General features: G+C 29.5%; 229 protein-coding genes, 27 tRNA genes, 1 pseudogene and 2 other annotated features (1 of these 259 running past the window's edge). Of the genes and pseudogenes, 196 read left to right on the top strand and 61 right to left on the bottom strand.

Annotated elements, in window-relative coordinates; all coding sequences use genetic code 11:
• Positions 1 to 279: 279 nt before the first annotated feature.
• The 18 genes from HMPREF0391_RS06345 (at position 280) to HMPREF0391_RS06430 (ending at position 2,275) form a co-directional block, all read left to right on the top strand.
• Positions 280 to 354: transfer RNA gene (locus HMPREF0391_RS06345), tRNA-Asn, on the top strand.
• Positions 355 to 357: 3 nt separating this feature from the next.
• Positions 358 to 446, top strand: a tRNA-Leu gene (locus HMPREF0391_RS06350).
• Between the two features lie 4 nt (positions 447 to 450).
• A tRNA-Met gene (locus HMPREF0391_RS06355) sits at positions 451 to 527 on the top strand.
• Positions 528 to 650: 123 nt separating this feature from the next.
• Positions 651 to 725 (top strand) — tRNA-Glu (locus tag HMPREF0391_RS06360).
• Positions 726 to 732: 7 nt separating this feature from the next.
• Positions 733 to 808: transfer RNA gene (locus HMPREF0391_RS06365), tRNA-Val, on the top strand.
• Positions 809 to 839: 31 nt separating this feature from the next.
• Positions 840 to 916, top strand: a tRNA-Asp gene (locus tag HMPREF0391_RS06370).
• 5 nt (positions 917 to 921) lie between these two features.
• Positions 922 to 997: transfer RNA gene (locus HMPREF0391_RS06375), tRNA-Thr, on the top strand.
• 22 nt (positions 998 to 1,019) lie between these two features.
• Positions 1,020 to 1,104, top strand: a tRNA-Tyr gene (locus HMPREF0391_RS06380).
• A 38-nt stretch (positions 1,105 to 1,142) separates the two neighbouring features.
• Positions 1,143 to 1,216, top strand: a tRNA-Gly gene (locus HMPREF0391_RS06385).
• A 5-nt stretch (positions 1,217 to 1,221) separates the two neighbouring features.
• Positions 1,222 to 1,298, top strand: a tRNA-Arg gene (locus HMPREF0391_RS06390).
• Positions 1,299 to 1,305: 7 nt separating this feature from the next.
• Positions 1,306 to 1,382 (top strand) — tRNA-Gln (locus HMPREF0391_RS06395).
• Positions 1,383 to 1,386: 4 nt separating this feature from the next.
• A tRNA-Lys gene (locus HMPREF0391_RS06400) sits at positions 1,387 to 1,462 on the top strand.
• A gap of 5 nt (positions 1,463 to 1,467) precedes the next feature.
• Positions 1,468 to 1,556 (top strand) — tRNA-Ser (locus HMPREF0391_RS06405).
• A 19-nt stretch (positions 1,557 to 1,575) separates the two neighbouring features.
• Positions 1,576 to 1,666: transfer RNA gene (locus HMPREF0391_RS06410), tRNA-Ser, on the top strand.
• A gap of 20 nt (positions 1,667 to 1,686) precedes the next feature.
• A tRNA-Ile gene (locus tag HMPREF0391_RS06415) sits at positions 1,687 to 1,763 on the top strand.
• 69 nt (positions 1,764 to 1,832) lie between these two features.
• Positions 1,833 to 1,908, top strand: a tRNA-Phe gene (locus HMPREF0391_RS06420).
• Positions 1,909 to 1,983 (top strand) — tRNA-Trp (locus HMPREF0391_RS06425).
• Positions 1,984 to 2,199: 216 nt separating this feature from the next.
• Positions 2,200 to 2,275: transfer RNA gene (locus HMPREF0391_RS06430), tRNA-Arg, on the top strand.
• A 51-nt stretch (positions 2,276 to 2,326) separates the two neighbouring features.
• On the opposite strand, the gene HMPREF0391_RS06435 is transcribed toward HMPREF0391_RS06430, so the two are convergent.
• The 3 genes from HMPREF0391_RS06435 to HMPREF0391_RS06445 all read right to left on the bottom strand — a co-directional run bounded on the left by HMPREF0391_RS06435 (position 2,327) and on the right by HMPREF0391_RS06445 (position 4,267).
• Positions 2,327 to 2,734, bottom strand: a complete 408-nt coding sequence (locus tag HMPREF0391_RS06435; protein WP_002836148.1) for a prepilin-type N-terminal cleavage/methylation domain-containing protein — start codon at positions 2,732 to 2,734, stop codon at positions 2,327 to 2,329.
• An 89-nt stretch (positions 2,735 to 2,823) separates the two neighbouring features.
• Positions 2,824 to 3,429: a YczE/YyaS/YitT family protein gene (locus HMPREF0391_RS06440; protein WP_002836150.1), complete on the bottom strand. Its 606-nt coding sequence runs from the start codon at positions 3,427 to 3,429 to the stop codon at positions 2,824 to 2,826.
• Positions 3,422 to 4,267 carry a ribonuclease H-like domain-containing protein gene (locus HMPREF0391_RS06445; protein ID WP_002836151.1) on the bottom strand — a complete coding sequence of 282 codons (846 nt, stop codon included), beginning with the start codon at positions 4,265 to 4,267 and terminating at the stop codon, positions 3,422 to 3,424. The genes HMPREF0391_RS06440 and HMPREF0391_RS06445 overlap by 8 nt, the downstream gene beginning before the upstream one ends.
• Before the next feature lie 92 nt (positions 4,268 to 4,359).
• Here HMPREF0391_RS06445 and HMPREF0391_RS06450 point away from each other — a divergent pair, with 92 nt between their 5' ends.
• The 21 genes from HMPREF0391_RS06450 to HMPREF0391_RS06550 all read left to right on the top strand — a co-directional run bounded on the left by HMPREF0391_RS06450 (position 4,360) and on the right by HMPREF0391_RS06550 (position 24,866).
• On the top strand, positions 4,360 to 5,487 hold the full coding sequence (locus HMPREF0391_RS06450) for a cysteine desulfurase family protein (protein ID WP_002836152.1): 1,128 nt from the start codon (positions 4,360 to 4,362) through the stop codon (positions 5,485 to 5,487).
• The gene (thiI, locus tag HMPREF0391_RS06455; protein ID WP_002836153.1) at positions 5,488 to 6,663 is read left to right on the top strand and encodes a tRNA uracil 4-sulfurtransferase ThiI; all 1,176 of its coding nucleotides are present in this window, start codon (positions 5,488 to 5,490) and stop codon (positions 6,661 to 6,663) included. It abuts the gene before it with no gap.
• 8 nt (positions 6,664 to 6,671) lie between these two features.
• Positions 6,672 to 7,226, top strand: a complete 555-nt coding sequence (locus tag HMPREF0391_RS06460) for a LemA family protein (RefSeq protein ID WP_002836154.1) — start codon at positions 6,672 to 6,674, stop codon at positions 7,224 to 7,226.
• 12 nt (positions 7,227 to 7,238) lie between these two features.
• Complete coding sequence (locus HMPREF0391_RS06465; RefSeq protein ID WP_002836155.1) at positions 7,239 to 8,078, top strand: TPM domain-containing protein; 840 nt, start codon at positions 7,239 to 7,241, stop codon at positions 8,076 to 8,078.
• Between the two features lie 141 nt (positions 8,079 to 8,219).
• Entirely contained in the window at positions 8,220 to 8,759 is a 540-nt protein-coding gene (locus HMPREF0391_RS06470; RefSeq protein ID WP_002836156.1) for a helix-turn-helix domain-containing protein, read from the top strand.
• A gap of 12 nt (positions 8,760 to 8,771) precedes the next feature.
• Positions 8,772 to 9,818, top strand: coding sequence for a spermidine/putrescine ABC transporter ATP-binding protein (gene potA / locus HMPREF0391_RS06475; RefSeq protein ID WP_002836158.1), 1,047 nt, complete (start codon positions 8,772 to 8,774; stop codon positions 9,816 to 9,818).
• Positions 9,808 to 10,617, top strand: coding sequence for an ABC transporter permease (locus tag HMPREF0391_RS06480; RefSeq protein WP_002836160.1), 810 nt, complete (start codon positions 9,808 to 9,810; stop codon positions 10,615 to 10,617). Before potA ends, HMPREF0391_RS06480 begins: the two co-directional genes overlap by 11 nt.
• A 1-nt stretch (position 10,618) precedes the next feature.
• Entirely contained in the window at positions 10,619 to 11,392 is a 774-nt protein-coding gene (locus HMPREF0391_RS06485) for an ABC transporter permease (protein ID WP_035109446.1), read from the top strand.
• A gap of 1 nt (position 11,393) precedes the next feature.
• On the top strand, positions 11,394 to 12,419 hold the full coding sequence (locus tag HMPREF0391_RS06490; protein WP_002836164.1) for an ABC transporter substrate-binding protein: 1,026 nt from the start codon (positions 11,394 to 11,396) through the stop codon (positions 12,417 to 12,419).
• Positions 12,420 to 12,522: 103 nt separating this feature from the next.
• Positions 12,523 to 13,356, top strand: a complete 834-nt coding sequence (locus HMPREF0391_RS06495) for an undecaprenyl-diphosphate phosphatase (RefSeq protein WP_002836165.1) — start codon at positions 12,523 to 12,525, stop codon at positions 13,354 to 13,356.
• Between the two features lie 129 nt (positions 13,357 to 13,485).
• Positions 13,486 to 15,660, top strand: coding sequence for an ATP-dependent helicase (locus HMPREF0391_RS06500; protein ID WP_002836166.1), 2,175 nt, complete (start codon positions 13,486 to 13,488; stop codon positions 15,658 to 15,660).
• Positions 15,660 to 17,648, top strand: coding sequence for an NAD-dependent DNA ligase LigA (ligA, locus tag HMPREF0391_RS06505; protein ID WP_002836167.1), 1,989 nt, complete (start codon positions 15,660 to 15,662; stop codon positions 17,646 to 17,648). The genes HMPREF0391_RS06500 and ligA overlap by 1 nt, the downstream gene beginning before the upstream one ends.
• 50 nt (positions 17,649 to 17,698) lie before the next feature.
• On the top strand, positions 17,699 to 17,980 hold the full coding sequence (gene gatC, locus HMPREF0391_RS06510; RefSeq protein ID WP_002836168.1) for an Asp-tRNA(Asn)/Glu-tRNA(Gln) amidotransferase subunit GatC: 282 nt from the start codon (positions 17,699 to 17,701) through the stop codon (positions 17,978 to 17,980).
• The gene (gene gatA, locus HMPREF0391_RS06515; RefSeq protein ID WP_002836170.1) at positions 17,980 to 19,371 is read left to right on the top strand and encodes an Asp-tRNA(Asn)/Glu-tRNA(Gln) amidotransferase subunit GatA; all 1,392 of its coding nucleotides are present in this window, start codon (positions 17,980 to 17,982) and stop codon (positions 19,369 to 19,371) included. Before gatC ends, gatA begins: the two co-directional genes overlap by 1 nt.
• A gap of 1 nt (position 19,372) precedes the next feature.
• Positions 19,373 to 20,794, top strand: coding sequence for an Asp-tRNA(Asn)/Glu-tRNA(Gln) amidotransferase subunit GatB (gatB, locus tag HMPREF0391_RS06520; protein ID WP_002836171.1), 1,422 nt, complete (start codon positions 19,373 to 19,375; stop codon positions 20,792 to 20,794).
• Complete coding sequence (rdgB, locus tag HMPREF0391_RS06525; protein ID WP_002836172.1) at positions 20,794 to 21,396, top strand: RdgB/HAM1 family non-canonical purine NTP pyrophosphatase; 603 nt, start codon at positions 20,794 to 20,796, stop codon at positions 21,394 to 21,396. Before gatB ends, rdgB begins: the two co-directional genes overlap by 1 nt.
• On the top strand, positions 21,377 to 21,841 hold the full coding sequence (locus HMPREF0391_RS06530; RefSeq protein ID WP_002836173.1) for a metallophosphoesterase family protein: 465 nt from the start codon (positions 21,377 to 21,379) through the stop codon (positions 21,839 to 21,841). The genes rdgB and HMPREF0391_RS06530 overlap by 20 nt, the downstream gene beginning before the upstream one ends.
• Positions 21,838 to 22,641, top strand: coding sequence for a bifunctional 5,10-methylenetetrahydrofolate dehydrogenase/5,10-methenyltetrahydrofolate cyclohydrolase (locus tag HMPREF0391_RS06535; protein ID WP_002836174.1), 804 nt, complete (start codon positions 21,838 to 21,840; stop codon positions 22,639 to 22,641). Before HMPREF0391_RS06530 ends, HMPREF0391_RS06535 begins: the two co-directional genes overlap by 4 nt.
• 81 nt (positions 22,642 to 22,722) lie before the next feature.
• The gene (locus HMPREF0391_RS06540) at positions 22,723 to 23,316 is read left to right on the top strand and encodes an NTP transferase domain-containing protein (protein WP_002836175.1); all 594 of its coding nucleotides are present in this window, start codon (positions 22,723 to 22,725) and stop codon (positions 23,314 to 23,316) included.
• Positions 23,294 to 24,106 (top strand): selenium-dependent molybdenum cofactor biosynthesis protein YqeB, encoded by an 813-nt coding sequence (gene yqeB, locus HMPREF0391_RS06545; protein ID WP_002836176.1) that lies wholly within the window; start codon positions 23,294 to 23,296, stop codon positions 24,104 to 24,106. The genes HMPREF0391_RS06540 and yqeB overlap by 23 nt, the downstream gene beginning before the upstream one ends.
• Positions 24,096 to 24,866, top strand: coding sequence for an XdhC family protein (locus HMPREF0391_RS06550; protein WP_002836177.1), 771 nt, complete (start codon positions 24,096 to 24,098; stop codon positions 24,864 to 24,866). Before yqeB ends, HMPREF0391_RS06550 begins: the two co-directional genes overlap by 11 nt.
• Positions 24,867 to 24,902: 36 nt before the next feature.
• Here HMPREF0391_RS06550 and HMPREF0391_RS06555 read toward each other — a convergent pair whose 3' ends face one another.
• Positions 24,903 to 25,316 (bottom strand): Fur family transcriptional regulator, encoded by a 414-nt coding sequence (locus HMPREF0391_RS06555; protein ID WP_002836178.1) that lies wholly within the window; start codon positions 25,314 to 25,316, stop codon positions 24,903 to 24,905.
• A gap of 166 nt (positions 25,317 to 25,482) precedes the next feature.
• On the opposite strand from HMPREF0391_RS06555, the gene HMPREF0391_RS06560 reads away from it, so the two are divergent.
• Genes HMPREF0391_RS06560 through HMPREF0391_RS06590 form a run of 7 tightly spaced genes read left to right on the top strand, consistent with a single transcriptional unit; the run spans position 25,483 to position 32,661 of the window.
• Positions 25,483 to 26,676 carry a DegT/DnrJ/EryC1/StrS family aminotransferase gene (locus HMPREF0391_RS06560; RefSeq protein ID WP_002836180.1) on the top strand — a complete coding sequence of 398 codons (1,194 nt, stop codon included), beginning with the start codon at positions 25,483 to 25,485 and terminating at the stop codon, positions 26,674 to 26,676.
• 1 nt (position 26,677) lies between these two features.
• Positions 26,678 to 27,310, top strand: a complete 633-nt coding sequence (locus HMPREF0391_RS06565; RefSeq protein ID WP_002836181.1) for a sugar transferase — start codon at positions 26,678 to 26,680, stop codon at positions 27,308 to 27,310.
• 7 nt (positions 27,311 to 27,317) lie between these two features.
• Positions 27,318 to 28,544, top strand: a complete 1,227-nt coding sequence (locus HMPREF0391_RS06570; RefSeq protein ID WP_002836182.1) for a glycosyltransferase family 4 protein — start codon at positions 27,318 to 27,320, stop codon at positions 28,542 to 28,544.
• Positions 28,544 to 29,731, top strand: a complete 1,188-nt coding sequence (locus tag HMPREF0391_RS06575) for a DegT/DnrJ/EryC1/StrS family aminotransferase (RefSeq protein WP_002836183.1) — start codon at positions 28,544 to 28,546, stop codon at positions 29,729 to 29,731. The genes HMPREF0391_RS06570 and HMPREF0391_RS06575 overlap by 1 nt, the downstream gene beginning before the upstream one ends.
• Positions 29,731 to 30,309 (top strand): acyltransferase, encoded by a 579-nt coding sequence (locus HMPREF0391_RS06580; protein WP_002836185.1) that lies wholly within the window; start codon positions 29,731 to 29,733, stop codon positions 30,307 to 30,309. The genes HMPREF0391_RS06575 and HMPREF0391_RS06580 overlap by 1 nt, the downstream gene beginning before the upstream one ends.
• Positions 30,302 to 31,633, top strand: a complete 1,332-nt coding sequence (locus tag HMPREF0391_RS06585) for a nucleotide sugar dehydrogenase (protein ID WP_002836186.1) — start codon at positions 30,302 to 30,304, stop codon at positions 31,631 to 31,633. The genes HMPREF0391_RS06580 and HMPREF0391_RS06585 overlap by 8 nt, the downstream gene beginning before the upstream one ends.
• Before the next feature lie 8 nt (positions 31,634 to 31,641).
• A complete protein-coding gene (locus HMPREF0391_RS06590; RefSeq protein WP_002836187.1) occupies positions 31,642 to 32,661 on the top strand; it encodes a Gfo/Idh/MocA family protein in 1,020 nt (339 codons plus the stop codon).
• Between the two features lie 59 nt (positions 32,662 to 32,720).
• On the opposite strand, the gene HMPREF0391_RS06595 is transcribed toward HMPREF0391_RS06590, so the two are convergent.
• A complete protein-coding gene (locus HMPREF0391_RS06595; RefSeq protein ID WP_002836189.1) occupies positions 32,721 to 33,677 on the bottom strand; it encodes a 3-hydroxyacyl-CoA dehydrogenase in 957 nt (318 codons plus the stop codon).
• A 301-nt stretch (positions 33,678 to 33,978) separates the two neighbouring features.
• Between HMPREF0391_RS06595 and amaP the strand changes: the two genes are divergently transcribed.
• From amaP to HMPREF0391_RS06610, 3 genes are read left to right on the top strand one after another with little or no spacing between them, the layout of a single operon-like run.
• Positions 33,979 to 34,524 carry an alkaline shock response membrane anchor protein AmaP gene (amaP, locus tag HMPREF0391_RS06600; RefSeq protein ID WP_002836190.1) on the top strand — a complete coding sequence of 182 codons (546 nt, stop codon included), beginning with the start codon at positions 33,979 to 33,981 and terminating at the stop codon, positions 34,522 to 34,524.
• A 9-nt stretch (positions 34,525 to 34,533) separates the two neighbouring features.
• On the top strand, positions 34,534 to 34,833 hold the full coding sequence (locus tag HMPREF0391_RS06605; protein WP_002836191.1) for a DUF2273 domain-containing protein: 300 nt from the start codon (positions 34,534 to 34,536) through the stop codon (positions 34,831 to 34,833).
• A 22-nt stretch (positions 34,834 to 34,855) separates the two neighbouring features.
• Positions 34,856 to 35,314 (top strand): Asp23/Gls24 family envelope stress response protein, encoded by a 459-nt coding sequence (locus HMPREF0391_RS06610; RefSeq protein WP_002836192.1) that lies wholly within the window; start codon positions 34,856 to 34,858, stop codon positions 35,312 to 35,314.
• A gap of 123 nt (positions 35,315 to 35,437) precedes the next feature.
• On the opposite strand, the gene HMPREF0391_RS09430 is transcribed toward HMPREF0391_RS06610, so the two are convergent.
• The 9 genes from HMPREF0391_RS09430 to HMPREF0391_RS06660 form a co-directional block, all read right to left on the bottom strand.
• A protein-coding gene (locus HMPREF0391_RS09430; RefSeq protein WP_155105107.1) for an IS3 family transposase occupies positions 35,438 to 36,852 on the bottom strand; the annotation gives its coding sequence in 2 pieces (ribosomal slippage) (positions 35,438 to 36,325 and positions 36,328 to 36,852; 1,413 coding nt in all).
• Between the two features lie 68 nt (positions 36,853 to 36,920).
• The gene (locus HMPREF0391_RS06625) at positions 36,921 to 37,775 is read right to left on the bottom strand and encodes a DegV family protein (RefSeq protein WP_002836195.1); all 855 of its coding nucleotides are present in this window, start codon (positions 37,773 to 37,775) and stop codon (positions 36,921 to 36,923) included.
• A gap of 100 nt (positions 37,776 to 37,875) precedes the next feature.
• Positions 37,876 to 39,579 carry a sensor histidine kinase gene (locus HMPREF0391_RS06630; RefSeq protein ID WP_035109450.1) on the bottom strand — a complete coding sequence of 568 codons (1,704 nt, stop codon included), beginning with the start codon at positions 39,577 to 39,579 and terminating at the stop codon, positions 37,876 to 37,878.
• Positions 39,579 to 40,247 carry a response regulator transcription factor gene (locus HMPREF0391_RS06635; protein WP_002836197.1) on the bottom strand — a complete coding sequence of 223 codons (669 nt, stop codon included), beginning with the start codon at positions 40,245 to 40,247 and terminating at the stop codon, positions 39,579 to 39,581. The genes HMPREF0391_RS06630 and HMPREF0391_RS06635 overlap by 1 nt, the downstream gene beginning before the upstream one ends.
• Positions 40,244 to 40,900, bottom strand: coding sequence for a phosphate signaling complex protein PhoU (gene phoU / locus HMPREF0391_RS06640; RefSeq protein WP_002836198.1), 657 nt, complete (start codon positions 40,898 to 40,900; stop codon positions 40,244 to 40,246). Before phoU ends, HMPREF0391_RS06635 begins: the two co-directional genes overlap by 4 nt.
• Before the next feature lie 14 nt (positions 40,901 to 40,914).
• Complete coding sequence (gene pstB / locus HMPREF0391_RS06645) at positions 40,915 to 41,667, bottom strand: phosphate ABC transporter ATP-binding protein PstB (RefSeq protein WP_002836199.1); 753 nt, start codon at positions 41,665 to 41,667, stop codon at positions 40,915 to 40,917.
• Entirely contained in the window at positions 41,667 to 42,542 is an 876-nt protein-coding gene (pstA, locus tag HMPREF0391_RS06650) for a phosphate ABC transporter permease PstA (RefSeq protein WP_002836200.1), read from the bottom strand. Before pstA ends, pstB begins: the two co-directional genes overlap by 1 nt.
• Positions 42,532 to 43,401, bottom strand: coding sequence for a phosphate ABC transporter permease subunit PstC (pstC, locus tag HMPREF0391_RS06655; RefSeq protein WP_002836201.1), 870 nt, complete (start codon positions 43,399 to 43,401; stop codon positions 42,532 to 42,534). Before pstC ends, pstA begins: the two co-directional genes overlap by 11 nt.
• Positions 43,402 to 43,607: 206 nt before the next feature.
• Entirely contained in the window at positions 43,608 to 44,543 is a 936-nt protein-coding gene (locus tag HMPREF0391_RS06660; RefSeq protein WP_035109451.1) for a substrate-binding domain-containing protein, read from the bottom strand.
• 142 nt (positions 44,544 to 44,685) lie between these two features.
• On the opposite strand from HMPREF0391_RS06660, the gene HMPREF0391_RS06665 reads away from it, so the two are divergent.
• Together HMPREF0391_RS06665 and HMPREF0391_RS06670 are read left to right on the top strand one after the other, a co-directional pair.
• Positions 44,686 to 45,684: an asparaginase gene (locus tag HMPREF0391_RS06665; protein WP_002836203.1), complete on the top strand. Its 999-nt coding sequence runs from the start codon at positions 44,686 to 44,688 to the stop codon at positions 45,682 to 45,684.
• 102 nt (positions 45,685 to 45,786) lie between these two features.
• Complete coding sequence (locus HMPREF0391_RS06670) at positions 45,787 to 46,317, top strand: DUF6648 family protein (protein ID WP_002836204.1); 531 nt, start codon at positions 45,787 to 45,789, stop codon at positions 46,315 to 46,317.
• On the opposite strand, the gene HMPREF0391_RS06675 is transcribed toward HMPREF0391_RS06670, so the two are convergent.
• Positions 46,318 to 46,707 carry a hypothetical protein gene (locus tag HMPREF0391_RS06675; RefSeq protein ID WP_002836205.1) on the bottom strand — a complete coding sequence of 130 codons (390 nt, stop codon included), beginning with the start codon at positions 46,705 to 46,707 and terminating at the stop codon, positions 46,318 to 46,320.
• Positions 46,708 to 46,767: 60 nt separating this feature from the next.
• Between HMPREF0391_RS06675 and HMPREF0391_RS06680 the strand changes: the two genes are divergently transcribed.
• From HMPREF0391_RS06680 to HMPREF0391_RS06730, 11 genes are all read left to right on the top strand, one after another.
• Positions 46,768 to 47,733, top strand: a complete 966-nt coding sequence (locus HMPREF0391_RS06680; protein ID WP_002836206.1) for an RluA family pseudouridine synthase — start codon at positions 46,768 to 46,770, stop codon at positions 47,731 to 47,733.
• Positions 47,726 to 49,345: a nucleoside kinase gene (locus HMPREF0391_RS06685; RefSeq protein WP_002836207.1), complete on the top strand. Its 1,620-nt coding sequence runs from the start codon at positions 47,726 to 47,728 to the stop codon at positions 49,343 to 49,345. The genes HMPREF0391_RS06680 and HMPREF0391_RS06685 overlap by 8 nt, the downstream gene beginning before the upstream one ends.
• Positions 49,338 to 52,016 (top strand): PD-(D/E)XK nuclease family protein, encoded by a 2,679-nt coding sequence (locus HMPREF0391_RS06690; RefSeq protein WP_002836208.1) that lies wholly within the window; start codon positions 49,338 to 49,340, stop codon positions 52,014 to 52,016. Before HMPREF0391_RS06685 ends, HMPREF0391_RS06690 begins: the two co-directional genes overlap by 8 nt.
• A complete protein-coding gene (locus tag HMPREF0391_RS06695) occupies positions 52,009 to 54,912 on the top strand; it encodes a UvrD-helicase domain-containing protein (protein WP_002836210.1) in 2,904 nt (967 codons plus the stop codon). Before HMPREF0391_RS06690 ends, HMPREF0391_RS06695 begins: the two co-directional genes overlap by 8 nt.
• A gap of 36 nt (positions 54,913 to 54,948) precedes the next feature.
• Complete coding sequence (locus HMPREF0391_RS06700; protein ID WP_035109453.1) at positions 54,949 to 55,638, top strand: response regulator transcription factor; 690 nt, start codon at positions 54,949 to 54,951, stop codon at positions 55,636 to 55,638.
• Positions 55,638 to 57,044: a sensor histidine kinase gene (locus HMPREF0391_RS06705; protein WP_002836212.1), complete on the top strand. Its 1,407-nt coding sequence runs from the start codon at positions 55,638 to 55,640 to the stop codon at positions 57,042 to 57,044. The genes HMPREF0391_RS06700 and HMPREF0391_RS06705 overlap by 1 nt, the downstream gene beginning before the upstream one ends.
• The gene (locus HMPREF0391_RS06710; RefSeq protein WP_035109455.1) at positions 57,028 to 58,500 is read left to right on the top strand and encodes a hypothetical protein; all 1,473 of its coding nucleotides are present in this window, start codon (positions 57,028 to 57,030) and stop codon (positions 58,498 to 58,500) included. Before HMPREF0391_RS06705 ends, HMPREF0391_RS06710 begins: the two co-directional genes overlap by 17 nt.
• Positions 58,501 to 58,644: 144 nt before the next feature.
• Positions 58,645 to 58,720 (top strand) — tRNA-Lys (locus HMPREF0391_RS06715).
• Positions 58,721 to 58,739: 19 nt separating this feature from the next.
• A tRNA-Lys gene (locus HMPREF0391_RS06720) sits at positions 58,740 to 58,815 on the top strand.
• 95 nt (positions 58,816 to 58,910) lie between these two features.
• Positions 58,911 to 59,294, top strand: coding sequence for a hypothetical protein (locus tag HMPREF0391_RS06725; RefSeq protein ID WP_002836214.1), 384 nt, complete (start codon positions 58,911 to 58,913; stop codon positions 59,292 to 59,294).
• Positions 59,291 to 60,016 (top strand): HAD family hydrolase, encoded by a 726-nt coding sequence (locus HMPREF0391_RS06730; RefSeq protein ID WP_002836215.1) that lies wholly within the window; start codon positions 59,291 to 59,293, stop codon positions 60,014 to 60,016. Before HMPREF0391_RS06725 ends, HMPREF0391_RS06730 begins: the two co-directional genes overlap by 4 nt.
• A gap of 98 nt (positions 60,017 to 60,114) precedes the next feature.
• Here HMPREF0391_RS06730 and HMPREF0391_RS06735 read toward each other — a convergent pair whose 3' ends face one another.
• Positions 60,115 to 60,786: a class A sortase gene (locus HMPREF0391_RS06735; RefSeq protein WP_002836216.1), complete on the bottom strand. Its 672-nt coding sequence runs from the start codon at positions 60,784 to 60,786 to the stop codon at positions 60,115 to 60,117.
• A 167-nt stretch (positions 60,787 to 60,953) separates the two neighbouring features.
• Between HMPREF0391_RS06735 and mraZ the strand changes: the two genes are divergently transcribed.
• From mraZ to HMPREF0391_RS06900, 33 genes are all read left to right on the top strand, one after another.
• Complete coding sequence (gene mraZ, locus HMPREF0391_RS06740) at positions 60,954 to 61,385, top strand: division/cell wall cluster transcriptional repressor MraZ (RefSeq protein WP_035109458.1); 432 nt, start codon at positions 60,954 to 60,956, stop codon at positions 61,383 to 61,385.
• A gap of 7 nt (positions 61,386 to 61,392) precedes the next feature.
• Positions 61,393 to 62,331 (top strand): 16S rRNA (cytosine(1402)-N(4))-methyltransferase RsmH, encoded by a 939-nt coding sequence (gene rsmH / locus HMPREF0391_RS06745; protein WP_002836218.1) that lies wholly within the window; start codon positions 61,393 to 61,395, stop codon positions 62,329 to 62,331.
• A 35-nt stretch (positions 62,332 to 62,366) separates the two neighbouring features.
• Positions 62,367 to 62,756: a hypothetical protein gene (locus HMPREF0391_RS06750; protein ID WP_035109460.1), complete on the top strand. Its 390-nt coding sequence runs from the start codon at positions 62,367 to 62,369 to the stop codon at positions 62,754 to 62,756.
• Positions 62,756 to 64,993, top strand: a complete 2,238-nt coding sequence (locus tag HMPREF0391_RS06755) for a penicillin-binding transpeptidase domain-containing protein (RefSeq protein ID WP_002836220.1) — start codon at positions 62,756 to 62,758, stop codon at positions 64,991 to 64,993. Before HMPREF0391_RS06750 ends, HMPREF0391_RS06755 begins: the two co-directional genes overlap by 1 nt.
• Before the next feature lie 78 nt (positions 64,994 to 65,071).
• Positions 65,072 to 66,034, top strand: a complete 963-nt coding sequence (gene mraY / locus HMPREF0391_RS06760) for a phospho-N-acetylmuramoyl-pentapeptide-transferase (RefSeq protein ID WP_002836221.1) — start codon at positions 65,072 to 65,074, stop codon at positions 66,032 to 66,034.
• A 7-nt stretch (positions 66,035 to 66,041) separates the two neighbouring features.
• Positions 66,042 to 67,367, top strand: coding sequence for a UDP-N-acetylmuramoyl-L-alanine--D-glutamate ligase (murD, locus tag HMPREF0391_RS06765; protein ID WP_002836222.1), 1,326 nt, complete (start codon positions 66,042 to 66,044; stop codon positions 67,365 to 67,367).
• 4 nt (positions 67,368 to 67,371) lie between these two features.
• Positions 67,372 to 68,481, top strand: a complete 1,110-nt coding sequence (locus HMPREF0391_RS06770) for an FtsW/RodA/SpoVE family cell cycle protein (RefSeq protein WP_002836223.1) — start codon at positions 67,372 to 67,374, stop codon at positions 68,479 to 68,481.
• On the top strand, positions 68,478 to 69,590 hold the full coding sequence (murG, locus tag HMPREF0391_RS06775) for an undecaprenyldiphospho-muramoylpentapeptide beta-N-acetylglucosaminyltransferase (RefSeq protein WP_002836224.1): 1,113 nt from the start codon (positions 68,478 to 68,480) through the stop codon (positions 69,588 to 69,590). The genes HMPREF0391_RS06770 and murG overlap by 4 nt, the downstream gene beginning before the upstream one ends.
• Positions 69,577 to 70,299 (top strand): cell division protein FtsQ/DivIB, encoded by a 723-nt coding sequence (locus HMPREF0391_RS06780; RefSeq protein ID WP_002836225.1) that lies wholly within the window; start codon positions 69,577 to 69,579, stop codon positions 70,297 to 70,299. The genes murG and HMPREF0391_RS06780 overlap by 14 nt, the downstream gene beginning before the upstream one ends.
• 333 nt (positions 70,300 to 70,632) lie before the next feature.
• A complete protein-coding gene (gene ftsZ / locus HMPREF0391_RS06785; RefSeq protein ID WP_002836226.1) occupies positions 70,633 to 71,715 on the top strand; it encodes a cell division protein FtsZ in 1,083 nt (360 codons plus the stop codon).
• Positions 71,715 to 72,167: a transcriptional regulator NrdR gene (gene nrdR, locus HMPREF0391_RS06790; RefSeq protein WP_002836229.1), complete on the top strand. Its 453-nt coding sequence runs from the start codon at positions 71,715 to 71,717 to the stop codon at positions 72,165 to 72,167. The genes ftsZ and nrdR overlap by 1 nt, the downstream gene beginning before the upstream one ends.
• 93 nt (positions 72,168 to 72,260) lie before the next feature.
• On the top strand, positions 72,261 to 73,556 hold the full coding sequence (locus HMPREF0391_RS06795) for a replication-associated recombination protein A (protein WP_002836230.1): 1,296 nt from the start codon (positions 72,261 to 72,263) through the stop codon (positions 73,554 to 73,556).
• Positions 73,553 to 74,938 carry an asparagine--tRNA ligase gene (gene asnS / locus HMPREF0391_RS06800; RefSeq protein WP_002836231.1) on the top strand — a complete coding sequence of 462 codons (1,386 nt, stop codon included), beginning with the start codon at positions 73,553 to 73,555 and terminating at the stop codon, positions 74,936 to 74,938. Before HMPREF0391_RS06795 ends, asnS begins: the two co-directional genes overlap by 4 nt.
• A 47-nt stretch (positions 74,939 to 74,985) precedes the next feature.
• Positions 74,986 to 75,166: a binding site (T-box leader), on the top strand.
• Positions 75,167 to 75,203: 37 nt separating this feature from the next.
• Positions 75,204 to 77,612 (top strand): leucine--tRNA ligase, encoded by a 2,409-nt coding sequence (leuS, locus tag HMPREF0391_RS06805; RefSeq protein ID WP_002836232.1) that lies wholly within the window; start codon positions 75,204 to 75,206, stop codon positions 77,610 to 77,612.
• Positions 77,613 to 77,718: 106 nt separating this feature from the next.
• Positions 77,719 to 78,126 (top strand): RrF2 family transcriptional regulator, encoded by a 408-nt coding sequence (locus HMPREF0391_RS06810; protein WP_002836234.1) that lies wholly within the window; start codon positions 77,719 to 77,721, stop codon positions 78,124 to 78,126.
• Positions 78,127 to 78,128: 2 nt separating this feature from the next.
• Positions 78,129 to 79,316 carry an AI-2E family transporter gene (locus HMPREF0391_RS06815; RefSeq protein ID WP_002836236.1) on the top strand — a complete coding sequence of 396 codons (1,188 nt, stop codon included), beginning with the start codon at positions 78,129 to 78,131 and terminating at the stop codon, positions 79,314 to 79,316.
• A gap of 10 nt (positions 79,317 to 79,326) precedes the next feature.
• Positions 79,327 to 81,948: an alanine--tRNA ligase gene (gene alaS / locus HMPREF0391_RS06820; protein ID WP_002836237.1), complete on the top strand. Its 2,622-nt coding sequence runs from the start codon at positions 79,327 to 79,329 to the stop codon at positions 81,946 to 81,948.
• A gap of 12 nt (positions 81,949 to 81,960) precedes the next feature.
• Positions 81,961 to 82,227: an IreB family regulatory phosphoprotein gene (locus tag HMPREF0391_RS06825; RefSeq protein WP_002836238.1), complete on the top strand. Its 267-nt coding sequence runs from the start codon at positions 81,961 to 81,963 to the stop codon at positions 82,225 to 82,227.
• Between the two features lie 52 nt (positions 82,228 to 82,279).
• On the top strand, positions 82,280 to 82,693 hold the full coding sequence (gene ruvX / locus HMPREF0391_RS06830; protein ID WP_002836239.1) for a Holliday junction resolvase RuvX: 414 nt from the start codon (positions 82,280 to 82,282) through the stop codon (positions 82,691 to 82,693).
• A gap of 2 nt (positions 82,694 to 82,695) precedes the next feature.
• A complete protein-coding gene (locus HMPREF0391_RS06835; protein ID WP_002836240.1) occupies positions 82,696 to 82,938 on the top strand; it encodes a DUF1292 domain-containing protein in 243 nt (80 codons plus the stop codon).
• Positions 82,938 to 83,390, top strand: a complete 453-nt coding sequence (locus tag HMPREF0391_RS06840) for a Fur family transcriptional regulator (protein ID WP_002836242.1) — start codon at positions 82,938 to 82,940, stop codon at positions 83,388 to 83,390. The genes HMPREF0391_RS06835 and HMPREF0391_RS06840 overlap by 1 nt, the downstream gene beginning before the upstream one ends.
• Positions 83,391 to 85,058, top strand: a complete 1,668-nt coding sequence (locus tag HMPREF0391_RS06845) for a ribonuclease J (protein WP_002836243.1) — start codon at positions 83,391 to 83,393, stop codon at positions 85,056 to 85,058.
• A 1-nt stretch (position 85,059) separates the two neighbouring features.
• Entirely contained in the window at positions 85,060 to 85,398 is a 339-nt protein-coding gene (locus HMPREF0391_RS06850) for a YlbF family regulator (RefSeq protein WP_002836245.1), read from the top strand.
• Positions 85,391 to 86,035, top strand: a complete 645-nt coding sequence (locus HMPREF0391_RS06855) for an O-methyltransferase (protein WP_002836246.1) — start codon at positions 85,391 to 85,393, stop codon at positions 86,033 to 86,035. Before HMPREF0391_RS06850 ends, HMPREF0391_RS06855 begins: the two co-directional genes overlap by 8 nt.
• Positions 86,036 to 86,081: 46 nt before the next feature.
• The gene (locus HMPREF0391_RS06860) at positions 86,082 to 87,308 is read left to right on the top strand and encodes a peptidase U32 family protein (RefSeq protein WP_002836247.1); all 1,227 of its coding nucleotides are present in this window, start codon (positions 86,082 to 86,084) and stop codon (positions 87,306 to 87,308) included.
• Between the two features lie 37 nt (positions 87,309 to 87,345).
• Positions 87,346 to 88,503, top strand: a complete 1,158-nt coding sequence (locus tag HMPREF0391_RS06865) for an HlyD family efflux transporter periplasmic adaptor subunit (protein WP_002836248.1) — start codon at positions 87,346 to 87,348, stop codon at positions 88,501 to 88,503.
• Positions 88,503 to 89,183, top strand: a complete 681-nt coding sequence (locus HMPREF0391_RS06870; protein WP_002836249.1) for a YggS family pyridoxal phosphate-dependent enzyme — start codon at positions 88,503 to 88,505, stop codon at positions 89,181 to 89,183. The genes HMPREF0391_RS06865 and HMPREF0391_RS06870 overlap by 1 nt, the downstream gene beginning before the upstream one ends.
• 9 nt (positions 89,184 to 89,192) lie before the next feature.
• A complete protein-coding gene (locus tag HMPREF0391_RS06875; RefSeq protein WP_002836250.1) occupies positions 89,193 to 89,678 on the top strand; it encodes a cell division protein SepF in 486 nt (161 codons plus the stop codon).
• Entirely contained in the window at positions 89,675 to 89,947 is a 273-nt protein-coding gene (locus HMPREF0391_RS06880) for a YggT family protein (protein ID WP_002836252.1), read from the top strand. The genes HMPREF0391_RS06875 and HMPREF0391_RS06880 overlap by 4 nt, the downstream gene beginning before the upstream one ends.
• Position 89,948: 1 nt before the next feature.
• Positions 89,949 to 90,725, top strand: coding sequence for a YlmH/Sll1252 family protein (locus HMPREF0391_RS06885; protein ID WP_002836253.1), 777 nt, complete (start codon positions 89,949 to 89,951; stop codon positions 90,723 to 90,725).
• Positions 90,726 to 90,733: 8 nt separating this feature from the next.
• On the top strand, positions 90,734 to 91,180 hold the full coding sequence (gene lspA / locus HMPREF0391_RS06890; RefSeq protein ID WP_002836254.1) for a signal peptidase II: 447 nt from the start codon (positions 90,734 to 90,736) through the stop codon (positions 91,178 to 91,180).
• Complete coding sequence (locus HMPREF0391_RS06895) at positions 91,180 to 91,857, top strand: uracil-DNA glycosylase (protein WP_002836255.1); 678 nt, start codon at positions 91,180 to 91,182, stop codon at positions 91,855 to 91,857. The genes lspA and HMPREF0391_RS06895 overlap by 1 nt, the downstream gene beginning before the upstream one ends.
• Positions 91,854 to 92,777 (top strand): RluA family pseudouridine synthase, encoded by a 924-nt coding sequence (locus HMPREF0391_RS06900; protein ID WP_002836256.1) that lies wholly within the window; start codon positions 91,854 to 91,856, stop codon positions 92,775 to 92,777. Before HMPREF0391_RS06895 ends, HMPREF0391_RS06900 begins: the two co-directional genes overlap by 4 nt.
• 16 nt (positions 92,778 to 92,793) lie before the next feature.
• Here the strand turns inward: HMPREF0391_RS06900 and HMPREF0391_RS06905 are convergent, their stop codons facing one another.
• A complete protein-coding gene (locus HMPREF0391_RS06905; RefSeq protein WP_002836257.1) occupies positions 92,794 to 93,681 on the bottom strand; it encodes a DegV family protein in 888 nt (295 codons plus the stop codon).
• A gap of 31 nt (positions 93,682 to 93,712) precedes the next feature.
• A tRNA-Thr gene (locus HMPREF0391_RS06910) sits at positions 93,713 to 93,788 on the bottom strand.
• Between the two features lie 116 nt (positions 93,789 to 93,904).
• Between HMPREF0391_RS06910 and HMPREF0391_RS06915 the strand changes: the two genes are divergently transcribed.
• From HMPREF0391_RS06915 to HMPREF0391_RS06930, 4 genes are all read left to right on the top strand, one after another.
• On the top strand, positions 93,905 to 94,579 hold the full coding sequence (locus tag HMPREF0391_RS06915; RefSeq protein WP_002836258.1) for a glucosaminidase domain-containing protein: 675 nt from the start codon (positions 93,905 to 93,907) through the stop codon (positions 94,577 to 94,579).
• 19 nt (positions 94,580 to 94,598) lie between these two features.
• On the top strand, positions 94,599 to 95,288 hold the full coding sequence (locus HMPREF0391_RS06920) for a thermonuclease family protein (RefSeq protein WP_002836259.1): 690 nt from the start codon (positions 94,599 to 94,601) through the stop codon (positions 95,286 to 95,288).
• A 125-nt stretch (positions 95,289 to 95,413) separates the two neighbouring features.
• Positions 95,414 to 95,490 (top strand) — tRNA-His (locus tag HMPREF0391_RS06925).
• Between the two features lie 3 nt (positions 95,491 to 95,493).
• Positions 95,494 to 95,577: transfer RNA gene (locus tag HMPREF0391_RS06930), tRNA-Leu, on the top strand.
• A gap of 271 nt (positions 95,578 to 95,848) precedes the next feature.
• On the opposite strand, the gene HMPREF0391_RS06935 is transcribed toward HMPREF0391_RS06930, so the two are convergent.
• Positions 95,849 to 95,935: transfer RNA gene (locus tag HMPREF0391_RS06935), tRNA-Leu, on the bottom strand.
• A 177-nt stretch (positions 95,936 to 96,112) separates the two neighbouring features.
• Here HMPREF0391_RS06935 and HMPREF0391_RS06940 point away from each other — a divergent pair.
• Positions 96,113 to 97,069: a DUF1002 domain-containing protein gene (locus HMPREF0391_RS06940; RefSeq protein ID WP_002836261.1), complete on the top strand. Its 957-nt coding sequence runs from the start codon at positions 96,113 to 96,115 to the stop codon at positions 97,067 to 97,069.
• Between the two features lie 129 nt (positions 97,070 to 97,198).
• Positions 97,199 to 97,762 carry a redoxin domain-containing protein gene (locus HMPREF0391_RS06945; protein ID WP_002836263.1) on the top strand — a complete coding sequence of 188 codons (564 nt, stop codon included), beginning with the start codon at positions 97,199 to 97,201 and terminating at the stop codon, positions 97,760 to 97,762.
• Positions 97,763 to 97,798: 36 nt separating this feature from the next.
• Here the strand turns inward: HMPREF0391_RS06945 and HMPREF0391_RS06950 are convergent, their stop codons facing one another.
• Entirely contained in the window at positions 97,799 to 99,631 is a 1,833-nt protein-coding gene (locus HMPREF0391_RS06950) for an ATP-dependent helicase (protein WP_002836264.1), read from the bottom strand.
• A 100-nt stretch (positions 99,632 to 99,731) separates the two neighbouring features.
• Between HMPREF0391_RS06950 and HMPREF0391_RS06955 the strand changes: the two genes are divergently transcribed.
• The 24 genes from HMPREF0391_RS06955 to HMPREF0391_RS07070 all read left to right on the top strand — a co-directional run bounded on the left by HMPREF0391_RS06955 (position 99,732) and on the right by HMPREF0391_RS07070 (position 122,490).
• The gene (locus HMPREF0391_RS06955) at positions 99,732 to 100,526 is read left to right on the top strand and encodes a nitroreductase family protein (protein ID WP_230454522.1); all 795 of its coding nucleotides are present in this window, start codon (positions 99,732 to 99,734) and stop codon (positions 100,524 to 100,526) included.
• A gap of 66 nt (positions 100,527 to 100,592) precedes the next feature.
• A complete protein-coding gene (modA, locus tag HMPREF0391_RS06960) occupies positions 100,593 to 101,399 on the top strand; it encodes a molybdate ABC transporter substrate-binding protein (protein ID WP_002836267.1) in 807 nt (268 codons plus the stop codon).
• On the top strand, positions 101,392 to 102,075 hold the full coding sequence (gene modB / locus HMPREF0391_RS06965; RefSeq protein WP_196218487.1) for a molybdate ABC transporter permease subunit: 684 nt from the start codon (positions 101,392 to 101,394) through the stop codon (positions 102,073 to 102,075). Before modA ends, modB begins: the two co-directional genes overlap by 8 nt.
• Positions 102,062 to 102,676: an ATP-binding cassette domain-containing protein gene (locus HMPREF0391_RS06970; RefSeq protein WP_002836269.1), complete on the top strand. Its 615-nt coding sequence runs from the start codon at positions 102,062 to 102,064 to the stop codon at positions 102,674 to 102,676. The genes modB and HMPREF0391_RS06970 overlap by 14 nt, the downstream gene beginning before the upstream one ends.
• Positions 102,677 to 102,752: 76 nt before the next feature.
• On the top strand, positions 102,753 to 104,858 hold the full coding sequence (gene rnr, locus HMPREF0391_RS06975) for a ribonuclease R (RefSeq protein ID WP_002836270.1): 2,106 nt from the start codon (positions 102,753 to 102,755) through the stop codon (positions 104,856 to 104,858).
• Between the two features lie 12 nt (positions 104,859 to 104,870).
• Entirely contained in the window at positions 104,871 to 105,320 is a 450-nt protein-coding gene (gene smpB / locus HMPREF0391_RS06980; RefSeq protein ID WP_002836271.1) for an SsrA-binding protein SmpB, read from the top strand.
• Positions 105,321 to 105,329: 9 nt separating this feature from the next.
• A complete protein-coding gene (locus HMPREF0391_RS06985; RefSeq protein WP_002836273.1) occupies positions 105,330 to 107,066 on the top strand; it encodes an Rqc2 family fibronectin-binding protein in 1,737 nt (578 codons plus the stop codon).
• A gap of 69 nt (positions 107,067 to 107,135) precedes the next feature.
• Positions 107,136 to 108,011: a YicC/YloC family endoribonuclease gene (locus tag HMPREF0391_RS06990; protein WP_002836274.1), complete on the top strand. Its 876-nt coding sequence runs from the start codon at positions 107,136 to 107,138 to the stop codon at positions 108,009 to 108,011.
• Between the two features lie 7 nt (positions 108,012 to 108,018).
• A complete protein-coding gene (locus HMPREF0391_RS06995; RefSeq protein ID WP_002836275.1) occupies positions 108,019 to 108,270 on the top strand; it encodes a DUF370 domain-containing protein in 252 nt (83 codons plus the stop codon).
• 1 nt (position 108,271) lies between these two features.
• Entirely contained in the window at positions 108,272 to 108,859 is a 588-nt protein-coding gene (gmk, locus tag HMPREF0391_RS07000) for a guanylate kinase (RefSeq protein WP_002836277.1), read from the top strand.
• Positions 108,852 to 109,049 (top strand): DNA-directed RNA polymerase subunit omega, encoded by a 198-nt coding sequence (locus HMPREF0391_RS07005; RefSeq protein WP_002836280.1) that lies wholly within the window; start codon positions 108,852 to 108,854, stop codon positions 109,047 to 109,049. The genes gmk and HMPREF0391_RS07005 overlap by 8 nt, the downstream gene beginning before the upstream one ends.
• Entirely contained in the window at positions 109,042 to 110,208 is a 1,167-nt protein-coding gene (gene coaBC, locus HMPREF0391_RS07010; protein ID WP_002836282.1) for a bifunctional phosphopantothenoylcysteine decarboxylase/phosphopantothenate--cysteine ligase CoaBC, read from the top strand. Before HMPREF0391_RS07005 ends, coaBC begins: the two co-directional genes overlap by 8 nt.
• Positions 110,209 to 110,214: 6 nt before the next feature.
• Positions 110,215 to 112,584, top strand: a complete 2,370-nt coding sequence (priA, locus tag HMPREF0391_RS07015; RefSeq protein WP_002836283.1) for a primosomal protein N' — start codon at positions 110,215 to 110,217, stop codon at positions 112,582 to 112,584.
• 8 nt (positions 112,585 to 112,592) lie between these two features.
• Complete coding sequence (gene def / locus HMPREF0391_RS07020) at positions 112,593 to 113,081, top strand: peptide deformylase (RefSeq protein ID WP_002836285.1); 489 nt, start codon at positions 112,593 to 112,595, stop codon at positions 113,079 to 113,081.
• Positions 113,071 to 114,003, top strand: coding sequence for a methionyl-tRNA formyltransferase (gene fmt, locus HMPREF0391_RS07025; RefSeq protein ID WP_002836286.1), 933 nt, complete (start codon positions 113,071 to 113,073; stop codon positions 114,001 to 114,003). Before def ends, fmt begins: the two co-directional genes overlap by 11 nt.
• Positions 114,004 to 114,012: 9 nt before the next feature.
• The gene (locus HMPREF0391_RS07030; RefSeq protein ID WP_002836288.1) at positions 114,013 to 114,696 is read left to right on the top strand and encodes a zinc metallopeptidase; all 684 of its coding nucleotides are present in this window, start codon (positions 114,013 to 114,015) and stop codon (positions 114,694 to 114,696) included.
• A gap of 114 nt (positions 114,697 to 114,810) precedes the next feature.
• The gene (rsmB, locus tag HMPREF0391_RS07035; RefSeq protein ID WP_002836289.1) at positions 114,811 to 116,082 is read left to right on the top strand and encodes a 16S rRNA (cytosine(967)-C(5))-methyltransferase RsmB; all 1,272 of its coding nucleotides are present in this window, start codon (positions 114,811 to 114,813) and stop codon (positions 116,080 to 116,082) included.
• 49 nt (positions 116,083 to 116,131) lie between these two features.
• Positions 116,132 to 117,181 carry a 23S rRNA (adenine(2503)-C(2))-methyltransferase RlmN gene (gene rlmN, locus HMPREF0391_RS07040; RefSeq protein WP_002836291.1) on the top strand — a complete coding sequence of 350 codons (1,050 nt, stop codon included), beginning with the start codon at positions 116,132 to 116,134 and terminating at the stop codon, positions 117,179 to 117,181.
• Positions 117,178 to 117,915: a Stp1/IreP family PP2C-type Ser/Thr phosphatase gene (locus HMPREF0391_RS07045; RefSeq protein ID WP_002836292.1), complete on the top strand. Its 738-nt coding sequence runs from the start codon at positions 117,178 to 117,180 to the stop codon at positions 117,913 to 117,915. Before rlmN ends, HMPREF0391_RS07045 begins: the two co-directional genes overlap by 4 nt.
• A complete protein-coding gene (gene pknB, locus HMPREF0391_RS07050) occupies positions 117,905 to 119,788 on the top strand; it encodes a Stk1 family PASTA domain-containing Ser/Thr kinase (RefSeq protein ID WP_035109467.1) in 1,884 nt (627 codons plus the stop codon). The genes HMPREF0391_RS07045 and pknB overlap by 11 nt, the downstream gene beginning before the upstream one ends.
• Positions 119,778 to 120,656, top strand: a complete 879-nt coding sequence (gene rsgA, locus HMPREF0391_RS07055) for a ribosome small subunit-dependent GTPase A (protein ID WP_002836294.1) — start codon at positions 119,778 to 119,780, stop codon at positions 120,654 to 120,656. Before pknB ends, rsgA begins: the two co-directional genes overlap by 11 nt.
• Positions 120,656 to 121,306: a ribulose-phosphate 3-epimerase gene (rpe, locus tag HMPREF0391_RS07060; RefSeq protein WP_002836295.1), complete on the top strand. Its 651-nt coding sequence runs from the start codon at positions 120,656 to 120,658 to the stop codon at positions 121,304 to 121,306. Before rsgA ends, rpe begins: the two co-directional genes overlap by 1 nt.
• A gap of 15 nt (positions 121,307 to 121,321) precedes the next feature.
• The gene (thiT, locus tag HMPREF0391_RS07065; RefSeq protein WP_002836296.1) at positions 121,322 to 121,861 is read left to right on the top strand and encodes an energy-coupled thiamine transporter ThiT; all 540 of its coding nucleotides are present in this window, start codon (positions 121,322 to 121,324) and stop codon (positions 121,859 to 121,861) included.
• On the top strand, positions 121,858 to 122,490 hold the full coding sequence (locus HMPREF0391_RS07070) for a thiamine diphosphokinase (protein ID WP_002836297.1): 633 nt from the start codon (positions 121,858 to 121,860) through the stop codon (positions 122,488 to 122,490). The genes thiT and HMPREF0391_RS07070 overlap by 4 nt, the downstream gene beginning before the upstream one ends.
• A 28-nt stretch (positions 122,491 to 122,518) precedes the next feature.
• Here the strand turns inward: HMPREF0391_RS07070 and rpmB are convergent, their stop codons facing one another.
• Positions 122,519 to 122,734: a 50S ribosomal protein L28 gene (gene rpmB, locus HMPREF0391_RS07075; protein ID WP_002836298.1), complete on the bottom strand. Its 216-nt coding sequence runs from the start codon at positions 122,732 to 122,734 to the stop codon at positions 122,519 to 122,521.
• Positions 122,735 to 122,913: 179 nt separating this feature from the next.
• On the opposite strand from rpmB, the gene HMPREF0391_RS07080 reads away from it, so the two are divergent.
• The 6 genes from HMPREF0391_RS07080 (at position 122,914) to HMPREF0391_RS07105 (ending at position 128,636) form a co-directional block, all read left to right on the top strand.
• Complete coding sequence (locus tag HMPREF0391_RS07080) at positions 122,914 to 123,276, top strand: Asp23/Gls24 family envelope stress response protein (protein WP_002836299.1); 363 nt, start codon at positions 122,914 to 122,916, stop codon at positions 123,274 to 123,276.
• 8 nt (positions 123,277 to 123,284) lie between these two features.
• Positions 123,285 to 124,910: a DAK2 domain-containing protein gene (locus HMPREF0391_RS07085; protein ID WP_002836300.1), complete on the top strand. Its 1,626-nt coding sequence runs from the start codon at positions 123,285 to 123,287 to the stop codon at positions 124,908 to 124,910.
• Between the two features lie 89 nt (positions 124,911 to 124,999).
• Entirely contained in the window at positions 125,000 to 127,036 is a 2,037-nt protein-coding gene (gene recG / locus HMPREF0391_RS07090) for an ATP-dependent DNA helicase RecG (protein WP_002836301.1), read from the top strand.
• 8 nt (positions 127,037 to 127,044) lie between these two features.
• Positions 127,045 to 127,605, top strand: a complete 561-nt coding sequence (rsmD, locus tag HMPREF0391_RS07095) for a 16S rRNA (guanine(966)-N(2))-methyltransferase RsmD (RefSeq protein ID WP_002836302.1) — start codon at positions 127,045 to 127,047, stop codon at positions 127,603 to 127,605.
• Positions 127,598 to 128,086 carry a pantetheine-phosphate adenylyltransferase gene (coaD, locus tag HMPREF0391_RS07100; protein WP_035109470.1) on the top strand — a complete coding sequence of 163 codons (489 nt, stop codon included), beginning with the start codon at positions 127,598 to 127,600 and terminating at the stop codon, positions 128,084 to 128,086. Before rsmD ends, coaD begins: the two co-directional genes overlap by 8 nt.
• A gap of 76 nt (positions 128,087 to 128,162) precedes the next feature.
• Positions 128,163 to 128,636 (top strand): hypothetical protein, encoded by a 474-nt coding sequence (locus tag HMPREF0391_RS07105; protein WP_035109473.1) that lies wholly within the window; start codon positions 128,163 to 128,165, stop codon positions 128,634 to 128,636.
• Positions 128,637 to 128,681: 45 nt separating this feature from the next.
• On the opposite strand, the gene HMPREF0391_RS07110 is transcribed toward HMPREF0391_RS07105, so the two are convergent.
• Together HMPREF0391_RS07110 and HMPREF0391_RS07115 are read right to left on the bottom strand one after the other, a co-directional pair.
• Positions 128,682 to 129,101, bottom strand: a complete 420-nt coding sequence (locus HMPREF0391_RS07110; protein WP_002836305.1) for a flavodoxin — start codon at positions 129,099 to 129,101, stop codon at positions 128,682 to 128,684.
• A gap of 3 nt (positions 129,102 to 129,104) precedes the next feature.
• On the bottom strand, positions 129,105 to 129,650 hold the full coding sequence (locus HMPREF0391_RS07115; protein ID WP_002836306.1) for a DUF3793 family protein: 546 nt from the start codon (positions 129,648 to 129,650) through the stop codon (positions 129,105 to 129,107).
• A 205-nt stretch (positions 129,651 to 129,855) separates the two neighbouring features.
• On the opposite strand from HMPREF0391_RS07115, the gene secG reads away from it, so the two are divergent.
• From secG to map, 4 genes are all read left to right on the top strand, one after another.
• The gene (gene secG / locus HMPREF0391_RS07120; protein ID WP_002836307.1) at positions 129,856 to 130,080 is read left to right on the top strand and encodes a preprotein translocase subunit SecG; all 225 of its coding nucleotides are present in this window, start codon (positions 129,856 to 129,858) and stop codon (positions 130,078 to 130,080) included.
• 24 nt (positions 130,081 to 130,104) lie between these two features.
• On the top strand, positions 130,105 to 132,117 hold the full coding sequence (locus tag HMPREF0391_RS07125) for a sodium-translocating pyrophosphatase (RefSeq protein ID WP_002836309.1): 2,013 nt from the start codon (positions 130,105 to 130,107) through the stop codon (positions 132,115 to 132,117).
• A 134-nt stretch (positions 132,118 to 132,251) separates the two neighbouring features.
• Positions 132,252 to 133,583 (top strand): hemolysin family protein, encoded by a 1,332-nt coding sequence (locus tag HMPREF0391_RS07130; RefSeq protein ID WP_002836310.1) that lies wholly within the window; start codon positions 132,252 to 132,254, stop codon positions 133,581 to 133,583.
• A gap of 8 nt (positions 133,584 to 133,591) precedes the next feature.
• Positions 133,592 to 134,347, top strand: coding sequence for a type I methionyl aminopeptidase (gene map, locus HMPREF0391_RS07135; protein WP_002836311.1), 756 nt, complete (start codon positions 133,592 to 133,594; stop codon positions 134,345 to 134,347).
• A 38-nt stretch (positions 134,348 to 134,385) separates the two neighbouring features.
• Here the strand turns inward: map and HMPREF0391_RS07140 are convergent, their stop codons facing one another.
• Positions 134,386 to 135,531 carry a nucleotidyltransferase family protein gene (locus tag HMPREF0391_RS07140; RefSeq protein WP_002836312.1) on the bottom strand — a complete coding sequence of 382 codons (1,146 nt, stop codon included), beginning with the start codon at positions 135,529 to 135,531 and terminating at the stop codon, positions 134,386 to 134,388.
• A gap of 86 nt (positions 135,532 to 135,617) precedes the next feature.
• Between HMPREF0391_RS07140 and HMPREF0391_RS07145 the strand changes: the two genes are divergently transcribed.
• The 15 genes from HMPREF0391_RS07145 to rplT all read left to right on the top strand — a co-directional run bounded on the left by HMPREF0391_RS07145 (position 135,618) and on the right by rplT (position 149,622).
• A complete protein-coding gene (locus tag HMPREF0391_RS07145) occupies positions 135,618 to 136,058 on the top strand; it encodes a hypothetical protein (RefSeq protein ID WP_002836313.1) in 441 nt (146 codons plus the stop codon).
• 58 nt (positions 136,059 to 136,116) lie between these two features.
• Positions 136,117 to 136,758, top strand: a complete 642-nt coding sequence (locus HMPREF0391_RS07150) for a zinc dependent phospholipase C family protein (protein WP_002836314.1) — start codon at positions 136,117 to 136,119, stop codon at positions 136,756 to 136,758.
• Positions 136,759 to 136,779: 21 nt separating this feature from the next.
• Positions 136,780 to 137,505, top strand: coding sequence for a hypothetical protein (locus HMPREF0391_RS07155; RefSeq protein ID WP_002836316.1), 726 nt, complete (start codon positions 136,780 to 136,782; stop codon positions 137,503 to 137,505).
• An 89-nt stretch (positions 137,506 to 137,594) separates the two neighbouring features.
• Positions 137,595 to 137,670, top strand: a tRNA-Phe gene (locus HMPREF0391_RS07160).
• 8 nt (positions 137,671 to 137,678) lie between these two features.
• A tRNA-Gly gene (locus HMPREF0391_RS07165) sits at positions 137,679 to 137,753 on the top strand.
• A 3-nt stretch (positions 137,754 to 137,756) separates the two neighbouring features.
• Positions 137,757 to 137,830: transfer RNA gene (locus HMPREF0391_RS07170), tRNA-Cys, on the top strand.
• 51 nt (positions 137,831 to 137,881) lie between these two features.
• Positions 137,882 to 139,012, top strand: coding sequence for a DUF6873 family GME fold protein (locus tag HMPREF0391_RS07175; protein ID WP_002836317.1), 1,131 nt, complete (start codon positions 137,882 to 137,884; stop codon positions 139,010 to 139,012).
• Between the two features lie 13 nt (positions 139,013 to 139,025).
• Positions 139,026 to 140,321 (top strand): histidine--tRNA ligase, encoded by a 1,296-nt coding sequence (gene hisS / locus HMPREF0391_RS07180; protein WP_002836319.1) that lies wholly within the window; start codon positions 139,026 to 139,028, stop codon positions 140,319 to 140,321.
• 192 nt (positions 140,322 to 140,513) lie between these two features.
• Positions 140,514 to 142,418 carry a threonine--tRNA ligase gene (thrS, locus tag HMPREF0391_RS07185; protein WP_002836320.1) on the top strand — a complete coding sequence of 635 codons (1,905 nt, stop codon included), beginning with the start codon at positions 140,514 to 140,516 and terminating at the stop codon, positions 142,416 to 142,418.
• A gap of 80 nt (positions 142,419 to 142,498) precedes the next feature.
• Positions 142,499 to 144,226 carry an ABC transporter ATP-binding protein gene (locus tag HMPREF0391_RS07190; protein WP_002836322.1) on the top strand — a complete coding sequence of 576 codons (1,728 nt, stop codon included), beginning with the start codon at positions 142,499 to 142,501 and terminating at the stop codon, positions 144,224 to 144,226.
• A complete protein-coding gene (locus tag HMPREF0391_RS07195; RefSeq protein ID WP_002836324.1) occupies positions 144,216 to 145,955 on the top strand; it encodes an ABC transporter ATP-binding protein in 1,740 nt (579 codons plus the stop codon). The genes HMPREF0391_RS07190 and HMPREF0391_RS07195 overlap by 11 nt, the downstream gene beginning before the upstream one ends.
• Before the next feature lie 10 nt (positions 145,956 to 145,965).
• Positions 145,966 to 148,368, top strand: a complete 2,403-nt coding sequence (gene mprF, locus HMPREF0391_RS07200; RefSeq protein WP_035109483.1) for a bifunctional lysylphosphatidylglycerol flippase/synthetase MprF — start codon at positions 145,966 to 145,968, stop codon at positions 148,366 to 148,368.
• Positions 148,369 to 148,404: 36 nt separating this feature from the next.
• Positions 148,405 to 148,516: a sequence feature (ribosomal protein L20 leader region), on the top strand.
• Positions 148,517 to 148,538: 22 nt separating this feature from the next.
• Complete coding sequence (gene infC, locus HMPREF0391_RS07205) at positions 148,539 to 149,045, top strand: translation initiation factor IF-3 (RefSeq protein WP_002836327.1); 507 nt, start codon at positions 148,539 to 148,541, stop codon at positions 149,043 to 149,045.
• 13 nt (positions 149,046 to 149,058) lie between these two features.
• Positions 149,059 to 149,250, top strand: coding sequence for a 50S ribosomal protein L35 (gene rpmI / locus HMPREF0391_RS07210; protein ID WP_002836329.1), 192 nt, complete (start codon positions 149,059 to 149,061; stop codon positions 149,248 to 149,250).
• Between the two features lie 18 nt (positions 149,251 to 149,268).
• On the top strand, positions 149,269 to 149,622 hold the full coding sequence (rplT, locus tag HMPREF0391_RS07215) for a 50S ribosomal protein L20 (RefSeq protein ID WP_002836330.1): 354 nt from the start codon (positions 149,269 to 149,271) through the stop codon (positions 149,620 to 149,622).
• A gap of 31 nt (positions 149,623 to 149,653) precedes the next feature.
• Here the strand turns inward: rplT and HMPREF0391_RS07220 are convergent, their stop codons facing one another.
• Together HMPREF0391_RS07220 and HMPREF0391_RS07225 are read right to left on the bottom strand one after the other, a co-directional pair.
• Positions 149,654 to 149,929: a GIY-YIG nuclease family protein gene (locus HMPREF0391_RS07220; RefSeq protein WP_002836332.1), complete on the bottom strand. Its 276-nt coding sequence runs from the start codon at positions 149,927 to 149,929 to the stop codon at positions 149,654 to 149,656.
• A complete protein-coding gene (locus tag HMPREF0391_RS07225) occupies positions 149,929 to 150,546 on the bottom strand; it encodes a regulatory protein RecX (protein ID WP_002836334.1) in 618 nt (205 codons plus the stop codon). The genes HMPREF0391_RS07220 and HMPREF0391_RS07225 overlap by 1 nt, the downstream gene beginning before the upstream one ends.
• A gap of 188 nt (positions 150,547 to 150,734) precedes the next feature.
• Here HMPREF0391_RS07225 and HMPREF0391_RS07230 point away from each other — a divergent pair, with 188 nt between their 5' ends.
• From HMPREF0391_RS07230 to HMPREF0391_RS07305, 16 genes are all read left to right on the top strand, one after another.
• Positions 150,735 to 150,974 (top strand): YdbC family protein, encoded by a 240-nt coding sequence (locus tag HMPREF0391_RS07230; RefSeq protein ID WP_035109486.1) that lies wholly within the window; start codon positions 150,735 to 150,737, stop codon positions 150,972 to 150,974.
• Positions 150,975 to 150,982: 8 nt separating this feature from the next.
• Positions 150,983 to 152,059: a metallophosphoesterase family protein gene (locus HMPREF0391_RS07235; RefSeq protein ID WP_035109489.1), complete on the top strand. Its 1,077-nt coding sequence runs from the start codon at positions 150,983 to 150,985 to the stop codon at positions 152,057 to 152,059.
• The gene (locus HMPREF0391_RS07240; protein ID WP_002836337.1) at positions 152,056 to 154,308 is read left to right on the top strand and encodes an ATP-binding protein; all 2,253 of its coding nucleotides are present in this window, start codon (positions 152,056 to 152,058) and stop codon (positions 154,306 to 154,308) included. The genes HMPREF0391_RS07235 and HMPREF0391_RS07240 overlap by 4 nt, the downstream gene beginning before the upstream one ends.
• 2 nt (positions 154,309 to 154,310) lie before the next feature.
• On the top strand, positions 154,311 to 154,991 hold the full coding sequence (locus HMPREF0391_RS07245) for a metallophosphoesterase (protein WP_002836339.1): 681 nt from the start codon (positions 154,311 to 154,313) through the stop codon (positions 154,989 to 154,991).
• Between the two features lies 1 nt (position 154,992).
• Positions 154,993 to 155,535 (top strand): class IV adenylate cyclase, encoded by a 543-nt coding sequence (locus HMPREF0391_RS07250; protein WP_002836340.1) that lies wholly within the window; start codon positions 154,993 to 154,995, stop codon positions 155,533 to 155,535.
• A gap of 19 nt (positions 155,536 to 155,554) precedes the next feature.
• On the top strand, positions 155,555 to 157,621 hold the full coding sequence (gene topA, locus HMPREF0391_RS07255) for a type I DNA topoisomerase (RefSeq protein WP_002836341.1): 2,067 nt from the start codon (positions 155,555 to 155,557) through the stop codon (positions 157,619 to 157,621).
• 114 nt (positions 157,622 to 157,735) lie between these two features.
• Positions 157,736 to 158,548, top strand: coding sequence for a 30S ribosomal protein S2 (gene rpsB, locus HMPREF0391_RS07260; RefSeq protein ID WP_002836343.1), 813 nt, complete (start codon positions 157,736 to 157,738; stop codon positions 158,546 to 158,548).
• A gap of 78 nt (positions 158,549 to 158,626) precedes the next feature.
• Positions 158,627 to 159,301 carry a translation elongation factor Ts gene (gene tsf / locus HMPREF0391_RS07265; RefSeq protein ID WP_002836345.1) on the top strand — a complete coding sequence of 225 codons (675 nt, stop codon included), beginning with the start codon at positions 158,627 to 158,629 and terminating at the stop codon, positions 159,299 to 159,301.
• 121 nt (positions 159,302 to 159,422) lie between these two features.
• Positions 159,423 to 160,142, top strand: coding sequence for a UMP kinase (gene pyrH, locus HMPREF0391_RS07270; protein WP_002836346.1), 720 nt, complete (start codon positions 159,423 to 159,425; stop codon positions 160,140 to 160,142).
• Complete coding sequence (frr, locus tag HMPREF0391_RS07275) at positions 160,135 to 160,692, top strand: ribosome recycling factor (RefSeq protein WP_002836347.1); 558 nt, start codon at positions 160,135 to 160,137, stop codon at positions 160,690 to 160,692. Before pyrH ends, frr begins: the two co-directional genes overlap by 8 nt.
• A gap of 231 nt (positions 160,693 to 160,923) precedes the next feature.
• Positions 160,924 to 162,687 (top strand): C40 family peptidase, encoded by a 1,764-nt coding sequence (locus tag HMPREF0391_RS07280; RefSeq protein ID WP_002836348.1) that lies wholly within the window; start codon positions 160,924 to 160,926, stop codon positions 162,685 to 162,687.
• Between the two features lie 99 nt (positions 162,688 to 162,786).
• Positions 162,787 to 163,425 carry a helix-hairpin-helix domain-containing protein gene (locus HMPREF0391_RS07285; protein WP_002836349.1) on the top strand — a complete coding sequence of 213 codons (639 nt, stop codon included), beginning with the start codon at positions 162,787 to 162,789 and terminating at the stop codon, positions 163,423 to 163,425.
• A gap of 13 nt (positions 163,426 to 163,438) precedes the next feature.
• On the top strand, positions 163,439 to 164,503 hold the full coding sequence (gene selD / locus HMPREF0391_RS07290; protein WP_002836350.1) for a selenide, water dikinase SelD: 1,065 nt from the start codon (positions 163,439 to 163,441) through the stop codon (positions 164,501 to 164,503).
• Between the two features lie 65 nt (positions 164,504 to 164,568).
• The gene (locus tag HMPREF0391_RS07295; protein WP_230454523.1) at positions 164,569 to 165,210 is read left to right on the top strand and encodes a response regulator transcription factor; all 642 of its coding nucleotides are present in this window, start codon (positions 164,569 to 164,571) and stop codon (positions 165,208 to 165,210) included.
• Between the two features lie 42 nt (positions 165,211 to 165,252).
• Complete coding sequence (locus tag HMPREF0391_RS07300; RefSeq protein ID WP_002836353.1) at positions 165,253 to 165,837, top strand: peptidylprolyl isomerase; 585 nt, start codon at positions 165,253 to 165,255, stop codon at positions 165,835 to 165,837.
• A gap of 1 nt (position 165,838) precedes the next feature.
• Positions 165,839 to 166,471 (top strand): thymidine kinase, encoded by a 633-nt coding sequence (locus HMPREF0391_RS07305; RefSeq protein WP_002836354.1) that lies wholly within the window; start codon positions 165,839 to 165,841, stop codon positions 166,469 to 166,471.
• Between the two features lie 21 nt (positions 166,472 to 166,492).
• Here HMPREF0391_RS07305 and HMPREF0391_RS07310 read toward each other — a convergent pair whose 3' ends face one another.
• Positions 166,493 to 166,963 carry an S-ribosylhomocysteine lyase gene (locus tag HMPREF0391_RS07310; RefSeq protein WP_002836356.1) on the bottom strand — a complete coding sequence of 157 codons (471 nt, stop codon included), beginning with the start codon at positions 166,961 to 166,963 and terminating at the stop codon, positions 166,493 to 166,495.
• Between the two features lie 8 nt (positions 166,964 to 166,971).
• Entirely contained in the window at positions 166,972 to 168,075 is a 1,104-nt protein-coding gene (gene rodA, locus HMPREF0391_RS07315; protein WP_002836358.1) for a rod shape-determining protein RodA, read from the bottom strand.
• 73 nt (positions 168,076 to 168,148) lie between these two features.
• Between rodA and HMPREF0391_RS07320 the strand changes: the two genes are divergently transcribed.
• The 29 genes from HMPREF0391_RS07320 (at position 168,149) to HMPREF0391_RS07460 (ending at position 200,188) form a co-directional block, all read left to right on the top strand.
• Positions 168,149 to 168,982, top strand: a complete 834-nt coding sequence (locus HMPREF0391_RS07320) for a deoxyribonuclease IV (RefSeq protein ID WP_002836359.1) — start codon at positions 168,149 to 168,151, stop codon at positions 168,980 to 168,982.
• Positions 168,963 to 169,589, top strand: a complete 627-nt coding sequence (gene nth, locus HMPREF0391_RS07325) for an endonuclease III (RefSeq protein ID WP_002836361.1) — start codon at positions 168,963 to 168,965, stop codon at positions 169,587 to 169,589. Before HMPREF0391_RS07320 ends, nth begins: the two co-directional genes overlap by 20 nt.
• A 68-nt stretch (positions 169,590 to 169,657) precedes the next feature.
• On the top strand, positions 169,658 to 170,578 hold the full coding sequence (gene pyrB, locus HMPREF0391_RS07330) for an aspartate carbamoyltransferase (RefSeq protein ID WP_002836362.1): 921 nt from the start codon (positions 169,658 to 169,660) through the stop codon (positions 170,576 to 170,578).
• Positions 170,578 to 171,006 carry an aspartate carbamoyltransferase regulatory subunit gene (locus HMPREF0391_RS07335; protein WP_002836363.1) on the top strand — a complete coding sequence of 143 codons (429 nt, stop codon included), beginning with the start codon at positions 170,578 to 170,580 and terminating at the stop codon, positions 171,004 to 171,006. Before pyrB ends, HMPREF0391_RS07335 begins: the two co-directional genes overlap by 1 nt.
• Positions 171,006 to 172,202 carry a dihydroorotase gene (locus tag HMPREF0391_RS07340; RefSeq protein ID WP_002836364.1) on the top strand — a complete coding sequence of 399 codons (1,197 nt, stop codon included), beginning with the start codon at positions 171,006 to 171,008 and terminating at the stop codon, positions 172,200 to 172,202. Before HMPREF0391_RS07335 ends, HMPREF0391_RS07340 begins: the two co-directional genes overlap by 1 nt.
• A complete protein-coding gene (gene pyrF, locus HMPREF0391_RS07345) occupies positions 172,189 to 173,040 on the top strand; it encodes an orotidine-5'-phosphate decarboxylase (protein WP_035109492.1) in 852 nt (283 codons plus the stop codon). The genes HMPREF0391_RS07340 and pyrF overlap by 14 nt, the downstream gene beginning before the upstream one ends.
• Positions 173,033 to 173,749: a dihydroorotate dehydrogenase electron transfer subunit gene (locus tag HMPREF0391_RS07350; protein WP_002836366.1), complete on the top strand. Its 717-nt coding sequence runs from the start codon at positions 173,033 to 173,035 to the stop codon at positions 173,747 to 173,749. Before pyrF ends, HMPREF0391_RS07350 begins: the two co-directional genes overlap by 8 nt.
• Positions 173,742 to 174,638: a dihydroorotate dehydrogenase gene (locus tag HMPREF0391_RS07355; protein WP_002836367.1), complete on the top strand. Its 897-nt coding sequence runs from the start codon at positions 173,742 to 173,744 to the stop codon at positions 174,636 to 174,638. Before HMPREF0391_RS07350 ends, HMPREF0391_RS07355 begins: the two co-directional genes overlap by 8 nt.
• A gap of 10 nt (positions 174,639 to 174,648) precedes the next feature.
• Positions 174,649 to 175,221, top strand: coding sequence for an orotate phosphoribosyltransferase (pyrE, locus tag HMPREF0391_RS07360; protein ID WP_002836368.1), 573 nt, complete (start codon positions 174,649 to 174,651; stop codon positions 175,219 to 175,221).
• A 128-nt stretch (positions 175,222 to 175,349) separates the two neighbouring features.
• Positions 175,350 to 176,054, top strand: coding sequence for an isoprenyl transferase (locus HMPREF0391_RS07365; protein WP_002836370.1), 705 nt, complete (start codon positions 175,350 to 175,352; stop codon positions 176,052 to 176,054).
• Complete coding sequence (locus HMPREF0391_RS07370; RefSeq protein ID WP_002836371.1) at positions 176,051 to 176,830, top strand: phosphatidate cytidylyltransferase; 780 nt, start codon at positions 176,051 to 176,053, stop codon at positions 176,828 to 176,830. Before HMPREF0391_RS07365 ends, HMPREF0391_RS07370 begins: the two co-directional genes overlap by 4 nt.
• 12 nt (positions 176,831 to 176,842) lie before the next feature.
• The gene (rseP, locus tag HMPREF0391_RS07375) at positions 176,843 to 177,847 is read left to right on the top strand and encodes an RIP metalloprotease RseP (RefSeq protein ID WP_002836372.1); all 1,005 of its coding nucleotides are present in this window, start codon (positions 176,843 to 176,845) and stop codon (positions 177,845 to 177,847) included.
• A gap of 50 nt (positions 177,848 to 177,897) precedes the next feature.
• Positions 177,898 to 178,947, top strand: coding sequence for a flavodoxin-dependent (E)-4-hydroxy-3-methylbut-2-enyl-diphosphate synthase (gene ispG, locus HMPREF0391_RS07380; protein WP_035109495.1), 1,050 nt, complete (start codon positions 177,898 to 177,900; stop codon positions 178,945 to 178,947).
• Complete coding sequence (locus tag HMPREF0391_RS07385; protein WP_002836374.1) at positions 178,948 to 183,213, top strand: PolC-type DNA polymerase III; 4,266 nt, start codon at positions 178,948 to 178,950, stop codon at positions 183,211 to 183,213.
• A gap of 32 nt (positions 183,214 to 183,245) precedes the next feature.
• Positions 183,246 to 184,232, top strand: coding sequence for a PhoH family protein (locus HMPREF0391_RS07390; protein WP_002836375.1), 987 nt, complete (start codon positions 183,246 to 183,248; stop codon positions 184,230 to 184,232).
• Complete coding sequence (ybeY, locus tag HMPREF0391_RS07395) at positions 184,210 to 184,671, top strand: rRNA maturation RNase YbeY (RefSeq protein ID WP_002836376.1); 462 nt, start codon at positions 184,210 to 184,212, stop codon at positions 184,669 to 184,671. Before HMPREF0391_RS07390 ends, ybeY begins: the two co-directional genes overlap by 23 nt.
• Entirely contained in the window at positions 184,655 to 185,398 is a 744-nt protein-coding gene (locus HMPREF0391_RS07400; protein WP_002836377.1) for a diacylglycerol kinase, read from the top strand. The genes ybeY and HMPREF0391_RS07400 overlap by 17 nt, the downstream gene beginning before the upstream one ends.
• A gap of 7 nt (positions 185,399 to 185,405) precedes the next feature.
• Positions 185,406 to 185,801 (top strand): cytidine deaminase, encoded by a 396-nt coding sequence (gene cdd, locus HMPREF0391_RS07405; protein ID WP_002836380.1) that lies wholly within the window; start codon positions 185,406 to 185,408, stop codon positions 185,799 to 185,801.
• Positions 185,794 to 186,678 carry a GTPase Era gene (era, locus tag HMPREF0391_RS07410; RefSeq protein WP_002836382.1) on the top strand — a complete coding sequence of 295 codons (885 nt, stop codon included), beginning with the start codon at positions 185,794 to 185,796 and terminating at the stop codon, positions 186,676 to 186,678. The genes cdd and era overlap by 8 nt, the downstream gene beginning before the upstream one ends.
• Positions 186,678 to 187,382, top strand: coding sequence for a DNA repair protein RecO (recO, locus tag HMPREF0391_RS07415; protein ID WP_002836384.1), 705 nt, complete (start codon positions 186,678 to 186,680; stop codon positions 187,380 to 187,382). The genes era and recO overlap by 1 nt, the downstream gene beginning before the upstream one ends.
• 9 nt (positions 187,383 to 187,391) lie before the next feature.
• Positions 187,392 to 189,080, top strand: a complete 1,689-nt coding sequence (locus HMPREF0391_RS07420) for a glycine--tRNA ligase subunit beta (protein ID WP_002836386.1) — start codon at positions 187,392 to 187,394, stop codon at positions 189,078 to 189,080.
• Between the two features lie 10 nt (positions 189,081 to 189,090).
• Complete coding sequence (locus HMPREF0391_RS07425) at positions 189,091 to 189,882, top strand: pyruvate, water dikinase regulatory protein (protein WP_002836389.1); 792 nt, start codon at positions 189,091 to 189,093, stop codon at positions 189,880 to 189,882.
• 89 nt (positions 189,883 to 189,971) lie between these two features.
• Complete coding sequence (locus tag HMPREF0391_RS07430) at positions 189,972 to 191,411, top strand: PASTA domain-containing protein (RefSeq protein WP_002836390.1); 1,440 nt, start codon at positions 189,972 to 189,974, stop codon at positions 191,409 to 191,411.
• Between the two features lies 1 nt (position 191,412).
• Entirely contained in the window at positions 191,413 to 192,087 is a 675-nt protein-coding gene (locus tag HMPREF0391_RS07435) for a protein phosphatase 2C domain-containing protein (protein ID WP_035109500.1), read from the top strand.
• A 56-nt stretch (positions 192,088 to 192,143) separates the two neighbouring features.
• Complete coding sequence (gene miaB, locus HMPREF0391_RS07440) at positions 192,144 to 193,529, top strand: tRNA (N6-isopentenyl adenosine(37)-C2)-methylthiotransferase MiaB (RefSeq protein ID WP_002836392.1); 1,386 nt, start codon at positions 192,144 to 192,146, stop codon at positions 193,527 to 193,529.
• Between the two features lies 1 nt (position 193,530).
• Positions 193,531 to 196,110: a DNA mismatch repair protein MutS gene (mutS, locus tag HMPREF0391_RS07445; protein WP_002836393.1), complete on the top strand. Its 2,580-nt coding sequence runs from the start codon at positions 193,531 to 193,533 to the stop codon at positions 196,108 to 196,110.
• Positions 196,103 to 197,986, top strand: a complete 1,884-nt coding sequence (gene mutL / locus HMPREF0391_RS07450; protein ID WP_002836395.1) for a DNA mismatch repair endonuclease MutL — start codon at positions 196,103 to 196,105, stop codon at positions 197,984 to 197,986. Before mutS ends, mutL begins: the two co-directional genes overlap by 8 nt.
• Positions 197,983 to 198,927 (top strand): tRNA (adenosine(37)-N6)-dimethylallyltransferase MiaA, encoded by a 945-nt coding sequence (miaA, locus tag HMPREF0391_RS07455; protein WP_002836397.1) that lies wholly within the window; start codon positions 197,983 to 197,985, stop codon positions 198,925 to 198,927. Before mutL ends, miaA begins: the two co-directional genes overlap by 4 nt.
• Positions 198,914 to 200,188 carry an aminotransferase class I/II-fold pyridoxal phosphate-dependent enzyme gene (locus tag HMPREF0391_RS07460; protein ID WP_002836398.1) on the top strand — a complete coding sequence of 425 codons (1,275 nt, stop codon included), beginning with the start codon at positions 198,914 to 198,916 and terminating at the stop codon, positions 200,186 to 200,188. Before miaA ends, HMPREF0391_RS07460 begins: the two co-directional genes overlap by 14 nt.
• Positions 200,189 to 200,238: 50 nt before the next feature.
• Here the strand turns inward: HMPREF0391_RS07460 and lexA are convergent, their stop codons facing one another.
• A complete protein-coding gene (lexA, locus tag HMPREF0391_RS07465) occupies positions 200,239 to 200,865 on the bottom strand; it encodes a transcriptional repressor LexA (RefSeq protein WP_002836400.1) in 627 nt (208 codons plus the stop codon).
• A 174-nt stretch (positions 200,866 to 201,039) separates the two neighbouring features.
• Here lexA and HMPREF0391_RS07470 point away from each other — a divergent pair, with 174 nt between their 5' ends.
• Positions 201,040 to 201,351, top strand: a complete 312-nt coding sequence (locus HMPREF0391_RS07470) for a LysM peptidoglycan-binding domain-containing protein (protein ID WP_002836402.1) — start codon at positions 201,040 to 201,042, stop codon at positions 201,349 to 201,351.
• A gap of 75 nt (positions 201,352 to 201,426) precedes the next feature.
• On the opposite strand, the gene HMPREF0391_RS07475 is transcribed toward HMPREF0391_RS07470, so the two are convergent.
• The 32 genes and pseudogenes from HMPREF0391_RS07475 to dnaJ all read right to left on the bottom strand — a co-directional run.
• Complete coding sequence (locus HMPREF0391_RS07475) at positions 201,427 to 202,407, bottom strand: tyrosine recombinase XerC (protein ID WP_002836403.1); 981 nt, start codon at positions 202,405 to 202,407, stop codon at positions 201,427 to 201,429.
• Between the two features lie 102 nt (positions 202,408 to 202,509).
• Complete coding sequence (locus tag HMPREF0391_RS07480) at positions 202,510 to 203,685, bottom strand: pyridoxal phosphate-dependent aminotransferase (protein WP_002836404.1); 1,176 nt, start codon at positions 203,683 to 203,685, stop codon at positions 202,510 to 202,512.
• Positions 203,672 to 204,493: a PHP domain-containing protein gene (locus HMPREF0391_RS07485; RefSeq protein WP_002836406.1), complete on the bottom strand. Its 822-nt coding sequence runs from the start codon at positions 204,491 to 204,493 to the stop codon at positions 203,672 to 203,674. Before HMPREF0391_RS07485 ends, HMPREF0391_RS07480 begins: the two co-directional genes overlap by 14 nt.
• Before the next feature lie 68 nt (positions 204,494 to 204,561).
• Positions 204,562 to 206,103, bottom strand: coding sequence for a ribonuclease Y (gene rny, locus HMPREF0391_RS07490; protein WP_002836407.1), 1,542 nt, complete (start codon positions 206,101 to 206,103; stop codon positions 204,562 to 204,564).
• Between the two features lie 118 nt (positions 206,104 to 206,221).
• Positions 206,222 to 206,884 (bottom strand): hypothetical protein, encoded by a 663-nt coding sequence (locus HMPREF0391_RS07495; RefSeq protein WP_002836408.1) that lies wholly within the window; start codon positions 206,882 to 206,884, stop codon positions 206,222 to 206,224.
• The gene (locus HMPREF0391_RS07500) at positions 206,871 to 207,110 is read right to left on the bottom strand and encodes a hypothetical protein (RefSeq protein ID WP_002836410.1); all 240 of its coding nucleotides are present in this window, start codon (positions 207,108 to 207,110) and stop codon (positions 206,871 to 206,873) included. The genes HMPREF0391_RS07495 and HMPREF0391_RS07500 overlap by 14 nt, the downstream gene beginning before the upstream one ends.
• Positions 207,110 to 208,693: an AAA family ATPase gene (locus HMPREF0391_RS07505; protein WP_002836411.1), complete on the bottom strand. Its 1,584-nt coding sequence runs from the start codon at positions 208,691 to 208,693 to the stop codon at positions 207,110 to 207,112. The genes HMPREF0391_RS07500 and HMPREF0391_RS07505 overlap by 1 nt, the downstream gene beginning before the upstream one ends.
• Positions 208,693 to 209,646 (bottom strand): metallophosphoesterase family protein, encoded by a 954-nt coding sequence (locus HMPREF0391_RS07510; protein WP_002836413.1) that lies wholly within the window; start codon positions 209,644 to 209,646, stop codon positions 208,693 to 208,695. Before HMPREF0391_RS07510 ends, HMPREF0391_RS07505 begins: the two co-directional genes overlap by 1 nt.
• Positions 209,647 to 209,673: 27 nt before the next feature.
• On the bottom strand, positions 209,674 to 210,765 hold the full coding sequence (gene recA / locus HMPREF0391_RS07515) for a recombinase RecA (protein ID WP_002836414.1): 1,092 nt from the start codon (positions 210,763 to 210,765) through the stop codon (positions 209,674 to 209,676).
• A gap of 68 nt (positions 210,766 to 210,833) precedes the next feature.
• A complete protein-coding gene (gene pgsA, locus HMPREF0391_RS07520; RefSeq protein WP_035109504.1) occupies positions 210,834 to 211,370 on the bottom strand; it encodes a CDP-diacylglycerol--glycerol-3-phosphate 3-phosphatidyltransferase in 537 nt (178 codons plus the stop codon).
• 1 nt (position 211,371) lies between these two features.
• Positions 211,372 to 213,597: a DNA translocase FtsK gene (locus tag HMPREF0391_RS07525; protein WP_002836416.1), complete on the bottom strand. Its 2,226-nt coding sequence runs from the start codon at positions 213,595 to 213,597 to the stop codon at positions 211,372 to 211,374.
• Between the two features lie 2 nt (positions 213,598 to 213,599).
• Positions 213,600 to 214,031 (bottom strand): dUTP diphosphatase, encoded by a 432-nt coding sequence (gene dut, locus HMPREF0391_RS07530; RefSeq protein ID WP_002836418.1) that lies wholly within the window; start codon positions 214,029 to 214,031, stop codon positions 213,600 to 213,602.
• A gap of 51 nt (positions 214,032 to 214,082) precedes the next feature.
• Positions 214,083 to 216,227, bottom strand: a complete 2,145-nt coding sequence (locus HMPREF0391_RS07535) for a polyribonucleotide nucleotidyltransferase (protein WP_002836420.1) — start codon at positions 216,225 to 216,227, stop codon at positions 214,083 to 214,085.
• Positions 216,228 to 216,273: 46 nt separating this feature from the next.
• The gene (gene rpsO / locus HMPREF0391_RS07540) at positions 216,274 to 216,540 is read right to left on the bottom strand and encodes a 30S ribosomal protein S15 (RefSeq protein WP_002838220.1); all 267 of its coding nucleotides are present in this window, start codon (positions 216,538 to 216,540) and stop codon (positions 216,274 to 216,276) included.
• Positions 216,541 to 216,620: 80 nt separating this feature from the next.
• Positions 216,621 to 217,547 carry a bifunctional riboflavin kinase/FAD synthetase gene (locus HMPREF0391_RS07545; protein ID WP_002836423.1) on the bottom strand — a complete coding sequence of 309 codons (927 nt, stop codon included), beginning with the start codon at positions 217,545 to 217,547 and terminating at the stop codon, positions 216,621 to 216,623.
• The gene (gene truB / locus HMPREF0391_RS07550; protein WP_002836424.1) at positions 217,538 to 218,401 is read right to left on the bottom strand and encodes a tRNA pseudouridine(55) synthase TruB; all 864 of its coding nucleotides are present in this window, start codon (positions 218,399 to 218,401) and stop codon (positions 217,538 to 217,540) included. Before truB ends, HMPREF0391_RS07545 begins: the two co-directional genes overlap by 10 nt.
• Entirely contained in the window at positions 218,385 to 219,353 is a 969-nt protein-coding gene (locus tag HMPREF0391_RS07555) for a DHH family phosphoesterase (protein ID WP_035109509.1), read from the bottom strand. The genes truB and HMPREF0391_RS07555 overlap by 17 nt, the downstream gene beginning before the upstream one ends.
• Entirely contained in the window at positions 219,343 to 219,708 is a 366-nt protein-coding gene (gene rbfA, locus HMPREF0391_RS07560; RefSeq protein ID WP_002836426.1) for a 30S ribosome-binding factor RbfA, read from the bottom strand. The genes HMPREF0391_RS07555 and rbfA overlap by 11 nt, the downstream gene beginning before the upstream one ends.
• 7 nt (positions 219,709 to 219,715) lie before the next feature.
• A complete protein-coding gene (gene infB, locus HMPREF0391_RS07565; RefSeq protein WP_394370898.1) occupies positions 219,716 to 221,455 on the bottom strand; it encodes a translation initiation factor IF-2 in 1,740 nt (579 codons plus the stop codon).
• 432 nt (positions 221,456 to 221,887) lie between these two features.
• Positions 221,888 to 222,016: pseudogene (locus HMPREF0391_RS09735) on the bottom strand (translation initiation factor IF-2 N-terminal domain-containing protein); the annotation flags it as partial.
• An 18-nt stretch (positions 222,017 to 222,034) separates the two neighbouring features.
• Positions 222,035 to 222,298, bottom strand: coding sequence for an RNase P modulator RnpM (gene rnpM / locus HMPREF0391_RS07570; RefSeq protein WP_002836430.1), 264 nt, complete (start codon positions 222,296 to 222,298; stop codon positions 222,035 to 222,037).
• Positions 222,299 to 222,323: 25 nt separating this feature from the next.
• Positions 222,324 to 223,598, bottom strand: coding sequence for a transcription termination factor NusA (nusA, locus tag HMPREF0391_RS07575; protein WP_002836432.1), 1,275 nt, complete (start codon positions 223,596 to 223,598; stop codon positions 222,324 to 222,326).
• Positions 223,599 to 223,607: 9 nt separating this feature from the next.
• Complete coding sequence (gene rimP / locus HMPREF0391_RS07580; RefSeq protein WP_002836434.1) at positions 223,608 to 224,072, bottom strand: ribosome maturation factor RimP; 465 nt, start codon at positions 224,070 to 224,072, stop codon at positions 223,608 to 223,610.
• 106 nt (positions 224,073 to 224,178) lie between these two features.
• Positions 224,179 to 224,592, bottom strand: a complete 414-nt coding sequence (locus HMPREF0391_RS07585; protein ID WP_002836435.1) for a hypothetical protein — start codon at positions 224,590 to 224,592, stop codon at positions 224,179 to 224,181.
• Entirely contained in the window at positions 224,592 to 225,575 is a 984-nt protein-coding gene (gene floA / locus HMPREF0391_RS07590) for a flotillin-like protein FloA (protein ID WP_002836436.1), read from the bottom strand. The genes HMPREF0391_RS07585 and floA overlap by 1 nt, the downstream gene beginning before the upstream one ends.
• Before the next feature lies 1 nt (position 225,576).
• Positions 225,577 to 226,194 (bottom strand): NfeD family protein, encoded by a 618-nt coding sequence (locus HMPREF0391_RS07595; protein ID WP_002836437.1) that lies wholly within the window; start codon positions 226,192 to 226,194, stop codon positions 225,577 to 225,579.
• Positions 226,195 to 226,299: 105 nt separating this feature from the next.
• Entirely contained in the window at positions 226,300 to 226,479 is a 180-nt protein-coding gene (gene rpsU / locus HMPREF0391_RS07600; RefSeq protein WP_002836438.1) for a 30S ribosomal protein S21, read from the bottom strand.
• A gap of 94 nt (positions 226,480 to 226,573) precedes the next feature.
• Positions 226,574 to 226,909 (bottom strand): histidine triad nucleotide-binding protein, encoded by a 336-nt coding sequence (locus HMPREF0391_RS07605; RefSeq protein WP_002836439.1) that lies wholly within the window; start codon positions 226,907 to 226,909, stop codon positions 226,574 to 226,576.
• 46 nt (positions 226,910 to 226,955) lie between these two features.
• Entirely contained in the window at positions 226,956 to 228,248 is a 1,293-nt protein-coding gene (gene mtaB / locus HMPREF0391_RS07610) for a tRNA (N(6)-L-threonylcarbamoyladenosine(37)-C(2))-methylthiotransferase MtaB (protein ID WP_002836440.1), read from the bottom strand.
• Complete coding sequence (locus HMPREF0391_RS07615) at positions 228,248 to 228,973, bottom strand: RsmE family RNA methyltransferase (protein WP_002836441.1); 726 nt, start codon at positions 228,971 to 228,973, stop codon at positions 228,248 to 228,250. The genes mtaB and HMPREF0391_RS07615 overlap by 1 nt, the downstream gene beginning before the upstream one ends.
• Positions 228,966 to 229,889: a 50S ribosomal protein L11 methyltransferase gene (prmA, locus tag HMPREF0391_RS07620; protein WP_002836442.1), complete on the bottom strand. Its 924-nt coding sequence runs from the start codon at positions 229,887 to 229,889 to the stop codon at positions 228,966 to 228,968. The genes HMPREF0391_RS07615 and prmA overlap by 8 nt, the downstream gene beginning before the upstream one ends.
• Positions 229,889 to 230,686, bottom strand: partial view of a molecular chaperone DnaJ gene (dnaJ, locus tag HMPREF0391_RS07625; RefSeq protein ID WP_002836443.1) — the 3' portion only. The gene runs 321 nt beyond the window's last position; 798 of the gene's 1,119 nt are visible here — the last part of the coding sequence; the start codon falls outside the window, past its right edge; the stop codon is at positions 229,889 to 229,891. The genes prmA and dnaJ overlap by 1 nt, the downstream gene beginning before the upstream one ends.

The raw sequence follows: 230,686 nt of genomic DNA on the forward strand, positions 1-230,686 counted from the left end.
GTACCCATGCCGAACACAGAAGTTAAGCCTCTTAACGCCGATGGTACTACGATGGAAACGTCGTGGGAGAGTAGGTAGTCGCCAAACAAAGAAATTAAAGTTTGATTACTAAAGGAAAATTTAATAATTCCATTCGCTCAGCCTCACGTCGAAAATCTTCTATTAGGAAAAAGAAATGAAGATTTCCTCGTTCGAAGCGTCGCTCATGGAAAACATTAAATTTTCGAAAAAAGTAATCAAACTTTAAAAAGCGAACACCACTCTTAGGAGTGGTAATATTCCTAGGTAGCTCAATGGTGGAGCACTCGGCTGTTAACCGATAGGCTGTGGGTTCGAGTCCCACCCTGGGAGCCAAATGCCGGGGTGGCGGAACTGGCAGACGCACAGGACTTAAAATCCTGCGGTGGTAAAACACCGTATCGGTTCGATTCCGATCCTCGGCACCAATAACGCGGGATAGAGCAGTTTGGTAGCTCGTCGGGCTCATAACCCGGAGGTCGTAGGTTCAAATCCTGCTCCCGCAACCATACATAAAATATTATGTAAAACCTAAGTAAAAAAATTGAAAAAAAGTGTTGACAAAATGCTTATAAAATGATAAAATAAATAAGTAAGTTGTTAACAAATAGATAAAAAACCTTAGTAATTAAGGCCCTATGGTCAAGCGGTTAAGACATCGCCCTTTCACGGCGGTATCCCGGGTTCGAATCCCGGTAGGGTCACCAGATATATGGGCGATTAGCTCAGCTGGGAGAGCATCTGCCTTACAAGCAGGGGGTCACAGGTTCGAGCCCTGTATCGCCCACCATATATTTTTAACAAATAAATTTCTAACTAATGGCCCGGTAGTTCAGTTGGTTAGAATGCCAGCCTGTCACGCTGGAGGTCGACGGTTCAAGTCCGTTCCGGGTCGCCAAGTATGCTGGTGTAGCTCAATTGGTAGAGCAACTGACTTGTAATCAGTAGGTTAGGGGTTCAAGTCCTCCCACCAGCTCCAAATCCTTTTTAAAAAGGATTAAGGAGGAGTTCCCGAGTGGCCAAAGGGGACGGACTGTAAATCCGTTACTTTATGTTTCGGTGGTTCAAATCCACCCTCCTCCACCAATAAAATTTTACAAAATAAAAAGATTAATTACCTATATGCGGGTGTAGCTCAGTGGTAGAGCCCCAGCCTTCCAAGCTGGTTGCGAGGGTTCGATTCCCTTCACCCGCTCCAATTAAGCACCTATAGCTCAGCTGGATAGAGCAACGGACTTCTAATCCGTGTGCCGGAGGTTCGAATCCCCCTAGGTGCGCCAATAATAGTGGGGTGTCGCCAAGTTGGTAAGGCACAAGACTTTGACTCTTGCATTCCACAGGTTCGAGTCCTGTCACCCCAGCCAATACGGTTCATTAGCTCAGATGGTAGAGCACCTGACTTTTAATCAGGGTGTCCCGGGTTCGAGTCCCGGATGAGCCACCAAATGTGGAGAGGTATCGAAGTGGTCATAACGAGGCGGTCTTGAAAACCGTTTGGGGGCAACCCCGCGTGGGTTCGAATCCCACTCTCTCCGCCATTTTTAATTACTTTATTTAGGAGAAATACTCAAGTGGCTGAAGAGGCTCCCCTGCTAAGGGAGTAGATCCTTAACGGGATGCGAGGGTTCAAATCCCTCTTTCTCCGCCAAGAATATATGATTTATTCTTGGGCCTTTAGCTCAGTTGGTTAGAGCGCCCGGCTCATAACCGGTAGGTCCCGGGTTCGAGTCCCTGAAGGCCCACCAATTTATTTCTTGATTTATTCAAGAAATATTTTTTTATAGTGTTGAAATCATTTCCTAAATAAAGTACGTGCCCAGATAGCTCAGTCGGTAGAGCAAAGGACTGAAAATCCTTGTGTCGCTGGTTCGATTCCGGCTCTGGGCACCAAGGGGATTAGTTCAGTGGTAGAACGTCGGTCTCCAAAACCGGATGTCAGGGGTTCAAGTCCTCTATCCCCTGCCACGACTTTACGGCTTGGTTCTATGTGTTATTAGACATTGAATCAAGCCGTTTTTATGTTTTATATATTTAATCTACGATTATAAAACGTAACAATTAACGTAACAATTTTTTATGAGATTATATATTTTCAGTGTAAGTAAAATTTATAATACGTAAATTATGTATTGTTTTATAAAAAAAATATAATTTTAAATATAGTCATAAATGATAGTTCATAGAGATTTAGTTTAATTGGTAAAATGTCAGACTCCGAATCTGAAGGATGAAGGTTCGATTCCTTCAATCTCTGCCAAATAAAAAGATAGCTAATTTTAGCTATCTTTTTAAGTTTTACTATCTGGTTTTACTTACCGTCTGTTGTGGTTGTTTCAGTGCTAACAGAGTTTAAATTACCTTTTTTATCTACTTCTCCTGGTGTTATATTTCCATTTGTTTCTATTTTATATTCTGATTCTGTTGATTTTGAATTTTTAACTGCACCGGCTGGAACTTTTGGTACACTTTTAATATAACCACCTGTGGCAAGTTCGTTAATATCTCCAGGTACTTTACCATTATCTTGCCTATAACTTTCCACAGCTGTTTCTAAGACTCTTACGTTTGCATTGTGGGCAGTTATAGCTGCTTTTTCTTTTTGGTTTTTGTAGACAGGAATAGCTATTGCTATAAGTATTGCAAGGATAGCTAATACAACTAATAATTCAAGTAATGTAAATCCTTTTTTCTTCTTTTTTAAAGATTGTAGTTTCATGATTTCCTCCAGTTATTTATTATTCTACTTACTTTTATTATAATCAAAATCAAGGATTATTCAATACAAATAATTAAATATTTCTAAATCTATTCAAAAATCAATTTTTTAGCCAAATTCCTATAAAATACTATTAGTGGGCCGGATAAAAATCCTAAAAATATAGTACCTATTCCTATTTGTTCTCCAAATAATAGACCAACCACTATGCATATTATGTCTAATACTATCCTTGTGTATTTGTATGATAAATCTTTTTTTACTACATTGTCCACAACATAGGGCATAGCGTCATAAGCACTGGCACCCAGGTCAGCTTCCAAGTAAATTCCAACTCCTATACTCATAATATTTATTCCAATTATCAATAGAATAAAGTTAACCCAAAATTTGTCCGTATCCATAAATTTTAGTAGCATATACGAAAAATCAGCACTGTATCCTACAGTCGCCATATTTATGACTGTTCCAAGTCCGATAGATTTTCTGTGTCCGAAAAAAACTATAACAATCAATATGAAATTGGTAACAGTAATTACAGTTCCAAAATCTTTATTCAAAAAATCAGAAAATCCACTATTCATAAAACTAAGAGGATCTACACCTAATTTTGATAGTCTGAGTATTCCTATACTAAATCCAATTATTAAGTTTCCTAATATTGCAAATAATATTTGTTTTGTCCTTTTATTCATTAAAAATCTCCGTAAGTGTGTATTTTACTAATTCTTTAATATTATCATAAATAAATTCATCATTTTTGATTAAAGGGTAGTAATTGTTTATTAAATTATAATTGTTTTCCATACTTGTCATTGCGCATTCAACAAAATCGTCTTCAATGTATCCTTTATGCAAACTCAAACTTAAAGTCATAAACATGCCCTGTGATTTGATTTGAATTGATTCATACATTGCATCTATTTCCATATTATTATCTGTGATCAAACTAATTTCTAAGTTATTTTTTATTTTCTTAATATCATATAACAAATATCTAACGAAATTTGAGTATAAATAAAACGTATCACAATTTTCTTCAAAGAAATTCTTCATATAATTGTAAAGTTTTATCTTAAAACTCATTGATGTTTTGGCACATTCTATTAATTCATCTGAAATACGATTCGATTTTGAAAACTTTTTATATAATTTCACAGATTTTGATTTATCGTCCATATTAATATCGAATAATTTTGATGACAAATCTTTTGCTTTAAGTGAAGTGAATTTTGAATTGTAGTAATTTCTAATTAATTTTTGTAAATAAATGCAATTGTTAATCACATCAAATTCTGTATATTTAATTATCTTGGTATTTATAAATTTTACGTCAAATTCACTAAAGCAAATAATTTGTTTGTTTTGTATGATTTTATAAGCTGATTTTATAATTTTTTCTTCAGTTTCATTATTTGTTGAGTAAAAATTATAGTATCTATCATTTGTGAATATATTTATAAGATAAATGTGGTTTTTGTGAGGATCGATTCCTGTTGTTTCTATATTTATAATAGCCTGATTTTCATTCATTTTATCACCATTTCCATTATACTATTATTTTGGTAAATTTTCTCTACATGATATAATATTAGTATGATTTTAAATAGAAATGAAGGGATATAATGATATATTTAGACAATGCTGCTACTACAAAAGTTTCGGAAAATGCAGTAAAAGAAATGGTTAGTGCAATGACTGTTGATTTTGGTAATCCTTCAAGTTTGTACGATTTTGGAATGAGAGCTGAAAAGCTTGTTACTGATTCCAGAAATTCAATTGCAAACTTATTAAATGTTAAGCCAGAGAATGTATTCTTTACATCTTGCGGAACTGAAGGTAATAATATTTCTATCAATGGAAGTGTTACTAATGATAAAAAAGAAGAATTCATAACTACAAATATTGAACATTCTTCTGTGTTTAAGACTTATAATAAATTGAAGGAAAATAGGACTGTTCATTTTGTAAATGTAAGTGATGATTTTAAAGTGGATGACATCATTGATTTGATAAATGAAAAAACACGTTTAGTTTCAGTTATGCATGTTAATAATGAAACTGGTAAAATTCTTCCAATAACAGAATTGGGCAAGAGAATTAAAGAGAAAAATCCTAATACTTTGTTTCATGTAGATGGAATTCAAGGTTTTGGCAAAATTAAATTGGATATTAATGAAGCGAAGATTGATTTTTACACAATTAGTGGTCACAAGATTCACGCTCCAAAAGGAATTGGTGCGATTTTCATCAGAAATCCTGAAAGAGTAAAGCCTCTTATAATAGGTGGATCACAAGAGTCTGGAATTTCTCCGGGAACTGAAAATGTAGCGGGAATTGTGGCATTGAAATGCGCGAGTGAAGAAGTTTTTTCAAAAATTGATGAGACTTACGACAGATTATACAAGATGAAGTCATATTTGATGGATGAGTTATCAAAAATTGATGGTGTGTATTTTAATTCCAAACTAGAAGGATACAGTCCATATATTACGAACGTATGCTTTAATTACATTAAGAGTGAAGTATTGCTACACTATTTGGAACAAGATGGAATTTATATTTCTACTGGGAGTGCATGTAATGGTTCCAAAAAATCAAGAATTATCCAAAGTATTAACACACCTGATGAGTTTTCAGATGGATGTATAAGAATTTCATTTACTGATGATACGCCTGAGGATGTACTGGATATATTTGTTGAGAAATTAAAGCTTAGATTAGAAGATATTAGAGATATTATGAGGAGATAAATGTTAGATTGGTATATATCGGTTAGTTTTGGAGAACTAACATTAAAAGGAAAGAATAGGCACACTTTCGAAAAACGTGCAATAAGCAAGATTTTGGATGCGATTTCTGATTATAAAATAGAAGAATACTATCAAGAACAAGGTAAGTTGTACATCAAGGCTGATGTCAATGATTTTGATGAAATGATAGATCATATTAAAAAAGTTTTTGGAATTGTGTACATTAGTCCTTGCATAAAATGTGAAAAAACGGTTGAAAGTATGCAAGCCGGGGTATTAAAGATAATAGAAGGTAAAATTATCGAAGACAAACTTCAAACTTTCAAAGTCGATGTTCATAGAGTTGACAAGAAATTTGAACCAAAATCGCCAGAATTAAATCCGCTTTTAGGTGGTACTATATTAAAAAAATACGGAAATTATGTTAAGGTTGACATCAAAAATCCTGACTTTTTTGTTTATGTAGATATCAAGGATAATTGTTATGTTTACACTGATAGAATCAAAGGATGGGGAGGTCTTCCTATTGGAAGTTCTGGAAGAGGTTTGTTGTTATTATCAGGTGGTATAGATAGTCCTGTTGCTGCTTTTCTGATGGCAAAAAGAGGAGTTCGTGTGGATTGTTTGCACTTCCACAGCTACCCATTCACAAGTCAAAGAGGATTTGAAAAGGTTAAGCAATTAGCAGAAGAAGTTTCTTATTATACTGGTAATATTAACTTTTATTCTGTGAACTTGCTTCCAGTGTACAAAGCTATCACCAAAAACTGCAAGGAAAGAATGATGACTATCATTTCTAGAAGATTTATGATGAGAATTGCAGAAAGAATTGCAAATGAAAACAAAATTGATGCCTTGATTACAGGAGAAAGCTTGGGTCAAGTTGCAAGTCAAACTATTCAAGGAGTTTCAGTTATAAACGAAGTTACAAGTCTTCCTATTTTAAGACCTTTGATTGCAAGTGATAAAACAGAAATCATAGAAATAGCAAGAGAAATTGGAACGTACGAAACATCAATTTTGCCTTTTGAAGATTGTTGCACGGTGTTTACACCGAAAAGACCAGTCACTAAACCAAGAATCTACGATGTCAAAAGAGAAGAAGAAAACTTAGATATTGAAGCCTTAGTTCATGAATGTATAGATAATATGGAATTAATTAAGATTAGACAATAGGAGGAAGTATGAAAAAAGCAGGAGTTATTATAGGTATTATTGTTGTGTTAGCATTATTATTAGTGCCACAATACAACGGTTTGGTTCAATCAAAGGAAGATGTGAACGAAGCTTATGCACAAGTTCAAAATGTTGTTCAAAGAAGGGCGGATTTAATTCCGAACTTGGTTAACACAGCAAAAGGATTTGCAAAGCATGAAGAAGATGTATTCATCAAAGTTTCTGAAGCTAGAAGCGGCGTTAAGAATGCTAAGGATCCAGAAGAATTAGCAAAAGCAAATGATGAATTGACAAAAGCATTAAATGGTATGAATGTTGTTGTAGAAAGATATCCTGAATTAAAATCAGATGCACACTTCACACAACTTATGGATGAATTAGCAGGTTCAGAAAACAGAATCGCTACAGAAAGAAAAAATTACAATACAGTTGTAAAATCATATAATCAAAAAGTTAAGAGATTCCCAACAGTAATATTTGCTAGATTGATGGGATTCAGCTCTGAAAAATACTTTGAAGCAGATGCTTCAGCACAAAAAGCACCACAAGTTAACTTTGAATAGGACAAATAAATAATGAGAAAGCAATTTAGATTGATATTCTCATTTGTTTTAGCTTTTTTATTAATTTTTAATGTAAATGCTTTTGCCCAAGATTTGCCGAAATCACCGGATACTTTTTATCTTGATGAGATGGGTGTGATTAGCCAGGAAGTTAAAGATAAAATAGTTAAGACGAATGTAGAACTTGAGCAAAAAACAGGCTCACAAGTACTTGTTGTAACCATAAAAGATTTAAAAGGAAGAGATCCTGTTGATTATGGCGTCGATTTGTTTAACAAATGGAAAATCGGAGATGCCACCAAGAAAAATGGGGTACTGATTTTATTGTCACAAGATTTAAATGAACCTAAAGGTCGCAATCGTCACATTAATATCATTACAGGTTATGGAATTGAAGGAAGACTTAACGATGGTAAGGTTGGTAGAATAATTGATGAATATATGCTTGATGATTTAAAAGACGGTAATTATTCTAACGCCTTACAAGAAGGATTCAATGCAGTTGTCAGTGAAGTTGCTGCTGAGTATGATGTTGAATTAACTGGAGATTTTGACAAATATCAAGAAAATTTAAACAGAAGTTCAGACGAACAACTTACAAACACTATTGCTAGAATTATAATATTTCTGATTATTTTGTACATTATATCAAGAAGTAATCGTAGAAATAATAGATACAGAGGCAGAAGACGTGGTGGTACAATATTCTTCCCTGGATTTGGAGGAGGATTCGATGACGATGACTTCGGCGGATTCGGCGGAGGTTTTGGCGGCGGATCTTCTGGAGGATTCGGTGGATTCTCTGGCGGCGGAGGCTCGTCCGGAGGCGGAGGAGCTGGAAGAAGCTTTTAATCAAATTTATGAAATACTCTCAATTAATTTTGAGAGTATTTTTTACGGAAATTTAGTAAAATATTTTTAACTTTTTGTTTAGTTTTGTATGCTTTTATGTTATAATACTTTTGGTTTAATATTTTAAGTAAGGAGATAGTAATGGAAATAGGAGAAAAAATAAGATCATTGAGGTTAAAACTTGGATTGACCCAAGAAGAATTGGCAGAAAGGTCTGATTTGACAAAAGGTTTCATATCACAATTAGAGAGAGATTTGACAAGTCCTTCTGTAGATTCACTTAATGACTTATTAAATGCATTGGGAACTGATATGGCAACTTTTTTTATGGATAAGCCCTCAGTAAAAGAAATTTTCACAAAAGATGACTATCAATCAAGTGAAGATTTGAGCATGAATTCTACTATTACATGGCTAGTTCCAAAATCTCAGGTAAACACTATGGAGCCTGTTATAATTACGCTTAATCAAAAAGGAGAAACTAAAGAATACAATCCATTTGAAGGCGAAGAATTTGGGTATGTACTTGAAGGAAGTTGCAACATTTATCTCGACAATGAAATATATAAACTAAACAAGGGTGATTGTTTTTACACGAAGTGCAATAAAACTAGAATGTTAGAAAATAATGGCACAAAAATCTGCAAGGTGATATGGGTTATGTCACCACCAAATTTTTAGGGGGAATGTTTAATGGATAATATCATTGAATTAATCGGTATTAATAAATCTTTTGAAGATGAACATATTTTAAAAGATTTGAATCTTTACATTAGAAATAAAGAATTTTTGACATTATTGGGACCATCAGGTTGTGGTAAAACTACGACTTTGCGATTAATTGCTGGATTTGAAACTCCAGATACTGGAAAGATTATTTTTGAAGGTAAAGACATAAGTCATATTGCACCATATAAGAGAAATGTGAACACAGTTTTTCAAAAATACGCTCTATTTCCTAATATGAATGTATTTGAAAACATTGCTTTTGGTTTGAGAATCAAAAAAATGAACGAAAAATTAATCAGAGAAAAAGTAACAGAAGTTTTGAAACTTGTTAATTTGTCTGGTTTTGAAAAAAGAAAAATAAATAATTTGAGTGGTGGTCAACAACAAAGGATTGCTATAGCTAGAGCATTGGTCAACGAACCTAGTGTTTTGTTGCTAGATGAACCTTTGGGTGCATTGGATTTGAAGTTGAGAAAAGGAATGCAAAACGAACTCAAAAATATTCAAGAAAGAATCGGAATTACATTTGTTTATGTAACTCACGATCAAGAAGAAGCTTTAACTATGAGCGATACTATTGTTGTTATGGATAATGGTGTAATTCAACAAATAGGAACTCCAGAAGATATCTACAATGAACCTAAGAATGAGTTTGTAGCTAAATTTATTGGCGAAAGTAACATAATTGACGGAGTATTTTTGGAAGATTGCATGGTAGAATTTTCTAATCATAAATGGAAATGTGTTGATAAAGGATTTGCAAAAAATGAAAATGTCCAAGTCGTTATAAGGCCTGAAGATGTGGAGATAGTTGCCCCAGAAAAGGGACAAATCAAAGGTACAGTTATCAGCGACAGATTCAAAGGAATTCACTATGAAATGTTTGTAGATACAGGAGATTTCAAATACAAGGCTCAGTCAACAATTAATAAGCCTCAAGGAAGCATGGTAGGGATTAACATTGATCCAGATAATATTCATATTATGAAGAGGTGCGGCAATGAAGCTTAAGAAATTATCCATTCCTTACGCTATTTGGATACTATTTTTCATTGTATTTCCGTTGTTTCTTATAATTTATTATTCAGTTACAACTGGATCATTGAGAGATTTTTCTAATCCACAATTTTCGCTTGAATACTTTCACAGATTTTTTACATCAAAATATGTAAAAGTACTTTTGAATTCAATAAGATTGGCATTTATAAGTACAGTAATTTGTTTGCTGATAGGTTATCCAACAGCTTATTTTATCAGTAAAGTAGACAAAAAATACAAAGCTGTGTTGATGCTTATGATAGTTATTCCAATGTGGATGAACTTTTTGTTGAGAACTTATGCGTGGATTATTTTAACTGGTAAAAACGGGATAATCAACAGTATGTTGATACATTTTGGTTTTTCTCCAATTAAAATGCTTTACACTGAAGGAGCTATTTTAATGGGGATGGTTTACAATTTCTTACCTTTTATGATACTTCCTATTTTCTCAATATTAGACAAATCAGATTATTCACTAGTAGAAGCAAGTTACGATTTGGGAGCATCTAAGTTGCAAACTTTTTTAAGAGTAGTGTTTCCGATGAGTTTGCCTGGAGTTATTACGGGAATTACAATGGTGTTTATTCCTGCTATATCTACATTTGAAATATCTGCGTTACTTGGTGGTAACAAATACAATTTGATTGGTAATATAATTGAGCATCAATTCAGAATAGCAGGAAACTGGCATTACGGTAGTGCAATTTCTGTAGTGCTTATCATTATGATTTTAATTTCATTAGCTTTTACGAATGAGAAGGGAGAATAAAATGAAAGAATTTTTCAAGAAATTTTACTTAGCATTGGTGTTTTTGTTTCTTTACGGACCAATTGCTGTATTAATGGTATTTTCATTTAACGATTCTCGTTTGAAGGGAAGCTGGGTTGGATTTACGTTCAAATGGTACAAGGAATTATTGCACAACGAAGAAATCTTGTCTTCTTTTAAAACCACAATATTAATTGCAATATTAGCTACAATAATTGCAACAATTTTAGGAACAATAGCAGCAATAGGAATTTATTATTTGAGAGGATACAAGAAAACTTTGCTTTTAAATATGAATTATCTTCCAGTTTTAAATCCTGATATAGTGACGGCAGTAAGTTTGATGGTAATATTTAACTTGATGAATTTTCCATTCGGATTTTTCACGATGTTATTATCACACATAACATTTACAACTCCATATGTAATACTTGCAGTGTTGCCGAAATTATCGCAGATGAATAAGTTCTTGCCAGAGGCTGCTATGGATATGGGAGCGACACCTTTTTATACTTTGAGAAAAGTTGTACTTCCTGAAATAAAAACGGGCGTATTTTCAGGAAGCTTGTTGGCATTTACACTTAGTATTGATGATTTTGTAATAAGCTTCTTCACGACAGGTCATGGCGTGTCAAACTTATCAGTTACTGTGTATTCTATGGCAAAGAAAGGCGTAAATCCAGCAATTAATGCGTTGAGTACAATTATGTTTTTGGTAATGGTTATTCTGTTGTTGATTCTTCACAAGAGAACAAATCTATTGGAGGAATTATAAGATGAAAAAAATTTTATTATTTTTATTAACTATATTGGTTTTAACTTCTTGCTCCAAAGATGAATCAAATGTTTTGTATGTGTACAATTGGGGAGAATACATCGAACCGGCTTTGATAGAAAAGTTTGAAAAAGAAACGGGAATTAAAGTAATCTATGACACTTTTGAGCAAAACGAAGATATGTATATGAAAGTAAAAGAAGGAGGCAACAATTACGACGTTGTCGTTCCTTCAGATTACATGGCTGAAAAAATGATTAAACAAGGAATGCTTGAAAAAATTGATTACAGCAAAATTCCAAACTTCAAATACATCGATGAGAAGTTTAGAAATTTGGATTACGATCCCAAAAACGAATACACAGTTCCATATATGTGGGGAACTGTCGGAATTCTTTACAATAAAAACAAAGTAAAAGATAAAGTTGATAGCTGGAATATTTTGTGGGATGAAAAATACAAGGACAACATCATAATGATGAACTCCACAAGAGACACTCTAGGAGTAGCATTGAAAAGGTTGGGATATTCAATGAATTCTAGAAATGAAAAAGAACTTGAACAAGCAAAAGAGTCATTGATAAAACAAAAAGATATTGTTCTTGCTTATCTTGTAGATGAAACTAAAAATCAAATGGTCAATGAAGAAGCAGATATTGCAGTAATGTATTCAGGTGATGCAATCGTCGCTAAAGGTGAAAATGAAAACTTGGAATATGTAATTCCAAAAGAAGGATCAAACTTGTGGTTTGATACGTTGGCAATTTTGAAAAATGCAAAGCACAAGGAAAATGCTGAAAAATTTATTAATTTTATGACAGATCCTGAGAATGCAAAATTAAATGCAGAATACATTGGTTATTCACTTCCATCAACAGAAGCAAAAAAACTTTTGGACAAAGAAGTTCAAGATGATGCTACAGCTTATCCTGATTTATCAAAGCATAAAAATATGGAAATATTTAAAGACCCATCAGATTTTGTCGAAAAATACGACGATATATGGGCTGATATAAAAGCAAATTAAACCTTTAAAGTGCAAGAGAAATTCTTTTGCACTTTTTTCATTTGAGATTGAATAATAAACAGATTTTTCATATAATATGAGTAGTTAAGAAATTGGAGGAAATATGTTTATAGAAATATTAAAAGTTATTCTTTTAGGAATTATAGAAGGAATAACAGAATGGTTGCCAGTTAGTTCAACTGGTCATATTTTATTATTAGACGAATTTATCAAATTGAATATGTCAGATGCTTTCAAATCAATGTTTACAGTTGTAATTCAATTGGGAGCAATCTTGGCAGTTGTAGTAATTTATTGGAAAAAGGTATGGCCATTCAAAAAAGGTCAAACTCATCTTATATCAATTAGTAAAAGCAAAATGATAATGTGGGCAAAAATAATTGTAGCATGTATTCCTGCGGCTATTATTGGTATTAAATTCGATGATTTTATCGAAGTACACTTTTATAATTATTTTGTAATTTCATTAGCACTAATAATTTTCGGTATTCTTTTTATTATAATTGAAAATAAAAACAAAGAATCACACAAAAAATTAGTCGATAGTATCGATAAAATAACTTACAAACAAGCTTTTATAGTAGGATTATTTCAAGTAATTGCAGCGATATTCCCAGGTACATCACGTTCGGGAGCTACGATTTTGGGAGGTATTGCCATAGGATTATCCAGAACAGTTGCAGCTGAATTTACATTTTTCTTGGCAATTCCAACAATGTTTGGAGCAAGTTTACTAAAACTTGTGAAATTTGGATTTAGTTTTACAGCAATGGAAGCATTCGTTTTATTATTGGGAACTGCAGTTAGCTTCATTGTATCTGTAATTACAATTAAATTCTTGATGAATTACATCAAAAACAATGATTTCAAAGTGTTTGGTTATTACAGAATAGCTCTTGGCGTATTGGTTCTAATTTATTTCGGACTAATCAGATAGTTGTGATATAATAATGAGAAGGAATAGTTGCAATTATTCCTAAATGAACATTAGAAAACATAGACGAATATATATTTGAAAAAATAAGTTGTAGCGACTTATTTTTTTATTGATACATAAGGAGTTATGATGAATTTAGATAATTTAAATGACAGACAAAGAGAAGCAGTCGAAAATACAGATGGTCCTATGTTGATATTGGCAGGAGCAGGAAGTGGGAAGACAAAAGTTTTGACTACGAAAATTGTATATTGTTTAGAGAAAGGATTGTGTTCAAAATACGAAATTTTGGCAATTACCTTTACAAACAAAGCTGCCAAAGAAATGAAAGAAAGGGTCGAAAATATCCTGCAAGAAGACGTAGACAGCATGTGGATAGGAACTTTTCATGCCATTTGTTCTAGAATACTGAGAGTAGAAATAGAGAGAATTGGCTTCGAAAGAAACTTTACAGTTTATGACAGAGCAGATCAAATATCTCTTGTAAAAGAATGTTTAAAGGATATGGGAGTAGATCCTAAAAATGTCGAAATCAAAAACGAAATCAATACAATTTCTAGATTAAAAAATGCAGGTGCTACAGAAAAAAATATCGACAAAGAAGATTTTGATATAAGTTTAAGCACTTTTACTATGGAATTATTCCAAAAATACGAACACAAATTAAAAAGATACAATTCGTTAGACTTTGATGATTTGATTGTGAAGACTAATTTGTTGTTCGAAGAAAATCCCGACTTGAGAGAAAAATATTCTGAAAGATTTAAGTACGTGTTTGTCGATGAATACCAAGATACAAACGATACACAATACGAGCTTATCAAAAATTTGGTTTCTAAAAACGATAATATTTGCTGTGTAGGAGATTCTGATCAATCAATTTACGGCTGGAGAGGAGCAAACATACAAAACATTCAAAACTTTGAAAAAGATTTTAAGAATGCAAAAGTTATTTTATTGGAACAAAATTATCGTTCAACACAACCTATTTTGGATTTGGCAAACACGGTGATTAAAAACAATTCACTTAGAAAAGATAAGAATTTATGGACTGCCAAAAACGAAGGGGATATGCCTATATATAGAAGAATGTATTCTGATATAGATGAGGCAGAACAAGTGGTTCAATGGATCGAGCAAGAAAGATACAGACAAAACCCATACGAAGAAATGGCGATTTTATACAGAACCAATGCACAATCTAGACTTTTTGAAGAAAGATTGAATAGACTAGGAATTCCTAATAGAGTTGTAGGTGGATTGAAATTCTACGATAGAAAAGAAATCAAAGATTGCGTTAGCTATCTTAGAATTGTTGAAAATTTGAATGACAATATGGCATTAAATAGAATTATCAATGAGCCGAAAAGAGGAATTGGTAAAACAACTATGGATAAGTTGTTGCAATGTTCGCAATCAAGAGGAATTAGTATGATGGAATACATCAAAAATACAGATCTTCCTGATTTTTCAAATGCTACAGCTAAAAAGCTTCAAGAGTTTTATTATTTAATTAAAAGCTTTCCGAAAGATGAGATGAATGTTGCAGAACTTATGGAATATATTCTGGACAAAACAGGATACAGAGCTAATCTTGAAAAATCAAATAATAGAGATGATAAGACGAGGTTGGAAAATATTGACGAATACATTTCATCCTTATATCAATTTGTTCAAGATAATCCTGATAAAAACTTGAGAGAATATTTGGAAACTTCATCACTTATGACCGATTTAGATAAAACTGATGATAATACAAAAGGTGTATCGATGATGACAATCCACGCGGCAAAAGGATTGGAGTTTGATGTTGTATTTTTCACTGGTCTAGAAGAAGGTACTATTCCATCAAGAATTGATGAAGATGTAGAAGAAGAGAGAAGATTGTGCTACGTTGCAATCACAAGGGCAAGAAAAAAATTGTACATTACAAGTGTGCAATCGAGAAGAAGATTTAACGAATTTCAAACAAAAGCTGAATCGAGGTTTATAGAGGAAATGGAAAACAAATACAAAGACGAATCTCCTAATAAAGAGGTTAGTTTTAGAGAATCGTTCAACACAAAAGTAGTTGACGATTACAGGACAGAAGCATCAGCTTCAATCACTAAGAAACAAAATGCTGTTACTAAAAACAATGAAAAGTACAGAGCTGGAGATAAGGTTTCACACAAGAAGTTCGGAACTGGTGTAATCGTTGGAATTGTAGAAAAAGACAATGGAGATGAGTTGACGATTAATTTCGACAAAAAAGGATTGAAGAAGCTAAATTCCTCACTAGCACCACTAACAAGGGTTGAGTAATGGAAAAGAAAGATAGAATAAAATATTTAGTAGACATACTAAATAAATACGCTTATCATTATTACACTTTGGATGATCCTTTGATTGAGGACTCAGAGTATGATGTGTTGTATGATGAGCTTGTAAATCTTGAAAAAGAAACTGGAATTGTTCTGCCAAATTCTCCGACAAATAGGATTGGTGGAGAAGTTTTATCGGGATTTGAAAAGCATGTGCACTTGAATACGTTGTACAGTTTAGGAAAAGCACAAAGCAAAGAAGAAGTTAGAAATTGGGTCAATAAAACCATTGAATTTGTAGAAAATTACAATAAAAATCACGTGAACAAATTACCTCAAGTTGAATTTTATGTTGAATTTAAGTTTGACGGTTTGACAGTAAATTTGACTTATGATGGCGGATATTTAGTGATGGCGACTACAAGAGGTAACGGTACTATCGGAGAAGTTATTACAAGCCAAGTGAGAACTATCAATTCAATTCCATTGAAAATAAAAGATACAAGATTGATGGAAATTCAGGGTGAAGGAGTAATGCCACTTTCTTCATTAGAAAAATACAACCAAACTCATGAACCAAAACTCAAAAATGCGAGAAATGCAGCAGCAGGAGCTCTTAGAAATTTAGATCCAGCTGTCACAAGAGAAAGAAACTTGGATGCTTATTTCTACAATGTAAATTATTTGGAAGAAAACGTGCTTGAAACTCAAGAACAAATGATGAAGTTTTTGGGAGATAATTATTTCAAATTGTATCCATACGAAAAACACGCAACGTCATTCGAAGAAATTTCAGAGTTTATCGATGAGATTTTTGAATTAAGAAATGAAATCGACGTTTTAACAGACGGTGTGGTAATTAAAGTAAATGATTTTAAAACCAGAGAAAAATTAGGCTACACTAACAAATTTCCAAGATGGGCAATAGCCTACAAATTTGAACCTGAAAGATTTACAACAATTGTAAAAGAAGTTGAATGGAATGTTGGAAGAACTGGAAAAGTAACGCCGACGGCTTTGTTGGAGCCTGTAGAAATTGGAAATGTAACTGTAAAAAGAGCTACACTTAATAATATTGACGACATTGAAAGAAAACAAGTAAGATTGAATTCAGAAGTTTTCGTTAGAAGGTCAAACGATGTAATTCCAGAAATAATGGGAGTTGTAAATCCTGACCAAGAAGATACGGAAGAAATTGAAATTCCACATTACTGTCCATATTGTCACAGTGAATTATTTAGAGATGGAGTTCATATTTTCTGTCCAAATTCAATGAGTTGTACTCCACAATTGGTTAAGAGAATGGTTCATTTTGCAAGTAGAAATGCAATGAATATCGATGGATTGAGCGAAAAAACGTTGAAAGTTTTGCTAGAAAAACTAAACATCACATCAATAGAAGAAATCTACGATGTAAAAAAAGAACAGTTGATGCAATTAGAAGGCTTTAAAGAAAAGAAGAGCCAAAATCTTATAAATGCAATTGAAAAGAGTAAAAATGTTGATTTGGCTAATTTCATTTTTGCACTTGGAATTCCTGAAATTGGAGAGAAAACAAGCTTTGAATTAGCACAAAAATATAAAAGCTTTGATAATTTGAGAGAAGCGAAGTTTGACGAATTAATTCAAATCGAGGATATTGGAAATGTTATTGCAGAAGAAATCGTAGAATTTTTCCATGACGAAACTATTTCTCATTCTATAGATTCACTTCTATCAAAAGGAATTAAAATTAAAAACCCTGAAAATATTGAAAAGAAATTGGATAATTTAACTTTTGTTTTGACAGGAAGTTTGGTGAATTATTCTAGAAAAGAACTTACAGATAAGTTATCGAATTTGGGAGCAAAAGTTTCATCTTCTGTGTCCAAAAACACTGATTACGTGGTATACGGCGAAAAAGCTGGATCCAAACTTACAAAAGCGAAGGATTTGGGTGTAAAATTAATGACAGAAGATGAATTGAATTCATTCTTAGACAACTTATAAATTTAATTTATTTATGATAAAATTTAATCATGAATTAAAAAGGAGTTAGTATGATTAATCGAGATGAAGTAGTGAAAATCTATGATTTGGCTAACCTTGAGTTAACTGAAAACGTGGATGATTTATATGAAAAATACAATACTGTATTGGATTTTGCAAGTATGATTATGGAATGTGATACTGAAGGTGTGGAATACATGGAATTCTTGCCACAATATCACAGCATACTTAGAGAAGATACACCAAAAGAATCAATTCCAAGAGAAGTTGCATTGAAGAATGCAAAATCTCGTGAGTATGGTTATTTTAAATTGAAGAAAGTGGTGGAATAATGATAGAAAATCTTAGAAATAAATTTGTAGAAAATCCTGAAAGTTTAAGGGACTACTACAATGATTTGGATAAATTAATAGAATCAAAAAAAGATTTGAATGTGTTCATAACTTACGACAAATCATTCGTTGACCAACAAGTTGAAAAGCTAATTGAAAAAGCAAACAACAACGAAAATTTGGGAAAAATGTTCGGTATTGCAGTAAGCGTTAAGGACAACATCAATGTAAAAGATTTGAAGATGACTTGTGGATCAAAGATGTTAGAGGATTATGTTTCAATTTATGACGCCACTGTAATCAAAAAATTAAAAGAAGAAGACTGCGTTATAGTTGGAAAAGTTAATATGGATGAATTTGCCATGGGATCTTCTTCTGAAACAAGTTATTTTGGCCCTACAAAAAATCCTGTAGACACAAAATTAATCCCAGGAGGTTCTTCATCAGGATCAGCTGCTAGTATCAAAGCTGAAATGGCTGTTGTAAGTTTGGGAACTGACACAGGTGGATCTAGTAGACAACCAGCATCTAGTTGTAATGTCGTTGGATTTATGCCAACGTATGGTTCGATTTCTAGATTCGGAGTTCAATCAATGGCAAATACTTTGGATGAAGTTGGTATATTATCAAATTCTGTTGAAGATATAATGGATACTTACAATGTAATTGCAGGTCACGATGACAATGATATGACTACAATTCAATCTGAAGTAAATGTTCAAAAGAAAGATTATGATTTTAAAGGCAAGAAGATTGCCGTTGTTGATTTGAAAAAATACAGCAATGATGAGACAGTTATCAAAGAATACAAAGAAATATTAGAAATTCTTAAAAATATGGGAGCAGATTTAGTAGAAATCGACTTCGAATATTTGAAATACGCAAATGCTTTATACAACGTAATCGTAACTAGTGAAGTGTCATCTAATATGTCAAGATTTGATGGAATTAGATATGGATATTTGACAGATGATTATGAAAATACAAGAGATTTGTTCGTTAAGGTTAGAAGCGAAGGATTTGGCGAAGAAGTTAAGAGAAGAATTGCTATGGGAACTTTTTATCTAGCAAGTTCCAACGACCAAAAAGTCTACAAACAAGGTTTAAAAGTTAGAAATCTACTTTCACAAGAATTCAAAAATATTTTCAAAGATTTTGATTTGATTGCTACACCTACAATGACAAGCTTACCTTATGAATTAGACAGCAGGAAAGACGATCCATTGGCTGTGTATGATTCAGGTATTTTCAATGTAATTGTAAACTTGAGTGGATTGTGTGCTATTTCAATTCCTTACAAATCAGGAATATCAACTAGTTTGCAACTAATTGCAAATAGTCACGACGAAGAAAATTTATTGAATGCAGCTTTAGCGTTTGAAAGGAGATAGCATGAACTTAAAAACACTTATAGGATTGGAAATTCACGTTGAATTATCAACTAAAACTAAAATGTTTTGTGGTTGTAAGAATGAATTTGGACAAGTTCCAAACACAAATGTCTGCCCAATTTGTTTAGGTCATCCTGGAGCACTTCCTCACATGAACAAAGAAGCTTTAAGATACGCTATCATGGCAGGACTTGCTTTTGATTGTGACATTGCTAATGAATTCAAGATGGACAGAAAGAAATACTTCTACCCAGATTTGGTTAAAGGATATCAAATCACACAAGAAGATCAACCACTTTGTACAAATGGTTATATAGAATTAAAATCATCAACTAAAGGTAAAAAAGTTAGAATTAGAAGAATTCACATAGAAGAAGATACAGGTAAATCAATTCACAACGAAAGTGGAAACACTTTAATGGATTATAACAGAGCGGGAGTTCCACTAATTGAAATAGTTAGTGAACCAGATATGAGCACTCCTGATGAAGCGAGAGAATTCTTAGAAACTTTAAGAGAAAGAATCAAATATTTGAAAATATCAGATGTTAAGATGAGCGAAGGATCGTTGAGATGCGATGTTAATATCAATGTTTACGATGAAGATTCTGATTTTAAAACTAAAATTTCTGAAATTAAGAACTTAAACTCATTCAAATCAGTTTCAAAAGCTTTGGTTTACGAACAAGAAAGACACATCCAATTGGCTAAGGAAAATAAAATTGGTGAAAAAGAAACTAGAAGATGGGATGAGGACACTCAAACTACAATAGTAATGAGACACAAAGAAGAAGGAAATGATTACAGATTCTCAGTTGAAGGAGATATTCCTAAAACTTATGTGGAACAATCTTATATCGAAGAAATCAAAAATAATTTGCCAGAACTTCCACAAATGCGTAAAGAAAGATTCATGAACGAATACAAGATTGATGAATACGATGCTGATATTTTAACAAGAAACGGATATTTGGCTGACTACTATGAAAAAGTTGTAGAAATTTCAAATGATCCTGTTCAATCTTCAAATTGGTTATTGGGAGATGTTCTACGTCAAGTAAACGAAAATGAAATTGAAGTAGAAGAAATGAATATATCTGCTGAGAATTTGGCAAAATTGATTAAACTTTCTTCCGCTAAGAAAATAAATAATCAAACTGCAAAAAAAGTTTTGAGGGAAATGTTCAACGAAAACTTTGACCCAGAAGTTTATGTCAAAGAAAAAGGATTATTACAAGTTGATGACGATAATTTACTACAACAAATAGTGGATGAAGTGGTAGCCGAAAATCCAGAATCCATCGAAAGTATTAGAAATGGTAAAGATCGTGCGATAGGTTTCTTGGTTGGCCAATGTATGAAAAAATCAAAAGGTAAAGGAAATCCTCAAAAGTTCAACGAATTAATTAAAGAGAAAATCTAATGAAAAAAATATATTTATCTACAGGAAATAAAGGAAAAATTTCTGAAATAAAAGAAATTCTTTCTGATTTGAATTATGATGTGTATTCCAAATCTGAATTGGGTATAAATGAAGATGCAGTAGAAGATGCAGAAACTTTGGAAGGCAATTCACTTATCAAAGCTAAATTTCTAAAAAAATATACAGACGATATTGTAATGAGTGATGACACAGGACTATTTGTAAATTCTTTAGCTGGAAGACCTGGCGTATATTCTGCAAGATTTGCTGGAGATGAATGCGATGATACTAAAAATCGTCAAAAACTTTTATCTGAATTGAAAGATAAAGAAGATAGAAGTGCTTATTTTGAAACTGTAATTACGATTATAGATTCAAATGATGAAATTCATCAAGCTAAAGGCAGAGTAAATGGCAAGATTTTACTAGAAGAGTGTGGGGAACATGGTTTCGGATACGATAGTATTTTCATGCCAGATGGTTACGATAAAAGTTTTGCACAAATGGAAGATTGTGAGAAAAACAAAATTAGTCACAGAAAAAGAGCTTTGGAAAACGCCAAAATCATTTTGAAAGGTTTAAATGAAAGTAGCAATAATTAGTGATACACATAACAAAATCGCAAAAGTTTATGACTATTTATTTGATAAAGAAATTGACATCATCGTTCACTTAGGAGATGTGTGCGATGATGCAATTTTACTTGAAGAATTATTAAAAGTAGAAGTCATTTATGTAAAAGGAAATAACGATTTTTATGTTGCTGGTGGTGAATATGACAAGGTTATTAGGATTTCTGATAAAAATATTTTCATAACACACGGCCACAAGTACAATGTATCTTCCGGAGTGACAAGATTAGTCGAAAAAAGCAAATCATTAAATTGCCAAATGTGTTTGTATGGACATACTCACAGGTATTTTAATGAAAAAATTGATGGCGTTTGGGTTATCAATCCAGGATCTGTAACTTATCCAAGAGATGGTCAAGCTGGATTTGTAATATACGATACAAAAAAAGAACAAATAGAAAGGATACTTTTATGAACGTTTTAGACATTAAAGAACTTAGAGAAGATTTAGGTAAAAGAATTATCGATGGTGTAAAAAAATTAGGCAGAGAAGTTAAGGTTGCAACTGTAAGAGTTGGAGAAAATGCAGGAGATATTTCTTACGAAAAAGCTGTAAAAAACAACTGCGCTAAGTTGAACATAACTTGTGATCAAATAGTTTTAGAAGAAGGAGAAAATGAAAAATTAATCCAAACTATAAAAGAACTAAATGAAACACACGACGGTATATTGATGTTTAGACCATTAAAAGATAAAAAATTGGAAAAAGAAATTCAATATATAATCTCACCAGAAAAAGATATCGATGCAATGGGAATGGTTAACTTAGGAAAAGTCTTGGCAGCAGAAGAAGACGCTTATTATCCAGCTACAGCAAGAGCTGTTGTTGAAATAGTTAAATACTACAATTTTGATGTTAAAAACGTGGTAATCGTAAACAGATCACTTGTTTTAGGAAAGCCACTTTTCAATATGCTTATAAAAGAAAACAAAACTGTTACAATGTGCCACTCTAGAACAGAAGACATCAAATCATTTACTAAAAATGCTGATTTGGTTGTAACTGCAGTTGGAAAAGCTAAAATGTTTGATGATTCTTACTTTACTGAAGATTCTTATGTAGTAGATGTTGGAGTTAGCTTGGATGAAAACGGAAAATTATCAGGCGATGTTAATCCAGAAGTTAACGTAAAAGTATTGGCAAATAGCGTTGGTAAAATCACAACAAGAGTACTATTGTTGCAAATGGTTGAAGGCGCTTTGAATAGACAATAATTTTTATTTCAAAGACCTCTTTATCTTAATTGATGAAGAGGTTTTTTGATTGCGATAAACTAAAAGTGTATAATAGATTAGGTGATAATTTTGAAAATAGGCGCAGTAATAATGGCAAGTGGTTTGTCCAAGAGAATGAAAACTGACAAATTAATGCTACAATATAATGATAAATTTATTTTTGAATATATTATTGATTTGGTAGCAAAATCAAACTTTTATGATAGAGTTGTAATTACGAATAATTCTACGATAAAAGAATATTGCAAAAAAATCAGAATCAAAACGCTTAATAATCCTAACAATGAAAATGGACAAAGCGAATCGATAAAATTAGGAGTCAATTATTTCAATGAAATGGATGGTATTTGTTTCCTAGTTTCTGACCAGCCGTTATTAACAGAAATTTCAATAGAAAAATTAATTAATTCATTTGAGAAAGATAAAATTTGTCAACTGAAGTTCAAGGACAAAGTAGGAAATCCCGTAATTTTTTCAAAGAAGTTTTTTAATCAATTATTATCACTGAAATACGACGAAAAAGGTTCAATAGTTAAGAACAAGAATTTGAATGATGTAAAATATGTAGACGCAGATTTCGAAAGAGAACTAATGGATATAGATACAAACGATGATTATGAAAGGATAGTAAATGCAGAAAATTTGTTTGATTAGAGGCGCAGGTGATATCGCAACTGGTACAATTCAAAAACTTGTTCGCGCTGGGTTCAAATGCGTTGTTACTGAAGTTATAAATCCAAGTAGTATCAGAAGAAAAGTATCGCTTTCTGAGGCAATTTACGAAAAAAAAGCGACTGTTGAAGATATAGAGGCTGTTTTGTGTGAAAACTTGGATGAAATTGACGAATACTTAGAACAATACAATCCTGTGATAATAGTAGATCCAAAACTTACGATATTAGATAGGAAGAAATTCGATGTCGTGGTGGATGCTATATTAGCGAAGAAAAATACTGGACTTAAAAAAGGTATGGCAGACATCACGATTGGTTTGGGCCCTGGTTTTGAAGCAGGAGTTGATTGCGATATTGTGATTGAAACGATGAGAGGTCATGATTTGGCAAGAATTATCGAACAAGGATTTGCAAAGAAAAATACAAAAGTTCCAGGAATTATCAATGGATATTCAAATGAAAGAGTTATATACTCTGATTGTAATGGACAATTTACTCGTATTAAAAATATTTCGGATATTGTTAAAAAAGGAGAAATCATAGCAAAAGTCGGAAATAATTCTATAAGAGCGACTTTGGATGGCGTAATAAGAGGAATGATTAGGGATGATTTTGAGGTCACAAAAGGACTTAAAATAATTGATATTGACCCTAGATATGAAGAGGTAAAAAACTGTTTTACAATTAGCGATAAAGCTAGAGCAATTGGTGGAGCTGTTTTGGAAGCAATTATGATGTTAGAAAACAGGAGAGAAAAGAATGCAAAATGATGTTTTGTTAGAAATGTACAAATCTTTGGAAGACGGATATAAATGTATGATGGTAACATTGTTTAAAAATAGAGGTTCAGTTCCTGGTAAACAAGGAAATATTATGGCTGTTCGTGAGGATGGAAAAACTTTCGGAACTGTAGGCGGTGGTGCTATCGAACACCAAGTAATCAAAGATTCCATTGAAAACTTAAAAAAAGATAGTGACTTCGAATTTGATTATGTTCTGAATGAGGGAGAGAAGGTTAGTATGAGTTGTGGAGGTAGAGCTAGTGGTTTTGGTAAAGTGTTTTTCCCAAAACCAACGTTGATTATTTTCGGAGCAGGACATTGTTCGCAAAAACTAGCTAGAATTGCAACTTTAACTAATTTTGAAGTAGTAGTTGTAGATGATAGGGATGAGTTCATTTACAATGAAGATTTTTCTAATATTAAAAAATATATCAATAAAGAAATCGAGGATTCTATAGATGATTTGAGATTTACCCCTGATACTTTTATAATATCTGCAACTAGAGATCATAAACACGATGAAGAAGTTGCTTTTAATATTTTGTACAAACCTCATAAATACTTCGGAATGTTAGGCTCAAAGAAAAAAGCAGAAACTTTAAAACGAAACTTGGTAGAAAGAAATGTAGACAAAAACTTAGTCGACAGTATTAATGTTCCCGTAGGACTTGATATTGATGATGGATCTGTAGAAGAAATAGCTATTTCGATAATGTCTCAAATTCTGAAAGTGAAAAACGGCAAATAAATTGAGCATGACTAAAAAGTCATGCTTTTTTACTTGCTATTCATTTTTGTTTTGGCAATCTGGACAAATCCCTCTAAATTCAAGAGAATGTGAGTCGATTTTAAAACCTGTTTTGTCTTCCAAATCCATCTCAATTTTTTCTACTGGGCAGTGATCAATAGGTATGATTTTGCCGCAAGATTCACAGATTATACTGTGTTTATGTTTTTTGCCTTTTAATCTGTAATATGAAATGCCGTCAATTTCACAAACAACTTCAACTATTTCTTTATTTTTTAATATTTTTAAATTTCTGTAAATCGTAGACAGATTGGAGTCTTCTTTTTTCTTGAAAATCTCATACAAATCTTCTGCAGAGATAGGCTGTTCAGATTTTTCTAAAATCGATATTATAAGCTTTCTTGCTTTTGTGACTTTTAAACCATTTTGTAATAAGATTTCGTTTTTCATATAATCACCTATAATTATTATATCATTTTATTATGAAATATTTTAGAACTGTTGAAAATTTGAAATCGAAAGAATGCTACAATTTGTCAACTTTTTCGTCATTTATATCTAAAAATTCGTAAATTAGTGGTATAATATATAGTTAGTGAAATAAGGAGAGTTGTTTATGAACATTTTATTTTCACCACCTGATATTTCTGATAAAGAAATTGAAGAAGTGGTAGACGCATTAAAATCCGGTTGGATTACAACTGGACCAAAAACCAAACAATTAGAAAAAAACTTACAAGAATATACACAATCGAAAAAGACTTGTTGCTTTAATTCGGCAACTGCTGCATTGGAATGTGCGCTTAGAATTTTGGGCGTAAATGGTAAAAAAGATGAATGTATTACTTCGGCTTACACTTATACTGCAAGCTGTTCAGTTATAGATCATTTGGATGCTACGATTAAATTGGTAGACGTTCAAAAAGATTCCTACTTTATGGATTATGATAAATTGTATGATTCTATAAATGAAAATACTAAGGCTATTATTCCAGTTGATATCGCAGGCGTTCCTGTTGATTACGATAAAATTTACGAAGTAATTGAAGCAAAGAAATCAATATTCAGACCTTCTAATGAAATACAAGAATCTTTGGGTAGAGTTGCTTTAATTTCTGATAGCGCTCATGCATTAGGTTCAACTTATAAAGGCAAAAAAATTGGATCATTCCAAGATATAGCATCTTTCTCATTCCATGCTGTTAAAAACTTTACTACAGCAGAAGGCGGAATGCTTGCTATAAATATTGGCGATGTAGATAAGATTTACAATGATTTACAATTATTCTCACTACATGGACAAAACAAAGATGCATTAGCGAAAACAAAATTAGGTGCATGGGAATACGACATTAAAGGTCTTTATTACAAATACAATATGCCTGATATATTAGCGGCAATTGGCCTTGCACAATTAGAAAGATACGATGATTTATTAGCTAGAAGAAAAGAAATAATCAAAATGTATAACGATGGTTTTGATAATACATCAATTAGTTATTTGAATCATTTTGGAAAAGATTATACAAGTAATGGTCATTTGTATTTAACAAGAGTTGAAGGTATCAACGAAGAAACTCGTAACGATATAATCGTTAAGATGGCAGAAAAAGGTATTGCTACGAACGTTCACTACAAGCCAATCGCGATGATGACTGGATACAAAAATTTAGGATTTGACATAAAAGATTATCCTAATACTTTTGAACAATACAAAAACGAAATAACATTGCCACTTCACACATTATTATCAGATGATGAAGTAGCATATGTAATCGAAACTTACAAGGATATAGTTAGTGGTAAATAATATGAACAATCGAGTAGATGAAATCCTTAAAAATAGCAAATTTAATCTTTTCATCAAAAGATTATTTGATATTTTAGCATCTTTATTTGGTATTTTGGTTATGGCAATCCCAATGATTATAATTTCCATAGCTATAAAACTAGATTCAAAAGGTCCCGTGTTTTTCAAACAAAAAAGAGTTAAGAAAAATAATGAGAATTTTACGATTTTGAAATTTAGGACGATGGTTGTGGATGCTCCAAAATTGGGAATGGCAATAACAGTTGGAGACGATCCTAGAATAACAAAAGTAGGAAAGTTTTTGAGGAAAACTAAATTAGATGAGTTTCCACAATTGTTCAATGTATTAGTCGGAGATATGAGTTTTGTTGGACCAAGACCAGAAGTTAGAAAATACGTCGATATGTATTCGGATTCGGACAGAGATATTTTGAAGATTAGACCAGGAATTACCGATTTAGCAAGTATAAAATACAGAGATGAATCAGAAATTTTGGATAAGTCCGACAATCCTGAAAAAACTTATGTGGAAGAAATTATGCCGAATAAAATCGAACTAAACAAACAATACATTGAAAATATTAATTTATTAAATGATATAAAAATAATTCTTCAAACATTGAAGATTTTATAGGAGTTTTATGAATATTTGGATTATAAATCATTATATTGATGTTCCAGGGAAGGGTAGATATTTAAGGCATTATAATTTTGCAAAAGAATTACAAAAAAGAGGACATAATGTTACTTTATTTACAGCATCTACTACACATGGAACAGATTTAAATGTGATTAATGATGAAAAAAAATATAAAGAAGAAATAATTGATTCCTTGAAATTTGTATATATTAAGGCAAAAAATTACACTGGGAATGGTAAAGACCGTGTAATTAATATGATACAATTCTATAAAAATCTATTGTCAGTATCTAAAAAATACTCTGGGGTTGATGTTGTTTATTGTTCTGCACCTCATAGTTTAACTTGGTTAGCTTCAAGGAAAATAGCCAAAAACAATCACGCTAAATTAATTTGTGAAACAAGAGATTTATGGCCAGAAACTTTTATAGAAATGGGTAAGTTCAGTAAAAATCATCCTGTGGCAAAAATCCTATATGCGATTGAGAAATCTGTGTATAAGTCTTCAGATGCTTTAATATTCACAATGGAGGGCGGAAAAGACTATCTGAAATCAAGAGGAATTAATAGAGATAATGTATTTCACATAAATAATGGGGTTGTACTAGAAGATTTCAATGAATCAATAAAAAAATATCATTTGGAAGATGTAGATTTAGATGATAAAAATATCTTTAAAGTTGTTTATACAGGCGCTTTAGGACGAGCAAATCAAGTTGATACTTTGATTGATGCAATGAATAAACTTTCTGATTATGAAGATATAAAACTTATTGTTTATGGGAAAGGTGAATTTGAAGCAAGCCTTATAAAAAAAGTTAGAGAAAATTCACAAAAAAATGTTGTTTTTAAAGGTTCTGTTGACAAAAGATATGTACCTTCTATAGTTACAAGATCAGATTTGAATGTAATTACTGGACAAGATATTAATTTATATAAATATGGAATGAGTTTTAACAAGCTATTTGAGTATTTAGCTGCAAACAAACCTATATTATCTAATTTAAAATGTAATTATGATATTATTGAAAAATTTAACTGTGGTAAGACAGTAAAAAGTGGTTCTGCAGATGCTTTAAAGGAAGGAATATTGTACTTTTATAATTTAAAAGATATTGATTATAAACAATTTTGTGAAAATTCTAAAGAAGCAGCAGCAAATTATGATTACAAAATTTTAACTGATAAATTGGAAGATATATTTAAAACTTTAAATGGGGGATTTTAATGAATATACCATTGTTGAATTTGAAAAGACAATATAAAGACATTGAAGAAGAAGTAAACGCAAATGTATTAGAGTGTTTCAAAAATGCACAATATATAATGGGTGAAAATGTTAAACAATTTGAAAAAGAAATAGCCGAAAAAATAGGTGTTAAACATGCGATTACAGTTGGAAATGGGACTGATGCTTTGATTATAGCTTTGAAGTCTTTGGGAATCAAAGAAGGAGACGAAGTTATAACCACTGATTATACTTTCTTTGCAACAGCTGAAGCTATAAGGTTTGTTGGAGCTACACCTGTATTTTGTGATGTTGAATTGGATACTTATAATATCGATCCTTCTCAAATAGAAGAAAAAATTACAGACAAAACAAAGGCAATTATTTGTGTTCATTTATTTGGAAATGCATGTAAAATGGATGAAATAAATGATATTGCCAAGAGACATAATTTGTATGTTGTTGAAGATGCAGCACAAGCAATTAATTCACAATATAAGGGCAAAAATGTTGGTAATTTAGGGGATATAGCTTGTTTCTCATTCTTCCCTACAAAAAATTTGGGATGCTTTGGTGATGGTGGAATGATCACAACTAATGATGATGATTTGGCAACTATTATAAGAGCATTGAAGGTTCACGGTAGTGGCGAAAACGGAATGAAAGCTTACGCTATATTAAATGATGAAGAAGTTGAGGTTGTGGAACAAAATTCAGGTGACAACACTGTTTACAATCCATTGAAATACTACAATTATTTAATCGGTCACAATTCAAGATTAGACGAAATCCAAGCTGCTATTTTGAGAATTAAATTAAAACACTTAGACGAATATACGGAAAATAGAAGAAGTATTTCACACAAATACATCGACGCTTTGAAGGATACTTCATTGGTAATGCCAACAGAAACTGAAGGCGGAAAGCACGTTTTCCATTTATTTATTTTACAATCAGAAAACAGAGAAGAAATAGAATCAAAATTAAAAGAAAAAGGCATCGCTACTGGAACTTATTACAAGGTGCCAATGCATTTACAAAAAGCTTTTAATGATTTAGGATATAAGAAGGGAGATTTCCCTAATGCGGAATATCTTTCAGAAAGAACTTTTGCTATTCCATTGTTCCCAGAAATGAACGATGAGGAAAGAGAATATATTATTAATTCTATAAAGGAGATAGTATAATGGACTTTTTTGCTCATGAATCTTGCTATATAGATGAAGAGACAAAGATCGGTAAAGGTACTAAAATTTGGCATTTTAGTCATGTAATGTCAGGTAGCACTATTGGAGAAAATTGTAATATTGGTCAAAATGTTGTGATTTCTCCAGATGTTACGCTTGGTAATAATTGTAAAGTTCAAAATAATGTTAGTGTGTATACTGGTGTTGTTTGTGAAGATGGTGTGTTCTTAGGACCTTCTTGTGTGTTTACAAATGTTATTAATCCAAGGGCTTTTATTGAGAAAAAAGATGAATATCGAAAAACAACTATTAAAGAAGGCGCGTCTATTGGCGCCAATGCGACTATTGTTTGTGGAAACACAATTGGCAAATATGCTATAATTGGAGCAGGAGCAGTTGTTACAAAAGATGTCGGGGATTACGAAATTGTAGTAGGAAATCCAGCTAGACATCATGGATATGCATGTTCATGTGGAGAAAATCTAAAAAGAGTTTCCCTCACAGATTATATATGTGAAAAATGTGACAAGAAATATTTATTAAATGATTATAAATTGAGTGAGGTATCAAATGAATAATTTAAAAGAAGAATTATTGGGCAAAATCGAAGATAAATCTCTAGTAGTAGGGGTTGTGGGATTAGGTTATGTAGGATTGCCATTAGCGGTTGAAAAAGCAAAAGCTGGTTACACTGTCATTGGATTTGATGTACAACCTGAAAAAGTTCAAATGGTTAACGATGGAGTTAACTACATTGGTGATGTAGTTGATTCAGAATTAAAAGCTATCGTTGAATCTGGAAAATTAAGAGCTACAAGTGATTTTGAATCAGTTGCAAGTTGCGATTTCATAGCTATTGCTGTTCCAACACCATTGGATATTTACCAACAACCAGATATTTCTTACGTTGAAAAATCAACTACAGATGTTTCTAAACATTTGAAAAAAGGATCTATCGTTGTCTTAGAATCCACTACTTATCCAGGAACTACTGAAGAATTAATGAGACCTATATTGGAAAATGGTTCAGGCTTGAAATGTGAAGAAGATTTTTACTTAGCATTTTCTCCTGAAAGAGTAGATCCAGGTAATAAACAATACAAAACTAAGAACACTCCAAAAGTTGTTGGAGGAATTGGTTCAGAATCTACAGAAGTTGCAGCAGCATTGTACAGAAATGTACTTGAAGGAGAAGTTATGACTGTATCTTCACCAAGAGTTGCTGAAATGGAAAAAATTCTTGAAAACACATACAGAAATGTAAACATCGGATTGGTAAATGAATTTGCCAAATTAGCTAATAAAATGGATATCAATATGTGGGAAGTAGTAGACGCTGCTAAGACAAAACCTTATGGATATCAAGCATTCTATCCAGGTCCTGGTGTAGGTGGACACTGTATACCATTAGATCCATTCTATTTGACTTGGAAAGCTAGAGAATACGATGTACACATGCCAATCATAGAAGCAAGTGGTACTGTAAATGATAGTATGCCTGAATGGGTTGTAGATAGATCAATGAAGATTTTATCTAGAAAATTCAAAAAACCTTTAAATGGTTCAAAAGTTTTAATTTTAGGTATTGCTTACAAAAAAGACATCGACGATTTAAGAGATTCACCAGCATTTGTTGTTATGGATAAGTTCAGAGAAGAAGGAGCTATTATCGATTACTATGATGGATTCAATCCTTCATACTTCAATCCAGATGGATCCAAGACTTACTCATTAAAAGAAATTAATCCTGAAGTAGTTAAAGGTTATGATTTAGTGGTTATAACTGCAGATCATACAAATGTTGATTATCAAATGGTTGTAGACAATGCACCATTTGTATTTGATACAAAATACGCTACAAGAAATGTAGAAAACAATAGAGATAAGATAGAATTATTATAAGAGGTAATATGCAAAAAATTAAATGCGCAATCATTGGTTGTGGTAGAATTTCTTATAAACACGTAGAAGGAATTGCAAACAATGATTCAGAAATGGAATTGGTTGCAGTATGCGATATTATTGAAGAAAGAGCAATCGAAAAAAGAAATGAATATTTGGAAAGATTTCCTGACAGAGATGTAAAAGTATACACTGATTACAAAAAAATGTTAGAAGAAGTCGACATCGATATGTGTTCAATTTCAACAGAAAGTGGTTACCACGGTGAGATAGCTCTTTACTGCTTAGAACAATCAAAACACGTTTTGATTGAAAAACCAATGGCCATGAGTTTGGAAGAAATCGATAAAATTAATAAGTTAGCTGATGAAAAAGGATTAAAAGTTGGGGTATGTCACCAAAACAGATTTAATCCTCCAATTCAAAAATTGAAAAAAACAATTGATGCTAATAAATTTGGCAAGATGACAAACATCACAGCAAGAGTTTTATGGAACAGAAATCAAAACTACTATAACTTAGCACCATGGAGAGGAACAAAGGCTTTAGATGGTGGTACATTGATGAACCAATGTATACACGCACTAGACTTATTGTTATGGATGATGGATGATGAATTAGTAAGCGTAAAAGCTGAAACAGAAACTTTCCTAAGAGATATAGAAATGGAAGATTACGGTGTAATTTTGATGAGATTTAAGAGCGGTAGAATTGGACTATTGGAAGGTAGTGCCGATGTATATCCTAAAAATCTTGAAGAAACTATTTCTGTATTTGGATCGACAGGAACTGCCGTTATCGGTGGGTTAGCTGTTAACGAAATAAAAACTTGGGTATTTGAAGATGAATCTGAAACCGCAGAATTGGAAGATGACAAATCAATCGATAATGTGTACGGGAACGGACACACTCCATTATACAAAGATTTCATTCACGCAATAAATACCGATACTCAACCATTAATTAATGGTCATGAAGGAAGAAAACCAGTTGAAGTTTTAATGAAAGCTTACGGCTGGATTGACTGATAAAATATTTTGAAAACAAACAAGCTCTTGGTTTTAATCAAGAGCTTGTTTCAATTTAATTAGTATTTGTAGAAGCCTTCTTTTGTTCCTCTACCTAATTTATTTTCATCTATATATTTCTTTAGCATTTGAGCGATTTGATATGCTACAGAATTTTTATCATTTACATCTGGTTTATTTAAAGTTATATTATATGCAGTTTTAAGACCAACTACATCTAGAATTTGGAAAGGTCCAAATGGAGCGCCTGTTCCATATCTCCAAGCGTTGTCTATGTCTTCAATGTCAGCTATGTCCAAAGCCTTTAGAGTCATTGCAGCATCTAATAATGGAACTAATAATGAATTTAGTAGATATCCAGGTTGTTCTTTCTTTAATTTTAATGGAATCATTCCTATATCTTTTGCAAAACTTACTACTTCATCGAATGCTTCATGGGAAGTTTCGCTGTGTCCCATAATTTCTGCTGTATTATTGTTCCAAATTTCATTTGCAAAATGAAGAGCAAGATATTTTTCTGGATGAGGAAGTAAATCCTTGAATGAACTTGGTAATAATGTTGATGAATTTGTTGCAACTATAGTATTATCATTTAATACTTTTGCCAAATTTTTATAAAAATCTGATTTTTGTTCTGGATTTTCAGAAACAGCTTCAATTAATAAATCACAATTTTCAACTGATTTTTCTAAGTCTGTTAAAAGATGAATTCTATTGAATCCTTCTTCTACATCTTTTTTTAAATTTTCAATATCATCAATTGCTAATTGTTCAGTAGATATACCTCTAGGTATAATTACCGAGTTAACAGTTTTTTCATCGGATAATCCAACCTTAATTCTATCTAGTATACTTAGATATGTTTCTTTTAATGCATCAAAACGTGGCTTAGCTCTCTCTACAGAACCTTCACTTCTTAGCCATACGTTTACATCAAAACCTTTAAATGCAGTTTGAAAAGCTATTTGAGATCCCAAAACGCCTCCACCAGCAACTGTAACATTTTTAAATTTCATAAATGTGCCTCCTTTGAATTAATCTATATTGTAACTTTATTCAATATTTATATACCCTTTAAATAATTTTACAAATCAGAACTGAACAAATTGTGTAATTTTTCGGGGTTTTTAATTTTTAAAATGTTTAGAAATTAATAATAAGGGTATAATTAGATTAAGGCGCTAGAGGTTAAAACCATTTTTAAAACAATTAATAAAGAGTAATTTTTTATAATTTAATAAATTGTTGTTTAGAATTTATTCTGATGTGGTATATATATCAAGTAACAAATATATCAATAATTTACAAGGAGGTTTTATGAGTGGATTTAAAAAATTTGTCCATATATTGTTTTCAATATTACTAATTTTGTTTTCTTTAGTAATGTTTTTCACAGTATTCAATTTTGGACAAGTTAGTTATAATCTCAGAGAGCTCATGATGAATGAGGTATGCTTTTATATATTAGCAGTTATTGGAGCCTTAATTTTACTAGGGGCACTTATAATAATGTTTAAAGCAATACTCTCTGATAATTTAAGTGATTTCTTGATCTCAAAAGACAAGGATGGAGAAGTTATGATATCTACAGATGCACTTGAAAACACTGTTAAAAGTACTGTAAATAAATTTAATGATGTCAGAACTTCTAATGTTAATGTAAGAGTCAACAATTCAAATGAACCGTATATGAATTGTGATGTAGAGGTTGGAGTAAGGGATATGTCAAATGTAGGAGGTCTTGGTGAAAATATCAAAAATGATATCAAGACTAATCTGGAAACTTTAACTGGATACAAAGTTAAAGATATTACTGTAAAATTCTTGGATTTGGCAAAATCTACTAACAAAAGGGTAGTATAGGGGGTAAAAATGAACAATAACAATATGTTGGACAATTTTCAATCCCCAGATGAAGAAAAGAAAATAATTTTTGTAAAAGAAGATCCAAAAGATAAATTTGACGAAAGATTAATAAAAAATTTATCTGGATTAAGGAAACCGACTAAGTATGGAATTTTAGGTGTAATAATTGCACTTTCATTTTTAAAGCTTGGTTTTTGGGCAACAATCTTAATACTATTACTTTTTGGTATAGGTTATGGTTATGGATTGTATAAAGAAGGTAATCCTAAATTTATCAGATTTTTGATGAATTTATTTAGGAAATAATATAGTATAAAAGGAGATTAGAATGATGGAAGAAAAAAAATACAACGAAGTAAATAAGGTAAATGAAGAAAAAGCTGAAAAAGAAAAAGAACAAAAACACGAATCAAAATTAACTTTTGATAACTCTGTAGTACAAAAAATAGCTGCAATAGCAGTTAGAGAAGTACCTGGTGTTTTAGATATGGAAGGTGGATTCTTCTCAGGAATTCAAGAAACTTTCGGTGGATATGATGCTACAAAAGGTATAGAAGCAGAAGTTGGCGAAAAAGAAGCTGCAATTGATGTATCTGTAATATTAGAATACGGCGTATCAGCTGTTAAAGTATTCCAACAACTACAAGAAGTTGTAAAACAAAGTGTAAAGAAAATGACTGGATTAGATGTTGTTGAAGTTAACTGCAAAGTAGTTGATGTTATGACTAGAAAAGAATTCAACTTAAAAAACAAAAAAGAAGAAGAAAATAAAAGCGGATTAAAATAAACTAAATTAAAAAGGGAAGGCATTATAAGGTGACCCCAAAAAGTTGGACTTTATACCAGAGACATTTAGAAATATTTGTCTCTGGTTTTTTTGTCCTCATATTTCCCCTAGGAGAAATCGCAGCTAAGCTGCATTCAATTTCCTATATTCAACAGGACTTAAATATCCTAGTTTTTCTTTTATTCTATCTTCATTGTAATATTTTATATATTCTTTTATTGCCTTTTTTAGTTCGTTAAATGATTTAAACGTTCTACCATAGTAAATTTCTTGTTTTAATATTCCAAAGAAATTTTCCATAGGGGAATTATCTAAGCAATTTCCTTTTCTTGACATACTCTGCAAAATTCCATCACTTTCTAACCTATTAGTATATTGTTTTAATTGATACGCCCAGCCTTGATCCGAATGAAAGATTCTTTTATATTTGCAGTCTGAAGTCTTTTCTATCGCTTCTTCAAGAGGCGTTATTATTACCTCTAATGATGGGGAAGTTGTTATTGAATAGCTAATGATTTCTCCATTAAACATATCCAAGAAAGGATTTAAGTAAAGTTTTTTTACTTGCATATTGCCAGACTTATCTGTTTCATAGTATTTGAATTCACTTGTATCTGTTGTGATTTTTTGATATACTACAGAAGTGTTAAACCTTCTTTTTATCCTATTTAGTGCTACTTTACCCACTGTTCCTTTGTATGAGTAATATTTTCTTGATTTACGTGCAAAGTTTGTTACTTGAAGTTTAAGCTTCTGTATCAGTCTTTGAACTTTTTTCTTGTTTATTACAAGACCAATTCTTCTAAGCATTGCATGTATTCTTCTGTATCCATAGTTTGGATTATCTTTTCTTATTTTCTTGATTTGATTCTCAAAGGCTTCATCTTTATTTTTTCTGTCAAATCTTTTTTTCCAATACATGTATGTTGACTTAGGGAATTTTAAATAGCTAAGCAAATCTTTTAATAGATATTTTTCTCTTAATGAGTCAATTATTCTAGCCATTCTCTCATTTTCTGATCTTCCTCGTCCTCTAATTCCATCTTTTTTTTTAGAAAATCTATTTCCATTTGTGCCCAGTAAAGCTTATCTTTAAGTTCAGCAATTTCATCTATTTCTTCCTTAGAATATTCTTTCTTTACTTGTTCTTTATTTTTATTTTTATATTTAGTCATACTTGAAGTTCTTCCTCTCTTTTTAGGTATAAGTCCATCAAGTCCTTGATTTCTAAAATCAATTACCCATCTAGCAATGATCGAGGGATTATTAATTTTAAATTGATTAGAAAGTTCTTGATAGGACATTTCTCCTGTTAAGTACAACTTTACTACATTTTTCTTAAATTCGAAAGAGTAACTATTATTTTTTCTAGAAATTTTTAAGCCTTCATATCCTTGTGTTTTGTATGAATTAATCCATCTTTCAACTATTGATGCCGAACTTATACCATATTTTTTAGCTAAAAATTTATATCCTCCTTCGTTATTTAGGTATGCTCTAACCACTTTCATCTTAATTTCTGTACTATATTTTGTCATGAAAAAACTGACCTCCTTAAAGTTGTTTTTAGGTCCAACTTTTTGGGGTCAGTTCAATTACGCCTTCCTTATTTTAATGTTACAACAGCTCCATAGATATGAGGACCTGTATGTATAACGAAAAGACTAGAAATAGGTCTTTTATAAATTCTAACATTAGGATAATAATCTTGTATTACTTTTTCCAATTCATCTGCATTTTCTTGAAGATTTGAATGCATTATATATATACTGTCTATATGATCGTTAGCTGCGAAGTCAATTATATAATTAAGGATTTGTTGGTTGACTTTTTTCTTACCTCTTACTGCGTCGATAACTTCCAAATTACCGGTTTTTTTGATACAGGTAATAATTGGTTTAATGTTTAATAGATTTCCAACGACTTTACTTGAGCGTTTAATTCTACCACTTGTGTAAAGATAGTCTAATTTATCTACAGTAAAAAAGAAATCCTCTTTTGTTTTTAGCTTTTCTAATTCTTCTACAATTTCTTCGAAACTTTTTCCACTTTCATTCATTGTTACAGCTTTTTCAATTAGAAAACCCATTCCCATTGAACATGACTTGCAATCTATCAAATGATATGTAATTTTATCCGAGTATAAGCTTAAAATTTGTTGAAATAGATTATAAGTACCACTAATTCCACAGCTCATGCATGTAGCTATAATATGTGTGTATCCTTCTGATATGATCTTTTCTATTTTGTCAATCAAATCACTTGCTAAGGGAAGCGAACTACTAATAGTGTTACTATTGATGTCTTTTATAACGTCGTCAATATTTTTTTCATACTTATCTTTATATGTAACTTCCGAATTGTAAATGATTTGAAGAGGGACTTCTACAATATTGTATTCTTTAATAATCGATGGATCTACATCAGATGTAGTATCTGTTAGAATAGCAATTTTTTGCATTTTTTATTCCTTTCTAAATCGTTTAATAATTTTGTATATTCAAGTTAACATAACTATTATATCATTTTAACGAAAAAAATACGACAATAAGTTGCCGTATTTAAATCGTTATTGTGATTTTTGTTCCAACATCTAACTTTGATTCAAGAGTAATGGATCCGTTGTGGATATCAACGATGTGTTTGATGATTGATAGTCCAAGTCCTGTAGATTCTTGTGAAGAACGTGATTTGTCAACAACAAAGAATCTCTCAAACACTCTACTTTGGTATTTTTCAGCTATACCAATTCCAGTATCCTCACAGATTATTTTAGTTTTGTCATTTTCTTTGAATATTGAAATCTTAATTTTGCCTGAAATCTTGTTGTATTTGATTGCATTTGTAACTAAGTTCTCAATCATTTCTTTAATTAAATTTTCGTTTCCATATATCAAGCAATTTTCTTGTAAATCTGTAACAAGCTCAATTTGTTTACTATCCAATTTATTTTGGTTGGATTTGATTATTTCATCAATTATTTTTTCTGGATTGAATAAACCTTTTTCAATGTTATCTCCCGACTCATCAAGCTTGGAAAGTTTAATAATATTATCGATTAACTCCAATAATCTCAATCCTTCTTGGTGTATTATTGTAGCAAACTTACTTACATTTTCTGGACTAACCATGTTGTTTTCTATCATTTCAGCATATCCGTTAATTGAAGTAAGGGGAGATTTTAATTCATGACTAACATTTGCTGAAAATTCTCTTCTTCTTTTTTCGGCTTTTATCTTGTCACTTTCATCTACTAAGAACAATAAAACTCCGTTGATGTTATCTTCATCCAATACTGGCGCAATGTACATTGATAATAGAATTCCTTGCATTTCAATATTTATATGATGCGCCGTTTTAGTTGATATTACATCTCTAATAGCAGAATGAATTTTTAAATCTCTGTTTAACGAAATAAAAGGTCTGCCTTCATACTTAGAATCAGATGCACCAAACAAAAACTCAGCTGACTTATTAACTGATAAAACATTCATATTCTTATCAAGTAAGATAAGACCTTCTCTCATATTGTCTGTAATAGTTTTAATTGTAGTGGATCTTTCTTCTAATTCATCTACATATTTTTTTATTGTATCATTCTTGCGTCTAATTATATTGATAAAAGGTATTAGCTCATTGTAAACAGGTTGTTCTAACAATTTTGATTCTTTATCATTTACGATGTTATCATCTAATTCATTGGCAATAGTTTCGATAGGATCCAATATTTGTCTTATTTGTCTTCTATTAATATCAATTAATAATATTAAAGATAACGCTAATATCAATAGGGTATATGGTAATAAATCTAAAATAGTTTTCAAAAAACTAGCAGATTCGCAGCTTACTCTAAGAATATCAGAATTACCTTGAAGAATAGCTACATAATACATGTTTTTATCAAAACTATCAGATTTACGTGTTATTGATCCAATTTTTGAATCTCTGGCATCTTGTATTTCTTCTCTGTTAGAGTGATTATCCAAAGAATCTATATTGGTATCAGTATCATATACAACATTCCCACCTTCATCAATTATTGTAAATCGATTAGTAGGATTAATTCTTTTAATCTTTTTTATATTGGTAATAGTCTTATCGCGACTATTGTCGCTGATAGAATCCACGTATTGTATTTGACGCAGTAGGGAAGTTTCTTCTTTGGATTTGTTATAATTATAGAATATAAATGTCTGTAAACCTAATCCAATTGCTAAAGCTATTATAATTACAAGAGAAATTCTAGTGTAAATTCTTCTTTTCATCATTCACCAGCTTTATATCCTAGATTTCTTATAGTTTTGATTATGCTGGAAGCGTTTTTAAGTTTTTGTCTCAAGGTTGCTATATGAACATCAACTGTACGTGATTCTCCTTCAAAGTCAAATCCCCAAATTTTGGTCATGATATTTTCTCTTGTCAAAACTTTTCCGACATTTGATAGGAGATAATACAACAATTCAAATTCTTTGTAAGTTAATTCTACATTTTCTCCATCAACACTAACTGTTCTCTTATCATAATCTAATTCAATATTTTTATAGATGATTTTCGATTTTGTTTTACTTAATGAGGATCTTCTAAGTAGTGCTCTGACTCTTGCTAGTAGTTCCATAATACTAAAAGGCTTTATCATATAATCATCAGCGCCACTATCGAGTCCCACTATTTTATCGTATTCCGTTGTCTTGGCAGTAAGCATCATTACTGGGATACTTTTTGTTTTTTCGTTATTTCTTATTTCTTTTAAAATATCAAGACCACTTTTTCCTGGAAGCATAATGTCTAAAATAATTAAATCTATGCTAGAAGAATACAATGTGGATTTGAATTCATTGTAGTCTCCAAATCCCATTGCTTCGTAGCCTTCATTATTAAGTGCGTAGATAATTAGTTCTCTTATGCTTTTGTCATCTTCCACACAGCAAATCATTGTGCATTTTCCTCGTATCTTTCGCCAGTAACTGAGAATATTACCCAGGTTGCGATTCTTTCTGCATTATCGCCAATTCTTTCAATGTATTTTGCAACTTGAATTAAATCGATAATTTGTTCAGGGTTTTCACAACCAGATTTAATTAATTCTATGGATTCTTCCATGAAATGAGCAAAAAGTTCATCGACTTCATCATCTTTTTTTATAACAGAATTTGCCAATTCAATATCATCATCAGTAAAAGCGTTGATACTTTCTACAAGCATCTTTTGTGCACTTTTACCCATGGATCTTATCATTGACAAATCTTTTGGAAGTTGTGATTTACCAATCAACATAACAAGTTCCGAAATTTCTTGTGCGTGGTTTCCGATTTTACTCATACAAGAAAGAATTCTAAGTGCTGATGAAATAAATCTCAAGTCTTTTGCGACAGGGGATTGTGTAGTAAGAAGTCTCAAACAAGTATCTTCAACTTCTTTTGACATTTCATAAATAGTTTCTTGAGAATCGTAAACTTTTTGTGCTATTTCTAAATCTTGAGTTTCCAAAGCATAAGTGCTTTGTTCGATTTGTCTTTCGACATTTGCTCCAAGAAAAATTAAATTATGTTTTAATTCTTCTAATTGATGCGTAAAATATTTTCTCATAATACCACCTCTTTTTAACCGAATCTACCAGTAATATAATCTTCTGTTCTTTTATCCTCAGGTTTTGAGAACAGTATATCAGTATTATTAAATTCTATAACTTCACCTGTCAAGAAAAATGCTGTCTTATCTGAAATACGAGCAGCTTGTTGCATATTGTGAGTTACCATTATTATAGTATATTTTGACTTCAAATCTTGGCATAAATCTTCAATTTTATTAGTTGAGATAGGGTCAAGAGCTGATGTAGGTTCATCCATTAGTAACACTTCAGGTTCAACAGCCAACGCTCTTGCAATACAAATTCTTTGTTGTTGACCACCTGAGATTGAAAGTGCGTTCTTTTTCAAATTATCTTTTACTTCATCCCAGATTGCTGCACCTTTTAAAGATTTTTCTACAATTTCATCTAATTTTGCCTTATTTTTTTCTCCGTGTAATCTTGGACCGTAAGCTATATTATCATAAATAGACATAGGGAATGGATTAGGTTTTTGAAAAACCATCCCAACTCTTTTTCTTAACAAGTTTACATCGTAATTTTTATCGTATATGTCTTTGCCATCTAAAGTTATTAAACCTTCGATTCGACATCCATCAATAAGATCGTTCATTCTATTTAGACATTTCAGCATTGTAGACTTACCACAACCAGAAGGTCCAATAAAAGCAGTGATCTCATTTGATTTCATTTCCATGTTGATTTTCTTTAGGGCTTGAAAATCATCATAATATAAATCAACATCTTTTATACTTATCTTAGACATTATTTACTTCCTTTCGTCAATTTTTTTCCTATTAAATTGGAAACTATATTTATTATTAAAACTAAAATTACCAACACAACGCCAGTTGCATAAGATTCTTCTACATGGAATCCTTCAGAAGATAACACATACATGTGTAACGCTAAACTTCTTCCAGATTGGAATAAGCTAGTAGGTACACGAGGATCTGTTCCCAATGTAAACATCAAAGCGGCTGTTTCTCCTACAACTCTTCCTATAGAAAGGATTATACCTGCCATAATTCCAGGCATTGCTACAGGAAGTAATACCTTTCTTATAGTATACAACTTTCCAGCTCCCAATGCATAACTTCCAGCTCTTAATTCGTCATCGATTGATAATAAAGCTTGTTCACTGGCTCTAATTATTAATGGAAGCACCATTATGAACATTGTAAGAACACCAGATATCAACGAATACCTGAACTTTAATCTCATAACGAATAACAACATACCGAATAAACCATAAACAATTGATGGAATACCAGATAATGTTTCTGTTGCAAGTCGAATAAGAGTTACTACTTTCGAGGTTTTCTTGGAATATTCAGATAAATAAATTGCTGTAAATATTCCGATAGGACTTGCAATTAATAATGTCAATAAAACTAACAAAACAGTAGTTTTAATTGAAGGCATCATTGATACGTTCTTAGAAGTATAGTGGTTTGAAAACATGCTAGGTTTCAAATGGGGAATACCATTAACTAACATGTAAATAATTAAATAAAACAATACAGCTAAAGTAATAAAAGCCATCAAATAAATAAAACCTTTAATGATTATACTTTTTGTTTTATTTTTTCTTAAATTTCTCAAACTATTTGTAGTTACATCAATAGAATTATTTTCCATTATTTACACCTCTTTTAATCAAATTAAATGCTAGATTTATTAAAAGTATAAATACGAATAATACCATCGCAGTTGCAATCAAAGCATCTCTATGAGCACCAGACGCATAAGCCATGTCCAATACGATGTTAGTTGTCATAGTACGCGTTCCTGAGAATATACTTTTTGCTATTACAGGTTGATTTCCTGCAACTAAATAAACTGCCATTGTTTCTCCGATGGCACGTCCGATTCCAAGTATAACTGATGATAATATACCTGATTTTGCAGCAGGAACTACAACTCCCATTACGGCTAATTCGTGACTAGCTCCAAGTGCAATACTTCCTTCATAATAAGAATCTACAACAGTATTTATTGCACTTTCAGATAAAGTGATTATCGTCGGTAAAATCATAATTCCTAGAAGAATAGAAGCTGTGACTATGTTCATACCAGTTCCTCCAAAAGCTTTTCTAATCATTGGAACTATAACCATTAAGGCGAAGAAACCATAAACGATGGATGGAATACCAGCCATTAAATCAATACAAGGTCTCAAAAAATTATATAATTTTTTTGGACAGAATTTTGCAAGATAAATCGCTGTGAAAATTCCAATTGGTACTCCTATAATTATGGAGCCAATAGTTACATAAATACTACCGATAATCATTGGAAGTATACCGAATTGGGCAGGGACATCGACCGGAGCCCAATCCTTACCAAATATAAAATTAGTTAAGCCAACTTTCTTTATAAAAGGCATTGATTCACCAAAAATGAAAAAACATATTAAAACAATCGCAAAAATAGAAGTCAATGCTGATACTAAAAATACGTATTTCATTATTGATTCAGATAAATATTTCTTTTTCATATTAAATCCTTTCTATATTTTTATCACCTTAATATTATCAAGAGCTTGTAAAATTAATGCGATAATAATGTTAATTAAATGTAAAGTTTTTCAAGTTAAAAAGTAAAAGACTGTAGAAATAGGGAAACATTGCATTTTACAAATGTAAAATAAATTCTTTCAAAATAAAAAACAGACCTCATAAGAGATCTGCCTTTTGAGAGGAATTATTTAGAAATTTCAGACCAAGATTTAACTTTACCAGTGAAGATATCTTTTATTTGTTCTAGAGTTAAATCTGTTGCTTTTGTATTTTCTTTGTTTACTATAACTGCTATACCATCGATTGCGATAGGTTGAGCTTTTAATTGTTCTTTTTCTTTGTCTTTTAATTCTCTTGAAGCCATTCCGATATCACATACACCTTCAATAGCTGAGTTCATACCAGCTGAAGATCCTGTTGATTGGATTTCGATTTCTACTTCTGGATACATTGCTTTGTAGCTTTCTGCTAATTTTTCCATTAATGGAGAAACTGAAGTTGAACCTGCAACTACGATTTTACCTTTTTGAGAATTTTTGTTGTAAGCTTTAGCTTCTTCAGGAAGTTGTTCATAACCTTCTTTTTTAACAATTTCTTGTCCTTCTTTTGAAAGAATATAATCTAAGAAATCTTTTGGAAGTGGTTTTAATTCTCCTTTGTAAGCAATGTTAAAAGGTCTTGAGATTTTGTAGTCTCCTTTTTGAACATTTTCAGAAGTTGCTTCAACACCGTTGATTTTTACTGCGTTAACTTTGTCGTTTAATGAACCTAATGAAATATATCCAATAGCGTCTTTGTCTTGACCTACAGTCATCATAACTGCGTTAGTACTGTTTTGTACGATTGCAGAAGAAACTGTTTTGTCTTGTTCTTTACCGTCAGCACCTTTTTCTAAGATTTTAGTGATTTCTGTAAAAGCTCCTCTAGTACCTGAACCATTTTCTCTTGATACTACGTGAATTTCTCCTCCAGCACTTTCGTTTGATTTAGAATCTGTAGAAGTAGTTTCTGTTTTGTTTGAGTTGTCTGATGTTTTTCCATCATCTTGTTTTGCACATGCTACCATGAATACTCCGAATACTAGCATCATAGCAACTAACATAAATTTTTTGATTTTCAAATAAATCATCCTTTCATATTTAATTCACTAATAGAATACATGTAATGTTTAAAATTCATATAATATTATTGTAAATTGTATGTAAAGTTATTTGTTTACAATTTTTAAAAGTAAAGTGTTATACTATTTCTAGGAGGGGTGTATGAAAAAATTACTATTAATTACAACTGGAGGAACTATAGCTTCCGTTGCTACAGATAAAGGATTAGCACCAGGTCTTCAAGCAAAAGATATATTAGAATATGTAAAATTTAAGAAATTTGATTTTGAATTGGATACAATAAGTTTGTTCAGTATTGATTCAACAGACATAAAACCAAAGCATTGGCTACATATCAAACAAACTATAAAAGAAAATTACAATAAATACGATGGGTTTGTAATAACACACGGTACAGATACTTTGGCTTATACCGCATCTGCGTTAGGGTATTTAATTCAAAAAAGTCCGAAACCAATTGTAATAACAGGTGCTCAAAAATCAATTTCAAATGATATTACAGATGCAAAGAATAATTTAATAGACGCATTGATATTTGCTAGTAAAGAAAAATCACACGGTGTCAATATAGTGTTCAATGGAAAAGTTATTTGTGGAAACAGAGCTAGAAAAGTTAGAACAAAAAGTTTTGATGCATTCGATTCTATTAATTATCCACTGATTGCAATAATTCACGATGGAAAAGTTTTAAGATACATTGATGATAAATCAGATAATACTGTAGAATTTTACGACAAACTAGATGACAGCGTATATTTGTTGAAATTAATTCCATCAATGAGAGCAGATATATTAGAAGATATTTTCGAAAAATACGACTGTATTATCGTAGAAAGTTATGGAGTGGGTGGAATGCCTGTAGGAATATCTGAAGAATTTCTAAGATTAATGGATCGATACTCAACTAATAAAATTATTGTAATGACAACTCAAGTTCCACAAGAAGGCTCAGATATTGGAGTATACCAAGTTGGTATGAGAATCAGAGAAAAGTTAGATGTATTGGAATCCAAAGATATGACATTAGAATCAGTTGTGTGTAAAATGATGTATGTTATGGGAAAACACAACAGAGATATTCAAAAAATTCAAGACGAATTTTACTCAATTATAAATCATGATATTTCAATAATAGAATAAGAATATTAGCGGTAAAATAATTTTCAAAATATTTTACCGTTTTTTTATTTGCAAATTTTGAAAAGTGTGAGATATGAATTATAATTTAGTTAGAGGAAAATTATGAAAAGAAATGTAGATTTTTATGTAAAAAAAAGAAATGAATTGATTGATTTGTTAGATGAGGATAAAATAACAAAACAGGAATTTATTTCAAGAAACAACGTATTGATTAATAGTTTTAATCTAAGACCTTTTACTGATATTAAAACAGTAAACGAGGGGGTTTTTAATTATCAGTATTATAATTTAAAAGCTAAGGAATACAATACAATAGCTAACAAATACAAAAACAAAAAACCTAAGAAGTATATTGCATCTTTAAATAAATGCAGAAACTATTACTTAGAAAAAGATAATACAATTTTAAAGATTTTGGAATTAATAGAATACAAGAATGTTGAAGCATATTACATAGACATTTTGTCCTACAGAATGAGGGATAATCTTTTTGAAATTGTACTCAAAGATTATGAAAAGATGATTTTTCACACAATAAATGAAAATATCAAACAACATTTGATAGCAAATAATGTTTTTGAACCAATAAAGAAAAAATCCCTTATCGATTCTTATGTCAATAAGGGATATTAATTATTTCTTTATTTGGTTTACTATTTCTTCTGTAGTCATATTTTTATTTAATTTGTAATTGCCATCCTTAAAAGCAGTAACATTGTTTTGTTTTAAGTAATCTAAGAATTCTTGTTCATTCGTAATTATGTTTCCACTGATTAATATCTTTGACACATCTAAGTCTTTCGCTTCAGGTGGAATTGTGATTTCAATGTCTTTAACTTCTTCAGTAACTTGTTGGATTTTTAAATCTTTTGAGTAGGTTTGAGAACTTGTATAGTTTTTGGAAAACATTGAATCAATTGTTTTGTAAACATACAATGTCGTAACTACTAGAATGAGCAATAATAATAAAAGCTTTGCAAATTTATAAATAAAGTCTACTATTGTATCAATAAAATTTTTCATTTTTCACCTTCCTTATTAAATTATAATGATTTATTAACAATTTTTCAAATAGGAGCAATAATGAGACATATAAATATAGATAATTCAAATAGCAACCAAAGAGTAGATAGGTTTATTATGAAATTGATGCCAAAAATGAGCAAAAATCATATCCAAAAACTTATCAGAACTAAAAAAGTAAAAGTTAATAAAAAAAGGACAGAACCTGACTACAATTTGAAAATAGACGATGTGGTAAATATTTATTTGTACGATGAAGTTATTGAAAAATATCAAGATAATAAGGTATACACTGCTGAGGATTTTAACTTGGATATAATCTATGAAGATGATGATTTGATATTGATTAATAAAAAAACAGGAGTATTATCACACGCGGCTAATCCTCAAGATTATGGGAAAAACATAGTGGATATGATGGTAAGTTATTTGATAAAAACAAATCAGTTTACGCCAACACAAAACTCCACATTTACACCAGCTTTGGTAAATAGATTGGATAGAAATACTTCTGGTATTGTTGTTGGTGCAAAAACTTATGATAGCTTGAAATATTTTAATGATTTATTCAAAAAACACGAAATTACTAAGATTTACGAAACTATTGTGGTTGGTAACCTCAAAGACCAAACAATTGATTTGGCGCTAGAAAAAGATATCGATAAGAACAAATCTGTGATAAATTCTAGTGGAAAGAAAAGCATGACAAAAGTATGGAATGTGAAAAATTTCGGGAAATATTCGCTAGTTAATGTAGATTTATTGACGGGCAGGACTCATCAAATTAGAGCTCATTTGTCACACATTAATCACCCAATAATTGGCGATATTAAATATGGAAACAGAGATGTTAATAAATATTTCAAAAATAAGTACGATTTGAATTTTCAATTATTACATTCGTATAAGCTAATATTTCCAGAAAAAATGGAAAAATATCAAAAATATGAATCTATGGTTTTTGAAAGCAAAAGGGATGATTTATTTGAGAAAATATTGAACGATTTGGAGAGTAAATATGATTAAGATAATTAACAAGAATAAAACATATGAATATGAAAATAAGACGATTTATGATTATGGCATTCAATTTGGGTTTGAAGATAGTATTGTTGCATTAAAAAACAATAAACTTGTTGATATTATGAGTAGTGTAGATGATGGAGATACGATTGAGTTTGTAAATGAAAACAACATTTATTCACAAGACACATTGATGAAAACAGGAATTTTGCTGCTACTATTGGCATTTAAAATAAAATTTCCCGAAGATCAATTGGTAGTTGAATATACAATTGGGGACTATATGTATCTTGAATTCGAAAATAACAACGAAATTCATTTTAGAGATTTGGAAGAAATCAGAGAACTAATGGATGATTTGATTAATCAAAATATTAGAATTGAAAGAGTAAAAGTTTCCAGAAAAGAAGCTTTTGATATTTTTGAAAAGGAAGGATACATTCAAAAATCAAGACTACTAAAAAGTTTAGACAAGGATGAAGTGTATTTGTACAAATGTCACAATCATTACTTTGGTATAGAAGGATTTGTAGCTCCATTTACGAGATTTTTGAAACACTACAAACTTATCAATTATTTTCCAGGAGTTGCATTGAGTGTTAGCAGAACTGGTGAATTTACTGAATTTAAAGAACAAAAAGCTCTCTCAAAAATATTTTCTAAATCAAAAAAATGGACTGAAATGTTGGATATTGGTTATGTGGGAAGCTTGAATGAAAAAATTCAGGATGGAAATATGGATTTTTTGGTTAGCGTAAATGAAGCTTATTTTGAAAATCAAATTTCATATATTGCTGACAAAATTATTTACAACAATGCAAGATTAGTTCAAATATCGGGACCGTCATCTTCAGGAAAAACAACAATGGCTGAAAGACTTTCTGTGCAATTAGCTGTAAGAGGCAAAAATCCTATTCCTATTTCGATGGATAATTATTTTGTAAATAGAGTCGACACTCCTTTGGATGAAGAAGGCAACAGGGATTACGAATCGATTAATGCGCTTGATTTAAAAACGTTTAACAGAGATTTAATGAGATTATTGGAAGGCGATTATGTTAATTTGCCAATTTATAATTTCATTACAGGTGAAAGAGAATATGGCGATACTTACACCAAACTTGACAAAAATGGAATTATAATTGTGGAAGGAATTCATGGACTTAATCCAAAACTTACAAGTCTAGTTCCAGACAAGGACAAATACAAAATTTATGTATCAGCCTTGACACAACTAAGTATTGATTGTCACAATAGAATATCAACTACAGATATGAGACTTATGAGAAGAATGGTAAGAGATTTCGTTCAAAGAGATAAAAGTGTAGACGATACATTGTCTGAGTGGCCAAGAGTTCACGCGGCTGAATATATTAATGTTTTTCCATATCAAAATGAAGCAGACAGTATAATAGACTCCTCATTAATTTATGAAATTAATATTTTGAAAAAATACGTCTTGAAATTAGTGGAAAATTATGACAAAAACGGTCCAAACTTTACAGAGATTGAAAGGTTAAAATCGATTTTGAATTATTTTATAGAAATAAAAGACGATTCAATAGTACCTAAAAACTCAATTTTACAAGAATTCATAGGAGATTACAATGAATAAGAGAATTGTGTACACTAATTCAAATTCTTCAAAGCTTTTTGATGAAAATATATCTTACTTAAAAAATCAAATTAGAAATGGTAATACTGATTTTATTTTGATTTTGCCAAATAGAAAGCTAATTAAGAATATTAGAAATAAGTTTTTAAAAGAACAATCAGTGCTATGCGACGTCAAGATTTGGACTATTGACGATTTAGTGAATGCTTCAGATATTTCAACATATTTGACAGATCTAATTTTGAGATTAGCAATTCAAGAACTTATCGATGAAGGTGAGTTTGAAGATAATAAATTCTTCAATTCTAATGGAATGATAAATTCATCCAAAAGATTTATATCTGCATGTAAGTATTCAAATAAACAAATAGATGAACTTGAAGAGATTTCTAGTCAAAATGTTAGCTTAAATATTTTGAGCAAAGTGTATGATAAATACCAAAGCATTATGAAACAATATAATCTTCTGGATAAATTTGATGCCTATAACACAAAAAATCTTAATCTTCAAAAAAACAAGGATATTTACATTCATGGATTTAGTGAGTTTCGACCAATTGAATTGGAAGTAATAAAACAGTTAAAAAATTACGATGTTAATGTTTATGTTTTCATGGATTATTATAATGAATACAAAAGTAAGTTAGTAAATCAATTGCAAGATATTGGATTTGATGCTATTCAAAATGATGAAAAATCAAAACCAAATAAATTTATTGAAAAAAAGGTAGTTAAATTAACCAATGAAATTTTAGAAAAAGACAGACTAATCGATGAAGTATCAAAAGATTCATACACCTATGATTATAACAAAATGGCAATTCTTTTAGAAAAAGATTCTTCAAAAAGGGAAATATTTAATTCATTGAAACTACACGATATCCCAGTTTTTGGAGACGATTATATTTCATATCGTGATTATAAATTTTTCTTAGATATAATTAATCTACTTGATAATACGAAAACTTTAAAGCAATATATTTTCTCTACATTGGATAGCTGTTTTTTGGAATTTGATTTGAAGGATAAAGTTACTTTCAGAAACATATTGTCGGATTTTGAGTTTGATAGTTGGGAAGATTTAGAAAAAATATTAAAAGTAAATGTGAATTATGAAACTAATTTGCAAATTCTAAAAGATATTAAATCGTATTATTTATCATTTATAGAAACAGATTCTAATGTTTTGTCTAATCTTATAACATTAATTCAAAAGAAAGAAAGTGATGATACAGGATTTACTTTGTTTTCTGAAAAACTTTTGATAATCCTTGAAGATTTGGATAAAACTTATGCTGAACTTGTTAAAAAATCAAAAAATATTAACTCTTATTTGATGGATTTGATAAAAAACTTGAAGGTTGATTCTACAGATTATTTAGTTGATGGAATTAGAATTTACTCCCTTACGGATATTAGACTTTCAAACTACGATGTTTTATACATGGTTAATATGAATGATGATGTAATTCCAGGCAAAATTAATTACGATTTCTTTAATAATGAAGAAAATATAGAATTTCTACAAAAAAGAGGAGTTGATATTTTATCAGACGGAGAAAATAGAAAGAGAAATATTGATAGATTCATTGATGCTATAAAAAGAGCGAATAAAAAAATATATCTGTCTTACAACACAGAAAGCAGCATCAAATCAAGGTTGATTTTGGATAAAAACGTAAAATCAAATCAAAAAATAAGGAAAATTAACACGAAAAATATCAAAAAAATTGACACTAAACAACTTCACAGTGTGTCAGCTTATGAAAAGTATTCTCTAAAACAACATTTGAATAGAATAGAAAACAGAATATCTTCAAAGAATATTTTTGATTTTGAAGTGGATGACAAAACAACACAATATATATTGAAGAAAGAATTATCTTCAACGCAACTAGAAACATATTTTGAATGTCCAATGAAGTTCTATTTTAGATATTATTTGAAACTTAAACCACAAATAAAGTCTAGACAATTGGATATCGGGACTATTTTGCATAACACATTGGAAGAATTTTATGGAATCAATATTTCCAAAATAAGAGATGCGATATATGGCAAATGTGAGTTAGATGTTTCAAGTCTGGATGAATTGCTAAAAAATTCATTTGAAAAGTTCGGATTAAACACGGATATTAAGGAAAATGAATTTGATTATGAAAAATATTTGAACAAACTCAAGGATTTTGTCATATCTGACATTTACAATATGAAAAACGAATCTGAAAAGTTTTATCCATATAAATTAGAAGAAGATTTTATTGTCAGCTTGGATGAAAACACTAAATTTATTGGACGAATTGACAGAGTTGATAGAACAGATGCAGGTAAGATTAGATTAATAGACTATAAATTATCGAAAAATAGTTTTAGAAAAGCAAAAGATTTGGACAAAAACAAAGGATTTCAATTTGCAATATATTCTTCGTACGGCGATGTTGTAAGTTGCAAATACAAGAGCATTAAAGATAATGAAGAATATGAATATCTTCAAAATGTTTCTAAGGATCAGTTGAATGAGATTATGATACAAAAAGTGAAAGAGTTCAGAGAAAATATTAGAAGTAAAAGATTATTTGTAAAAGCAAGTGATGAAAATTCTTGTAAATATTGTGATTATAATAAAATTTGCAAGTTAAAAAACACAGGAGGAGAAGCTAGTAATGATTAAATTCAGCGACAATCAAAAATTAGCTTATTCTACTATAGATAAAAACGTGTGTGTAAATGCAGGTGCAGGAACTGGTAAAACAGAGGTGGTTTCTGAAAGATTTAGATATATGTACGAAAATGGTATTGATATCAAAAGTATCGTGTGCATAACTTTTACCAACAAAGCTGCTGATGAAATGAAGGATAGAATTATTCAAAAATTAAACAATCCGAGACTAGTTGACGACATAAATGTATCCACCATTTCATCTTTTTGCAAAAAAATAGTATCGGATAATTCGTACTATTTATCCATAGATCCTAGCTTTCAAATCATAGAAGACGATCAAGCTAACAAAATGATTAATGAAATTTTTGATAAAATCCTAGAAAATAGAATTGATTTTATCAAGAAACTTGGCAATGTGTTAGATATTTCATATACAGATACTCTTAAAATTATCAGAGATTCTTTCAATAAATTAAGGACGAATAACATCGAATTTGAAGTTATTAAAAGAGAAACAATTCTTCAACTAACTAATCTTAGAAATATTGACGATGAAGACATTATCGGAATAAAAAGTTATCTATTTGATCTAAGAGAAGAATCAGATAATATCAAAGGACTTACGAAAAATAGTAGACTATATAAATTTTTGCATGATGATAAACAAAATTTGGAAATTACAGAATATACTAGATTTTTGTTAGAAAGTTTTGAAAATCTTGGAGAGAGCAAGAAAGAAAATGTTCAAGAAATAATTGATGAAATAAATAAAAGAGTTGACGCTATACTTTCCAATAAAGAAAAACAATATGTAGATTTATATGAAGGATTTTTCGATATTTTGATAGAAATTAGCAGAGAATATTCAATAAAAAAGAATGAAAAAAGCTTCTTAGATTTTAATGATATTGAAATAATGTGCAAAAAAGCTCTGGGAAATGAAAATATTTTAAAATCTTGTAAAGAAAAATACAAATATTTTATGATAGATGAATATCAAGATACATCAAATCTACAAAGAGATATTTTTTATATGTTATGCAGTGATAAAGAGGATTTGGATAGGAACAATCTTTTTGTAGTTGGAGACCCTAAACAAGCTATATATAGTTTTAGAGGAGCGAACATCAAAGTATTTGAGAAAACTAGGGAAGATATAAGAAAAAGTGGCGGGAAAGACATCACTTTTTATGAAAATCATAGAACTCATCCAAATATAATGGAGCCTATTAATTACATTTATTCCAATAAAATGAAGGACCGATACGATAGTTTAGTCGCAGTTAATGAAATTGGAGATGTAATCGGTAGAGATGAATTTAAACTCAACAATAAGGATGCAAAAACAAAAGATGATTCTACAGATATTTTGGTTTCATGCATTAATGAAAATAATTTTAAAGACACTGCAATCTTAGCTAGAACTAAGAATGATTTCTCGGAATACGAAAAAAGTTTGAATAACAGAAATATTCCTTATTATATTTTCGACAAACAAGGACTGGAAGAATGCAGAGAAATATTAAATCTGATTCAGTTCATAAAATACGCAAGATATGACGATGAAATAAGCAAAGTCGGAATATTATCTAATGTTTATGATGTGGATTACAATGAAATATTGAATCAAACAGAAAAATATCAATCAATAATGAAAATAATTGATAAACAAGCAGAGGAATTTACGGAAAATCTTACAAAATATACTATTTACGACTCTATATCTAATTATATTGAACAGATTGATTACTTAGGTTTGTTTAGCGAACTTCAAGCAAAAGCAAATGTGATTAAATTTTTGGAAATTGCTAAGCAATTTGATTCCAACAACTATAATATAGAAGACTTTGTAGATTATTTTGAAAATAATACTAACTTATATCAAATGTCTTTTGAAGATGAACACAGTGATTTGGTAAAACTTATGACTATTCATAAATCAAAGGGGTTGGGTTTTGATAAGGTTATAGTGGATAATTTGTCAAAACCATCTATTAATAAAGATAAATTTCTATTATTTATAGACAACGAAAACATTCAAATGCAATTCGTGCTAGATTTTCCTTTTTCAAAATTCAGAATGAAAAAAGTTAAGAAATTAATAGAAGAAGAGGAAGATTACGAAGTTGACAACGTGTACTACACGGCATTCACACGTGCGAAAAAAGAGTTATCATTTTCGAATTCGAAAAAATCAGGACATTTTAAACAAATAAGTCCATACATTGAAGACTTGCAACAACGAGGAAGTATTAGATTTTTGGAATTAAATGAGAAACCTTTTATAATAGAGACATTAGACACAAAATTCGACAAAATAGAGCCGAAAAAAGTAGAAATTAAAAAACTCACTCCAATTGGTATTACGAGTATTTTGAATTCTAATGAAGAAGTTTTCGATAGCAATCTGCAACAATCTTCAATAAATTATATATTGCTTGGTAATCTGGTTCACATGTATGCGAAATTATCTGACGGAGTAAATTCTCCATGTATTAAGGAAGTAGATTTCTTAAATAAAGATGAGAAGAAAATTTTCAATGTCGCAACTAAAAACTTTAATCAATTGATAACAGATTTTTCAAATTATAAAAATGAAATGGATTTTAATTTGCTGTACGAAAATCTAATGATATCAGGATTTATGGACAGAGTGGAATTCTGTGATGAAGAAATAAAAGTTTATGATTATAAAATAAGTTCACAATCACAAGAATACTTGTACGAAAAATATCACATGCAATTGAAGTTTTATTCTTATGTTTTGAATAAAAAATACAATAAAAATATTAAAATGGTTCTTGTGAATTTGAGAAAGGGATATATCATTGAAAAAATTTACGACCAAAATTGTGAACAAGAGGTTGAAGTTTTTCTTAACAATTATTTAAATCAATTGAATTAGCTAAATTATGGGTTATAATAATACATGAGGTGTGATATGAGTATTAAAGTTCTTTTAGTAGAAGATGAAGATAATATAAGACAATTTACAAAAATAAATTTAGCAAGAGAAGGCTTTGAAATTTTGGAAGCTGAGTCTGGAGAAAAAGGAGTAGAACTAGCAGAACTAAACAAACCAGACGTTGCTGTTTTAGACATAATGCTTCCTGGAATTGACGGATTTGAAGTTTGCAAAATTTTAAGAAATAAATTCCCGAATATTGTTATTATAATGTTGACTGCAAAAACTCAAGATAACGATAAAATTGAAGGTCTTGAAAGAGGAGCAGACGATTATTTGACAAAACCATTTAATCCACGTGAATTGATACTTAGAATAAAATCCGTTTTGAGAAGAAGTCCGCAAAAACAAAATAATAGTCAAATTATTGAAGATGAAACATTCAAACTTGATATGTATTCGAGAACTTTTTATAAAAATGGAAAAGAAATTACATTGACTCCAACAGAACTTAACATAATAAAGCTTTTGATGCAAAATCCTGGAAAAGCAATTACTAGAGATGAATTGATGGATAAAGCATGGGGTGAAGATTTTATAGGTGATGCTAAAATTGTTGATGTCAATATGAGAAGATTGAGAAGCAAAATTGAAGAAGATTCAACTCATCCAAAATATATTGTAACGGTTTGGGGAGTTGGTTACAGATGGGAAAATAAAAAATAATGAGTATTAAAAACAAAATAATGTATTCCTTTGTATTTTTAACAAGTATTACCGCGATAATACTTGTTATATTTTCTATTTATGCTACTAAGTTTTATTATTATTCTACAATGGAAGGCGTTTTGAACAACGAAATAAGATATTCGACAAATTTGTACAGCTCGTATATGGCAGATTATGAATTAGATGAAGTAATTGCCGAAGACAAAAACCAGTTTTACAGACAAACTGACTGCCAAGTGCAAATTTTAGACAATAATCAAGTTGTTGTATTTGACTCAATTGCAAGTCCTAATTTGGGAGAAAAAATAGAAACATCAGATGTAATAAGTGCAATAAATGGTCAGAGTGGAAGATACACAGGAAAAGTTAGTTATTCTGATTCAAATATTATTTCTGTTTCTGTTCCACTTGAATCCAGAGGAAAACAAGTCGGGGTTTTAAGATACATTTCAAGTTTAAAAGAAGTAGACAGGGCAATAAGAGTGAAGTCCGTATCTTTTGCTTTGTTCGGGTTTTTGGTAATATTATTCAGTATTTTATTGAGTAAAATTTTGACTAAAAGCATAATTAAACCGATAAATAGTCTTGCTAAAACTGCCGAAAAAATGGCTAAAGGTGATATGGAAGTAAGAGCAAAAGAAAATGACACAGATGAAATTGGAAGACTTGGAATGACTTTGAATTTATTGACGGACAATATTAACAAGAAAGAACAATTGAAAAACGAATTTATTTCAAGTGTTTCACATGAATTGAGAACACCATTAACATCTATAAAAGGGTGGGCGCAAACTTTAAAATACGATCCGTCAGATTTAGAAACAACAACTATGGGCATAGACATAATTGATAGCGAATGCGACAGACTTACAAATATGGTTGAGGAGTTACTTGATTTTTCAAGATTTACTTCTGGAAGAATTTCAATCGTAAAAAGAAAACAAAACTTAATTGAATTAGCAGAACGCATCAAAAACCAATTGCTCCCTAAAGTTCGTTCAAAAGGAATTGATTTGATATTGAATTATGAAAGTCCAGAACTCATCGCTACATTTGACGAAGATAGAATCAAGCAAGTTTTCATTAATATTTTAGATAATGCTATAAAATTTACCTCAGAAAAGGGAACGATAATTATTAATATTGAAAAAACTGAGAAATTTGCAGAAATTTCCATAATAGATACGGGAATTGGAATTTCATTTGAAGAAATAGAACTTGTAACTGGTAAATTCTACAAAGGATCCAATTCTAATTCACATGTAGGTTTGGGGCTTTCTATTTGTGAAGAAATAGTAAAACTTCACAAAGGAGAATTGATGATTAAATCTAAATTAGATGAAGGAACTACAGTTTCGTTTACATTGCCATTAGGAGATGATGAAAATGAAAAAGACAACTAGTATATTGGTAGGTGCGATAGTTTTAATTTTGCTGATTGTTTTCATAATGTTCAGAAACAAAGAACAATCTGCAGTTGAAAATATCAAAGTTCCTGAAAATAATTTATTGGTCGCAGCAGGTGTGTGGCAAATTGATAAGAAAGAAAGTTTTTCTGATTCAAAATCAAAAGCTTCAGATGAAATAGGTAAACTTTATGTCGATGAATCTATAGTTGTTTTCGGAAAAAGATTCACTATAAATCCCAAATTTTCGTCTAAATTTGTAAGTTTGCAAAATTATCTAAGTAAAAAAACAAGCGACGAAAATATAAGTAAGAAATTTTCGAAAGATAAAAAAAAGGTAATTACAATTTCCGATGGTAGCAAGTTTTATCAAGATGTTGTTGTAATGGATAAAAACAATATAATACTTCCATACAACGGTGTACTTTATTACATGAAAAAAACTGAAAACAAAGTTAGCAGAACTTTTATTGAAAATTACCAGTCGACGTATGAAAGTAAATATTATGAGAATAAAGGCAATAATTTAAAAGATAAAGAAAATATTGCTCTTCTAATTGGAATCAAAAATAAAGTTGTAAGAAATGAAAAAACAGATATTTCTTATAGGACAATTTTATTGGATATTGATAAGAAAAACAGGGCACAAATTTATCAAACATCGGCATTGTTTTTCCCTAGAAAAAATGGATTCTGGATTATGGAATACAAAAAGAATGAGTTTGATAATAACTATGTAGAGCAATTTTTAGCTAAGCCAGTTTATTCAGGCGATAATTCTAAGGAAAATAAAAAATTGGAATTTGACTCATCTGCAGAAATAACATACCTTGGGCCAGAATATATTTCAATTATGAGAATAAAAGATCAATTCGAAGATTATTCTATATATGACATTGATAAAATGAGTAATAATAACGAATTGAATATAGATCAAATCGGAGGAAAAGAAGCTGTAAATGTATTGAAGAATTCCATTGCAGAAGAATCAACAGATTCTAATTCTGAAATTACTACGAACGATAAGAATGAAGATTACAAAAATATTGGAATTGTAAGAAATTCTGGTAAATTGAATTATCAAACACAATATACATTCAAAGAAAATAACGAAGTTAAGTTGAAAAATGTAATTCTAAATATCGTATCGCATTTGAATTTATCACCAGATGAATTATCCATGAATTGGCAATCTATTAAAAATTTAAAAAGTAGTGCTATAGATGCTTATTCTTCTCCTGATAAGAGAATATTAATAGTTCAAACGACAGACGAAATATTAATTTACGATTATTCTAATGATAATAAATTAATAGGAAGTATTCCAATTACGAAAGATGATTCAATTATAATGAGTGAATGGGCAATAGGAAATTATGCCGAAATGTGGAAAAAAGAATTTCAAAACAACGACAAAATTCCATCATCATTTATTACTAACCTAAGACAATAAAATTAATCGGAACTAAGAAGTGGATAATCCAGAAAATTATCTACTTCTTTTTAGATTATTTCAATAAATTGAATTTTAAAAACATTTAAAACTCTTTACAAATTCTTAAAATAGTGTATAATATTATTGTTGTGGTAAAGATATGCGCCTTTAGCTCAGTTGGTAGAGCAACTGACTCTTAATCAGTGGGCCCAGGGTTCGAGTCCCTGAAGGCGCACCACTTTTTTAAAATTTAATATGCGCTTTTAGCTCAGTTGGTAGAGCAACTGACTCTTAATCAGTGGGCCCAGGGTTCGAGTCCCTGAAGGCGCACCATCTAATCCGAGATTGACTCGGATTTTTTTATTTTAGAAAATTAAATTATCTTAAAAGTTCAATATATATGATATAATAAAAAAAGGAGGATTAACATGAAATCAATTTTATCTGTAGTATGGAAATACAAAGGTTTTACTTTTTTGTTTTTCATATTTGTAGCTATACTAATGATTATAGTGCATTTTTTACATAATAAATTACACAATAAACAAAAAAAATATATATTCACAACTGCTATTTTTATTTTATCAGCTGTTCTTTTTGTAATGTCGATGTTGTCAATTTTAAATAGATTTGGACTTACATTGTTAATGATGTTTACTTTTACATTTGCATCGGCTGTAATTTGCTTAGCGTATTCTTTGATTTTGGATATCGTAAATCCTATTCCTCAAAAGAAAAAAAGCTTAGAATTTCGTAATATAATTGAAAAATTTGACAGATTAGTTGAAGAATCTAGGAGTACCAAACAATGAAAATAGGCGCGTTTTTTGATATTGATGGAACAATAGCCAGAGATTCACTGATGATTGAGCATTTCAAAAAATTAGTTAATTTTGAAATAATAGATCAAAAATTATACTACGAAAAAGTTTATCCAGCATACCAAAAATACGAAAAAAGAAAAATCGACTATGATGAGTATCTCAATCAATTGGTTGATGTGTATAAGTACAAACTCAAAGGCTTTAGCAGTGAGTTTAATGAATTTATATCCAATCAAGTAATCAGCCAAGTTAAAGAGAAAGTTTACAGATATACCCGTGAGATGATAGAATTTCACAAAGAAAATAATCATCTGATATTTTTTATTTCAGGAAGCCCGGACTTTTTGGTAAAAGAAATGGCTGAGAGTTATGGCGTAACAGAATACAGAGCATCCTTGTATTTGAAAAAATCGGGAATGTACACTGGAGAAGTGGTGCCAATGTGGGATAAAAATAGTAAAAAGGCTGTAATTGATGAAATTGTTCAACGTTATGATATTGATGTCGATAATTCATACTGCTACGGTGATACTTCTGGTGATTTTTCTATGATTAATATGATGGGAAAACCAACAGCGATTAATCCTACAAAAGAGCTATTTGAACTTATCAGAGCAAACGAAAAAATAAATGAAAAAACCAAAATAATCATTGAAAGAAAAGATGTAATATACGATTTTCCTAAAAATGGTAAAATTTTAGATATTTAAGAAGCGTAACAGAATCTCTTCACGGTTGTGAGGAGAGTTTTTTATATGCAAAGACCACAGAAGAATTTTGAAGTTCATCTGTGGTCTAAATTTTTGTTCTAATTTTGTTTGAAATAATTTTTGTCGTATTTAAAAGATCTAACAAGTTTTCCTATTTGGAATACTCTGTTATTAGGATCATTTGGCATATCACATGTCATTAAAGAAAGAATAGGTTTATTATCATAATTTTCAATTCTATCGTCTTCTAGCATATAAAATGCATAAGAGTCAGTGACTTTTCTATCTACGATTTCATATTCGTAGATGTTCTTCTTATCTGTAATGTAAACTTTAGTACCTTTAGTTAAATCATACACTTTACTAAACAAAGAGCCGTTTCTTTTCATGTAGTGACCTGTTAGTGTGTAATTTTTTTCTCCCATTTTTTGATTTTCTTTCATTGTGGCTGCACCACTTAATAAGTGCTCGTCAGTTACTCCACGATGAATAGGTAAACTCAAATTATAATCAGGGATAATAATTTGTCCAATAACATTTTCTCCGCTTATTGCTGTAAAATTAAACAATGATGTAGTTGTGCTAATGGAGTTTACGGCGTCAAAGTCGTTTTTGAATTCCTTTTTGTTGTTTTGTTCCATTTCTGTGGATGATATATCTTTACTTATATCATTTTCACTATAATAGGTAGGTATTAATCTGGCTGCGAAATATAAAGCAAAAAGCAGAATACCTATCGTCATTAAAAAAATTCCAAATTTCTTTCTCATATTCATCCTCTTTAATTTTTATTACGTAGAGTATTTTAACATATATTTAAATTTAAGTAAATATCAATAAGAACGTATATTCAGAACGTATAAAAACATTGAAAGCATCATATATAAAAGATATTATTAATGTAGTGGAATGAAAGTGGAACAAAGTGGAGGGAAAAATGTTTATTAACGAATATTTTCATAATATTGACTCAAAAGGTCGCGTTATTATGCCCTCAAAGTTTAGAGATGAAATAGGAGAAGAATTCTACATTACAAAAGGTATGGATGAATGTCTTTTCGTATATCCTGTATCTGCTTTTATTCAAATGACTGAAAAGCTTAATAAATTGTCATTAACTAGAAGACAAGCAAGAGCGTTTTCAAGGGTGTTTTTCGCTGGTGCTAGTAACCAGGAAATTGATAAACAAGGAAGGTTTTTGATTCCACAATCCTTGAGAAACTATGCAGATATCAAAAAAGAAGTTGCCATTATTGGAGTATCCAATCGTATCGAAATATGGGATAAAGAAAAATGGGAACAATACTCTAATGACTCTTCACTAAACTATGACGATTTAGCTGATGATTTAAATGATCTTGATTTGTAGGTGAATTATGGAATTCAAGCATGTGCCAATTTTATTAAATGAATGCATCGAAAATTTAAATATTAGAGACGGTAAAATTTATGTGGATTGCACTGTTGGAGGCGCTGGACATTCCAGAGAAATTGCAAAAAGAATTGGGAATGGTAAGCTAATTTGCTTTGATCAAGATGAAGACGCATTAACAGTGGCGAAAGAACGCTTAAAAGAATATGGAGATAAGGTTATCTTTATAAAGGATAATTTTAAAAATATTAAAAGTGATTTACAAAATATAGGAATTGAAAAAGTTGATGGAATATTAATGGATATAGGTGTTAGTTCTTATCAAATCGATGAAGATAGTAGAGGTTTTTCTTATATGCATGATGCGGTTTTGGATATGAGAATGGATCAAACTAATCCAATTACTGCCAAGGATATCGTCAACACGTATTCACAAGAAGATTTAGAAAATATTATTTTCAAATATTCAGAAGAAAAATGGGCTAAAAGAATTGCTGAATTTATATGCAATGAAAGAGAAGTCAAACCTATTAATACTACTTTTGAATTAGTGGAAGTTATTGAAAAAGCGATTCCTAAAAAAGTAAGAATGAATCAAAAAGGCCACAGTGCAAAGAAAACTTTTCAAGCAATTAGAATTGAAGTTAATAAAGAATTAGACGTTTTAGAACAAGCAGTTGGAGATTGCATAGATTTATTGAATCCTGAAGGTAGAATTTGTATAATAACGTTTCATTCTTTGGAGGATAAAATTTGCAAAGATATTTTCAAACAAAGACAAAAAGGTTGTATATGTCCTCCAGAAATTCCGGTATGTGTTTGCAATCATAAGCCTGAAATTAAGATTATTACTAGAAAGCCGATAGAGCCTTCAACAGAAGAATTAAAACAAAATTCTAGGGCTCGAAGTGCAAAGTTAAGAGTAGCTGAAAAGATTATTTGATAATTATATGATTTGATTAATAAATGGAGACAAAAATGGGTAATGCACAAAGAAAAATTGAAGTTTTTCCACAGTATGTAGAAAAAAAAGAATTTGAAGTCAAAAAAATTGAACAAACAAAAAAATTAAATAGACCTAGTAGGAGAACAAATCTTTTTTCTACTTTTAATAAAGTAATGATATGCGTGGTTATTTGTTTATCCATTTTGGTGATGAATCGTTATTCTAAGATTCAAAGCATGTCCAGTGAATTAAAAGAAGTAAAAAATCAAGTAATGCTTACAGAAGGCAACCGAGATGTGATAAAATCTAATATAGAGAGTAAATTAACTAATAAAAATATTGAAGAAATAGCAAAAAATAATTTGGGTATGCAATTTCCCGAAAATGCTCAAATTATGTACTTAAAATTAGAGGAAAAATAATGAGAAGGCGCAATTTAAGCAAAGAAAAAATCAATAAAAATTTCAATAAAAACTACAATTCTCGTATTGTAGTTTTATTTTGTATATTGACAATTATTGTATTGTTAATAGTTGGTAAACTGATTTATTTACAATTGACCCCTGCTGGAGATAAATATCGAAAACTTTCAGCAAAACAAAGCACCAATACTATTAATATTGATGCTGAAAGAGGAAAAATATTAGATACAAATGGTGAGACATTGGCAGATAATGTGGTATCTAATAATTTGTATGTAAATGCTACTTATTTAAACGATCAATCGAAATCAAACTTAATTGATTCGTTAGGAAAAACTTTAAGCATGAAACCTGAAGAATTAAGAAAAGTTTTAGATAAAAAGAAAACAGTTCTAGTTAAACCTTCATTATCGAAAACAGAAATAGAAAACATAAAAAAACTACCTATAAGTAATCAGAAATTTATTAGCATCGTTTCTGAGAAAAAGAGATATTATCCAAATAAAGAAATGTTAGCTCAAGTTTTAGGATTTACAAATGTAAATAATGATGGAGTTGTCGGATTGGAGAGCTTTTATAATGCTAAATTAAAAGGTAAACCAGGAAAAAGAATTCTGAACAGTTCAGTTAATCGATCGATTGATTTATCAGATGATAGTTCTGTGATTATTAATCCGGAAAACGGATATGATTTAAAAACAACTATAGATAGTACTATCCAAGGCTTTGTAGAAGATAGTTTAAAAGACATAGAAAATAATTTTAAACCAAAATCTGCGACGATAATCGTTATGAATCCAAATAATGGAGATGTTTTGGGTATGGGATCTTTCCCTAATTTTAATCCCAATGATCCTAAAACTCCGCTTTTAAAAGATCAAATAAATGAATTAAATGATTTGAAAAAAGAGAATGATGAAGATAAAATCAGTAAATTTTATTTTAATATGTGGGAAAACAAAGCAACTTCATGGACTTATGAGCCTGGAAGTGTATTTAAAACTATAACTAGTGCAGCTGCAACTGAAGAGCACACAGCAACACAAGAATCACATTATTTCTGTAATGGATTTATTAGAGATATTCCAGGCGTTGTCATAAGATGTGAAAGATATTGGAATCCTCATGGTGACGAAACATTTCAAGAAGCTTTCAACAATTCTTGCAATATTGCATATGTAAATATTGGTAGAGATTTGGGAAAAGCAAATATGCAAAAATACGTAAATGGATTTGGTTTTAATCAAAAAACAGATATTGATTTACCGGCTGAAGAATTGGGAATAGCTCCAAAGAGCGTTAAAGACATCGACGCAGCAAGACTTGCTACGCTTTCTTATGGTCACGGTATTTCAGCAACGCCGATTCAAATGATAACTGCTTTAAACTCAATAGTAAACGGTGGAATGTTGATAGGACCACATGTTGCAAAGGAATTTGTTTCAAAGGATACAAAAAAGATAGAAAAAGTTCAACCAAAAGTAAAAAGACAAATTATTTCAGCACAATCTTCAAAGCAAATTAATAAAATGTTGCAGGGAGTTGTTGATGACGGAAGTGGTAAAAAAGCTGCAATTCAAGGATTTGGAATCGGTGGTAAAACGGGAACAAGTATAAAAATCGAAGACGGCAAATACACTGACAGTAAAACAACTGCATCATTTTTTGGATCTTTTCCAACAGATCACCCAGAATACACAGTTCTAATCGTTGTAGATGAGCCTCAAAGAAAAAACGGCGGAAGTGCTGTATGCGCACCTTCTGCAGGAAAGATTTTTTCTAGAATTATCGAGTATAAGAGAATAAATAAAACTAGACTGGATGCTGACGATTCAGATAAGGTTACTGTTCCAGAATTAGAAGGGCTTACATTGAAGTTAGCGGTTGATAAATTAAATTCGTTGGGATTAAAGTCTAAGGTTACAAATTCAAATTCGAATTCAAATTCAATTGTAAAATCTCAAGAAACAGCTGCATATTCTAAAGTGAATAAGGGAGATATAATTGAACTTACAACAGGAAGTGTTGAGGACTCAATGATTAGAATTCCTGAAATAGTAGGATTCACAGTTGAAGATGCTGTAGATACTTTAGAAAAATACGGTATTAAAAATATCGAAATCAAAAATGGTAAAAAAGGTAAAGTAGTAAAAACTGATCCTGAAGAAAACAAATTGATGGATCCAAAATCTTACATTAAAATTTATACTGAACAAGAGAAAAATACTGAAGAATAATTTTTTCGTGTGGTATAATAAATACTTATGAGGTATAAAATTGGACATAATTTGTGTTCATTATTTAAGGAGATAAATATGAATTTTAAAAGTGAAATTTTAATGTCGATGTTATTATCAATTGTAATTTCATTGATATTAGGAAAGTTTATAATCAAGATTTTAAGACAAAAACATATTGGTCAAGAAATCAGAGATGACGGCCCGAAATCACACTATTCGAAAGCTGGAACGCCAACTATGGGAGGTATTATATTTATAATATCTACGTTGATTACTGTGATTGTATTTAGATTATTTAATAGTGAAGTTTTGTTGGCGATATATGGAATGCTTGCATTTGGAGCAATTGGCTTTATAGATGACTTCATGAAATTAGTGATGAAGCGTTCATTGGGATTAAATGAAAAACAAAAACTTGTGTTACAACTTTTGTTTTCCATCATAGCTTGTTTTTTGATTAAACAAGTAAATCCGAATTTCACAAAACAAGTTATTCCTTTCTTCCATAAAACAGTAGATTTTGGAATAATAACTTATCCATTCTTGATTTTCGTAATGATGGGAACATCTAATGCTACTAATCTTACTGATGGATTAGACGGACTTGCAACTTCTGTATCAATTCCTGTGTTTATTGCTACAAGTATTATTTTATATAACTTAAATTCAACAGCTAGTATATTCAGTATTATATTTGCAGGTAGCCTTTTGGGATTTTTGGTGTACAATTCAAATCCAGCCAAAGTTTTTATGGGTGATACAGGTTCGATGGCTATAGGTGGCGCTTTGGTTATGATTATGGCTATGTACGGCTTAAGTTTGTACTTAATCATTTTAGGATTTGTGTACATGATTGAAGTATTATCTGTAATAATTCAAATGACTAGCTACAAATTGAGAAACAAAAAAAGAGTATTTTTGATGAGCCCTATTCATCATCATTATGAATTAAAAGGCTATAAAGAACAAAAAATAGTATCAACTTTTATGGTTGTATCAGTGATTACAAGTTTAATTACTCTAATAGATATATTGTAGGTGAATTATGGAAAAAATATTAGTATTTGGATTAGCTAGAACAGGAATATCAGCTCTAAAAACATTAAAATTAAAAGGATATGATTTGGGAGCTATCGATGATAATATAGACGAAGAAAAAACAAAAATATTAAATGAATTAGACGTTAAAATAGAGACTATAGATACTATTGATAAATACGATATTATTTTAAAAAGTCCTGGTATTAGAATGGATAATCCAGTGATATTAAAGGCGAATGAATTAAATATCGAAGTTGTTAGTGATTTGGAATTGGCACAAAGAATTTTTGAAGATATTAAAATTGTTGCTATTACTGGTACGAATGGCAAAACAACTACAACTTCGTTAATGACTAAAATGTTGAATGATTCCGGAAGAAAAGCTATTTCAATAGGGAATATTGGTGTTGGAATGTTATGGGAAATCTACAACAGCGACAAGGACACTTATTTTGTTATTGAATGTTCAAGCTTCCAACTAGAAAGCACGAAAAATTTTAAACCACAATATTCTTGCATAATCAATATAACTCCAGATCATATTGATTGGCACGGAAGTATGCAAAATTATGTAAACGCTAAAAAAAATGTATTAAAAAATCAAGACGAAAATTGTTACACGGTACTTAATGTTGATGATGAATACTACGAAGAATGCAAAAAATTTACAAAATCAAACGTATATGATGTATCGACTTCAACTGATGTTAAAAAAGGTTCATTCATCAAAGACGATTCAATATATTTTTCTGATTCAGATTGCAACAAAATAATTGACTTAAAAGATGTTAAATTAATAGGCTATCATAATTATCAAAATGTTCTATTCTGTGTTACTTTAGCAAAGTTGATAGGTATTAATGATGATAGTATCAGACAAACTTTAATGAGTTTTTCTGGTGTAGAACATAGACTAGAATTTGTAAGAGAATTATCGGGAGTAAAATACTACAACGATTCTAAGGGAACTAATGTAGATGCTAGTGTAAAAGCAATAGAATCTTTTGATAAGAATGTTATTATATTAGCTGGTGGATACGACAAAAAAGTAAGCTTGGATAATTTTTTCATAGCTGGTAAGGACAAATTTAAAGCGTTGATTTTAATGGGTCAAACTAGAGATTTGTTTGAGAAAAAAGCAAGAGAATATGGATTTGGAAATATATTTTTAGTAGATGATATGAAACAAGCCGTAACTCAAGCTAATAAAATAGCCGAAAGTGGAGATGTGGTATTACTTTCTCCTGCTAGTGCAAGTTGGGGAATGTACAATAACTATGAAGAAAGAGGAAACGAATTTAAAGAATTAGTTAATAATTTGCGAGGATAGAAGCATGAAACTTTCAAAAGATGGGAAAGGTATCTTGTATATAACAATTTTCCTGACAATTTTTGGAATAATTATGGTACTAAGCTCAAGTTGGCCAACCGCAGTTAGTGAGCATAGAGCTTGGTATTATTATGGCCTAAGACAAGGGATTTTTGCCTTGCTAGGTTTTATTTTCATGAAATTTACAAGTGTATTTAATAATGAAAATTACAAAAAAAATGCATTATGGATATATATTTTCGCGATTTTATTGTGTATGTTGGTCTTCACACCGTTGGGAAAAGAAATAAATTACGCAAAACGTTGGATCAAGATTAAATCGTTTAGCTTTATGCCATCGGATATTCTTAAATTTGCATCGATTAACTTAGCAGCAGTTATTGTATCGCAAAACATCAATAAAATTAAAAACTTCAAAGAAGGATTTATGAGGATGATTATATTAGTTGCGATATCGGGAGGGGTTGTATTTATGCAACCTGATTTGTCAACTGCAATAGTAATCATAGGAAGTGTATTTTGCGTATTCATGGTTAGTGGTTTAAATATTAGATACATTATATCTACATTTATAACTGCGCTTGTATTTGGATACGTGGCGATATTTAAAGTAAAAATAGGATACAGTAGAATTGACAGGATTATAGCTTTTATTGATCCGTTGGGAAATTTAGAAGATCAGGGATGGCAATTATCCCAATCGTTAGCTGCTGTATCTAACGGTAGTTTTCTGGGCAGCGGATTGGGCATGAGTAAACAGAAATTTTTGTATTTATCACAAGCACACAACGATTTTATCTTTGCGATTATTTGTGAAGAATTTGGATTTTTGGGAGCTTTGATTTTAATTATTGCTTACTTTGCCTTCCTAGTTTTTGGAATTAGAATCGCGATGAAAACGAAATATACTTATTCAAGATTATTAGTTTCTGGAATACTTTTCGTGATAGGGATACAAGCTTATGTTAATATGACAGTGGTTACAGGATTAATTCCTCCAACAGGATTGACGTTACCGTTTATATCTTACGGTGGAACATCGTTGATGATTATGTTGGCATTAGTAGGAATAATTTTAAATGTAGACAGAAACAATGAAGAGGAGAGACAATGAATATAATAGTATCTGGCGGCGGAACTGGTGGACATATATATCCAGCCATTTCATTAATTGAAGAATTAAAAAAAAGAGATGAAAACAATAAAATACTTTATGTAGGAACTGAAAAAGGATTAGAAAGTAGCATTGTTCCAAAATTGGGAATAGATTTTAAAACTATACATGTTAGAGGAATTCCTAGAAAAATCAATGCGAATTCATTTAAAGCTTTAAAAGAATTATTTAAAGGATTAAAAGAAGCAAATAAAATTCTTAAAGAATTCAAACCAGATCTTGTTATTGGAACTGGTGGATATGTGAGTGGTCCAATTTTATATAAAGCTACTAAAACTAAAGCAAAGGTAGCTTTTCACGAACAAAATAGCTTCCCTGGAGTAACTAATAGGATACTATCAAGATATGTAGACAGATATTTTGTAACATTTGAAGAATCTATTAAATACTTTAAAAATCAAGAAAAAGCAGTGGTAACGGGCAATCCAATCAGGAATAGATTTACTGATATTGAAAAAAATAAAGACGCAGCAATTGAACAATACAAAATATCGGATAATAAAAAAGTTGTATTCATATTTGGCGGATCAAATGGTTCTGAAATATTAAACAAAGCAACACTTGATATGGTCGATAAAATTTCTAATCAAGATAAATTTGAAGTAATATTGGCTACAGGTAAATTAAATTACGATGAGTTTATACAAAAATCAGGAAATGAAATTAGAAATTTACACATCTATCCATATATAGATGACATAGATAAAGCTTATTCTGTGTCTGATTTGATCGTTACAAGTAGTGGGGCTATAACACTAGCTGAACTATCCTTCTTGGGTAAAGCGTCAATACTTGTTCCAAAAGCATATACAACAGAAAATCATCAAGAACACAACGCAAGAGCATTTGAAAAAATAGGAGCAAGTAAGGTTATATTGGAAAAAGACGTGAATGCTAATACCCTATTTTACCAAATAAATGAAATACTAAGTGATGATAAATTGTTACAAGAACTTTCAGAAAACTCGAAGAAAATGTCTTATCCAACTGCTTGTAAAGATATTGTAGATGAACTTTACAGATTGGTAGAACAAGATGAAAAAGCATAGAGTAGTAATTATTGTGGCAATATCGCTACTGATTGGACTCATAGCGTATTTATGTGCTACACTTGACTATTTTTCAATAAAAAAAATCACAGTTAAAAACAATAAAATAGTAAAAATATCTGAAATACAAAATTATGCTAATTACTCATTAGGAGAAAATATTTTTAGATTTAATAAGAAAAAATTACAGGAAAAGATTAATAAAGATATTTATATTAGAAATGCAAATATCAAGAAAATTTATCCAAATACTATTGAAATAACAGTGGAAGAGGCAAAGGATATTTGTTATTTTGAAGTTGGAAAAGATAAATTTTTCGTAGATTCGGATTTTAAAATTGTAAGGAACAAAGATAGAATAGACTATTCAAAAATTGTTAAAATTGTTGGAGCAAATGAAAATCTGTCAAAAATTAGTAATTTAAAATCGGACGAAAAATTTCATGAATTTTTGAATAACCTTTATACACACAAAATTTTGGAACAATTAACTGAGATTAATGTGGTAAATTCGAATGATATAACAATGGTTACAAAAAATGAAATAAAAGTCTTTTTTGGAAATTTAAATGACTCAGAAAAGAAATCAAATAATATTTCAAAGATTTTAAAAGAAATTAGTACTAAAAGTATAAATACAAAAATGCTAGATACTAAAGATCCTCAAAAACCATTTTTGATAAAAGAAAATTCAGAACAAACTGAGTAATTACAGTTTTGGAGTTTGCCTTGCAAAAAAAGATTTTATAAGATGCATAAAAAATATGGTGTATTTATAATACATTGATGTATTATTAGTTTTGTGATTTAAAAATTAAATCAAACTGAAAGAATAAGTAATAAACTTCAAAAATGATTGAGATACAAAACGAAATAGCTAGATATAGCTAAAAATAATTAAATATAATAAAAATTATACTACAAGTACAATAAAAATGAGAAGTGAAAAAACACTAGATGTCATTAAAAATATTGTTGAACTTGTAGTATAATTAAGTTAAAGAGATTAAAAGGAATTTTAATTACAAATTAGGAGGATGTTATGACTTTTGATATGGAACTAGAAGATAATGATTTAGCTAAAATCAAAGTAATTGGTGTTGGTGGCGGCGGAAATAACGCCGTAAAGAGAATGAAAGAAGAAGGCTTGCAAGGTGTAGAATTTGTTGCAGTTAATACTGACAAACAAATTTTAAATAATTTAGATATTAATACTAAATTGCAAATTGGAAGCAAGATTACAAAGGGTTTGGGAGCCGGAGCTAATCCTGCAGTTGGTATGAAAGCTGCTGAAGAAAGTAGAAACGAAATCGAAGAAGCACTTGACAAAACAGACATGGTATTTGTTACTGCTGGTATGGGTGGTGGAACAGGTACTGGTGCCGCACCAATAGTTGCTCAAATTGCAAAAGAAAAAGGAATACTTACAGTTGGTGTTGTAACAAAACCATTTACATTTGAAGGAAGAAAAAGACAAATGCAAGCTGAACAAGGTATTGAAGCTTTGAAGGGAAAAGTTGATACTTTGGTAATAATTCCTAATGATAAATTGTTACAAATTTCAGACAAGAGAACTACAATGTCTGAAGCTTTCATGATGGCTGACGAAGTTCTTATGGATGGTATTCAAGGTATCTCTGATTTAATCGCTGTACCTAACTTAATCAACTTAGACTTTGCAGATGTTAGATCAATTATGTTAAACCAAGGTATTGCTCACATGGGTATTGGTAAAGCAAACGGAGATAACAGAGCTATGGAAGCTGCTAAACTTGCAGTTAAGTCTCCTTTATTAGAAACATCAATTGGTGGAGCAAAAGCTGTATTAATCAACGTTACTGGAAAAGAATTAGGATTATTCGAAGTTAATGAAGCTGCAGAATTAATCAGAGAAGAAGTAGATCCAGATGCTAATATCATATTTGGTGCTGGTATTGATGAATCATTGGGCGATGATATCAAGATCACTGTTATTGCAACAGGATTTGATTCTGACAATCCAATGGCTAATAAATTAAAATCAAACAAAAAATCTGATTCGGTTTCTCAAAAATCAGAAGAAACTTCTGAAAAAGATCACGACGATATAGAAATACCTTCATTCTTGAAGAGAAGAGGATTCTAATGAAATGTCCGTTCTGTAATGCATCTGATACAAAAGTTGTAGATACTAGAGCATCCGAAGACGATAAGATAGTTAGACGAAGGAGAGAATGCATTTCTTGTCACAAAAGATTTACCACTTATGAAAGATACGATTTTAATAACCTTACAGTGGTAAAAAAAGATAAAAATAGAGAAGCTTTTGATAGGGATAAAGTGTATCGTGGAATGAAAAAGTCATGTGAAAAAAGACCTGTTCCAGATTCAGTGTTGCTTGAGGCTACTAAAGAGATAGAAGTTGAATTAACGCATAGCAATAAAAGGGAGGTAGATTCATCTGAAATAGGTGAATTAATAATGAAAAAGCTTAAGAAAATTGACAAGGTGGCATATATTCGTTTTGCTTCTGTGTATAGAGAATTTACAGATGTTAAATCTTTTAACGAAGAAATATCAAAATTAGATAATGAATAAGGTCGGGTAATTATCCGACCTTTAATTTTTATTTAACGATATTTAGTTTTTGTGGTAAGATATAAATAAAATAAATGTTAAAGGGGAAATATTTTGGATTTATTTGAATATAATTTACAATTACAAAAAGAAAATAGTTCGCCGTTAGCAAATAGACTCAGACCTAAAAGTTTGGATAAGTATTTTGGCCAATCCCATGTGGTTGGAGAAGGAAAGCTTTTGAATAGATTGATAAAGGCTGATAAAATTCCTTCCATGATTTTTTATGGTCCACCTGGAACTGGAAAAACGACATTGGCAGAAATAATCTCAAATCAAACTAATTCATTGTTCGAAAGATTATCTGCTATTTCTAGTGGAGTTAAAGATATTAGGGAAGTCATCTCAACTGCAAAAAATAATTTGAGCATGTATAATAAAAAGACTGTTTTGTTTATAGACGAAATTCACAGATTTAATAAATCACAGCAAGACGCACTTTTAGGATATGTTGAAGATGGAACAATTACTTTGATAGGTGCCACTACAGAAAATCCATTCTTTGAAGTTAATAAGGCTCTTTTATCTAGATGTCAAATTATCGAGTTGAAACCGTTGACTGATACAGATATTAGAAATATCATAGAAAATGCGCTTACAGAAGATAAAAAGCTAAGAGAAATGAACATTCAAATCAATGAAAAAGCAATTGATGTTCTTGTCAATTCTGCAAATGGAGATGCAAGAAGTGCCTTGAATGCTTTGGAAATTGCGGTCGAAAGCACAGACCAAGTTAATGGATGTTTAATCATAGATGAAGATGCGATAAAAAATTCTGTATTTAAACCTGTGTTAAAATATGATAAAGAAGAAGATCACTATAATGTTATATCGGCATTCATTAAATCTATGAGAGGTTCTGATATCGACGCTGCTTTGTATTACTTAGCAAGAATGATTGAAAGCGGAGAAAATCCCAAATTTATCGCGAGAAGAATGGTGATTTTCGCATCAGAAGATATTGGTTTGGCAAATCCTGAAGCTTTGACTGTAGCTATCAATGTGTTCAATGCAGTTAATTTAATAGGACTACCTGAATGTAGGATAAATTTATCGAATGGGGTAATTTATCTTGCATCTAGTGAGAAATCGAATACGTCTTATGTCGCAATTGACAAGGCTTTGGAAGATATTCGCCAAAACAAGATTTACGATGTTCCTAGTCATTTGAAAGATGCACACTACAGTGGGGCAAAATCATTGGACAGAGGAATTGGGTACAAATATCCACATAACGATGATTCGTATCAACAATATTTACCAGACGAACTGAAAGATCAAAAATATTACGATCCAAAAGATATTGGATATGAAAGCAAAATATATAAAAAAACGAGGAGTAAAGAATGATATTAATTAGAGATTTGATTAAAGATTACGAAAAGTATTCTGACAAAGAAGTTGAAGTTGGAGGTTGGATTAAAAACTCAAGATTCAGTAAAAATGTTGGTTTTATTGAACTAAACGACGGAACTTTTTTCAATCCAGTTCAAATAGTAGTAGGAAAAGATAATGAAGATTTTGAAAAGAGTGAAAAACTAAAATTAAGTTCAGCAATTATTGTCGTAGGTAAATTAGTTTTGACTCCAAATTCTAAGCAACCATTTGAAATTCAAGCTTCAAAAGTAATTGTAGAAGGAGAATCTACAGATGATTATCCACTACAAAAGAAAAGACACACTTTTGAATTTTTGAGAACAATCTTACATTTAAGACCAAGAACAAATACATTTAATGCTGTATTTAGAGTTAGAAGTAGATTGGCATTTGCTATTCATAAATTCTTTAATGAAAGAGGATTTGTGTATGTCCATACTCCAATAATAACAGGCAGTGATGCTGAAGGTGCTGGAGAAATGTTCAGAGTTACAACATTGGACTTAGATAATATTCCAAAAGATGACGATGGAAATGTTGATTTTTCACAAGATTTCTTCTCAAAATCTACTAACTTAACAGTAAGTGGTCAATTACAAGCAGAAGCTTACGCATTAGCATTTAGAAATGTGTATACATTTGGACCAACTTTCAGAAGTGAACATTCTAATACTCCTAGACATGCTGCAGAATTCTGGATGATGGAACCTGAAATATGTTTTGCTGACTTGGATGATGTATGTAATTTGGCTGAAGATATGGTTAGATATATCATAAAAGATGTTATGGAAAATTGTGAAGAAGAAATAAAATTCTTCAACAGTTTTGTAGACAAGAACTTAATTGAAAGATTGACAAAAGTTGCAAACAAATCATTCAAAAAATTAACTTACACTGAAGCTGTTGAAATTCTACAAAAATCAGGAGAAAAATTCGAATATCCTGTTGAATGGGGAATGGATTTACAAACAGAACACGAAAAGTATTTGAGCGAAAAAGTTGTAGATGGTCCAGTATTCGTTACTGATTATCCAAAAGAAATCAAGGCGTTCTACATGAGACTTAACGACGACAATAAAACAGTTGCGGCAACAGACCTTTTAGTTCCAGGAATTGGTGAATTAATTGGTGGAAGCCAAAGGGAAGAAAGATACGAATTGTTAGATAAGAAAATGGATGAATTAGGATTCAACAAAGAAGAATACAAATGGTATCTTGATTTAAGAAAATATGGCGGAGTTAAACACGGTGGATTTGGATTAGGTTTCGAAAGAATGGTAATGTATATGACAGGAATGTCAAACATAAGAGATGTCATTCCGTTCCCAAGAACTGTTGGACATTGTGAATACTAATATTGAATTTAATTCTGTGATGTGATATCATAGTAATAAGTTTTTATAATAATATTTGAATAAAAGTAGTAAATAATTAAAAATTTTCAGAGAATTGATGGTTGGTGCGAATCAATATTTGAGATTATTGAACTTGTTTATTAATAGAATATTCGTATATCTGCGTTAAAGATTTGAGTGGGATTAACCAATAAGAGTGGTACCGCGGAATTTTATTTCGTCTCTTCTATGTAAGAGGCGAATTTTTTATTATTTGGAGGTAAAAATGGATAGATATAATCCGAATTCAATTGAGAAAAAGTGGCAAAAATATTGGGAAGAAAACAAAACTTTCAAGACTTCTGATGACAAATCAAAAGAAAAATTCTACGCATTAGTAGAGTTTCCTTATCCTTCTGGACAAGGACTACACGTAGGTCATCCAAGACCATACACTGCATTGGACATTGTTTCAAGAAAAAGAAGAATGCAAGGATATAATGTTTTATATCCAATGGGATGGGATGCATTTGGACTTCCTACAGAAAACTTTGCTATTAAAAATAAAATAAGACCAGAAATTGTTACTGAAAACAACATCAAAAATTTCAAAAGACAAATGCAATCAATAGGTTTTTCTTTTGATTGGGACAGAGAAATAAATACAACAGACCCAGATTATTATAAATGGACTCAATGGATTTTCATCCAAATGTTTAAAAAAGGACTTGCTTATAAAAAGGAAATGCCGATTAACTGGTGTCCTTCATGTAAAACAGGACTTGCAAATGAAGAAGTAATTAACGGTCACTGCGAAAGATGTGGCGGTGAAGTAATCAGAAAAGTTAAGAATCAATGGATGCTTAAGATTACTGAATACGCTGATAGACTTATAGATGATTTAAAAGATGTCGATTATTTGGATAGAATAAAATCGCAACAAATCAACTGGATTGGAAGATCATACGGTGCAGAAATTAATTTTTCAATAAAAGAAGTTGACGAAAAAATTACTGTTTTTACAACAAGAGCAGATACTATATTTGGTGCAACTTACATGGTTATTTCAGTTGATCATCCTTTAATTGAAAAATATAGCGCTCAAATTAAAAACATCGAAGAAATCAGAAGTTACAGACAAGAAGTTGCTAAGAAATCGGAATTAGAAAGAACGGATTTATCTAAAGAAAAGACAGGATATAAAATTGATGGATTGACAGCGATTAATCCTTTGACTAGCAAAGAAATTCCTGTTTATGTATCAGATTATGTATTGATGACTTATGGAACAGGTGCTATTATGGCAGTTCCAGCGCACGATGACAGAGACTACGAATTCGCTAAAAAATTCAACATCGAAATGATTCCTGTAATTGAAGGATCTGACATAGAAAATTCTGCATTCACTGAAACAAATGAAGGAAATCTTATTAATTCTGAATTTTTAAATGGTTTGAGTGTAGATGAAGCAAAAGAAAAAATGTATGAATACATTGAAGAAAAAGAAATAGGTCACAAGAAAACAAACTACAAATTGAGAGACTGGGTATTTTCTAGACAAAGATATTGGGGAGAACCAATTCCATTGGTTTACTGTGAACATTGTGGATGGGTTCCTTTGGAAGAAAAAGATTTACCACTAGTATTGCCTAAGGTTGATAATTATGAACCAACAGATAATGGAGAATCCCCACTATCAAATATAGATGAATTTGTTCATACAAAATGTCCAAAATGCGGTAGAGATGCTGTAAGAGAAACTGATACTATGCCACAATGGGCAGGATCTTCTTGGTATTATTTGAGATATACTGATCCACACAACGACGAAGCGATAGCAAGTAAAGAAAACTTGGACTATTATGTTCCAGTTGACTGGTATAACGGCGGAATGGAACACACTACACTTCACTTATTGTATTCAAGATTTTGGCACAAATTCTTGTATGATATTGGAGTAGTTCCTACAAAAGAACCATATATGAAGAGAACTAGCCATGGAATGATTTTAGGTGACAACAACGAAAAAATGAGTAAGTCTCGTGGTAATGTTGTAAATCCGGATGATATCGTCAGAGATTTTGGTGCAGATACTTTGAGATGCTATGAAATGTTCATTGGAGATTTTGAAAAATCAGCTCCTTGGTCTGAAAATGGTGTTAAAGGTTGCAGAAAATTCTTGGATAAAGTTTGGAGAACGCAAGAATTAGTTGATGGAGATTCTAATTTTGAAAAAATGGAAACTTTGGTTCATCAAACTATTAAAAAAGTTTCAGAAGATTATGAAAACTTGAAATTTAATACAGCAATCGCTCAACTTATGACATTATTGAATGAATTCAACAACTTAGATAAAATTTCCGAAGAACAATTCAAGATATTCTTGATATTATTAAATCCAGTTTGTCCTCATATCACAGAAGAAATTTGGCAAAGAATGGGATATGAAGGATATGTTCACGAAGCTAGTTGGCCAGAATATGACGAATCGAAAACTATTTTGGATGTAATAGAGCTTCCTATCCAAGTAAATGGTAAGCTAAGAGCAACTGTAGAGATATCTAGAGATGCTTCTGAAGATGAAGTTTTTGAAAAAGCTATTGCAGATGATGTTGTAGCAAAATATCTTGAAGGCAAAAACGTAGTTAAGAAAATTTATGTAAAAGGTAGAATTTTTAATATAATTGTAAAATAATTTTGGTAATAGTAGATTGAGTTTTCTTAATCTACTATTATTATTGCAATAGGATATTTACACAACTATTTTACTATGATAAAATTTATCATAAATAGGAGGGCTTATGAGATTATCTACGAGAGGAAGATATGGACTTGCGGCTATGATATATTTAGGCAAAAAATATGGAGATAATCCAGTTAGTTTGAATGAAATATCTAAAGCCACAGGACTGAGTAATAATTATTTAGAACAACTTATACGAGAATTGAAAAAACAAGATTTAGTGATTTCAGTTAGAGGTGTACAAGGCGGTTATTTATTGAAAAAATCTCCAAAAGAAATTTCAGTAGCTGAAATTTTGGAGTGTTTAGAAGAATTTTTTGGAGTGACAGAATGTTCTGCAGTTCCCGGACTTTGTTCAAGAGAAGACACTTGTCCATCTAGGCTTATTTGGACTCAAATGCATGATGATATGATTAACAGCATTAAAAACGTGAGTTTGCAAGATTTAATTAGCAAAGAGAAATAGATATGCTTATTAATTCTGAATTTTTGCGTAACGCTTTAATATTTATAACTATTATTTTCATGGTTTTTGGAACTTATTTTCTAATTACTGTGGGAAATAGTAAAGTAGACGAAAAATACAAAATTGTATTTAATTTTCATAAAATAAAAAAGACTACCATATTAATACTTATATTGCTGGGAATTGCAGCTTTATTTTCAAAATATCCAATCATATATCATACAATTAATACTTTATTGATAGGAATAGTACTTTCATATATTATAAATCCTTTGGTAAAATATATTGAAAACAAAGGAGTTAAAAGGTCAATAGCTATTTTAATCATTTACGTTATAGTAATCCTTTTGATTATTTTATTGGGGATGATTGTTGTTCCACAAACTATACAACAAATAAAAAATATGATAATAAGCTTACCTGGCTTTATGTCGGATATTTCTGTGAAATTAAATGCTCTTAACAATAAAATATTTAAGGAATATCCGAATGTTAGCAAAATTATGTCCAACGCAATGCAAACAATTAATCAAAAGCTTGGAACTATCCAAACTTCAATATTGGACAAATTATCCCAAACAGGAAATGTTACGGGAAATATATTTAGTAATTTACTTAGAATTGTTTTAGTTCCAGTTGTAAGCTTTTATATGCTTTTAGATAAAGAAAAATGCATTGACTTTATAATGGGATTCATACCAAATGAAAATAAAGATAAATTTTTGAGTATTTGTTCTGATATGGATAAAGCTTACAGTGAATTTATTCGTGGCAGATTAATTATGGCAATTTTTGTAGGAGTCTTGACTGCGATTGCCTTAATCATTATGAAAGTCGATTTTGCAATTATAATTGGAATACTTACAATGGTAGGCGATATTATTCCATATATTGGTCCTTTTATAGCGGTTACTCCAGCTTTTATTTTGGCTTTTTTGGACAGTCCATTAAAAGCGATAGTTGTAGTAGTTGTATTTGTTTCTATTCAATGGGTTGAAAATAATATTCTAGCACCTAAATTATTAGGTTCAAAAATTGGAATTAATCCATTGTTAGTAATTGTTAGTTTGATTATAGGTGGAGGAATGTTTGGAGTTGTGGGTATGATTCTTTCAGTTCCATTCGTTGCTACAGTTAAAATATTATATTTACATTTTAAAGATAAGATTAAAATGTTTTTTAAAAATTAGTGAGGTTATAATGAAAGATTACGGTTTAAATGAAATTAGAAAAAAATTCTTAAATTATTTTGGGGAAAGAGGACATCTTGTTATCAAATCATTTCCTCTTATACCACAAGATGATAAAAGTCTTTTACTTATAAATGCTGGAATGGCACCTTTGAAAAAGTATTTTACAGGTGAGAAAAAATTAAAAAAAGACAGGGCAACATCTTCACAAAGATGTATCAGAACAGCAGATATTGACGAAGTAGGAAAGACTCAAAGGCATGGTACATTTTTTGAAATGCTTGGTAATTTCTCTTTTGGAGATTATTTCAAAAAAGAAGCCATTACATGGGCTTGGGACTTTTTAACAAATGAATTAGAAGTTCCAAAAGATATCTTGTGGATAACTGTATATGAAGAAGACGAAGAAGCTTATAATATTTGGGTAAATGAAGTAGGAGTAAGTCCAGAAAGAGTTGTTAAATTAGGAAAAGGTGATAACTTCTGGGAATTAGATCAAGGACCTTGTGGACCATGTTCTGAAATTCACGTGGATAGAGGATTTGAATTTGACCCTAGAGAAGATGCAAAACCTGGTGATGAGGGCGAAAGATTCTTGGAAGTATGGAATTTGGTATTCACACAATTTAACAAAACTGCTGACGGAAAATACGAAAGAATTGCTCATCCAAATATAGATACTGGTATGGGTCTTGAAAGAATTACAATGGTTTTGGAAAATGCTGATAATATTTTTGAAATTGGATTAGTAAAAGATATAATCAAAACTATTGAAGAAATTTCAGGCGTAAAATACAAAGAAAATCATCAAAACGACGTGTCAATCAGAATTATTGCTGACCACGTACGTGCCATGACATTTTTAATATATGATGGTGTTATTCCAAGCAATGAGCAAAGAGGATATGTACTAAGAAGACTTATAAGAAGAGCTTGTAGACACGGAAAATTGTTGGGAATAAACGACAGTTTTATAGAAAAAGTTATAGATTCTTGCATTAAAGTTTATGAATCTGGATATCCTGAATTAAAAGAAGAAAGAGATAGAATTGTAAAAATAGCTAATGCCGAAGAAAAGAAATTCCAAGAAACTTTGGATTTAGGTTTGAGCATATTAGATTCTATGTTAAAAGAAACTGATTCAGATGTATTCAGTGGAGAAAATGCATTTAAATTATATGACACTTATGGATTCCCTATAGATTTAACTAAGGAATTGGTTGGTGAAGTCAACAAAACTGTAGATGAAGATGAATTCAAAAAATTAATGGAAGAACAAAAAGAAAGGGCCAGAGGATCAAGAAATGAATCCAATATGGGTTGGTCATCTGATAAAAAATATGGAGAAGGACTTCCTGAAACAAAATTTGATGGATATGATTCTTTGAAAGATGAAAGTGAAGTTATCGAAATCTACGGAGAAGATGAAAATAATTTAAACGCCGGACAAATGGGTATAATACTATTAGATTGTACAACTTTCTATGGAGAAGGCGGAGGTCAAGTAGGCGATAAGGGAATTATCTACAATGATAATTTCAAAGCTGAAGTGTACGACACTAAGAAAACTGGCAAGAAAGTATTCCTACACTACGTAAAAGTTATCGAAGGAAGCTTAAATGTAGGAGATAAAGTTACGATCGAAGTAGATGAACTTAATAGAAGAGATATTATGAAAAATCACTCTGCAACACACTTATTGCATCAAGCATTAAAGGATGTTGTAGGAGATCACGTAAATCAAGCTGGTTCTTACGTTGATGGAGAAAGATTAAGATTTGATATTACACATTTTGAAGCAGTTACTAAAGAACAATTAGAAAAAGTTGAACAAATTGTAAATGAAAAAATAGCTTTAGGTATTCCTGTTAAAATTGATGAAATGTCATTAGAACAATCTCAATCAATCGGAGCTAGAGGTCTTTTCGAAGATAAGTATCAAGATGTTGTAAGGGTTGTACAAATGGGAGATTATTCCAAAGAATTATGTGGAGGAACTCACGTTAAGACAACAAGTGATATTCAAATGTTAAAAATACTTTCCGAATCAAGTGTAGCGGCAGGTGTTAGAAGAATTGAAGCAATTACTGGTCGTGCAGTGTACAAATATTTAAATGAAAGAGATAGTTTGATTGATACTGTAAAGCATTCATTAAAGGCATCTAACGAAGATGAAATCACAAGAAGAATTGAAATGAACACTGAAGAAATTAAAGAATTGAAGAAAAAACTTAAAGATATAACAAATAAGGATTTATCTTCAAATATTGATTCAGTTATTGAAGATGCTGTAGACATTGACGGCACAAAAGTTTGTGTATTTGCGTTAAGTGGTTTGGACAATAATTCTTTTAGAGATTTTGGAGAAAATATTAAATCAAAATTAGAAGATGGGGTTGTAATACTAGCTAATTCGGATGAATCAAAAGTATCATTTATAACTTTAGTTACGGACTCAGCAGTTAAGAAAGGTGTATTTGCCGGAGATATTGTTAGAGAAGTTGCCAAAGTATGCGGTGGTAATGGCGGAGGACGTAAAGATTTTGCACAAGCTGGTGCAAAAGATAGTTCCAAAGTTGATGAAGCACTACAAAAGGGAATTGAAACAGTAAAATCAAAAATTAATGCTTAAAGGAGGCAAAAAATGGAAGGTAAGGATTTAAACCATACGGTTAGATTTGAAGCATCAAAACTTGAACAGAAATCAATAAAGGAAACTTTGAAGAAAGTTTACCTAGCTTTAGAAGAAAAAGGGTATGATCCTAAAAATCAAATTATTGGATATATATTATCAGGAGATCCTACTTACATTACAAGCTTTAATAATGCGAGAAATTTGATTAGACAAATAGATCGAGATGATTTATTGGGAGAAATGTTAGAAGTTTATTTGAACGAAATAGATAAATAGAGGATAATGTAGAGCTGTTACTTGTAACAGCTCTCAAAATATGTAAGTAATTATGGAAAGATATATTGGACTTGATGTGGGAGATAGAACTATTGGTGTCGCGATAAGTGATCCATTTTTATTGACTGCCCAATCTTTGATGACTATCAAGAGAAAAAGTAAGATTGAAGACATAGAAATCATAAATGATATAATCAAAGAAAAAGAAGTCAGTAAAATTATAGTAGGTCTACCTAAAAACATGAATAATACTATTGGCCCTCAAGCTAAAAAAGTTAAAACATTTGTAAAAGAACTAAGAAAACACACTGATTTGGACATTGAATATGTTGACGAGAGACTAACAACTGTCAGTGCTACAAGAGTATTGATAGAACAAAATGTATCAAGAAAAAAAAGGAAAGATGTAATTGATAGTGTTGCAGCTACTTATATTCTGCAAACTTATTTGGATATGGGAAGATAATTATGGAAACTATAAAATTATACGATGAAAAAAACAATGAAAAAGAATTTAAAATAATCAATACATTTGGTATGGACGATGATAATTATTGCGTATTAGAAGATGTATCAAATGGTGAGAATGTTATTTTGAAATATATTGAAAATGATGAACAAGTTGAATTTATTGGATTAGAAAACGAGCAAGAATTAAACGATGCTATCGAAATATACGAAGATTTAATGAATTCACAAAAGGAGCAATAATGAACATAGAAACATTGAAAACTAGGCTAATCAATGCCGGATACAAAGTTACTAAGCAAAGAGAAGTAATTTTTGAAGCATTGTTAGAAAATATGGATTCACACTTATCTCCGGAAGAATTGAACGAAATAGTAAGCAAAAAAGATCCGGAAATTGGTATAGCTACGGTTTATAGAACTTTATTAATTTTTGAAGAACTAAACTTGGTTTACAAGTTAGATTTTGATGATAAAAGATACAGATATGAATTGGTTGATGAGGATGAAGACCATCATCATCACCATATAATATGTACAAATTGTGGAAAAGTTGATGAAGTAAAATACGATTTATTGGAAGATATCGAAAAACAAATCAGCAAGGATTACAACTTCGATATCCAAAATCACGATTTAAAGTTTTATGGAATATGTTCTGATTGCCAAGAAAAAATGAAAAATGAGGAGAAATAAATGGCAAAAAAGAATATTGATAAATTAAAAGTTATTCCACTAGGAGGACTTAACGAAATCGGAAAGAACATGACAGTAATTGAATACAAAGATGATATTATTGTTGTGGATTGTGGAATGACATTTCCAGATGAAGAAATGTTGGGAGTTGATATAGTAATCCCAGATATTTCTTATCTAGAAAAAAATAAGGAAAAAATTAGAGGCATTGTAATTACTCACGGACACGAAGATCATATCGGGGCAATTCCTTATGTATTAAAAAAACTAGATGTTCCTGTGTATGGTACAAAACTTACAATGGGACTTTTAGAAAATAAAATATTGGAGCACAAGTTAAGCTTGAAGTCACTTCATACAGTTGATTACAAAAAATCAATAAAACTTGGGGCGTTTAGCGTAGAATTTGTAAAAGTATGTCACTCAATTCCTGATGCTGCAAGTTTATCAATAACAACTCCTGTGGGAGTTTTGTTCTTTACCGGTGATTTCAAAATTGACTACACTCCAATTGATAACAATAGAATGGATTTTGGAAGAATAGCTGCCATAGGAAATAAAGGTGTCCTTGCACTTTTTGCTGATAGTACAAATGTTGAAAGGCAAGGTTATACTTTAAGCGAAAAAAGCGTTGGAAAAACATTTATAAATTTATTTGATGATGCACCTGCTAGAATAATTGTAGCTACATTCGCGTCTAATGTCCACAGAATTCAACAAGTTATTTCAGCGGCTGAACATTTCAATAAGAGGGTGGCGCTTTCGGGTAGATCAATGATTAACACTGTTAATGTTGCGCGTGAATTGGGATACATTAAAGTTAATGAAAAAACTATTATTGATATTAATGATATCAACAGATACCGTCCAAACGAAATAGTTCTTCTAACAACAGGTTCTCAAGGAGAGCCAATGAGCGCAATGACAAGAATGGCTAATGGAACTCATAGAAAAGTTCACTTGGACCCTACAGATACAGTTATTTTATCTGCAACACCAATTCCAGGAAATGATAACCAAGTTAGTTCAGTTATCAATAAATTAATGGAAATGGGTGTTAAGGTTATTTATTCTTCGTTGGCAGATGTCCATGTAAGTGGACACGCTTGTCAAGAAGAATTGAAATTGATGCATTCATTAGTTAGACCTAAATTTTTTGTTCCACTTCACGGTGAAATGAGACATCTGAAGTGTCATGCGAACTTAGCGCTTGATCTTGGAATGAAAGAAAAAGATATAGTTATCGCTGATAATGGTAATACAATAGAATTTACTAGAAAAAGCATTAACCTTGTAGACACTAAATTTGCAAGTAATATTTTAGTAGATGGACTTGGAGTAGGTGATGTCGGAAATGTGGTATTACGAGACAGAAGACACTTATCAGAAGATGGTCTAATAGTTGTCGTAATTACTTTAGATGCTAGAAATAAAGAAGTGATAGCTGGGCCTGACATCATTTCAAGAGGATTTGTATATGTAAAAGAAAATAATGATTTAATGGAAGATTGCAAATCTGTTGTACAAAAAGTTTTAGATGAATGTTATACAAAAAATATTTATGATTGGTCTACTCTTAAACACAATATAAGAGAAACATTAAAGAAATTCTTATATCAAGAAATTAAGAGAAATCCAATGATATTGCCAGTAATAATGGAGGTATAATATGGAATATAAGAAAAAAGCTGAAGAATTGGCACAAATGCTGAACAATTCTCCAGAGTTTCAAGAACTTAAAAAACTTCACAAAGAAGTTTATAAAAAGAATGAAACTAACAAAAATATGATAGATGATTTTAAAAAGCATTTGTTTGAATATCAATTAAAAATTCAACAAACAGGAAAAGAAGATCCTGAAGATGTACAAAAACTTCAAAACTTACAAAATATTATAATGACAAATCACGAAATAGCAGCTTATTTACAAGCAGATGCAAGATTTTCTATGATTTTGAAAGATGTTTATGATGCATTAGAAGGTGGCATTAAATTAGAAGATGAATAGTATTGTAAATGAACAACTACAAGATTATTTAAGACAATTATCAAAAAGTGACGATGAAACTATTTTAGAGCTAGAAGAATTTGCTAAGAATAATCATATCCCAATAGTTGAAGCAGAAGTTAGACAATTATTAAAGATGATTTTGCTGATGGAACAACCAAAAACTATTCTAGAAATAGGGACAGCTATTGGTTACAGCTCGATTATTATGAAAAAAACTTGTCCTGGTGCAAAGATTACTACAGTTGAAAATTACGAAAAAAATGCAAATTTTGCCAGGGAAAACTTCAAAAAGTACGGCTATGATGATATTGAATTGATATTTGGCGACGGATATGAAGTTATGAAAAATATGGATACAAAATTTGATCTGATATTTATCGATGCTGCTAAAGGACAATATATAAAATATTTCGAAGAAGCTGTTCGATTATCTAACAAGAATTCTGTTATTGTATGCGACAATGTTTTGTTCAGAGGGATGGTATGCGAGAAAGAATTTTATGAACACAGACACAGAAAGATAACAATCGTTAAGAGATTAAGAGAATTTTTGGAAATTATTTCTGATAGTTCAAAATATGATACAACTATAATTCCAATTGATGATGGAATGAGCATAACTAAATTAAAATAGCATTAGTCGGGAGTCTATGATTTCCGACTATTTTTGAGGAGATTAAATGAAAAAAGTTGAATTATTAGCACCGGCAGGTGATTTAGATAAATTAAAAACAGCCATTGATTATGGCGCAGATGCAGTGTATATGGCAGGTCCTGACTATGGTTTGAGAACTGCATCTAAGAATTTCACATTAGATGATATGAAAGAAGCAGTGGAATACGCTCATAGCAGGGGCAAGAAAATATATATAACAATGAATATATTAGCCCACAATGATGATTTGGAAGGAATTGAAGAATATATTCAAAGCCTGATCGATATAAATGTAGATGCTTTGATTGTTTCTGATCCTGGAATTTATTCTATTATTAGAAGTATTAATCAAGATATTGAAGTTCACATGTCAACACAAGCATCTGTGACAAATTTTAGAACAGTAAAATATTGGATGGATCAAGGAATCAAAAGAATTGTGTTAGCTCGTGAATTATCTTTGAAAGAAATTCAAGACATCAAGAAAAACATTCCTGATTCTGAATTAGAATGTTTTGTACATGGAGCTATGTGTATGTCTTATTCAGGAAGATGTTTATTGAGTAACTACATGACAGGAAGAGATGCAAACAGAGGAGACTGCGCACAAGCTTGTAGATGGAAGTACAGACTTGTTGAAGAAAAAAGACCTGGAGAATATTTTCCGATCGAAGAAGACGAAAAAGGAACTTTTATTTTCAATTCAAAAGATTTGTGTATGATTGAACACTTAGATAAATTAATCGCAGCAGGAATTGATAGTTTGAAAATAGAAGGTAGAGTAAAGAGTCAATATTATGTAGCTACGGTAGTTAGAAGCTATAGAATCGCCATCGACAAGTACTATAATAATGAATTTGATGAACAAACAGCGAAGAGACTTTTAGAAGAAATTAAAAAAGTTTCTTATAGAGATTTTACTACAGGATTTTTTGAAAAAAAACCTGATGAAAATGACCAATTGTACGAATCATCTTCTTATATTAGAAAATATGATTTTGTAGGGTTATTATTAGATTATGATGAAGAAAGTAAAATTGCTACTTTTGAACAAAGAAATAGAGTTTTCGAAGGAGACGAAGTAGAAATCTTTGGCCCAGAAGATGGATTTATTACAACAAAGATTGAAAAAATGTATGACGAAAAAATGAATGAAATTGAAGTGGCAAATAAGGCTCAACAAATTTTTAAAATTAAGATTGATCAAAAACTTCAACCTAATTCGATGATGAGAAAAAAGAGCGATAATTAATTTTGGAATGTAAATTATACTATGATATAATCAGATTATGAAAACGAAAAAACTTAACAAAAAAGAAATTTTTATAATAATTATTTCTGTTTTACTATTAGTATTTATTGTTCACAATTTATTAGGTTTTTTATTCAAACGAAACCTATATCTTGTGAACGACATTTCCAAAATAAAAAACGAAATAAATGTAAATGCTCTTGTTCTAAAAGATGAGTACATTTATTTAAATGATGTGGATACGAAAGCAGCTGAAAATATCAAATATCCTGTGGGATCTAATGTAATAAACGTACCGAAAGACATCAACTTACAAATGAGTACGAAATATATAGATGACAAATTGAACGATTTGGAAATAAATCACAGCGATAAGACTACAAGTAAATTTGAGATAAAAGATACTGATATTAAAACATTATCAAATTCTATAAGAAATAGAAACTTTGATGATAAGTTTTTGTCTGAATATGATAAGAAAAAGAATATCACAGAAGAAGAGTATTTTCATTCTAAAAAAGAATTAGAGATATTGAAACAAGTTTTAAACTCAAATTCATCTACAGTTAAGACCACAGTTAGTGGAGTGTTAAAAAACAATATTGATAACTATGAAAATTTTTTAGGATATAACTCTTCAAGCATTCTAGGTAGTGATTTTTATTTAAGAGATATTGATGACAATTATTCTACTAAAGGCTTATCAGTTGTTGATAGTATGAATTTATCGTTGGTATTTGATGTGGAAAGTTCTAAGTTGAATAGAAATTTGAAAAATAACGACGAAATTGAAATCAATGTTGACAAAAACGATTATTCAGCGCACATAAAAGATATAAAAGTAAATGGGAATATCATTACAATAGTATGCGATATGAATGATGGTATTAATGATTTAATGAATAAAAGATTTGTGCCTATAACTGTGATTGATAAAAAAACAAAAGTATTCAAAATACCTAGAAAATCAATTATTACGAAAGATTCTACACAAGGCGTTTACATTAAAAAAGAAACAGGAATTATCAAATTTGTAGCGGTAAAAGTTTTAAAAACTGACGATAAATTTGCCTACGTTTCAACGGGCACTGATGGACAGATTGATGTTAATAACAGAAAAGTAAAAACTTTGGAGCTATACGATTATATTGTCAAAAATCCAAAGTTTGTTAAAGAGGGGGAACTTTTAAAATAATGAGTATAAAAGACAATCTAAATGAAGTTAATGAAAATTTGAAAAAATTTGCTTCGCATGGAGAAACACCACATCTTATTGCTGTTACAAAAACTGTGGACATTGACAGAATTAAAGAAGCTATTGATTGTGGAGTAACTGATATTGGTGAAAACAAGCCTCAAGAAATGAGCTGGAAATATGATGAATTAAAAGATTGTGTTAATTATCATATGATTGGTCATTTGCAATCTAATAAAGTAAAAGATGTTGTAGGAAAAGCTTGTTTGATTCATTCATTAGATAGAATGAGTGTTTTAAAAGAAATAGAAAAAAGAGCTAGTGCAATTAATAAACCACAAGATTGTTTGATTCAATTAAATGTTGCAGAAGAAGAGCAAAAATCTGGTTTATATCTTGATGATTTGGATTCTTTTATTGAAGAAATAGAAAAAACAGAGTTTGTAAAAGTAAAAGGATTGATGAGCATTGCTCCATTTGCAGAAGATCCAGAAGAAATTAGATGGGTTTTCAAGAAAATGAGAGAAATTTATGATAAAATAAAAAATACAGAATACAAAAATATAGAAATGAAATACTTATCAATGGGAATGAGCCACGACTACAAAGTGGCGCTTGAAGAAGGATCCAATATGGTAAGAGTTGGAAGCTTTATTTTTGGTAAAAGAAATTACAATTAGGAGGACATTATGTCATTTATGAATTCATTTAAAAAATTAGTAGGGGTAGAAGACGATTACGACGAATATTACGATGATGAATACTACTATGATGACTCAGATCATGTTGAAACTGAATCAAACGATTATGAAACAAAACAAAATTACGAACCAAAAAACAATATAGTAAGCATGAATAATTCTACAACTAAACCTGTTGAATCAAAGCCTTTAAATAGAGTTAAGATTAATATTCACGAACCAATCAGTTTTGATGATGCACCAAAAGTTATTGATGTTATATTAAAAAACGAAGTTGCTGTATTAAATATTGAAATGCTTGAAAAAGACGTAAAGCAAAGAATTTTTGACTTTGTTAGTGGTGCTATTTATTCACTTGATGGTAAAATGCAAAAAGTAACTAAAGATATTTTTGTTTTGGTACCAAAAGGGGTAGAAATAGACGGCAAGATTAAGGATCAAATCACAAAAAATAATGGATTTTTCCAATTATGATAAATGGATTTAGTATTGTTAATTTTTTCTTAACCATTTTGAAGCTAATAGAATGGTCGATATTTATTAGAGTTATATTGTCTTTTGTTCATATATCAAGGGATAATGCTTTGGTCGACTCGATTTATTTGATTACTGATTATATAATGTATCCTGCAAAAATTTTGCTGGGTATGTTTGGACTTGATAGAGGCATTATAGACTGGTCTCCATTAGTAACATTGATATTTCTTCAAATTATTGGATCGTTAATAGTAGGATTGGTTTAAAATGAGTTATGAATTAAATTACATTCAAGATATAGAAATTAAAAAGACTATCGATAGATTTATTGATAGTCTTATTTCAGTTAAAAGGACAAAAACTATTTATGCAACTGATTTTATGAATCCAAAAGAAATAGAGTATGCTACATCAATATTGAACGCAGAGACTGATGTAGGATATATGGTTACAAATTGTCCTGTAAATTGTGAAAATAAGATTATTATAATGTGGGATAGGTATTGTTATTCAGAAGAATATATCAATATGTTCGATTACATTGGTCTTTTGGAAATACAGACTGATCAGGAAATAACCCACAGAGATATTTTAGGTGCTGTATTGAATTTAGGAATTAATCGTGAAAAAATTGGAGATATTTTTACTCATAATAAAAGATTTTATCTTTGCGCTACAAATACGATGATTAAATTTTTGAATTTGAATTTGACGAAGATAAAAAAGTTCAATATTTCGACATCAATTATTGAAGAGAATATAGAAAAAGATGAAGAAATGTTTAAATCATTTACAGGAATTATTAACTCAGAGAGATTGGATTGCTTGGTTTCTGAGATGGCAAATATTTCCAGGAAAGATGCTCAGATAATGATAAAAAACAAGAAAATTAAGCTTAATTATGAAGTAATATCCAATACAAGCAAATCAGTTGAAGAAAATTCTCTTGTTTCAATAAGAGGATATGGTCGATACAGGCTTTTAGAATATTTGGGAAGCACAAAAAAAGACAAATTGAGAATAAAATATATTAAATACATTTAGGAGTAAAAATGGTTACTATTTTAATTATGATTTTGGTAATTGGCTTGGATCATTTAACAAAATACATGGCAATTTCTCTAAAAGAAGGAGATATTATCATTTTTGATAAATTTTTGAAGCTTACTTACCTTGAGAATAGAGGAGCGGCATTTGGAATTCTTGAAAATAAGAAAATTATTTTAATGATAATAACATTACTAATAATTGGATTTGTAATTGTGTATATTTTTAAGAATTACAAGAGTTTAGTTAGTTTTGAAAAAGTAATATATGGGCTACTTCTTGGTGGAGCATTGGGCAATCTTATCGACAGAATTTTCAGAGGTTATGTCATCGATTTTATTTCTGTAAGATTACCTTTTAATTACGATTTTCCAGTGTTTAATGTGGCAGATATAGCTGTTGTTGTATCGTGTATATTACTTGTAATATTTAGCTTAAAAGGACAGAAATAATGAGTGTTAATATAGGAAATAGATGGGATGAATTACTAAAAGATGAATGGGACAAGGATTATTATAAAAAAATTAGGGAAGTTTTAATTCACGATTATCAAAATTATAGAGTATATCCTGATATGAATTATATTTTTGAAGCGTTGAAATTAGTTCCATTTGAAGATTGCAAGGTTGTGATTTTGGGCCAAGACCCATATCACAATCCAAATCAAGCTCATGGACTTAGTTTTTCCGTAAAGCCAAATGTTAAAACACCTCCTTCATTGATCAATATTTACAAGGAATTGCAAAATGAATTTGGTTATCCAATTCCAAACAATGGATATTTGATGAAATGGGCAAAGCAAGGAGTTTTACTATTAAATACTTCTCTTACTGTAATTGAAAATAAACCTAATTCTCATTCGAAAATTGGTTGGCAAATTTTAACGGATAAAATAATAGAATTATTAGGGAATTCTGATAGACCGATAGTATTTATATTGTGGGGAAACAACGCTAGAATGAAAAAAGATTTAATTAAAAGCAAGAATGCTCTTATATTAGAATCACCACATCCTTCTCCGTTTTCGGCGAATAGGGGATTTTTTGGTTGCAATCATTTTATTAAAACTAACGATTATCTAAAGGATAACGGACTTGAACCTATTGATTGGAAGATAGAAAACATATGATGTACGAATTTTTAATTGACGATTCTAATCAAAACACAAGATTGGATGTTTTTTTGGCTAATGAAGTTGAGTTATCCAGAAGTGAAATTCAAAAACTTATCGATGAAAAAAAAGTGCTAGTAAACGAAAAAACTCAGAAAAAAAACTACAAGTTAAATTTGAACGATAAGATTAAATTTGACTATGAAAAGCCAGACAAAACTATAAAACCACAGCAACATGATTTGGATATCGTGTATGAAGACGATTATCTTGCGATTATAAATAAAGATAAAAATGTAATAGTTCATCCTACAGAAACTATATATTCTGATACTTTAGTGAATTATTTGATGTCTAATTTTGAAAATTTGAGTGATGTTGATGGAGATTACAGAAGGGGAATTGTTCACAGATTAGACAAAGATACTACAGGACTCATAATAATTGCAAAAGACAACAATACGCATTTAAAATTAAAGGAGATTATCAAAAATCATGAAATTACAAAAACATATTTGTGTATTGTTCATGGAAAAATCGATGAATGTGGAACAATTGAAGAATATATGACTAGAAATCCAAAAGATAGAAAGAAGATGATGATTTCCGACGAAGGAAAATTATCTATATCTAATTACGAAAGACTTGATTATAATGATGATTATTCCCTTGTAAAAGTCCAAATCAAAACGGGCAGAACTCACCAAATTAGGGTTCATATGAATTATATTCATCATCCGATTTTAGGTGACAAATTATATGGATTGAAAAAAGAAAAAATACTTTTTGACAGTCAAGTCCTTCACGCATATAATCTTCAATTTATTCATCCTCAAACTCACGAAAATATCAATGTGATCGGGAATTTGAAACAGGATTTTATTACAGCTATAAAAAAAACAAACCTAGATTACACAAAAATACCTTCTAAGTTATAACTTAGAAGGTTTATTTTTATACTTCAGATAGCTCTTCTCCCAAATCATTATTACTGAAATATATACTTAACATATTTGGTCCAGTGTGAGCACCTATTACACACCCTAAAGGACATTTAACAATTTTCTTGAAATCAAAATCTTCTTTAATTTTTTCAATAAGGAGATCTGCTTCATCTTCATCTTCGCCGTAACAAACATAAAGTGTTTGATTTAAATTCACATTGTTATTGCATTTTTCAATCATTAAATTCTTCATTTTAATAAAAGTTTGTTTTTCGCCACGCGCTTTTTCTACAACATACAAGCTACCATCATTTTTATCCACACTCATTACAGGTCTTATATTCAACAATGATCCCATAACTTTTTGAGTCTTAGATAATCTTCCACCTCTGTACAAATACTCTAAGTTAGTAACTGTAAAAATATGCTCTTGTGCGCAGATTATTTCATCTAATTTTTTGTTTAATTCTTCAAATGAATAATTTAATTCTACAAGTTTGAGTGCTTTGTTGATAACGGAAGTTTCTCCTGAACAGGCACAAAGTGAATCCTTAACTATTATTTTATAATCTTTGTTTTCTTCTAATAATGCATTCATTGCCATTGTAGCAGTTTGAAATGTGCTAGTAAGTCCACTAGATAATGTAATACAGATTACGTCATTTCCAGCTTCCAATTCATTCTTAAATGATTCATAGTAGGTCTTATATGGAACTTGGCTAGTTTTGAAAACTTCTCCATCTTTCATTCTAGAAAACATATCTGAAGAATTAATGGTTTGACCTTCTATGTATTCTTTATCAGAGCTAATAACTGGCATATTCAGTATTATTAAATTTTCATTTTTATTAGAATCTGTTATTTGACAAGCAGAATCCGTGATTATTTTTATAGACATTCTTACCTCCAGATAAGTATTGTTTTTTTATTGGTGCTGTTGAGAGGGATCGAACCTCCGACCTATTGATTACGAATCAATTGCTCTACCAACTGAGCCACAACAGCATATACATTTATTATAAGCTTAAGAGTGCAATAATTCAAGATTATTACAATAATGAAAATCAATAGGAAATTTGTAAAAATTATGATAAAATACTAGTCATATTCTAGGAGGCAGAATGAAAAACAAGAAATTAATGAAAAAAAGAGTTGGAATATTCTTGCTTATGATAGTTTTTTGTGCCTGTTTAATAATAAATTATTCTGAAAATTACTTTTCTTTTTCAAAAAAAATCACTTATCAAAAAAGTGAATTAGAAGATAATGAGTTGAAAACATTAAATAAATTAGAAAAAGATTTGGATGAATTTAAGAGAGTAGGTGCTTTAAAAATTTCAGAAGAAAATATGTTTTATCCAACCCACAAATCTCAAATATCTGAACGAATGCTAGAGGTTGCATTAGAAGGTACTGATTTAAAAGGCAACGCACATTCATTCATTAAAGTAGAAAAGAAATACGGTGTGAACGCCTTGTATTTATTAGCTATAGCAAATCATGAATCTGATTTTGGACAAAGTAGAATAGCAAAGGACAAAAATAATTTGTTTGGATTCAATGCTGTTGACTCTGATCCTTACAACGGAGCAAGTCAATATGATTCACTTGATGAAGGAATTCAAGATATTGGCAAAAAAATCAAAATATTGTATCTTAGCGATAATGGAAAGTATTTTAAAGGTTATAATTCTTATGCTATGAACAAAAATTATGCAAGTGATAAAAATTGGGGAGAAAAAGTCAATAATCACATGATACTAATAGCTGAAAAGATTTTATCAAGCTATAAATAATAAAAAGTGAGAGAAAAACATGAAGAAATTTTTACTGGGATTAATAATACTAATATCATTAACAAGCTGTGACAAAATCATTCAAACAGAAAATCAAAATAATTTGTATGAAGTAGTCAGAGTTGTAGATGGAGACACTGTAATATTAAATATAGATGGACAAAAAACGAGAGTAAGACTCATAGGAATTGATACACCAGAAAGCGTGGCAGAAGATAAAAGTCGAAATGTCAAAGAAGGCAAAATTGCAAGTGAATACACTAAAAATTTGCTAGAAAAGAAAAAAGTCAGAGTAGAATTTGACGATGAAAAAGAGGATGTATATGAAAGAAAACTAGGCTATGTGTTCTTAGATGATGAATTTATTAATGAAAAATTACTAAAAGAAGGAATGGCAAAATTATACACTAAGACAACCAATCAAAAATACTCTGAACGATTAAAAAAAGCCGAACAATACGCAAAGGATAATAAAAAAGGCTTCTGGAAAGATTTTTATATAAATGATCCAAATTTATATGTAAAATATACCGATTCTAAAGGTAGGGGAATGATAAAAGGAAATATTAACAGTAAAGGATTGAAAATATACCACATGCCTAATCAAGAAAGCTATGAAGATGTAAAAATTAATTTCAAAAAAGGTGAGAAATATTTTGTAACAGAAAAAGAAGCACAAGATGAGGGATTTTCAAAATCTTCAAAATAATACTTGCAAAATCAAAAACACGATGCTATAATAATAAAGTCAAGTTCACTTGAAATAAATTTTACAAATGCTTGACAATCATATTTTATTATGGTACACTTATAAAGTAGTCAATTGAGGCTATGGTGGATGTAGCCTAGTTGGTTAGGGCGTCAGTTTGTGGCACTGAAGATCGAGAGTTCGAATCTCTTCATCCACCCCATAAGCAGGAATGGCGGAATTGGCAGACGCGCTAGACTTAGGATCTAGTGTCTTTGACGTGGGGGTTCAAGTCCTCTTTCCTGCACCAAATTATGTCGACTCAATTCAAATGATTAAATCATTGGAATTGAGTCGTTTTTGTTTGCGTATTTATTTTAATTGATACCAAATTTAATGATAAAACGTAACAATAAACGTAACAATTTTTATTGGTATGATTTTAATTTTTATGTTTTGATTTCTCTAAGAAATTTTAACTATTACTTAATACCAGAAATGAAAATAACCCAGGTAAAGATTTTTACCTGGGTTTTAAAATTTGCAAGAAAAAAAGATAGCTTTTAAAGCTATCTTGTATATGGTGCCGGAGGCGGGACTTGAACCCGCACGGTGTTGCCACCGCTGGATTTTGAGTCCAGTACGTCTGCCAATTCCATCACTCCGGCTGACTTTATAAGTATAGCATAAAGTAAAAACAATGTAAAGGAATTTTTGTAAAAATTTGAAATTAATTTATTAGTCTTTGAGATTTGGCTTATTTTGTTTAGTTTTTCTTAATAATTTTGTAGACTTTGAACGCTTGATTTTGTGCTATAATCAATGTGAACGGAGGATAATAATCTATGAAAAAAATTACAGTTTTTTTATTAGCTATTTTAATTTCACTCTCATCAACTATCAGCTTTGCTGGTGAAATAGACACCAAGGTTGTTGATGAAAAGTGGGGTAAGCCAACTTTTGTGTATGGTGAAAGCTTAGATAAATCTCAAATTAGAAAAACAAAAGGACTTTTAAATATTGAGGATGACAGTAATATTAAGTCGGTTATGGTAACTTATAATGATTTATTGAAATACATCGGAGGAGATGATTCAAATCCAGGAAGTATGATTTCAAGCGTTTTGGTGAAAAAAGAAAATAAGAACAAAGGGATAAAAGTCAATATAACAACACCAAAAAATATTACATTAATTACCGAAAAACAATATGAAAATGCTGCAATTACAGCAGGTGTAAAAGACTGCACAATAATGGTGGCTGCAGTGAGACCAGTAACTGGAGAATCAGCGTTGACTGGTGTATTCAAAGCTTTTGAGTCAAATGGTGAAAAGCTTGACAGTGACAGAATAAAAGTTGCCCAAGAAGAACTAGAAGTTGTTAGTGATATTAACAAAGAAAACAAAGATAAAGGCGACTTTAATAGAGACAAATTAAATGATGTCATTGTCGTAATTAAAGATAATATTGCGAATATAAATATCAACAATAATGGTCAAGCACCAACTCTTGAAGAAATTAAAAAAATTGTCAACGACGCAATCAAAGAGAATAATCTCGAAAATGTAATCACAGAGGATCAAAAGCAAGAATTGGTTAATTTTTTCGAAAAATATTCTAATGTGAAATCTATTGATTCAAAAGATATTAAGGATGAATTGTCTAATATTTCTGGTAAAGTTATAGAAGGAGCTAAGGATATTTATAAAAAAGCAGAAGACGCAGGTATTATTGATAAAATAATTAACTTTTTCTCCTCAATTATAAAATCAATTGCAGATTCTTTTGATTCAAATAAATAACAAATTCAGAGGCTTTCGAGCCTCTTTTTTCATATGGTGAAATATAAGAAATAATTTCTATGCAACTTGTAATCATTACAAAATATGGTATAATTAAATTGTAAATTAAATAGGAAAGGATGATTATTTATGTCATTAATTAAAAAACACGTTGAAGAATTTAAAGTTCCTGCTTATCACAATGAAGAACTTACAGAAGTTTCTAGTGAAGATTTAAAAGGTCACTGGTCATTATTGTTCTTCTATCCAGGAGATTTTACATTTGTATGTCCTACTGAATTAGAAGACTTACAAAACCTATACTCAGAATTTAAAGAATTAAACTGTGAAATTTATTCTATCTCTACAGATTCAGAATTTGTTCACAAAGCATGGCATGATAAATCTGAAAAGATTAAAAAAATCGAATATCCAATGTTATCAGATAGAGCATTTGTTTTATCAAAACAATTTGGCGTTTTAAAAGAAGCTGACGGTCAAAGTCAAAGAGGAGCTTTCTTGATCAATCCTGATTTAGACGTTGTATTATACGAAGTATCTGCTGATGGAATTGGTAGAAACGCACACGAATTATTAAGAAAATTACAAGCTGCACAATATGTAGACAAATACGGTGATCAAGTTTGTCCAGCAAACTGGGCACCTGGCCAAGACACTTTAAAACCAGGAATTGACCTAGTAGGTAACTTATAAATAGCAAAACTAGCTGTAAAATTACAGCTAGTTTTTTTAATTATTTTCAATTTCTATGATATCTTTTAAAAATTGTGATGAATCAACTTCAATGGAATTTCTAGTTTTTGGAGATAACAGGGTTAATTTATCTTTAGCTCTAGTCATTGCTACATAAAACATTCGTATTTCTTCTTCAAATATATTTTCGTAATTCTTGTTGTTGGAGTCAATATTTGTAGGAAACTCACCATCTATCAAATCAATAATGAAAACTTCATCAAATTCCAAACCTTTTGCAGAATGTACAGTTAATAAATTTAGATTACTAGTTTGTTTTATAGAATCCTTTTGGATTTTCTTCAAATTTTCAATTTCATTGATAAAATCTTCGTAGCACTCACAATCTTTAAACAAATATTTATATATTTCAGTCAAAAGGTCTAATGATATCTTTTGGTTTTGGAGTAGAACACTGTCCTCAATATATGTTTTGTAATCAATATCATTCATTATGATATCAATTTTCTTGGAACCTTTTGCTCTTTTTATTCCTGAAAAAAATGATTTTAAGTCCATAAATCTGTCTACATAATACCTACTTAGAGTTGAATCATCCAAAAGACGATCCAAAACAGGCATTGATTCATCGTAAGTTTCAAGTTGATTTATGGATGTTTTTTTAATGTAGCTGTTTAGTTTGTAATAAATATCTCTAAAAAGTCCGACAGATGTTTTGTTTTCGGAAAAAGCAATCATTTTTAAAATATCATTGAGTACAAAATGATTGTAAAAATCATCTTTTTGATATCTAGAGTGAAAATTAATATCTTGATCGTGTAAATACTTCGTTAGAGCTATAGACGAAATATTCTTTCTGTACAATATAGCAGTCTTTTTATCAGGATTTATATTATTTTTTAGATAAGCAAACATCGACATAAAGTTTTGAGGAAATTTTATTATTATTTTCTTATCTGATGATTTTGTGGATGTAACATCTTTATTGTATCGATTTTTATTTTGTTTAATAAACAAGTTACTAGCGTTAACTATTTTGTCCGTACATCTGAAATTTTGGTCGATATAATAAATACTAGCATCTGGGAAAATCTTATTAAAATCTAATAAATAGCTAGGATCTGCGCCTCTAAAAGAATAAATTGACTGGTCGTCATCTGCTACAATAAACAAATTATTTTCAGGGTAGGCGATTTTTTTGATTAATTCAAATTGAATTTTTGAAGTATCTTGTCCTTCGTCTACTTGAAAAAATTTGTACTTACGTTTAATTCTTTTGAGTATATAATCATCTTCGTTGAGTATCTCAAATGATTTAGTAAGCATATCATCAAAATCAATATAAAAATTATTTTTCTTAAAGTTTTCATACTCTAGGTATATTTGTTCAAAATTTTCAATATCAAATTTTGGAAAATCTTTGACTATCATCATATTTTTACAATAGCCATAGTATTGCAAGAATTTTTCAACGTCCTCATCCTTAGAGTTAGTTTTATTGATTTTTCTTATTATATTTCTAATAACAAGATATTTATTGATATCATTATTTGATTCAAGAATTTTAAATATTCTATTATTCATTTTATAATGTAGTTTAATAATATAATAGCAAAAAGAATGAATTGTGGAAAAATAAGCAGATTCCGTTTCTGGGAATTTTTCAGAAAATCTTTCTTTCATATCTACTGCTTGAGATTTGCTAAATGTTATAGATAAAATACTTTTTGGATCAATATTGTGAACTTTTTCCAAGTATTTTATTCTATTAAGAAGTACGGTGGTTTTACCGGCTCCTGGAACTGCCAATACTAATGCAGGGGATTCAAAATGAGAGATTGCTTTTTGCTGATTTTCAGTAAATTTCATATTATCACCTTTAATTATTATATCAAAATGTTTGTGATTATTCGCAATTTGTAGTATTATTTAATTATAAGATTTATTATAAGGGGTAAGAAAAATGTCAATGAATGAATTTTTAGAAAATAGAAAATCAGTAAGAGATTTTAAATCAAAAAATCTTAGTGATTCAGATTTAAAAAAAGTTGAATCTATTATTTTTGAAATAAACAATTTAGCAAAGAAATACGACGTTAATTTTAAATTATACAAAGATGGTTCTGTGGTTTACAATGCTCTTGATGGAGAAGGTGGATACGAAGGAACTATGATTAAAGCTAACCATTATATCGCAATGGAAGCTGACAAGAATAACGAATTATCAATGATATTTGGTGCATTTTATTTTGAAAATTTAATCACTAAATTAGATGCATTAAATATAGGAAGCTGCTGGGTGACTATATCTAATGCTTCAGAAGAATCCAAAAAATCAGCTTTTGGAGATAATTCTAATGTAGATTTCTTACTTGCTATGGGATATGCTCCAAATGAATTTGGATTTGGTAAGAAGAAATTTAGCTCAAGAATTGGTGTTGAAGAATTTGTTTGTGACAAATCACTTTCTACTCCAATCAATATAGATAAATTACAAAATTATGGTTTGGATGAGTTATTTAGTTATTTGAGATTTGCTCCTTCAACTAAAAACGAACAACCATGGAGATTTGTATTAAATGATGACGATTTTGATTTGTATATCAAGGATTACAAAGGAATAGAAAACTTAATAGATGCAGGAATCGTAATGTACTATTATACAGAATTAGCTAATTATAATAATATTGATGCTAATTGGACTGTTAAAGAAGAATTAAACGATAAAGACAATTGCAAATACATTGCATCAGTTAATTTTTAATTAAGAAAAAAGCCTTTTGATAGGCTTTTTTAATAAATAGCGTTATGTGCTAAGGAGGATAATGAAATGAAGAAAAAGTACTTATTATTAATGTTAGTGGGGTGTTTAATTTTGGCTAGTTGTGCAAAAAATGAAAAACAAAATACTGAACAAAAAGAAGAAAAGAAAACAGAAGAAAAGACACATAATGAAAACATAAGCTTATTTGCAGCGGCTTCATTAGAAGAATCATTAGCGAAAATTATTCCTGAATTTGAAAAAGAAAATAATGTAAAAGTTGATGTTAACTTAGCAAGTTCAGGAAAATTACAAAAACAAATCGAACAAAAAGCTCCTTGTGATGTATTCGTTTCAGCAGGACAAAAACAAGTTAAAGCTCTTGAAGAAAAAGAACTTGTAAAAGATTCAAAAAGTTTATTGAAGAATAAGCTAGTTATTGTAAAAAACAAAGAAACTGATGTTACAATTTCTAAAATAGAAGATTTGGAAAACATCAAAGGTAAAATTGCTGTAGCTGAATTGGAAACTGTTCCAGTTGGACAATATACAAAACAAAGCTTAACTCATTATAATTTATTGGACAAGCTTCAAGAAAAATTTGTATATGGTAAAAATGTTAAAGATACTTTGAGATTTGTTGACAGCAAGGAAGCGGAAGTTGGTTTCGTTTATTCTTCTGACGCGGTAACTGATGATAAGGTTGAAGTTGCTTTTAATGTTGATGAAAGTTCTCACAAACCTATTATTTATCCGATAACTAAAACAACTTACTCTAAGAATACCGAAATGCAAAATAAATTATATGAATTCTTGCAAAACGAATTATCAGCAAAATATTTCAAGGAAGCAGGTTTTGAATCTAGCCATGAATAATGATATTATGATGCCTATTATTATTTCATTGAAGGTATCCATAATTTCAACTATTATTACGTCCATTCTATCAATATTTATTGCGTGGATGATGGTAAAATTTAACAAGAAAAATGGTAGTATACTAGAGGCAATAATTACATTGCCTCTTGTTTTACCACCATCAATATTAGGGTACATACTTTTACTTATAATAGGAAATAACGGTTTAATAGGAAAATTCTTTTATGATAATTTTGGATGGAGTATTATTTTTACATGGAAAGCGTGTGTAATAGCGTCTATAATAGTATCGTTTCCGCTTATGTATCAAAACTGCAAATCTGCATTTCAAAGTATAGACAAGAAAATTTTGAATGCAGCAAGAACTATGGGGGCTAGTGAATGGAAAATATTTTTCAGAATAGCAATTCCTTTAGCTTATACAGGAATTATTAGTGGTTTGGTACTTGCTTTTGCTAGAAGTTTAGGAGAATTTGGGGCAACCATGATGGTTGCAGGAAATATCCCAAGTAAAACTCAAACAATTCCATTAGCGATGTACTACGCGGTTGAACGTGGCGACAAAACAATGGCTAATACCTTAATGATTGTTGTTGTAGTATTTTCATTTTCATTGATATATTTCTTGAATAGATGGATAGAAAAGAGAAGGAATAGAAATGCTGAAGTGTAATATTGAAAAAAAATTAAATCATTTTGTACTTAACGTGGATTTTACAGTAGAAAATGAAATTTTGTGCATAATGGGTGAGTCCGGAAGCGGAAAAACATCTATTTTAAACTCAATTGCAGGTTTGTTGACTCCAGATAAAGGAGATATTGTTCTTGATGATAACATTTTGTTTTCAGATAAAATAAATTTGAAACCACAGGAAAGAAATATTGGATATGTTTTTCAAGATTACGCACTATTTCCAAATATGAGTGTTGAGGACAATATTTTCTTTATGAACCCCGATAAAGATTATGCAAATTCTCTTATAGAAAAACTGGGAATTGAATATCTTTTGGAGAATTTTCCTAATACTTTATCAGGTGGAGAAAAACAGAAAGTTTCAATAGTTAGAGCGTTAGCGAATAAGCCGCGTTTACTTCTAATGGATGAGCCTTTCAGTTCAATTGATGAAAAATTTAAAAATAAATTTTATGAAGAACTGATAGAAATCAAAAAATCATTGGATGTTCCAATTATGATGGTTACTCATAATAGACACGAAGCAGAAATTTTAGCTGATAGATTAATTTTTATTGATAAAGGGAAAATTTTGAAATAAGCATTAAATACAATAATTAGGTAGTTTTTTATCATTTAGGGTATAATATAGATAGGAAACAACCAGGAGGTATTTAATGAAAATAAAGCAAAAGGTACTTAATATCGTAAATTCTAATGATTATATTCCTTTAACTTTTGATGAATTATCTTCAAGATTAAATATTGAAAAAAAAGATAAGAAAATTTTTCATAAGATTATTAATGAACTACAAAAAGATAAGAAAATTTTACTCGATAAAAATTCTAATATAATTCCAATTACAGAGCAAAAAGCATATCCAGGTACAATTCAAGGATCTGGAAGTGATTTTTGCTATTTTATTCCCGATGATGAAAGCATTGACGATATATTTATAGCTAAAAAAGATTTAAATGGGGCAATCCACAAAGATAAAGTCTTAGTTACAATAACTGTAGATAAAAAACCAAACAGAAGTCCTGAAGGAAAAGTTTTACAAATTCTATCTAGAGAAACAAAAAAACTTGTGGGAACTTTTGATGAAGCAAAAGGTTATGGTTTTGTAATTTTAGATGATAAAAAATACGGATTCGATGTTTTTGTCCAATCTGGTAATAAAAATGGAGCAAAAAACAACGATAAAGTCGTAGTTAAATTAATCAAAAATCCATCTAAAAAACACAAAAATCCAGAAGGAGTTATAGTTGAAGTCTTGGGAGGCAAGGACGATCCTGGAATTGACATTTATTCTATAGCAAAGACTTTTAAATTACCGTATGAATTTCCAAAAAAAGTAAAAGAACAAGCAAGGGAAATAGAACAACAGGTGGATGAATCAGAAAAGAAATCTAGAATGGATTTTAGAGATTTGTTTACTGTGACAATTGATGGATCTGATGCAAAAGATTTTGATGATGCTATTAGTATTTCAAAAAAAGATGATAATTTCATATTATATGTTCACATAGCTGATGTGAGCCATTACGTAAGGAAAAATACTGCATTGGATAAGGAAGCTTTTAGAAGAGGAACCAGTGTGTATATGTTGGATAGAGTAATTCCTATGTTACCTACAGAATTATCTAATGGGATTTGCTCATTAAATCCTAATGAAGACAGGCTTTGTTTGACAGTTAAAATGGAAATTTCGCCAACAGGAAAAACTCTTGACTACAAATTCTATGAATCTGTTATAAATTCTGATTATAGATTAGTCTATAAAAATGTGTCAGACTTTTTGGAAGACATTGAAAATCCTTATGATGATGAAAAACTCACGGATAATTTATTACTAATGAAAGAATTGTATGAAATTCTAAGTGTTAGAAGGAAAAATAGAGGAAGCATTGACTTTGATTTTCCAGAAACTAAAATTATTTTAGATGAAAATTCTAAAGTAGTTGATGTTACAAAAGATGAGAGAAGAATAGGAAATAAATTGATTGAAGAGTTCATGCTGATTACAAACGAAACAGTGGCAAGTCATTTTGGATATTTGGATAGACCATTTTTATACAGAGTTCACGAAGAACCTGACGAAGAAAAGGTGAATACTTTTAAAAGAATTTTGTCTAATTTTGGTTACCATTTGAAAGGTAAGAATTTGTATTCAAAAGATTATCAAAGAATTTTAAATGAACTAGATGGCAAACCTGAAAAACCTCTATTATCTTCGCTTTTATTAAGATCTATGCAAAAAGCTGAGTACAGCCAAAATCCTAGTATTCATTTTGGACTTGCATCTATGTTCTATACGCACTTCACTTCTCCAATCAGAAGATATCCGGATTTATTTATACACAGAATTGTGAAGAATTTTATAAATCATAAGCCAGATACTAATAACGAAAAAGAATTCATGAAATACATCAAAGACATTGCAAAACAATGTTCAGCCACTGAAAGAAGAGCTGAAGAAGCTGAGAGAGAAGCTATTGATATGAAATCTGCAGAATATATGCAGCAACACATAGATGAAGAATTTGAGGGAATTATTAGTTCACTCACAAAATTTGGAATTTTTGTACAACTTGACAACACGATTGAAGGTTTAGTACAATTTCAATCTATGATAGATGATTATTATGTATTTGACGATAAAAACTATACAGTTTATGGGGAAAGAACTAAAAAATCGTATCATATTGGACAAAAAGTTAGAGTTAAAGTTATAAATAGTGACAAAGATAAACGTCAAATAGATTTTGAATTTGTAAATTAGAAAAGGAATATAATGAGCGATATAAAATTATTAGCAAACAATAAGAAAGCACGTCACGAATATTTTATCGAAGATGTGTACGAATGTGGAATTGAACTGAAAGGAACTGAAGTAAAATCTATCAAAAAAGGGAAAGTTTCCATTAAGGAAAGTTACTGTATGATTGAAAACTCAGAAGTTTTTGTTTATTCTATGAATATAAGTCCGTACACAGAAGGAAATATTTTTAACGTGGATAGTTTAAGAAAAAGAAAACTTTTAATGCATAAATCTGAAATCAGAAAATTAATCGGAAAAACAAAAGAACAAGGTTATACTTTGATACCTCTAAGAGTTTATGAAAAAAATGGACTTGTAAAAGTAGAGATAGCTCTTGCAAAAGGTAAGAATCTATACGATAAGAGAGAAACTTTGAAAAAACGTGACGATTTGAGAAATATGCAAAGAGCAATGAGAAGATAAGGAGTAATAATGAGCTTTGACGGAATTGTAACAAAAGCGATAGTTGATGATATAAAAGCAAAATTAATTAACGGGAAAATCAGCAAGGTTAATCAACCCGATAAAAACGAATTGGATTTAATTATCTATAATAACAAACAAAATTATAAACTTCTTATTTCTGCATCCTCATCTTTACCGAGGATGCATTTTACAAATGAAAATAAGAAAAACCCAATTGAAGCGTATAATTTCTGTATGCTGATGCGAAAATACTTACAAGGAGCGGTTATAACTGATATTTATCAAGAATCGATGGATAGAGTTGTTAGTATTGATATCAATAGCAGAGACGAAATGGGATATGATATGAACTACTCATTAGTTGTAGAACTTATGGGTAAACATTCAAATATAATTTTGATTGAAAAAGAAAGTCAAATGATTGTAGATGCAATTAAGAGAATTAGCTTCGATACAAAAAGCATCAGACAAATACTTCCAAAAACTAAATATTCATATTTAGAAGATGATAAGATTAATATTCTACGATCGGATGATCTTCCAACGGATATTGCAGAAGGAACGACTAAACTGCAACAAGTTTTTTATAAAAATTACACAGGGTTTTCTCCAACTATTTCAAGAGAAATATGCCTAAGAGCAGATTTGGATTTTAACAGAAGACTTGAAGATTTGACTGAAAATGAAAAATTAAGATTTAATCAAGCTTTTATTGAGGTTAGAGAAGCTATCAGAAATTGTGATTATGATTTTTCTATAGTCATCGATGAGGATGAAAAATTAAAGGATTTTCATGTAATTAAATTAGAAAAATACGGATATCAAAAGAAAAACTTTGATGATATTCACGAAATGTTGGATTATTATTATAAAAAACACAGTTCAAACGATTCAATTACACAAAAATCTTCGCACTTGAAGAAAATAGTTTCAAATAAAATTCAAAGAAATTCAAATAAATTGAGTAATTTAACTGTAGATTTGCAAGAAGCTAAAAAAAGAGATATTTACAAAGTTTATGCTGATTTGATAAGTTCAAATATGCATTTGATTCATAAAGGCGTGGATAAAATAAATGTACAAAATTTCTATGATGAAATGAACCCAATTGAAATTCCATTGAATCCAATAAAATCAGGAAATGAAAACGCACAAAATTATTACAAAAAATTTAGTAAATTAAAAACTAGAGAAAAAATGATTACACAAGAGCTTCCTCTTATAAAACAAGAGAATGAATATTTACTTCAACTTCTAGAAACTTTGGAGAGAGTGACAGAATATCAAGAACTATCAGAGATTAAGGATGAGATGGTAAAAATAGGTTTGATAAAAAAATCTAAGAAAAAAACTGCAAAAGTAAAACCATCAAAGCCAAGACATTTTGTAACCGAAAATAACGTCGATATTTTTGTAGGTAAAAATAATTACCAAAATGATAATCTAACTTTGAAACAAGCTAACAAAGAAGATATTTTTGTTCATGTAAAAGATATGCCAGGATCTCATGTTATTATGAGAAATGAAAATCTTGTTCAGGAAGATTATGATGTCGCGTGTTTCTTGGCAGCCTATTTCTCCTCAATGAGTAAAGAAAAATTCGTTGAAGTTGATTATACTGAAAAGAAAAACGTAAAAAAAGCTAAAGGAGCAAAACCAGGAATGGTGTTTTACAACAATTTCAACACTGTTAATGTCGATATGAGTTCTTATGATATTGACAAAATCAAAGAAATTGTTTAAAAATTGTAATAAATTATTGTAAATTCTTAAATATTAATATACACTAACAATATCAGAGGAGGCGATAGAATGAAGTCTATGACAGGATTTGGATCTTCTAGTTTGGAATTGGAAGATTGCAGCATAGATATTGAAATCAAATCTGTTAATAATAGGTATTTGGATTTCAATTTTTCAATGCCGAGTTATTTGAATTTTATGTTGGAAGACATGAAATCATTAATCAAAAACAAGTTAAAACGTGGGAGAGTTGATGTTTATATCAAAATTAAAAAATATCAACTATCAGTTGACAGTGTGGATATTAACTATGAATTAGCTCAAAAAATCAAGGAAAAGCTTGATTCATTAAATCAAAAGTTAAATATGTCATCAGATATAAATGTCAGGGATTTAGTAAAATATGATGATGTAATGTCATTTACTTACAAAGATTTGGATAATGAATTTTTACACGATAATATTCTAAAGGTTCTTGATGAAGCTGTTAACAAAATTTATTCTATGAGATCTATAGAAGGAGATAACTTAGAAAAAGATTTATCTGAAAATCTTTCCAAAATAGAAACTGAAATAACAAAAATTGCAAGTTTGACTGAAAATAGCGTAAAAGAATACAGGGAGAATTTGTTTAAAAAGATTTCGGAATTATTAGATGAAGAAAAAATAGACAAGGATAGAATGTACTTGGAAGTTGCGTTGATGGCAGATAAATCAGATATTAACGAAGAATTAAAAAGATTTGATTCTCATATAGTTCAATTCAAATCAACTATGGATATAAAACATAGCATTGGTCGAAAATTAGATTTCATTATCCAAGAAATGAATCGTGAAATCAATACAATTTCTTCAAAATCTAATGATGAATCTATTTCAGTTTGTGTTATTGAAGTTAAAAGTTTGATTGAAAAATTGAGAGAACAAGTACAAAATATTGAGTAGAGGGAAAATGGAAAGTTTAGGTATAGGATTTTCAAATTTAGTTAATAGTAAAAGAATTATAGCAATTGTAAGTCCAGAAACGAATCCAATTAAAAGAATAGTTCAAAAAGCAAAAGAAGATAACAATCTTATAGATGTAACTTTTGGTAGAAAAACTAGAAGTGTAATTATAATGGATTCCAGTCATGTTGTGTTGAGTTGCCTTCAACCAGAGACTTTACAAATGAGATTAGATAAATCAAATAATAAGGAAGATTAATATGAGAGACGGGTTTTTATTAGTTGTTTCAGGGCCATCGGGAGTTGGCAAAGGAACTGTTTGCGAAAAATTAATTTCACAAAAAGATGATATCGTATATTCCGTTTCCGCTACGACAAGGAAAAAAAGACCTTACGAAGTGGATGGGGAAAATTATTACTTTTTGAGTTTAGATGAATTTAAGAAAAAAATAGATCAAGGAGATTTCATAGAATATGCTAATGTGCATAACAATTTTTATGGAACTCCAAAATCATTTGTTTTTGACCAAATAAACAAAGGGGAGATAGTTATTCTCGAAATTGATGTTCAAGGAGCTTTGAAAGTTAAAGAAAACTATCCGGAAGCTGTTTTTGTATTCATTCTTCCACCAGATTTGATTGAACTTAGAAGAAGAATTGAAGGAAGAAACACAGAAGACGAAGAAACAATCAATATAAGAATGAATAATGCTAAAAAAGAATTGAGTTTTATTGATGAATATGATTATGCAGTAATTAATGAAGATGTTGATGAAACTGTGAAAAATATAGAAACTATAATTGATGCAGAAAAATTTAGAGTTGTAAAAGGAGAAAAATATGATTAATCCATCATTTAAAAAATTATCAGAAATAAATAATAGTAGATATGCACTTTGTGTTATGGTAAGCAAAAGAGCTAGAATGTTAATAGACGGTAAGGAAACTAAATTAAAAAAAGCAAAAGCACAACCAGTTACCACTGCCTTAGAAGAAGTTATGGAAAAAAAGGTGTGGGAAGATAAAGCAAATGAATAAAAATATTCTTTTGGGAGTTACTGGAGGAATTGCTATTTACAAGGTTGTTGATGTTGTAAGTAGATTAAAAAAACTGGACTACAATATTAAAATAATAATGACAGATTCTGCATGTGAATTTGTAAGTCCAATGACATTTGAAACAATTGGAAAATGCGATGTTAAGAACAAAATGTTTCACAACAATTCACATAAGGTTGTTGAACATATAGAGCTTGCAAAATGGGCAGATTTGTTTTTGATTGCACCTGCTAGTGCAAATACTATGGCTAAAATAAATTACGGTATCGCAGATGATTTGCTATCATCTACAGCACTAGCATATACCAAGCCAATAATGTTTTGTGTAAGTATGAATACGAATATGTTGAATAACCCAGCTACACAAAAAAACATCGAAGATTTGAAAGAAAAGAGGCACTTAATTATAGATTCAAATAGCGGAATGCTTGCTTGTAACACAAAAGGAGACGGAAGATTAAAGGAACCTTGGGAAATTGTTGAAGAAGTTGAAAAATACTTTTGCGAAAAAGATTTAAAAGGCAAGAAAATTTTGATTACAGCCGGAGCTACAGTTGAAAGAATTGATCCTGTACGATATATAACGAATGATTCCAGTGGGAAAATGGGATATTCAATAGCAAAGAGAGCTTTTATCAGAGGGGCCGATGTGACGATTATTTCTGGGAAAACAACAGCAGAAAGTCCATACGGTATTGAAAACATCAAAGTGGAGTCTGCTATTGAAATGAAAGAAAAAATCGAAAGTTGCATAGACAAATTCGACTGTTTAATTATGGCTGCAGCAGTAAGTGATTTTAAAGTAAAAAATAGAAAATATTTAAAAATTAAAAAACAAGATGGTATCAATTCATTAGAATTAGAAGAAAACCCAGATATTTTAAAATCATTAAATAAAAAAGATGATCAAATCTTTATAGGATTTGCTGCAGAAACAAATAATTTATTAGAAAATGCTAAGAAAAAGCTAGATAAAAAAAATCTAGACTTTATAGTGTTAAACGATGTATCGAAAAAAGACATTGGATTTAATTCTGAATACAATAAAGTAACTATAATTAGCAAAGATAATATATTAGAAATTGATAAGAATACAAAATTAAATATCGCAGATAAGATATTGGATTTGATAAAGTAGGTAAACATGTATATTGATGTTATTTTTAGAAACAAATCGAAGATGACTAACAGACTATACTCATATTATTCAAGTGAAGATGTAGAAATTGGAATGAGAGTTATAGTACCCTTTGGGAAATCAAATATTAACAAATTAGCGCTAGTGGTTAGAATTAATGATAACCCTAAACAAGATATTGATTACAAAGAAATAATATCAGTAGTAGACTTAAATCCTATTGTCACACAAGAATCCATCGACATTGCTTTTTTCATGGTTGATAAATATTTAAGCGACTATAGCTCTGCTTTTCAAACTATTTTGCCACCTGGTAACTTTGAAGAATTAAAAGAATACTTCACTGCAAATGATAAACTAGAAAATATGGATGAAGATTTGTACAATATTCTTAAAACCAAGAAAGAATATTCAGAAATAAAAGAGATTTCAGACATTAGCCATAAAAAGCTAATGGAGTATGTAAAATCTGATTTTTTGAAAATGGATTTAATATACGATCAACAAATCACACCAAAACTATTGAAATACGTCAAGCTTATAGAAGATAATCCGGTTATTTCAAGAAGAGCAAATGCCCAACAAAAAATAGTTGATATGCTCAAAACTAAAAACAACATACTTTATAGTGAGCTTTTAGCGAAAACTAATACGACTTCAAGTGCAGTAAAAGCGCTGGAAGAAAAGAAAATTGTTGAAATTTATTTCAAAGAAGTTGACAGAATTGTTGTGGATGATACAAAAACTTATCAAAAAATAAAACTAAATTCACAGCAAGAAAAAGCCTATAATTCGATTTTAGAAAATCAATTTAGTTTGTTACATGGTGTAACGGGTAGTGGTAAAACTGAAGTGTATTTGCATTTGGTTGAAAAAATGTTAAATGAAGGTAAAGATAGCATAGTTCTGGTTCCAGAAATATCATTGACTCCGCAGACTATTGAAAGGTTTGAGGGTAGGTTTCCGGGAAAAGTTGCGATAATTCACTCTAAGCTAAATGTTAACGAAAAATTCGAACAATTTCGAAAAATGTATAATGGAGAATATAAAATAGTAGTTGGAGCTAGAAGTGCTGTATTTTCTCCGTTTAAAAATTTAGGATTGATAATAATAGATGAAGAGCATGAAACAAGTTATGTAAGTGAAAAAAATCCTAAATATAACGCTATCGAAATTTCCAGATTTAGAGCAGAATATAATAGCGCTAAGCTTTTATTAGGATCAGCAACTCCTGGAGTTGAAGAATACAACGAAGCTTTAAAAGGTGAGTACAACCTTGTAGAAATGAACAAAAGAGCAAATGACACAAACCCTGTTGAATGCACTATTGTAGACATGAGAAAAGAACTTGAAACTGGAAACATGAAAATGTTCAGTAAAGTTCTTCTCAATAAAATTCAAGAAAATTTAAACAACAAAAAACAAACTATATTGTTTTTAAACAAGAGAGGTCACACTTCTTTTATTTCATGTAGAAGATGCGGATATGTACTAAAATGTGATAGCTGTGATGTATCAATGACATATCATAAAACAAAAAATAGATTGATTTGTCACATGTGTGGCAGAACTGCATTAAAGCCAAAGACATGTCCCAACTGTGGTTCGAAATTTATAAAAGAGTTTGGAGCAGGAACTCAAAAATTAGAGGAAGAAACCAGAGAGCTTTTTCCAGATGCACGAATTGCACGAATGGATAGGGACACTACAAACACAAAAAAAGATTACAAAAAAATCTATGATATGATGAATAATCAAGAAATAGATATATTAATTGGGACACAAATGTTGTCGAAAGGATTTGATTTTCCAAATGTAACACTAGTCGGTGTAATGGCTGCAGATATTAGTTTGAACTTAGGAGATTACAAATCAAACGAAAAAACATTTCAATTGATAACTCAAGTAGCCGGAAGAGCCGGAAGAGCAGAATATGATGGAGATGTAATAATCCAAACATATAAGCCTGATAATTTTGCCATTACAACAGCAGCACTTCATGATTACAAGATGTTCTATGAAAAGGAGATCAAGCTAAGAAAATCATTTAATTATCCTCCTTTTTTCAGAATATTAAACATCAATATTTCTAGTAGAAACAGAAATGTTGCTATGAAAAAAATCAATGAGGTATCGAATTACGTTGCTGCTTTGATTAGAAAATACAAATTATCTACAACATTGATAAATGGTCCTCATCCTTCTCCAATAGAGAGAATTAATAATATGTACAGGTTTGATTTGTACTACAAATTTCCAAATGGAGAAGATAAAATAATAGAAATAATTAAAAAAGTTTTGATAAATAATGAATACAATATTAACTTGGAGGGAATAACACTCAAAATAACGTTAGATCCTCAAAGTTATTTTTAGGAGATAATATGGCATTAAGACAAATAAGATTAGAAAATGATCCAATCTTGAGAAAAAAATCAAGAGAGGTTAAAAAAATAGATGATAGAATCAAACAAATCGTAGATGATATGTTTGAAACAATGTATGAAAATAAAGGAATAGGATTGGCTTGTGTACAAGTTGGAATGCTAAAGAGAATAGTAGTAATCGACATGCAAGATGAAGATGGTAAAATGGTTCTAATAAATCCTAAGATTGTAGAAAGATCAGATGAAAAACAAATTAATGTTGAAGGTTGTCTTTCAGTTCCTGGTAAAAATGGATATGTTGAAAGACCTAAGACTGTTACTGTAGAATACACTGATTTAGATGGAAATATTCAAAGAAAAACGGCCACTGATTACAAAGCACATTGTTTTTGTCATGAATTAGACCATCTGGATGGAGTATTATACACTGATAAAGTTTTGAATCTTTCTGATGAAGAAGTTGAGAGATTAAATAATGAAAAATAAAATTGTATTTGCGGGATCTCCAGATTTTGCAGTTGAGAGTTTGCAAAGATTATATGACAACCCAAATAACGAAATTCAATTAGTAATATCACAACAAGATAAAAAACGAAATAGAAATAAGTTTTCACCTACGGCTGTAAAGAAAAAAGCTATGGAATTGGGAATTGACGTTATTACTCCACAGAATATAAACGACGATGAAGTGTTTGATTTATTAGATAACCTTAATCCTGATTTTATTGTGGTTGTAGCTTATGGTCAATTAATCAAAAAAAGAATTTTGGATAGATTTAAAAATAAGATTTTAAATGTTCACGCATCAATTTTACCAAAATACAGAGGAGCTTCTCCGATAAATTATTCGCTACTAAATGGCGATAAAGAATCTGGTGTAAGTATTATGTTAGTTGAACAAGGGCTTGACACTGGTGATGTTTTAGCTATAGATAAAATTGAGCTTGACAAAGACATTATGCTTGAAGAATTACATGATAAATTAATGATAATGGGTGCTGATTTAATAGATAAAGTTATCAATGATTATCAAAAATATTTCGATTCAAGAGAAAAACAAAATGAAAATCAAGCATCTACAGTAGGCAAAATTCAAAAATCTATGGGTGAAATTAATTTTAATGAAAAAGCAGATGTAATTTACAATAAATTTAGAGGATTGACTCCTTGGCCAGGTTTGTTTTTTAAATTAAACGATAAAATTGTAAAAGTTCACAATATCAACATAATAGAACAATATAATGATAATAAGAATGGGGAAGTTGTAAAAGTAGACAAGAATGGAATTAAGATTGCTTGTGAAGATGGATTTATAATTATTACAAGATTACAACTTCCAAATAAAAAACCTCTTAACGTTAGCGAATATTTGAATGGAAATTCATTTGAAGAGGGAATAATTTTGTAGGAGGAATCATTGTTTAATTTTTATTATGATAGGACTATGCTACTTTTAATTCCGGCTTTGATATTGGCGTTTTACTCACAAATCAAAGTCACTCATACTTTTGATAAGTATAAGAAAATTACTAATTCAAAAGGATTGACTGGAAAAGAAATGGCAAGAGTTTTACTTGATTACGAAGGTTTGTCTGATATAGAAATAGTAAATGTTCAAGGAAGCTTGACTGATTATTATGATTCATCAAAAAAAGTATTGGCTTTATCAGATGCAGTATATAATAGTCAGTCGATTTCGGCGGTTTCTGTAGCAAGTCACGAAGTAGGTCATGCGATTCAAGATAAGGAAGATTATGGCTTCTTGAGATTTAGAGAATCTTTATTTCCTGTTGTGAATTTCGCATCGAAATCAGTGTGGATTTTAATTTTACTTGGATTTATGTTTAGTATGAGACCATTAGTAGAATTTGGCATTATTTTGTTCTCAGCGACTGTTTTATTTCAACTAGTTACATTGCCAGTTGAGTTTGATGCTAGTAGCAGAGCGATAAGAGCTTTATCAAATGGACTATTAGCTGATGATGAAATAGAACCTGCAAAACAAGTTTTAAAAGCAGCTGCATTAACTTATATTGCAAGTGCTTTGGTTTCACTGTTACAATTGGTAAGATTAATACTGATATCAAGAGATAGAGATTAAAAATTAATGTAGATTGAACCTAAGGATAATCCTTTTAGGTTCAATTTTTTTATTTTTGCTGTTTTAGTGTAAAATATATTATGTAATTAAAATAATTAAAAGAAATGAGAGATTATGAATATTAGAAACGAAATAATTAATATTACCAATTCAATTAATAATAAATCGGGATACTCTTCTGAATTATTAAAGACTTATGATTATGGTGATTTGGACAAGAGAGATATCGCGTACATTAAAAGGTGTGTATTTACAGAAATTGAAAATAGATTTTTTATAGATTATGTAATATCTAAGTGTAGCGATTTGGAATTAAATAAGCTTGATAAAATTGTTCTGGAAATCTTACGAATGGCAACTACAGAAATACTATTTATGAAAACGGCTGATTATGCCGTAGTAGACGAAGCAGTAGAATTGGCTAACAACTTAACACATTATAAAGATTATGTTAATGCTGTTCTAAGGGAGGTTTGCAGGATTAATTTGGATGAGGAAGATTTAGGAGATGAAATTAAATTCTCCATAAACAAAGAATTACTTAAGATGTTGAACAAATCTTATTCTAAAAAAACTGTAAAAAAACTTCTCAAATCTTTCTTTTACAAATCTGATTTTGTAATTAAACAAAATAAATTGAAGGAAAATAATTTAAAAACAAATTTAGAAAATCAAGGATTCGTATTAGAAGAGCATCCTTTTTTAAAAGATAGTTTTATCGTAAGAAATCCTGAATCGATAATAGATACGAACGAATTTAAAGAAGGTAAATTTATTATCCAAGATGGTTCTTGTAGTTTGTGCGCAGAGGTTTTAGAGCCAATGGAGAACTCCGTAGTTCTTGATATTTGTGCAGCTCCTGGGTCAAAATCATGCAACATTCAAGAATTAACAAATAATCAATCGATTATTTACTGTAATGATATTAATAATAATAAAATAGATAGAATAAAAGAGAATGTGTATAAATGTGGAGTTGAAAATGTGCAATATTTGAACTTTGATGCAAATATTTTACAAGAAGGTTTGATAAATAAATTTGATAGAATTCTTGTGGATGCACCTTGTTCTGCAACTGGAGTTATCAATAAAAATCCAGAGATAAAGTTGTTCAGGACGAAAAAAGATGTAGAAAACTTGGTTGAAACTCAAAGAAGAATTCTTGAAAATTGTGAAAAATATCTTAAAAAAGGTGGTGTCTTAGTCTATTCTACATGCTCTCTTTTAAAAGAAGAGAACGAAGAAAATGTAGATTATATTGAAGACAAATTAAATTTAAAAAGAGAAGATATTGATTTTTATGGAGATAAAAATGAATTTATAAAACTTATGCCATTCCAAAAAGGAACTCAGGGATTTTTCATTTCAAAGTTTGTAAAAGACTAATAGATTACAAAACTTGAGATTTTTGATATAATTTAGATTGGTGAATAATATGCAAAATAAAATTGTCTTGGAAAATATGACTGTCGATGAGCTGAAAGAATTTTTTGTGAATAACGGAGAAAAATCTTTCAGAGCGTTACAATATTTTCAAGCTATTCATAAAAATAGAATATTCGATCCTGAAATGATGACTAATTTTTCTAATGATTTAAGAAAAAAATTAGACAACTACAATGACATAAAAAATTGTTCTATTATCAAAAGGATTGATTCAAAATTAGACAACACGAAAAAGTATTTGATAGAGTTAAGTGACGGTAATATCGTAGAGACGGTGTTTATGGAATATAAAACTCACACTTCAATATGCTTATCAACACAAATTGGTTGTAAAATGGGATGTAAATTTTGTGCATCGACAAAGAAAAGTTTCGTAAGGAATTTACAACCTTATGAAATGTGTGCTCAGATATATTTGGTAGAAAATGATTTGGGGATACGAATTAATAATATGGTATTAATGGGGATAGGTGAACCATTAGATAATTATGATAATGTTGTAAGATTTATTGATCTGATTTCGAATAAAGAAGGACAAGATATGTCTATTCGAAATATAACATTGTCTACATGTGGATTAGTCGATAAAATAATTAAACTTGCAGATGAAGATATAGGTATAAACATAACTATTTCACTCCATAATCCATTTGATAATGAGAGAAACCAACTAATGCCTATTGGAAACAAATACTCAATTGAAGAAATTCTAGATGCTTGTGACTATTATTTTGATAAAACAAAAAGGCGAATTGGATTTGAATATACTGTAATTGGAAATGTAAATGATTCAAAAAAATACATGGACAAGCTAGTCGGTTTATTAAAAAATAGAAACTGTCTTTTGAACTTGATAACATTAAATCCTATCGAAGAATTTAATCAAAAATCTCCGGATAGAAACAAGATGATGGAGTTTATGAATTACATGAATAAAAACAATGTTAATACAACAATAAGAAGAAAACAAGGCATTGATATTGATGGAGCCTGTGGACAATTAAGAATTAACAATATGACTAAAAGAGGTGTGAAATGAAATATGCTTCAAACACAGACATTGGATTGGTAAGAAAGCTTAATGAAGATTATCATATGAATTATATTACAGATGATTTTAGCTTGCTTGTTGTGTGCGATGGAATGGGTGGACATAAAGCTGGTGAAGTTGCAAGTAAAAAAGCTGTCGAAACAGTTATAAACTACGTAAAAGAAAAAGAAAATGAAAAAGATTACGAAAGCACATTGCGTAAAGCTATAATTTTAGCAAATGAGGAAGTTTACAAAGACAGTGAAAATAATACTGAACATCGAAATATGGGCACAACGATAGTTGCTTGTTTAGTTCATGATGATAATGCTATTGTTGCAAATGTTGGCGATAGCAGATTGTACTTATACAGGGATGAAGAATTAAAGCAAATAACTGTAGACCATTCTCTTGTGAATGATTTATTATCATCTGGAACTATTACTGAAGAAGAAGCTGTTGATTTTGCACAAAAAAATGTTATTACAAGATCTTTAGGAATTCAAGATACTGTAGATGTAGATATTTTTAACGTTGAGCTTGTTAAGGGTGATTTGATATTAATGTGTACAGATGGTTTGACTTCACAATTAGAAAATGAAGATATAGTTGATATTATTAAAGAAGAATCAGATTTGGATAAAATAGCTCAAAATTTGATTGATGAAGCAAATGATATCGAAGGTATTGATAATATAACTATTACGCTTTATTTATATGAAGGGGAAAATTATGATAGGTAAAGTTTTAGGCGATAGATACGAGATAATAGAAGAAGTCGGCGTTGGCGGGATGGCCAAAGTGTACAAAGCTTTGGACACTGTTTTAAACCGATATGTCGCTGTAAAAGTATTAAAAAATGAATACATGGAAGACCAAGATTTTCTGAGAAAATTCGCTATGGAAGCACAATCTGCTGCATCATTGACTCATGCAAATATAGTAAGTGTGTTTGATGTTGGAAGTTCTTATGTAGATGGTCGCAAATATAATTACATCGTAATGGAATATGTTGATGGTAAGACATTAAAAGATATAATCGATGAAAAACAAATTTTGCCGATTGAAGATATCGTAAATTATGGAGTTCAAATAGCAAGTGCATTAGAATGTGCTCATAAGAATGGAATAATTCACAGAGACATTAAGCCACATAATATGTTAATTGATAAATCTAACAATTTAAAAGCTACAGATTTTGGTATTGCAAGAATTTCTTCGTCTGCAACATTGACATATACTTCAACTGTTTTGGGAACTGTTCATTATATTTCACCAGAACAAGCAAAGGGTAAATTTATTGATGAGAAAAGTGATATATATTCATTAGGTGTTGTATTGTACCAAATGGCTACAGGTGAAGTACCATTTGACGCACCAAATGCAGTTGGAATTGCATTGAAACACATTCAAGATCCATTGGTACCACCTATTAATCTTAGACACGATTTGCCACAAGGACTTAATGACATAATAGTTAAAGCGATGGCAAAAGATCCTAATGATAGATTCAAATCAGCGACAGAATTAAAAGAAATGTTGAAGAATTATCAAAGCTATTCCTCTGATTTGTATCAAAAAACTACTAAGAATCCAATTATAAAAGAAAGTGATGAACAACCAGAAGTAAAAGAAGCTGTTTATAAAACTCCTAAACAATCTTCTACAAAAGATAACAAAAATAAATCTAAAAAGTTTATGTGGATTCTATTGCCTGTACTTTTAGCAGCATTGGTATTTGTTGCATTTATATTTGGCAAGAAATATATAAACAAGAATAAGCAAGACCTAGTTTTAGTTCCTGCATTGACTGGTTTAACCGAAAACGAAGCATTAAATAAAGCTAAAGCAAATAATTTAATTGCTGTTGTTTCAGAATACAAGACTGAAAGTAATGTTGAACCAGGAAAAGTATTAGAACAAGATCCAGAATCTAGTACAGAAGTAAAAAAAGGAACTATTATAAAATTAGTTGTAAGCAAAGGTGAGGAACAGGTATCAGTACCTAATTTGTCTAATATGACTCTAGAAAATGCTAAAATCCAACTCAATAAATTGGGCTTAGAAATTGGCGAAATAACTAAAGAAAACAGTGATAATTTTGAAGCTGGAAAAATTATGCAACAACATCCGGATGCAGGAACTAGCATAAATAAAGATTCTAAAGTTGATGTTGTAATTTCTTTAGGTAAAAAAGAAGAGCTAGTAGAAATGGTTGATTTAATAGGGACTGATATTAGTCAAGCTAGTAATAAATTAAAATCAATTGGACTGAATATAGGAAATATTGAAAAGAAATTTAGTAATTCATACGATACAAACCAAGTTATATGGCAACAATATGACGCGGGAAAGAAACTTAAAAAAGATAGTTCAATTGATGTAATAATCAGTAAAGGTAAAAAGGAACCTGAAATGATTGATAAAGTATTTAGAATAAGTAAACCTGTAGAAAAAGGGATTTACACAGTAACTGTTAAAGATGAAACTGAAAACAACATTATCTATGAAGAAAACCATGACGCTTCTGAAGGAGATATAAGAATTAAAGTAAAAGCAAAGCCTAATAATGATATTAAAGTCTATATTAATGGAGAATTAGTTAATGTCGGATAAAACAGGTGTAATTACTAAAATTCAAAGAGAATTATTCTACGTAAGCATTGGAAACGAAGTGTATCCTTCGAAGGCAAAGGGGAATTTTAGGAACAAGAAAATTACTCCAGTTGTAGGGGATAAAGTAGATATAAATGTAGAAAATGGTCTTGGATTTATTTTAAAAATACATCCAAGATCTGTACTTTTACACCGCCCTGAGGTTAGTAATATAGATAAATGTTTCGTTCTAAGTAGCATTAAGTCACCTAATATTAATCTAATGTTACTAGACAAATATCTATTAATGATTGAGAAGAACAACATTGATTGCGTCATTGTATTTAATAAATCTGATTTGGTATCTGAGGATGAGAAAAAATTTTATGCTGATATATACAGAAATATTGGGTATAAAGTAATATTCAATTCAAATGAATCTTCAATTACTAATGAAGAGTTATTAAATGAATTCAAAAATCATATTAGTTGTGTAATTGGTCCTAGTGGGGCAGGGAAATCCAGTACTTTAAAAAAATTATTTCCAAATGAGGATTTTGTTTCTGGAAAAATTAGTGATAAAACTCAGAGGGGAAAACAGACGACGAGACACATTGAAATTAAAATGGTAGATGATAATACTTACGTTTTGGACACACCAGGTTTTAGTTCTTTTGATTTGTCTTTTTTAGATGACAAATCTGAAATCAAAAATAACTTTGTGGAATTTAGAAAAAACAGTTCAAAATGTAAGTTCAATAATTGTGATCACATTAATGAACCAAAATGTGAAATAAAAAGGCTTGTTGAAACTGGAGAAATATCTCAAAGTAGATATGATAATTATTTGAATATAGTTGAAGAATACGAAAAAATTAGGAGGTATTAATGGCTAATTTAAGTCCATCTTTGTTGGCTTGTAACTTTTTTGAGTTAGAAAAGAACTTAGATATACTAAAAAACAATGGAATAAAATATTTACACTTAGATGTTATGGATGGTAATTTTGTGCCAAACATTTCTTTTGGGCCAGCCATTATAAAACAAATAAGAGAAAAATATCCGGAATTTATTCTTGATTGTCACTTGATGGTTAATAAACCAGAAAATATTATAGATGACATGTTGAATGCTGGGGCGGACATAATTACTTTTCATCCAGAATCAACTTTTCATCCTCATAGGATTATTCAAACTGTTCATAAAGCTGGGAAAAAATGTGGATTAGCACTTAATCCATCCACAGGATTAGAATGTTGTGAATATATTATTGATGATTTGGATATAATACTAGTAATGAGTGTCAATCCAGGATTTGGAGGACAATCCTTTATAGAAAGTCAACATTCAAAAATAAAAGATGCAAGAAAAATGATTGAGAAATCGCAAAAAGATATTATATTGGAAGTTGATGGAGGGGTAAAAACTTCTAATGTCGATAAAGTGTTAGAATCAGGGGCTAATCTAATTGTAAGTGGTTCAGATGTTTTTAATCAAAATATAGAATCGCAATTAGATATTTACAATGAAAAATTATAGTAACAGGAGGATATATTGAACAAAAATTTGAGATTTATGGTTGAAGGAGCTATTACTTTAGCTCTGACAGCTGTGCTAAACAGTATTGTTATTTTTAAAATGCCAAGAGGGGGATCTGTTTCTTTGGCTGGATATGTTCCAATTTTATTATTTGGACTAAGATGGGGACTTAAACCAGGGATTGTAATTGGTTTAATGTATGGAATTTTAGATAGTTTTGTTGATTCATATGTTATTCATCCAATACAATACTTACTAGATTATCCAATAGCATACATGGCTTTAGGTCTATCAGGATTAGGATGTAATAATGAAACTTTGAGCGGTAAAATTAATTTTAAAATGATTTTAGCATGTGTATTCGCTATTTTAATGAGAGGAGTAGCTGCTATTTTAAGTGGTTACGTATTCTTCAAAGATACATTACCAAAAGATATACCTGCTTTACTAGGATCTTTCTTATATAATATTACCTACATTGTTCCTAATGGAATTATAGCGATAGTTGTCATATTAATTTTGATTAAACCTGTATCAAAGGTAAGTAAAAAATGATTGGTTTGATTTGTTGCGCTGGTGAATTATCTGATAAGAATCTTTTTGAAGAATATTATGAAAAGTCAGATTTTAAAATAGCTGTAGATGGTGGAACAAAATATTTCACCGAATATCACAAAGATTTTGATTTCGCTATAGGAGATTTTGATTCTATAAATCCAGAAGATAAAACTTTTCTAGAAGAAAACAACAAGATTCTTGAAAAATATAATTGTAAAAAAGATTTTACTGATTTTGAAGCCGCAATAAATATATTAATCGAAAAAAACTGTAATACAATATATGCTTTTGGGGCAACAGGAACTAGATTAGATCACACAATGTCGAATTTAATTTATTCAAAAAGATGCTTTGAAAAAGGGATTGAACTTATTTTTATTGGCAACAATAATATAATTAAATTCTTAGGAAAAAGCACAGATTGTGTTATGAAATATGATTATATTTCTATTGTAGTATTATCGAATAATGGAATGAAAATTAGATTAAAAGGTTTTGAATACGACAGTGAATTTTTAGATGTTGATTTTTGTTCAACTTTGACGATTAGCAATAAAATAAAAGATAAAAAAGCATATATAGAATTAATAGAAGGATATGGTCTTTTGATTGATTCTAGAGATTAAAAAAGAGTCGAATTTTCGACTCTTTGTTTTATTCTTCTTCTGTTGTTTTGATAAATTGAGGTCTTTCAACTAAACCTGATCTTAAGCATCTAGTGCATACATTGATTCTTTTTGGTTTGCCATCAACTAAAGCTCTAACTTTTCTGATGTTAGGTGCCCAGCTTCTATTTGAAGATCTTAAAGAAAATGATCTATTATTTCCGAAAGTTCTTGATTTACCACAAATTTCACATTTTTTGGACATAATTACACCTCCTGGTTCTTTTTCAAATGTCTCTTGATATTATAGCATATTTTAAAACTGAATTTCAAGCTTTTAGAGCTAAAATATGTTATAATAATATAGTATTAATATGTAAATTAGAATCTTAAACATTAAAAGAGTATAATATAATTAATTAGGTATCACAAATAGGAGGTAATATGACTACTAAAATTGATAACGAATATGGTTCAATATTAATATCAGATAATATCGTTAGAACTATTGCTAGTGAAACAGCTATGACTTGTTACGGAATTGTTGGACTAGCTTACAAAAATTTATCAGATGGATTTTTAATGTTACTCAATAAAGATAATATGAGTAAGGGAGTAAAAGTTTATACAAAAAATAATAAAATTGTAATAGATTTGACTGTAGTTTTGGAATATGGTACTAAAATTGCTGTGGTTTGCCAAAATATTATTGATACAGTTAAATATAGTGTAGAGAACAAAACTGGTCTTGAAGTAGAATGTGTAAATGTTCTTGTTCAAGATATGAGAATAAACGAAGAAAAATAGGGGGCACAATGAAGAATGACGCAACACTGTTCAAGAATTGCCTTCTAGCGGGATTTAAGAACTTAGAAAATAAAAGAGAAATAGTAAATAGCTTAAATGTTTTTCCAGTTCCAGATGGAGATACTGGTACTAATATGACATTGACAATTAAATCAGCTATTTCTAAAGTGAATGGCGTAGCTGATGTGAGCATTGCAAATTTAGCTAAAGCTATGAGTGATGGTTCTCTTATGGGAGCTAGAGGGAATTCTGGTGTAATTACTTCTCAAATCATGAGAGGTTTTTATAATGGATTTAAAGATTATACTGAATTTAATATATTTGCATTGAGAGATGGATTTGTAGAAAGTTATAAAACTGCCTACAAAGCTGTTATGAAACCAACAGAAGGAACTATTCTTACAGTTTCTAGATGTATGGGTGAATTTGCTGATCAAAATTATCAAAATTACGAAGATATCAAAGAATTTTTGACAGATATTATATCTGAAGGTAACAAAGCACTTCTTAAAACTAAAGAAATGTTACCTGTTTTGAAAGAAGCCGACGTAGTTGACGCGGGTGGACAAGGATTAATGTTATTCTTAGAAGGTGTGTTAAATTACGATAATGAAAAATTGATTTCAGAAACAATAATTGACGAATCTTCTAGAACTATTAATGAAAATACAAATGTTGTATCAGATGAAGAAATAGAATTCGGATATTGTACTGAATTTTTTATAATTACTGATGCAGATGAAAATTCATATAGATCAAAATTAGAAAACTTTGGTGATTGTTTACTAGTTGTAAAAGGTGATGGAGTAATCAAAACTCATATTCACACTAATAATCCAGGTAAAGTTTTAGAAATTGCCATGGAATTAGGTGCTCTAAGAGATATCAAAATAGATAATATGAGACTACAACATCAAAACTTGCATTCTACTGAAGAAGAAATAAGCCAAGCTTCTACTAAACATTCAGAACCAGAAAAAGATTTTGGATTTGTAGTGGTTAGCAACGGTAAAGGATTCAGTAAAGTTTTCGATATGTTAAATGTGGATGAAGTGATTACTGGTGGTCAAACAATGAATCCATCAACTGAAGATATAGTCAATTCCATAGAAAAAGTTAATGCAAAGACAGTTTTTGTATTCCCTAACAATAAGAACATCATATTATCAGCTAATCAAGCAAAACAAATAGTTGATAAAAAAGTTTTCGTTGTAGAAACAAAAGCCGTACCACAATCTATTTCGGCACTTTTAGCTTTCAACGAAGAAGTAAGTGCAGAAGAAAATTTTGATAACTTTAACGATGTAATATCAACAGTAAAGACTGGTGAAGTTACTTTTGCTGTAAAAGATTTAAATATGTCAGATATAAAAGTAAAGAAAGATGACATTATAGGTCTTGACCAAAAGAATATCAGAGCGGTAGGGAATGATATCAATAAAGTTTCAATGGATTTATTAAGACAACTAATTCAAAAAGACGATTCATTGGTTACAATTTATTACGGTGAAGGCTGTGATGAAATGGTTGCTAATAAGTTGAAGGATAGTTTGGAAGAAGAATATAAAAACATTGATATTGAGGTTGTTGAAGGATCTCAACCTTTATATTACTATGTATTTTCAATAGAATAACTCCTTACAAATAATTACAGATAATAGATCGATTTTCATCGGTCTATTATTTGTATGTTTAATGTAGGGATTTTTTTGTGTGGTGAGTTATGCAATTATCAGAAATAAAAGGAATAGGAAAGAAAAAATTAGAAGTTTTAAACTCCATGGGTATTTTTGATGTTAATGATTTATTAAATTATTTTCCATATAGATACGAAAATAGATCGATCATTAAAAACATTATAGATACAAGAGATGAAGAAAGCTGCGTTATAAAAGTCAAATTTATTTCAAAACCTGTAACTAAATATCTTAGAAGAAATTTGAATTTAACATCTGCTATTGCTTTTGACGATACTTCTAAAATCAGTGTGTCGTGGTTTAATCAGCCTTTTATCAGAAATCAAATTTTACCAAACACTACCTACTACTTGTATGGGAAAATAAATAGAGTTCAAAATCAATTTAAGATATCCTCTCCAATTTTAAGTAAATCTTTTGGTGGTAAATTGGGTATTATTTATCCAATTTACAAAGTAAAAAAAGGCGTTACAAATAATGATATGATTAAATTCATTGATTTTGCTATTAAACATTGTATTGATGAAATTAAAAATGTTATTCCTTATAGTATGATTAAAAACTACGATATTGAGAACAAAAGAAATGCAATAAAAAACATACACAAACCTGTAGATTATGCACAATTTAAACGAGCTAGGACAGCACTTGTTCTTGAAGAAGTTATTATAATGCAATTGGCAATGAAATCAATGAAGACAACACTCAACGAACAAAATTATATAAAATTTAAAACAGACGAAAGCATAGATATTTTCATAAAATCTCTGAAATTTGAACTTACAAAAGGACAGTTAGAAGCAATTAAAGATATTGAAAGTGATATGACATCTGAAAAGAGAATGAATAGATTGGTTCAAGGAGATGTAGGAAGTGGAAAGACAATAGTAGCTGAAGCAGCAATATTCAAATCATATTCAAGTGGTTATCAATCAGCTTTTATGGCTCCTACGGATATTTTAGCGACACAACATTATGAAAGCCTATCTGATGATTTTTCAAAATTTGGGCTAAAAGTTTGTTTATTAAAATCTGATTTAACAAAATCGGAAAAAGATTCTGTTTTAGAAGGAATAAAGTCGGGGTATTTTGATGTCATAGTTGGTACGCATGCAATAATTCAAGATTTTGTAGAATTCAAAAAGCTTGGACTTGTAATTACCGATGAGCAACATAGATTTGGTGTAGGTCAAAGAAAGAAAATTTCAGACAAGGGACAAAATCCAGACGTTCTTGTAATGACAGCTACTCCGATTCCAAGAACTTTAGCACTTTCTTACTACGGGGATTTGGATATATCAACAATAAATGAAATGCCTAAGGGTAGAAAAATAATAGAAACATATTCTGTTGGATTTAGTTATGAAAAAAGAATAGCAGCTTTTATCAGAAAACAAGTTGAAAATGGGTTTCAAGCTTATGTTGTGTGTCCATTGATAGAAGAATCTGAAGCATTGGATTTAGAGAACGTAACAGAACTTTACAATAGGTTATCTAGTGAATATTTTTCTGATATAAATGTTGGAATGTTACATGGTAAAATGAAATCTTCGGAAAAAGAAGAAGTAATGAAAGAATTTGTAGACGGGAAAACAAAAATATTGGTATCTACAACAGTTATTGAAGTTGGCGTTAATGTAAAAAAAGCAAATGTAATTGTTATATATAATGCAGAAAGATTTGGACTTTCACAACTTCATCAACTAAGAGGTAGAGTGGGAAGATCTTCAGATCAATCTTATTGTATTCTTATAAACAATGCACATTCTGATGAACAAATGGAAAGAATGAATATTATGGTTAAGACAAACAGCGGATTTGAACTATCACAAAAGGATTTGATGATGAGAGGTAGTGGTGATTTGTTAGGAACTAGACAATCAGGGATACCACTTTTAAACATAGCAGACCTAGAAAAAGACTATGAATTGATAGAAAAGGCTGCTGTTATAACCGATTATATATATACGAATGATTTATGCAAAACTAAAGAATATATGTATTTGGATGAAGAAATTAATAAGTTTAAAGATAAATTACTAGAAAATGTTATATTTAATTGAGGTGAGAAATGAAAGTTATTTCAGGAAAAATGAGAGGTATGAACTTAAATACCGATTTAGATAGATTTACAAGACCGACAGAAGGTAAAATAAAAGAAGCGATATTCAGCGTGATTTTTCAAGTAAAACCTAATTCCAAAGCATTAGATTTATTTGCAGGAAGTGGAGCAGTTGGTATAGAGTTCATAAGTCGTGGATGTGATTTAGTAGTATTTAGTGAAGCTTCTAATGATAATATAAAATGCATCAATGAAAATATTGAGCATACAAAATCACAGGAATTCGCAAAAGTCTTTAAAGGTGATTTTAAGAAAAATTTATTAAATATCAGAAGACAAGGATTAAAATTTGATTATGTTTTTATCGATCCGCCTTATGAAAGATTAAATTATTACAAAGAATCCATTCAGATGCTAATAGATAATGATCTTTTAAATGATGATTGTCTTGTAATATTAGAATCCGAAAAAGAATTATCTGATGAATATTTCAAAAATTTGAAATTAGAAAAACAAAAACAATATGGCAAAAAGAAGAATATATATTTTTTGAGGAATGATAATGAATAAAACAAAAGTATTATATCCAGGTAGTTTTGATCCGATTACAAATGGACATATGGATATTATTGAAAGAAGCGCAAAAATTTTTGAAGAAGTAAATGTAGCTGTTGTAAAAAACATTCAAAAGAAAAGCACTTTTTCACTTGAACAAAGAGTTGCTATGATTGAAAAAGCATGTAACCACTTATCTAATGTAAGGGTTCATCAATTTGAAGGATTAACTGTAGATTTTGCAAAACAAATAGGTTGTAGTACAATTATAAGGGGACTACGTGCTGTGAGTGATTTTGAATCAGAAATGCAAATGTCTTTGGCTAATAAGAAGTTAAATAATGAATTAGAAACATTGTTTTTAGTTGCGGATGGCAAATATGCATTTCTTTCGTCGTCTATAGTAAGAGAGATAGCTTCCTATGGCGCTGATATATCAGAACTTGTTCCAGAAAATATCATTGACGATATAAAGGATAAATTTAACGATAAATAAATGCTTTATCTTGAATTAATTTGATATTTTTATTATAATAATTGTAAGAATAATTAGCTCAATGCAGGAGGGTTACATGGATATTATTAAGTTAATAGAAGAAATGGAAGACATACTTGATGAAGCATCAACAGTTCCATTTTCTAAAAAAGTTATGGTTGAAAGAGAAGAACTTCTATCAGTTTTAAAAGATATGAGAGAAAATTTACCAGAAGAAATCAAACAAGCTCAATGGACTAATGCTGAAAAGAATAGAATTATCGATGAGGCTAACAGAGAATCTGAAAATATTAGAACTCAAGCTTACAAAGAAGCAGAAAAAATCGACCAAGAAGCTCGTAACAGATTTGAAACAATGGTAAATGAACACGATGTTACTATTGCAGCTCAAAAAAATGCAGAAGAAATTACTTCTCAAGCTGAAAACAATGCTAGATTATTAAAGAGTCAATCTATCCAATATATCGATGAAATGTTGGAAACAACTCAAGACAAATTGAACAATCTATTGGAAGAATTACAAGAAAACAGAAATGAATTAAAAGGCTAATAAAAAGCTTGGTAGTTTTAGATGACTACCAAGCTTTTTTAAGTATTATTTTAATAAATTATCTGCAAATTTTTTGATATCAGCAGTAGAATTTTCGTCTGGGGTATCATAGCAGATTACAGTATCAATAACGTTTAAATTATTTTTCGAACATCTTTCTTTCCAAAGGTCCATCCATTCACCGTTGTTCCATTCATAAGAACCAAAGAGAGCAATTTTTTTATCACTTAATGTATTTTCTAAATCAGAAAACATCGGTTCAAATGAAGTATCTTCTAGTTCTTCATCACCCATAGCAGGGCACCCAAAAGCAATAACATCGAAATTGTCGATATCGTAGTTTTTATAATCATCACTAAATACCATTTCGACTTTAGATCCTTTTGACTCGCATTCTTCTTTAATAATTTGAGCCATTTTTTCAGTGTTACCAGTTTGAGACCAGTATAAAATTAATAAATTCATAATTTACTCCTTAAAATAATTTATTATATCAAACAAGTTATTTCCTTGTAATGATAATCTTTTTGTTACGAGCTTAGCATAGTCATATTTTTTAAATATATCTTTTGCCTTTTCCACATCAGAATATACTTTCCACTTTCCAGAAATACATTCATTTTTTCCGTTGTAATTAATAAATCCAAGCACATCCTCGTAAGGATACCCTAAGAAAAATCCGATTTCATGAGGAAATTCATTTTCAAGTAATCTTTTCTTTAAAAAATTTATGCTGCTATTAAAATTATCCGCAGGATAACCATAACTTTTCAAAGCATTTTGGAGCCTTTTATCATTATAGTTTTCTATTAAATTGTAATTTATTAAGTACAGCAACAACTTTTTTCTAGTTTGCTTTAAAATAATTAAGCTAAAATTATATTCTGATAATTTTTCGTTTAATTTTAATATGTCTTCAAATATGCTATCTGTATAATCAACATTTATCATATTTGCAAATTTGAGATTACTTAGTGTGGGATAACAATGCTCTAATAATATGTCTTGTAACATAACCACCTCTATAATAAGTATTGATAATTGATATCATAAAAAGTATAGCACATGATTTTTAATAAATCAATACTGATTATCAATTAAATTCAAAGAAATTTGTGGTATAATATCTTTGTGCAATAATGATATATGAAGTATCTTGATAATATCCAATGTCTATGTTATATTTTATATATCAACTTAATTGAAATGAGGTGGATAAATGAAGACTATTTTTTCAGTAATTTTAGTTATTGCTAGCATTGTAATAATAATTGCAGTGATGAGTCAAGAAACTAAATCAGAAGGGATGGCAGCGTTAACAGGCGAAACTAATGTCGGTGGACATGGTGGAAGATTAACTAAGGATAATTATATTAACAGAGTTGTTATTGTATCATCAGTTATATTCTTGGTTTCAGCTTTGGCGTTAGCATATATAAAATAATTTAATAGTTGAAAGGAGTAAATCATGGACAATATGTATTACTATTTAGCTATTGCAGCAGGTATTATCGCTTTATTATTTGCTGCAATAAAATTTAGTAGCATAAGTAAAAAAGGTGCTGGTAATGAAAGAATGAGGGAGATATCTGGATTTATTCACGACGGAGCAATGGCTTATCTTTCTCGCCAGTACAAAGCACTTATTATTTTTGTAGTTATAGTATGTGTAATTCTAGGTGTTGCAATCGATTATAAGACAGCAATTTGTTTTTTAGCTGGTGCAATATTTAGTGTACTTGCAGGTTACATTGGTATGCAAGCTGCAACAAAGGCAAACGTTAGGACAGCTAACGCAGCAAAAGAAGAAGGAATGAATGGAGCATTAAACGTAGCATTTTCTGGTGGAGCCGTAATGGGAATGTGCGTTGTTGGATTAGGAATTTTAGGTATAACTCTTTCTTATATTATTTTCCAAGATGCTGAAATCGTTACTGGATTTAGTTTTGGTGCTTCTTCTATAGCTTTATTTGCCAGAGTTGGTGGTGGTATCTATACAAAAGCCGCCGATGTTGGAGCAGACTTGGTTGGTAAAGTCGAAGCAGGTATTCCTGAAGATGACCCTAGAAACCCTGCAGTTATTGCAGATAACGTTGGGGACAACGTAGGGGATGTTGCTGGAATGGGAGCGGACTTATTTGAATCCTATGCGGGTAGTATTTTATCAGGTATTACATTAGGTTTATTAGCTTATAAAGAAGCTGGAGTATCATTTGCAATTGCGATTGCAGCATTAGGTGTTATTGCATCTATTATAGGTGTATTTACAGTTAGAGGAGGAAAAGATCCGCAAAAATCTTTAAATACAGGTACAATTATCAGTTCTATTTTAGCAATCGCAGGATCATTCTTCTTATCAAGATCAATTCTTGGTAGTAATAATGCTTTCTTCTCTGTATTAGCTGGTATATTAGTTGGATTGATTATTTCACAATTTACTGAATACTACACATCTGAAGATAAAAAACCAGTTCAAAAAATTGCTGAAGAATCAGAAACAGGTTCTTCTACAAATATTATCTCTGGTTTGGCTACAGGAATGAAATCAACTACTGGTCCAATTATTGTTATAGCTATCGGTATAATAGTTTCGTTCTTTGCATCAAATGGTGCAAAAAATCCTACAGAAGGTTTGTATGGTATAGCAGTAGCAGCAATCGGTATGTTATCTACTTGCGGTATGACAATTGCTGTAGATGCTTATGGTCCTATAGCAGATAACGCTGGTGGTATCGCTGAAATGTGCGAATTACCAGAAAATGTAAGAAATATTACAGATAAATTAGACTCAGTTGGTAATACTACTGCTGCAATTGGTAAAGGATTTGCAATTGGTAGTGCTGCATTGACAGCATTAGCATTATTTGCATCATATACTGCTGTAGTAGGTTTGAAACAAATCGATGTTACAAGTCCAGAAGTTGTAGCTGGTATGTTTATTGGTGGTATGTTACCATTCTTGTTCTCAGCATTGACTATGGATGCTGTAGGAACAGCTGCAAATGATATGATTGTTGAAGTTAGAAGACAATTTAAAGAATTCCCAGGAATTATGGAAGGTACTCAACAACCTGATTATAAAAAATGTGTGGACATTTCTACGGGTGCTGCATTAAGGCAAATGCTTGTTCCAGGTTTGTTAGCCGTAGTTTGTCCTGTTGTTATGGGATTCTTATTAGGTGCAGAAGCTTTAGGTGGACTTTTAGCAGGTTCACTTGTAACAGGTGTATTAATGGCAATATTTATGTCAAACAGTGGTGGAGCATGGGATAATGCTAAGAAATATATTGAATCAGGTCAACACGGTGGAAAAGGATCAGATGCTCATAAAGCAGCTGTAGTAGGAGATACTGTTGGGGATCCATTCAAGGATACTTCAGGTCCATCACTAAATATTTTAATTAAATTGATGACAGTAGTATCATTAGTATTCGCACCATTGATTGCTCAACATGGTGGACTAATACTAAACTTATTCTAAAACACGAATTAAATTAAATGATTTTAAGCGGAATGTTATCTGTATATCGCAGAAAACATTCCGTTTTTAATTTTGTTTTATTTTAATTCAAAATTATTGTATAATATTATTATCTATAATTTTAGGAGGAATAAATGGACGAAGTCGGGCCCAATCTTATTTTAGAATTGGTTATTTTATTGATACTCATAATAATTAATGCTTTCTTTTCAGCAAGTGAAATAGCAATAGTATCTTGTGATAAAAACAAGCTTAGAGTTATGAGTGATGATGGAAATGAAAAGGCAAAATCTGTCTTAGAACAATTTGAAAAACACACAAAATTTTTGTCTACTATTCAGGTGATTTTAACTTACATTGGATTTGTTGCTTCAGCAATATGTGCATCTAGTTTAAGTGTCAGTTTGAGTCAAAAGTTAATATTTTTAGAATTAAATAAATCTGTAACTTATTGGATATCGGTGTGTATTGTACTTATTGTTTTGTCGTTTTTGTATATTTTGTTTGGACAGTTGATTCCAAAAAGAATCGCTTTGAGTGTAGCAGATTCTTTTTCGTTATTTTCAATTGGTGCTGTAAAATTTATTTACTTTATTTTAAAACCATTTGTTTTTTTACTTTCTAAGTCAACAAAATTTATACTAAGTATAATTGGAATAAAAACTTTGAATGTGGAAAGCAAAATAACTGTTGAAGAAATAAAATCAATGGTTGAGGTCGGAAAAGAACAAGGAATTATTAATTCAAATGAAAAAGATATGATCGATGCAGTTATTAACTTCAATGAAAAAACAGCTGAAGAGATTATGACAGCAAGAACAGAAGTATTTGCCATTGACCTTGAGGATTGCATTGAAGATTATTTAGATAAATTAATGGAACTTAAATTTTCAAGGATTCCAATATATGAAGGCGATATCGATAATATACTGGGCATTATCTATATTAAGGATTATATGAGTGAAGCTTACAAACATGGGTTTAATAATGTTGATTTAAGAAAAATTTTAAAACCAGCGTATTTCATATCAGAAACTAAAAATATCAATGATTTATTCTCAGATATGAAGAAAAAAAGAATTCACATGGCAATCTTAATAGATGAATATGGTGGTTTTTCAGGAATTGTATCGATGGAAGACTTAATTGAAGAAATAGTTGGTAATATCGAAGATGAATACGACCATGAAGCCCCTGATATTATTCAGGTTGACAAGTTTAATTATATAGTAAAAGGTAGTACTTCCATAAAAGAAATTAATTCCAACATTGGACTTGAGATTGATGAGCTATCGGATGATTATGATACATTAGGCGGTATGTTAATTAACAGGTTAGGATATATACCTGAAGATGGTTTCAAAAGAAGAATAGAAATAGATGATGTTTTGTACAATATAATTTTTGTGGAAGATAAAAGAATTAAAAAGGTAAAAATTACATTACCTAAGAACTTTTTTGAATAGGTGATTAAATGATTATTATAAAAAATAAAGATGAAATAGAAAAAATGGATATTTCTGGAAATGTCATTTCAGGAATGCATGAAGCTTTGCGAGAATTCGTTAAACCAGGTTTGACTACAATGCAAGTTAATGATTTTTGCGAAAAATTTATTAGAAGCAAAGGAGCAATACCAGCTCAAATAGGATTTGAGGGATTCCCATACGCTACATGTTGTTCTGTAAATGATGAAATATGCCATGGGTATCCATCTGATTATGTTTTAAAATCTGGAGATTTATTAAAAGTTGATACAGTAGTTGAATTAAATGGTTGGATGAGTGATTCCTGTTGGAGCTATGCTGTTGGTGAAATAGATGAAGATACTCAAAATCTTATGGATGTTACTAGAGAATGTTTGTATGAAGGAATTAAATTAGCCGTAATAGGCAATAGACTAGGCGATATAGGAGCTAAAATTCAATCCATAGCAGAAACTAATGGCTACTCTGTGGTACGCGAATTCACAGGTCATGGGATCGGAAGAGGTATGCATGAAGACCCAATGGTTCTTCACTATGGTAAAGAACACAGAGGCCTTAGATTACAAGAGGGAATGGTATTAACTATTGAACCAATGATTAATATGGGAACTCATAAGTTGAAAATTGATAAAAATGGATGGACAGCTAGAACTATTGACGGGAAAAAATCATGCCAATATGAACACACATTAGCTATCACAAAAGATGGTCCAAGAATTTTGACTAAACAACAAGGTCAATAAAATAAAGAGAATATTTTGAGAGTTCCTCAAAATATTCTCTATTTTTTTATTACTGGAAAATCATAAAAATCATTAACATTTTTTGTAGAATATATTAGTCTACTGACTTTTATATCATATTCAAATAATTTTTTGTAATTATCAGATAAATTTGAAAAATCTCTGTTCAAAGAATAAATTTTACAATTTTTATTAATTGTGGACAAATCGAAGTTTTTTTTGAATCCCAATAGGCGAACAGCTTCAATATCTGCATTTACGATATCATCCACAAATTTTTTATCCACTCCTAAAATATAATTTAAAATCAATCTTTTAAGTCGATTTTGGGTATATTTTTTATTTTTTATGTTTTCAAAAAAAACATCATGATTTTCATTCAATGCATTTGATAGAAGATTTTCTAATCCTTTTTCATAACCTGTTATATTTTCTAATTCAGATTTTTCCACAAATAATTTATAAGATAATATGTCTAACAGTTTTTTGTTAGATTGAATAGAATTGTGTTTTAGATATTCGTAAGTTAAGGATGGAATTTTGTCTTTAAATTCTTCTAATAGTTTCAAATTAGTTCTAATAGAGGATGCGCTATAAGAAATACCTTCAATAGAACTTGAATTGTATTCGCTATTTATCCTTTTTATTGGCAGAATTTTACATTTAGGTTGTAGTTTATCTAATGATTTCATATATTCCAAAGCGAGGATGTTATTTGATTTGAAGATTTCATCAGAGTAATTAGAGTAGTTTTGCTTTGAAAATTCCATTACATTTTTATTATAAGAAGTATTTTTGTTTTCTGCTATAAACTGTTTAATATTGGCTTCATTTTCTAGGAGAAAATCTTTGTATGAAATAAGATCTTCTATTTCTGTTTCAATTCCAAAAGAAACATAATCACATCCAATAGTGTCTATTATTTTAATAGCGTAATAGCTAAAATTTTGCGCTGATTGTAAAGAAAATACAGAAGGAATTTCAATAACACAATTTATTCCATTTTCCAAAGCGATTTTAGTTTTATGAAGTTTATCTAAAATAGAAAACTCACCACGTTGCACGACATTTCCACTCATGACTGCAATTATATTTGCTTCTGGGAAAATTTTTTTTATTTGATTTATTTGATGTAAATGCCCAAGATGAAATGGATTGTATTCACATACTATAGCTACATTCATAATTATTGATTCCTTTCATATACTTTTTTCTTATGTTGTATTATAATTGATATTGGTAATATAGTAAATAAAAAGGGGTAGATTTTATGGATATAAGATTTGTTAAAGGCAATATTTTTGAGCTACAGAGCGATGCAATTTTATATTTTATCGAAAATTCACTTCTGGAAGAGAATTCAAAAAAATTAGTTGAGAAAGCTGGAGAAAGAATTTTAGAACCTCTTACAAAAATAAGTGGAATAGAAAAAGGCGAATGTAAAATCATTCCCGCTTTTAATATAACTTCGGATTATGTGATATTGGCAAATTTGCCAGATGATTTAAAAAATAACAACAAAAATATTTTCAAAAATCTAATCTATAATGTTTTTTGTGAAATGAAAAAATTCGAAATTCATTCGCTTAACATAGATTATTCTTTTTTAACTGAAAAATATTCTAGTGAATTTGTTAATCTTATAAATGAAGTTATAGACGAAAAATCGTTGAGAATTAGCGATTTCCTTGTATTTATGTGCAAAAGTTAATAATTGACTTTTAACTTAAATTACTCTAAAATAATATTATGTCTAATAACGAAAGGTAGTGATTAATATTTTTCCAGAAACTCATAAGAGAATTGTTAGAGAAATAAATCAAGACATTAAAGATTCTTATGGAATCAATTTAAATATAAAAAAATTAGAATGGGGAGCTGTTAGTCCAGATATTTTACCAAAATACAAGCTAATAGCACATTACAAAGAAGAAAGTATAAATTATATTGTAAAAGAAATTATCACTATAATTTATCTTTTTCAATTTACGGATTTAACAAGATTGAACTCATTGCAAAATAAGATTTTAAGTACAAAACTTGGAGTAATAAGTCATTATCTAAGCGATTATGTGTGTCTTCCACACGCAAAAAGATGGAGGTGCAATCAACACCTTAAAGATCACATGAATTACGAAAGAGTTTTGAATAAGTTGGCACAAAATCATATATTTGACAAAAAGGCAATAACAACAAGTCAAATAAGCATAGACAATGATGAATGTGTGATGTTAAAAACATTGGTTAAAAATTATATTGAAGATATAATAGATGAATACAGCATTTTAGAAGATAAAACTAGAGATTTGGACTTTGCGTACGGTTTAAATTATTCTATTTTCTGTTTTATCTTTGAAACTATTGAAGTATTCTCAACAGAAAGATACTACCAAAAGTCCTTTGTTTTTTAAATATAATTAGGAGTAGAAGTTATGTATAAAGCTTACAATACGAACAATTTAAAGAAAAAACTTGAGAAAAAATTTCTTTTCGAAGATGATTTATTAGCTTTATACTTAATGCTTGATATTGTTCAACAAGAAAACAAAATACAACCTTGTTATGTCAAATATAATGCTCTTAATAAAATTTACAATGTTTTAATTAATCATTTGTCGTATAGAAATGACAGAGAAAATATTATTAAAGCTATTTTTGATTTGATCTCAGAAGATATTAATAAAATTGAATTCACTTATTATCTTCAAGCTTATACTGAAGGCTTTAATAATAAGAATATAAGTGATGAGTTGGAGTTTTATGCATTAAGACATATTCCAGCCTCTACTATTAAAAAATCGGATATTCTTCTTCATAATACTGAAAGTAGAAGTGCTAAGTTTTTAAAAAATAAAATGATTAGTTCAATTAAAAACAAATCTAATGCATTCAGAGTACAAGATTCAATAATAGATAATTATTGCGAAAACATCCTAAAAGACAAGATATATAGCATTAATAGCAAGATGGACAAACAGTTAGTGATGAAATCTATTAATGATAGTGTAGTGATTTCTGAAGAAAAATTCTTGAATATGTGGCAATTGGAAAATTTGTACAAAAAAATTGTTAAAACTTTGAAAAATGTTTTAAATAATTCTATAGAAGATGCATTGTGGTATGGGTTAAATGACAGAGTATTACAAAGGTATAAGTAAATTGTAAAGTCGGATTTAAATTGTTGTAAAAAAATTTGACAAAACAATTTTAATCGTTTATACTAGTAAAGTAATGTTTGATACATTAAGCCCAGATAGCTCAGTCGGTAGAGCAAAGGACTGAAAATCCTTGTGTCGCTGGTTCGATTCCGGCTCTGGGCACCAAAATGTGTGCGGAAGTGGCTCAGTGGTAGAGCATCGCCTTGCCAAGGCGAGGGTCGCGAGTTCGAGTCTCGTCTTCCGCTCCATATGGCGACATAGCCAAGTGGTAAGGCAGAGGTCTGCAACACCTTCACCCCCAGTTCAAATCTGGGTGTCGCCTCCAAAGGAAAGTTTATTATAGACTTTCCTTTTTTTTATATGTAAAGGAGTTAATATGATTTTTATTGATTTATTAAAAGATGAGTATATTGAGGAATTATCAGATTTTGTATACAAACTGAGAAATAATTTTTTATTTCAAAATAAGTTTGATTCAAATTTGGCGAAAAATAGAACAACAATAATTAAATCTTTGAAAAAACAAATATCTAATAGAAATCATTTCGTGATTTTTGAAGGAACTAAGTTAATTGGGTATTTGGTGTTAGATTTAGATGATAAAGAGTTGCTAATTAAAGAGATATATATAGATAAAATTAATAAATCAATACTTTTTAAAATTTTTAGATTTTTAATGGATTATGCACTATCAAACTTATTTGATATAATTAAATTTAAGTTCAATGGATTTATTTTCGATGAAATTATAAAAGAACATTTGGATGATCAAAATAGATTAGAAATAAAGAATGATATGTTTGAAGAATCTCATAAGAAATTTGCGATAATTAGTTTTAAAGCTAAAAATGGCTTGATAAAATTTTTAAAGGGCAATGATTATGAAGTTATTTACAGTTTCGATAGTAAAAAAATGGATGAAAAAGTTAGTGACCATGTAGATATGCAAATTAGGAAAATAAATGAAAATGCATTCGTTTGTACTCAAGAATCGTATTTTCATTATAGGGCATATCTTCCAAATTATATAACATTATATGTAACGGAGCTTGAGATAACGAACACATATCCGAAAGATTGCTTGTTAAATAATTTTTCAATTGAAAATCATTTAATATGTAATAAAAAATCTGTAGATCCTGTTATATTGAAACTTCTTAAAGATGAGAAAATAATAATGGTCAAACAAGGATATTCCAAATGTTCAACAATAGTTACTGATAAATTTGTAATTACCAGTGATAAATCTATATATAATAGTGTTCAAAAACAAAATATTAAGGCATATTTGATAGATTCTGGTGAAATAAAACTAGAAGGTTATGATACAGGATTTATTGGTGGGACTTGTGGATATTGTGCTGATTTAGGGGTTGTGTTTTATGGCAATCTTGAAAATTATAAATTTAAAAATAAACTTATTGAATTTTTAGAAAAAGAAAATATAAAATACTATTATACAGATGATGATGATTTTATAGATCGCGGATCTATAATTTTTAATTAATAGGAGGTCAATTATGATTCAACCATCTACATTACCGGGAATGATGGAACTTCTTCCTGAAGACCAAATGGTGTTCGATACAATTAAAAGAAGAATAGAAGATGTTTTTATTAAAAATGCATTTTTTTCAATCGATACACCTGCTATAGAAAAATTAGACGTTTTGCTATCTAAAGGTGGAGGAGAAACAAGTAAGCAAGTGTATAGAATTGATAGTAGTAAGAAAAATCAAGGATTGAGATTTGACTTAACTGTGCCACTCGCAAAATACGTTTCAATGTACATGCAAGACTTAGCATTCCCATTTAGAAGATATCAAATAGCTAAGGTGTATAGAGGAGAAAGAAATCAAAAAGGAAGATATAAAGAATTTTATCAATGCGATATAGACATCATAGGAAATGAAAAATTGAGCTTATATAATGATGCGGAAATAGTAAAATGTATGTATGAAGCTTTAAAATCCATAGATGTTCCAGACTTTGAATTTCAATTTAATAACAGAAAATTATTGAATGGATATTTCTCTGATTTAGGTATTGAGGACTTTGAATCATGTTTGAGAATAATTGACAAATTAGATAAAATAGGAATAGATAATGTAAAAGAAGAATTATCGAAAATTAACTTGGATGATGAAAAAATTGATTCGATTTTAAGTTTCTTACAAATAGATGGACCTAACCAAGAAATAATCGAAAAACTTGAATCATTGAATATAGATAATGAATTATTTGTTTGTGGGCTTGAAGAATTGAAATTTGTATATGACGATATTTTATCTTTGGGAGTTAGTCCAGATAATATTAAAATAAATTTGTCTATAACTAGAGGACTTGATTACTATACAGGTTCAGTATTTGAAACATTTTTTAAGGAATATCGTGAAATCGGATCTATTTGTTCTGGAGGAAGATATGATAGTCTAGCGAATAATTTTACTAAAAGCAAGTTGCCTGGAGTAGGAATGAGTATCGGCTTAACTAGATTATTCTATCAACTTCAAGAATTAAATTTGGTTAAAGGACAACAAACTAACTTTGATTGCATCATTATTCCTATGAAAGGTTATGAAAAAAATGCAGTGAAGTTGATGAATGATTTGAGAAGTTCTTCTGTAAGATGTATGAGTTATCTTGAAGATGATAAATTAAAAAAGAAATTTAATTATGCTGACAAATTATCCGTAAAATATGTTATAATAATAGGACAAGATGAAGTTGAGCAAAATAAATTCACTTTACGAAATATGGAAAATGGTAATCAAGAATTATTAGAGCTTAACCAAATTATTGAAAAGTTAAAATAAAGGCGATGAAAAATCCCAGTAGGCATATAAGAACTTTCAGAGAGAGTAAAACTTAGGCTGAAATTTTACTTAAGAGATCAGTATGCTGAATACTAATTTGGAGCCTATTGTCAAATGAGAAAAAATTAGGGTGGAACCACGAGACACTTGTCCCTATCGGGATGAGGGTCTCTTTTTTATTAGGAGGTATTTATGTTTGAAGTAAAATTAAAAGATGGATCCGTAAAAGAATTTGATGAAGAAATAAGTTTATTAGATGTTTGCAAATCAATTTCTGAAGGATTAGCAAGAGACTGTGTAGGAGCAGTTGTAGATGGTAAAATAATGGGATTAATGGAAACTATTAAATCAGATTGTGAAGTTCAATTCGTAAAATTTGATGATGAAGAAGGAAAGCAAGTTTTCTGGCATACTTCATCTCACTTAATGGCTTATGCTATTCAAAGATTGTATCCAAATACAAAATTTGCAATTGGACCATCAATTGATTCTGGATTCTATTATGATTTAGATACAGATCATAAATTCGTACCAGAAGATTTAGAAAAAATCGAAGCTGAAATGAAAAAAATAGTTAAAGAAAATCCTAAATTAGTAAGGGTTGAAATTTCAAGAGAAGAAGCATTGGAAAGATTTAAGAAAGAAGGTCAAGATTATAAAGTTGACTTAATAGAAAATCTTGATGAAGATGCTACAATTACATTGTATGAAATGGGAGACTTCGTTGATTTGTGTAGAGGACCTCATTTATTAGAAGTGAAAAATATTAAAGCATTCAAGTTACTATCAATTGCCGGTGCATACTGGAGAGGTGATGAAAATAACAAGATGCTTCAAAGAATTTACGGAATTTCATTCCCTAAGAAAAAATTATTAGACGAATATTTAGAAAGAATGGAAGAAGCTAAGAAAAGAGATCACAGAAAAATTGGTAAAGAAATGGGACTATTCTCAATTCAAGAAGAAGGACCGGGTTTTCCATTCTTCCATCCAAATGGAATGGTTGTGTTAAATGAACTAGAAAAATTCTTGAAGGAACAACTTTTAGATAGAGGATATGGTCAAATTAAAACTCCATTGATTTTGAACGAAGATTTATGGCATCAATCAGGTCACTGGGATCACTACAAAGAAAATATGTATTTCACTCAAATAGATGGTGATGATTATGCTATAAAGCCAATGAACTGTCCAGGATCAATTTTAGTTTACAAAGATGAATTGCACAGCTACAGAGAACTTCCAATTAAAGTTGCTGAATTAGGTCAAGTTCACCGCCATGAATTATCAGGTGCATTGCATGGCTTATTCAGAGTTAGAACTTTCGTACAAGATGATGCACATGTATTCTGTTTACCTGAACAAATAGAAGAAGAAGTAACTAAGATTATAGATTTCTGTGATTATATTTATTCTAAGTTTGGTTTTAAATACGAAGTTGAATTGTCAACTCGTCCAGAAGATTCAATGGGATCAGATGAAGATTGGGATTTAGCAATTAATTCACTTAAGAGTGCGTTGGAACACAAAGGTCTTGAATATAAGATTAATGAAGGTGACGGTGCTTTCTACGGCCCTAAAATAGATTTCCATTTGGAAGATGCAATTGGTAGAACTTGGCAATGTGGAACTATTCAATTAGATTTCCAAATGCCAGAAAGATTTGATATGACTTATATAGCAAGTGATGGATCTAAAAAACGTCCAGCGATGATTCATAGAGCTATTTTAGGTAGTGAAGAAAGATTTATGGGAATATTAATCGAACACTATGCTGGAAAATTCCCATTATGGTTATCACCAATTCAAGTAGAAATTCTTCCTATTAGCGATAAATTCAATGATTATGCGTATGAATTACAACAAAAAATGAAAGCACGTGGATTGAGAGTGAAAGTCGATGATAGAAGTGAAAAAATCGGTCTTAAGATCAGGGAATCTCAATTGAAGAAAGTGAACTATTCATTAATAATTGGACAAAATGAAATTGATAACAATGAGGTATCAGTAAGAAAAAGAGATCTTGGAGATGTAGGATCTAAGAATACTGATGAATTTATTGATGAATTAGTAGATGAATATCAAAATAGAAAATAATTCTATAAATAAAGCTTATTTTACAATATAAAAATTTGCTCTGAATTTTTCAGAGCAAATTTTTAATAGAAGGAGGTAAAATGTACAAGAAATTTTATTGGTTTCTAAAATATTACAAAAACAAATTAATTCTTGCTATTACATTTCTTTTATTAAGTGACCTGGTCGGATTAATTCCCCCATATATTACAGGGAAATTAACCGATAGAGTATTAAACAATTCGATAGAATTAAAACCTTTTTTAATTATACTTTTAATTGATGTTTTAGTAATAGGAATTAAATATTTTTTTGCAATGGGATGGTGTTACTACACATTCAGAGCATCAAATGAAATAGACTATGTAACTAGAAATAGACTTATGGATAAATACTTAAACGAATCCATGAAATATTTTCAAACTTTCAAAACGGGAGAACTTATGAACAGAGCTACTGGAGATGTCAATAGTTTAAGCGATTTGATGGGATTTGGAACTCTTACATTTTTCGATTCTACAGTATTTCCTTTGTTTATAATAATTATAATGATGGTCGTCGTTGACGTTCGTTTAACACTTGTTTCTATAATACCTCTTCCTATATTGGCATTTTTGTGTTTAAAAATTGGTAAGAAAATCCATGAAAAATATTCAATAGTGCAATCTACATTTGATAAGCTAAACAATAGTGTGTTAGAAGATGTTGAAGGTATTAGAATTATAAGAGTTTTTGGAATAAAAAATGCTAGATATTTTTCGTTTCAAAATCGATCTAAAATGTTGGTTCAAAAAAACATGGATGTTGTAAAATACAGAGCAATGATGGCTCCTTTTCAAAGAATAATTCCAGCAATGACTTTTGTTATAGCAATCGGATATGGAACATTTTTAATAAGTAAGAATCAAATATCTGTTGGTCAATTGGTATCTTTTACTTATTATTTAAATATGTTAATTTGGCCAATGTATGCATTAGGAAACTTCATAAATGTATATCAACAAGCCGATGCATCAATGGATAGAATCGATAATATACTTGACTATAAAGATGAATTAGATTTAAACGAAGATTACAAGGAAATTGATGATATAGAAAGTGTTAAGTTTGAAAATTATAGTTTCAAATATCCTTACTCTAAAGAATTCGCACTTAAAGATATTTCTTTTGAATTCAAGAAGAACATGAGGGTGGCTATTGTTGGAAAGACAGGGTCAGGAAAGTCAACTATTCTTAAACAATTATTATTCTTATATCCAAGACAAGATGAATTTGAAATCAACGGTAAATACACGAATTTATTAAATTTAAAATCAGCAAGAGATAATATGGCGTATGTGTCTCAAAAAAGTATGATTTTTTCGGATACAATAAAAAATAATATAAAACTTTCCAAGATAGAGGCCACAGATGAAAAAGTGGTTAAAGTATCTAAAAGCGCGGATATTTATAAGGATATAGTCAATTTTCCGGATGAATTTGACACTTTGTGTGGTGAAAACGGACTGTCATTATCTGGAGGTCAAAAACAAAGAATTTCATTAGCAAGAGCCTTATTAAAAGATTCAAACTTGGTTGTATTAGACGACTGTTTAAGCGCATTAGATACTCAAACTGAGAAACATATTTTGATAGAGTTAAAAAAACTGAAAAAAACAGTAATCTTATCGACTCATAGATTAAATCAGATTGACGATTTTGATTTAATAATAGTAATGAAAGATGGTCAAATAAGTGAGATGGGTACTCATTCGGAATTAATGGAAAATAGACAATGGTATTACAATCAATATAATATCCAATTAGTAAGGGGCAGATATGAAGAGTAAATTAAGAAATAAATTTGTATCAGAAAAACTAAAAATGTATTCCATGAAGCAATCTAAAAAATTGGTGATTGGATTTGTCTTTTCCTTATTAAGAACTTCTATGGAAATTTTGGGTCCAATTGTAATTGGATTTGTATTAAATGAATTTGTAGCAAAGAATAATATAGTTGGAAATTTTTCATCAATTATTAAATACTTGACTATTTATTTGGTGATTTACGTTGCGTGTGGAATTTTCAGTAACTTGAGTATGATTTATTTTGAATTGGCAGCAAATAACGTAACATATTTTGTACAAAATGATATTTATAAACATATCAATGAATTACCTATAGAATACTTTGACAATCTGGCAGCAGGAAGTATCGTATCAAGGATTACGAATGATACTATGAGATTAAAGATAATGTTTCAACTTATATTGGCAGATATTACAACTGCTGCAATAATGATAATTGCAATATATATTATGATGGTTGTAACAAATATTAAAGTGTCTTTGATGCTTTTGATTTTGTTTCCATTTGTTTTCTTAATATTCTATGACTATAGATATAAATCAGCAAAACATAACAAAAGAATCAGACATCTGGTTAGTAAAATAAACGCAAATATTAATGAAAATATTAATAATATGGAAATAATTCAAGCTTTAAATGTCAAACAAACTATAAAAGATAAGTTCGATAAAATTAACAAAGAAATTTTTGGAAATAATTTAGCTCTTACTAAATTAAGAAGCTATGGAGGATACAGGGCTATTGATATAATTGGTTTATTATCAACAGTTATAATTTTATTTTATTTTGGATATGGTCAGATAACCAAAAGCTATCCAGTTACAGTTGGTGGGCTTTATATAATTATCGATTATACTTCAAAGATTTTTTCGAATGTTAGTGTAATTGTTACAAGATTTGGAGATATGGAACAAGCTTATGCATCTGCAAGTCACATATTTGACATAATGAAATTAGATACAATTGAAAAGTCAGATGGTGTGATAGAAGATCTAAAGGGAGATATTGAATTTAAAAATGTTTATTTTGCTTATGATAAAAATGATGTATTGAAGGATATTTCATTTAAAATACCAAAATCAACTAGTGCAGCTTTTGTAGGGACTACAGGTAGTGGAAAATCAACGATCCTTAATTTAATATTGAAGTTTTATGACGTAAAAAGTGGTGAAATTTTAATTGATGGGGTAAATATCAATAATTTAAATGAAGATATTATGAGAGAAAACTTTGCGGTTGTACTACAAGATCCGTTCCTTTTTGAAACTACATTAAAAGAAAATATAACTTTAGATAAGGATTATAGTGACGAGGAAGTGATCCATGCGTTAGAAGAATTAGGATGCTATACATTGCTTAAAAAAGGTTTAAATGAACCTATAAAAGAAAAAGGCTCTAATCTTTCACAAGGAGAAAGACAATTAATCTCCTTTGCAAGAGCATATATTAGAAATCCTAGAATATTAATTTTAGATGAAGCTACATCGAATATTGATACTGAAACAGAGCAAATTATCCAACAACCATTAGAAAAATTAAAATATTCAAGAACTACATTGATAGTAGCTCACAGATTATCTACAATTAGAAATGTAGACAAGATTTTTGCCTTATCCAATGGTAAAATAATAGAAAGTGGAACTCATGATGAACTATTACTAAAAGATGGTTTCTACAAACAAATGTACGATGAGCAATCATCCATTTAAAGGGGGATTAATGGATAAAAAACTAAAATACATTAGGACAACATACACTATAATATTCACAATTATTGTCTTATATATCGTAAGGAACAATTTTATAGCACCTAATCATATTTTTAAATATAAGATTTTTTTGAGTATTGCTCAAAAATTACAAATTGCTTTATTTGGACTTTTAGTATTTCTTATTTCATCAATTTCCTATTTTTTATATAATAAAAATTTTGATTTCAAGGATATAAAAAAGTTTTGGGTTCTAGAATCATTAAGAAAATTTGTATGGATAAAGGGATTAGAATCAGTATTTATTGGTGAAGATGAGTATAGGAATCAGAACTTAAACAAAAATATTTCTAATTTTATCGCTTTATCTTTAATTAGTATATTCACGATATTTTTAATGAAACCAGAATGGACACTATTTTTGATTTATTTAGTAATATTGGTTATTGGTATTTGTGTTATTTATTTTAAAAACAAAAGTCCATATTATTTAGATTTTGTTGTAAAGGATAACATAAGTGTCAAAAGAAAAGTTTTATCAGTTGCTTATGAAACTGTTGTTACAATATGTAATATATTATTTTTCGTTTTTGCGATAAAACAATTTACTAATGTAAATCTTTCATCTTTGGTGCTTATTTATTGTGTTTCAAATGTATTTGGGCAAGTTAGCTTGATGCAGGATGGATTTGTTGTTTCGGATTTAATAGAAATACACTTTTTATGTAAATTGATAGAACCTAGAGCTGCAATAATTGCCATATTGATATACAGAATTGTAAGTAGTGTTATTCCATGGATAATTTCTTTAATTATGATATTAAAAAGAATTTACGACAATTACAATACTGATCAATACAAGAAACAGTTCGCATTTAATATTTTGTCTATTTTTACTCTAATCGTTGGGCTAATATTATGTTTAAGTGTTGCTACTCCATCAATGTTATTAAGAATAAAATTTTTAAAGAGATTTGTTAAGAAAGATGTAGTGATTTTAGCTAGATTTATAACTCTTACATCAGGTGGGTTATTAATACTTCTTTCACAAGGAATAAAAAAATCAGTTAAAAAATCTTTTTATATAGCTGAAGCAGTATTAATAGTTTCAGTATTTTCAACATTATTAAAAGGATTAGACATTGAAGAATCGATTATTACCTTACTGTTGGGAATTGTAATGTATATTATGAAGGATGGATTCACAGAACAAGCTATCAAAATAAAGCCAAAATATTTTATAAACACAATCGGTAAATTATCAGTTGTCACAGTATTATTTATCTTTATTAGCAATACTGTTCGCAAGGTAAATTTTTTGACATCACATCGAAAATATTCTCTAAATTATTTGGTTGAAAACAAGAAATTTATACTGCTATATGTTTTATTTGTTCTGATATTATCTTACCTTGCTCAATATACACGAACTAAGAAGATCACATTTACAAAATTAACAGATGAGGATTTTGATAAAATTGATAAATTCTTGGAAGAATTTGGTGGAAATGAATTTAGTCATTTAGTTTATTTGAATGATAAAAATGTTTATTTTGACAAGACAAATACAGTAATGATTATGTATCGCCCAGTAAAAAACAGCGTTATCGTATTAGGTGATCCAATAGGTAAGAAAGAAAATTTCGTTGAAGCAATTGATGATTTTATAGTTTATTGCAATGAATATCACATGAATGTTTGTTTTTATGAAATAAATGGAGAAAATCTTGAATTATACTGTGATCAAGGTTTTAGATTCGTTAAGGTTGGACAAGACGCAACAGTAGACTTAACTCAATTTTCTTTAGTAGGAAAGAAAAATAGAACTTGGCGACATGTTCTTAATAACTTCGATAAAGGGAATTATGAATTTAAAGTTGAAGATCCAACCGATAACCTTTTATCTCAAATGAAAATTGTTTCGGATAAATGGTTAGAAAATAAAAATGAAATGGGATTTAGTTTAGGATTTTTTGATGAAGATTATCTAAAAAGAACCAAAATAGCATGTATTTACAAAGAAGGTGAATTACTTGCTTTTGCAAATCTTCAACCGTTTTATGATGATAAGACACTTTCTATCGATTTAATGAGATATGATAAATCAAATGAAGATGGTTTGATGGATTTTATATTCATAAAGTTAATTTTATGGGGTCAAGAAAATAATTTTGAAAAATTCTACCTAGGAATGGCACCGTTATCTAAAGTTGGAGATAAGATTTATTCAAAGAAGAAAGAAAAAATTCTAAATATTGTTTACAATACTCAAAATAAGATATATAATTTTAAAGGTTTAAGAAACTACAAGGATAAATTTAAGCCCAACTGGTCGAATAAATATATAGCATATACTTCAGACTTTAATTTACCATATATTTTAATTAATGTTGTAAATTCAAAGAAAAAATAGTTGACAAAATGTTCAACATAGTATACAATATTTGTTGTTGATAAGTAGAGATATCCGCTCTCACCTTATAATTTCGAATTCATAAGGTTAAAATTTAATTTGATTATTAATTTTTGGCGGGTATTTTTACCCGCCATTATTTTTTGGAGGTGAATAATATAAAAGACTTAATGATTAATGAGGAGATAAGATCTTCTAAAGTTAGATTAATCGATGACGAAGGTGAACAAATAGGTGTAATTCCTATTAAAGAAGCTTTGAAAATGGCTGAAGATAAGCATCTGGATTTAGTAAATGTAGCACCAAATGCTAAGCCACCCGTATGCAAAATATTAGATTATGGAAAATACAAATATGATGCATTAAAGAAAGAAAAAGAAGCGAAGAAAAATCAAAAAGTAATTAACGTAAAAGAAATAAGACTTTCACCAAATATTGAAAAACACGATTTAGAAGTTAAGGCTAATCAAGCATCCAAGTTTTTAAGCAATGAAAACAGAGTAAAAGTTTCTGTTAGATTTAGAGGTAGAGAACTTGGTCATAAAGATTTGGGTAAGGAAGTTCTTGATAAATTTTATGAATTAACAAAAGATGTAGGACAAATAGAAAAGAAACCTTCCATGGAAGGTAGAATGATGATAATGTTTATGGGTCCTTTGACTGATAAAGAAAATTAGAGGGGGAAATAATATGCCAAAAATGAAGACACATAGAGGTTCTGCTAAGAGATTTAGAAGAACTGGTACAGGTAAGTTAAGAAGATATAAAGCTTATGCAAGTCACTTAACAGGTAAGAAATCTGCAAAGAGAATTAGAAACTTAAGAAAAGGTACAACAGTTAGCGATGCAGATATGAGAAGAATCGATAAAATGATTCCTTAGTTAGAGGGGGAAATATAAATGGCTAGAATTAAACGTGGTACAAATAATAGAAAAAGACATAAAAAAATATTAAAACAAGCTAAAGGATATTACGGCTCAAAACATACATTATTCAAAACAGCTAATCAAGCTGTAATGAAATCATTAGCTTATTCATACGTTGGAAGAAAAAGAAGAAAAAGAGATTTCAGAAAATTATGGATTGCTAGAATTAATGCAGCTACAAGAATGCACGATTTAAGCTACAGCAAATTTATGCACGGCTTAAAAGTAGCTGGTGTTGACTTGAACAGAAAAGTTCTTGCTGATATGGCTGTTAGAGATGAAAAAGAATTCGCTAAATTAGTTGAATTAGCAAAAAACAATTTATAAAATTAAAAGCTTAAGTTGATTTATATCATACTTAAGCTTTTTTTAATATAGTATTAATTTCGTTTTCATTTGAATTTATTAGCTTTAATTTTTTATCACGAGTTAGACTTTTTGTTTTAATTTCTAATTTTAATGCATCACTTTTATTATCAATTCTTTTCATAAAAACATAGTTTACAGGAAGCCTTGCCCTTGTATATTTACTGGCTTTACCTTTATTGTGCATTTTAATTCTTTTTAAAAAATCATTGGTAATACCTGTATATAAACTTTTATCAGCACATTCTAAAATATATAAATAATACATTAATACATACCACTTACTTGTTTCGCAACATCATAACTGAAACCTTTTTGCAGCAAGAAAGTAACTATTTTATTCTTTAAATCATAGCCCTCATGTTTTTCTTTCCAAATATTGATTTTAGTTTCAACTATTTGAGTTGCTTTGTCTAACTCCATATTATATCCAAAGACATTTTCCAAATAATCTTCATAAATTCTTTTATCAATACCTTTTTGGTATAAATCATTGATTATTCTTCTTTTACTGTAATTTGTTAGATTAATTTTATCGTTTATAAATATTTTCGCGTAGTTATAATCGTCCAGTAAATCTAGGTTTTTTAATTTTTCTATAACGTCTTCAATAATTTCAGAACTAAATTTTTTTGATTTTAATTTTGTCGTTATTTCTTTTTCAGTTCGTAATTTATATGATAAAAAATTAAGGCTGATTTCAAAAGCCTCTGTAAATTTTGAGATATTCAATAAATGAGTATATAGTTCATCATCTATTGTCATTTCGTTATGAATTTTATATCTTTCAAAATCATTATAACTTAGTAAAAAACTTTCTTTTGTATCAGTCTCAATTACGAACTTATCTTTTTTATCATTGAACTCAATATTTTTGATTATCATTTTATCTCATGTTCATTATTACATTTAGTATAAATGGAGCAACCATCATTGCTACTAAAATAATTGCTACAACTTGAGCTAATTTTTGCTTTTTCATGAAATTCACCTCTATGATATTCTAACACAAAAACATATATTTGCATATTTTAAAATAATGCTATAATATATTTATAAAAATGGAGGTAATTATGGCTGATTTAAAATTTGAAATAGTAGAAAGAATAGGAGTTTTATCCACAAAAGCTAACAATTGGAATAAAGAATTAAATATTGTAAAATGGTCTGATTACGATGCAAAATACGATATTAGAGAATGGAATCCTGATCATACAAGAATGAGTAAAGGTCTTACATTCACAGAAGAAGAATTAAGAGTATTACATGCGTTAATAGAAGATGAATTAAAACAATTAGATTCAGAAAAGTAGGATATATTTTGAAGTTCATACATTCAGCTGATTTTCACTTAGGCATGAAATTTGAAAAATCTTCAATTCCTCAATCTTTGTCTAAAATTAGAAGACAAAGAATTTGGACATCTGTTGAAAAATTAATCGAATATAGTATTGATGAAAATGTTGATTATATTTTTCTGTCTGGAGATTTGTATAATTTGGAAAATTTTAGCCTAAGTGATATGAATCGTTTAATTGATCTATTTTCTAGAACAAATTCACAAATTTGCATTATAGGTGGAAATCACGATCCTATTTATAAAGATAATTTATGGGACATGGTAAATATTAGTGATAATCTAAATATTTTCAAAAAGGATACTCTTGAAAAAATAGAATTTGATGACACTGATGTTTATGGGATAAGTTACAATAAAAATAACTACGATTTTATGAACATTTTTGATGATTTAAAACTAGACAAGTTAAAAACTAATGTTTTAATGATTCATTCTGATTTATTAAATGATAACAATTGTTATATGTTTTTTGATCAAGATAAAGTAAATAATTTGGGTTTTGATTATGTGGCTTTAGGTCATATACATAAACCGACTATTTTTAATGATAAATTTGTGTATCCAGGTTCTATTGAACCGTTGAGTTTTAAAGAAAAAGGGATGCATGGTGCTGTTATTGGAAGTATAGTTGATTACAGACTTGACATCGATTTTTTAGATTGTTCTGAATCAAACTTCAATGAATTTGACTATAATATATCAGATAAATTTAGTTATTACGATTTGGTTGGTTCATTGTCTAAATGTTTAGTTGAAGATAAGACAAATTACATTAGAATTAATTTAAAGGGACAATTAGAAGAAGGGTTTGATCTAGATATAGATTCTTTACAAGAAAGTTTAAAAAAATATTGCGAATATGTAGAAATAATTGACAACACAGAATCTAATATAAATTTGGATAAAATTTATGAATTTAACAGAAATAATGTGTTGGGTTATTTTATTGAGGAAACGAAAAACTTAGATCAAGAAGATCCAGTGGTTAAAAGAGCGATTAATTTAGGAATTAAGTCCTTAATGGAGAATAGTTTATGAAAATTATTAGATTAGATTTGATATCATTTGGCAGATTTAATAATTACACAATTGAGTTTGGAGAAAAATTTAATCTAATTTACGGGTTAAATGAGTCAGGAAAGACCACTATATCCAAATTTATAGAAGGTGTATTTTATGGATTTGTTAAACCTTACCTAAAGAGAACTGTATTTACTGAAGACTACGAAAAATATCGCCCTTGGAATAGTGAAAACTATGAGGGCAGTATTTTAGTGGAAAAAGATAATAAGAGATATGTAATTTATCGTAATTTTAAAGAAAAATATTTTAATATTTTCAATGAGACTACTGGTAATAACGAAACTGATTTAGATGGTTTTAATCAAGATAATTTATCATTTCCTGGTGAATACTTTTTTAAAATGCCTTCAGATATCTTCAAATCAACTGTTTTTTCTAATTTAAAAGAATTAGATGCAGAAGCTAAGAATGTAAGTTCTATTGTTGATATGCTATTGAATTCATCAGATAGCAATAATGATTCTGTTTCATTTAAAAAAGCACTAGATAATCTGGAAAAGACGAAATCAAATATTGGGACTAAACAATCTAAAGCTAAACCGTTGGGGAGTTTATATCAAAAAAAGTTTGATTTAGAAGATGAAATCAAAAATATTAATAAAGAGAAAAAAGAATATGAAGATAGTTTAAATAAGTTAAATGAGTACAAGCTTAGACACGAGACTTTGCTTTTAAACAAAGAAAAATTAGTTAATTTGCACAAGAAGAACGATATAGAAAAAATAGAAGATGCAAAAAACTATAAAATGCAGATTTTAAAAGAAAAAGCAAGTTTATTAGACAGAGTATCAAAGATTAAATACATCAATGACATTGACGAAGATGATGTAAATAGTTTGGAATATCAAAATAAATTATTAAACGACAATAGAATTACATTTAATGAGTTATCGAAGCAAAAGAAATTATTAAGTAAGGATTACTACCAATTAAAAGCAAAACTTAGTAATTATGAGACTATAAGAGATTATATTGATGAAATTAATAATTTAATTGAAAAATTAAATGGAATTTCTAAATTAAAAATAAAATTATCTATTATTGGAGTTATAGTTACATTAATTATTGCCGGGATGATTTATATGATGGGGTATACAAAAGAAATAGTAATTGCTCCTGTATTATTTGTACTATATTATATTTTAGTTGTTATATCGAACAAATTTCAGAGATTATCATACAATCGTCAATTAAATAAGATTGTGAAAAAGATTAATCAAATTACTAATATGAGTTATAAAAATTACAATGAAGTAATTAATGACTTTAGATATGACTCAAATATGGATAAAAGCATTGATTATTTGGGCAAACTTGAGGGACAACTTCAAGATATTGATTCAAAATTGGATTCAATTATAAATGAAGATGAAAGTTCTAAGTCTAAGATTAACAATATTTTATCTTCATCAAGAAATTTGAAGAACATAGATGTTGAAGATTATAGAAGAAAAAAAATAGAGTATAACCAATTGATGGATAGAATTTCTGATAAAGATGATCAACTTCAAAAGATATCATCTGAATATGATTTTAGTATTTTATTAGAAAATATTAATTCAGATTCAATAAAACTTGAGGATAATGATATAAAAGATATCAACTTACTTAATAAAGAAATTGATGAATCTATTGAAGAAAATGCGAAATTATTTGAAAGGACTAAAATACTTGAAAAATCTGTAAATCTTCTATTGGAAAAAGAAGAAAGATTAGCAGATATCAATGAGAATATTCAAAAGTATGAAAATGAAATTACATCTATAGAATTAGCTATGGATTTGATCAATAAAAGTATAAATAAATTACACAAAAATTTTATCCCTAGAATTAACAAGAAAGTTTCAGAAATGATGGCTTATTCAACTAAAGATAAGGACAAATTTAGGGTTGATGAAAATTTAGATGTCAGTATTTATGATGGAGTAAAATTTTATGAACAAAAACATTTAAGTTCTGGAACATTTGACTTGCTTTCTGTTTTTATTAGAATAAGTGTTCTTGAAGAATTAATGGGTCTTGATTATTTGATGATACTAGATGATTGTTTTGTCCAATTAGATGATGTAAGATATAAGAAATGTCTAGATTTGTTATTTAAAATTTCAAATAATAATCAAATAATACTTTTTTCTTGCCAAAACAGAGATGAGCAATTGTTAAATGAACTAGACATAATATATAAGAAAATTGAGTTAAAGTAATTATGATATATGCGATAGGTGATTTACATCTGGATTATACAAAAGAAAAATCGATGGATGTGTTCGGTGATAATTGGGATAATTATGAAGAAAAGATATTTCATAATCTAGAAAAATTAGATGATGAAGATATTATACTTATACCAGGAGATATTTCCTGGGCAATGCAACTAGATGATGCTTTTGTAGATTTGAAAAGAATCGATAAGAGTCCAGGTAGAAAGATTCTAACTAGAGGTAACCATGATTATTGGTGGTCTGGAATAAGTAAACTAAGAAAATTAGAATTAGAATCTATTAATTTTATTCAAAATGATTCACTAGATTTAGGAGATATCAATATATGTGGATCACGTGGGTGGCTTGATCCAACTAGCAAAGAAGCTACAGAGAAAGATGTAAAAATTTTTCAAAGAGAAATTTTAAGAGTTAATATGAGTTTGGAAAGCGTCCGAAATAACAATGATATTATTATGATGCTTCATTATCCACCTTTTGATATTAATAAACAACCTAATGAGATATTTAATTGTTTAAAAAATTATAATGTTACACATTTAATATATGGACATTTACATGGATATGGACATCTAAATGTAGTAGAAGGAATAATAGATGGAATAAATGTACATTGTGTGTCTTCGGATTATATAGATTTTAAAGTTAAGAAAATTAGGGAATAATATGGAAAAAGAATTAGAATGTAAGGTATTTACAGATGATTTTAATGGTTTGATGGATAAAGCTATTGAAATGGGAGCTAAAATGATTGCTCATGAAATTCAAGAAAATATTTTAATTGAATCTAATAATTTTGATTTAATTAATAGTAGTGATTATCTTAGAATAAGAATTTCAAAGGATATTTTTAATAATGAAAACAAGAAATTTCTTACTTACAAGAAGAGAGTTAATGATACAAATGTGAGACATTATAATGAATATACTATAGAGTTTGATAGCGAAGAAAATTTGAAACAAATATTAAAATTTGTTAAATTAGATAAGCAATCTTCATCTAAGAAAGAAAGAAAATCTTTTGAGTTTATGGATGCAAGACTAGATTTTGATTCCTGGGATAAAGATTTTTATCCATATCCATATTTGGAAATCGAAGTTAAGAATGAAGAACATTTAAATGATATAATGAATAAATTAGGAATAAATGAAGATCAAATTTCAACTGAGTCTATAAGTGAACTAAGATCTAAATTACAAGAAAGTTAACAGAAAGGATCGACTTTTAATGGCAAATAAAAAGCTAGTGGTAGTAGAATCTCCAACTAAAGCAAAAACGATTCAAAAAATGTTAGGGTCAGGATATAAAGTTGTAGCCACAATAGGTCATTTAAGAGATTTACCGAAAAGCAAATTAGGAATTGATATAGACAATGATTTTGAACCACAATATATCAATGTTCGTGGTAAAGCTAATGTTATTAATGCTTTAAAAAAAGATTATAAGAATTCTCAAAAAATATTCTTGGCAACCGACCCTGATAGGGAAGGAGAAGCTATTTCTTGGCATTTGTGCTATTTGTTAGGTATAAATCCAAAGGAAGAAAATAGAGTAAAATTCCAAGAGATAACTAAAGACTCTGTAAAAGAGGCAATAAAAAAACCTGAAGCTATTGATTTAAAATTGGTAGATGCCCAACAAGCAAGAAGGGTTTTAGATCGTATAGTAGGTTATAGCATTTCTCCGTTATTATGGAAGAAAGTTAAATCTGGACTAAGTGCTGGTAGAGTACAGTCTGTAGCCTTAAGATTAATTTGTGAAAGAGAAAAAGAGATAAGAGAGTTTGAACCAGAAGAATACTGGTCTATTCATGCAAATTTATCCAAAGAAAAATTGGAATTTGATTCTGAGCTATATTATTCAAAAAACGATAAATCTAATAAAATCAATATAAAAAACAAGGATGAAGCGGATAAAATTTTAAATGATTTGTCAGATAATTTTGTTGTAGATTCTATAAAACAACAAAAAAAATCTAGGAAACCTTATGCTCCTTTTACTACTTCTACACTTCAACAAGAATCCTATAAAAAGTTGTATTTTCAAACTTCTAAAACTATGAGAATAGCTCAACAGTTGTATGAAGGAATTAGTTTGGGTAGCGAAGGTTCAGTAGGTTTGATTACTTATATGAGAACAGATTCAACAAGAATTTCTCATGTTTGCGTGAGTGATTGCCTAGATATTATTAATGATCTCTATGGAAAACAATATGCCACAAAAGGATACGATTATTCTAAAAAGAAAAAAGGATCACAAGATGCTCACGAAGGTATTAGGCCGTCATCAGTAAAAAGAAGACCGAATGAAATTAAAAAATATTTGACAGATGATCAATACAAATTATATAAATTGATTTGGGAAAGAACTGTTGCTAGTCAGATGAAAGATGCAAGATATTTATCTACATCAATAGATTTTGATAACAATGGTTATACTTTTAGATCTAATGGTAACGTGGTGATTTTTGATGGTTTTACAAGAGTATATTCTTTAAATACTAAAGATAGCGAATTGCCTGAATTAAAGGAAAAAGAATCTATAACTTCAAAAGAAATAGAATCTAAACAACATTTTACTAAACCAAAATCTAGATACACAGAAGCAAGCCTTGTAAAAACACTTGAAGAAGATGGCATTGGTAGGCCAAGCACTTATGCATCGATTATAAGCAGTATTTTGTCTAGAAATTATGTTGAATTAAAAGAGAAAAAATTTTATACAACAGAAATCGGAGAAAAAGTTTGTGAATTTGTAGTTAAATATTTTGATTCAATTATTAATGAAAAATTCACTGCTGAAATGGAGAATGAATTAGATAATATTGCTGAAAACGACGTTGAATGGAAAAAAGTAATTAGAGATTTTTATGATGGATTTAATGAAGATTTAATCAATGCAAAAAATGCACAAGATAAATTTAAAGTTAAAGACGAACCAATTGGACGTAAATGCCCTGAATGTGGCAATGATTTGGTAATAAAACACGGAAGAAATGGAAAGTTTATTGGCTGCAGTGCTTTTCCTGATTGCAAATATACTGAAACTATTGTAAAAGATACTAAAGTAAAATGCCCAAAATGTGGTCACAGAATAATAGAAAAAGTTTCTAAAAGAGGTAAAGTTTTTTATGGATGTGAAAATTATCCAAATTGCGACTTCGCTTTATGGGATAAGCCTACAGGTGAGAAATGTCCTGGATGTGGTAGTTTACTAGTTCATAGAAAAAATAGGCATGGAGAATCCATTCTTTGTTCTAATGAAAAATGTGATTATAAAAAGCTTGAAAAATAAAAACATTTATGATATACTTTGAAAGTAAAACACACAGTCGATGATACAGATGCAGTTGCTTAATTGTCGCATTTGTAGATGAGTCGTCTGGAGGAAAAAAACGGAGGTAAAAAAATGTCAGTAGTATCAATGAAATCATTGTTAGAAGCTGGGGTTCACTTTGGACATCAAACAAGAAGATGGAACCCAAAAATGTCAAAATTTATTTTTACAGAAAGAAATGGAATCTATATTATAGATCTTCAAAAAACTGTAAAACAAATTGATGATGCTTACAATTATGTAAGAGACATCGTTGCAGATGGTGGAGAAGTTCTTTTCGTAGGAACAAAAAAACAAGCTCAAGAAGCAATTGAAACAGAAGCTAAAAGATGTGGACAACATTATGTAAGCCAAAGATGGTTAGGTGGTATGTTAACAAACTACAAAACTATCAAAACAAGAATTAATAGACTTCACCAATTATATGAAATGGAAGAAGATGGAACTTTCGATCTTTTACCTAAAAAAGAAGTTAGCCAATTAGAAAGAGAAAGAGAAAAACTAGAAAAAAACCTTGGTGGTATTAGAAAAATGACAAAAATGCCAAGTGTACTTTTTGTAGTTGATCCTAAAAAAGAATACATTGCTGTTCACGAAGCAAAAATATTAGGAATACCAGTTGTAGGTATCGTAGATACTAACTGTGATCCAGACGAATTGGATATTGCTATTCCTGGTAACGATGATGCAATTAGAGCAGTTAAGCTTTTAACTTCTACAATTGCTGATGCTGTTATTGAAGCAAATCAAGGTCGTGAAGATTCAGAAGAAGTTTATTCTGAAACTGAAAATGATACAGAAGAATTTGAAAATGAAGAATCAGTATCAGAAGAAGATTTAAAAGAATTTGTTGAAAATTCTGAAGAACAATCAGACGAAGAATAATAAAAAATAAGCGACGGTTAAACTGAAAATTGAATAATTGTTTGACAGTCGCTTTTTAATTTAATTGGAGGTAATAAAATGGCACAAATTACTGCTAGTATGGTAAAAGAATTAAGAGAAAAAACTGGCGCAGGAATGATGGACTGTAAGAAAGTCCTATCTGAAGCAGACGGAAATATTGAAAAAGCAATGGATCTTTTGAGAGAAAAAGGACTTGCTGGAGCAGAAAAAAAAGCTGGAAGATTGGCATCTGAAGGTATTGTTGAAACTTATATTCACGGTGGAAAAATTGCTGCTATTGTTGAAATCAATAGTGAAACAGATTTCGTTGCAAAAAATGAAGAATTCAAAAATTTCGCAAAAGATATAGCAATGCAAGTTGTAGCATCAAATCCTAAATATGTAAGTCGTGATGAAGTACCAGCTGAAGAAGTAGATAAAGAAAAAGAAGTATTAGTTCATCAAGCTATGAACGAAAACGATGGAAAAAATATTCCTGAAGACAAAGCAAAAATGATTGCTGAAAAGAAAGTTGAAGGAAGAATTAACAAATTCTACTCACAAATTTGTCTATTAGAACAACCATTCATTAAAGATCCTAACAAATCTGTAGAAGAATTATTAACAGATTTAATTGCAAAAATAGGTGAAAACATTAAAATTCGTAGATTTGCTAGATTTGAAGTTGGCGAAGGTTTAGAAAAGAAAAACGAAGATTTTGCTGAAGAAGTAAAAAAACAAATGGGTCAATAAAAATTATTGCTGCAATTTCATATTGCAGCTTTTTTTATTTTACATAATATCATATTGATTTTAAAATGCTAATTTGGTATGATTAATTAAAGAAAACCTTATTATTAATTAGGAGGAAATTTTGAGTTTAAAATATAAAAGAGTTCTACTAAAATTAAGTGGTGAAGCTTTAAGTGGAGACCAAGGACACGGATTAGATGATGATATTATAGAAAATATTTGCGATTCTATAAAAGCTGTCTACGAAGAGGGATTAGAAATTGCTATTGTTGTAGGTGGTGGAAATTTCTGGAGAGGAAGATCATCTAAAATTGATAGAGCTACATCAGACTCAATGGGCATGTTAGGAACTACTATAAATGCTTTAAGATTGCAGGCATCATTGGAAGCAAAAGGTATCCAAACAAGAGTACAAACAGCAATAGATATGAAACAAGTTGCAGAACCTTATATTAGAAGAAGGGCAATAAGACATATTGAAAAAGGTAGGATTGTAATCTTTGCTGCAGGAACAGGATTACCATATTTTTCTACAGATACAACAGCTGCATTAAGGGCAGTGGAAATTAACGCTGATGTTATTTTAGCAGGTAAAAGAGGGACAGATGGTATATACGATTCTGATCCTAATAAAAACAAAGATGCAATTAAATACGATAAACTTACTTATATTGATATTTTGAACAAAGGCTTAGGCATAATGGATGCAACAGCGACATCACTTTGCATGGAAAACAATATGGGATTAGTTGTATTTGGTATTGATGATCCTAAAAATATAATTAGAGTTTCTCATGGAGAAAATATTGGAACAATTGTTGAGGGGGATAAAAATGAGTAAACAAATTTTAAAAGATATGGAAGCAAAAGCTGATAAAACATTACATGCATTAAGGGAAGAATTAAAAACGGTAAGAGCTGGTCGTGCAAATCCTAGCATATTGGATAATATTATGGTAGATTATTATGGTACTTCAACACCTTTAAAACAAGTTGCTACTATTTCTGCTCCAGAAGCAAGATTGCTTACAATTCAACCATGGGATAAATCAATCATGAAAGAAATTGAAAAGCAAATTCAAGCATCTAATTTGGGAATTACTCCTTCAAATGATGGAAGTATTATCAGATTACCATTTCCACAATTAACTGAAGATAGAAGAAAAGAATTGACAAAAGTTGTTAAAGAATATGGCGAAAAATCTAAAGTAACTATAAGATCTATCAGAAGAGATTTTGTTGACGATGCAAAAAAAATGGAAAAAAATGCTGAAATATCTGAAGATGAATTACATGTTTTATTAGATGATATACAATCTTTAACAGATAAATTGACAAAAGAAATTGACAATATTGTTACTGATAAAGAAACAGAACTAATGGAAATCTAAAAAGTTAATATTTGATCTAAAATCTATTCATCATGATATGAATAGATTTTTTTCTTGTAATAAACTGGTTTATTATATCTTATATAAAAGTAGAAGAAAATAGAAATTATGACAAAAATGTTACAATTATTACTTTTTTGAAACTTATTTGTAACTTTTTTGTTGAATTTACTTGACATATTTTTTTTATTCTTTTAATATTATCTTAGGATGTATTAGGAGGAAGTTAATATGAACAAAAAAGGACTTGGCTTATCTATCGGATTGGCTTCAGTCATAGCTGTAGGAACTTTTGTATCGCCTTATTTAAGTTCCACAACTTTAATAGGAGACAATAATATTGAGTCGAATCAATCAAATGATTCAAAATATTCAGTTGCAATAAAAAGCAATTATGAATTGACTCCAAATGCTGAAAAAGAAGAAAAAGAGAAAGCTCTTAATGAAATAAGAAACTCACAAGTAAGAAACGTATTAAATGATTCCACAAGAACTATATCTAAAAAACAATATAACAAATCTAAAGAAGAAATTAATTCTGAAGTAAAAGAAGTTAAAGTGAATAAACAAGAATTAAAGACTTCTGCTGAAAATAACGTTTCTACATACAAACAAAATAGTGAAAAAGTAGATACAAAAAAAGATGAACCTAAAAAAGTAGAATTATCTACTGCAAATGTTGGGAAAATTTCAGAAGATAATAAGAATTCAAAATCAAGCCTAAAGAAAGAAAAATCTGAAGTTGCTTCATTAACTCTTTCAAGAAATTCTGAAAATGAAGAAGAAAAGATTTATTCAAACATAACAAAATCTACGACAGGGGATTTATTTGTAAGAGAAAAAGCAGATAAAGGATCTGAAGCAATAGGTGTTTTACCAAAAGATACTAAAGTTGTTGTAAAAGACGATGGCAATAAATCATGGGCAAAAATAAGCTATAAAAACAAAGAAGCATACGTAAGTAAAGATTTCTTGACGAATGAAAAATCAAATAAAAAAGTAGTTTCTGAAACTGAAAAACAAGTTTCAAAAAACAATCCTGAAGTTAAGAAAGTAAAATCAATTTCTGCTGAAAAGTCAGTAGATATGTGGGTAAAATCTCCAGTTTATATAAGAAGTGAAAAATCAATTATCTCTAATAAACTAGGTGTATTAGAGAAAAACACTAAAGTACAAGGTGTAGTTGAAGATGGATGGTTTAAAACTTCTGTAAATGGAAATAATGGTTTTATTAGTATTAAATACTTGCAAAATAGTAAAGTTGAAGAAAAGCAAAATGATAAACTTCAAATTTCAGAAGCAAAGAACAAAGAACAAGAAAATAAATCAAATTCTACAAAATTTGAAGGAACTAACTATACTGGATATGTAAAAGAATCTGTTAATGTTAGAGATAAAGACAGTATGGATTCTAATGTTGTTTCAGTATTAGAAAAAGGTACTAAAGTTAGTGGTATCAAAGGAGAATATTGGCTAAAACTTTCTGAAGGAAGATATATTTCTGTAAATTATATTCAAGACAGTAAAGTTGAACCAAACCAAACAAAAAACACAGAAGTTAAAGATTCTTATAAAAAAGATTCTAACTCTAAGGTTGTAAGATCTAATGAAGGTGGTTCTGGCAGTGCTGTAGCTCAAGCAGCTTATAATTATTTGGGAGAAAGATATGTTTGGGGTTCTGCACAACCAGGAGTAGGATTTGATTGCTCTGGATTAACTAGTTATTTATATAATAAAGTTTGCGGTATTTCTCTTTATAGAAATTCAGCTGCACAATCAAATAATGGATATCCTGTAAGTAAAAGCAATTTGAAACAAGGAGATTTGTTATTTTTTAGTACAAATGGTTCAGGAAGTATTTCTCACGTTGGGATTTATGTTGGTAATGGCAAAATGATTCATGCTTCTACACCATCAACTGGTGTAATTATTTCAGATATTGAATCAAACTATTACTCAAATACATTTGTAACAGCAAGAAGAATCTTAAACTAAAATCTTTAGCTATTGGCAATTACTGCCAGTAGCTTTTTTTATTGGACGAATTGCTTGTGCATATGATATTATAGAGTATATAGATATAAGAGGCGCACTATGAATTTCAATTTTTCTAAAGATAAAATTTTAATTGGTATAGCAATAATTTTTTTAGCTGGTTTTGGTTACTATAAATCTAATTCAGATAATTTGAATGACAATCAAATTCAAGCTTTAGTTGATACAAAATCAACAGAAAGCGTAAATAAGCAGTCTGAAAATAGTGCACAAAACGGCGAAGATAATTCTACTAAGATGTGTCAAATAGATGGTTGTGTAAACAAACCTGGTGTCTATCATTTTAAAAAAGATGATAGAATTAAAGATATTGTTGAATTAGCAGGTGGATTTAAACAAGATGCGGATACTAAGAGTGTAAATTTGGCGATGAAGCTAAAAGATGAGATGAAGATCTATATTCCTTCTAAATCAGAAACCTCAAAAGAACAAAACAATGATACACAAAGCTCTGATATAGTTACTATAAAAGATAGTAACTCTAGTAATCTTGTAAATATTAACACTGCTGATAGTAATAAATTGCAAACATTACCAGGTATTGGACCTTCCAAAGCTAAAAAAATAATAGAATTTAGAGAAAAAAATCAATTTAAAAAAATTGAAGAAATAAAAAATGTGGATGGAATTGGCGATAAAACTTTTGAATCATTGAAAAGTTTAATAACTATAGATTAAAGGAGATATAAAAATGTTAGACAAAAAGTACAAAACAATTAAACCAGAAGATGTCAAATTAACTGAGTTTACTCAAACAGCTGGATGTGCAGCAAAGATAGGACCTGGTAAATTAGCTGAGGTATTAAGTCACCTTGAAAAAGTAAATGACGATAATCTTGTAGTAGGATTAGATACAAGCGATGATTGTGCTGTTTATAAAGTAAGAGATGATTTATGTTTAATTCAATCTTTAGACTTCTTTACACCGGTTGTTAATGACCCATATACATTTGGTCAAGTAGCTGCGGCAAACTCTTTAAGTGATTTATATGCCATGGGTTCAGATCCATTGTTAGCTTTAAATATTGTTTGTTTTTCTGATTGTATGAATCAAGATATTTTAGTTGAAATCCTAAAGGGTGGTGCTGATAAGGCTAAAGAAGCAGGATGTCTGTTAGTTGGTGGTCATACAATTCAAGATGATGAACCTAAATATGGATTGTCTGTGACAGGAATAAACCATCCTGATAAAGTTTGGGCCAACTCTACAGCTAAAGTAGGTGACGTAGTTGTATTAACTAAAAAATTAGGTGTAGGAATTGTAAATACTGCTATAAAAGGTGGAATGGATAATCAAAAATTATTTGATGAAGTTATCAAATCTATGTCTACATTGAATAAATACGCTAAGGAAGCATGCGATGGACTAGAAGTTCATGCCGCTACTGATGTAACAGGATTTGGTTTGTGCGGACATGCACTTGAAATGGCTAAGGGATCTGATTTAACAATAGAAATTGATTCACAAAACTTACCTATTTTCGAAGGAGTAGAAGAATTCGTTAACTTAGGATTAGTTCCAAAAGGAGCTTATGACAATAGAAACTTTATCAGAAATGATGTAAAAATCAGCAAAAATGTTAGCAGCTTCATAGATGATTTAGTATTTGATCCTCAAACATCAGGTGGATTATTAATTGCATTATCTAAGGAAGATGCTGATAAACTTGTAGAAAAACTACACGAATCTGGCCAAGTTGGAAATATAATAGGAAGAGTAAAGGAAAAAACAGATCACTTTATTGAAGTAATCTAATCAATCTTATGAAACTTAGAATTCTGTTAGTTTTTCCCTCTAATGTGTATAAAGATGAGATCATTTTGAATTTTTCTAATGATGAAAATTATGAAGTTTCAGAATGTTCTACAATTGAAGATGCACTTGAAAAACTAAAAAAAGGTTACTATGATTTTTTACTTAGTGATATGAATTTTTCGGATGGTACGGGCTTAGATTTCAAAAAAGAAATCAGCAAATTATATTCTATTCCGACGATTTTTGTTAGTGACGAATCAGATGATATGAAAAAAATCTTAGCGTTAGAATATGGCGCAGATGATTATGTAGTTTATCCATTTAATATGCTTGAATTGAAAGCAAGAATTAGAGCAGTTCTCAGAAGGGCAAAATCAGATTTAGTAAATGACAATAATAAAACAAATATAATACAAATCGGTGAATTTGAATTTAATTTGATATCAAGAACTGTAAAAAGATATGGTCAAGATATAGAATTAACAGGAAGAGAATTTGAATTGTTATACGCACTTGTTTCTAATAAAGATAAGGTTCTTTCGAGAAAAGAATTGGCTGCGAAATTATGGGAAGATGCACAGTCTCATATCAGGACTGTTGATGTTCACATTAAAAGATTAAGAGAAAAAATCAAAGATAACGAATCATTAATAATTAGGACAAAATGGGGAGAAGGATATTACTTCTCATCAAATACAAAAGTTTAAACTGCTTTTAAAAAAAGCAGTTTAATTATTTATGGAGGAAATATGTATCAAACAGATATACCAAAAAAAGAGCAATTAATGGCAAATATAATCACAAACGTAGGAGAAATAAAAATTTGTTTGTTTGAAAATGATGCTCCAAATTGTGTGGAAAATTTTGTAACTCATGCACAAGAAGGATATTATGATGGAACTATTTTTCATAGAGTCATTAAAGATTTTATGATTCAAGGAGGAGATCCACAAGGAACAGGCTATGGCGGAGAAAGCATTTGGAAAAATCCTTTTGAAGATGAATTTTCTGATAATTTAAAAAATATAAGAGGAGCATTATCCATGGCTAATTCTGGACCAAATACTAATGGATCTCAATTTTTTATAGTTCAAAATACTTCAATTAGAAAAGATTATATTAAATATCTTGACGAATGTGATTTGGAAGAAGAACAAAAAGAATACTATAAAAATAATGGTGGTTGTTTTTGGTTAGATGGAAAACATTCTGTATTTGGTCAAGTTTATAGTGGGATGGATATAGTAGATAAGATTTCTAATGTAGATACTGATTTTTCAGATAAACCGTTGGACGATATTATAATTCAATCAATAGAAATTTCAAGGAATTAGTATGCATCAATATAGAGGAAAATTAATAGTGCATACTGGATCTATGTTTTCCGGAAAAACATCTAGTCTATGGAAAGAAGTGAATAGGTTTAAAATCGCTAAGTACAATGTAGTTGTGTTTAAACCAAAGATGGATTCCAGATATTCTAAGGAAAAAGTAGTAACACATGATAAAAACGAAATTGAAGCAATAAATGTCGATAATATTGACGATATAGTTGAATATACAAAAACTCATGATGTAAATGTCATTGCTATAGATGAAGTGCAATTTATTAATTCAAAAGCAGATCATTTTGTAAAACAAATTAACTATCTCTTGGAAAAAGGATTTACAATTATTGCTGCTGGACTTGACATGGACTATAAAGCCAAGCCATTCCAACTTGTTAAGGAATTGTTGCCTATATGTGATTACGTCGAAAAACACCACGCTGTGTGCGCTGTGTGTGGAAATGATGCATGGGTAAGTTATCGTATATCAGACGATAAAAACAGAATAAAGTTGGGTGCTAGTGAGGCATATATGCCATTATGTAGAAAACACTATATTGAAAAAATGAATGAAAAGAAGCTAACAGAACTACAAACAACATATTTAGATAAAGATAAAAAAAATAAAAACACAATTTAGTATAACTAAATTGTGTTTTTTCTATTCTGGATAGATTAAATTTTCTGTTTTAATAGAATTTAGAACCTTCAAGTACTTATCAGAGTAGAATTTTGCCATATTTAAATTCATATCTGAATAGTTGCCGCAGTCCTTTGCTGATTGACCAGGTATATCACCTTCGTAATTGGATATGAATTCAAAGAGTTCTTTAACTAAGTCTACGATATCTTCAGATTTTCTATCTCCGGTTAAGATTAGATAAAAGCCTGTTCTACAACCCATAGGTCCAAAATAAATAACTTCATTTTCAAGTTTATTTCTTAAAAATGTAGCTCCTAAATGTTCTATTGCGTGAACTTCTGCTGTATTCATAACAGGTTCTCTGTTAGGTGCAGTTATTCTCAAATCAAAAGTAGTTAATACTTCATTGTTTAAATAATCTTTTCTTGATACATAAATTCCAGGTAATAATTTTAAGTGATTAATTTTAAAACTTTCTATTTTATTCATATTTCCTCCTAAATGAAATTCAATGGGTCTTTTTGAATTGATGAAGATATAATCAATCCAATTGAAATTAAGTTGATAATTTGAAATGTTCCACCATAACTAAAAAATGGTAATGGGATACCTGTTATAGGCATTACACCAATAGTCATTCCAATATTTTCAAATATGTGGAATAAAAACATCGCTGCAAATCCCATTGTCAATAATTTTGAGTATAAATTATCTGAGTTTTGAGCAATAACCACACATCTATAAAGCATTAGGGCATATAATAAAATCAATATAAATCCACCGATAAATCCAAATTCTTCAACTAATACCGCAAAAATAAAATCTGTTTGCTTTTCAGGAATAAAATTATATTGACTTTGTACTCCATTTAAGAAACCTTCACCAGTCAATTTTCCTGATCCTATTGCTATTTTACCTTGAAGGGCTTGCCATCCAGTATTTGATAAATCTCTTTCAGGATGAACAAAATTTAATATTCTATCTCTTTGAAACTGATCTAGTCTCAAGTATAAAAAAGGTAAACTAACTATGCCTAAGACAATTGCTCCTATTAAATATTTCCAATCAATTCCAGCTGTGAATAACATTACTATTATTATAAATGTATACACCATTGCTGTTCCTGCGTCTGGTTGTTTTAAAATTAGAGCTACAGGAATAAAAGCAAAAATTAGTATTTTTAATAAAGTTTTGGGGTTATTCAGGCTGTTCTTGTTAGATTCAATAATATTTGCAAGTGAAATAATAAGAACTATCTTCATTATTTCAGAAGGTTGAAAATTTATTGGTCCAAACTTAAACCAACTTCTTGCGCCCCATTCATCACCAACACCAAAAAATAAAACTAAAACTAGTAAAACATTGCAAATTATGTACATTGGAATGTTAAGTTTTTTTATTATGTGGTTGTCTAGTGAAATTATAAAAAAAACAACAATTATTCCTATAATTGTAGCTATTAATTGTTTTCTGAAATAATGATTTGAAAGACTTGACCCAGCGCTATATAATACTACAAGACCGTAAATAACAAGTATTAAAACACTGATAATAAGAGTTTTATCTATTTTTGATATATTTTTTTTGTTAATATTAAACATGTCTCACTTCCTCATCTAGTATTATAACATATTAAATATGAAGGTGTGATATAATAATGACTTGGAGGTAATTATGAACAGAATAGGGTGCCATTTATCTACATCAAAAGGACTTCACAAAACTATAGAACAATGCTTACGAATAAATGCTGACACTTTTCAATTCTTTCCTCGTAATCCAAGAGGATCTAAGTCTAGATTAATTCCTGATAAAGAAATAGAAAAATTTTTGGAGCTTAGGAAAACCCATGATATAAATAATATTGTGTGTCATGGAGCATATACAATGAATTTATGTAGTGATAGAGAAGATTTAAGAGAATTGGCGATTCAGCTTATAAATGAAGATATGAAAAAAATTCAAGATTTGAAAATTGATAAGTACGTTCTTCATCCAGGAAGTCATAAAAATCAAGGAATTGAGAAAGGACTTAATTTGATTGTAGAAGGCTTGAATCAAATAGATGTTTCAAATGGTCAGATGATATGTATTGAAACTATGAGTGGAAAAGGTAGTGAACTTGGATGCGATTTAAACCAAATTGCATATATTATTAGTAATGCAAGCATTCCATTATATGTTTGTATAGATACCTGCCATTTATTTAGTTCTGGAATTAGACTGAATAGTTTTGATGATTATCTTGATGAATTTGACAAGTTAATTGGTATTGAAAAAATAAAAGTAATTCATTGCAATGATTCTATGATGCCATTTGGAGCAAATAAAGATAGACATGAAAAGTTTGGTAAGGGATTGATTGGAGAATCAGACCTTTTTAATGTAATCTTTAATAAAAGGTTAGGAGGCAGACCAATAATACTGGAAACTCCTAACAACTTAGATGGATATAAAATTGAAATTGAAGAAGTAAGGAGAAAATTTAATGAGTTACGAGAAAATTAATAAAATTTTGGATGATTTAGATAGCTTATATCCTAATGCAAAAGCAGGGTTAGATTTTACTACTCCATTCGAATTATTAATTGCCACTATTTTATCAGCACAATGTACAGATGTTAGGGTTAACAAAGTTACATCTGTTTTATTTAAAGAACACAATACCCCAAAAACAATATTAGATTTAGGAGTAGATGGATTAGCAAAATACATCAAAAGCTGTGGACTATACAAAACAAAATCAAAAAATATCATAAATACATGTAATGTTTTATATCATGATTATGACTCAAAAGTTCCTGATAATATAGATGAATTAATGAAATTACCAGGAGTTGGTAGAAAAACCGCAAATGTAGTTGTAAGCAATGCATTTGGAACACCTGCTATAGCTGTGGATACTCACGTTTTTAGAGTAACTAACAGAATTGGAATTGTAAATGAAAAAGACGTATTGAGTACTGAAATGGCGTTGATGCAAGAAATACCAAGAGATAGATGGTCAAAAAGTCATCACTTATTTATTTGGCATGGCAGAAATCTATGCAAGGCTAGAAATCCAAGATGTGAAGAATGTATATTGAATGACAGATGTAAATTTTACAACTCTTAATTAAAAAAACTATTGACAGATATCTTTTTTGATGTTATTATAGTGAAAATAAATCAAAGGAGATAGTTATGTTAAAAAATAGAAATTTAATTAACGCAGATGATTTTAATGTAGAAGAGATAAACGAAATATTGAATTTAGCAGAAGAAATTATAAAGAGTCCTTCTGATTTTTCTAATTTATGTAATGGAAAAATCTTAGGGACTCTTTTTTTTGAGCCTTCAACAAGAACAAGATTAAGTTTTGAATCAGCAATACATAGATTAGGTGGAGATTGCATAGGCTTTTCAGAAAGTGCAAGTTCATCGACATCAAAGGGTGAGTCTTTGGCTGATACAATAAGAACAGTGTCAAATTATACAGATATAATTGCGATGAGAAACCCTAAAGAAGGTTCGGCAGTTTTAGCTAGTTCTTATGCAGAAGTTCCATTGATAAATGCAGGTGATGGTGGACATCAACATCCAACTCAAACTTTGACAGATTTGTTGACAATTTGGATGACTAAAAAAAGATTGGACAACATGACAATAGGATTGTGTGGGGATTTAAAATTTGGTAGAACAGTACATTCTTTGATAAAAGCTATGTCAAGATATGAGAACAACAAGTTCGTCTTAATATCTCCTGAAGAACTTCAAGTGCCTGATTATATTAAGATATTTTTAAAATCAAAGAATATAGAATTCAAAGAAGTTGAAAAAATGGAAGATGTAATCGGTGAATTAGATGTTTTATACATGACTAGAGTTCAACGTGAAAGATTCTTCAATGAAGCAGATTATGTTAGATTGAAAGATTCATATATCTTAGATAATGATAAAATGAAATTAGCTACAGAAGATTTAGCTGTTCTTCATCCATTGCCAAGAGTAAATGAAATAGCTACAGAAGTTGATAGCGATCCAAGAGCAGTTTATTTTAAGCAAGTTAGATACGGTGTAATTGTTAGAATGGCGTTAATATTGAAATTATTAGGGGTGAGATAATGTTAAACATTAATAGTATTGAAAAAGGTATTGTAATCGATCATATCAAATGTGGAATGGGCTATAAAATATTCCAACTTTTAAAGTTAGACAAGGCTGATTATACAGTAGCATTGATAATGAATGCACAATCAGGCAAATTGGGAAGAAAAGATATGATCAAAATCGAAAATGTTATAGATATAGACTTTGATATACTTGGAGTATTCGATGATAATATGACTGTTAATATAATTGAAAATGAAAAAATAAAAGAAAAAATCAGCTTAAATTTACCAGAACATTTTGAAGGTTTTATTAAATGTAAAAATCCTAGATGTATAACTCAATCTGAAAGAAGTATCGTACAAAAATTTAGTTTAGTTGATAAGGATACTAGAACCTATAAGTGTGATTATTGTGATCACTTATATAACGTGGAGGAATAATGAAACTGCTGCTTAAAAATTGTCATATTATAGATAAAGATAAAGATATTTTTGCTGATATTTTAATAGAAAATGGTAAAATAAAAGCAATTGGAGAGATATTAGAAGAATGTGATGAAATCATTGATGTAAAGGGAAAAATTGTAATGCCAGGATTCATAGATTTGCACACTCATTTCAGATATCCCGGTCAAGAAAAAAAAGAGGATTTATATACTGGTAGCCTGTCAGCTCTTGCTGGAGGCTACACAAGTTGTAATTTGATGGGAAACACTAAACCAGTTGTGGATAATAATGAAATCTACAATCAAATTATAGACAAATCAAAAGAAATTGATTTAATAAATATATATCAATGCATGGCCACAACAAAAGATTTAAAATCTATAGAAATGATTAATTTTGAAAAAGCAGATAATAATATAAAATTCTTTAGTGAAGACGGGAAAGGTATAACAGATTCTTTACTAGCCTTTAATATTTTTACGGAAATAGAAAAAATAAATAAAGGTATAATGGTACATGCAGAAGACCATAATCTAACAAAGATTTCTACAAGGTATGCAGAGGATTTAGAAACAATTAGGGATTGCTACTTAAGCTTAAAAACAGGATGTAGAGTTCATTTTTGTCACGTTAGCACTATTGACTCATTAGAAACGATAAAATTCTACAAAGATAAAAATGCACCAATTACTTGCGAAGTTACTCCTCATCACATATATATGAAAGATAGTGACTTCAGAGTAAATCCTTCAATAAGAACTCAAGAGGATATTGATTGCATAATAAAAATGATAAAAAATAATACAGTAGATGCTATTGCAACGGACCATGCTCCGCACACTAAAGAAGATAAAGATAACGGGGCATGTGGAATGATTGGACTAGAGACAGCGTTTAATATTGCATATAAAGTGTTGCATGAAGAAAATAATATATCATTAAATAAAATATCTGAATTAATGAGTTACAATCCAGCTAAGATTTTAGGAGAAAACAAAGGTGTTATAAATCCAACATACGATGCTGATTTAGTTATAATTGATATTGATAAAGAAATCAAAGTAAAAAAATTTAATTCAAAATCAAATAATTCTCCGTTTATTGGCGAAAAGTTCAGGGGTAGTATTGAGATGACAATCGTAAATGGAAAAGTTAAATTTGAGAAAGGGGCTAAAAATGATAATAGATAAGCTTTCTGAAAGAATAAACGAAAGATCCATAGTATGTGTAGGACTAGATACTAGTACAGATTATGTACCAGAAAATATGAAAAAAGGAAAGAAAGTTAGCGAATATCTATTTGATTTTAATAAGGAGATCATAGATAATACAAAAGATTTAGTCGCATGTTTTAAAGTGCAAATTGCATACTACGAAGCACATGGCATAGAAGGATTGATAGCTTATAAAAACACTCTTAAATATCTTAAAGATAATGATTTAATATCTATTGCTGATGTAAAAAGAGGAGATATTGCAAATACAGCCAAAGAATATGCAAAAGCACATTTTGAAGGTGATTTTGAAGCTGACTTTATAACTGTTAATCCATTCATGGGATATGATACTTTAGAACATTATTTACCTTATCTTGAATCAAAAGAAAAAGGGATATTTGTATTAATGAGAACATCAAATCCAGGTTCAAAAGATATTCAATATAAGGATTATAAAGGCCAACCACTATACTATGAGATAGGCGACAATCTGAATAAAATTGCCAAAGAATATATAGGACAATGTAATTTAAGTTCTTTAGGATTTGTGGTAGGTGGAACTCAAACTGAAAATGCAAATAAAATCAGAGAGAGATATGAAAATATAATGTTTTTAATTCCCGGATACGGAGCACAAGGAGCAAAACCAGAAGACATAAGAGTTTACCTTGATAACTTTAAGAAAGGAATTGTAAATTCATCTAGAGGCATAATATTAAATTACAGAAAGTTTGATGATGGAGAAGAAAACATCGGTAAATATGCTAGAAAAGCTGTAGAAGATATGAGAAAGGATATTTACGGTGAATAAGTATATCGAATCTGAAATAATACTTAATGAAGAAATTAGCGATGGAATTTTTAAATTGGTATTAAAAGGAAAATTCCAAGGTGATCCTGGTCAATTCTATATGTTAAGAGCTTGGGATGAATCACCACTTCTTCCAAGACCACTTAGTATTTGTGATTTGGATGAAGAAAGTATAACATTTTTATATGCTGTAGTAGGCAAAGGAACATCAATAATTTCCTCTATGAGAGTAGGAGAAAGCATCAAAATTCTTGGCCCGTTAGGAAATGGATTTGAATTACATCCTGAAGCAAAATGTGCTATAGTTGCTGGTGGGATTGGAATTGCTCCAATGAAATATTTATCTAGAAAATTAAAAAACGTAGATTTGTATGTTGGGTATAGAAACGCAATATACATGGAAGATGAGATTTTAAATAAAAACGAAACAATTATTTCTACAGAAGATGGATCAATTGGGCTAAAAGGATATATAACAGAATACGTAAAAAATGACTATGATTATATTTATGCTTGCGGTCCAAATCCTATGATGAATTCTTTAAAGAAAAGAAATCTTGATGCGACAGAATTTTATTCACTAGAAGCTCACATGGCCTGTGGAATAGGAGCGTGTTTAGGATGTACTGTTCATACAACTAATGGACTTAAAAGAGTTTGCAAAGATGGCCCAATTTTTGAAAAAAATGAGGTGATATTTGATGCTTAAAACAAATTTTTGTGGAGTAGAATTCAAAAATCCTGTTGTTGGAGCTTCTGGAACATTTGGATTTGGAAGAGAATATGAGAATTTTACAGATCTAAATAAATTAGGAGGTATCTCAACAAAAGGATTAACTATTCAACCTAAAAATGGAAATACTGGTTTAAGAATCTATGAAACACCGTCTGGAATCATGAATAGTATAGGATTACAAAATCCATCTGTTCAAGAATTCATTAATAGGGATCTGGACTATATGTTATCTTTGGACACTGTTACCATTGCAAACATTGGTGGCTCTGATATAAAAAGTTATATTGAAGCGGTTGAACTTATATCAAGCACTGATATAAAAATAATTGAGTTAAATATTTCTTGTCCAAATGTTAAAGAAGGTGGAATGGCTTTTGGAATAAAATGTGATGTAGCACAAAAAGTTGTATCGGAGGTAAGAAAGCATACTGATAAAGTTTTAATGGTAAAATTATCTCCTAATGCTAATGATATTGTAGAAATGGCAAAGACTTGTGAAGATTCTGGAGCAGATGCTCTTAGTCTTGTTAATACTTTTAATGCATTAGCTGTGGATATTAATAAAAGAAAACCTGTATTTGACAATATAACTGCCGGTCTTTCGGGACCTTGTATAAAACCTATAGCTTTAAGAATGTGTAGAGATGTATGTAAAAACGTAAAAATTCCTGTTTGTGGTATGGGTGGAATTCAAAATTACAAAGATGCATTAGAATTTATCATGGTAGGTTGTCACTTGGTTCAAGTTGGTACAGCAAATTTTGTTAATCCAAATGTTATGGTTGAAATAGCAAATGGTATGGAAAACTATTTAAAACAAAATAATTTTAAATCAATAGACGAAATAAGGAATATTATTTAGGAGGAAAAAGATGGATAGGGTTGTTGAATTATTGAAAGAAAGTAATGCATTATTAGAAGGTCACTTCTTATTGTCATCTGGAAATCACAGTGATAAGTATTGTCAATGTGCAAAGTTATTACAATATCCAGACAAAGCTGAAGAAGTAATCAAAGTTATCGCTGATAAGCTTAAAGATGTTGAATTTGATACTGTTGTTGGACCTGCCATGGGTGGAATAATTGTAGCTTATGAACTAGGAAGACAATTACATAAACCAGCTATATTTACGGAAAGAAAAGATGGTGAAATGTGTCTTAGAAGAGGGTTTGAAGTAAAAAAAGGTGAAAAAGTTATTATCTCAGAAGACGTTGTAACTACTGCAAAATCTTCTTATGAAACAAAAAAAGTTTTGGAAGAATTGGGTGCAGAAGTAGTAGGAATTTGTTGTCTAGTAGATAGAAGCGTAAACCTTGATATTGATTTACCATTATATAGCGCAACAAAAATCGATATAGAAATTTTTAAACCGGAAGAATGCCCTTTATGTAAGAAAGGAATAGAATTGGTAAAACCTGGTTCAAGAGAAATTAAAACCAAATAGTTTATTATAAAAATAAGCCTAATTTGAAGATTTCTTCATGAGATATTCAAATATAAAGGCTTATTTTTTGTGTAAGAAAAAATCAAAATATGATACAATAATTAAGAATAAACTAAAAGGAATTGAAAATGGATTTATCAAAATTAGATCAAGATAGACTGCCTAAACATATTGCCATAATAATGGATGGCAATGGAAGATGGGCTACAAAACTAAATAAACCCAGAGTTTTTGGACATAATGAAGGGATGAAAAGAGTTGTTGACGTTGTTGAAAACTCTTTAAATATTGGGATACAATATTTGTCCTTATATGCTTTTTCAACAGAAAATTGGAAGAGACCACAAAAAGAAATAGATTTTTTAATGCAAATACTCATAAAATATATAGATGACCAATTAAATAAACTAGTAACTCAAGGAGTTAAGATTAATATTTTGGGAGATATTAGTGTATTGCCCGAAAAAGTAATTCAAAAGATAGAATACGCATTGGATTCGACGAAAGATAATGATAAACTTATTCTAAATATTGCTATTAATTATGGGTCAAGGCAAGAGATATTAAAAGCTGTGAATACTGCAATAGAGAAGGGAGAAATCCTGACTGATGATGAGTTCTCAAATCTTTTATACACGAGAAACCAACCGGACGTTGATTTACTGATTAGACCAGGTGGAGAAAAAAGACTAAGCAATTTCTTGCTTTATCAAATGTCTTATGCAGAACTTTATTTTTCAGATATATATTGGCCGGATTTCAAGTTAGAATCACTTGTCGATGCAATTTATTGGTATCAAAACAGGGATAGAAGATTTGGTGGATTGAAATGAAATTTTTAAAAAGGACATTAACCGGAATAATAATTTTATTGTTATCTATTTTTTGCGTTTCTAAAGGCGGAATTTACCTTTTAATAATGAATTTAGTCCTTAGTACTGTTGCAATTTACGAACTAGAAAATGTAATTAACAAGGATTATTCCAATAACATTAACATTAATAATTTGATTATTAATGTATTATTTAATGTTAGTTTTAATTTAAGCGTTTATTTTAAGAAGGAATTATTTGCAATTGCTTTATTGTGCAGTTTTAGCTTGATAGAATTGACTTTATATACCATTTTTGACAAACCTATCAAGGAAGTACTAAATAACTATTTTATGCACATATATATTACGATTACTTTTTCTTTAATGTATTTTATATCAGGAACTGAGTATATTTGGCTTATTTATATATGTTCATGGGGGACAGACACAGCAGCATACTGTACAGGTATGTTGTTCGGCAAACACAAATTGACAAAAATTAGCCCTAAAAAAACTATTGAAGGAGCAATAGGTGGAATAATAGGAAGCATGATAATTGGTGCTATATTTTCTATATTTTATGGTAATTTAAATATTGCTAAGATAGTTATTATCGCTTTCTTCGGTTCTATTATATCTCAAATTGGTGATATAAGCGCTTCTAAAATTAAAAGAAAAGCCAATGTGAAGGATTTTGGTAATATTTTTATAGGACATGGTGGAGTAATGGATCGATTCGATAGTTTTATTTTTGTTTTGCCTTATCTTTCAATTTTATATTGTTTAGGGCTATAATTAGGAGGAAATGTGATTACAATAATTTCATCAATTATAATATTTTTACTTGTAATTTTAATACATGAATTTGGACATTTTATCGTAGCAAAAATGAATGGGGTATCCGTTTTAGAATTCTCAGTAGGTATGGGACCAAAACTTTTCCAAAAAGAATCAAACGGAACTCTTTATTCTTTGAGATTGCTACCTGTGGGTGGTTATTGTCAACTAGAAGGGGAAGACGAAGAAAATGACAGTCCGAATTCTTTGAATAATCAATCTCCGCTTGTAAGACTTAAAGTCATTTTAGCCGGTGCTATTATGAACTTTATATTAGCTTTTATATTGTTAATTTTATTAATGTCTGTAAGTAGAGTTAGTACTGAAGTATCTGGTGTGCTAGAAGATTCACCAGCATATTCTTCAGGAATACAAACAGGAGATAAAATTGTATCTATAAATGGGAAAAATATAAATGATGGAGAGGAATTATTAAAAAATATCAAAGAATCACAAGGTGATTTGGATATTGGAGTAATAAGAGATTCTCAATCAAAGAACATAAAAGTCACTCCAAGATTGGAAAATAATGTTAGAAAAATTGGGGTAAACTTTCAAGAAGAATATGATATTAAAAATTTTAGCTTAATAAAAGGCTTTAAAAAAGGCGTCATAACTTTTCTTAATTTGACAGGCATGTTATATAAATTCCTAGGGATGCTTATAACTGGCCAATTAGGTTTAGGAGGAGTTAGTGGACCAGTTGGTGTGGTAAAAGAGATTGGTAATGCTGCAAAGACAGGTGTTGCTAATTTAATTTTCTTATTGGCATATATTAACATTAATTTAGGTGTATTTAATTTATTGCCTATTCCAGCTTTAGATGGAGGAAGAGCGATATTCATACTAATTGAGATGATATTTGGCAAAAAAATATCTCAAGAAAAAGAAGGCTATATACACATGGTAGGATTAATTTTGCTTTTAGCATTAATCGCAGTAGTTACAATAAAAGATGTTATTAAATTATTTTAAATGTTTTGATTAGGCCTGTATGGGCCTTTTTAAATTTGAAAGGTGAAGTAATGAAAAGAGAAGATACAAAAAGAATTTACGTAGGAAACGTTGCAGTGGGAAATGGAGCAAGAGTTACAGTTCAATCCATGACTAATACAGATACAAAAGATATAGAAAGTACTGTAAAACAAATTAAAGAATTTGAATCTGTAGGGTGTGATATTTCCAGAAGTGCAATTAATGATTTAGAAGATGCAAAGGCGATACCAATTATAAAAAGCATGACGAATATACCATTCGTTGCTGATATTCAATTTCATCACAAATTAGCAATAGCTGCAATTGAAAATGGGTGCGATTGCATTAGAATTAATCCTGGAAATATTGGTGGAATAGATAGAGTTAAAGAAATCGTAGATTGTTGCAAACATCATAAAATTTCCATGAGAATTGGGGTAAACAGTGGATCTGTCAATCAAAAATTCATAGACAAGTATCACGGTGTAAATGTTGATTCAATATGCTACAGTTGTCTTGATCAAATAAGAATGATAGAAGATATGGGATTTGACGATATCAAATTATCATTAAAATCTTCTAATGTTAATATGTCAATAAAAGCTTATGAAAAAATGTCAGAGTTATGTAATTATCCTCTACATGTCGGTATAACAGAAGCAGGTCCTTCTACTAAAGGAATTATCAAATCCAGTGTAGGAATAGGAAGTATTTTGTCAAAAGGAATTGGAGATACTATCAGAGTTTCTTTAACTGGTGATCCTAAAGAAGAAATCATTGTAGGAAGACAAATTTTAATGAGTTTGGGTTTACTAAACGAAGGAATTGAAATAATTTCATGTCCAACATGTGCTAGAACCAAGATTGATTTGATAAGTCTAGTGAATGAAGCTGAAAAAAAATTGGATAAAATAGATAAACACATTAAAGTTGCTATTATGGGTTGCGTTGTAAATGGACCAGGAGAAGCAAAAGAAGCTGATATTGGTATAGCAGGAGGAAATGGAGTAGGCTTAATATTTAAAAAAGGGGAAATTGTACGAAAAGTTAAGGAAGAAGAATTATTAGATGTATTAATTGAAGAGATAGAGAGGTTATAAATGCATTTATTACTCAACGATGTATTAAAGAAAATCGGCCTAAAATATGATTCAAAATCCCCAATTTATATTGATAAATTGACTTATAATAAGGATAATGATGAGTTAGATTGTTTGATAAACATTCAAAAAGATGAGAGTAAGGACAACTTGGCAGAATTTATACAAAAAGACTTATTAAATTTTATAACAAAAATTAATATTGATTTTACAGAGTATGAAGATTCAAAAATCAATTTTTCAAAAGATGATCTGATTAAAATTTTAAAATCAAATGATTTTTGTGAATATTCTTCGTGTATTGATTTTGAATATTCGAAGATAAACGATTCAGAAATTTCACTTATTTTTAATTTTGAGCAAATAAGGGATAAGTTTATATCAGATCAAAAGGATAATGAGTTAACAAAATTAATAACTAAGACATATAATTTAAGTTATTCTGTCAAATCTGAAATTGTTGAGTTAAAGGATAACGATGATTATAGACAAAATCTTATTGAATATGATAATTCAATTCGAAAAAAAATAGCAGAATCAATAAAAGATACTCCAAAGCAAGACAAAGAAGAAGTTAAAAAAACGGGAATAAAATGTGGTAAAGATATAACCAAGTCTCCAATAAAAATTAAAGAAATAATAGAAAATGAAGACGATACTTGTATCAGAGCTGAAATTATTGATGTAGATGTCAGAAGCATAAAAGATGGAGAAAGCTTTATTGTTTCTTTGGATCTAAGGGATGAAAGTGGAGCTGTTTTTGCAAAGAAATTTTTGAAGAAAAAAGAATTTGAAGCGTTTGGTGATAAATTGAAATCGGGAGTTTATCTTTTATTAACAGGAAGGTTGGAATTTGATAGATTTACTTCTGGAAAGACTTTTTCAATAAAACAAATGCAAGAAATTGAGAAACCAGAATCTAGAAAAGATGAATACGAGAAAAAACGTGTAGAGCTACACATGTATTCTCAAATGAGCCAACTAGATGGATTTATTGACTTGGATGAATGCTGTAAAACCCTAAAAAAATGGGGACATCCAGCGCTAGGTTTAACGGATAAATCCGTAGTACAAGGTTATCCACAATTGTATGATGCTTGTAGCAAAAATGGATTAAAACCACTTTTTGGAATGGAAGCTAAAATAATAGAAGATGATTTTAGGATAATAACAAATCCTTATGATTCTATGAATTTGGAAGAATTTGTAGTTTTTGATATAGAAACTACAGGATTATCAAATGCAACAGAAAAAATTACGGAAATTGGTGCTGTAAAGATAGTAGATAATCAAATTGTAGATGAATTTAATCAATTAATAAATCCTGAAATACCAATACCAGAAAAAATAACAGAATTAACGTCTATAACAAATGAAATGGTAAAAGATATGCCTAAAATAGAGGAAGTATTACCTGAGTTTTTAAAATTTGTTGGTGACTGTACTTTAATAGCACATAATGCAGATTTCGATATGGGATTTATCAAGAAAAATTGTCTTGATTTGAGAATTAATCCCATAAGAACATATATAGACACACTAGCTTTTGCAAGGGCATTGGAACCTCATCTCAAAAATCATAAACTTGATACTTTGACAAAAAAATACAACGTTAATTTATTTAACCATCACAGAGCTTGTGATGATGCAAGAGCAACAGGAGAAGTATTCATTTGTATGGTCAAAGATCTTGAAAAAAGAGGAGTTAAATTTGATATAAATATAAATAAAATAGATTCTGATTGGAGTATTTCTAAAAGAGAATCTCACACTGCGACAATATATGCCCAAAACTTAATTGGATTGAAAAACTTATATAAACTTGTGACCGCTTCTAATTTAAAGTATTTTTACAGAGAAGGCGGAATACCAAAATCTGAATTGAATAAAAGAAGAGAAGGTCTTGTAATAGGTTCTGGAAACGAAGATGGAGAATTAATAAAAGCAATACTTGGATTTGAATCAGATGAAAAATTAGATGAAATTATTTCGAGGTATGATTTTTTGGAGGTTCAACCACCACTTTATTATGATGGAGTAAAGTCAAAAAGGATGAGCTTTAACTTAAAAAGTTGTGAAGAATTAACTAGAAAACTATATGATTTATCAAAAAAACACAATAAACCTCTTGTGGCTGATTCTTATGCAAAATACTTTGAAAAAACAGACTATATTTTTAGAAATATAATATTAGAAGGTCAACCTAGAAAAATTTATGGCGAAAAATTCCCTACGTTGTTTTTCAGAACAACTGATGAAATGATGAATGAATTTAGTTTTTTAGAAAAAGATGTGGCTGAGGAAATATTAATAGATAATACCATAAAAATTTCAGAAATGCTAGATGATATAAAGCCAATACCAGATGGAACTTTTCCACCAGTTATTGAAGGCTCTGATACAGAATTAAGAGAAATGACGTATAAAAAAGCTAGAAGTATATATGGAGATGATTTACCTGAAATTGTTGAAAGTAGATTAGAACGTGAGTTATCATCAATTATCTCAAATGGTTATGCTGTATTATATATTATCGCTCAAAAATTGGTAAAGAAAAGCAACGAAGATGGATATCTAGTAGGTTCCAGAGGATCTGTAGGATCTAGCTTTGTTGCGACAATGGCTGACATAACAGAAGTTAATCCTTTAATTCCGCATTATATTTGTGAGAACTGCAAACATTCTGAGTTTATACATGATGAAAATATTGGATCAGGAGTGGACCTTGAAGATAAAATTTGTCCAGTATGTGGACAACCATTGAAAAAAGAAGGTCATAATATACCTTTTGAAGTTTTCTTAGGATTTGATGGTGATAAAGAGCCAGATATTGATTTGAACTTTGCTGGGGAATATCAACCAACTGTTCACAAATATACTGAAGAATTGTTTGGGGAAGGAAAGGTATTTAGAGCTGGAACTATTGGTACAATTTCCGACAAAACAGCTTATGGGTATATAAAAAAATATTTTGAAGATAAAAACGTATATGTTAATAATTCAGAGATAAAATATTTGCAAAGAGGAATCTTGGGAGTTAAAAGAACTTCGGGGCAACATCCAGGTGGAGTAATGATAGTTCCAAGAGATAAAGATATTGAAGATTTTTGTCCAGTTCAACATCCTGCAGATGATGTTAACAGTGATATAATCACTACTCACTTCAATTATAAGTCTATAAGTGGTAGAATTTTAAAGCTTGACTTGCTTGGACACGACGTTCCAACTATTATAAAAATGTTGTCGGATATGACAGGAGTGGATCCATTAACTATTCCTATGGATGATAAAGAGACAATGAGTATTTTTTCTTCAATAGATGCTTTACACTTTGAAGAATTAATTGATGGTCTAGATATAGGAACATTAGGAATACCTGAATTTGGTACAAACTTTGTAAGAGGGATGTTGAGAGATACAACCCCAAAAACTTTTTCGGAGTTAGTCAGAATTTCTGGGTTATCTCATGGCACAAATGTATGGTTAAATAATGCACAAGATCTAATAAGAGATGGTGTTGTCGAATTGAAAGATACTATTTGTACAAGAGATGATATTATGATTTATCTAATAAATAAAGGTCTTGAAAAGAAAAGATCATTTAAAATAATGGAAACAGTAAGAAAAAATAGACTTCTTGATGAAGATACTCTAAATTACATGACTGAAAATGGTGTTCCAAATTGGTACATTGAATCTTGTAAAACTATTGAGTATCTTTTCCCTAAGGCGCACGCTGTAGCTTATGTTATGATGAGTTATCGAATTGCTTATTTTAAAGTACACTATCCAGAAGCTTTTTATTCGACATTTTTTACAATTAAATTACAAGATTATCCAGGTGATGTTATTGTAAGAGGATTAAGTGCAATTAGAGAAGAAATGCAATCTTTGAAGGATAAATACAAAGAATCAAATTCTAAGATGACAGCAAAGGATAGTAACAAATACTCTGTATTGGAAGTAGCAGAAGAAATGTATTGTAGAGGAATAAAACAATCAAGAGTTGACTTGCATAAATCTGACAAGGCTAGATTCAAAGTATTAGAAAAAGGGTTTATTCAACCTCCTTTTAATGCACTAGAAGGTGTTAGCGATGCAAACTCTATTGCTATTTTTGAAGAAATACAAAAAGGTGATTTTATTTCAAAACAAGATTTTACTATGAGAACGAAAGTTAATAAAACAGCTTTAGAAATACTAGAAAACCACGGTGTTTTAGATGGTTTACAAAATGAAAACCAAATAAGTTTATTTGATTTTTAGTGATATGTTATAATTAGATAAATGGAGTGATTATGGATAAACATTTAATTTACAAAACTAATAATGAAAAATTAATAACTTTTATTTTTGGACAATTAGAAAAAAATGCAAAAAAAATTGAAGAAGCTTGTGATGTTATATTAAAGATTTCTGAAGAAGGTATTCTAATTAGTGGTTCTGATTTGAATATTGAAAGTGCAAGTAATCTTTTAGAATCATTAAATACACATACTTTATCTGGGAACGAAATAACAGATCAGGATTTGGATTATTTGCTTTCTAACTTAGAAAAAATAAAACAAGAAAATATTTCAAAAATTAAGGACTATGTAATTTGCTACAATTCAAAAGGTAAACCTTTAAAGCCAAAAACTGTAAATCAAAGAAACTATGTTGAAATGATTAATAAAAATGATATTGTTTTTGGAATAGGACCTGCAGGTACAGGAAAAACTTACTTGGCAATGGCTATGGCAATAAATTCATTTAGAAATAACGAAGTAGATAGGATAATTTTAACTAGACCAGCTGTAGAAGCTGGAGAAAGTTTAGGATTTTTGCCAGGAGATCTTCAAGAAAAAATTGATCCTTATCTAAGACCTATATATGATGCTATGTTTGATATATTAGGTTATGAAAATTTTGAAAAGTTTAAAGATAGAGGATTGATAGAAGTAGCACCATTGGCATATATGAGAGGTAGAACTTTAGATAATGCATACATTATATTAGACGAAGCACAAAATACTACCAATGAACAAATGAAGATGTTTTTAACTAGAATAGGATACGGTTCAAAAGCTATAGTAACGGGAGATATTACACAAGTTGACTTACCAAGAGGTAAAAAATCAGGATTACTTGTAGCTACTAATATTCTTAGAGACATAAAAGGAATAAGCTTTTTAGAGTTTGAAAAAACAGATGTTGTAAGACATCCACTTGTACAAAAAATTATTGGAGCTTATGAAAAATTAGATAACAATAGGTCAAATTATGATAATACAGATAAGCAATAGACAAGATTATTTTCAAATTGATGATGAATTAACATCAGATATTGAAAGTTCAATAAAAATATGTTTGATTCAAGAATTAAATGATGATAATTATGAGGTATCTTTGTCATTTGTTAGTGAAGAAGAAATTAAAGAACTTAATAGAGATTATCGCAATAAAGATAGCGTAACAGATGTGTTGAGCTTTCCTTTGGAAGATGATTTTCAAATTCAAACAAATCTTTTGGGTGATATTATTATATGCTGCAAAAGAGCTGTAGAACAAGCAAAAGAATACAATCATTCTATCAAAAGGGAAATTGTGTACTTGGTTGTTCATTCTATGTTTCATTTATTGGGTTATGATCATATTGATGAAAGTGATAAAATTATTATGAGAAATAAAGAAAAATCAGCCTTGAAAGAAATAGGTATCTATAAAGATGAAGAATTCAAATAGTAAGTCAAATTATAAAAATATTTCTAAAAACACATCTTTTATTACTAGTTTTCAATATGCAATGGATGGAATTATTCATTGTTTGAAAAATGAAAGAAATTTTAGAACTGATATCTTGATGACTGTTCTAGTTATGATTGCATCATTAATGTTTGACTTATCAAGGGTTGAAATGGCTTGTTTGTGCATAACTATAACATTCATATTAATGGCGGAAATGATTAACACAGCCATTGAAACGATTGTTGATTTGATTTATGACAAATACGACGATAAAGCAAAAATAGCAAAAGATGTTGGGGCAGGGGCGGTACTGTTAGCTGCTTTTAATTCTATTTTTGTAGGTTATTTTATGTTTTATGATAGAATTGTGCCTCTTAGTCATACAGCAGTTATCAAATTACAAAATTCACCAACGCATTTGACATTTATAGCTTTGATTTTGGTAGTTGTTATAACTTTAGTCCTAAAAAGTTTTATATATCAAAATAAATGGACATATTTGCAAGGTGGAAGCGTAAGTGGTCATGCATCTGTTTCTTTTTGCAGTGCTACAATCATTGCCCTTTTAGCAAATAATACATTAGTGACAATACTATCATATTTTATATCTTTTTTGGTTGCAGAAAGTAGAGTAGAAGGAAAAATCCATACACTAAGTCAAGTTATAGTTGGTGGCATAATTGGGACATTAGTGGCAATATTATTATTTAAAGTAATTATTTAGGAGTATTATGGAAATTAATAAAATGTATAAAATTGCTTTGCAATATAAACAAAACACATACACGCCATATTCTAATTACAACGTAGGATGTTGTGTCAAAGACATAGAAGGGAACTATTATGGAGGTTGTAATATTGAAAATGCTTCATTTAGCCCAACAATTTGTGCAGAAAGAACTGCAATTTCAAAAATGGTATCTGAAGGATTTAAGTTAATAGATACTATTTTAATAATTGGAGATTCTGATTTCACTTATCCTTGTGGGGTTTGCAGACAAGTGATTAAAGAATTTTCTAATGAAGCTACAAAAATAATAATAGCTAAAAATGAAAATGAGTATAAGATTTATAATATTGAAGATTTATTACCTCATGGTTTTAGTGGAGATGATGTAAATGTTTAAATCTGGATTTATTTCAGTTATAGGCAGAAGTAATGTAGGAAAATCAACTCTTTTAAATAGAGTTCTAGGAGAAAAACTAACGATTATTTCTGACAAACCTCAAACTACAAGAAACAAAATACAATTGATATATACTGACGAAAATATGCAAGCAATATTTTTAGATACTCCAGGAATACAAACGCCAAAAAATAAACTTGGAGATTATATGCTCAAAGTTTCGATGTCAACTTTGAATGAAGTTGATGTTATAACATATATTGTAGATACTACTGAAGAAATAGGAAAGCTAGACACTGAAATTATTGAGAAATTAAAATTAGTTGATACAAAAATAATTCTATTAATCAATAAAATAGATAAAACATCAAGTGATAAAGTCAATGAATTAGTAGAAATGTACAGTAAAGTTGGAATATTTGAAGAAATAATTCCAATAAGCGCATTGAACGGAGATAATGTAGAAGGATATTTAACTTCTTTAAAAAATAATTTGCCTGAAGGTCCAATGTATTATGACGAAGATAGCGTAACTGATCAACCTATTAGACAAATTGTACAAGAACTAATTAGGGAAAAGGCCCTAATGAATTTATCTGATGAATTACCACATGGAATAGCTATAACTATTGAAAAATTCAAAGAAAGACAAGGCAGGAATTTAATTGATATAGATGCTACTATTATTGTTGAGAAAAAAAGTCATAAAGGCATGGTAATTGGAAAAAAAGGATCAATGATTAAAAAAATTGGAACTGATGCCAGAGTTGATATTGAACAATTATTAGATGCTAAAGTAAATCTAAAACTATGGGTTAAAATAGATGAAGAATGGAGAAATAAAGATTCTAGATTAAGGTATTTGGGTTACAACTAATGGAACAGGATTACATCAAGACACAAGCTATTGTGTTGGAGCATATAATTTATGGAGAAAATTCTATAATTTTGAATGTTTTCAGTAAAGAAGAAGGAATTATTGGAATTTTCATCAATAATATTAACTCCATGAAATCAATTATAGAATTTAATGTTCTGTCAGTGAATGATTTTACCTTAAAAAAAGGAAATCAATTCTATTATTTAGTGGATTATGATTTAATTAACTCTAATTTTAATATAAGAACAAACTATAAATCAGAATTATTTAGTTTGGTTATAGTTGATTTAATAAAGTCAATTTTTTACAATGAAGTTTGCAATGAAAAAGTATATGCCTTGATTTTAAAAACAGTAATATTCTTATCAAAATATTCAGATAATCAGTATGCTTTAATTAATGCGTTTATTTTGAAGCTAGTATCATATCTTGGGTATCAACCAAGCATGTTTTATGAAAATAGTCATAACAGGTTTTATTTAGATGGCGGATTTGTAGATTCCGATGGAGAATACTACCAAATAGACAACTTACACGCAAAGTATATGATATACTTAATGAAAAATAGGTATGATGATATAGTTAATAAAAAGTTTGAATCTATAAATGAAAACGAAATTTTAAAAATTTTGTTAAAATACACGATGAACAATTTTGGAATTGAATATTTGGGGTCATTAGGCTACCTTGAATATTTGTAAGGAGAAATAATGTATAACTTATTAATAGATATAGTGACTAATAATATTCCTGAGAATTTTATAGGATTTATAAATAGATCGCTTGACGAAAAAATAAGAAAAGAATTAAAAAAACTGCAATTAGTATATTCAAATATAGATTTGGATACAATAAAAGATCATTTTTTTATTTACATTACTAATTTAGAAAATCCAGGATATACACTAGAAGATTATGAAAATGTAATAAATAAAGCTATTGATTCAATAAATTTCAAGTATAATTATGATTCAGAAAGTTTATCATTTAGAGAGTCTATCTTGTACATTAAAATTTTTAATGAAAAAGAAAATAAAACAATAGAATTCAAAGGCTTAAAAGAAGATAAAGATGACAGCTTAGTTAATTCTTCTACTTTCAACAATTTTTCTTCGGAGTTACGAAAAAATCAAATAATATTAAAAAAAGGAGAAAGATTACAATCATTTGAGAAAAGCGCTAATAAACTTGCTAGAGCAAATGGTTGTTCAATTATTAATAACAAAAGCATACTTAACGAATACGCAAATAAATTTGATTATCCTGTAAGCGTTGAAGGATCATTTGACGAAAAATTTTTATGTATCGATAAATCAATACTTTATACAGTTTTGATGGAGAACTTTAAGGTATTACCAATGGAATTTGATAACGGTAATAGTTCAAACTTTTTTGTTTATGCTAAAAACAAGAGTTCTGAAGATTCACATGTCTTGATTAAAGAAATTAATGACAAATTAGAAGAAATAGATAATTTGATAAACCAAAAATCAGATAGAAAACTTGAAGACTTTGTTGAGGATTTGAAAACAGTTAATTATATCAATAATTATGGTAACTTTTATGACAAAACTCAAAGACTAATAAAGATATCAATTGAATTATGTAAAATGCTTTCAGTTAGTCAGGAAACTATTGATTCTGTTAGAAGGATAGCATTTTTATGTAAAGCGGATAAAGCTACTGAAATCGTGCAAAAATGTTCTTATTTACACGGACTAATTGGAAGATTGTATGCTAAGTCTGATGGAGAAGATAAGATTGTTTATGAAGGAGTATATGAACACATTAAACCGAGATTCATATCCGAAAACATTCCAAATTCAACTGCTGCTAGAATTGTTGCAATTTCTGATAAAATGGAATATGTTATGTCTTACATAATATCTAGTAGTGATGATAACTTTAAATATAATTATAAATTACGAAAAACAATAACGTCTGTTATTTCAATAATACTTAAATCAGAATTAGATTTTAATTTAAGTGATTTTATTACTAAAATTTTATATGTATTTCTCCAAGACAAGGGAATAGTAGATTATGAATATTTTGAAAAAAGTATAAAAGAAATTATTCTTGATGTTTACAGAGATGAATGTATAAAATTAGGTTATGATTTTGATGAAGTTGATGTGATAAATTATGATACTTTGAATATATTTAAATCAAATCGTTTATTGACTAATCTTCATGAGTTAAATACAAAAAATAACGGTAAGTTAATGGCTCAAATTCTAAAGATGTTGGAAGTAAACTCTAATGAGTGCAAGTATACACCGATGGAATTAGATAACAATAATTTATGCAATTTATTAGAGAAATTAGAAAACTGTTCTGTTGAAGATTTACCTTTTTATAAATTAATTTTTAAAGGTGTATTTAAGAAAATAAATTAAGGAGAATGTTATGAATAAAACCATGGTAGTTATTTCTGATTCTACAGGTGAAACAGCAAATCAAGTTTTAGATGCTGTTAAAGTTCATTTTGATATTAAGAATGTTAGAATAAAAAAATTCTCAAAAATTATTAGAAGAGAACAGATTGATAAAATATTAAACGATATTAATGGAGAAATTCTAATATTTTCAACAATCGTAGATCGTGATTTGCTGAATTATTTGATTGAGAAAACAGAAATGAATGAATCGATTTATTTAGTAGATGTTTTATCATATCCTATTTTAGTTTCAAGTAAGTTTTTTAAGCAACAACCTAAATTTGATGTAGGATTGAATAGAAAAGTTGACCAAGAATATCTTGAAAAGATGGAAGCTTTAGAATTTGCCGTAAAATACGATGACTGTAAGGATAAGTTTGGTATTCTAAAAGCTGATATTATATTAATAGGGGTTTCAAGAACTTCAAAAACTCCATTGAGTTTGAACTTAGCATTCAAAAATTATAAAGTATGTAATATTCCAATTTTACCAGAAGTAAAAGTCCCTTCTGAATTATTTCAAGTAGACAATAAAAAGATTATTGGTTTGATTATTGACTCTGATAAACTTAATAATATCAGGGAAAATCGAATGGCTAAAATTGGTTTGCAATTAGGCTACTCAGATGATTCAAGAATAGAAAAAGAGCTTGATTATGCAAAAGAAATTATGAACAAGATAGGCTGTAAAATAATTAATGTTACGGATAAAACAATTGACGAAACTTCTAATGAAATAATTTCATATATTGATAAATAACAGTAAAATTTAAGTTCTCATTTTTTGAGAGCTTTTTTGTTTTAGCTATTAAATTATGATAAAATATTAGGAGAATACTGGAGGCAAATGTGGAAAATAATAGATACGAAATTCAAAGAAAAATAAATGAAGACAAATTTTCTACGACATTTAAAGCATACGATAAAAAATTAAATAGATATCTTAGTTTCAAGGAATATAACGACAATAAATATTTTGATACATTAACAAATAGTTTAAAATCTTTATCAAACTTACATCATCCTAATATTCTGGAAATGTATGATTTAATGATTAGTTCGGATGATAAGTGTTTTTTAACTTATGAGTTTTTTGACGGAATATCATTGGATAATTTGTTCAAAAGAAAGGATGTTTCAGAATCTTTTTTATTTGATATTTTGAGAAAAATTTTACTTTCATTAATTTATTCAGAAAATAATGGGATATTTTTTGGGAATTTACGAATTTATAATATGTTAGTAGATGAAAATAATAATTTTAAGATTGATATTTTCAAAAACTTTGATGGTGAAAACTTTGGTAATAGTGAAGCTCAGTTGAATTATAATATTAACCTATTATTAGAAATTTTAGAAAATTCTAATATAGATATTGAAAATAGTAATTTAAATAGTTTTTATCAAAATTTAAGAAATAACTCATATGATGATACACAAGGTATTATGAAAGATTTAAATAAAATCGATAATTATAAAATGACAGGTTCAAATAATGAATCTATAGATAATACAATTAAATTAGATTTAAAAAATGAGCATGAGAAAAATATGTCGTATAAAATAGATGAAAATTTATTTGAAGAAGAAATTAAGAACAAAAAGAAATCACATAATTATCTTAAGTCTTTTTTAGTGTATTTTACATCTGTATTATTAGCTTTTTTTGCTGCTGCAGTAATTATTTTTTGTTATAATTTGAGGCCAAAAGCACCTGATTATGTTGGGAAAAACTTAAGGCTTGCTGTTGACCAGGCTACAGCAAATGACATTGAATTAGTTGTGGACAAATCAGTAAGCGTGGACAAGTCAGATTTTAATAAATATGTGGTTATTGGTCAGAGTCCAAAAGTTGGCGATAAGCTTTTATTTAATAAAAAAATTAAGGTAGAACTTGGATTAGAAAAAGAAGACACAATGATTAACTTAATTGGTTTAAATTTGAAAAAAGCTAAAAAAGAGCTATCTAATCTAGGTGTAAATGTTAAGAAAGTTAGATACAAAAAAAGTTCAGTATATGATGAAGGTGTAGTAATTGACCAAAGCATTGAAGCTGGTAGAAATATTAAAAATGGTGATTTCATTACTATAACTGTAAGTTCTGGTAAAGCAAGAAAAACAGAAACGGTTGAAGATGAATATACTCCACCTGAAGAAAATGTAAGACCTAATGAAGATGAAACTGAAAATTCTAGTGTAGATAATAATGATTCAAATTCAAATTCAGATAATAATCAAGAATCAGATAATGAAAATACTAGAAAAAACGATAATAACAGTGGGGAATAATATGGAGTATTTTTCGATTTCATATAAGGGTGATATCAGAGAAAAAAATGAAGACTACTATAAAAATGAAACTTTCAAAGATTCCCAAATTTTTTTAATAGCAGATGGTATGGGAGGATGCAAATACGGAGAAAAAGCTTCTGAAATTGCTGTTGAAGAGTTTTTGATTTGTTTTAAAAATCATTACGATGAAAAACTTAGTATGAAAGATTTGATTTATGGATCAATTCATCATGCAGGTTATAAAATTTTGGATTTCTCAAAATCAAATAATTGCTTAAATAATATAGGAACTACATTCTTAGCCACTATTATTAAAGAAAATACAATGTATTTATTCAATATTGGTGATAGCAGAGCTTATTTACAAAATGAATATGGGTTTTATCAAATATCAAAAGACCATATTGTAAAAAATAATGAAAATCTCAAAAATGCTATAACAAGAGGACTTGGTTTTTTGAGTATGGATAAACCTGATTATATTATTAAGGAATTAAACGCTGATGATCAGATACTTATGGCTACAGATGGTTTTTACAAATTCATTGATAATAGTAGTATTGAATATATTTTGAAATCAAACTTGAACGTAAAAGAAAAATGCAATACATTATTAGAAAATGTAACTAATAAATCTGATGATAATATAACAATTACATTAATTAAAATATAAAAATTATTTATAAGCTATCGAATATCGATGGCTTATATTTTATAAAGGAGATTTAAATGGAAGAAAACAATAATAAATTGGCTTCAAATTCGTATGTTAATTTATTTGTAAATAGACACGGACATGCTCCAACTTATTCGATAATTACACATGGTTGTCAAATGAACGAACATGATTCCGAAAAAATCAAAACATTACTAGAAAATATGGGGTTTGAACAATCGGATGAAAAATTAGATGCAGATTTTATAATTTTTAATACTTGTTTGGTAAGAGAAAATGCAGAAATGAAAGTTTATGGACAATTGGGAGCATTAAAAAACTTAAAAAGAGAAAATCCAGATATGCTTATTGCAGTTTGTGGATGTATGATGCAAACTGGCCCAGCGAGAGATATAATTAGAGAAAAATATCCACAAGTAGATATAGTATTTGGAGTAAATAACATAAATTCATTACCATATCTTATAGATAGACACCTAAGCAGTGGAAAATTAGTTGTAGATATTGAAAGAAAAGATGATATTGACGAAGATATTGCTATCAAAAGGGACAATGAATATGTTGGATATGTAAATATAATGACAGGATGCAATAATTTTTGCACTTATTGCATAGTTCCTTATGCAAGAGGAAGAGAACAAAGTAGATCTGTTGAAAGTATTTTATCTGAAGTGAAAAGAATGGTAGATCAAGGCTACAAAGATATAACTTTACTTGGACAAAATGTAAATTCTTACGGAAAAACTCTTGAAAAACCTGTTACGTTTACGGAATTATTAACTAAGGTTAACGACGTTGAAGGACTTGAAAGATTAAGATTTTTGACAAGTCATCCTAAAGATATTTCGGATGAACTAATCGAGGCGATGGGTAAATTAGATAAAGTTTGCGAAAACATTCATCTACCATTTCAAGCAGGATCAAATTCGGTTCTAGAAAGAATGCATAGGAGATATACTAAGGAATCTTACTTAGAAAAGGTAGAAAAATTAAAGAAAAGCGTAAAAGGAATTACTTTTTCAACTGATATTATAGTAGGATTTCCAGGAGAAACCGAAGAGGATTTTCAAGACACTTTAGATGTGGTTAGAAAAGTTGGATACGAACAAGCTTTTACATTTAAATATAACAGAAGACCTGGAACAAAAGCTGATTTATTCGAAGATCAAGTTGATGAAGATGTAAAACAAGATAGACTAGAAAGACTTTTAGATGTTGCTTATCCGATTTTTTACGAGAAAAACAAATCTTATCTTGGAACTATACAAGAAGTATTAATTGAAGGAGAAAGCAAGAATAATCCTGAAGTAATGACAGGAAGAACTAGGACATTTAAATTAGTAAATGTTAAATGTGATAAATCTTATATAGGGAAATTAGTAAATACGAAAATTGTAGATTTTAATTCTTTTGCATTAACAGGGGAAATGGTGGATTAATATGAGTTATACTCCTATGATCAAACAATACAAAGAAATAAAAGAACAAAACAAAGATTGTATATTATTTTTTAGATTAGGAGATTTCTATGAAATGTTCTTTGAAGATGCATTACTAGCATCCAAGGAACTTGAAATTGTTTTGACACAAAGAGACTGTGGAGAAAACCAAAAATGTCCAATGTGTGGTATTCCTTACCATGTTAGTGATGTTTATATTAATAAATTGGTATCAAAAGGATACAAAGTTGCTATATGTGAGCAACTAGAAGATCCCAAATTAGTAAAAGGTTTAGTGAAGAGAGGAATTATTAAAATCTATACTCCTGCTACAGTAATTGAAAATGAGAATTCTGACACTGGAAATTTTAATTACTTGATGAGTATTTCAAAAAAATCAAATGAAGTAGCTATTTCGTATATAGACATCTCAACGGGTGATGTTTCATATACTAATTCTACATCTGATGATATTTATAAAATAATTGAAAATGAGATTTCAAAAATTACTCCGAAGGAAGTTATATTTAATGATCATGAGTTTTCAGCCAAATCATTAGAAACAATAGCAACGAAGTTTTCTATTGTATTGACAACTATTAATAATAGCACTAATGCTTTAGATTTCATTAATAGCAAGATAGAATACGATAATAGCAACAGTGAAACAACTAATATTTGTGTTGCGAATTTATTAAAATATGTGTTCAGATATCAAGGGGATTTAGTTCATATCAATAGCTCTAGTAAATATTATATTAATGAATTTATGGAGATTGATTCTAATAGCGTTATTAATCTAGAAATTCAAAAAAACTTATACACAAATTCTAAAAATGGTAGTTTGTTCGGAGTATTGAATCATACAAAAACATCTATGGGATCTAGACTATTGCATAGTTATCTAGAAAGACCATTGATGGATAAAGAAGAAATTCTAACTAGACAAAGTAGGGTTGAAGAAATTTTTGAAGATTATGAGTTATTAGTTAATTTAGAAGATAGTCTTGATGGTATATACGATTTGGATAGACTTATAGCTAAATTATCATATAAAAGTGCCAATGCCAAGGATTTAATTGCTTTAAAAGTTTCTATTGAAAAGATTCCATATTTAAAAACTCTCTTAAATTGCAACAAGAAAAACATACAATTAATAGGAGAAAAATTAGATGATTTAGGAGACATATACGATTTGATAGACAAATCAATAGTTGATGATCCTCCAGTAACTTTGACAGAAGGAAACTTAATAAAATCTAATTTTTCTAATGAATTAGATCAATTGAGGTATAACAGAGTTAACGGAAAAAATGAATTAGTAGAATATGAAATGTCTGAAAAAGATAGGTTGGGAATAAAAAACTTAAAAATTGTTTTCAATAAAAAACTTGGTTACTTCATTGATGTAACCAAATCTAACTTAAATAAAGTTGGAGATGATTACGAAAAAAGACAAACATTAACAAATTCTTCGAGATTTAAAACTAAACAATTAGAAGCAATAGAATCAAAAATTTTAGATTCTGAGGATGAGATATTTGAACTTGAATATAAAATATTTGAGGATATTAGAAAAATAATTCTAAAAAATTTATCTAGAATAAAAAAATCAGCTGATTTGATTGCAATCATTGATGTATCAAATTCACTTGCTAAATGTGCTTACTTGAATAATTATATTAAGCCTGATATCAATACTTATGGATTAATTGATGTACTAGAATCAAGACATCCTATAGTGGAGTTGAGTGTGGGCCAATCTGAGTTCATAACTAATGATATTCTAATAGGATCTGGGAAAAATGATATACAGTTAATTACTGGCCCTAATATGAGTGGTAAATCTACGTACCTAAGACAAGTTGCTTTAATTTGTATATTGAATCAAATAGGTTCATTCGTACCTGCTACTAAGGCTAATATATCGATTGTGGACAAGATTTTTACAAGAATTGGTTCAAGCGATAACTTGTTTAAAGGTGAATCTACTTTCATGGTGGAAATGAAAGAAATGAGCAACATTATTAAATATGCAACATCAAATAGTTTATTAGTTTTAGATGAAATTGGCCGTGGCACATCAACATTTGATGGATTAAGTCTTGCTTGGGCTATCGTTGAATATATTTCAAAGAATATAAAAGCAAAAACTTTGTTTGCAACTCACTATCATGAACTTACAGAATTAGAAAAGAAGTTGGATAATCTTATAAATATGAAAGTCGATATAAAAGAAACTAATGACTCTATTATATTTTTAAGAAAAATTACTAGAGGTTCAACTGATAAAAGCTATGGTATTGAAGTAGCTGAATTAGCTGGAATGCCAAAGTCTCTTATAAAACGAGCAAAATCAATTTTAAAAGAAATTGATAAGGAAGACACTAAAATTGATTTACCAATTGCAGATTTTGCAGTTCCAAACGATGAGAACGATGAAAATAATATTAGTGAATTGGAAAACTTCAAGGATGAAATTCAAAATATTAACATAAATGAGATTACTCCTCTTCAGTCCCTACAACTGTTGAATGAGCTTGTCATTAAAGCTTCGAAATTAGGTGATAAAGATGATTAAGTTATTGTCAGAAGATACAATTCAAAAAATCGCAGCAGGTGAAGTTATTGAAAGACCTGTTTCAGTTATAAAAGAGCTAGTTGAAAACTCTATAGATGCTGGAAGTGATACCATCGTTGTAGAAATTAAAAATGGTGGAAAAGATTTTATATCTGTTAGCGATAATGGTTCTGGAATTGAAAAAAACGAAATAGAATTAGCGTTTAAAAGACACTCAACTAGTAAGCTTGAAAAATTTGATGATTTGTATGATATAAGAACATTAGGTTTTAGAGGAGAAGCTCTAGCTAGTATTCTTGCTGTGAGTAAACTTTCTGTTAGTACGAGAACAAAATCAGAAAAAATTGGGAAGAAAGTTGAGTTTAGAAATTCAAAGGTTATAAGTGAATCTGATGTTGCAATGAATGTCGGAACTAAAATAGTAATCAAAGATCTGTTTTACAATGTACCTGTAAGAAAAAAGTTTATGAAGACAGACCAGACAGAAGCAAATCTAATAACAACCACAATGTACAAATTTGCTATTTGCAACACAGATGTTTCTATTAAATACATTAAAGATAATAAGACTTTGTTTGAAACAAAAAAGAATTCTTCCATAAGGGAGAATATTATTAACTTATTTGGCACTTCAATGTCCAATAATCTACTAGATATTGATATAAATTCACGAGATTACAAAATCCATGGCTATATTTCAAATAATAATTTGTATAGAGCTAATAGACAGATGCAATATATATTTCTAAATGGTAGATTTGTTAAATCTGAAGACATTAGAAATACAGTAGAATCTAATTATAAATCTGTAATACCTAATGGGAGATTTCCGTTATTTTGGCTGTTTTTTGAAATAAATCCTAAGCTTGTAGATGTTAATGTTCATCCCAATAAACAAAAAGTTAAAATTTCTATTATTGATGAAATATTGGAAGAACTTAATAAAAAAGTTAGATTTTTATTAGAAAATAATGCAAGCATTGCAAATATTAGTCAATCAATTCCTGATGAAGATAAATACAAAGATTTAAGAAGGAATTATTTTGAATCTGATTCTAACTTAACTAACTATAAATACGATAAGGTATCAGAGCCAACTTTTTCTTATAACCTTTTTAATGATAATTCAAAATTAAGTAATTTTAGAAATATAAAATACAATGATAAGTCAGAAGATATTATCAGAAATCCAAAAACTACCGAAGATTTTTTTGGTGGTAACAAGATAGTAAATCAAAATAATTTATTTAATAAAGATAGTGAACAGATTAAAGTCGAATCTTCTTTAAAAAAATATGACAAATTTGATATACTAACAGTTTTATTCAAAACTTATGTTTTAGCTAAGGATGAGTTTGACAGTAAAATATATTTATTTGATCAACACGCATGTCATGAGAGAATTAATTATGAAAAACTAACAAAACAAATGCAAGATAAAGAAGTAGTATCACAAAATTTAGCTTTTCCAGTTAATATATCTTTAACTGATGATTTAATGGAAATATATGTGAATAACAAGAATATATTTGAAGAATTGGGATATGAAAGTGATGTTTTTTCTGATGATTCCGTAGTTATTCGTGCTGTTCCTTATTTATTTGGAAATTCAAATGCTGAGTTTTTATTTACTGATATTTTGGATACAATTGCTAAGAATTCAAATGATCCTTTTGACGTAATAGAGTCTAAAGTAATAAAGAGATCTTGTAAAATGAGCGTAAAAGCCGGTGATACATTAAGTAACTTTGAAATAATTAAACTTTTAGAAGATTTATTTAAGTGCGAATATCCATTAACTTGTCCTCATGGAAGACCCACTTTTATTGAAATGAATGAAAAAGATTTAGAAAAAATGTTTATGAGGATAAAATGAGAAAAAAATGTATTGTAATCGTCGGACCTACTGGAGTAGGGAAGACAAGGTTAAGTATTTTTTTAGCAAAAAGATTAAACAGCGAGATTATTTCAGCAGATTCTATGCAAATTTATAAGTATATGGATATTGGTACTGCAAAAGTTGAACCAAAATATCAGAAAGAAATAAAACATCATTTGATAGATATAGTTGAACCGAATGAGAATTTTAATGTAGAACAATTTCAAAGTCTTTGCATAGATAAAATTGAAGAAATTTCATCTAAAAATAAAATTCCAATAATTGTTGGAGGAACAGGATTATATATCAATTCTATAACACATAAATTGGAATTTAACACTGTTAAGTCTGATGAAAAATTAAGACATGAATTGGAAAATATTGCAGAATCACAAGGCAATCAAAAACTCCATAAAATGCTGGAGGATTTAGACCCTGAGTCGGCAAGTAAAATTCACAAGAACAATGTGAGACGTGTTATTAGAGCAATTGAAGTATACAAGCTTACTGGTCATAAATTTAGTGAAATAAACGACAAATTCGATCATTATAACGATGATTATGATTTTTATATAATTGGACTAAATGATGATAGAGAGATCCTTTATGAAAGGATAAATCAAAGAGTAGATGAGATGATCGATGAAGGCTTTATGGCTGAATGTAAATATATTTATGAATTGACAGATGAAAATTCTCAATCAATTCAAGCTATAGGTTACAGAGAAGCTTTCATGTATTTGAATAATGAAATCTCTTTTAAAGATATGGTTAATTTAATGAAAAAAAATAGCAGAAAATATGCCAAGAGACAATTAACTTGGTTCAGACAAGATGAAAGAATTCATTGGATGAATTTGGAAAATTTTAATAAATTTGAAGATATTGAACAAATTTGTTTGGAAAATTTGAAAGAATGGTTATATGATAAAAGATAAAATAAAAGAATGGTATGATGTAGATGATTTTAGCTATGATACAGTCATAGAAAGTAATAATCAACTATCAGATAAATTTAAAGAATTGGAAAATTTGGAGTTTGTTAATCAACTTAAGGTTTTGAAAGCTTTCCAAGATAATAAGTTACAAGCTACTGATTTTGCATCAACAACTGGATATGGATATGGAGATGTTGGAAGAGATAAATGTGAAGCGATTTTTAGGGATATTTTTAAGGCAGAAGACTGCCTTGTTAGACCTTCAATTGCTTCTGGAACTCACGCATTGAGCTTGTTAATGAAAGGCGTATTATTGCCTGGAGATAAGTTATTATATATTACGGGTTTGCCTTACGATACATTACAAGAAGTGATAGGCATTGAAGGCAATTCTCCTTGTAATTTAAGGGAGTATGGGATTGACTTTGACTATGTTGATTTGGTAGATAATAATATAGATTTAGAAGCTGTAGAATCTAAAGTAGACTCTTCGGTAAAAATGATTGCTATTCAAAGGTCAACAGGATATAGCTTAAGAAATGCTATAAATATTGAACAAATTGAAAAAGCAGCTAAATTTATCAAAGAAAAATTTCCTGAAATTATCATCATGGTTGACAACTGTTACGGAGAGTTCACTGAATACAAAGAGCCTATTGAAGTTGGATGTGATGTTATTGCTGGATCTTTGATAAAAAATCCAGGTGGAGGAATAGCTCTTTCTGGTGGATACATTGCTGGTAAAAAGTCTATTATTGATAGGGTAGCGAATACTTTAACAGCACCAGGAATAGGGAAGGAAGTAGGTATAACTTTTGGTACTACAAGAAATACATTACAAGGATTATTTTTAGCTCCTAAAATTACGATAGAAGCTATGAAATCGGCATTATTATTTTCTCACGTATTTAAAAAATTAGGATTTAAAACAATTCCTGATGTAGAAGATAAAAGAAGTGATATAATTTGTGCGATTATTCTAAAAAACGAAGAAAGAGTTGTAGAATTTTGTAGATCAATTCAAGAGTCATCTGTCGTAGATTCACACGTAGTTCCTTATCCTTGGGATATGCCAGGATATGATGATAAAGTTATAATGGCATCAGGAAGCTTTATAGATGGTTCTAGCATAGAGATTTCAGCTGATGGTCCATTAAGAGAACCTTATGTCGCTTATTTTCAAGGATCACTGAGTTATAATCAAGCATTACTTGCTTGTATGAAAGTTGTTAAGAATTTAAAAAATAAAAATTTAATTTAAAATGACAAAAGCCCTCTAATTATTGTGATAATTAGAGGGCATAGTTTTATTTAATAAATTGTTCTGTATAAACCAATAACTTTTCCTAAAATTTCTACATCTTTTACAATAATAGGATACATAGTTGAATTTGAAGGTCTTAATTCAATATGATCTGAATGTCTGTAAAATCTTTTAACTGTTGCTGATTCGTCCATTAATGCAACGACAATATCACCATTGTTTGCAGTATTTTGTTTGCGAACAATTATTTTATCGCCGTTTAATATTCCATCTTCAATCATAGATTCTCCTTGGACTTTCAAAATAAATACTACACCTTGTGATGTATATTCAATAGGAAGAGGAAATGTATCTTCGACATTTTCTATGGCCAAAATTGGCATTCCAGCTTGAACTTTTCCAACAATAGGAACATCTATAGTCTCTTTTTTTATTTCGTTTTCTTGTTCTTCATAAACACTATCTATAATTTCTAAGGCTCTATTTTTTAAAGGATCTCTTCTTAAATAACCCTTCATTTCTAATTTCAAAATATTATTATGAACAGTTGATGTAGAATTGATATTCAAACTATCACCAATTTCACGAATAGCAGGGGGATATCCTTTGTAATCTATATATCTTTTTATAAATTTTAATATTTCTATTTGCTTAGAGGTTAAATCATCGTACATTAATATACTCCTTTTCTATTCTTTTCTTGATTATATCATATTTCTTCAAGAAATGAAACATTTGTTTTCTTTTTTAATAGAACATAAAAATTTTTGTTGACATATAAGAACGTATGTTGTAGAATAAAACCATAGAACATATGTACAGAAAATAGTTTCTGAACGGGAGGAAATATGAAAAAATATAAAATTACAAATAAGTTCAAATTTTTTAGATTTATATCGATTTGTTTTGTAGCATTGTGTTTGATGACTCTAGTATTAACGTCTAATCTTAGTTACGGTAATTACGAGAATCAAGAATATAGCACTGAGTATTATATCGTAGAACCATCAGATTCATTATGGAAAATTTCTACAAAATTCAAACCAGATAATATGAGTACAAGACAATTCATATCAATAATAAAACAATATAATCGATTTATAGAAGGTAGCTCAATTAAAGTAGGCGAACATTTGAACATACCTTTAATAAATAAATAAGATACTGTTATACTCCTAATACTATCTAATAACAGTAATGAAGATCAAGCACATGTCTTGATCTTTTTGTTTTTCTTAGCTATTGTTTTTTAAATCGTTGTTTAAGGTATTAAGTGGATTTTTATTTACTGCACTTCTTAAACTGTTATTATCTACATGGGTGTATATTTGTGTGGTTGACACTGATTCATGTCCTAAAATTTCTTGCAGTACTTTTATATCGACATTACCATACTGATACATTAAAGTGGCTGCTGTGTGACGTAATTTATGAACACTGTATATACTTGTGTCAAATCCACCAGCTTTTAAATAATGTTCAATTCTGTACTGTATAGCACGATTACTCATTCTATTTCTTTTTTTACTAATAAATAGAGCGTCATTATCTATTTCTGGTCTTATTTTAAGATAATTGTCTAAAGCATCTAAACACATATCATTTAGATAAACAGTTCTTTCTTTGTTTCCTTTACCGATAACTCTCAATGTATTTGTTTTTATATGATCAATATTTATGCTGCTAAGCTCAGATAGTCTCATTCCACAGTTTAAAAATAATACTGTAATACAATAATCACGAGCTTTTATTTCTTCATCTTTTTCACGTAATATAACTTTAAGTAAATTTAATGATTCATCAAGCGTGAGATATACTGGTTGTCTAATATTTTTTTTCGGCGAATCTAAAAGTTCTGCAGGGTTTATTATATCTAATTTTCTTATATTGATAAGATACTTATAAAAAGTTCTTATACTAGAAGTTTTACGGCTACGTGTAGATGAACCATTGGATCTGTTATGGTCTAAAAATCCCATAAAAGAGTGCAAATCAATAACATCGATATTTTTGAAAAAATTCAAATCTACATCAGAAGAATCAATCTTAACAATATCATCAAATGATTTTAATTTTATATTTTGCTTACGCGCTATAATGTATTTAATCATTAAATTGATATCGTAAGCATATTCTTTAACTGTGTTTGACGAACGTCCTTTAATAGTTTCTAAGTAGTCTAAAAAGTCCATAAGTATCATAGGATAGCTATTCATAGTACCTCCAAAATCTACAACCTCAATGTCACAAAATTATTATTTTGTGACATTATAATTTTATCAAAATCATCCTCTATTGTCAAAAAAATATAGCAAATTTTATTTGCTATATTTTTTATGATCTGATATGAAATTGTTTAAGTTTTCTAATCCTTGTTTAATATCTTCAATACTTGTTGCATAGCTCATTCTAATATATTTATCATCTCCAAAAACAATACCTGGTACGAATGCAATATTATATTTTGAAAGCAATTCATTACATAATTCTAAAGAATTATTAATTGTGCTATTATAAAATTGATCCATTTTAATAAATACATAGAATGCTCCTGTTGGATAAATATATTCTAAGTTAAATTCATCTAATTTTGATACTATATAGTCTCTTCTGGACTTAAATTCCACAATCATTTGCTCTACTTCATTAGATTCGTCTTTTAACGCTGTTAAACCGGCTATTTGGCTCAATGTATTCGCGTTTGATGTAATATGTCCTTGAAGTCTTTTTATGAGCTTAGAGACCTCCTTAGAGCTACAAGAATATCCCAACCTAAATCCAGTCATTGCATAAGCCTTTGAAAAACCATTTATTGTTATTGTTATCTCATTAATTTTATCGGATAATGATCCTATACTTATAAATTCTTTATCATATGATAATCTTTCGTAAATTTCATCAGATATAATATAAATATTATTATCAACTGCCCAGTTACCAATACTAAGTAACTCTTCTTTTGAATAAATAACTCCTGTAGGATTAGAAGGATTATTTAATATAAGACACTTAGTGTTTGAGTTTTTATATTGGTTTAATATATCGACATCGACTTTAAAGTGTTCATTATATGGTAAAATGACAGGCTTACAATCTGTTAATTTACACATTTCAGGATAACTTAACCAATATGGTGATGGTATAAGAACTTCATCATTAGGATTAGTTAATGCAAATAAGCTATTAACTATTGCTTGTTTAGCTCCAGTAGATACGACTATAGAATCTTTATCGCATTTTATATGGTTAAATTTGTTAAGTTTTAAACTTATTTCTTCTCGTAAATCAGGTATTCCGCTAGTATCGGTATATCTAACAATTCCGTTATCCAAGTACTCTATAGTTTTATCAATTATATATCTAGGAGTCTTAAAGTCCGGTTCTCCAACTGTAAAGTTATAGACTTTTATTCCTTCTTTTTTTAATTTATTAATTTTAGCACTCAACTCAAGTGTTAAAGATGGATTTATACTGTTAATTTTATTTGATAACATAATTGCTCCTTAATTCGTGTAGTTTTTTTATAGATTTAAGTGATGAATAATTTAATGCAAAATTTCCCATTAAATAGTTACCATCAAACTGCTTACCATGACAGTCGCTTCCTGCTGTATATAGTAGCCTGTTTTTTATCGCTATATTTAAATATTTTTTTATATCAGTAAATGAGTGCTTTGAATTAATTACTTCAATTCCATCAATACCCATATCTATTATTTCATTTACGATATTATCATCATTCAATGTTATAGGATGTGCTAAAACACATACTCCATTAGCTGATTTTATAGAATCAATAATGTTTTGTAGTGATGTGAAGTTTTTTGCGACATAACATTTACCTTTTGGAGACAAATATTCGTTAAAAGCTTCGTTTTTATTTTTGCATATATTAATATCAACTAAGTATTGAGCTAAATTACTTCTAGAAAAAACTTTATCCTTACTATAATTTAGGACTTTTTCTTTGTCAATTTTGATTCCGAATTTAGCAAAATTCTTCTCAAAAATATCAAGTCTATTTGCTCTATCATTTATAGCCAATTCAGAAATTTTTCGTAAGTTTTCATTGTAACTATCTACATAATACCCAAGAATATGTACTTCTTTGTTTTTATAAGTTATACCAAATTCTACAGCTTTTATGATGTTAGTATTACAAAGTTCTGGATCAGGAGACATTAAAATATCATGATCAGTAATTGCAATTTCATCTATATGATTTTTATTTGCAGTTTTTTGAATTTCTTCAATACTTAATCTTCCATCACTTTCTGTAGAATGTACGTGCATATCAATCATTTTTAAATCCTTTTAAAGTTTTTCATATTAGAAGAAGGTCAACATGTGTTGACCTTCTAAGTTAATTCTTATTTTGCGTAATCTGATACCCTATTTTCTCTAATGACATTTACTTTAATTTGTCCAGGATATTCTAATTCACTTTCAATTTTATGAGCTACATCTTTTGCTAATATAACCATAGAGCTTTCGTCAATAACTTCTGGTTTAACCATAATTCTGATTTCTCTACCAGCTTGTATAGCATAAGAACTTTCAATACCATCAAATGAATTAGCTATTTGTTCTAGATTTTCTAATCTTTGGATATAGTTTTCCATAGATTCACGTCTAGCTCCAGGTCTTGCTGCTGATATTGCATCAGCAGATTGAACTAATATAGATTCAATACATGTTGGTTCAACATCGCCATGATGAGCCTCAATACAATTGATAACATCTTTTGGTTCTTTGAATCTTTTGGCAGCGTTAACACCTAGTTCAACGTGTGGTCCTTCGATTTCGTGGTCAATTGCTTTTCCTAAATCGTGAAGTAATCCACCTCTTTTAGCTAATTTCACGTTTACTCCTAGTTCACTTGCAAGCATTCCAGCGATATTAGATACCTCAATAGAATGTTTAAGAACATTTTGTCCATAACTTGTTCTGTAATGTAGTTTACCTAGAATTTTAATCAATTCTGGATGTAAACCATGTACATTAGTTTCATCACAAGCTTCTTCGCCTTTTTCTCTTATAGTATTATCTACTTCTTTTTTGGCTTTTTCAACCATTTCTTCAATTCTAGTAGGATGAATTCTTCCATCAACTATAAGTTTTTCCAAAGCGATTCTTGCAATTTCACGTCTTACGGGATCAAAAGCTGATAATACAACCGCTTCTGGAGTATCATCAATTATTAAATCTACACCTGTTAAAGTTTCAAATGCTCTAATGTTTCTTCCTTCACGACCAATGATTCTACCTTTCATATCGTCATTTGGTAAATTAACAACAGACACAGTAGATTCCGCTACTTGATCTGCGGCATATCTTTGAATTGATGTACTAATGATTTCTCTTGCAAATTTTTCAGATTCTTCCTTAGTTTTGGATTCGATTTCTTTAATAATAGCAGCTTGCTCGCGTATTGTTTCAGATTTAACTCTATCAAGAACAATATTCTTAGCTTCATCGCTTGTTAATCCTGCAACTTTTTCCAATTCTAATTCTTTTTCATCTATTATGGATTGAATTTTTTGTTGCATATCATCAGCTTTCTTTAATTCTGAATCTAGCTTTTTATGCTTCTTTTCTAATGATGCATTTTTTCGTTCTAAATTTTCTTCTTTAGAATTAAGTCTATCTTCTTGACGACTGATTTCTTTCAATCGAGATTTGTTTTCTCGATCCAAATCACTTTTCATCTTAAAGATTTCATCTTTTGCTTCTACTAATAGTTCTTTCTTCTTAGTTTCAGCATCTTTGTTTGCATCTTCAATTATTTTAACAGCATAATCTTCAGCACTTCTGATTTTTTTCTCGGCCATGCTTTTTCTCAAAAAGAAACCTATTACAATACCTAAAATTGCAGCAATTATAGCAATTATTAAAGATGTCGCGGTGCTCATAAATACACCCCCTTTATTCAATTTTCAATATTCATTAAATAAATCTTTTGGATAAATTTACTCTTTTAGTGTAGTACAAATACCGTTGATTGTCAATATTTAGATATATAATAGAAAATTATATAACATCTATTTCAGATGTATTATTTCTATTTGTAATTCTATAGTTAATCTCTCCAATAGCTGATAAGTGAGCGTTATGGGAAATCATTATAATTTGTTTATTGTATTCCTCACTGATCTCATTGATAAAATTTGCTACATTGTGTATATAGTCTTCACTAACATGCTTACAAGGTTCATCAAGTACAATAATATTGGCAAGATTATTTTCATATAGCATGATAAAAGAAATTCTTAGTGCCAAAGAAACTATATCTACTACTCCACCACCTCTAGCATCGACAATATCGTAGGTAAAAGTTTTAATCTCACCATCAATATCTAAGCTTTCTTCTATAAAAAACTTGGCAGAAGGATTGTTGTTTTTGATTTTTATTTCGATTTTAAAATTCATTTCTTTTTCAAAGATATAACTTAAACATCTACTTACAAGGTTTTCTATTTGAATTTTGGCTTGTTCTCTTGAATATTCTGAAGTCTTATCATAAAGCATTTTTATGATTTCAAGTTTTTCTATTTGCTTTTCAAGAGCATCAATGCTTTTTTTTGTAGCTAATATTTCTTCTTCTATTGATTTTTTTACCGCTAATTCACTTTGATACTTAATTTCCATAGAAGTGATTTTGGATTGAATTTGAGTTAAATCAATTTTTTGCATCAGGAAGAAGCTCCTCAGCTTTTTGTAAATCTTGTTCGATTTGATTTTGTAGTCTAGTAATTTCTGATTCAAGATTTTCAGGATCTATATTTAATTCTTTTAACTGATTAAGTATATCTTCTTTTTGCTTTTCTAAACTTTCTAAGGCGATTTCAGCTCTATTCTTTTCTTCTTTAGCTTTATCAAGTCTTTCTTTTATGTTGTTAAAACGTTCATTAGTATTCATTATTTCCTTAACTCCTTTACTATTCGAGTAACATGATTTTCATCTATTTCACTTAGACAAAATGGACATATTTTTTCTTTGTAAAGATTTTCTTTGTATTTATTTATCAAGTCATCTATTAAAAAATTACATTCAGCTAATTCTTTAGTATTCTGTTGATAATTCTCTTGTTTTTCATCTAAGGTGTTTTTTATTATTTTTAGTTTGGTTAACAATTCGAAAGCTTTGTTAATATTTAATAATATAATTTGTAAATTATTGATAGAATTCAATTTATCTAATTTATCATTTTGGTCTAAAATGATTTTATTAATTTTTAGATATGAAATGTTAAGTTTATATAGTTGTATATATTTTTCTTTGTTTTTATCAATTCTATTTGTTAATTCAGATACTTTAGATGTATTAATACTTGTTAATACCTGACTATTATCCATTATTTCTTGGTTAATTCTATAGTAATTTTCACTTAAATTAGATAACTGATTTAAAATTTGGATATCATTTTGAGTATTTAATAAGATATTATAAGATTTAGGCACTTGTTTAAATTTCTCTAATATAGTTTTATAGTTGTTATAACTACTTTTTACGTAAGTAAATCTATCATATAATGGTTTCAAAAACTTCAATAAAGTAAGATTTTTATCGATGTTATCAATAATTTCTGATATCAAATCCGTATATCTTAAATTATTCAATTTTACATTACTAGATTCTATACCTTTTATTATTTCCTGAGAATACTCATATAATTGATAAAGTTTTGTAAAGGAAGACATATTATCTTCTGTATTCTGCAAAGTTTCTGAACAAATATCTAGTCCTTTGTAGTTATCTAAGTATTTATAACCATTTTTAATCCTGACATTTAATTCAGAAAGTTTAGTGGATAATGTTTTCAATATATTTAATTTTTCAGAATTTTTGGTTAAATTATTGTATAGAACTCTTAGGTTGTCAATTTTTATTTTTTCTTCATTTAAATAATCATATTTATTTAGAGATTCTTCTTTTTCCTTGATAAAACTTTTTTTAAAGTTTAATTCTCCTTTTGTGCTTTTTATTTCTCTTGAGATATTTCTGGATGCATTGTCTAGTATGTCAATATTTACTAATTTTCCGATTGCATTTGCCTTTGTAGAATCTGTTTCTGACAGCAAAAATGAATTTTCTAATTGAGAAGCGATTAAAATATTGTATTTTTCGTTCAGGAGATTAACTTTTTTAAAAAGAAAATCATCCTGAATTTCTGATGGTATTTCTCTGCCGAAATTTTCATATTTCTTTATCTCTTCATTATTAGGATTATTTTTAATATAGTAATAATTAGTATTACCTTTTCTACCTCTTAAAATAAAATTGCCGTTGTTAAATACAATTTTGACTTCAACATTATTATATCCATTTCTGATTAATAAATCAGTTGTGTAATCATTGAATAAGACCCATGATAGAGCTCTAATTAAGGCAGTTTTTCCACTATCAGAAGCACCTGTAATTAAGTTTACTTTTTCTGAAAGCTCAAAATGACCTTGTTCGTATGACTGAAAATTAGTTAAATATATATCGGTAATATACATTATTCTATTCTCCTTATGGCTTCATCAATAATTTTTTCATCTATTTTCATTTCTCTTCCTATGGATTTTAAGTTGTTATTGATGTCTATAATCGGATTGCTTGATAACTTTGAAAGTCTTTCTTTTATATCCAGTAGGCTTTTGTTTTTAATCAAATACGGGTTTATTTTATCGTCAGAAAAAATTTCACTACTATTTTTAGCACTTTTTAGAAAAATTTCTTCAATTTTGATATCATCTTTTGTAAGTTCGATTATCAAGATCTTAGGTATTCTTTTTCTTTCTGATTCAGTATTAGTCATTCTAGCAATACTTCCTGGATTTGCGAAATACTTTTCATTGACCTTTACAGTCTTAAATCCAGTATGATAGTGTCCACTTAACACAATATCACAATCAGTATCCATAATTTGATCGATTAAAGTATACTCAATTTGTTCAATAAATTTCTTATACAATAAAAAGCTGTGTATCATTAGTATATGATAGTCTATATTATCCAATCTTTTCGGATAATAATGAGATTTATCTGATGAATCAATATCATGAGTATATGGTTGGCCAGATATTTGAACCCTTAAACCATCCTTTTCCATGATAATAGGCTTATCTTCTTCAATTAGTTCTAATACATCTAATGAATTGTATAGTCCCATCATAGCTCTATCTATAGAGTTTGGATTATAACCATATATGTCATGATTCCCACTTATTATGTGAATTTTCTTCGGAAAAGTTTGAAATAATTTACCAAATTTAGATGCTGTTTTTATTCCAACATCTGCTTTATCAAATAAATCTCCACCGTGAAGTATCATGTCAACATTTTTTTTTATTGATATTTCCCTTATTTCTTCAATTTTTTTATAAATAGAATCTTCATAATCATCTATTCTAGATCTAGGATTCCTAGATTTTATATGTGTATCTGTAAAAAATAATATCTTCATCATAGAAATAATGGGCAAGTAATACTTGCCCTAGTCTAATTCATCCTCACTTATTTCGTTATTCGATTCGTCTTTTATATTATCGTTATTTTCTGTTTTGATAGCCTCTGAATCCTCTTTCGATCTTAATCCATAAAATTCATAAGTTTTATCGATAATTTCTTCTAGTATTTTTGGATTTTCTTCTAAAAATAATTTAGAGTTTTCTCGACCTTGTCCTAATTTTTCTTCTTCATAACTGTACCAAGCACCTGCTTTTTTTACAACTTTGCAGTCAGTGGCTAAATCTAATATTGTACCTATTTTAGAAATACCTTCACCGTACATAATGTCGAATTCTACTTGTTTAAATGGAGGTGCTACTTTATTTTTGACGATTTTAACTTTAGTACGATTTCCAACAATATCGTCACCTTTTCTGATAGCTTCTCCTCTTCTAATTTCAATTCTAACTGAAGAATAGAATTTTAAAGCTCTACCACCCGTTGTAACTTCAGGATTACCAAACATTATTCCAACTTTTTCTCTAAGTTGGTTAATGAATATAACTGTACAATTGCTTTTTGAAATAACACCTGTTAGTTTACGTAAAGCTTGAGACATTAGTCTTGCTTGTAGACCAACGTGGCTATCTCCCATATTTCCTTCTATTTCAGCTCTTGGAACTAGTGCTGCAACAGAGTCAATTATAATAATATCTACAGCAGAACTTCTCACAAGAGAATCACATATTCCTAAAGCTTGTTCACCTGTATCTGGTTGTGAAATAATAAGATTATCTGTATCAACACCTAAGTTTTTGGCATAAATTGCATCTAATGCATGTTCAGCATCTATAAAAGCTGCTGTTCCACCCATCTTTTGTGCTTCAGCAACTACATGGAGTGCTAAAGTAGTTTTACCAGAAGATTCAGGTCCATAAATTTCGATTACTCTACCTCTAGGCAGACCACCTATTCCTAAAGCAACATCCAAGTTTATAGCTCCAGTAGGAATAGCTTCTATATCTTTTTGGACATGATCTCCAAGTTTCATTATAGAGCCTTTTCCGAATTGTTTTTCAATGCTTGCAAAAGCTTCTCTTAAAGCTTGATCTTTTTCAGATCCATTAGCAAAATCCATGACTACCTCCTAAAAAATTAAACAGAACATAAGTTCTTGTATTTATTATACCACAAACCAAAAAATAATTATATATTTTTTAAATCTAAAACATTAACATTCTTATAAATATAATCACATAAGCTGATTACAGTTAATACAATCGAAATATAATATAGGTACATGTCTAAAGCAAATCCCAATTTATCACCAGTATTGATTAAAATTAGAACAATAGCTATAAATTGAGTCATAGTTTTAGATTTTCCCCAATAGCTTGCTGCTAATGTAACTCCGTTTGATGCAGCTAATATTCTGAATCCACTAATAGTAAGTTCTCTTAATACAACTATAACCACGCTCCATGCAGGAACTTTTCCTAGTTGTACTAGGACAATTAATGCACTGCAACTCAACATTTTGTCCGCTAATGGATCCATGAACTTACCAAATGTAGTAACTAAATTTTTCCTTCTAGCGAGTTGACCATCAATAAAATCTGTTATTGCAGAGATTATAAATATTAATGCAGGTATATAATTGTCTGTTTTGAATACCAATAACGATGCTACAAAAAATGGTATTAATATAACTCTTAATGTTGTGAACTTATTTGCAATATTCATTTCAATCACGTCTTTCTAAATAATCTTTAGGTATTAAAATTTTTCTAGGTTTGCTTCCCTCACTAGGACCAACAATACCTTTTTCTTCCATTTGATCTATTATTCTTCCAGCTCTAGCATACCCTATTTTTAATTTTCTTTGTAATAAAGAAATCGATGCAGAATCCTCGTTCAAAATAATTTCTACAGCATCTGTAAATAAAATATCTGTATCGTCATCTTCAAGATCAATACTCTCTGATTTATCTATATCTTCTATGATTTCTTCTTTATAATTTGTTTCATTTTTATTTATTAAAAATTTAACTACATTGTCTACTTCTTCATCAGAAATAAAAGCGCCTTGAACTCTACTAGGTTTTGCCATTGATGATGGGAAGAATAACATATCTCCTCTTCCTATAAGCTTTTCTGCACCAGATTGATCTAGAATAGTTCTAGAATCTATTTGGCTACTAACAGCAAAAGAAATTCTAGACGGTACATTTGCTTTTATTGTACCAGTAATAACATCCACTGTTGGTCTTTGAGTTGCAATGATTAGATGGATACCACATGCTCTAGCCATTTGTGCTAGTCTGCAAATAGCATCTTCAACATCATTTGCTGAGACCATCATTAAATCACTTAATTCATCTATTATAATAACAATATAAGGTAGTTTTTCAAGTTCATCATTTTTATTTTTCTTATTATACGCTTTGATATCTCGAACGTGATTTTCTGAAAATATTTGATATCTTCTTTCCATCTCTCTTACAGCCCAATTTAAAGCGGCGCTTGCTTTTTTAGGATCCGTAACAACTGGAATAGCAAGATGTGGAATATTGTTATATATGCTCAATTCTACAACTTTTGGGTCAATCAATATAAGTTTTACATCATTTGGATTTGACTTATACAAAATACTCATGATTATTGTATTGATACAAACGGATTTACCACTACCTGTAGCTCCTGCTATAAGTAAATGAGGCATTTTATCTACAGAAGTTACAATACATTTTCCAGAGATATCTTTTCCTAATGCTATTGGCATTAACGATTTTTCTTTTACAAAATTGTCAGACATTAAAATCTCTTTTAACATTACAGAATTTTTAACATCATTTTCTACTTCAATTCCCACTACAGATTTGCCAGGAATTGGAGCTTGAATTCTAATTCCACTAGTAGCCAGTGAAAGTGATAAGTCATCTGCTAGATTAACTATCCTTGAAACTTTGACACCTGCTTTAGGCTCTAATTCGTAGCAAGTAACAGTAGGACCTCTATCAATTTGAACAACAGTCGCATCTATTGAAAAGTTTTTTAGAGTTTCTTCAATCATCTTTGCTTTTTGTAATACAGAATCATCATTGTCTTCCATGTATTCCGCATTTTTCAAAAGCTCTAATGGAGGAAAAGTATAATTACTTTGTCCAGAAAATTCACCAAAATCTATAACAGATAGTTGTTCTCCAGATTCTTTTTCATTAGATTTATAATCATTGAGCTTTGGTTTTGGGGGTTCAGAATCTATTGATTTCTTCAAATCAGATTTCTCTTTAATAATTGAATTTTTAGAAATTCTTTCTTTTGTAGGTTTATTTTGCTTAATCTCACGCGATTTTTCGATGCTTTTATTTTGTTTGTTTTGTTCATTTTTTGTTTTTATATCTACAAATGTCTTTTTAACAAAAGCGAAAAATTTTTGAAATAATTCTTTTAAAGTTAAATTCATTATTATTGCTATTAAAAACAAAGAACAAAAAACAAGTGCAACATATAAACCGATGTAGCCTATAGCCATGTTTAGTATTGATGCTATAATAGCTCCTATTACACCTATACCACTATATTCATTCGCTAAATTTAAATTCAAATCAATCCTTTGATTAATATTAAGATTTGGATAGTTTGATATATTAATTAAACTCATTACGAAAATTGAAGAAACAGCCAATATATAAGTAATTTTTCTTAGTTTATCTCCATGGTTTATATCAGAAATCGTAGATATAGTATACAGTATACCTAATGATATAAAAACATATGAAAAGATGCCAAAAGTACTGAAATATATATTTTTTACAATAATTCCCAAAATACCAACTCTACTACTAGCCATGAATATAAGTGAAATAATTAACACTAAGATAATTATTAATTTTTTCGAAGAGTTAGCATTTTTTTTGCTATTAGATTTTGATTTAGTTTTATTTCGTGATTTAGTATTTCTAGCCATAATTAGTAGCCTGTATGGCCAAATCCGCCATCATTTCTATCTGTAGCATCTAATACTTCAACTTCTTCGAATTCAATATTTTCGTATTTTTGTAGTATCATTTGACAAATTCTATCCCCTGATGAAATTGTATATTCTTCATTCGACAAATTGACTACTGGAATTTTTAATTCTCCTCTATAATCACTGTCTATAGTACCAACGCAATTTATCAGAGTTATTCCATGCTTAATACTCAAACCACTTCTTGGTCTGATTTGAACCTCATAACCTTCTGGAATTGCAATATAAATTCCAGTAGGTATAAGAGTTCTTTCAAGTGGTTTTAAAGTTATATCATTTTCAGTATAAGCTCTCAAATCCATACCACTAGATCCAATTGTTGAATATTTTGGTAGAGGGTTATTAGATTTATTAATTAGTTTAACTTTCATAATGTCCCCTTTCAAAAATATAGTTGAGTAATTAAATTACTCAACTATTAATTATTTATCTTCTGTATTTTGATCTTCAGATTTTTTATCAAAATTCTTTTTTTCTTTTCTTTCTGGTTTTGGTAAAAGAGCTTTTCTGGATAATGTCATCTTACCTTGGTCATCTATATCCATAAGTTTTACCATAATTTCATCGTTTTCTTTTAAAACATCTTCAACTTTATTAGTTCTTTCATGAGCTATATTAGAAATGTGAAGAAGACCTTCTTTTCCAGGTAATATTTCAACAAAAGCACCAAAATTCATAATCTTAGTAACTCTTCCTAAATATTTTTCACCAATTTCTGGTTCTCTAACTATTTCTTTAATCATATCTATAGCTCTTTGTGCACTTTCAGTGTTTTCACCAGCTACTGTAATTTTACCATCATCTTCAGTATCTATTTTAACGCCGGTTTCATCAATAATTTTGTTTATGACTTTTCCACCTGGTCCAATAACTTCTCTTACTTTTTCAGGTGCAATATTAATTACCATAATTCTAGGAGCATACTTTGAAATTTCTTTATTTGGTTCACTGATACATTCGTTCATTAACGATAATATATGAAGTCTACCAACTCTAGCTCTTTCTAAAGCTTCAGTTAATATTTCTTCAGAAATTCCTGTAATTTTAATATCCATTTGCAATGCAGTTATACCATCTTTTGTACCTGCAACTTTAAAATCCATATCTCCTAAGTGATCTTCCAAACCTTGAATATCGGAAAGAATTACAACATTATCATCTTTCTTAATCAATCCCATGGCAATACCTGCAACAGGTTCTTTTATCGGAACACCTGCATCTAGTAAACTAAGAGTTGAACCGCATACAGATGCTTGAGAACTAGAACCGTTTGAACTTAAAACTTCAGATACTACTCTTATTGTGTAAGGGAATTCTTCTTCTGATGGAATTACAGGTAATAGCGCTCTTTCAGCTAAAGCACCGTGACCAATTTCACGTCTACCTGGACTTCTTAAAGGTCTTGCATCCCCAACAGAGTAAGGTGGGAAGTTGTATTGATGCATATATCTTTTATCTTCTTGTTCAATTAGTCCATCTAGTACTTGTGCATCAGAAGGAGTTCCCAAAGTTGTAACAGATAAAACTTGAGTTTGACCTCTTTTAAACAAACCTGAACCATGTGGTCTAGGTAAGATATCTACATCACAAGTTATTTCTCTAATTTGATCAAGTTTTCTATTATCGGGTCTGATATGATCTTCTAATATTAAACGTCTTACTTCTGACTTTTCTAAATCATCGTATATAGTAGAAACTTTTGAAGCTATACTTTCATCATATTTTTCAACAAAATGATCCACTACGCTTCTTTTTAGAGTATTAATGTGATCTTCTCTATCTAATTTATCTTCATTAACTGTAATTTTCTTCAAATCTTCAATGCAGAATGATTTAACTTCTTCATCTAACTCTACATTTTTTTCTGGCTGTATGAATTCTTGTTTTGGCTTACCACATTCTTTTTGAATTGACTCAATAAATTCACATATTTTTTTGATTTCTTCATGTGCTCTAAGTATAGCTTTTAAAACTTGCTGTTCAGTAATATTATTGCATCCTGCTTCTACCATCATAATAGCATCTTTAGTACCAGCAACAGTTAATTCAAGATCTGATTTATCTCTTTGTTCTTGTGTAGGATTAATAATAAATTCACCATCGATCATTCCTACGGCTACAGAACCAGTAGGTCCTAAGAAAGGAATATCTGAAATGCTCAATGCTATAGATGAGCCTATCATAGCTAAAATATCAGGAGTATTGTCTTGATCCACAGAAAGTGCAGTAGCTATAACTTGCACATCATTATGATATCCTTCTGGGAATAATGGTCTTAGTGGTCTATCTATTAATCTAGCAGTTAATGTAGCCTTTTCACTAGGTCTACCTTCACGTTTAATAAATCCTCCTGGAATTTTTCCGACAGAATAAAGTTTTTCTTCAAAATCACATGTTAATGGGAAGAAATCAACTCCTTCACGTGGCTCTTTTGATCCTACAGCAGTAACTAGAAGTACAGTTTCTCCAGATTGAATTAAACATGCTCCATTAGCTTGTTCAGCAACTTTTCCAATCGTAACTTCTATTTTTTTACCGCATAAATCATATTCGTATTTTTTTATCATATATTCTCCTTATAAATAAAAAGAGCGGAAAAACCCGCTCTTTAAATTATCTTCTAATGTTTAATCTTTTAATTAAATCACGGTATCTTTCAATGTCTTTATTGCTAAGATAGTTAAGAAGATTTCTTCTTTTACCGATCATTTTGAAAAGACCTCTTCTTGAATGGTGATCATTCTTATGAGACTTTAAATGTTCAGTTAAGTAGTTTATTCTGTAAGTCAATAAAGCTACTTGAACTTCTGGAGAACCAGTGTCTCCTTCTTTTGTTTGGTATTCTTTGATTATTTCTTCTTTGATTTCTTTGTTGTACATAATTTCCTCCATAAATTTAATATTCACCATTACAGCGATATCGTTGAGGTTTCGAATATCAATGTAACAGTAGTACTTATTTATATTATCATATAATCTTGTAATTGTAAATCTAAATCTTGGTTTTTTGCAAAATTATAATCGCTTTTTAATTTATTGATAAGTTCAATTTCAGAATTAAATTTTACATTATCTCTTATTTTTTTTATGAATACTAACGTTAATTCTTTTCCATACAAATCACCTTTAAAATCTAATATATGAGTTTCAATTTTAACATCATGTTCATCGTATGTTAGATTTTCTCCTATTGATGTTATACCTTTGTATAATTTGTTATCATAAATAACGTTAGTATAATAAACTCCTGCTGCTGGTATAATATATTCTTTACATTCCAAATTAGCAGTAGGATAACCTAAATTTCTCCCTCTATGTTTCCCGTCAATTACAACTCCATTAATACTAAATGGTCTATAAAGCATTGAATTAGCATTTTCAATTTCTCCATTTATTAAAAATTTGCGTATGGTTGTCGATCTAATAGGGACACCATTAATAAATTGGTCATCTATAATATAGAGTTTATAATTAAAAACTTTTTGGTAATTTTCTAAAGTAGATACATTACCAGATGCATTAATGCCAAATTTGAAATCTTTGCCAACAACTAAATTTTTGAAATTAGTATGTTCCTTCACATAATCTAAAAACTCTTCAGGCTTCAAGGATAAAAAAGCTTTATCAAATGACTTTATTAAACAGTAATCTACATTCATTCTTTTTAATAGATTGATTTTATCGTCCGTTATTAATATGTTTTTAAACTTATCATCTTCTAAAATTTCTGAAGTATGTGACTTAAATATAATAACTCCTGATTTACCTAAGCTAACACATTTATTTATAAGTTTTTGATGTGCTAAATGCAATCCATCAAAATTTCCTAAAGTAATAGCATCAATATTAATTTTTACGTTATCTTTGTCTAAATCAATTATTTGCATATATCAAATACCTTATTCATTTTTAAAATATTATCTTCAATACTACCAATTCCAATAAATTTATTATTACAAACTACTTTAATATTATCAATGTTTTCATGGTTTATATTTATTTTAACACCATTGGTTATTTTTTTATATAAATTATCATCAAGTTCGATAGATTTCATTTCTGTCAAACTTTCGTAGACTGAAAATGATACATCTTCAATGTTACATTTTCTAAGCGACTCTATTTTTACTGAATCTTTTATGTCGAAACCTCCAGAATTTACTCTGATAAGAGATTTCATATATGCTAATCTATCCAATTTTTTAGCAATATCTTCAATCAAAACTCTAATATACGTTCCCTTAGAACATTTAACTTTGATTATACAAGAATTTTCTAGAAGATATAATGGTTCTATATTATAGATTGTAATTTTTCTGGATTTTCTCTTAATTTCCTTGTTTTCTCTTGCGTATTCATAAAGTTTTTTTCCATTTACCTTAACTGCGGAATACATAGGAGGTACTTGTTCAATGGTTTTACCATTTAAATCATCTAAAATTTCCTTTAATTTTTCTTTATCGTATGTTTTCTCTGAAAAACCTGTGACATTACCGGATAAATCAAGAGTATCTGTACTTGTTCCAAAACACATTTCAAATATATATGTTTTACCATATTCCATTAGATATTCTGTTATTTTAGTTCCTTTTCCAACGCCTAATAACAAAACTCCGGTAGCATCAGGATCTAGAGTACCAGCATGTCCAATCTTCTTAGTTTTTAAAATTCCTTTACATATAGAAACAACATCCTGAGAGGTATATCCTTTTTCCTTAAAAACATTAATTACGCAATCCATAGCTATCAATTTCTTCTTTAATTTTATTTAACACTGCGTCATAATCACCGGTAATTTTAGTGGCAGCAGCATTCTTATGACCGCCTCCACCAAGATTTTTGGCAATTGATCCTACATCAATATTTCCTTTGCTTCTGAAACTAACCTTGTATTCATTTTCAGTTTGTTGTTTAATTAATACTGATATTTTGATTTTGTCAGTATCTCTGAAAGTATTAATTACACTATCAATATCTGAAATTTCAACATTATACTTATTTAATTGATTTGTCATTACAAAACCAATTGCAACATGATCATTATAAATTTCAGTCTTAGATAAGATTTCATTTTCTAAAAGTTGTGCTTCAAATTTTTTTGATTGATAAATTAATTCATTGATTTTCATCATGTCTGCACCATATTCAACTAATTTAGAAGCTTTAGCTAATGTATCAGCAGTTGTAGCAGAATATAAAAATCTTCCAGTGTCAGTTGATATTCCGGTTAATAGTGACATCGAAATTTCTTCATCAATTGGTAGATTTGCTTCGGTTATTACATCAAATACTAATTCGCAAGTTGAGCTATAACCTTTTTTAACAATGTTGACGTCACCGTAAAACTCATTACTTTGATGATGGTCAATGTTTATTCTGTATCTTGCTTTATTAAATAATTCATCAATATTACCTAATCTCTCATAATTAGCACAATCTAAGCATATTATCATATCAATATTAATATCTGTATTTTCTGATAGCAAATCCAAATTTGGCAAAAATTTTAAATTTTCAGGAATTTTGTCAAACTCAATAGGATAAACTTTTTTTCCTAAATTGAGTAAACTTTTTGATAAAGCAGTTAATGAACCTAAGTTATCACCATCTGGGTCTAAGTGAGAAATTAGAGCAATTGAACTTGCTTCATTCAATTGCTCTTTAAATTTCAAGATTTCATCATTAATCTTCATTATAGTTTTCCTCATGAATTGATTTTATTAGATTTTCAATATGCATACTTTGCTCACTTGTTTCATCAATTTTGAAAATCAGTTGTGGTACATGTCTTAAATCTACACTTTCACCAATTTGTTTTTTTAAGAATCCTTTTGCTTTGTTTAATCCTTCAAGAGTTTGTTTTTTCTTTTCATCATCGCCTATTACAGCTATATATACTGTAGCAAAACTCAAATCATTTGTTACTTTTACGTCGGTAACAGAAACATTTAGTTTGTCAATTCTAGGATCTTTTAGTGAATTAATTATAGAACTTGAAATAACTTTTTTGATTTCTGATGAAATTCTTCTTACTCTTTTAATATTCATAATTCTCCTATCTTTGTACTTCGTTTAGTACATATGCTTCCAGTACATCTCCTGGTTTAATGTCATTATAATTTTCTAAGCCCATTCCGCCTTCATAACCTTGAGTCAATTCTTTAACATCGTCTTTATATCTCTTCAATGAAGAAATAGGACCTTCAAAAATTAATATTTCATCCCTTAATAAACGAACCACAGCATTTCTAGTTACTTTTCCTGTGTTTACATATACTCCGGCAACAGTACCTACTCCTGGAACTTTGAAAGTATCTCTAACAGTAGCTCTACCTAAAACTTCCTCTTGATATTGTGGTTTTAACATACCAGTGATTGCATTTTTTACATCTTCTATAGCATCATATATAACTCTATAAGTTCTTATTTCTATAGATTCATTTTTAGCCATATCCAAAGCCACTTGAGTTGGTCTTACATTAAATCCGATTATTATCGCACTTGATGCAGATGCTAAGTTAACATCAGATTCAGTAATACCACCTACTGCACCATGAATAATATTAACTTTTACTTCATCGTTGCTTAATTTGATTAATGATTGTTTAATGGCGTCAATCGTACCTTTAACATCAGTCTTTATTATGATATTAAGATCTTTAGTTTCTCCGTCTGAAATTTTTCCAAATAATTCGTCTAAGTTCATAGTTGATGAAGACTTGATTTGTTCTTCACGGTTATGATCTTTTATTTTTTGAGCATAATTTCTAGCTTCTTTTTCATCTTTTACAGCATATATCATATCGCCGGCTTCAGGCACTTCGTTTAAGCCCAAAATCAATACTGGTGTTGAAGGACCTGCTTTTTTAACTTGCTTACCTTGATCATTAAACATAGCTCTAATACGACCGCTTGCTTGTCCACTAAATACCATATCAGAATGTTTTAAAGTACCCTTTTGAACTAAAATTGTAGCAGTTGGACCTCTTCCCTTGTCTAATTGTGCTTCAATTACTGTACCTACAGCAAGTCTATTTGGATTAGCTTTTAACTCTTCCATTTCAGCAACCATTAAAATCATTTCAAGTAATTCATCAATACCTTCACCAGTTCTAGCAGAAACTGGAACTAAAACTGTATCTCCACCCCAGTCTTCAGGCACCAATCCATTTTCAGCTAATTCAGTTTTTACTCTTTCGATATTAGCATTTTCTTTATCTATTTTATTAACAGCTACAATTATTGGAACGCCAGCAGCTTTTGAGTGATTTATAGCTTCCACCGTTTGAGGCATTACACCATCATCTGCAGCAACTACCAATATTGAAACATCTGTTACTTGTGCTCCTCTGCTTCTCATTGCTGTAAAAGCTTCGTGACCTGGTGTATCTAAGAATACTATTTTTTTGTCGTTAACTCTAATAGTATACGCACCAATATGTTGTGTAATTCCTCCGGCTTCTCTACCAGCTACTCTAGAATTTCTAATTCTGTCAAGTATAGATGTTTTACCGTGGTCAACGTGTCCCATTACAGTGATGACTGGTGGTCTTTCTTTTAAATCCTCATCCTTATCTTCAAAATCTAGGTTAAACACGTCATCGTCATCAAAATCTTCGACTTCATCTTGTTCAACGATAACATTGAATTCACCAGCTACTAAACTTGCAGTATCAAAATCAATTTCTTGGTTTTGATTTGCCATTATACCTAATTCCATTAGTTTCATTATTAATTCACTAATAGATACACTTATTTTTTCAGATAAATCTTTTACTGTGATTGTAGGTTGAATAATAAATTTCTTAGGTTCTTTTGGCTCATTCTTGATAACTTCTTCTTTTTTATTTTGATTATTATTTTTATTATTTCTATTGTTCTTGTTATTTCTATTATTTTTATTATTGTTAGAATTTTTGTTTTTGTTATTTTTAAAATTCTTATTCTTCTTATCGTTAGAATCATGTTTTTCATTCATTTCAGATTTGTTTTTGTGTTTTATCTTATCGAAATGAGATACAGATTCATCATCTTTATTTCTTGGATGCTTTGGTTTAAATCTTTTTTTAGAATTATTATCTTGTTTATTCGTTTCTGTATGTGATTTATTTTCTAGCTTTTCATTTGAGTTTTTATTTACAACTTGTTTATTTTCTTTTTTTGAATTACTGTTCTTTTGATTATTTTGAACTTTTTTTGGTTTTTCATAAAAAGATTTAACTTTTGATATTTGGTCTTTATCTAATGTTGACATGTGACTTTTAACTTCAATTTTGTTTTCTTTTAATTTGTTCATTAAGTCTTTTGTTGAAACATTTAATTGTTTTGCCAATTCGTATACTCTTATCTTTTCCATACAAAGACCTCCTTTTGATTAATCTTCTACATGGTTAATTAACTCCTCATATATAAGTGCGTCTACATCTGTTTTTAAAACCTGACTTAGTCTTCTGTTTTTCTTTGCCTTGTTTATGCATTTTATATCCTTGCATAAATAAGCTCCTCTGCCATTTTTCTTGTTTGTCAAATCTACGGAAACTCCGTCATCTTTATTAAAAACAACTCTTATTAGTTCTTCCTTTGGCTTATTTTCACCACAAACAACACATTTTCTTAAAGGAATCTTTTTAGTTTTCATTTAATACTCCAAAACTTAAATACATTTAATTTTCAGAATCTTCTGCAATTTCAGTGTTTTCGGAATCTAAAGAATTATTGTCTTCAGTATCCTCAATATCTTCAATTTCTTCTATATCATCTGATTCATGATATTTAATTTTATCAAATACTTTGTCTTTATCTTCATCTCTAACTTCAATACCATTAGATTCTAGAAAATCTACTTCTCCATCGAATTCAACAGACAAGCTTCCATCTTCATAAGATTCTAGGTATTGGTTAAGTCCTTTGATGTCTATTTTCCAGTTAGTTAACTTAGCTGCAAGTCTAGCGTTTTGTCCTTCTTTTCCTATAGCTAGAGACAATTGATCTTCTGAAACAATTACACGGCATATTTTTTGAGCTTCGTCAATGAATGTAGCTATTACTTCAGATGGACTTAAACTATTAGATATGAAAGTCTTAATATCTTTTGACCATATAACAATATCAAGTTTTTCGCCATTCAACTCATCCACAATAGACTTAACTCTGGTTCCACTGAAACCTACACATGAGCCAACTGGATCAACATTTTCATCATTACTGAATACCGCGATCTTAGTCCTTGAGCCAGGTTCTCTTGCAACGCTAAAGATCTCAACAGTTCCATCATTTATTTCCGGAACTTCTAATTCAAATAATCTTTTTATTAGAGAATTGTCTGTCCTTGATAATATTATTTGAGCTCCTTTTGTAGTGTTTTTGACCTCTTTAATAAAAAGTTTTAATCTCTTGTTAGGGGTATATTCTTCAGATTTTATTTGTTCTGAAACTGGTATTATACCTTCTACTCTACCCAAATCTATATAGACAATTCCACGTTCAACACGTTGAACTGTTCCGGTGATTATTTCTTTTTCTCTGTCAATAAATTCGTTATAAATATTATCACGTTCTGCATCTTTTAGCTTTTGAATAACAATATTTCTAGCAGTTTGAGCAGCTATTCTTCCGAAGTTTTTAGGTGTTATTTCAATTTTCACTTTATCACCTAAATCGTATTTACGTTTAATAGTCTTAGCTTCTTCTAAACTTATTTCAGTATTTTTGTCTTCAACATTTTCAACAACAGTTTTGATTGCATATAAATTCACCTTACCGTTGTCTCTATTTATGTTAACTTCTACAGAACTTTCTTCGTTTTCATGGTCTTGATAATCAAAATTTTTCTCATAGCTTTTAATCAATGCTTTTTCTAAAGCATCGAAAACAACTTCTCTTGGTATTTTTTTTGATTTTTCTAATTCATCAAGAGCCTTTATAAAATCATTGTTCATATATTACTATCAATCGAATAATGAAAGCTTAATCGATGATATATTACTCCTTTCAATTTTAATTTGATTTTTTTCTAATTCCAAAGATATTTCTTGATCATTGAAATCTTTTAAAATACCTTTGAACTCTTTCTTACTATCTAATTTTTGATATAAATTTACTATTACAACATTCCCTAAATTTTTTTTGAAATCTTTATCTCTAGTGAATGGTGTAGTTATATCTACTGATGCAATTTCTAAATAATAGGGATCTGAAATAGGATCTATTTCGTCTAGTTTGTCAGTTATTCTATTATTTATTAACTCACAATCATCAATTGATATTAGACCTTCGTCCTTTTCAATGTAAAAAGTCAAAATATTTTTTCCATTTTGATTTGAATATTCTACATCATAAAAGTCTATTCCGGTATCTTCAATTAAAGGACTGAGGTCATTATTCATAAGTTCCCTAAGATATTTCTTATTCATATATCTCCTTTTCGTAAATTATTTAAATAAAGAAGAGTGGGATTTCCCACTCTTAGCCACAATTTATTCTAAACATATTGTATCATAATTAATCATAATAATCAAACTATCTTCTATTTCTTAAAGACAAAGGCTTATCAATTATTTCTTTAATAATGATAGCTTTTTTTAATTCATCTTTATGTTTAAATTCATCATTAATCTCAACTCTAATAAGTTCTAATTCGTCGTTTTTTTCTTCGAAAAAATCTTTATCAATTAATTTTTGATTTTCTTTTCTATTATTAGTTTGCTCAAAATTATCGATATTATTTTGATTGTATTGAGAATTGTTTGATTTATTAGAAGATAATTTCGTATTTGATTTATCTTTTCTTAAATCTTCTAATGTCTTTTTCTTACGATAGTTCTTACGGTTAAAGTTTTTTTGATAACGTCTTGAACTACTCATGTGAATAAAATAGTTAGCAAAAAACTTTACAATTATTATCGTAATTACAAGAGATAGAAAAGAAAACATTACTTATCATCCTCTTTAATTTTTTCGCTATTTCCAGAAATAGCTTGTCTCATCTCAGTATCACTTATAATATTTTTCATATTATAATAATCCAAGACTCCCAAATTACCAGATTCTAAAGCTTTAGCGATAGCTAGAGGAACCTTTGATTCACTTTCAACTACTTTCGCTCTCATTGAACGAACTTCTGCTATCATTTCTTGTTCTTTTGCAACAGCCATAGCTCTTCTTTCTTCTGCTTTAGCTTGAGCAATTCGTTTGTCAGCTTCTGCTTGATCTGTTTGTAGTTTTGCTCCGATATTTCTTCCTACATCAACATCTGCAATATCAATCGAAAGTATTTCGAATGCAGTTCCTGAATCCAATCCTTTGTTCAATACAGTTTTTGAGATTGAATCTGGATTTTCAAGCACAGATGTATGAGATTCTGATGAACCTACAGTAGTTACAATACCTTCACCAACTCTAGCTATTATAGTTTCTTCTCCGGCACCACCAATTAATCTTTCAATATTTGCCCTAACAGTAACTTTTGCTTTAACTATAACTTCAATACCGTTCATTGCTACTGCAGCAATGTTTGGAGTTTCAATTACTTTTGGGTTAACAGAAACTTGTACTGCTTCTAAAACATTTCTACCAGCTAAATCAATAGCTGCTGCTCTCTCAAACTCTAACTCAATATCTGCTCTTTGAGCGGCGATTAATGCATTTACTAAAGTATTTACATTCCCACCTGCTAAATAATGTGCTTCAAGTTGATTAGTAGTTAGATTTAATCCTGCTTTTGTTGCTTTAATAAGTGGATTTATAATGTTTTTTGGAATAACTCTACGTAATCTCATACCAATTAATTGTGAGATTTTAACGTGGACTCCTGAAAACTGAGCAGTAACCCATAAACCTACAGGAACTAACGAAAAGAATACTAATAGCAAAATAACTATTAATATAGGTACTAAAAATGGAATTTCAAATGGCATTTTACACTCTCCTTACTATTATTTTAAAATCTTTTATTTCACTAACAACAACCTCGCAACCTTTTGGAATAAAATCTCCCCTAGTAATAGCGTCAATATAATCACCATCTATTTCGATTTTGCCGCTCGGTCTTAAAGGTGTTATAGTAATTCCTTTTTTGTTCAAGTATTTTTTTGATGACTGAGTAAATGATTTTGAATTAGTTTCTTTTAAAACAAATTTATTGAATTTACTTGAGTCAAAATCTTTACTTAAAAATACTAATATAAACAAAACATCAATTGTTATAGCAATAGCTACTGTTAAAAATGCTAGGTACAGATTATTAATGATCATGCTTATTCCTACAATCATTGATAAGACACCCACAATTCCAGCAATAAAACCACCTGGAACTATTAGTTCTAATCCAACGAATAAGAGCCCTATTAAAAATACTAATATCCCTACTATGTTGATATCACCGTGATTATAATAAGACAAAATAAATAGAACAGAAAAAACAGCAGTCAGTACACCGTATTTAATCTTCTTGTTTGATAACATAAGCAGTGTTATACAAATAAATGTTACTGCTAAAAAAATCATACTTAGAATATGATTAGAAAATATATCCATAGAAAACGATAACACCTCCTAAATATCTTTATAACACAATTATACACTAAACAAAGCAATAAAAAAAGATTCCTATAAGGAATCTTTGATTAAATATCAATTTCATTAGAAATTTCTTTTTTTTCTTTTAGCTGCTTCAGATTTTTTCTTTTTCTTTACGCTAGGCTTTTCATAATGTTCTCTTTTTCTATATTCAGATAAAACTCCAGATCTAGCACATTGTCTTTTAAATCTTTTTATAGCATTATCTAATGATTCGTTTTCTCCTACTTTAATTTCTGACATGGTTTCCCTCCCCTCTTTATTGCAAGAATGCTCACAAAAGAGCAGAATTTATACCAAAATAGTATAACACAATTCTAATAAAATAACAATATTTTTATGGCCAGCTAAGTTTTTTCTTGCCTAACACGTGAAAATGCATGTGATGTACTGTTTGTCCACCATCTTCTCCACAGTTATTTACTATTCTATAGCCAGACTTATCAACATCGAACTCTTTTGCTAGTTTTGCAATTACTTCAAATATATGAGCAACTATTTGTGAATTTGATTCATCAATATCATTAGCACCAGAAATATGTTCTTTAGGAATAACTAAAAAATGTACTGGAGTAACAGGATTGATGTCGTGAAAAGCGTATACCAAATCATCCTCATATATTTTTTTAGAAGGTATTTCTCCATTAACTATTTTACAAAATACACAGTCCATGACTCGCCTCCGGTGTTATTATACCAAAAAATATTTAACTTTTCAATTATTCACACACAAGTTCTTCATTTTCTCTTCTATTGCATACGACGTCTATTATTTTATTGGAAAGATTTGGATTATATTCTCTTTTTACTCTTATATAATTTGTTGTATATCCTTTAATATATCCATCATCATTTTTTGATTCAAACAATACTTTTATTGGTTGATTTAACATATTATCTAAAAATTTGTCTGTATAATATTTTGATTTTTCTATTAGTAGTTTACTTCTCTCTTTTTTTACAACTCCGGATACTTGATTTTTCATTTTACTTGCTACAGTGCCTTTTCTGTTAGAATATTTAAACACATGTATTTTTGAAAATTGAATCTTATCAACGAAACTCAATGTTTGTTCGAAGTCTTCATCAGTTTCTCCAGGAAAACCAACTATTATATCTGTAGTAATAGCAGCATTTGGATAATATTCTCTTATTAAATTGATAGTTTTCTCATACAAATCTGTATCATATTTTCTATTCATAGATTCAAGTATTGAATCAGAACCGCTTTGCAACGATAGATGGAAATGATCACAAAATTGTTCTACTTTACTTAATCTATCTAAAAATTGCTTGTCTACAATTCTTGGCTCTAATGAGCTCAATCTTATTCTCTTTATTTTATCAATTTGTCCGATATCTTCTATTACATCAATCAAACCAATATCATTATTATCTAAGTCTTTTCCGTATGATGCTACATGGATACCTGTCAGTACTATTTCTTTGAAACCATTATCTGATAATCTTTTTGCTTCTAAAACAATATCTCTAATATTTCTAGAACGTATGGGTCCTCTCGCGTAAGGAATTATACAGTACGAACAAAATTGACTACAACCTTCTTGAATTTTAATATAAGATCTTGTCATAGAATGTTCTGTATTTATAGTTAATTCTTCAAATTCTCTATTTTTACCTATACTTTCTACCTTGTTTATAATTTTATTAGATGATTGTGCTAGTTCACATAATTCTACGATTTCTTTTCGGTATTTTGTTCCGAGTATTACATTTACACCTTCAATATTTTCTATTTCATCAGGACTAACTTGAGAGTAACAACCTACTACAGCAATTATTGCATCACTGTTTTCAGATCTAATCTTAGATATTTGTTGTCGACTTTTTCTATCGGACAAATTTGTAACGGTACATGTATTAAGCACAAAAACATCGCAATTATAGTCTTCAGTAATTTCATAACCATTTTTTACAAATAATTCAGCCATAGCCTCTGTTTCGTATTGATTAACTTTACAACCTAATGTTGAAAATTTTACTTTTTTCATTATTTTATATCTCCTAATTCATATTGAATAATACTCAAAGCACAAATTGGAGCTGTATCTGCGCGTAAAATTCTGTTTCCCAATGAAACTGATTTAAATCCTTTTGACTTTAAAACTTGTAAATTTTCTTCAGATAATCCGCCTTCTGGGCCAATGAAAATATTAATATCTTTGTTATTTGAATTAGTTAACAAAGATTGGAAACTTTCAGTTTCATTTTCATAGAATACTAAATTTAAAAAATTATTTTGAGTTGAAATTTTATTGATATTAATTAGTCCTTCAATTTCAGGGATAAATGTTCTCTTTGACTGTTTCGAAGATTCTAGTGCTATTTTTTCAAATCTATTCTTTTTCTTAATCCACTTTTTTTCGTCTAATTTGACAACAGTTCGTTCTGTTTCTACAAATACGATTCTGTTTACTCCCAATTCAGTGGCTTTTTGAATGATATACTCATTTTTATCTGATTTAAGGATACATTGATACAAAGTAATGTTCAAAGGAGATTCATATTGAATGTTATCTTCATCTATTATTTTACAAATTATTTCATCGGGAGTAATATCTTCAATCTCAGTTACAAAAGTTGTATCTCCAATTACTTGATGAATCAAATCACCTTTTGTAAGCCTTAAAGAATTTTTGATATGATTATAATCTTCGCCTTTTATAATAATTTTATCATCTATCTTATCTTCGGGATTACGAAAAGTCCTATACATTTTTGAACCTACTTATTACGCTAATCCATTCACCTTTTTCAGAAATTTCTACAATTTCAAGGTTATTTTTTTCTAAAATATTTATAATGTTATCTCTTTGTGAATTGATTAATCCTGAGCAAATAAAAACTCCATCTTTTTCTAATGCTTTTGGTAAATCTGGAATTAAAATGTCTAACACGTTTAATAAAATATTAGCTATTACTACATCGTATTTTTTATCAACTTTATCTAATAGAGAGCCTTCTACAGCTTTGATATTAGATATTTTATTCAGTTGCGCATTATCTAATGTTGCTTCGATAGCTAATGGGTCAATATCTGTAGCAAAAACTTCTTTAGCACCTAATTTTGAAGAAGCTACAGAAAGTATTCCTGATCCACAACCAATGTCTAAAACACTCTTATTATCTAGTTGCAGCTGTTGAAGTTGTTCAATGCATAAGTTTGTTGTTTCGTGGAGTCCTGTACCAAATGCCATTCCTGGATTAATTTCTAACACAGTGTGATCAGTTTCATCTATTTTAATCCAGCTAGGTTTTATAAGAATATTGCCAATATAAAATGGTTCGTAATACTTTTTCCATTCATTAGCCCAGTCCATATCTTCAATTTCTTTGTTTTTACTAATTTGAACATCTATCTTGTTATTGATAGAGAATTCATTAATTTTTGCTTCAATTTCTTCGTAACTTACTTTATCATCTTCGTAAAAAGCTTTAATGATGATATTATCATGTGGTGTAAAATCTTCGTCGTCTATTACCACCCAGTAAGGTTGATCTTTCTTAAAATCTAAAACATCTTGATAATCATCTATTTGTAAATTTTCGATTCCTAAATCGTATAGTATAGAACTTATGATTTCGTCATATCCTTTTGGACATTTAATATCAAAGCTTAGCCATTTTTCCATTATTCAAACATATCCTTTATTTTATCAAATATTGATTTCTTTTCATTTACATTTAATTCTTGATTCATACTTTCTGAAAATTCAATCAATTTTTCTTTTTGATCTTTATTTATTTTTTTAGGAACAATGATCTTAACAGTAAATAATATGTCTCCTCTTGTATTAGAATTTAAATATGGAACTCCCTTTGATTTAAGCTTAAATGTTGTATTTGGTTGAGTTCCTTCTGGAAGCTCAAATTCTTCTACGCCATCTAAAGTTGGAACTTCAATTTTAGAACCAAGCACAGCCTGAGCATATGTGATAGGCATATCAAAGACAATATCATTATTAATTCTTCTGAAAAATTCATGTTCTCTAATCTTTATGATAACATATAAATCGCCTGGACTACCATTATTTTCGCCATCATTACCTTCGCCCTTTACACTCATGATAGCTCCATTGTTTATTCCTTTAGGTATAGTAATGTTTATTGTTTTTCTTTGAACTTCGTATCCTTTACCTTTACAATTTTCACATTTTTCATCGATTACATAGCCTTCTCCATGACATTTATCGCATTCAGATTGTTGTGTAAAAATTCCAAAAGGTGTCCTTTTAGTATCGTTTATGATCCCAGTACCGTTACATTTATCACATTTTCTCTTTTCTGTTCCTGGCTTTGCTCCATCTCCATTACAAACATGACATTTTACCTTTTTCTTATAAGAAATTTCTTTTTTGGTACCGTTAATTGAATCTTCAAAATCTATTTCCAGTTCGACTTGAATATTAGAGCCTTTTCTAGGGGCATT

The sequence above is a fragment of the Finegoldia magna ATCC 53516 genome, from assembly GCF_000159695.1.
Lineage (GTDB): Bacteria > Bacillota > Clostridia > Tissierellales > Peptoniphilaceae > Finegoldia > Finegoldia magna_F.

Coding starts and splice junctions, on each gene's coding strand:
- HMPREF0391_RS07340 (WP_002836364.1), top strand. CDS start 171,006: ATGAAACTGCTGCTTAAAAATTGTCATATTATAGATAAAGATAAAGAT.
- HMPREF0391_RS06435 (WP_002836148.1), bottom strand. CDS start 2,734: ATGAAACTACAATCTTTAAAAAAGAAGAAAAAAGGATTTACATTACTT.
- HMPREF0391_RS07250 (WP_002836340.1), top strand. CDS start 154,993: ATGGAAAAAGAATTAGAATGTAAGGTATTTACAGATGATTTTAATGGT.
- HMPREF0391_RS06575 (WP_002836183.1), top strand. CDS start 28,544: ATGAATATACCATTGTTGAATTTGAAAAGACAATATAAAGACATTGAA.
- infC (WP_002836327.1), top strand. CDS start 148,539: ATGATTAATGAGGAGATAAGATCTTCTAAAGTTAGATTAATCGATGAC.
- HMPREF0391_RS07285 (WP_002836349.1), top strand. CDS start 162,787: ATGAATTTCAATTTTTCTAAAGATAAAATTTTAATTGGTATAGCAATA.
- HMPREF0391_RS07220 (WP_002836332.1), bottom strand. CDS start 149,929: ATGTATTATTTATATATTTTAGAATGTGCTGATAAAAGTTTATATACA.
- rodA (WP_002836358.1), bottom strand. CDS start 168,075: ATGTTTAATATTAACAAAAAAAATATATCAAAAATAGATAAAACTCTT.
- HMPREF0391_RS07310 (WP_002836356.1), bottom strand. CDS start 166,963: ATGAATAAAATAGAAAGTTTTAAAATTAATCACTTAAAATTATTACCT.
- rpe (WP_002836295.1), top strand. CDS start 120,656: ATGGCTAATTTAAGTCCATCTTTGTTGGCTTGTAACTTTTTTGAGTTA.
- mraY (WP_002836221.1), top strand. CDS start 65,072: ATGAATTTTAAAAGTGAAATTTTAATGTCGATGTTATTATCAATTGTA.
- HMPREF0391_RS06605 (WP_002836191.1), top strand. CDS start 34,534: ATGAACAATAACAATATGTTGGACAATTTTCAATCCCCAGATGAAGAA.
- HMPREF0391_RS07470 (WP_002836402.1), top strand. CDS start 201,040: ATGAAAAAATATAAAATTACAAATAAGTTCAAATTTTTTAGATTTATA.
- mraZ (WP_035109458.1), top strand. CDS start 60,954: ATGTTTATTAACGAATATTTTCATAATATTGACTCAAAAGGTCGCGTT.
- gatB (WP_002836171.1), top strand. CDS start 19,373: ATGAACTTAAAAACACTTATAGGATTGGAAATTCACGTTGAATTATCA.
- HMPREF0391_RS06625 (WP_002836195.1), bottom strand. CDS start 37,775: ATGCAAAAAATTGCTATTCTAACAGATACTACATCTGATGTAGATCCA.
- HMPREF0391_RS07245 (WP_002836339.1), top strand. CDS start 154,311: ATGATATATGCGATAGGTGATTTACATCTGGATTATACAAAAGAAAAA.
- recA (WP_002836414.1), bottom strand. CDS start 210,765: ATGGATTTTGCTAATGGATCTGAAAAAGATCAAGCTTTAAGAGAAGCT.
- HMPREF0391_RS07335 (WP_002836363.1), top strand. CDS start 170,578: ATGTTAAACATTAATAGTATTGAAAAAGGTATTGTAATCGATCATATC.
- rdgB (WP_002836172.1), top strand. CDS start 20,794: ATGAAAAAAATATATTTATCTACAGGAAATAAAGGAAAAATTTCTGAA.
- frr (WP_002836347.1), top strand. CDS start 160,135: ATGAGTAAACAAATTTTAAAAGATATGGAAGCAAAAGCTGATAAAACA.
- HMPREF0391_RS06755 (WP_002836220.1), top strand. CDS start 62,756: ATGAGAAGGCGCAATTTAAGCAAAGAAAAAATCAATAAAAATTTCAAT.
- HMPREF0391_RS06665 (WP_002836203.1), top strand. CDS start 44,686: ATGAAAAAATTACTATTAATTACAACTGGAGGAACTATAGCTTCCGTT.
- HMPREF0391_RS06670 (WP_002836204.1), top strand. CDS start 45,787: ATGAAAAGAAATGTAGATTTTTATGTAAAAAAAAGAAATGAATTGATT.
- HMPREF0391_RS07105 (WP_035109473.1), top strand. CDS start 128,163: ATGGATATTATTAAGTTAATAGAAGAAATGGAAGACATACTTGATGAA.
- rlmN (WP_002836291.1), top strand. CDS start 116,132: ATGCAAAATAAAATTGTCTTGGAAAATATGACTGTCGATGAGCTGAAA.
- HMPREF0391_RS06635 (WP_002836197.1), bottom strand. CDS start 40,247: ATGATTTGCTGTGTGGAAGATGACAAAAGCATAAGAGAACTAATTATC.
- HMPREF0391_RS06850 (WP_002836245.1), top strand. CDS start 85,060: ATGGAATATAAGAAAAAAGCTGAAGAATTGGCACAAATGCTGAACAAT.
- HMPREF0391_RS06695 (WP_002836210.1), top strand. CDS start 52,009: ATGATTAAATTCAGCGACAATCAAAAATTAGCTTATTCTACTATAGAT.
- HMPREF0391_RS07130 (WP_002836310.1), top strand. CDS start 132,252: ATGGACGAAGTCGGGCCCAATCTTATTTTAGAATTGGTTATTTTATTG.
- ispG (WP_035109495.1), top strand. CDS start 177,898: ATGAAAAGAGAAGATACAAAAAGAATTTACGTAGGAAACGTTGCAGTG.
- HMPREF0391_RS07355 (WP_002836367.1), top strand. CDS start 173,742: ATGCTTAAAACAAATTTTTGTGGAGTAGAATTCAAAAATCCTGTTGTT.
- HMPREF0391_RS07140 (WP_002836312.1), bottom strand. CDS start 135,531: ATGAATGTAGCTATAGTATGTGAATACAATCCATTTCATCTTGGGCAT.
- HMPREF0391_RS06945 (WP_002836263.1), top strand. CDS start 97,199: ATGTCATTAATTAAAAAACACGTTGAAGAATTTAAAGTTCCTGCTTAT.
- rimP (WP_002836434.1), bottom strand. CDS start 224,072: ATGAATAAGAAATATCTTAGGGAACTTATGAATAATGACCTCAGTCCT.
- modB (WP_196218487.1), top strand. CDS start 101,392: ATGAATAATGATATTATGATGCCTATTATTATTTCATTGAAGGTATCC.
- ligA (WP_002836167.1), top strand. CDS start 15,660: ATGGAAAAGAAAGATAGAATAAAATATTTAGTAGACATACTAAATAAA.
- HMPREF0391_RS06780 (WP_002836225.1), top strand. CDS start 69,577: ATGAAAAAGCATAGAGTAGTAATTATTGTGGCAATATCGCTACTGATT.
- HMPREF0391_RS06680 (WP_002836206.1), top strand. CDS start 46,768: ATGAGACATATAAATATAGATAATTCAAATAGCAACCAAAGAGTAGAT.
- HMPREF0391_RS07505 (WP_002836411.1), bottom strand. CDS start 208,693: ATGTATATTACCGATATATATTTAACTAATTTTCAGTCATACGAACAA.
- HMPREF0391_RS06865 (WP_002836248.1), top strand. CDS start 87,346: ATGAAAACGAAAAAACTTAACAAAAAAGAAATTTTTATAATAATTATT.
- rplT (WP_002836330.1), top strand. CDS start 149,269: ATGGCTAGAATTAAACGTGGTACAAATAATAGAAAAAGACATAAAAAA.
- gmk (WP_002836277.1), top strand. CDS start 108,272: ATGAGAGACGGGTTTTTATTAGTTGTTTCAGGGCCATCGGGAGTTGGC.
- HMPREF0391_RS06810 (WP_002836234.1), top strand. CDS start 77,719: ATGAGATTATCTACGAGAGGAAGATATGGACTTGCGGCTATGATATAT.
- lspA (WP_002836254.1), top strand. CDS start 90,734: ATGGTTACTATTTTAATTATGATTTTGGTAATTGGCTTGGATCATTTA.
- recG (WP_002836301.1), top strand. CDS start 125,000: ATGCAATTATCAGAAATAAAAGGAATAGGAAAGAAAAAATTAGAAGTT.
- HMPREF0391_RS06585 (WP_002836186.1), top strand. CDS start 30,302: ATGAATAATTTAAAAGAAGAATTATTGGGCAAAATCGAAGATAAATCT.
- HMPREF0391_RS07585 (WP_002836435.1), bottom strand. CDS start 224,592: ATGTTTTCTTTTCTATCTCTTGTAATTACGATAATAATTGTAAAGTTT.
- HMPREF0391_RS07370 (WP_002836371.1), top strand. CDS start 176,051: ATGAAATTTTTAAAAAGGACATTAACCGGAATAATAATTTTATTGTTA.
- pstB (WP_002836199.1), bottom strand. CDS start 41,667: ATGTCTAAGATAAGTATAAAAGATGTTGATTTATATTATGATGATTTT.
- HMPREF0391_RS07305 (WP_002836354.1), top strand. CDS start 165,839: ATGCATCAATATAGAGGAAAATTAATAGTGCATACTGGATCTATGTTT.
- HMPREF0391_RS06630 (WP_035109450.1), bottom strand. CDS start 39,579: ATGAAAAGAAGAATTTACACTAGAATTTCTCTTGTAATTATAATAGCT.
- truB (WP_002836424.1), bottom strand. CDS start 218,401: ATGGATTGCGTAATTAATGTTTTTAAGGAAAAAGGATATACCTCTCAG.
- HMPREF0391_RS06895 (WP_002836255.1), top strand. CDS start 91,180: ATGAGTGTTAATATAGGAAATAGATGGGATGAATTACTAAAAGATGAA.
- HMPREF0391_RS06970 (WP_002836269.1), top strand. CDS start 102,062: ATGCTGAAGTGTAATATTGAAAAAAAATTAAATCATTTTGTACTTAAC.
- HMPREF0391_RS06480 (WP_002836160.1), top strand. CDS start 9,808: ATGAAGCTTAAGAAATTATCCATTCCTTACGCTATTTGGATACTATTT.
- HMPREF0391_RS07110 (WP_002836305.1), bottom strand. CDS start 129,101: ATGAATTTATTAATTTTATACTGGTCTCAAACTGGTAACACTGAAAAA.
- gatC (WP_002836168.1), top strand. CDS start 17,699: ATGATTAATCGAGATGAAGTAGTGAAAATCTATGATTTGGCTAACCTT.
- rnpM (WP_002836430.1), bottom strand. CDS start 222,298: ATGAAAACTAAAAAGATTCCTTTAAGAAAATGTGTTGTTTGTGGTGAA.
- HMPREF0391_RS06595 (WP_002836189.1), bottom strand. CDS start 33,677: ATGAAATTTAAAAATGTTACAGTTGCTGGTGGAGGCGTTTTGGGATCT.
- HMPREF0391_RS06465 (WP_002836155.1), top strand. CDS start 7,239: ATGAGAAAGCAATTTAGATTGATATTCTCATTTGTTTTAGCTTTTTTA.
- HMPREF0391_RS07525 (WP_002836416.1), bottom strand. CDS start 213,597: ATGGCTAGAAATACTAAATCACGAAATAAAACTAAATCAAAATCTAAT.
- HMPREF0391_RS06725 (WP_002836214.1), top strand. CDS start 58,911: ATGAAATCAATTTTATCTGTAGTATGGAAATACAAAGGTTTTACTTTT.
- recO (WP_002836384.1), top strand. CDS start 186,678: ATGGAACAGGATTACATCAAGACACAAGCTATTGTGTTGGAGCATATA.
- rpsB (WP_002836343.1), top strand. CDS start 157,736: ATGTCAGTAGTATCAATGAAATCATTGTTAGAAGCTGGGGTTCACTTT.
- dut (WP_002836418.1), bottom strand. CDS start 214,031: ATGAAAGTTAAACTAATTAATAAATCTAATAACCCTCTACCAAAATAT.
- HMPREF0391_RS06685 (WP_002836207.1), top strand. CDS start 47,726: ATGATTAAGATAATTAACAAGAATAAAACATATGAATATGAAAATAAG.
- mprF (WP_035109483.1), top strand. CDS start 145,966: ATGGATAAAAAACTAAAATACATTAGGACAACATACACTATAATATTC.
- HMPREF0391_RS07475 (WP_002836403.1), bottom strand. CDS start 202,407: ATGAATAGCTATCCTATGATACTTATGGACTTTTTAGACTACTTAGAA.
- HMPREF0391_RS06440 (WP_002836150.1), bottom strand. CDS start 3,429: ATGAATAAAAGGACAAAACAAATATTATTTGCAATATTAGGAAACTTA.
- mutL (WP_002836395.1), top strand. CDS start 196,103: ATGATTAAGTTATTGTCAGAAGATACAATTCAAAAAATCGCAGCAGGT.
- HMPREF0391_RS07400 (WP_002836377.1), top strand. CDS start 184,655: ATGAAGAATTCAAATAGTAAGTCAAATTATAAAAATATTTCTAAAAAC.
- HMPREF0391_RS07555 (WP_035109509.1), bottom strand. CDS start 219,353: ATGAAGATTAATGATGAAATCTTGAAATTTAAAGAGCAATTGAATGAA.
- era (WP_002836382.1), top strand. CDS start 185,794: ATGTTTAAATCTGGATTTATTTCAGTTATAGGCAGAAGTAATGTAGGA.
- murD (WP_002836222.1), top strand. CDS start 66,042: ATGGAAAAAATATTAGTATTTGGATTAGCTAGAACAGGAATATCAGCT.
- HMPREF0391_RS06950 (WP_002836264.1), bottom strand. CDS start 99,631: ATGAAATTTACTGAAAATCAGCAAAAAGCAATCTCTCATTTTGAATCC.
- HMPREF0391_RS06560 (WP_002836180.1), top strand. CDS start 25,483: ATGAACATTTTATTTTCACCACCTGATATTTCTGATAAAGAAATTGAA.
- HMPREF0391_RS06875 (WP_002836250.1), top strand. CDS start 89,193: ATGTCATTTATGAATTCATTTAAAAAATTAGTAGGGGTAGAAGACGAT.
- asnS (WP_002836231.1), top strand. CDS start 73,553: ATGATATTAATTAGAGATTTGATTAAAGATTACGAAAAGTATTCTGAC.
- HMPREF0391_RS06580 (WP_002836185.1), top strand. CDS start 29,731: ATGGACTTTTTTGCTCATGAATCTTGCTATATAGATGAAGAGACAAAG.
- rbfA (WP_002836426.1), bottom strand. CDS start 219,708: ATGAATATTAAAAGAGTAAGAAGAATTTCATCAGAAATCAAAAAAGTT.
- alaS (WP_002836237.1), top strand. CDS start 79,327: ATGAAAGATTACGGTTTAAATGAAATTAGAAAAAAATTCTTAAATTAT.
- HMPREF0391_RS06700 (WP_035109453.1), top strand. CDS start 54,949: ATGAGTATTAAAGTTCTTTTAGTAGAAGATGAAGATAATATAAGACAA.
- smpB (WP_002836271.1), top strand. CDS start 104,871: ATGAGCGATATAAAATTATTAGCAAACAATAAGAAAGCACGTCACGAA.
- topA (WP_002836341.1), top strand. CDS start 155,555: ATGGCAAATAAAAAGCTAGTGGTAGTAGAATCTCCAACTAAAGCAAAA.
- HMPREF0391_RS06920 (WP_002836259.1), top strand. CDS start 94,599: ATGAAGAAATTTTTACTGGGATTAATAATACTAATATCATTAACAAGC.
- HMPREF0391_RS06735 (WP_002836216.1), bottom strand. CDS start 60,786: ATGAGAAAGAAATTTGGAATTTTTTTAATGACGATAGGTATTCTGCTT.
- rsmD (WP_002836302.1), top strand. CDS start 127,045: ATGAAAGTTATTTCAGGAAAAATGAGAGGTATGAACTTAAATACCGAT.
- nth (WP_002836361.1), top strand. CDS start 168,963: ATGAGTTACGAGAAAATTAATAAAATTTTGGATGATTTAGATAGCTTA.
- HMPREF0391_RS06845 (WP_002836243.1), top strand. CDS start 83,391: ATGGCAAAAAAGAATATTGATAAATTAAAAGTTATTCCACTAGGAGGA.
- HMPREF0391_RS06870 (WP_002836249.1), top strand. CDS start 88,503: ATGAGTATAAAAGACAATCTAAATGAAGTTAATGAAAATTTGAAAAAA.
- thrS (WP_002836320.1), top strand. CDS start 140,514: ATGTTTGAAGTAAAATTAAAAGATGGATCCGTAAAAGAATTTGATGAA.
- HMPREF0391_RS06450 (WP_002836152.1), top strand. CDS start 4,360: ATGATATATTTAGACAATGCTGCTACTACAAAAGTTTCGGAAAATGCA.
- HMPREF0391_RS06750 (WP_035109460.1), top strand. CDS start 62,367: ATGGGTAATGCACAAAGAAAAATTGAAGTTTTTCCACAGTATGTAGAA.
- HMPREF0391_RS06915 (WP_002836258.1), top strand. CDS start 93,905: ATGAAAAACAAGAAATTAATGAAAAAAAGAGTTGGAATATTCTTGCTT.
- HMPREF0391_RS07080 (WP_002836299.1), top strand. CDS start 122,914: ATGACTACTAAAATTGATAACGAATATGGTTCAATATTAATATCAGAT.
- coaD (WP_035109470.1), top strand. CDS start 127,598: ATGAATAAAACAAAAGTATTATATCCAGGTAGTTTTGATCCGATTACA.
- HMPREF0391_RS07240 (WP_002836337.1), top strand. CDS start 152,056: ATGAAAATTATTAGATTAGATTTGATATCATTTGGCAGATTTAATAAT.
- amaP (WP_002836190.1), top strand. CDS start 33,979: ATGAGTGGATTTAAAAAATTTGTCCATATATTGTTTTCAATATTACTA.
- HMPREF0391_RS07175 (WP_002836317.1), top strand. CDS start 137,882: ATGATTTTTATTGATTTATTAAAAGATGAGTATATTGAGGAATTATCA.
- HMPREF0391_RS07605 (WP_002836439.1), bottom strand. CDS start 226,909: ATGGACTGTGTATTTTGTAAAATAGTTAATGGAGAAATACCTTCTAAA.
- yqeB (WP_002836176.1), top strand. CDS start 23,294: ATGCAGAAAATTTGTTTGATTAGAGGCGCAGGTGATATCGCAACTGGT.
- potA (WP_002836158.1), top strand. CDS start 8,772: ATGGATAATATCATTGAATTAATCGGTATTAATAAATCTTTTGAAGAT.
- HMPREF0391_RS07425 (WP_002836389.1), top strand. CDS start 189,091: ATGAATAAAACCATGGTAGTTATTTCTGATTCTACAGGTGAAACAGCA.
- HMPREF0391_RS07485 (WP_002836406.1), bottom strand. CDS start 204,493: ATGATTGATATGCACGTACATTCTACAGAAAGTGATGGAAGATTAAGT.
- pgsA (WP_035109504.1), bottom strand. CDS start 211,370: ATGAATATTGCAAATAAGTTCACAACATTAAGAGTTATATTAATACCA.
- rpsO (WP_002838220.1), bottom strand. CDS start 216,540: ATGTACAACAAAGAAATCAAAGAAGAAATAATCAAAGAATACCAAACA.
- HMPREF0391_RS07435 (WP_035109500.1), top strand. CDS start 191,413: ATGGAGTATTTTTCGATTTCATATAAGGGTGATATCAGAGAAAAAAAT.
- HMPREF0391_RS06730 (WP_002836215.1), top strand. CDS start 59,291: ATGAAAATAGGCGCGTTTTTTGATATTGATGGAACAATAGCCAGAGAT.
- HMPREF0391_RS06570 (WP_002836182.1), top strand. CDS start 27,318: ATGAATATTTGGATTATAAATCATTATATTGATGTTCCAGGGAAGGGT.
- HMPREF0391_RS07115 (WP_002836306.1), bottom strand. CDS start 129,650: ATGTTACAAGACATATTATTAGAGCATTGTTATCCCACACTAAGTAAT.
- HMPREF0391_RS06690 (WP_002836208.1), top strand. CDS start 49,338: ATGAATAAGAGAATTGTGTACACTAATTCAAATTCTTCAAAGCTTTTT.
- HMPREF0391_RS07230 (WP_035109486.1), top strand. CDS start 150,735: ATGGCTGATTTAAAATTTGAAATAGTAGAAAGAATAGGAGTTTTATCC.
- pknB (WP_035109467.1), top strand. CDS start 117,905: ATGATAGGTAAAGTTTTAGGCGATAGATACGAGATAATAGAAGAAGTC.
- coaBC (WP_002836282.1), top strand. CDS start 109,042: ATGAATAAAAATATTCTTTTGGGAGTTACTGGAGGAATTGCTATTTAC.
- HMPREF0391_RS07190 (WP_002836322.1), top strand. CDS start 142,499: ATGTACAAGAAATTTTATTGGTTTCTAAAATATTACAAAAACAAATTA.
- HMPREF0391_RS06990 (WP_002836274.1), top strand. CDS start 107,136: ATGAAGTCTATGACAGGATTTGGATCTTCTAGTTTGGAATTGGAAGAT.
- mutS (WP_002836393.1), top strand. CDS start 193,531: ATGAGTTATACTCCTATGATCAAACAATACAAAGAAATAAAAGAACAA.
- HMPREF0391_RS06995 (WP_002836275.1), top strand. CDS start 108,019: ATGGAAAGTTTAGGTATAGGATTTTCAAATTTAGTTAATAGTAAAAGA.
- HMPREF0391_RS07300 (WP_002836353.1), top strand. CDS start 165,253: ATGTATCAAACAGATATACCAAAAAAAGAGCAATTAATGGCAAATATA.
- HMPREF0391_RS07535 (WP_002836420.1), bottom strand. CDS start 216,227: ATGATAAAAAAATACGAATATGATTTATGCGGTAAAAAAATAGAAGTT.
- secG (WP_002836307.1), top strand. CDS start 129,856: ATGAAGACTATTTTTTCAGTAATTTTAGTTATTGCTAGCATTGTAATA.
- HMPREF0391_RS07155 (WP_002836316.1), top strand. CDS start 136,780: ATGTATAAAGCTTACAATACGAACAATTTAAAGAAAAAACTTGAGAAA.
- HMPREF0391_RS06565 (WP_002836181.1), top strand. CDS start 26,678: ATGAACAATCGAGTAGATGAAATCCTTAAAAATAGCAAATTTAATCTT.
- HMPREF0391_RS07085 (WP_002836300.1), top strand. CDS start 123,285: ATGAAGAATGACGCAACACTGTTCAAGAATTGCCTTCTAGCGGGATTT.
- rpsU (WP_002836438.1), bottom strand. CDS start 226,479: ATGTCAGAAATTAAAGTAGGAGAAAACGAATCATTAGATAATGCTATA.
- HMPREF0391_RS06710 (WP_035109455.1), top strand. CDS start 57,028: ATGAAAAAGACAACTAGTATATTGGTAGGTGCGATAGTTTTAATTTTG.
- HMPREF0391_RS06675 (WP_002836205.1), bottom strand. CDS start 46,707: ATGAAAAATTTTATTGATACAATAGTAGACTTTATTTATAAATTTGCA.
- HMPREF0391_RS06860 (WP_002836247.1), top strand. CDS start 86,082: ATGAAAAAAGTTGAATTATTAGCACCGGCAGGTGATTTAGATAAATTA.
- HMPREF0391_RS06880 (WP_002836252.1), top strand. CDS start 89,675: ATGATAAATGGATTTAGTATTGTTAATTTTTTCTTAACCATTTTGAAG.
- nrdR (WP_002836229.1), top strand. CDS start 71,715: ATGAAATGTCCGTTCTGTAATGCATCTGATACAAAAGTTGTAGATACT.
- HMPREF0391_RS06705 (WP_002836212.1), top strand. CDS start 55,638: ATGAGTATTAAAAACAAAATAATGTATTCCTTTGTATTTTTAACAAGT.
- HMPREF0391_RS06825 (WP_002836238.1), top strand. CDS start 81,961: ATGGAAGGTAAGGATTTAAACCATACGGTTAGATTTGAAGCATCAAAA.
- HMPREF0391_RS06590 (WP_002836187.1), top strand. CDS start 31,642: ATGCAAAAAATTAAATGCGCAATCATTGGTTGTGGTAGAATTTCTTAT.
- rny (WP_002836407.1), bottom strand. CDS start 206,103: ATGAGCACCGCGACATCTTTAATAATTGCTATAATTGCTGCAATTTTA.
- pyrF (WP_035109492.1), top strand. CDS start 172,189: ATGATAATAGATAAGCTTTCTGAAAGAATAAACGAAAGATCCATAGTA.
- rsgA (WP_002836294.1), top strand. CDS start 119,778: ATGTCGGATAAAACAGGTGTAATTACTAAAATTCAAAGAGAATTATTC.
- prmA (WP_002836442.1), bottom strand. CDS start 229,889: ATGGAAAAATGGCTAAGCTTTGATATTAAATGTCCAAAAGGATATGAC.
- HMPREF0391_RS07420 (WP_002836386.1), top strand. CDS start 187,392: ATGTATAACTTATTAATAGATATAGTGACTAATAATATTCCTGAGAAT.
- gatA (WP_002836170.1), top strand. CDS start 17,980: ATGATAGAAAATCTTAGAAATAAATTTGTAGAAAATCCTGAAAGTTTA.
- HMPREF0391_RS06445 (WP_002836151.1), bottom strand. CDS start 4,267: ATGAATGAAAATCAGGCTATTATAAATATAGAAACAACAGGAATCGAT.
- HMPREF0391_RS06490 (WP_002836164.1), top strand. CDS start 11,394: ATGAAAAAAATTTTATTATTTTTATTAACTATATTGGTTTTAACTTCT.
- phoU (WP_002836198.1), bottom strand. CDS start 40,900: ATGAGAAAATATTTTACGCATCAATTAGAAGAATTAAAACATAATTTA.
- ruvX (WP_002836239.1), top strand. CDS start 82,280: ATGGAAAGATATATTGGACTTGATGTGGGAGATAGAACTATTGGTGTC.
- selD (WP_002836350.1), top strand. CDS start 163,439: ATGTTAGACAAAAAGTACAAAACAATTAAACCAGAAGATGTCAAATTA.
- rnr (WP_002836270.1), top strand. CDS start 102,753: ATGAAAATAAAGCAAAAGGTACTTAATATCGTAAATTCTAATGATTAT.
- cdd (WP_002836380.1), top strand. CDS start 185,406: ATGGAAATTAATAAAATGTATAAAATTGCTTTGCAATATAAACAAAAC.
- fmt (WP_002836286.1), top strand. CDS start 113,071: ATGAAAAATAAAATTGTATTTGCGGGATCTCCAGATTTTGCAGTTGAG.
- HMPREF0391_RS06835 (WP_002836240.1), top strand. CDS start 82,696: ATGGAAACTATAAAATTATACGATGAAAAAAACAATGAAAAAGAATTT.
- leuS (WP_002836232.1), top strand. CDS start 75,204: ATGGATAGATATAATCCGAATTCAATTGAGAAAAAGTGGCAAAAATAT.
- HMPREF0391_RS07595 (WP_002836437.1), bottom strand. CDS start 226,194: ATGGATATATTTTCTAATCATATTCTAAGTATGATTTTTTTAGCAGTA.
- HMPREF0391_RS07385 (WP_002836374.1), top strand. CDS start 178,948: ATGCATTTATTACTCAACGATGTATTAAAGAAAATCGGCCTAAAATAT.
- ybeY (WP_002836376.1), top strand. CDS start 184,210: ATGATAATACAGATAAGCAATAGACAAGATTATTTTCAAATTGATGAT.
- rsmB (WP_002836289.1), top strand. CDS start 114,811: ATGAATATTAGAAACGAAATAATTAATATTACCAATTCAATTAATAAT.
- HMPREF0391_RS07045 (WP_002836292.1), top strand. CDS start 117,178: ATGAAATATGCTTCAAACACAGACATTGGATTGGTAAGAAAGCTTAAT.
- HMPREF0391_RS07480 (WP_002836404.1), bottom strand. CDS start 203,685: ATGTTATCAAATAAAATTAACAGTATAAATCCATCTTTAACACTTGAG.
- HMPREF0391_RS06855 (WP_002836246.1), top strand. CDS start 85,391: ATGAATAGTATTGTAAATGAACAACTACAAGATTATTTAAGACAATTA.
- HMPREF0391_RS06610 (WP_002836192.1), top strand. CDS start 34,856: ATGATGGAAGAAAAAAAATACAACGAAGTAAATAAGGTAAATGAAGAA.
- HMPREF0391_RS07545 (WP_002836423.1), bottom strand. CDS start 217,547: ATGCAAATAATTGATTTAGACAAAGATAACGTAAAAATTAATATTGAT.
- rpmI (WP_002836329.1), top strand. CDS start 149,059: ATGCCAAAAATGAAGACACATAGAGGTTCTGCTAAGAGATTTAGAAGA.
- map (WP_002836311.1), top strand. CDS start 133,592: ATGATTATTATAAAAAATAAAGATGAAATAGAAAAAATGGATATTTCT.
- pstA (WP_002836200.1), bottom strand. CDS start 42,542: ATGGAAAATAATTCTATTGATGTAACTACAAATAGTTTGAGAAATTTA.
- HMPREF0391_RS07500 (WP_002836410.1), bottom strand. CDS start 207,110: ATGAATACTAATGAACGTTTTAACAACATAAAAGAAAGACTTGATAAA.
- pyrE (WP_002836368.1), top strand. CDS start 174,649: ATGGATAGGGTTGTTGAATTATTGAAAGAAAGTAATGCATTATTAGAA.
- HMPREF0391_RS06470 (WP_002836156.1), top strand. CDS start 8,220: ATGGAAATAGGAGAAAAAATAAGATCATTGAGGTTAAAACTTGGATTG.
- lexA (WP_002836400.1), bottom strand. CDS start 200,865: ATGTACGATGATTTAACCTCTAAGCAAATAGAAATATTAAAATTTATA.
- HMPREF0391_RS06770 (WP_002836223.1), top strand. CDS start 67,372: ATGAAACTTTCAAAAGATGGGAAAGGTATCTTGTATATAACAATTTTC.
- HMPREF0391_RS06815 (WP_002836236.1), top strand. CDS start 78,129: ATGCTTATTAATTCTGAATTTTTGCGTAACGCTTTAATATTTATAACT.
- HMPREF0391_RS06500 (WP_002836166.1), top strand. CDS start 13,486: ATGAATTTAGATAATTTAAATGACAGACAAAGAGAAGCAGTCGAAAAT.
- HMPREF0391_RS06885 (WP_002836253.1), top strand. CDS start 89,949: ATGAGTTATGAATTAAATTACATTCAAGATATAGAAATTAAAAAGACT.
- HMPREF0391_RS06555 (WP_002836178.1), bottom strand. CDS start 25,316: ATGAAAAACGAAATCTTATTACAAAATGGTTTAAAAGTCACAAAAGCA.
- def (WP_002836285.1), top strand. CDS start 112,593: ATGGCATTAAGACAAATAAGATTAGAAAATGATCCAATCTTGAGAAAA.
- tsf (WP_002836345.1), top strand. CDS start 158,627: ATGGCACAAATTACTGCTAGTATGGTAAAAGAATTAAGAGAAAAAACT.
- thiI (WP_002836153.1), top strand. CDS start 5,488: ATGTTAGATTGGTATATATCGGTTAGTTTTGGAGAACTAACATTAAAA.
- HMPREF0391_RS06985 (WP_002836273.1), top strand. CDS start 105,330: ATGAGCTTTGACGGAATTGTAACAAAAGCGATAGTTGATGATATAAAA.
- HMPREF0391_RS07615 (WP_002836441.1), bottom strand. CDS start 228,973: ATGTATAGGACTTTTCGTAATCCCGAAGATAAGATAGATGATAAAATT.
- miaB (WP_002836392.1), top strand. CDS start 192,144: ATGGAAGAAAACAATAATAAATTGGCTTCAAATTCGTATGTTAATTTA.
- hisS (WP_002836319.1), top strand. CDS start 139,026: ATGATTCAACCATCTACATTACCGGGAATGATGGAACTTCTTCCTGAA.
- modA (WP_002836267.1), top strand. CDS start 100,593: ATGAAGAAAAAGTACTTATTATTAATGTTAGTGGGGTGTTTAATTTTG.
- murG (WP_002836224.1), top strand. CDS start 68,478: ATGAATATAATAGTATCTGGCGGCGGAACTGGTGGACATATATATCCA.
- HMPREF0391_RS07125 (WP_002836309.1), top strand. CDS start 130,105: ATGGACAATATGTATTACTATTTAGCTATTGCAGCAGGTATTATCGCT.
- rpmB (WP_002836298.1), bottom strand. CDS start 122,734: ATGTCCAAAAAATGTGAAATTTGTGGTAAATCAAGAACTTTCGGAAAT.
- floA (WP_002836436.1), bottom strand. CDS start 225,575: ATGCCATTTGAAATTCCATTTTTAGTACCTATATTAATAGTTATTTTG.
- HMPREF0391_RS06460 (WP_002836154.1), top strand. CDS start 6,672: ATGAAAAAAGCAGGAGTTATTATAGGTATTATTGTTGTGTTAGCATTA.
- HMPREF0391_RS06550 (WP_002836177.1), top strand. CDS start 24,096: ATGCAAAATGATGTTTTGTTAGAAATGTACAAATCTTTGGAAGACGGA.
- ftsZ (WP_002836226.1), top strand. CDS start 70,633: ATGACTTTTGATATGGAACTAGAAGATAATGATTTAGCTAAAATCAAA.
- HMPREF0391_RS07460 (WP_002836398.1), top strand. CDS start 198,914: ATGATAAAAGATAAAATAAAAGAATGGTATGATGTAGATGATTTTAGC.
- HMPREF0391_RS07280 (WP_002836348.1), top strand. CDS start 160,924: ATGAACAAAAAAGGACTTGGCTTATCTATCGGATTGGCTTCAGTCATA.
- mtaB (WP_002836440.1), bottom strand. CDS start 228,248: ATGAAAAAAGTAAAATTTTCAACATTAGGTTGTAAAGTTAATCAATAC.
- HMPREF0391_RS06905 (WP_002836257.1), bottom strand. CDS start 93,681: ATGTCTATAAAAATAATCACGGATTCTGCTTGTCAAATAACAGATTCT.
- HMPREF0391_RS07390 (WP_002836375.1), top strand. CDS start 183,246: ATGGATAAACATTTAATTTACAAAACTAATAATGAAAAATTAATAACT.
- HMPREF0391_RS07225 (WP_002836334.1), bottom strand. CDS start 150,546: ATGATAATCAAAAATATTGAGTTCAATGATAAAAAAGATAAGTTCGTA.
- nusA (WP_002836432.1), bottom strand. CDS start 223,598: ATGAACAATGATTTTATAAAGGCTCTTGATGAATTAGAAAAATCAAAA.
- HMPREF0391_RS06535 (WP_002836174.1), top strand. CDS start 21,838: ATGAACGTTTTAGACATTAAAGAACTTAGAGAAGATTTAGGTAAAAGA.
- pstC (WP_002836201.1), bottom strand. CDS start 43,401: ATGAAAAAGAAATATTTATCTGAATCAATAATGAAATACGTATTTTTA.
- HMPREF0391_RS07510 (WP_002836413.1), bottom strand. CDS start 209,646: ATGATGAAGATATTATTTTTTACAGATACACATATAAAATCTAGGAAT.
- HMPREF0391_RS06955 (WP_230454522.1), top strand. CDS start 99,732: ATGAATGAATTTTTAGAAAATAGAAAATCAGTAAGAGATTTTAAATCA.
- HMPREF0391_RS07195 (WP_002836324.1), top strand. CDS start 144,216: ATGAAGAGTAAATTAAGAAATAAATTTGTATCAGAAAAACTAAAAATG.
- HMPREF0391_RS06900 (WP_002836256.1), top strand. CDS start 91,854: ATGATGTACGAATTTTTAATTGACGATTCTAATCAAAACACAAGATTG.
- HMPREF0391_RS07365 (WP_002836370.1), top strand. CDS start 175,350: ATGGATTTATCAAAATTAGATCAAGATAGACTGCCTAAACATATTGCC.
- priA (WP_002836283.1), top strand. CDS start 110,215: ATGTATATTGATGTTATTTTTAGAAACAAATCGAAGATGACTAACAGA.
- rsmH (WP_002836218.1), top strand. CDS start 61,393: ATGGAATTCAAGCATGTGCCAATTTTATTAAATGAATGCATCGAAAAT.
- miaA (WP_002836397.1), top strand. CDS start 197,983: ATGAGAAAAAAATGTATTGTAATCGTCGGACCTACTGGAGTAGGGAAG.
- HMPREF0391_RS06495 (WP_002836165.1), top strand. CDS start 12,523: ATGTTTATAGAAATATTAAAAGTTATTCTTTTAGGAATTATAGAAGGA.
- HMPREF0391_RS06530 (WP_002836173.1), top strand. CDS start 21,377: ATGAAAGTAGCAATAATTAGTGATACACATAACAAAATCGCAAAAGTT.
- HMPREF0391_RS06840 (WP_002836242.1), top strand. CDS start 82,938: ATGAACATAGAAACATTGAAAACTAGGCTAATCAATGCCGGATACAAA.
- HMPREF0391_RS06940 (WP_002836261.1), top strand. CDS start 96,113: ATGAAAAAAATTACAGTTTTTTTATTAGCTATTTTAATTTCACTCTCA.
- HMPREF0391_RS07070 (WP_002836297.1), top strand. CDS start 121,858: ATGATTGGTTTGATTTGTTGCGCTGGTGAATTATCTGATAAGAATCTT.
- HMPREF0391_RS06485 (WP_035109446.1), top strand. CDS start 10,619: ATGAAAGAATTTTTCAAGAAATTTTACTTAGCATTGGTGTTTTTGTTT.
- pyrB (WP_002836362.1), top strand. CDS start 169,658: ATGTTAAAAAATAGAAATTTAATTAACGCAGATGATTTTAATGTAGAA.
- HMPREF0391_RS07495 (WP_002836408.1), bottom strand. CDS start 206,884: ATGCAAAAAATTGATTTAACTCAAATTCAATCCAAAATCACTTCTATG.
- HMPREF0391_RS07320 (WP_002836359.1), top strand. CDS start 168,149: ATGAACAGAATAGGGTGCCATTTATCTACATCAAAAGGACTTCACAAA.
- HMPREF0391_RS07145 (WP_002836313.1), top strand. CDS start 135,618: ATGGATATAAGATTTGTTAAAGGCAATATTTTTGAGCTACAGAGCGAT.
- HMPREF0391_RS07005 (WP_002836280.1), top strand. CDS start 108,852: ATGATTAATCCATCATTTAAAAAATTATCAGAAATAAATAATAGTAGA.